Source organism: Endozoicomonas gorgoniicola, from assembly GCF_025562715.2.
GTDB lineage: Bacteria > Pseudomonadota > Gammaproteobacteria > Pseudomonadales > Endozoicomonadaceae > Endozoicomonas_A > Endozoicomonas_A gorgoniicola.
Map to the genome: position 1 here is coordinate 4,623,185 of NZ_JAPFCC010000001.1, position 230,686 is coordinate 4,853,870.

The window sequence follows — 230,686 nt, forward strand, 5'->3', positions numbered from 1 at the left end:
ATGCAGTAGCCAGATTATAACTAATGCAGGAATAATAGCTTTTAAACCAAAAGCCAGTGTCATGATAAGAATGATTGATGCTGATATATAGATACTTTTTCGTTGCATTAATTGTAACCAGTATCGTTTTTAGAATTAATGATATTTAATTATTTTTATCAAGCTATTGATGTCAGATAGCAATCCGCCACGAGCTAAGTACTTAAAGCTTTTACTCAATTTTGATTTGCTACCTTTGTTCCAACTTCCATCAAATAAATGTTTGGCGTAAACATTTTTTGGAAGTGAGTTTTTCTTTGCTGCGCCAAAGCTTCCAATAGGAAGCTTTTTTTGATTATTTATTGTTTCCTCATGGTTTTTTGAATCGAAACCATATTCCATAAGAATGTTACTAACTATATTGACATTAACCATTTTTTTTAAATTCTTATGGTCAAAGGATAAGCTGTGATATTTAGTTAACATCTGTTCAGGAAGCCAATGGCCTGCACTACAGCCAATGGTTGAAGTTCCAAAGCGACCTATATCTTCCAAACCAATAAAAAAATCATACTTTAACAGAGGTTCAAAGCTTCTAAATACTTCGACGTCAGTATCAAGGTAAATTCCTCCTTGATTATAGAGTGCAAACATACGCACATAATCTGAAACAAAAGCATATTTTTTATGTCTGTAAGCCGATTTTATAAATGAGTTTGATTCGACATCAAAATTAGACTCATTCCATAAGACTAATTCATAGTCGGGAAGGTGATATTTCCATGAGGCTATGCATCGCTTAATTGTTAAATTAAATTGTGATTCACCAAACCAGCAAAAATGTATTTTTTTTGGTACTTTATTCAATGTTTATACTCTAAAAATAATAAAATCAGCCCTCAATAGAGGGCTGTGAAGAATTAGCTATCTTGAGTTACATTTGGTTTGCTTGTTTTTTCTTCATAAGAGTATTCAAGCTCAGTAGTGACTTTTCTTGATAAATCTTGATCCTTATTCTGCAATGTTTCACGTTTAGCAGCCAGTACTAAACCAACAGGTAGCCAGAGAAAAACCCAGTACTCATGAGGACGAGTAACAACTTTATGTACATCAGTCAACATTGCTATAAAAGAGAAAGCTAGTAACCCAAATGCTATTTTTGTATGCTGTACATTCAATAATTTAAAGCTTGCAACAATTACTGAACTCATTGAAAGAACATAAAGAAACAATCCAACTAAGCCTGTTTCATAAGTAATAAGAACAAAGCCACTATGAGGATGATAGTAAGTGAAATTAATAAGGGGATTATAGAATGCCATATTAGCATCAGCTCCAAAACCAATAACTGGTTGCTCTGCCAGGACTTTAGCTATTGCTTTTTCCCAAACAAACCAGCGATTACTGGTCACTGACGCCATAACACTATCAAAATTTTCAGAATTCAGGTTTAGAGAAGATACATCGGTCGTAAGAACAATAAGCGCTATTATACTTGTAACTGAAATAAGACATGCAGGTAAAATTAGTTTGGGGCGAAGAGTCAGCAGGCAAGCAATAATAGCAAAAACAACACCGACAAGTGGACCTCTTGATCCAGTTAAAAATACATAGGAGAAAAAAATTAATGTAAATAAAGAGAGAATAGTTACTTTTGCTTTATTATTTTCATTCAGCAATCTACCAAATGCCAGAATGGTAAATGCTCCAAAATAGTTAGCTGATTGGATAGGAGTGCTGAACTTACCAAACTCGCCAATCCCCATTTCATGTATCCTTGTCTCTCTGTATGAGAAGCTTGCATCAACACCAAAGAGTTGAATATAAAAAGTGATAATTGCTCCTACTGCAACGACCAGCATAGCAATATCAATAGCGTGCAATAGATACTTAGGTCTTTTAAGATAAAGCAAGGTAATTCCAGCGAGATAAACCATAACATATGCTCCATTTCGAACATACTTATTGAAGACACCGGATTTGTCAGAGGTTGTCCATAACGCACTAATAACAAAGTAGAGTATGAACAAGACGATAAATAATTCTTCTTTTGTTTTGATCACCTCTGTGCACCTATTTGCATATGTAGCAAGTAGCAAAAGGCAGGGGAGCATAAACCACAGGTTAATTTGTGCTGCATGACTGCTTCCTGAGGGGAGCCACATGTTGCCTGATAGTTGTACAAAAAGACCTATGGATAACCAGACAAGTAAAATTGCTCTAAAGCGCTGTAAGATCGGAAGCTGATCAGCTTGAGGATATGACATAAAAAAAGACTACAACTTACTATTAAGGGGGGAGGAATTAATCGAGGATTGGTCGCTGATGATATTATGTATCAGTTTGGTTGATATATTTAAGCCATTGCATCCATGTTTTAAGTGGAAGTTAGAAAAAGTATCAGCTTTTTCTATGTACTGAATATAGCTGTTTGAATATTCATTGATTTTTTTGGTTAATGAGGCTTTATTATTTACTCGTTTCCCAAAAAATGATTCTAATGAAAAAATATCTTCAGAATCTAATGCATTCAGGAATATAATTGGACGTTTTGCCAAGGATGCCTCCAATACTGCATTAGACTCAATAGATATGACAATTCCCGATGTTTCAAGTGCTTGTGCAAGAGAGCTTTTCTTGGATACTAGTTCAATATTAATATGCTTTTTAACAGCATCATCCCAAAATGTAGATTTACTTCTCGGGTGTTGTTTAATAAATAATTTATGTTCTTTGTTTTGAATTGCCCAGTCCAGTAGTATCTGGTAATTCAACTGAGCCAACTTGGTTTTTTCTCTGTCTGGTCCCATTCCGAGTAGCAAAAGCTTATTATTATATGCCTTCAGAGGATTTAAATTATAACTGTCATCAATCATATGGGAACCAGCTAAAACAACCTTGGAGTCTCCGAAAATAAGATTTCTTTGCTTTAATTTTTCATAAGAACTCTGCCCAAACAAAAAATAATAATCATAATCATTCATAGAAAACTGCCAGTCATCTTCTACTGTTGTCGCGTGGGCCAGTTGTATCAATTTTGCATTTCTGCGATTTAAAGAGTCTCTTAAAAATGGGCTTAGCAGCATGCCATTTCGATCATTAAGAATGATTTTTGGATGGTATGTTGAAACAATATATTCAGCATAAGCTGCCAGGTAAAGATATTTGAAACTGACAGGGTAAGACGGTTTTTTTACAAACCCGTTTTTTAGTACTTTTTTACCCTTGTAAAAAGGTATTTCAGCCAAGGTATAATTGATTTTCTGTAGTTCGGTTTTTAGTGCTTTTTTTCGGTTTAGCCTTATAACTTTTTCTGAGTGTTGAAACAGTAGTATATCAACGTTTTCAGTTCTAATAGAACTAGACTGAAAATGAATTTTTAACCAGGTAAGAAGACTTAGGAAGTACAAATCTAGTGTCTCAAACCAGTATCTAGTTGTTTTTTTTATTCCTTTTTTTCGCTCAGCTGCAAGTGCCTTCCTATAACGGTCTAGTGCTTTAAGTTTTGTTATTTGCATTTTTGCTGTTGACTCAAAGATACTGTTTTTAGAATTGACTCAAACTGCTGAATAACAGCTTCATCAGTGAAATATTGTTGAATTCTCTTTTGCATTTCTTGAGCTTTTGAAATTGTTTGTAAGCTGCTCAATGCCTGAAGTTTAAGCATTAATTCTGATAGTTCCAAATCGCTTCCAAACTGAAATTTAAAAGCTGTATTGCCTGTTACTTCTGGTGCTCCACCACAGTCAGCAATGGCAATTGGCACACCCGCAACCATTGCTTCCAGCAAAACCATCCCAAATGGCTCTCGATCGGAAGTCAGAATAAAACTATCAAAAGCTTTGAAGTACTGACTGGCTTTTGGAACCATTCCAAGAAAGAGAACCTTACTCTCAACTGATAATGTTTTGCTCAGCTCTTGAAGCTCTTCCTGAAGTTCACCTTTTCCGAGAATAACCAACAGCGAATTTGGTACTTGATGACAAATCTTTGCAAATGCTTTTATCAAAGTTTTTTGATCTTTGTCTTTATGAAGGCGGCCTACATTGCCAAATATATAAGCATTCTCTGGCAGCTTAAGATAACTTCTTGCTTGACTTTTAGATTTTTGGTTTGCTGAGAGTGATTGATAATCCACTCTATTATAGAGTGTGTGTATCTTACCTTCATCTAGTTTTCTCAGTGATTTACGCATATCATCTCTAATGGCATTAGAAACACCTAGCAGCGTAATGTTTTTCTTGTTTTTATAGATATGCCAGCGCCGGGAAAAACGCTTATAATCACCAAAGCAATGATGAACTCCAATAACGTGAAGTTCTTTAATATGAGTGGCAATGTAGATAGATTTGAAGCGGTGAGCTACTGCAAAGCTAAACGAATCTTTCTTACAAATTTCTCTAAGCTGGGCAATTTGTTTAAGTTTTAGTCCTCTTATGTCTTTTGCGCTGTTGTTCAGAAAAATGACTCTGTCAGAAGCTGAACCTCTAATAACTTCTTCTGATTCAGCGCCTTTTACGTATACGGTAGTTACTGAAAATCCCAACGAACTTAGCGTTGTTGCATATTGTCTTGCAACATCCAGAAAAGGTGCTCCATAGCTATGACAAATTTGTAAAACTTTTTTCATAGACACTTGTCTTTCATAGTTACTTGTCTAAAAATGATTCTCTCAATATTTTCGTTTTGCTCAACACTGTCTCTTTATAAGGGTGACTTTCCCAATCCCTTTCAAATCGTTCTATGTCTTTTCGTATGTACTTTTTTAATTTTTTTGAAGACTTATGGATATGAACGACATCTAAATCGATAATGCAAACATCTTGATCTTTTATCATAAAATTTGGAACTTTGGTGTCTCCATGAGTAATACTATTTTTAAATAAAGTGGCAAGTATATTTATTACCTTATCTGTAAAGTCTTCAATTTTTTCTTTTGAAAAGTATTCAGGATGCTCTATGAGAATTTTAGCATTTTGACCCGTGTAAAACTCTGTGATGACATAGCTTTCAGTAGAAAGAATTCCAATTCTTTTTTCGTTTGCTGCAATGACCTTTGGTGTAATTATGCCTAATTTAGAAATTAATTTAGAACTCTTGGAGTAATTTGCAGCTCTCGAAATGCTTATGCTTCGTAAAAAGCAATGGAACCAGCCTTTGAACTTGAATTGTTTGACAATAACGGGTTGATTGAAACTTGGTTTGTGTACATAGGTTATTCTTGTTGATTTGTCATCTTTTATTAAAGTTCCTGATCTTAGGATGTCTATTAGATTTTCTACTTCGATAAGATTGCATGAAGTCTTTTTTGAGAATACATTTCTGGACATCTAGTACAAGTTACCCATACAGTCTTCGTTAAAAAAAATTGTTATCAGAAATTATATTGTTAACTTCTGAATTATACGGGTCGCAGAAAATTAAATCACATGCGTTTAAATGCTGTTTAATGATGTTAGCTTCGTTGCAAGCCTTTGTGTCGAAGTCTTTGAGAACCTCTCCTAGTTCAGAAATACTGTTGCTAAATAGAGTTGTTTCGAAATCATAATTAGCTAAGCACTGAGCTAATATTGTCAAAATTAGACCGTCACCTAGTGTAGATATAGGGAATATAGCTGCTTTCATTTCTTTGTCTTATCAAAGAAGTTTGTAATCGAGTTGATTAGTTTTTTATTTTTTTTGCTCAGTGATTTAGAATTAGAGTAGCGGAGAAAAAATCTTAAGCGATCTGTTGAACTAAGACTAATTTCTCCGACTTTGTCTAGACATGCGAGATCTTTTATACGACCTCTTTTAAAGATGAATGATTTTGCAATAGCACCAGACGGACAATCAATTAAAAAAACTTTCGGCTGCTCTGTTTGTGTTACCAGAATATTACGCCATTTGAAATCAGTATGAATAAATTTCTTGTCGTGTAGTGTTCTTGTAATAGTTGCCACCTGGTTTATGACTTGTCTCATCCATACCCTGTCTGAAAGCTTTGAAGAACCTTCATCAACCATTGTTTTGAGGTCTTTTGAGTTTTTTACTTCTTCTGTAATTAACACACCTCTAGTCATCACCCCAAACTTTTTTTCTTCTCCATAAGCTACAACCTTTGCAGCAGGTATTCCCAGTTCATGAAAAAATAGCATATTTTCCCATTCGGCTCTAATGCGACTTCTTCCTAAGTAGCGCCTTACTCCTTTACCAGCTTTAATGTATTTCTTAACGTAGTACCCAACGCCATCTATTTCTACGCGGTGAACACTGCTAAGTTTGTCATCATTTATTTGTTTTCCACGCAAATTAAATACATGGTCAATGGATGAAAATGCTTTGAGTGTATTGCCAGTCTGGTATTCTGGGGTAATGGTCCATGTGGACGAATTAAACATGAATATCCTGTTTATCAATAATTTGGATGCCCAGCTTTACGCTTCATACGATCATTCAGTTTGATAGCTTTTTCTTCTATTTTTTTCCACATCCAATCATGTTGCTTTAAGGCTTCTCTGAGTGGCAAGCCAGTATAAGTCTTAATGAAACGATAAATATCTCGCTGTGTTAGGTTGTAGCCCATAGCTGAATAATACAGACCTGAGATATCTTTAAGTCGCCATCGCTCAGGAACTTTTTTCCTTACCTGGGCTCGGTGAAGGTCGATTAAATAGAAGCGGAGATTATCGGGTTCAGGTTTTTTTTCTTTAGATAGCATGAAGTGACAAAGATAGTAATCTCTATGATTAATTCCGATGTCATGAAGTTGCCGACTTATTTCCGCAAGCTTTTTGATGATGGCCGCTTTTAAAACATATGAAGGAGGCTTTTCTTTCCATGTGTCACAGAAGTCTTCAAGAGTATACATATCCTTCAGTTCTTCTGTTACCAAAAACGACTCCTGTCTGGCTGGATTGCACCCTTTTTTTCCGTAAGCGACCATTGTCATGGTGTCAATGCCAGCGGACTTGAGGGAGCTTAAGGCTGTCCATTCATTTTGAGCTCCTAGCACAGGCTTTCTAAGCCGAATGATGTTTTCTGCAATTTCTAACCAGCCAATGCCTTTGTGTATTTTGGCGAAGTAGCCTTTGCCATTATGCTCGAATCGAAAAGTGCGTCTGGCTTCCAGTTCACGAAATATTTCTCCATTCATACTCATAAGGAGTTGAAATGGGTCTTTTCCCTGCCAGGCTTCTTTGAAGTCATCTCTTAAATAAAGCATTTCGCTATGCCTTCCTTAGTGCTTGCTGCATGATTATTTCAGCTGCTTTTTGCGGCATGCTATAAAGGTCTTTTGAGCGACTGTATCTAATAGCATTTTCCTGCCATGTTGCCTTTTTGTTTGACGACAACATCTGGGAAGTCAGGTCGTTAAGTCGCTCCTGCGAAAATGGTGAGTGTACGACATAGCCAGAATCTGCATCTTTAATATAGTGGGCATATCCACACACATCGGTCGTTAGTACAGGTAATCCAGACACTAAAGCTTCGAGTAACACTGTGCCTGTGTTTTCATTGTATGCTGGGTGAATCAGCAAATCAGCACCTAATAAGAAACGCGGTATATCATCACGACCAGATAAAAATTTTATCTGCTGTTCACTGTTTAATTGCTTCGCCAGGCTTATAAAAGGTTTTTGCTTATCCTGCCCAACAACAAAAAACTGTGTTTGAGATTTTAATGGCTCCGGTAAAGAAGCCAAAGCTTTTATAGCTCGATCCAGCCCTTTAGTTTTGAAACCTGAACCAACCATCAGAATAAGCTTTTCATCATGTTTTAATCCGAACTCCTGACGGAATGCACGACGAATCTCACCATGATTTTCAGGGCGACATCGGTCTTTCGATATACCTGGTGGAAGCAGTATGATTCGCTCATCTGGTGTTTGGTAATATTTTTGAAATACAGGTTTTTGCAATGGTGAAATCAGCAGTGACAATGTCTTGCTGTCTGAAGAAAAAACATCATTCTCAAAATCTGAATACTGTTTGAAGCGGGATGTTAACTGATACCACCAACCACGACTATTCAGAGCTTTTTCTTTAAAGCAGGTATCTGCTGCATAATAAATATCCAGACCTGCCATCTTGTTAAAGCCTGTTAGCAAATCTGCGGGATCGTCTGCTAAGTCTTTCTGTATTTGTTCCTGGAAATCCAGCATCCTTTTATGGTTGCTGCTGCCTCGCACAGGTAAGATCTTTACCTTAAAGCATGCTGGACAATCACCTTGCCAGCTGGTCGTATAAACCCGAACTTCACACCCACGCTTCTGACATTCAAGCGCAATCCGCAGGAAGTCCCTTTGCAGGCCACCAAACGGAAAATATTTAAACAGCGCAAATGCCAGAATCATTGGTTCTCCCGGTTCGGTGTTTCATTAATCAATGGTTGTAAAGATGACCAGACAAAATCCGGTGTCATTGGGATGAACATCTCTGGCTCAATATTCTGGTTAGCGACTGACGTTTTATCCATTTCTGGACAATCGTTCAGGGTTAGGTGGACTTGAGACTTTCCGTAAGCACCAACCTCTTCAGGGCTGGTTGGACCATAAAGCGACACTGCTGGCACCTCTAAAGCGGCGGTTAAATGCCCCAACCCGGTATCTACCGCTGCTACGGCTGCCGCTCTGGCAATAACGCCAGCCACGCCACAAATATTCATTCCGGGCAAAACAATTGCTGATTTTGAACTGTTGGCAATAATGTCTGCGCGCTCTTTTTCTTTTTCGTTACCCCATGGCAGTACCACACCATAGCCAGCACCATTAACCCGATGAGCCAGTTCGCACCAGTATTTTTCCGGCCAGTGCTTGGTGGGCCAGGTGGTTCCATGAATAAATACAACGTAAGGCTTTTTGGTCACCGCTTCACAAGTAAAGTGGCTTTTGTCCAGATGAAAGTGTCCGGTTGTGTCTGGCAATGGGTAACCAAGAGACTGGGCAAACAGCTGCCTTACCCGCTCAACGGCATGCTGGTTCCATGCAACAGCCTGGGGATGTTTATAAAATGCAGATGCCAGCGGCTCCCGGGCTGAATGTTTATCCAGGCCAAATGCCGGACCTTTGGCAATACGTGTGAGAAAGGCACTTTTTATCAGCCCCTGAGCATCAATAACCGCATCATAATGGCGGGACTTAAGCAAAGCCTTGAAACGTTTCCATTCTCCGGACTGCAGCGTTTCCAGTAGTGACTTTCGCCAGCGCCTGATAGCTACTGGAATCACTTTATCCACGGCAGGGTGCCAGCTGGGAATTTCTGCAAAGCCTTCTTCTACCACCCAGTCAAACCGGATGCCCGGAATCGCATTGGCTGCATCCGTCAGGGCTGGCAGGGTGTGGATGACATCTCCCATTGAGGAGGTTTTAATAATAAGAACCTTCACTCACGAATCTCCAGCAGCTCTTCGCCCGTCAGGTCGTTCAGGGCTTTAAGAACCATTTCGGGACCAAGCTTTCTCATACAGTCCATGTGGCCCAGCGGGCATTCGCGCTTGAAACAGGGGCTGCATTCCAGTCCCAGCCAGAGGGTTTTGCTGTTTTGATTCATGGGGGGAGTGTGGGCTGCAGTGGTTGAGCCATAAACGGCAACCAGTGGGCGCGACAGCGCAGCTGCAATGTGCATCAGCCCGGAATCATTGCTGACAACCGCATCAGCCTGTGACAACAGGTCAACCGCATCGGCCAGAGTCGTTTCTCCTGCCAGATTGCAGCAATGATCCTGTAATGTTTTGGGGAGATAGCTGACGATTTCAGACGTCACCTGACGGTCTTTGGCGGAACCAAACAGCCACACCTGCCAGCCACGCCGAGCCATAATCAGTGCAACTTCACCATAATACCCGGCGGGCCACTGTTTGGAGGGACCAAACTCAGCGCCCGGGCAAAGTGCCAGAACCGGGGCTCCGCTGTTCAGACGGTAGCGTCCCAGCGCACTGTCCAGATTGGCTTTATTCACCTCAAGCGCGGGAATAGGCAGAGAGGCTGGAAGTACCTGATTAGCAGGGTAGGCCAGTGCCACAAAGCGCTCAATCATCAGCGGGTACTGCTTCTTGTCCAGTGTTCTCAGGTCATTCAGAAGTCCATAGCGCATCTCGCCACGCCAGCCCGTTCGAACAGGAATGCCTGCCAGAAAGGGGATAAGGGCTGATTTCAGAGAATTTGGCAGCAGTATTGCATGATCGTAACTTTCTGCTTTCAGTGAACGGGCAATCTTTCTACGCAGGTTCAGGCTCAGGCTGCCATGCCCAACAGGCATATCAATCGCTTGCCTGACCTCAGGCATGCGTTCCAGTATAGGGCTGCTCCAGCCAGGTGCCAGCACATCGATGATGGCATTTGGGTACTGTCGTTTCAGGGCGATAAACAGCGTTTGTGCCATCACCATGTCCCCTACCCATGAGGGGCCAACAATCAGGTACTTCACGGCTTGGACGGTTCCTTGATTCATTGTATTCGTTATTCACAGCTTTCAGGCACGCTACCGCCAGACAAAGCAGTCGTAACCAGTTCGTCAGGGATCGTTCAGCTTGTCTGTTTATGTGCAAATACTGTTTTTTCCAGCAGGCTCTCAAACGGCTCAGAAACGGCTCAGTAACAGCTCAGAAACAGCTCAGAAACAGATCGTATCGAAAGGACTCTGCTAAAGAGCCAGAATAAATGCAGCATAAAAAAAGTGGTGTAGCATTGTACTACACCACTTTTATAGTTAAAAACTCAGTAATCGTCGCAAGAGTTTAACAGCGGGCGGGTCAACAGAGCCTGGCCGTGTAGTCAAGCCATTCAGGGAATAACTCGCTTTTGCCTGTCACCTGGTCAAAATACATTGTTTGCAGTTTTTCGGTGACCGGGCCGCGCCTGCCACTGCCGATTACCCGGCCATCATGCTCTCGAATCGGCAGAACTTCTGCAGCAGTACCGGTAAAAAAGGCTTCTTCGGCCACATAAACTTCATCGCGGGTAATGCGCTTTTCACGAACTTCCAGACCCAGATGTTGAGCAAACCGGATGATCGTATCCCGAGTAATGCCTTCCAGGCAAGACGTTAGTTCAGGTGTGTACAAAATGCCATCGTTTTTAACAATGAAGATATTTTCTCCACTGCCTTCTGCAACATAGCCTTCATTATCCAGCAGCAATGCCTCTTCACAACCGCTGTCCAAGGCTTCGCGCAGTGCCAGCATGGAGTTCATATAGTTACCGTTAGCCTTGGCTTTGCACATAGTAATGTTGACATGATGACGGGTGTACGATGAAGTACGAATCCGGATGCCCCGTTCCAGTGCATCCGGTGACATGTAGGAAGGCCAGTCCCAGGCGGCAACAATCGTATGCACTTTCAGCCCTTCAGCCCTCAAGCCCATGCCCTCTGAACCGAGAAAACTCATGGGCCGCAGGTAAGCGGAATCAAGACCGTTATCACGCACCACCTGCTTCTGGGCTTCGAGTAGCTCTTCCTTGCTGTACTGAATGTTCATGCCCAGAATATGAGCGCTGCGGAACAGACGGTCGGTGTGTTCTTTCAGGCGAAAAATAGCCGGACCCCTGTCGGTACTATAAGCGCGCACGCCTTCAAAAACGCCCATGCCATAGTGCAAAGTGTGTGTAAGAACGTGGGTTTTAGCTTCGCGCCAGGGAACCAGTTCTCCGTCAAACCAGATAACGCCATCTTTGTCGGCGAAGGACATACTTAAACTCCCGCCTGTTATTCATTTTGATTGGTTCTGTTAATCCGGCAGTATGCCGGCATCCGTATTGTTCTAACTTGTTTTTGCCAGACGGCTGTGGATTAACCGCACTTGTTGTCTGACCATCTGTGTCATGGGTAGTGTGTGATGGTCTTGACCACGGGTATTGCTGTGGTCGGGTATGTTGCTGCAAGCGTTTCGGTTTGTCGCGGGCAGATAAGGTATTTGAGCATAAAATCGCTGCGATTTCCAAGCTGCCCGGATGAAAGAAGGCTTATGTCATCGTTTGTTGAAAACTTTTCTTTCCAGCCGTTCACTTGCCAGTTAATAGAGTAGCTATTCCATCAAATGTTGCCAGAGACAACAGACCTGTGACCGGAAAGGTTCAACAAGGGCAGGGCTAACAAACGAACGTTCGTTCAAAAAAGCTCTTGAATGGCTGGCTTTTCGCAGAAATTTGTAAGCCTCCCGAAGCTGTTTGCCCTGCTCGTGGCTGAGGATATTGCTATGTTCCAGTGATTCTGAAATACGAATGTTATCGGTATAGCGGGTAATGTCCGGATGGTGACTGGCATACGCCAGCACGGCGTATTGCATCAGGAACTCAATATCAACAATACCTCCTTTGTCGTGTTTCAGATGGAAAAGGGGGTTACCGTCGTCATCCTTCTTTTTAGAGCTCAGGTGGTCACGCATCTTGATGCGCATATCCACTACATCTTTTTGCAGCGTTGTTTTGTCCCTGGTCTGGCAGAGAATCTGTTTGCGTAACGTTTCAAAACGGGCAGTCAGCTGTTTATCACCTGCCACTGCCCGGGCCCTGACCAGTGCCTGATGTTCCCAGGTCCAGGCATCATTCATCTGGTATTTTTCAAAGGCAGCTATGGAGCTGACAAGAAGGCCTGAAGATCCAGACGGGCGCAGTCGCATATCAGCCTCATACAGCGAGCCGGAAGCGGTATGGGTCGTTAGTATATGAATAATACGTTGTCCCAGGCGGGTAAAGAATGTGCCGCTGTCCAGAGGGCGGTCGCCGTCTGTTTCCCGGTTAGCGGCACCATCATGAACAAATACAAGATCCAGGTCAGAGCCAGGACCCAGTTCAATACCACCCAGCTTGCCATAGCCAATGACGATGAAGCCGGGATTACAGGGGTTGCCTTCCTGGTCGACCGGGCGACCATGGCGTTCTATCAGGTTGCGCCAGGCAATGTCGACTACTTGCTCCAACACAACCTCGGCAATCCAGGTGAGATAATCGCTCTCTTTCATCAGTGGAAGAGTGCCAGCATTCTGCGCGGCTGCGACCCTGAGTACATGTGCCATTTTGAAATGGCGCAACACTTCCATCTGAGATTCAAGATCGTCTTCCGGAATGTGTGCCAGTTGCTGTCGCAGATCGTCTGCAAGCTCTGCCCGTTTGGGTGGGTTGTAGAGGGTGCCAACATTAAGAAACTCGTCCAGCAGTGCCGGGTGACGGTTAATCTGTTCGGCAATCCACGGGCTGGCGGTACACAGTCGGCAAAGATGGTCCAGAGCGCCCGGGTTTTCCATCAGCAACACCAGATAGGCGGTTCGACGCAATACACTCTCTACCAGCGGGATCAGCCGGATCAGGCAGACGTCAGGCGCTTCCGTGGTGATGACCTGTTCCATAAGAACCGGAATAAAGGCATCAAGACGTTCACGGCTCTGCCTTCTGACCCGGGTGATGGCTTTACCGTCACGCAGGGCGCGCAGACGGTTGTGCGATGTGTTGACATCGGTAAAGCCTTTTTCTGTCAGCAGTTTAATTTCATCGTCTTCTGACAGCTCCCTGTCCCAGAGCATTTTCCAGCTTTCGGAAGGCGTCGGCTGATCATCATCCTGTTCATCAGGGTCGGCAACAACATGGTCAAAGTGATGTACAACACGGTCTTTATGCCTATCCAGGGTTGTCGTCAGAGTCTGCCAGTCCGGGTGACCCATGCTGTAGGCGACACGGTTCCGGGGTTCGTCAAAGTCGGGCAGGTTCTGGGTCTGCTGATCCTTGAGTGCCTGAATGGCATGCTCAAGGTTGCGCAAATAAATGTAAGCCTCGCGAAGCTCCTCTGTAGCCTGCTCTGGCATGTAGCCGGACTCTTTCAGCACGTCCAGAACATCCAGCAGGGCTTTGCGCTGCAGGCTGCGATCCCGGCCACCATGAATCAGCTGAAACGACTGGGCAATAAACTCAATCTCCCGAATGCCGCCATGCCCCAACTTGATATTGGTTTCCATGCCCTTACGCTTCACTTCTCTCTGGATTAGTTTTTTCATGTCCCGCAGGGCGGTGATGGCACCAAAGTCGATGTAACGCCTGAAGGTGAAGGGCTTCAGGGTTTGCAATAACTGTTCCCCTGCTGACACATCACCAGCCACCGGGCGAGCCTTGATCATGGCGTAACGCTCCCAGTCCCGTCCCTGATCCTGATAGTACTGTTCCATCGCAGAGAAACTCATTGCCAGCGCACCACTGGAACCATAAGGCCGCAGTCGCATATCGACCCGGAACACAAAACCATCAGCGGTTTTGCTGTCGATCACTTTAATCAGTCGCTGTCCCAGACGGGTAAAAAATTCCTGATTATCAAACGACCTGCGCCCGCCCACCGTTTCGCCTTTGTGCGGGTAAGTGAAAATCAGGTCGATATCAGACGAGAGGTTTAGCTCATGGGCGCCATGCTTGCCCATTCCCAGAATCACCATATGCTGTGGTTCTGGCTCCTGACCGGGGTCGCAGCCCATTGGTGTACCAAACCCTTTGCAGCAATCCTGGTAAAGCCAGTGCAGGGCCTGATCCACACAAGCGTCAGCCATGGCAGACAGGTCAGCTGTTGTTTGTTGCAGAGTGGCAATTCGATTCAGGTCCCGCCAGATGATGCGTACCATTTCCCGGTTACGATACACACGCAGAACGTTCATCAGTTCGGTTTCAGAGTGGATGGCCTGAACCCGCTCCGACAGCTGGACATGATGCAACTCCGGATCAAAATGCAGCAGCAGTTCGGGATTGTCCAGCCATTGAAGCACCAGCTCCGGGTGACGAATGCACTGCTCTGCCGCAAAGTCACTGCCTGCCCAGGTGTTTGCCAGTTGTTGCAGGAAGGAATGGTTCAATGGGGCGCTCAGAGTGGCAGAAGAAAATTGAGGTGCGAGTTGTTCACAGTTTGTACAAAATGCCTGCCAGTACCTGTTAACCACTGGGGCAACGGCTGGTGAAATCTCAATCGGGAAGGGCATGGAACCAATACTCTGCTGCTGAACTGGTACTGTGATTCTAACGAAAACAGAGCGTAGCGAGAATATTAATTCTTCAGGGTGCATTAGCGTGAAATTTTTTATCGTGATTACCGCTCTACTCGTATAAGAAGCACATAACAGCAGAGATTTGTATGAAAATGAAGTTATCTCTAATTCTCCCAATAGTTGCCACATTACTGGTGGGGACATCATTCCCTGGTCGAGTCGACAGTAAAGCAAATACTTCTGCTTACGGTGACAAAACAGAAGTCGCTACTCTCGCTGGTGGCTGTTTTTGGTGTACGGAGTCAGATTTGGAAAAACTACCTGGTGTGATTGATGTCGTATCAGGCTACTCGGGGGGCGTTCTTGAAAACCCTACTTATGAACAAGTCTCTTCCGGCAAAACTCAATATCTCGAGGCTATTCAAGTGACCTTTGCCCCTGAGCAAGTGACTTACGAACAGGTGCTTGATCAGTTCTTTCGCCATATCGACCCTACCGATGACAAAGGCTCATTTGTAGATAGAGGACCGCAATATCGCTCTGCTGTTTTCTATCATAATCAGATGCAGCAGCAAGTCGCGAGTAAGTTTATGATGGAAATCGAAGATCTCGGTGTGTTTAAGAAGCCGCTAAAAACCGAACTGCGACCATTTAAGACTTTTTGGAAAGCGGAAGATTACCATCAAGATTACTACAAGCGTAATCCCATTCGTTATAACTACTATCGGTATGCCTCTGGACGAGACGGTTACTTAGATAAAATATTCGGTGACGACAGGAAAGAAAACCCGGTAACACTTCGTCAAATGATTGATGCAAAAAAGGTACTGACTCAAGGTAAAACTTACACCAAACCAAGTGATGAAGAACTCAAAAGCAAACTAACTGAACTTCAGTACTATGTTACTCAGGAAGATGGAACAGAGCCTGCATTTAATAACGCGTACTGGGATAACAAAGCTGAAGGCATCTACGTTGATATTGTCTCTGGTGAGCCATTGTTTTCATCAACGGACAAGTATCGGTCCGGAACAGGTTGGCCTAGCTTTGGTAAGCCTATCAATAATGCATTTGTCGTGACAGAAACAGACTACAGGTTAATATACCCTCGAACCGAGGTTAGAAGCCGCTTTGCTGACTCGCATCTGGGACATGTTTTTAAAGATGGTCCTGCTCCCACAGGCTTACGTTACTGCATGAACTCGGCAGCCATGAAATTCATTGCTAAAAAAGACCTCAAAGCTGAAGGATATGAGGAGTATCTCTACTTATTTGAAGATTAACTTCAAATCTCAGGAAAAGCCCAATATTGGGCTTTCGGGCTGCTCTCAGCCTGTTTCGTCGTCCTTTGCGCCTTTTTTTACCTCTTCCGGACAAACTTTGTGACCTTCACTTCCCAGTATGATTGAGTCGTCGTGCCGCTTTATATTGCATTTGATCGATATCATCGTTTTTGAAGTTTACCGCTACAGATTCTCATCGAGCCCATAATCCCTCAAGAGTTGATCATTTTTGAGATAAATTCGATGCAAAGCACATTGCTGACAATAAGCGGCTGACAGCAGAGCGCTTTACCAACGAGAATTGAACCATCTTGCCACAATTTCTCCTGCTCTCAGTCCACTCCTTAAGGGCGTATGTATTTGATCTCTTGTCTCATAGAAAGGATTTACCGCCAACCAGAGTCGTTCTGGCCGATGAACCCAAAAGCCTGTGCACTGCCTCAGCCCATCCTCTCTCCCTCCCAGTGGCCAGACAATGCCAACAACTTTATCTCTGGGAATGTTGCACACAAAATTGACCTCGTAAATTTCCTTTAAAAAGGGATTGTGCATCGCTATCTCCGTATCCGGTCTGGGGGACGGTATAGCAAAGCCTCTGTATTCTCTGGCATCAATGAGATAGACGAACCCCGCGTTTGTAGCTCTGGATGCACTGTTCCCGGAAAACGGATTTCTCCTTGTATACAGAAAACTGTACCTGGCACAGGCGGGGGCACAAATACTGGTTGAGATACCTGTACTTCTTGTGATTCCTCCAGCAGCCCCTATTGCCTCCCTCTCTAGCGTTGGTGAGGTAGACGGGTCATATTGCAATGCAAAACCCCGCTCAAAAATTTCCACCGGAGATCTCCGGTCACCACGAAAAACCAAGCCTGAAAAATAGGATGGCTTAACTTCCACGAGAACTGTATCTCGCTCTCCGGGAACATCAGTACACCAGCTGCTGGGAACGTAGCGTGATCTGCGCATAGTCGCTGTATTCAAAAAAGCCGCAGGATTTGTTAGCTCAAGCAGATTCGAAGGGTGAGTCAGGGCTTCAAGGGGGTACATTTTGATACTGCTTCAATAATCAGAAGTTCTGTAAATTTACACATTCTCTACATGTTAATACTGGTACTGGTGGTGGAAATTGCTTATCTTGCGATTATATTACATTTGATCGATATCATTGTTTTAGAAGTTTGCCGCTACAGATTCTCATCGAGCCCCATAATTCCTCAAGAGTTGATCATTTTTGAGATAAATTCGATGGAAGGCATTTTGCTCACAGCAAATGCTTTTTGGAAGGATTCTGCGGCATGGATGTTAACAACGGCGATGAAGGTTAACCACAGTGAACAGCTGTGGCATGAATGACCGGGGAAAATCTGAACTATTCTGCTTACTCAAAACAGTTGCTGGTTGGGTGGGCAGGTTCCTGAAACCTCAGGGTCAACAGTAGCTAAGGATAAACAGTAGCTCAGAATAAACAGTTCAGACAGAATCAGGAATGATCACTAGTCATAACCCTTTTTCGCCAAACGCTCTTTATTTTCGGAGCCGACATTTTCGGAATTTAGTATGCACGACATCGATCCTATCGAGACCCGGGAGTGGCTGGACTCTCTGGATTCCGTTCTGGAGAAAGAGGGGGAGGACAGGGCGCATTACCTGATGACCCGCCTGTCCCAACATGCAAGAGCCAAGGGTACGCAGTTGCCCTATGCAATAACAACACCTTATCGCAACACCATTCCACCGGAAAAAGAAGCCCGGATGCCTGGCGACCTGTTTATGGAGCGCCGGATCCGCTCTCTGGTGCGCTGGAACGCGCTGGCAATGGTCATGCGTGCCAACCAGAAAGACAGTTCTCTGGGGGGACACATTTCGTCGTTTGCGTCCAGTGCGACGCTGTACGACATTGGTTACAACTATTTCTTTCATGGTCATGAAAACGACCGTGAGGGCGATCTGGTTTATTACCAGGGACACACAGCTCCCGGTATTTATTCCCGTGCTTTTCTGGAAGGGCGGCTATCAGAAGAGCAGCTCAACAGTTTCCGTCAGGAGGTCGATGGCAAAGGTCTGTCGTCTTATCCGCACCCCTGGCTGATGCCTGACTTCTGGCAGTTTCCGACTGTATCCATGGGGCTTGGGCCGTTGCAGGCAATCTATCAGGCACATTTTATGAAGTACCTGATTAACCGGGGCCTGGCGCCGGATCAGGACCGCAAGGTCTGGGCATTTCTGGGTGACGGTGAGATGGACGAGCCGGAATCCCTGGGTGCTATCTCACTGGCAGGGCGTGAAAACCTCGACAACCTTATCTTCGTTGTAAACTGCAACCTGCAACGTCTGGATGGGCCAGTCAGGGGCAATGGCAAGATTATTCAGGAGCTGGAGGGGGTATTCCGTGGTGCTGGCTGGAATGTCCTGAAAGTCACCTGGGGTCGTCACTGGGATCAACTCTTTGCCAAAGACAAAGACGGCATGCTGCAACAGTTGATGGATGAAGCCGTTGACGGTGATTACCAGAACTGCAAGGCAAAAGGTGGTGCCTGGACCCGTGAAAACTTCTTTGGTCGCTATCCGGAAACCCTGAAGCTGGTTGAGCATCTGTCTGATGACGACATCTGGCGACTGAACCGTGGTGGTCACGATCCTTACAAAGTTTACGCGGCTTACCACGCCGCTGTGAACCATACCGGACAGCCAACCGTGATTCTGGCGAAGACCGTTAAGGGTTATGGTACGGGTACCACAGGCGAAGCTTCCAACATCAGTCACAATGTTAAGAAACTGCCGATTGATGACCTGAAACAGTTCCGTGATCGCTTTGATCTGCCCATCAGGGATGAAGACCTGCCCGGGCTGCCTTACTTCAAACCGGCGGAAGACAGTCCGGAAATGATCTACATGCGCAAGCATCGTGAGAAACTGGGTGGCTTTATTCCTTCCCGCCGGGTTCAGTCAGATGTGCAGCTGACCGTTCCCGAACTGTCGTCGCTGGATGCGGTACTCAAAGGCAGTGGTGAACGTGAAATTTCCACGACCATGGCGTATGTCAGGGTTCTGGGCGCTTTGGCAAAAGACAAGAACATTGGCAAGCATATCGTTCCCATTATTCCGGACGAAGCCCGAACCTTTGGTATGGAAGGCATGTTCCGCCAGCTGGGTATCTACTCTGCGAAAGGCCAGAAGTACGATCCGGTGGATTCTGACCAGGTTATGTTTTACAAGGAATCCAAAACCGGACAGATTCTTGAGGAAGGCATTAACGAAGCCGGTGCGCATGCGGCGTGGATCGCGGCTGCCACTTCCTACAGCAGCAACAATGTCCCCATGATTCCGTTCTATGCATTCTACTCCATGTTCGGATTCCAGCGTACAGGCGACCTGGCATGGGCAGCGGGGGATATTCAGGCCAGAGGTTTCCTGATCGGTGCGACTTCCGGTCGAACCTCCCTGAATGGTGAAGGGCTGCAGCATCAGGACGGCCATAGCCATGTACTGGCTTCCACTGTGCCGAATTGCATCAGCTACGATCCGACTTACGGCTACGAGCTGGCTGTGATCATCCAGGACGGCTTGCGTCGTATGTATGGTGAAAATGAGAGTGTCTGGTACTACATCACCACGATGAACGACAGCTACAAGATGCCTGCCCTGCCTGAAGGCGACGATGTGCTGGAAGGTATTGTTAAAGGTCTCTACTGCTTTGAAGAAGGCAAAAATACCGAAGGTCTGCGTGTTCAGCTGATCGGTTGCGGCACAATTCTGGAAGAAGTGCGTGCGGCAGCGCAGTTGCTGCGTGATGACTTTGACATTGAATCCGATATCTGGAGCGCAACCAGCTTCAACGAACTGCGTCGTGATGGCCTGAACGCTGCCCGTCATAACATGCTGAACCCGGAAGCAGAACTGCAGGTGAGCTGGGTTGAGAAACAACTGGCGAACAGAAAAGGACCTGTCATTGCCGCCAGTGATTACATGAAGGTGTACTCTGACCAGATTCGCGATTTTGTTCCGGGTACTTACATCACTCTGGGGACCGATGGCTTTGGTCGTTCAGATACGCGCGCAAAACTGCGCGAGTTCTTCGAGGTTGACCGCTATTTCGTTGTGGTGGCCGCGTTGACCGGGCTGGTAAAAGAGGGTGAAATTGAACCTTCAGTAGTGACCAGCGCCCTGAAGAAATATAACATCGACGGCGAAAAAGCTAACCCTGTGTACTGCTGATAAAGTGATGCCCTGTCTCTCGTCGAAGAGCCGGGGCTTCATGCTGGAAGGTATAACAAATGAGTGATGAAATTATCAAGGTTCCTGACATCGGCAGTGGCAGCGCAGAAGTCATTGAAGTCTGCGTTGCAACGGGTGATTCAGTAGCCGCAGAGGACTCTCTGATTGTTCTGGAGTCCGATAAAGCCACCATGGAAGTACCCGCCCCGAAAGATGGCCAGGTGGTTGAATTATTACTGAAAGTGGGGGATACGGTTTCAGAAGGGGATGACCTGCTGAAACTGGCGACGTCAGGAGCAGAGCCTGAAACTGACAATGCTCCGGTTCCGGAAGCAGTGCCTGAGAAGGCATCTCCTGAACCTGAAAAGATTAAACCGGCTCCTGATGTAGAGAGTGTTGTAGCGAGTGTTGCAGCCAGTTCTGTTGAAGCCAGCTCTGTTGAAGATGTGCTGGTGCCAGATCTGGGGACAGAAAATGTACCGGTCATCGAGATCTGCGTTGCCGTTGGTGACAGCATTGCAGAAGATGATTCACTGGTTGTTCTCGAATCCGATAAAGCCACCATGGAAGTCCCTTCGCCCGTCAGCGGTGTGGTAAAAGATATTCTGATCAAAGAAGGCGACGTGATGAATCAGGGCGACCTGATTCTGAAGGTTGAGGTGGCTGGTGGCGGTTCTGCTGAAACGCCTGTAACCGGGTCTGCTGAAACTGACAAGCCTGCTGAACCAGCTCCTGAAGCTCCCCGGTCTGCTCCTGTCGCTACAGCTCCGGCAGAGGCTCCGACACAGGATCTGGCAGAGTTGAAACAAGGCAAAGAGTTGGAACAAGGCAACAAGCATTTCCATGCGGGACCGGCTGTGCGCAAGCTGGCCCGGGAGTTTGGTGTTGATCTTGAGTTTGTAAAAGGCACAGGCCCACGCACACGGATTCTGAAAGAAGATGTACAGGCTTACGTTAAAACCAAACTAAAAGAAGCCCGCCAGCCTCAGGGTGTTTCCGGTGGCATGGGCATTCCGCCGGTACCTGCCCAGGATTATGCGAAGTGGGGTGACATTGAAGAAGTCGCCCTGAACCGTCTGCGTAAAGTAGCGGCGCAAAACTTCCAGCGTTCCTGGCTGAATGTGCCTCATGTTACCCAGTTCGATAAAGCGGATATCACCGACCTCGAAGCTTTTCGCAAAGATCAAAAAGCGATGGCAGAAGCCCGTGGCACCAAGCTGACACCGCTGCCATTCTTCCTGAAAGCCTGTGCCTACGTGCTGAAGGAAATGCCACAGTTTTGCTCTTCCCTGAGCGCTGATAGCGAATCAGTGATTTACAAGAAATACATCAATATCGGTGTGGCTGTGGATACGCCGGACGGTTTGCTGGTACCAGTTATTAAGGATGTGGATAAGAAGAGCATCTGGGAGCTGTCAGCAGAATGCATTGAACTGGCTGGAAAAGCTCGTGACAAGAAGCTCAAGCCTGATGAAATGCAGGGTGGCTGCTTTACCATTTCCAGCCTGGGCTCCATTGGCGGTACAGCTTTTACGCCCATTGTGAATGCGCCGGAAGTCGCTATTCTGGGCATTTCCAAAGCGGCTATGAAGCCGGTATGGAATGGCAGTGACTTTGAGCCGAAACTGATGTGCCCTCTGTCACTGTCTTATGATCACCGTGTCGTTAACGGGGCAGACGCTGCCCGGTTTACGACAATGTTAGGGCAGCTGCTGGCGGATATTCGTATGCTGCTTTTGTAACTCCCAACACGGTGACTATTCTGAAGCAGGCTCGGGGGTAGATAGCTCCCGAACCAGCCTCATAATACTTTTGCGCATCAGTATTAACTGCTGTGCTGACAGACTTTCCTGAGCCTTTTTCCATTCATCGGGTATGGCATTACGCAGTTTCTCAACAAGCTCCCTGGCGTCGATGTTGCTTTCTGCCTGAGCGTCCAGCCACTGAAGCCAGCGCAAGTCGATCGTAGCTTCATGCAGATCCAGCAGGCGCTTGTGGATATCCATGGTGCCCGGACAGTTTCCCTGCCACGGATACAGGTAAATGACATCCCCTTCGCGGCCATCGGTCGGGTCAAAAGGGTCTGCGGTTGGCATTCGGCCATGCCATTGCAGATAACCATCCGGATTGCTTTTCCACAGGTAAAATCCGGCAGCCAGCCTGGGTACGGGCATATTGTAGAGCCAGACCGTACTGCTTTTTTTCAGGTTCTCTATCACGGCCTTACTGACACCGAAACCATGATTAATAATTGCCAGATCGGTAACACTCAGCAGCTCATCCTGCCTGGGGTTGTTAAGGTGTCCGGCGGTTTTCATGTCCACGGACTGGTTGTGCAGCTTAATGGCTGTATCTTTGATGGCAGAGAACTTTTCCGGATGAGGTTCGTCGTAAATCGACCAGAACGGTGTTTCCACCCGGGCAACAGTCGCATCGTCCCGAACTCTGGAAAGAGACTGCAGAGCCTCATCCTGAGGCTGAACAGACAATAGATATTTGAGTGGAACATAAGCCAGGGTGGGACCCTTAAAACCGAACAACCGTAACTGTTTCAGCTGGTTAATCAGCTTTTTTCTGTGATTCTGGTCAATCGGTGCTTCCAGTGAGGGGGCAACATTGGTGAAGCCCATTGATCTGAGTAGAGAGAGATCGCAGGCGGCGGCAATGGATTTTAGCTTGCGTTTTTCGGGGAACCATTCATAAAACGGTGCATGTTCCAGATAAAGCCCGACAGAGTGCTTCATATCGGGCAGATCGACAGGCATCACATCGACGGCAAACTCGACCACTTTCAGTGCCCCTTTGCTCAACAGTTGCAGGCTGCCTGTGTAGATACCCGGCTCCGTGTCAGCGGGGATTTCCACTTGCAGGTAAAGGTGACGTGGTAATTCCGGATTGAGGGTCATGCGGGTGAGGTCAGCACGAAGGTAACTGTCTGCGGCCACCAGCCTGTTGGCATTCGGATGAGGGCGCTCAAAGCGCCAGTGACCATAGCGGGATTTAAGTGCCAGCTTTTGTCCCTTACTGTTGCGAGGGTTGGCAATGGCAATAACCGGGTTGTTGTCAGGCTCCGGGCTGTTGATCCTGAAGTTAAGGTTTAGTAATGAGTTTCTGGCCGTTGGGTAGACTTTATAGGTTTCCAAATTGGTTGATGGTTGTTCTGACTTATCGCTGATGCTGAGTTTCTGTGGACGCGGGAACTCGGGGAGGGTAGCAGGCCAGCTTTCCATAAAACGCGCTTGTCGCTGTTTGTCTGCATCCGCAGCAAACTGACCATCCAGAGGTTCAAGCACCAGCCCGGCCGCATAGCGGGCAGCGCGGTCGCCAATCCACTCAACCGTGAACTGGTTGTCGGTAATAGTGACTGTCGATGTTACCGGTCTGGTTCTGCGTTCTCCGATCAGTTGCCACTGGTCTCCATCAATCACGGCTTCTTTTTTAGCACCGGCAAAATAAACGTCCGATAGCCACTGGCTGGTGTTATAGCTTTCGTCGACAATGGTTTGTCCCTGAACCCGTACTTTTCTTTGCATAAAGTGTGGCAGATACTCCCATTCTCCCTGCTCCTGCAACCAGATTGTCAGTTTCCATTGTCCGTTTTCCCAGGGCGCTGAGAAGGAATCAATACCTTCCAGTCCATCCTGCATCAATGCGTCGCCGGAAGGACGAAAGCGCTGTAACAGTGTTCCGCTGAGTCGTTTGTCTTTGGCAGTCACCGGTTCAAATCCGGGAAACACCGGACTGTCCTCTCTACCAAAATCCAGGGCCATAACCCTTTTCGGGCGAGGTGGCGGAGGCGTTATCCGGGCGTGTGTCAGAATCATATCGTCACTGCTTCCGGCGGTGAAGATGATCATCTTGGTGTAAGGGAGAGTCAGTGGCTGCTTGCCAGAGGTTTTCAGACCCGTCATGGGAACGGTCAGGGAGAATGGCCCTGGTTGTATACTGAATTGCCGGTTATAGCGGGTGTAATAATTTTTTGAGCGGTTATTGTCGATACGGACAATCAGAATCAAAACCGAGTCACTGTTGTTCTGACCTTTAATTTGTAGCTCGTAACCGGGTTTGATCCTTAGTCCCTTGAGATAATGGGTGTAAGGCATGTCAGTTTCTGAATTGACCAGCACTTCACCACTGTTTTTTGTCGTGTCTGCGGTGGCAAAAAAACAGGCAGTCAGCAATAAAACTGCGACACTCTGAAACACAGGTAGAGAGGAGCGGCGGAAAAGCGTATCCGATGCCATGAGTTATCCACAAGTTGATCAACTACTAATAGCATCGGAACAGCAGGGCAAGATTAAAGAGCGGCGATAAAGTTTTTCAGGGTAATAATGATCAGAACCAGCACCATCAAGGAAAAGTCCAGACCACCCAAAGGTGGAATCACCTTGCGAATACGGCTGGACAGGGGCTCGGTAATCTGGTGCAGCAACATCAGTCCGGGGTTATAGCTGCCAGGGGCTACCCAGCTGGCAATGGCAATAACAATCAGGCTGAACATGTAGATGTTCAGAACTTCAACAGCCAGTTCTTTCAGACTCAACAGCAGAACGGCGGGGAGCGGAATGCCAGCCAGGACAAAACCTTTCAGCATGAACAGCACATAGAACAGACCAATTTGCAGCGCCAGTGCCAGAACCAGCGACGCAATGTCCATACCACCAACACCGGGGATGATTTTGCGCAATGGGTTCAGTAGCGGTGCGGTGATTTTAACAATGGCCTGAGAAATCGGGTTGTAAAAATCGGCACGAACCAGCTGCAGAATAAACCGCAGCAACACCGCCATGATGTACAGGCCACCCAGTGCCTGAATCAGGAATACCAGGCTGGAAGAGAGTGCTGACATAGATATCCTTCAAATAAATAGCAAATCACAAGTAATAGTTATGTTGTTACGGGCTGTTATTCAACCCCGACAGGCATTAGTCAGCCAGTTGTCTGGTCATTTCAGCCGCCCGCTCAACGGCAGCCTGCATGGCCTGTTCAACCAGTTGCTCCAGGCCACCTGTCTGAAGCGCTCTGATGGCCTGCTCTGTCGTGCCGCCGGGTGAGGTGACCCGTCTGCGCAGTTCTCTGACATCAACATCACTACAAACTGCCATCTTCGCAGCCCCGAGCGCTGTCTGCAAGGTAAGCTGTTCAGCGGTTTGTTGATCAAGCCCCAGCTTGACGCCCATTTCGGTCATGGCTTCCATAAACAGGAAGTAGTAAGCAGGGCCGCTGCCAGAAACGGCAATGACAGAATCAATCAGGGCTTCATTATCTACCCACAGCGTCACCCCAACGGCTTTGAAAATAGAGTCGGTAATGGCTTTCTGCTCCGCACTAACCTGTGCGCTGGCAAAGAGTCCGCTGACGCCGCAGCGCAACAGGGAAGGCGTGTTGGGCATACTGCGGACAATCGGCAGGCTGGAGCCGCACCATGTCTGAAGACTGTCGAGACTGACGCCTGCGGCGACCGAAATCAGCAGCGGCTTTGTCTCTTTCAGAGTAGGGGCAAGCTCCTGCAGCACGGCTTTCATCATTTGTGGCTTTACACAGAGTACAACCATCTCTGATTGGCGAACCGCCTGATGATTGTCCCGGGTCACCTGAACGCCAAACTGGTTTTTAACGTTTTCCAGTGTCGCTTCACTCCGGGCGGTTGCCCATATTTTGTCCTTTGGCCAGCCATCTTCAATCAGGCCTCCGAAAATACTGCTGGCCATATTGCCCGCACCGATAAAGGCAATGCTCTGGTCTGTCTTTCTGGATTGGCTCATTGTTCTTGTCACCCATTAGCTTATTAACGATTGGAATATTCTCTTGCACCAAACAGGGCTGTGCCGATTCGAACCATGGTCGATCCTTCTTCAATGGCCGCTTCCAGATCATCAGTCATGCCCATGGAGAGAGTGTCCATGGTCAGCCCGAGGTTCTTATTCAGGTTATCCAGCGCCTGCTTCAGGGCTCGCAGTGGAATACGTTGCTGTTCCTTGTTTTCAGCCCTTGCCGGAATAGCCATCAGACCCCGCAGAGATAGATTGGGCAATTCAGAAACCGCTTTTACCAGCTCTTCCAGTTCGTCCACTGAGACTCCGGACTTGGAGGTTTCGCCACTGATATTCACCTGCAGGCAAATGTTCAGTGGTGGCAGGTCGGCTGGTCGCTGATCATTCAGCCTTTTGGCAATTTTCAGACGGTCAACACTGTGAACCCAGTGGAAATGGCTGGCGATATCCCGGGTTTTATTGGACTGGATCGGCCCTATAAAGTGCCAGACAATGTCTTCAATGTCTGACAGCGCCTGCACCTTTATCAGGGCTTCCTGCAGATAGCTTTCTCCAAACTCACGCTGTCCCAGCGCGCAGGCTTCCCGCACCTTGTCGGCAGGTTTGGTTTTACTGACGGCCAGTAATCTGACCTCGCCTTCACGCTGGCAGGCTTTTTCTGCTTTATGAATCTGGTCAAAAACCTGTTCAAAGCGGCTTTTTAATAATGTCATCTGGCTGTACAGTATTGAGTATCAGGAAAAAATAAAAACAGGTAGTTTACTGTTTCCGGGGTTCAGGGGGAACTTCATGGATATCACCGAGCTGCTGGCATTCAGCTTCAAGCAGGGGGCGTCAGATTTGCATCTCTCTGCGGGTCTGCCGCCCATGATTCGTATGGATGGCGATGTGCGACGTATCAACCTGCCTCCCATGGACCATAAACAGGTACACGGCCTGATTTATGACATTATGAACGATAAACAGCGACGTGATTTCGAAGAGTGCATGCAAACGGACTTTTCTTTTGAGGTGCCGGGTGTTGCGCGTTTTCGGGTCAATGCGTTTAACCAGTCCCGTGGTGCGGGTGCGGTGTTTCGTACCATTCCCAGCAAGGTTCTGTCCATGGATGACCTGGGTATGGGGCAGGTGTTTAAGGATATCTCCATGATGCCGAGAGGGCTGGTGCTGGTCACAGGACCTACTGGTTCTGGTAAGTCAACGACTCTGGCAGCCATGCTCGACTACATAAACGACTCACGCTATGACCATATCCTGACCATTGAAGACCCCATTGAATTTGTACACGAATCAAAAAAGTGTCTGGTCAACCAGAGGGAAGTCCACCGTGATACCCGCAGTTTCAGCGATGCCCTGCGGGCTGCCCTGCGTGAAGATCCGGATATTATTCTGGTGGGCGAGATGCGGGACCTTGAAACCATTCGCCTTGCCCTGACAGCAGCTGAAACAGGTCACATGGTGTTTGGAACCCTGCATACGACGTCTGCCGCCAAAACCGTTGACCGGATTATTGATGTATTTCCCGCTGAAGAAAAGTCGATGGTGCGCTCAATGCTGTCCGAGTCTCTGCAGGCTGTGGTTTCCCAGACCTTGCTCAAGAAAAACGGCGGTGGACGTGTGGCTGCCCATGAAATCATGATAGGCACTTCTGCCATCCGCAACCTGATTCGTGAAGACAAAGTGGCGCAGATGTATTCTGCGATACAGACAGGCAGTTCCATTGGCATGCAGACACTTGACCAGTGTCTGAAAAAGCTGGTCAATAAAGGTTTGATTTCTCACGATACCGCCCGGGAAAAAGCCAAGGACCCGGATAGTTTTTAAAAACAGCTGGTGATATAGGACATCTGCATTTCTTCCAGCTGTTTGCGATTCAGTATCAGGTTTTTATTTCCTGCACCAATTAAACCGGCCAGGCAGGCCTGTTGCTCTGACCGGTCTTTGCCCTGCTCCAGACGAGCGCCTGTCAGGCGCACTTCCAGAAGCTCAGATTCGCCTTTTAGATCAATGATTTCTGTAAATTCTCCGATGCAGCACCGGGCGCAGTCAGGCAGGTCACCATAGCTTTTAGTCCGTTCCTTTTCCGGAATGCCCAGGGTCACCAGTTCATAGGGCGTCATATTGCGTGTCACGCTGACTTTGTCCGGAGCCTCTATACGCATATCGGTGATGCCGCCAAAGCACCTGTCACCGCCGCTGAAGCTTTTAATCAGCTCCAGATTGGCAGAGCGCTTTTTTCCGGCAAGGGCATCATCCAGCTCCGGAAACGTGTCGAGGCTTAACCCTTTTAACAGGAAGCCAAAGGAAAAAGTGCCTGAACCGCCATAATTTACGGCGTAGTTGACCAGAACCTGTTCATCTTCCATTTGCCCGATGATGTTGTAAGCAGCAAAGACGGGGAGTGTTTCGCCTTCTTCCTGACTGGTTTCGGTGTTGGTACTGGTTGCATTAAACGAAGCCAGCCATGGACTCTTCTGGTCAAAATTCAGGTGAGCGTATTTTTTCTGACAGGCGCGCAAATCCAGAGAGGTCATGGTGTTTGTACTGGTGCCTTCTTCAGACTCAGTAAAACGATCAAGACACAGTGGATGCAGCGCACCGGCAGCAACCGTATTTGAAAATAGAAATAACAGGTTAAAGAACCGGGTTATTCTCATCATTCATCCAGCCTTCCAGAATAATCTGGGCTGCCATTCCGTCGACAGGATTTGAACCATAATGTTTGCTGTGTCCCAGCTTGTCAGCCCAGTCTTTGGCTTCAAATGACGACAGGCGTTCGTCAGCCTCAAAAAAGGGCAGGTTAAAACGACCATGCAGGCGTTTGCCGAATTTGCGGGCTCGAAGTGACATTTGTGACTCAGAGCCGTCCATGTTCAGGGGAATGCCTACCACGACAGCATCTGGCTGCCATTCGTTGATTAGTGTTTCGACCTGGTTCCAGTCAGGAATGCCGTCACGGGCTTTCAGCTGTGGCAGGGCAGAGGCTGTTCGGGTAATGGCCTGACCAACAGCGACACCAATGTTTTTGGTGCCAAAATCGAAGCCAAGAATGGTTTTTACGGAAGAAGGTGTCATAGATCTCAATGGTGTTTTCAGGCGTGCCCAACCTGACCAGACAGCAAATGCAAATCAACCCCCAGAGATGAGGCAGCAGCGGACAGACGTTGTTCGCAGGGGGTTGTGAAGATAATGGCAGGGTTGGCTGCACAGGTCAGCCAGGTATTCTCAGCCATTTCCTTTTCCAGCTGACCCGCTCCCCAGCCTGCGTATCCCAGGGCGATAAGAACATGAGAAGGTCCTTTATTATTCGCCATGGCGACCAGAATGTCTTTGGAGGTGGTAAGGTTAATATCTTCTCCCACACTGAGGCTGGACTCCCAGAGCTGGTCATTGGAATGAAGCACAAAGCCTCTCTCTGATGAAACCGGACCTCCGGCGTAAACAGCACTCTGGCTTGGCGCCCAGGTGTCGGGATACTCAATGCCGACCTGTCGGAGAATCTGTCCCAGCGTCAGCTCGGTCGGTCGGTTGATGACTACTCCGAGGGCTCCATCCTTACTGTGTTCACAAATAAGTGTCAGCGTTTCAGCAAAGGACGGGTCTGCCATCTGGGGTGTGGCAATCAGAAAGTGGTTTTTGAAACTTTGGAAGAATGGCGTTCTCATGTGCGCAGTATCGGGCGAAAATTGTCAGTTAGCAACTTTTACGTAGTAATTCGGTTTTCAGTTGCTAAATAACCGATCGCCCCGTTCGAAGCGCCAGGTTCGTATAATCTCTACCCGGTCATAGTCTCTCAGGTCATTGCCAAAAGGGGCGTAGGGGGCTGCCAGTTTGACAATACGAATGGCGGCATCGTCGAGAATGGTTGAACCGGACGACTCCATCAGTTTAACGTCGTGTAATGTACCGTCCCGGTTAATGGCGACCATCAGGCGCAGCTCGCCATAGAGTTTTTCTTTTCGAGCCTGTGGCGGGTAATTCATATTACCAATCCGCTCAACCTTTCGACGCCAGGTTTCTTTGTAGTAAGCGCCGGGCTCCTGCATGGTAGAGGCGGCAGTCAGGCGCTTGATCCTTGGACGTTTGGCGTATTCCTGACGCAGCTGGCTGAACTGGGCTTCGAGGCTGGAAATTTCCTGCCTGAGATCAATGCGTTTGCGGGGCTTCACCTGTTCAGGTGTATCCGGTGTTGGCTTTTTGTTTTCCGCCTTGTCGGGCGTTTTGCGTTCGACCTCTGCCCGGGTGGAAATCTGGGCGGTCTGGGGCTGTTCCTGTTTGGGGGAGGCTTCTTCCTGGGTTTCCAGTACAACTTCATTAATCTGGTTGGACTGAAACTCCGCTTCCTGATCGGTTTGCGGTCTGGTCTTGTCTTCCAGAGTTCCACTACCCTGCTGGTGGAACTGGGCAAGGTAATCCGCTTCTTCAGGCTTTTCCTGACTTTTGTAGGTTGCCAGAGTCACTTCAAGGGTTTTGGGAGGCGCGGGCATGTCCTGCAGACCAAAGGAAACTCCCAGCAGAATGACAGCATGAATGGCTGCTGCCATGAAAATGGTGAAGCTGAAGCGGTCGGTTGAAGAAACACTGGTCATTGTGGACATTGACAGGGGCTGGCCTCGTAAGTCATTCCTGAGGATGAACATTTTTGACATTGTCATGAATGTTACAGGGGCTGACAAGAGGTTGACAGGATTATCTTTTTAGCGGTTTCGCTGAAAGCCATCTGTCTCTCTTAACAGCCCAGGTTTGGTGATGATTGACTTTCATAAAACGAAGCTGCTGGATGCCATCAAGAGCTGACAGTTTTTTAAGATTTTCACGTCCATGGAGTATCGTTTTTAAAAAAGTAAAAAAAGCATCTTTTGTATCTTTCTCAGACATTATTTTTCTTACATTCTCTTCTGATAATAAGTCCGTTCTTGAAGAGCAATAATTGACGTCAGAACTCCAACATTCTTTAAATTCAGTTATACCTTTTAGATTTTTGTATTCTTTCATCCCTTGTCCACTGACAAGGTATCTGTACAGATTTTCTGATTTGTTTTTTAAATTTTCTATGTCTGCAGGCTGGTCATTTTGCAAATATTCAAAATGAGCATTGTGACGAGTTGCACGTTCTTTTTCAGCTGCTGCTAATTTATTGTGCTTTGGGTTTTTTATAAGGTAAAGCTTGGTGTGCAGATGTGATGTTTTGCAGAATCCATTTTCTGCGATTTTGAAAGTTGATGGTCTTATAAGGATATTATCAATATCGATATAGGTTAAAGATTTATCTTCCCATAGAGACAGATTTTCATAAAAAAGATCTTTACCTTCTTGCTTGGATTTCTGCTTTGCGACAGATAAAACATACTTTGCATCAACAAGAGTACAGAATCTAATAAGATCCATTAACTCAACGTTTTTTGTTTCCTGTTTGCTGAATTTGTCTACCATAGCTGATTCTGATAAATCTTCTTCAATTGAAATAACTAGAATGTTGCTATGGTCTGCAAATAAACCATTCATTGTTTCTATTTGATCTTTTGACATTGAGTTGTTTGTGTAGATTAGTATTACAGGGATATTATCTTTTGATAGCCTTGATGCTTCTTCAGCTATCAGGTTAACATAATCAAACCCTTTTTCATTATTTTTACCATCAAATAATGTTGTACTGTGGAAGGCGTACCATGTGTGAAATATTGGGCCTGGGGGGATTATTTTTAAATTTAGACTCTGTGCTTCATCAAAAGAATTGATGCCTGAGTAAAATAATGCTGCAGCCATGTTTTCCAGAGAAAAAGAATCGATTTTTGCATCCGGAATTTGTAATCGTACTAACTTCTGAACTATCTCTTTTTGTTGTGAAATATCCGGTAGCGGATAGCTTTGTTCTATTGATGTTAACGTTGCTTGTGCTTCTTTTTTATCTTCTTCTCTGTTTTTTGTAATTCTGATAAGTTGGTCTGTTTTGGAAATTTCACTTGGTATAAGTTGTACTTTAGCGACTTTTTTTTCGTCTTTTTTTTGTAACTGATTAGGCAGCTTAATTTGAAGATCCTGCCCTGTCAGGGCTGAATGGAGCCGTTGCAGGTAGTGATGCAGATATGGAGTTGTAAATGCTACCAGCCTGCCTAAATACAGCCCTGCGGTTTCAGAGTAATCTGACCTCTTGTCAATATAATCCAGGCTTTTTTGAGGAGCAGTATTCGATATTTGATGCATGTTTTCTGTCCTTGATAAATATTTAATACATGGCTAGTGCTCTTAAGAAATAATTGAGTCGAAGATTTTTACTAAGATTAAATACTCTCTGTTTATCGCTAAACTGTGATATTGAATTTTGTATACCAAACAGTTTTAGCGACTCATAAGTTGTGTAGAAACCTTCAGTAATTAGTCCGTTGTAATTATTTTTTTGTTCAAAAATAATGCTGACATATGTGTAAGGATGCCTAACAAAAATTCTAATGTCGGCTTTCCAGAGGCTGCCTTAGTTCACCAGGTAGATAATCTCATGAAAAGCCTGAAGTGGCAGATTGCAACTTCAGGCAATATTTTTCTTTCTAAATCATTTCAGACAGGCTCATTCCAGCTTTTCTTCAATCTTATCCATCAGCCTATCGCCAATGCTGATACCAAACTGGTCATCCAGCTGGCGGATACAGGTCGGGGACGTGACGTTAATCTCGGTCAGGTAATCACCGATAATGTCCAGTCCGACAAACAGCAGACCTTTTTCTTTCAGCACCGGCGCCACCTGTTCGGCGATCCAGCGATCACGGTCGCTTAACTCCTGTCCTACACCGCTACCACCTGCTGCCAGGTTGCCACGAAGTTCGCCTTCGGCCGGGATGCGTGCCAGTGAATAGGGGACAGGCTCACCGTCAATCAGCAGGACTCGTTTGTCGCCCTTTACTATCTCGGGAATATATTTCTGGATCATGGCCTGGGTGGTGCCGTGCTGTGTCAGTGTTTCCAGAATTACGCTGAAGTTTGGGTCTTTCGAATGGGTACGGAAGATAGAAGAACCACCCATTCCGTCCAGGGGCTTTAGCACCACATCGCCATGTTCTTCAGCAAACTCCCTCAACAGGCGTGCGCTGCGTGCCACCATGACCGGAGGCGTACATTGTGGAAACAGGGTGGCAAACATCTTTTCGTTGCAGTCACGAATGCTCTGGGGTTTGTTGACGATCAGGGTACCAGCGGCTTCAGCCTGTTCCAGCAGATAGGTGCTGTAGATAAACTCCATATCAAACGGCGGGTCCTTGCGCATCAGGATCACATTCAGTGACTCCAGCGGCAGCTCCTGACGCTCACCAAGGGTAAACCAGTCATTGGCATCGTATCGTACCTGCAGTGAACGCATACTGCCTTTGGCTATGCCTTCTTTCTGATAGAGGTCATGCTGCTCCATGTAAAACAGTTGCCAGCCCCGCTTCTGCGCAGCCAGCAGCATTGCCAGGGAACTGTCTTTTTTGAATTCGATGGACTCAATCGGGTCCATGACTATGCCGAGCTTAATGGTCATGTTTTTACCGGGGTTAACGCACAGAAACGGTGTTGGCTTCAGGAGCCTGCAAGACTATATGGGGGAACCGGGCTGGATTTCAAGAAAGCCCTCCGGATTATTCTAATTCAGATTTTTGTCGACCCAGTACTTAGTACCCTGTAACGTTGCCTGGGCAACCAGTCCGTTCTCGGTGAACTGGTAAACGGTAATACCCAGGTCCGTGTTAACGGTACCACTCAGGAGTTGTCCCCCCTTGTCGCCGGATTTAGCGGCAGCGTCAGCCTGACCGGTGAAATCCCAACCATTTTGTATAAAGCTATCCAGTGCTTTCCGGTTATCGAAAACAATGATGCCCCGGAAGTCCTTGATGCCTAATCCAATACCGATACCGGCACTGGCCATGCGCATGTAGGTGTCTTCACCAGACTCATTGTCGTGGACAACCCCATAACCGGAACCGGTACTGAGCAGGAGCAGGTTGCTGTTGATGTTGCTGAAAACCGCATAGCCAACGGCTTCACTCAGTTGAGCTGAGGCACTGGGTTTATAGTCATACAGCATTTTCAGGGTTTCTGAACGCATGTGGTTTACATAACCCTGTCGTTCCGCTTTGCTTTTCCCCTGAATGCCGGAGCAGCCTGAAAACAGGCTAAAGAGAACAAGAAGAGTAAGCTGGCTCAGGACAGAACGGGCTGAAAGGTGTGGACGCTCAGTGAAAGGCTCAGTGAAAGATAGCTTCATGAGGGAACTCCGATAGAAAACATGCAGACCCGGTGCCTGCATGTTTTGTCTATAGAGCGCAAGCGCTATTCTGCAGGGGTGGCCAGAGCCTGACCCATCTTGATTGTAGACTCGGCCTGCCATTGCTCAAGCCAGTTCACTTTGTCTTCACCAAACAGGACAATAGCCGTTGAGCCCAGTTTGAAACGACCCATCTCTTCACCACGTTCCAACTTTATACTGGCAGTTGTCGACTCTTCGTATTCGGTGGTTCTTACCTGTTTACGGTGAGGTGTTACCAGACCAGACCAGACGGTCTCGATACTGGCAACATTTATGGCACCCACCATGATCACCGCCATCGGGCCATGTTCAGTATCAAAGATACTGACAACCCGCTCGTTACGGGCAAACAGCCCCGGCACGTTTTCTACAGTGCCTTTGTTGACGGAGAATAAACGACCAGGGACGTGAATCATCTTGCGCAGGGTGCCTGCCGCAGGTGTGTGAATACGGTGATAATCCCTTGGAGAAAGATAAATAGTGGCAAACTTGCCGCCCATAAATTCAGTGGCCAGGTCGGTATCACCCCCCAGCAGTTCTATCAGGCTGTAGTCATGGCCCTTGGCCTGAAAGATACGACCATATTCAATGTCGCCAATCTGGCTGATAGCACCGTCGGCAGGGCTGACGATGGTATCTTCCTGCTCAGGCAGAGGCCGGGCTCCCTCTTTCAAAGGACGAGTGAAGAAATCGTTGAAGTGTTTATAAGACTCCGCATGCTCAGCCTGAGCTTCGCTCATATCTACATCGTAATGCTTGATGATCCAGTTAATCAGGGCATTTTTGAAAGCTGGGATTTCACACTCAACAAAATAATGCACCGCTCTGGAAATCAGGTGGTGAGGCAGAATGTACTGGGTCAACGCGAACAGTTTTTCTTTCACTAAGGCTGTCCTGTTATTGGGGAAAAGATTTTGAATGACGATTGTAAAGGAAGCGTTTTGTTAAAGACAGGCTGGTTTGTACCAGCCTATTGGGAGATCGGTGTATCGGTCAGATTACCCCATTCTGACCATGAACCATCGTAGGCTTTTACCGAATTGAAGCCAAGCGCTCTGGCTACCAGATAAGTAAAGCCGGAGCGATGGTGAGTCTGACAATAGGTGATAATGTCTTTTTCCCGCTGCATGCCCAGCTGAGCAAGGACTTCAGGCAGGTCTTTGCGGATGCGAAAATTTCTGTCCGGGTCCATGGCTGATGTCCATTCAAAGTTAATGGCACCGGGAATATGGCCGCCACGCTTGGCCAGCACTTTTACACCTGCAAATTCTGCAGGGGAGCGAGCATCCCAGATAGCCGTACTGGCATTTTCCAGATGCGTCAGGATGTAATCTTTGGAAGCGATAACAGATGGGTCGATTGACAGGGAGACACGGGTTGGCTTTACCTTTCTGAGTTCGCTTTCCGCTGTATGCTCTTCTTTCAGCCAGGCATGAATGCCGCCGTTCAGGTAGGAGTAGTTTTTATGCCCGATAACATCCAGGGTCCAGATAAAGCGGCCCGCCCAGCCACCACCTTCGTCGTCATAGACCACGATATGCTCATTACCGGTGTAACCAAGCAGTGAAAACAGGTTTTCCAGCTGCTGCAACGGTGGCAGCTTGCCAGTCGCCGGTGGTGTGCCTGCCACAAGGTGTTGGGGAGCGATGTTAACGGCACCGGGAACATGCACCTGGGCGTATAGCTGAGGATTGCACAGGTCGACGATCAACAGGTTGCTGTCATGAAGATGATGTTCAAGCTCAGCAGGTTCGAGAACCAGTGGAAGCGATGTTTGACTCATTGGACTTCTGTTAGTTTGTCGTGGATGAACGCATTATAGGTATCTGTCGCAGCGGTTGAAAGTATACCTCATCTATACTGGTCGCTTTAGTTTTGTAGCTGGGCGGAAACCACTGAATATGCAATATTTAACTTACATTTTAAAAAGGATAACTGTTCTGTTGTTTATGCTTGTCGCTGAAAATCAGGCTTACGCGATTAATGATGGCAATGAGTTACAGGGCAAAGACCAGACAGAAGGCGCGACAGCAATGAGTCCGAAGTTAAGCTTCTACGACCGGTCAAAAATAGAAAAAAATCCTGGCGTCTCTTTGCTGAAGTATGATCACAATGAAATAAAGGTCGAGGGCGTTCCTTTGCCGCCAAATTTAGCGACTTTTGAATACTCTTTACCTTCGGAGTCAGTTATCAGTATCCATGTTGTGTCCTTAAATGATGATGAGGTTTTTAATCAAAACGATAATACAAATGATGACGAAGATTCTGATGGAGTGAGCGACAGTGAGTTTTGCGAACTTTTTGTCGTTATCACCACGAATGAGGGGCCAGCCGATTCACCTCAAAGCCCTGCCTCGTCCGGTAGGCAGGCAGTGGTCGGATTCATGCAGACTGCACCTGTTGACGACAGTATTGATCCTGACGGGAAAGAAGGAGATCTTTTGGTGGCACCGGACTGGGAGTCTCTGATTGCCCACCTGAAGGAGTGGATGGTTGGTTCCTTAATTGAGCATTTGAACGTTGGTACAGACACCAGAGCATATCTCAGCAGTATGCTCTACAGCGAAGACGAAAGCGACAAGGAGGAATGCAGGAAAGAGTTGATAACACTATTAAACAGGCTCATGGAAGATCTGCCTGATTCCGTGCGCGATACTGAGGAAGCAGCCCCAACCTCTGAAGCTGTCCCTGAATCATCTCCGGAACCACAGTCCGGTTGTTTATGCCCTGATGGCGTGGCTGAAAACCGAGCCACATCAATGGACAGGTGAAACTCTATGGTCTTCTTTCAGCCAGGCATGAATGCCGCCGTTAAGGTAGGAGTAGTTTTTATGTCCGATAACATCCAGTGTCCAGATAAATCGCCCGGCCCCGCCCCCGCCTTCATCGTCATAGACCACGATATGTTCATTGCCGGTGTAGCCCAGCCGTGAAAACAGGTCTTCCAGAGGCCAGCGATCAACAGGTTGCCGTCATGAAGATGATGTTCAAGCTCAGCAGGTTCAAGAATCAGCGGCAGTGATGTTTGACTCATTGGATTTCTATCAGGCTGTTGCGGATGAATGTGTTGTAGGTATTTGTCGCAATGGTTGAAAGTGGGCCTTTTCTATAATGGTCGTTCACAAGTCGTTTTTAGTTTTGCAGCAGGCGGAAACCACTGAACATGCAGTATTTAACTTGCGTTTTAAAAAGGGTAGTTGTTCTGATTTTTATGTTTGTCGCTGAAAATCAGGTTTATGCAATCAATGACGGCGATAAGGCGGAGAGTAAAGATCAGCCAGAGGGAGCGACTGCCCTGAGTCGGAATTTAAGGTTCTACGACCGGTCAGAAGTAGAAATTAATTATGGTGCTTATTTGCTGGAGTATGCTCACGAAGAAATAAATGTCAGGGGCGTTCCTTTGCCGCCAGATTTAGAGGCTTTTAAATACTCCTTACCTTCGGATTCATATATCAGCATCCATGCTGTGTCCTTAAATAATGATGAGGCCAGTTTGGACGAATATTCTGAAGGGTGGACCGAAGCTGAGTTTTCCGAAGCGTTTGTCGTTATCACCACAAGAGGAAATCCTGCAGGTTTGCTTCAAAGCTCTGTTTCGTCCGATAGACAGGCAGTCGTCGGATTTATGCAGACTGCAACTGTTCACCGCAGTACTGATCCTGACGGGAAAGAAGGACACCTTTTGGTGGCCCCGGACTGGGAGTCTCTGATTGCCCACCTGGAGGAGCGGATCGTCGGTTCTTTAATTGAGCACTTGAACGTTCATGAAGGCACCAGAATATATCTCAGCAGTTTGCTCAATAGCGAAGACGAAAGGGACAAGGAGAAATGCAGGAAAGAGTTGATAACGCTGTTAAACAGATTCATGGAAATATTGCCTGAGGCCGTGCGCAATGCATATCTTACCCTTCCGTCAAGGGTAAGATATGACCCGCCCGTGCGCAATGCCGGGGAAACGGCCTCAACCTCTGAAGCTGTTCCTGAATCATCCCCGGAGCCGCAGCCCGGTTGTTTATGCCCTGATGAAGTGGCTGAAAACCGAACCACATCAATGGACAGGTGAAACTCTATGGACTCATCTGCTGCGAGGCAAGAATCTGTCGATAGCTGAACAACCGTTCTTCGGTGATCTCACCGTCTTCCAGGGCTTTGTGAATGGCGCAGCCGGGTTCCTGTTCGTGTTTGCAGTCCCTGAATTTACAGTAACCGAGAAACGGCCGGAACTCTCGAAACCCCTGGATGACTTCTTCCGGAGTGATATGCCACAAACCGAACTCACGAATACCAGGGGAGTCGATCAGCGTTCCTCCTGCCGGAAAATGGAACAGCTTGGCAGCGGTGGTGGTGTGCATGCCTTTGCCGGTGGCTTCTGACAGCTCTCCAACCAGAGTGTCAATGCCGGGCAGCAGGGCATTGACCAGCGAGGACTTGCCCACACCGCTTTGCCCCACGAATACGCTGGTATGCTCATCCAGCATATCCTTCAGTTCATCCAGACCATGATCGGAGCGGGTGGAAGCCGTAAGGATGCGATAGCCGATCTGCTGGTAGACCGATAACATATCGATCATCATTTCCATCCCTTCATCATCCAGCAGATCAATCTTGTTCAGGAGGATAACGGGCTCGATCCCAACGGTTTCTGCTGCGATCAGGTAGCGATCAATCAGGTTCAGGTGAGGAATTGGCACAGGCGCAATAACCAGCACAATGTAATCAATATTGGCTGCAACCGGCTTGATACGACCGTGGTTATCCGGACGGGTCAGCAGGCTGGAGCGTTCGTCCAGAGCGACAACCACCCCGGTTTCGTCTTTGGTTGAAGGTCGCCAGATGACCTTGTCGCCCGTGACAAGAGAGGGAAGGTTGCGGCGAAGGTGACAGCGGCGGGGCTTTCCGGGATTGCCAGGAGACTCGATATCCAGTGTGGCACCGTAATGAGCTGTCACCAGCCCTTCCTGCTCCGGTCCCAGATCTTCGCTCTGCAGCTCTTCTTCAATCTGACTTTCCCGCTTGCGAGCCCGGGCTATGCGCTCTTCCTGAATTTTCTGAATGCGCCAGCTCTGTCTGCGCGTTAGTTTGCGCTTACTCATGTTATCTCTTAAAGTTCATAATGAAAGGATGGTCTGGTCAAGTCTCAGTCGAGTAGAGAAAAATAGATTCATTTAACTCGCGAATTTTACCGACATGTTCGATTCAAGGACGCAGTTTGTTTCAAGGGTACTTGTTTAAAGAACACTTGCTCAAGGAACACTTGCTTAAAGAACACTTGTTTAAAGAACATAGTATGAAGGTGTAGACTTAATATGCCAGCCGAAGTACACAATTGCTGTACTTTTTTTAGCGTAGAAGCCTTATCATACAGGCATTTGTAACTCTACTTAACTACCGGGTGTTTGATGGCAAAAGCGGATAATCTGATCTGGATTGATCTGGAAATGACAGGTCTGGAGCCTGATACCGATCGAATCCTTGAGATCGCCACCATTGTAACCGACGGGCAGCTCAATCAGATTGCTGAAGGCCCTGTTATTGCAATTCATGAGAGTGACGATGTACTCAACAACATGAACGAGTGGTGCATCAAAACCCATGCCCAGACGGGGCTCACTGAACGTGTGCGGCAGAGTACCATTTCTCTGGCTGAAGCTGAACGAATGACCCTGGATTTTCTGAAAGATCATATTGAGCCGGGTATCTCTCCAATGTGCGGCAACAGTATTGGTCAGGACCGTCGCTTCCTGCACCGTTATATGCCCGAGTTACATGATTTTTTCCATTACCGTAATATCGATGTCAGCACCCTGAAAGAGCTGGCGCGTCGCTGGAAGCCTGGCATTATGGATGGTTTCAGCAAGAAGGGAACACATCTTGCGTTGGAAGATATACGAGAGTCTATCGAAGAGCTGCGTTACTACCGGCAGTTTTTTATTGGCAGTTAACTGTTTTTTTGATTTTTGAAACAGATGGTTATGGGGTGCAACCGCTTGTGTTGCACCCCATTTTTTTTGGTATCTGTGTTGGATCGAATCCGCTGATTCAGACAGCCAGCACCTTGTAGTGTTCCTGAAGAATATTAATATGCGACATCTCTTCATTGATAATGTCGTCTATTTTCTCCTTGCCCAGTCGTTCCGGAATGTAAGCCTTCATACCCAGATAGAAGAGGATCGCCTCTTTTTCATGTTCGATTGCACCACGGATAATGGAGCCGATATCGGTGAAATCCACCGGCTGCTCATTCAGTTTCTGCATGTCGGCATGGTTCTGACAGTACTGGATGTAGTGGTTTTCAGGGTCGAATGCCGTGCTTTCCTTTTCCTGTTGGGTCAGCTGGTTGCGCATGTGGGCAAAATCGCTTTCATGCTGAGACTCAATCTGCACCATTCTGTTCAGGAACGCTTTTTGTTCCGGGGCTTCGACCGCCGCCGCTGCGTTCTGGTAATAGTTGACCGTATTCCTCTCAATACGCTCAGCCATGATCAACACTTGCTCAATGTTAAACTGAATGTTCATTAGTGAATTCCATGCTTGTCAGGGTCTTTAACGTGCATATTCGCCACGTACTCATTTTCCAGCCAGTACATGCGGTCGGCTACTTTGGCTTCCGGATTCAGTTCAACGTCTTTCAGCACCCACTCCTTGAATTTATGGTAGCCAGCGACGTCAATCAGGTGTCCCATGTGCAGGTACTTGGGAGAGCCGTCGAGCATGTGAGCGGAGAACTTCCAGATGTTTTCAATGACCTGGGCGATCACGTCTTCCGTTACCCAGTTCAGGAACATCTTGCCAATTCGTGGGGTCACTTTTGAAGTGCGGCCACCGAGCTTGACCATATACAGTTTTTTCGGGTTGCGGTGCCAGGCCAGGGTTGGGCAGACCAGGGCGCACTCGCCACAACCTATGCACTTGGTCTCTTCTTTAAGGATTTTGCCCTGGCTCGGATGCAGGCACTGAGCCGCGTGCTGGTCGCACAGCTCTGCACACTTATTGCAGCCAATGCAGCGATCACGGTCATACTCCATCTGCGCAATACCAAAGATGCCAATATCACCCAGGTTGGCTTTGGCGCAGTCCTGGGGACAACCGGCGATAACGACTTTCAGATGGTATTTGGACGGGTAGATCAGTTTTTCCAGACGTCTGGCGATACCCGTAGTGTCGCAGTTGGCTTTTACGCAGATACGGTTACCCTGACAGGTAACGATATTGCGGCCACCAATGCTTTTATAACCTTCTTCAGGGTCCTGCTCGACACCACAGGTATCGATGGTCATTTCCTGAATGAACGGGGCGATCATTTTATTGACTGCCGGAATATCTTCATAACGGATACCCGGCATCGCCAGCTTCTGGCGAGTGGTCAGACGAACGGTGCCGTTGCCATACTTCTGCGCCACATCCCTGGCTACATCCAGCAAGTGAGCCGGTATGGTGCCACCCACAGTCCTGAGGCTCAGCATACACTCTCCGCGTACCTTGGAGAGCCTGTAGTCCATGTTTGCACGGGTTTTAATGATATCTATATCTAAAGGCATGCTCTAAAACCTCAGTCCACCAGATGCTTGGAGTGGTCGTAACGGAAAACAGGACCGTCAAGACAGATGTACGTATTACCTACACGGCAGTGACCGCATTTACCGACAGCACAGGCCATTCTGCGTTCGTGGGATACCCAGATACGATCTTCCCTTGCGCCGTTTTCCAGCAAGCCTTTCACTGTAAACTTGATCATCATGGGCGGCCCCACCACCACATAGTGGTGTTGTTCAGGGTTTTCGTAATTCAATCCGTCCAGGTATTGAGTCACCAGACCGATGTTCTCGCCCTTTTCAGGGTCGCCTTCGTCCAGGGTGACAATGGTGTTGAAGCGCTCTTTCCACACCTCAATATCGTCCGCAAACAGAACATGCTCCCGGCTTCTGAAGCCGACAATCACATCCATGTCCTGAACCTGATCACGATTTCTCATGAAATAGTTGATCACGGAGCGAGCCGGAGCGACACCCGTACCACCGGCGATCACGGTGAGGTTGTTGCCGACAAACTCTTCATGAACCGGATAACCATTGCCCATCGGGCCACGCAGGTAGATCGTATCGCCTGCCTTCAGTTCGAACAGTTTGCTGGTGACTTTGCCCACACGACGAATGACCAGCTCAATCCAGCCTTCACCAAAATCTGAAATCGAAATAGGGCATTCACCGGCCAGAGGCAGTGATACTTCAACAAATTTGTCGAACCCACCTTCGAAATCAACCGGCACCATGAAAGCCCACTCGTCTTTGGTGTGCTTGATGATGCGTTCAATACGGTAAGGCCTGGGCAGATAGTGGTTAGCGTACTCTTCCTGCTCCGTTGCGTTTGGCGTATACAGCCCGGCGTTATTCTGCATGTTGAGTCTCCTCAAGCGCGGTGGTGACCTTGCTGACCATGTTGGAAAAAGAGATGTATTGCGGGCAACGGTCGTCGCAGCGGCCACAACCCACGCACATGTGATCGCCAAACCGTTCTTTGTGGTCAACCATTTTATGCAGGAGTCGGTATCTCAGTCGTTCACCGCTGCGCTGGCGGTAGGAGTGGCCGCCGGCCATATCAGAAAAACCGGGGATAATGCAGGATGACCAGATTCTCTGGCGCTCACCAAAATGAGCGTTTTCGGTGTAATGTACGTCATTGACGCTGTAGCAGGAGCAGGTGCCACAGGAAGTGGTGCAGCGGCCGCACTCAACACAACGGCGGTCGTATTCATCAAACAACGGGTGTCCGATGGTTCGATCCCTGATTTCCTGAGCCGACAGTCCGGTGCTCTCGGGTAACTTCAGGGTAAACTGATTTTCCTTGATGAACTCCGGTTTAAAATCGCTGTCAATGCCATGCTCTGCAAAGGCTTCGCGCAATTCATTACACTGGAAATGAATGTCTGCCCCGGACTCACTGAAGCGGCAAGCGATGTCGTAGTCGCTGGTTTCGTGAGTGTTCATGGACACGCAAAAGCAGCTGTCCCAGCCGGTTTTGCACTCGAACATGGCGACTTTGACTTTTTCCCGCAGGCGTTTGTAGTAAAAGTCTTCATTGTCGCCATTTTTCAGAAACATATTGTCGAGCTGACGGAGACCGTGGATATCGCATGGGCGCATAAACAGCAGAATCTTACGGCGGTCAACAGAAGACGTAATCAGCTGGCCTTCGTGGAACTGAAACAGCGTCTGGGTGATCGGGGCAATCACCTCTTTGGGAGAAAAATGGGATTTCTCCTCCCAGACTATTTCTTCGGCAGTGGACACTTCACCATATTGGATGTTGTCGGTATCGGAAAACCGCCCACCACCCACAATACGAACCGGCGCCATGATTCGATAGTGCCTGGACAATGTCTCAAACACTTCATTCAGGGCGCTATTGGTCAATGATAAACTCATAAGCAACTCCTTTGACTCTGAAATGCAAAAGCACTCCAGACTACTTAAGGCATGAATACCCGAATTTATTTTTCGGGTACTTGAATAAAAAACGGTTAATTTTTATCCAGATGCGCGCAGAAATAGTTAACCTCTGGAATCATTACTGGCTACCGGAACCTGTCAACTGAGATAAATGGTTTAAAAATAACCAATACAAAACAGCAATGTATTATTTAGAAATGTAGACAGTAGATAATAATCAATTAAAAGGTATTTTATATGCTTATTCAGCAGTGCATCTGGTTTTTGAATTCACAAAAAATATCAGGCAAACGATCATAAAATTAACAAGGCAGTTAGCCAAAATTAAATATCTTCTGGTTTTTTTATACCTTCTTTATTCATTCAGCCTGACTTCTGAAAAAATACTGAGTTAATAAGACAGCCTTGTCGAATAACCGTTCCAGCTTCGCTGCTGAGCATCATAGATAGGAATATACTGGTAAATCCATAAGTACTTTTGCGGATGCTTGTTGAGTTTTTTGAGGTATAGATAATGTAAAAAACAATGATTATCAATAACTACCTTTATTTGAATAAAAAACAATCGATAAACAGCGTTTTAATTAAATTGATAACAGTGAATACTGAATTCTAATGTTTCGGTATTCACTGTTTCTATTTAATGATTCAATTAAATGGTGTTAGATTTCACTGGAGCTATTGGTGAATTTCTTCCAATTCAAAGATGCCTGCAGTTTAACTACCCCACCAATAATAATGAGTGCAGGTGATCGAATCTCTTTTTCTTTCACCAGAGAGGGAAGTGTTGACAGATCAGCCGTGATGACCCGCTGCTGACTGGTTGTCCCTTTTTCTATCAAGGCGGCAGGTGTCCTGGCAGAACACCCATGGGTTATCAATTTATCGCAGATGTGCCCCAGCTTTAATAAACCCATATAAAAGACCAGGGTCTGGTTTGGTTTGCTCAAACTCTGCCAGTCAAGGGAGCAGCCGTTATTTTGCTCATGGCCGGTGACAAAGCGAACGGACTGGGCGTGATCCCTGTGGGTAAGGGGAATTCCGGCGTAAGAGGCACAGCCTGATGCTGCTGTGATGCCCGGCACTACCTGAAAAGGGATATTTTCCCGGGCTAAAGATTCCAGCTCTTCTCCGCCCCGGCCAAAGATAAACGGATCACCGCCTTTGAGCCGAAGCACCCGCTTGCCCATTTTGGCCTGTTCAACCAGTAAGTCATTGATTTCAGGCTGGGGCTTAATGTGCTTAGCGCACTTTTTGCCCACGTAGATGTACTCGGCATCCCGGCGGCACAGTGCCCGGATGGGTTCGGAAACAAGACGATCATAAAGCACTACGTCTGCCTGCTGCATCAGGCGCAAAGCCCTGAATGTCAGCAGGTCAGGATCGCCAGGTCCTGCGCCTACCAGGTAGACTTCACCCGTCTTTTGTTTTTTCTGGTTTGCTAACTGAGTCTCAATCTCTCTTTCAGCACCTTCCTCGTCGCCGTTAAGAGCAGCTTCTGCTGCCGGGCCGGAAAAAATCGTTTCCCAGAAACGACGTCTATCGTTTATTGAGTCAAAACGCCCAATTACACGGCTTCGATAGCGTCCGGCCAGTGCTGCCAGTGATCCATAACGCGAGGGTAACAGGCTCTCAAGTTTTTCACGCAACATTCTCGCCAGCACTGGAGCCTTCCCGCCGGTGGAAAAAGCGGCTATCACTGGGGAGCGATCCACAATAGCGGGCATAATGGCGTTACTTTCTGCCGGAGAGTCCACCACATTGACGATAAGGTTTTTCTGCTTTGCCGATTCGGCGACTAGTTGATTGGTGGCCTGTTGATCGGTTGCCGCAATAACCACAAACGCATCGTCCAGGTCATTTTGACAAAAGCCACGTTCATAAATCTGGTGTTCCGGGCTATTCAGCAGTTCCTTTAACTCGTCGCTCACCTGGTGGGCGACGATGCGAATAAATGCTCCGGCTTCTTTGAGAATCCTGGCTTTTCGCAAGGCAACATCGCCACCACCAACGATCAGGCAAGGGCGCTGCCTGATATCCATAAAAAGAGGAAAGTAATCCATTATCGTTTATATTGGTCAAACAAATTGAACGACAACGGTATATGAAGTTATCTGAAAATTAAACTGTAGGGGCTGCGTTAATGTTCAGCATGTAGCTCCAAAGCCCAAAGCCCAAAGCCCAAAGCCCAAAGCCCAAAGCCCAAAGCACATACTCCCGCACCAGTAATACTTACAGTTCTTTATTCATAGGCTTACTTTTTCAGGGAATGACCGGAGCAGAGTGCTTTTTGATTACCCCTGCCAGGCTCTGAGCCTTTGTCTTCCGGCCTTTCGTGCTTAAGTCAGTGCCATTACCTTAAACCACTGTACGATTGTACGGTTGAAATTGCCAAATTTCCTGTAAACCAGTGGTTCACTCCATTAAAGAACAGAAAAAGACTGTCACTCAATGACTCTTGCCACAGTGAATCCTGATCGTTAATGGTTGTGCCGTTAGGAAAAGTGATTCCTGCTTCAAGGTTCGCCCCGTGGTTATGCACCATCAATACTGGAACCGAAAATATAACGGCCAGAAAGGGGGTCGTCTGCTGTGAGCCCCAGATATCGGTATTCATTGCATCGTTCAACACCTCATCCATAACTCCCCGACCGTATATTTCGACAATACGGCTTATCCTCTCTATCTTAGGTAAGACTTCATTCTCAATCGGTATATGATCATTTTGACCATTTACCCAATTAGCAAAAGTACTAAGATATCCGGCAATGATTTGACGTACCCAGTCAGGACCGTCAGCACCTACAGTACAATCTAAAAAATCCCGTTCTTGCAATCCAGTTAAGATTGAGTGGTATAAGCATTGACCATCCCCGTCTACATCCAATGCCATAATATCATTGCGGTCAAAAAAGTTATTAAGTGCTTCCCAATAATGGCGCTGACTCCTCGACTGAAACTTTCGAGTGGCCTTTTGTTTATACCGCTTCGTTAAACCCATTTGTTCTTCAGGTGTGCCCTGATCTGAAGAGCTGGGAGTGGAATCAAAACAAAAACTCGTCAAGAATACCTCTGGTTTTTTTTTCTTCGAGTCAGGGTAAAAAGCATTAAACGTCCTGATAAAAAATGATTCCTTATTTTTTACCTTAACAAGACTGCACTCTGAAAAAGTATCAGCAGAACCTATATTATTGCATTGACCAAAGGTTGTCTGCTCGTTGTAATGAGTGTTAATGAAGTGACAATCACTGAAAGAGCATTGTTTAAAAAGTGCACTAGGTATTTTCAGGTCTACCATTTTACAATTCTCAAAAGTATTTTTTTCAATACGTGTCGCGCAAAATGAGAAGTTAATAAGGCATAAACCACTCCAGGTTATTTCTTCAGGTAATTGCAGGTAATCAAATATTCGTAATTTTCCAAGAAAGGCTGAGTCAGAAATTGGAATGCCCAATTCTTCAAGCCTGCTTCTTATTTCCGGGTATATAAGCCAGATAACAGGGATTTCTTGTGGTTCCGGTTTTATCGTTTTCCAAAAGGGTATCATGATTGCCAGAGTTGACCTGATTCTCCCTAACAGGTTCCTGCTCCCGGAGGGTTGTTTATCTGCTGTGTCTGATGTTTCCTGATTCCGGGCTGGCTGATGTGTACAGAGTGTGTCTGATAACTCGTCATTAACAGAACTACAGTCTTCCTTAACTGCAGCTATTATCTTATTTAGTAAACGGTTTATCTCTCTTTCACTCATTGAATTTGGTTTGTAATAGTCCTTCATTAGCTTATTTAATCCCAGTTTTATCCATAAATCCTCATTTATATATGCGAGTGTGTAGCTATTAAAAAAGTAGCGATCCTTACCGGCAAAGCAGATTCCGGACATTATGGAAAGAGTCAAACTCACGATTAATAATTTAAATAGAGACATGCATACATCCTCCTTCAAAAGGGCTCTTCAGGCATAATTGGCGGAAGAAATGTAAAAACTTTGAGGTATGAGGCAGATGTACCGAATTAAAAAAGCCTTGCCCATGGCTGTAGTCCTTGAATAGCAATGAGCCTGGCTTGATGTTGGGTTTTGGGTTGAGCTTTTTAAGGCGGATGATTTCGGCCTCCGGAACTTCTATCCGAGCCTGCAACTGAACGTTTTGCTCCATGAGCAGAGCAATTTGCCTTTGCTGTCGGGTAATCAGCTCCTGTTGCTTGACTATGTATTCAAGCAGGCTGGGGGAAAGGTCTTCAGGAGGCAAAGTAATCATGGGTTTGAAGGTTAGACAACAAGCTCAGGTTTTGCCTCTTCATATACCGGCTTTTTAGTACTTACCCTTGAAAGGAACCATATAATTTTTCCCTAATTGGTTTTAGAAGTGTCTAATTAGTCACTTATTTTCAGGAAAAGTTTCGCCACTGTTCAGCATGTTGCTCCAAAGCCCAAAGTACATGCTCCCGCACCAGTTCCGATGGATAGTCTTTTCGGGCCAGTAATGCCTGAACGACTTTGTCGCTGCCGGGCGCATTGCCCAGCCCAACCGCAATATTACGCAACCAGCACTCAAAACCTGCCCGCCGGATGGCTGAACCTGCGGTACGTTCCAGAAACTCTTCTTCTGTCCACAGAAACAGATCAGCAAGCTCCACAGAATCTAATGAGTGCCTGGGCCGAAAATCACTTTCCTGAGTCGGTTTGGCAAAGCGGTTCCAGGGGCAGGCAAGCTGGCAGTCATCACAGCCAAAGATACGGTTGCCTATTTTGCTGCGCAGCTCTATGGGAATTGGGCCACTGTTTTCAATGGTGAGATAGGAAATGCATTTGCGGGCGTCAATGCGATAGGGTTCAACAATGGCACCGGTTGGGCATTTATCCATACAGGATGAACAGCGTCCGCAATGGTTTTTATCGTAAGGCTCATCTACCGGCAACGGAAGATTGGTAAACAGTTCGCCCAGAAAAAAGAACGATCCGGCTTGCCGGTTGATAATCAATGAATGCTTCCCCATCCAGCCGAGTCCCGCCTGCTGCGCCAGTGGGCGCTCCATCACCGGGGCGCTATCGACAAAAGCCCGGTAGCCGTGTTCGCCAACGGCAGCTTCAATCCTTTTTCCCAGCTGGGTCAGGCGTTTGCGGATCAGCTTATGGTAATCACGTCCAAGGGCATAGCGGGACACATAGGCTTTTTCCGGTTCGCCAAGGATTTTTACGGTCTCAGTGTCCGCAGGCAGATAGTCCATCCGGACCGAAATGATGCGAATCATACCCGGATGCAACAATCCGGGATTGAAACGAAGGTCCTGATTCCGCTCCATATAATCCAGGTCACCATTGAACCCCATGGCCAGCCACTCTTTGAAGTGTTGCTGGTCCTGTTCGGGTACTTTACCTTCAGATATGCCCACTGCCTGAAAACCCAGCTCCCGCCCCCACTGACGAATCTGGTCGGCCAGCCGGGCAAAGTCAATCTCTGCAGAAACCGGTTCAAGGTCTTGCTGGTCAGGTCGCTGCATGGATCGCTGGGTAAATTCTGGGTTAGCTGGGTTCTTTGACACGGATTCTTGGGGATATAATCAATTGAATATTATTTAGTGAATCGGAGTTAGCCGGTTCAGATCAAGTGCGGGGATATCCGTATGTGCCGTTTACCACAACAACTTTACACCGCTGAGCAGGTTCGTCAACTGGACAGGCTGGCGATTGGTGGTGTTGCCGATCATCCGGGCATTAATGGTTTTGAACTGATGGGGCGAGCGGCTGATGCGGCATTCAGCCGTCTTTTACAGAGTTATCCACAGCTTGATCAGGGTGCCGGAATGCAGGTGTTCTGTGGCGCAGGAAACAATGGCGGGGATGGTTATCTTATCGCGGCACTGGCTTCTGAGCGGAAAATTCCTGTTTCTGTCACAGCGTTGAAGCATCCGGATGAGCTGACAGGCGATGCCCGCAAGGCATTTGAGCATTGCAGCAGCAAGGGTGTCCGTATCGTTCTGTGGCGTGATGAGTCAGCGGTTACAGGTGAGATTCTGGTGGATGCCATGCTTGGTACTGGCTTGAGTGGCGAGGTTCGCGGGGATTACTGGCAGGCCATTGAAGCTTTAAACCACTCCGGCAAACCCGTTGTTGCCGTCGATATTCCGTCCGGGCTGTGTGCCGACACGGGTGCGGTGCTGGGAACCGCTGTGCAGGCTGAACTGACGGTGACGTTTATTGGCACGAAACAGGGGCTGTTAACAGGTGATGGTCCTCAGCTATGCGGCACGTTGCACTTTACTGACCTGGACGTTCCTGCTGTCGTTTATAACCGGTTAAAACCGTCTTCTATACGGCTGGATGAGTCTGCTCTTAAAGGACTGCTGGCTCCAAGAAAACGAACAGCCCATAAAGGTGATTATGGTCATGTCCTTATCATTGGCGGTAATCATGGTATGCCGGGTGCGGTGATCATGGCGGCAGAGGCCGCCATAAGCTGCGGGGCAGGTAAGGTGACAGTGGCGACTCGGCCTGAACACTTGCCTGCTCTTGCCATTCGCCGGCCAGAGGTAATGGCTGTGGGAGTTGGCAGCAGGGCAGATTTACAATCCTTACTACACGACAAAACAGTCATTGTTGCAGGACCTGGTATAGGTACTGACTCATGGGCGTATGACCTTGTGGATGAGACCCTGAATACAGATGTGTCCGTCGTACTGGATGCCGATGCACTGAACCTGTTATCGGAGCATTCCCAATTGCGTCGGGCGCGAAAGTTTCCGATGATGCTTACTCCCCATCCGGGTGAGGCGGCCCGGTTGCTGAAAACGGATACCGGGTCTGTGCAGAAAGATCGTTTTGCCGCTGTCGCCGGTTTGTCTGAAACATACAATGCGTGTGTCGTTTTGAAAGGCGCTGGTAGCCTGATTCAGTATGAACAGCAAACCAGCCTGTGTTCTGCCGGAAATCCCGGTATGGCTGTAGCAGGTATGGGGGATGTGCTCAGTGGTGTTATCGGGGCACTACTGGCGCAGAATTTACCAGTTTATGATGCAGCCAGACTGGGTGTCTGGCTGCATGCCAGTGGTGCAGATACGCTGGCATGGCAACAGGGTGAAACCGGTTTGCTGGCAACGGATACGATTCCTTTTATCCGGCAGCAGCTCAATGAGTTAACCGGTCATGCAGTAAAAAATTGAGGAAGTATTGTCGCGGACGATGCGCACATCTATGCAAAATACAGCTATGCAAGAAAAAGCGATGCAAAAAAATGTACACAAGGAGCAGGTAGACCTGCTGATCGACGATGAGGATGCCATGGTTCAGCTGGGGACTTCCCTGGCACTGGCTACTGAGGGTGAGGCAGTTATTTATCTGCACGGTGACCTTGGGGCAGGAAAAACAACACTCTGTCGCGGGATTCTGAGGCATTTTGGGCATCAGGGAGCGGTTAAGAGCCCAACTTACACACTGGTTGAGCCCTATCGCATTAATGGTCAGCTTATTTATCATTTTGACCTGTACCGTCTGGCAGACCCTGAAGAACTGGAGTTTATTGGCGGGCGGGATTATTTTTCCGAAGCGGGCATCTGCCTGATTGAATGGCCAGGCCGGGGGGCGGGCGCTCTGCCTGACGCCGATCTGGAAGTAAAGCTTGATTATAATTTACCAGGAAGAAAGGCGACCATCGTCGCAGGCACGACCAGAGGGGCATTGATGCTGGCAAGGATGCAGGAGGGTAAATGTCAATAAAGCCAGGGATCCTTGGGCTATTACTCAACCGTTTCCGTCAATCAGGCTCTGAACCGAAGGCATTAAAAAACAGCCGTCGTCAGTTTGTTGCCACAGGTGCAAAGCTGGCACTGGGTCTGTCGTTACTGAAAGCAGAAATTGTTCTGGCGGCCAGCAAGGTGATCAGAGACATACGACTCTGGCGATCCCCTGATAAAACACGGCTGGTGTTTGACGTTTCGGGAGAAGTTTCCCATAAAAGTTTTACCCTGAGTAATCCGAACCGGTTGGTGATTGATATCAAGGGAGCCTCCCGGGGCTCCTCCCTCTCTAAGCCCAACCTGAAGAATACGCCGGTAAAAAACATACGGTATGGTGTTCAGAACAAAAACGATCTGCGGGTGGTTCTGGATCTGAATACCAGAGTAAAGCCGGAAAGCTTTCTGCTGAAGCCTTACGCCACATACGGCCATCGTCTGGTGATTGACCTGTTTGATACCGGCAAGGCGGCCCCGAAACCTGTTGTTCCACCGGCCATTGCCAAAGACCGGGATATCATTATCGCCATTGACCCCGGCCATGGTGGTGAAGACCCGGGAGCCATTGCCCATGGTGGTGGCTATGAAAAGGATATTGTTCTGCAGATTTCCCGTGAGCTGGCAAAACTCATTAATCGTGAACAGGGCTTTAAGGCGGTTCTGGTTCGAACCGGTGACTATTACATCCCCTTACGTCGGCGAACCGTTATTGCCCGCAATGCCGGAGCAGACCTGTTTGTGTCTGTCCATGCGGATGGCTTTACGGATCGCCGGGCTCATGGTGCTTCGGTATTTGCCCTGTCCCGCACGGGTGCTACCTCTGAAACGGCACGCTGGCTGGCAAAGAAAGAGAACTCTTCTGACCAGATAGGCGGCGAGGGCGGCATATCCCTGAATGATAAAGATGAGGTGTTGGCCAGCGTGCTGCTGGATTTGTCGATGACTTCAACATTGTCTGCCAGCCTTGAGGTGGGCGATAAAGTGTTGAAAAACATAGGTGGTATTAACCGCCTGCATAAGAAGCAGGTGGAACAGGCCGGTTTTGCGGTACTGAAGTCCCCGGATATTCCATCCATTCTTGTGGAAACCGGGTTTATCACCAATCCGCAAGAGAGCCGCAAGCTGAAAACCCGAAGCCATCAGCGGGCTATGGCTCTGAAGATTCATAAGGGGCTAACCCATTACTTCTACAAAAAACCGCCAGTTGATACATTAGTGGCCCGACTGAAGCGCGAAGGGCGCATTAACATCCGGCCCGATCAGTATGTCATCCAGGCCGGTGATACGTTGTCAGAAATTGCCCAGCGTTTTGATGTCAGCCTGAACTCTCTCAAACGCGCTAACCAGATCAGCAGTGCCAGCCGTATCCGAACCGGCCAGGTGCTGGTGATTCCCAATTAATAGTTGCCGGTAATAGTTGCCGATAGTAGTTGCCGGTTATACCGGTAACTGCTGTTTGGGCTTTATAGAGGTACAGTATTTTCTAATCCCAAATTAAGTCTGAAAAATTAACAGAACAGACTATATTCAGTTGATTCTTGAATGGCTTAGCAGGCTAAGGTTTTTGCCTATGCGCGAGTGTGAGTCGTCAAACCTGTTTTTCTGGTGCATTTTTTTTGGTTTTATTATTCTCGGCCTTTGCTCGCCCATACTGCTGGCAGATTACTATCTTATTTCTGCTCCGGACCTTCAACCAGGTCAGGTTGTCGATGTTTTTATCAGAACTGATGGATGCCTTGATGTTGACTGGTTCAGACAAAGTGCAGGTTACAATGTTCAGCAGGTTTCGTTTAATGACATACAGTCTGGAGATGCACCCTATTTTATTTTTTCCGAAGGTATAAGCCGCAGAAATCTGTCTTCTATTGAATACAGCCGTTATCAGGCTTCAGCAATTCAAGCCCTTCTGCTTGTTATGGCTAACAGGCGGTTTTATCCACCGGACAGGTCTGACTTAAATGAGACACTCACGGAGAATCAGCAGGACCTGTTTTTTTCAGTTGATTTGAGTGATTTAGCGGAACTCACTGATGAAGTCGGTATGCTGGCGGATAGATTTCAGAGCGAAGGAACAATAACAGGCTGGCATTTCAGGAGACTAATTGTTCGTGATGAAAGTAGAGTTTCCATTCGAGTGAGGATTACTGCGCAGGATCATGACCTGGTTCTTCAGGAGTTCAGGGAATACTTTCCCACTCTGGCTGTTCAATACCTCCGTAGTGACTCGGATTCGACCCAAAGCTGTCCTCCGGTAAGCGGGAGGCCAGAGATGATTCGTTATTACGTCTCACAGGTTGATGATGGAGAGGCGCGGTTCATTACTAATACTTTGTCCAGAAATCGTCTGCATTTTTTTCAAACGACTCATTACACACCAGACAGCCCAAACTGTCAGTCTTTTACTGTTCGCTTTAGTGTCAGGATTGATGAGTTACAAATGATTGCCCAGCCTTCATGGCTTAAAAACATTAGACGTTTTGTGAGGGGCGTTCAAAATTCAGGTGGTGCCGCAGCAGAAAGTACTCGACATTTTCGCTGGTACCTTGAGCGAATGGATGATGCCAGACATTTGAGAAATGGTGTGGCACTGATACTGTCATTCCGGTTGATCATTAATACCGGTAACAACAGTCAGGACATTATCGTTTTGCCTGCTCAATCGGCGCAGAATGATGTTTTAGCGGTCATTCCCAGGGCTCCATTGCAGATTCGCTGGTATTTCCCCGCCAGGCAAGAATTACGTCCCATGCTGTTGAGGGGGGGGCTGCCTTTTGTCTTGTTAAGGGAAGAGCTGCTCTATCGTTTTTGATGGCTGAAAAAAACAAAAAAACAGTCTATATTTTGATGATTGTCAGAATGGCTCACCCATCACAGGTTGTTGTTTATGCAAAGGTGCCGGTTATCAGTTCTGTTTTCTCTGGGCGTCTTGCTTTTTTTCTTTATCTACTCTGACACATTGTTCGCAAATTACTACAGAGTTTCCTCTGAAGACAGTCAATCTGATAACGCCGGCGTTGCTTTTATCCAGACAGCTAAAAAACTCGATGAAGAATGGCTGCTGGAAAATGCACATCTTAATGTGCAAGAAGTGTCGTTTCATACCATAGAAGCCAGCAATGCACCCTATTTCACTTTTAATGGTGGTATCAGGCATAGGGGGTTAAATTTCGCTGAATACAGCAGTCATCTTGTTTCGGCCATTCGAGCAGTTCTTCTGATAATGACTGACAGACGCTTTCATCCACCGGCAAGAACTGTCGCCAGTGAGCCCCTGAGAGAGGATCAACAGGATCTTTTTATTTCGGTTAATCAGCTGGACCAACTGCCGAGGCTATTAAATTCTATAGGGGGGCTGGCAGACAGGTTGCAGGGCAGGGGTATAATAACTGTTTGGCACTTCATGAAGCTTATTTTCCATGATGAAGGCAGGGTTGCTGTCAGGATCAGGGTTTCAGCACGGGATCATGAAGCGGTTCTTCAGGAGTTCAGAGAGCATTTTTCTTCTATAGCAATCCGATACCTGAGAGCTGGCTCAGCTTCTAGCATTCAGCATTCCCCCCCAATAAGCACCATCCAGAGACGTAATCGCTTTGATATTTCACAGGTTGATGATGAAAGTGTTGGTCTTATTCGTGGTCTTCTGGCGGCAAATAATCTGCTCTCATTTGAAACGCAGGGTATAACTGACAGGTCAACGCATCAGTCTTTTATTGTTCGTTTTAATGTTGAAGAAGATGACTTACGAAGGATTGCAAATCCTGTTTGGCTTGAACATGTCAGAAGCTTTGTAAACCATCTTCATAGCAACCCCTGTACAGAAAACAGACATTATTTTTCCGCATATCTTGCTCGGGTTGCCAGGAGTAATCGCTCAGGAGATGGTATTTTTACAGAATTATCCTTCCGAATCATCGTTTATGGCGAATACGGCGACCAGAATCCTATCGATTTGTCAGCTTTTTTAGACGGGTATGGTATTTCAGCCATACGCTCCTGGAACATCCTGGAAATTAGCGGGCTCAACCCGGCCCGCCAAACGGTAACCTTTGTGAACTTTTTTACTGGAATTGCACAGAGAGTCTTGCGATTATTTAGCAGACGAAACCATGCAGAAAATGGTAATCCTGCTGAAGCAACCCGACTGTTGACCAATCCGAACAGGGATGTCTCCCATGCGCATATCATTCAATTGCCGGGAAGCAGTCAAGCGAATTAACATCTTTTGCCGTGTTCGTCGGTCATTTTCTGAAGACTTTGAATTCACCCGGAATAACACTGCAATATGAAGCCAATCCGCCTGCTGGACAACCGCCTTGCCAACCAGATCGCTGCTGGTGAAGTGGTTGAACGCCCTGCCTCCGTTGTTAAAGAGTTGCTGGAAAACAGTCTGGATGCGGGCGCAAGGCGGGTAACGGTAGAGGTGGAAAGTGGTGGTGTGAAACTGATCCGCATTCGTGATGATGGTCACGGGATTGGTAAAAATGACCTCGCGCTGGCGTTGTCCCGCCATGCCACCAGTAAAATCTCTGAGCTTGAAGACCTTGAGGGCGTGGCAACGCTGGGTTTTCGTGGAGAAGCCCTGGCCTCCATCAGCTCTGTGTCACGACTGACACTGACATCAAACTCCGGGGGACAGGAATCCGGCTGGCAGGTTCGTACCGAAGGGCGGGATATGGATGCGGTTGTGAATCCAGCTCCGCATCCAATTGGTACCACGCTGGAAGTCAAAGACCTGTTTTTCAATACACCGGCAAGACGTAAATTTTTGCGCACGGAAAAAACCGAATTCTCTCATCTGGAAGAAGTGGTAAAACGGCTGGCTCTCTCCCGCTTTGATGTGGGTTTTACCCTGAGACATAACCAGCGCAGCGTTCATCAGTTGCGTCCGGCAAACACTCAGGCAGAGAAAGACCGGCGGGTAGCTTCGTTGTGCAGCCCTAAATTCATTGAAAATGCAGTCATTATCGATGTTGAAGCCTCTGGTTTGAAACTGTGGGGCTGGGTTGGGCTGCCAACATTTTCCCGCTCCAGTGCTGATCTTCAGTACTTCTTCGTTAATGGTCGTGTGATTCGGGATAAACTGGTTGCTCATGCTGTGCGGCAGGCCTACCGCGATGTACTTTACAACGGACGTCATCCGACATTTGTTCTGTACCTTGAGCTGGACCCGTCCATGGTCGATGTCAATGTGCATCCGACCAAACATGAAGTTCGTTTTCGTGACGGGCGAACGGTGCATAACTTTTTGTTCAGTACACTGCACCGGGCTCTGGGAGAAGTGACGCCTGATGCGCAATTGCCTCCTTCCTCTCTGACCGAGGCTCAGCCACAGGCTACTGGCGTGGAAGCAGGAGAGTTTCAGGGACAGGAAAATATTTCGCTGACAACGGCCTCCAAGCCTGCCGGGCAGACTGCCTTTGCTTCACCTGGCTCACCGGCGGGGGCTGGAAGCTTTAGCCGGAGTGTTGAGCGTGCGCCGGAACCGGCTCAAATCCAGAAGCACCTGCAGGCTTACAGCGAATTGTATTCAGCTGCTGCAAGTCCTGCGCAAGTGAGTACATCATCCCGGCCTGCTTCGGCAGTAGGGGAGTCAGCGGTGCCGGATTATGTGTCTACAGCAGCAACTCCTTCCGCAGCAACTCCTTCCGCAGCAACTCCAGCCATTACCAGTGTGAATGATCCATTGCCTGCGTCTGATACCTCTGGTATGCCGCCACTCGGTTTTGCTGTGGCGCAGCTGAAAGGCATTTATATCCTGTCTGAAAATGAACAGGGCATGGTGCTGGTGGATATGCATGCCGCCCACGAACGCATCACTTATGAACGCATGAAAGTCGCCTGGCACGCAGATGGCATAAAGGCTCAACCTCTGCTTGTGCCAAAATCCATTGCTGTCAGCGACCGGGAAGCAAATACTGCTGAAGAGTTTTCTGGTTACTTTGAAAAACTGGGGTTAGCGCTTGAGCGCATGGGGCCGGAAACCCTGCTGGTGCGTCAGGTTCCGGTGATGCTGCAGACTGCCGACGTTGAAAAGCTGGTGCGTGATGTGCTGGCTGACCTGTCACAGCATGGCGACAGTGACCGGGTTGAATCCCAGATCAATGAAATTCTTGCCACCATGGCCTGCCATGGTTCGGTAAGGGCGAATCGTCGTTTATCTATCGAAGAAATGAACGCTCTGCTGCGAGACATGGAACAGACGGAACGCAGTGGCCAGTGTAATCATGGACGCCCAACCTGGACTATGCTGACAATGGATCAGCTGGATAAGCTGTTTTTACGGGGACGATAACATTTAGCAGCCAGAGGGACTTAAGGGATGAAAAAGGCTTGTGCGTTTTTTTTACTCATTGTGATGTTGTTATTAATGGAAGTCCCGCAGAACAATCCCCGTATCCGGCTACAGTCCCAGTCGCTGATTCGTGAGCCAGTCTCTGAAGTGTGGCAACAGCTGTCTGACTTGCCGCAGGTACAACATTACGTTCCGTTTGTTAACGGCAGTGACATCACGACGGATCAGAAAACGGGCGAAGGTGCTCAACGTATTGTCTGGCTGGAAAACCAGCGGACAGTACAGGAAGAAGTGATTGAGTGGGATGATGGACAGGGCTATGTACTTCGGCTTAACGACGTTTCATTTTTTCTCCCGTTTCACGACATGGAAACACGCTATCGTATTGAACCGGACGATGAGCAGGGGCTTCAAACAGATCTGGCGATCACTCTCACCGTTCGCCCCCGCTTCGGGTTGCTGGGACAGTGGCTTCTGACGCCTGTGATCACTCCCCGTCTCCAGCAGCAGCTGGATGAGCTGGCTGATGGCGTGAGATACTATTTTGAAACAGGGTTGTCAGTGTCTAAGTGAACCTGTCAAGACTATCTGGATCGAAGTTTCGGTTGTGGGCTATAGAGATTGCATTGACATCCCTCCACTCCTGATTGGGGGGCAGCTACTGCTGCGTTTTATAGGGTTTGCCAGCATTTTTCGTGTATTTTCTTTGATCAACAGACTGAAAGTGGTATCAGTACCAGATCATGGCTCTGGCTATGATTCTGGGGTAGTGGGGCAAACCTGTTATATTTCATGGATGTCAATGCCAAATTCGATTTTGTTGATCAACAGGCCAATAACAATATCGTGCATTTGTTCTAACTTTGAAAAGCATATTGTCTTTCTGGCCAGACGCTTAATCCAAGTTCTAAAATTCAGGTTTTTACGTTCAATTTTCTGAGTATTTTCTTTTCCAATGATGTGTCTGCTTTCGTCGAGATTACGTTCATAGGCTCCCCAATCATCAGTATAAAATTTCTTGATACCAAATGGTTCAAGAAGCTCTTTTAGTTTTTTGAAAACCTCATCCTTTCGTTTCCCAAAAACGTAAGCCAAAACAGTATTGGTCGCATGATCAACTGCATGCCAAAGCCAACGCTGGTTACTTTTTTCAAACACATACGACCACTGTTCATCTATCTCAGCCTCTTGGCAGGCACGGCCTACGTGAATCACAGCACCCGTTCCAAGATCCATTTTCTGAATATTTGGATTAACTTGAACTAACCCGAATATTTCATAAATGAGCAACAAGTTCCGGAAAAAACATCCCATTCTGATTTTTTCGGAGGTCTGTTGCTCTACTGTCCATGAAAAAGGTATTACAACCCGAACTCACCATTAATTCGGATGTTTTTTGATCAGCACCTGCTTTTTCAGGACAACAGAATTCCCCAACACTCTTTCTGTTGGTCGCTATTTTATTCTGATTGAGTTTATGAAGCTGACTATCCCGGTCGAGGCAGCGGCATTGAATAAAAGACTTCGGTTATATGCTGCAAAAGCCCTTTTATTGGACAGCTGCGGGGCAAGTGAAGTTTGATTCGGTCTTTATACTCAACCACTTTAACCGCGACCTTACAAAGTTTTGTGATCACGGTTGATGGCTGTGCCTTTTCCAGCTCCGTACCTTTCAGTGCCTTGGTTCTCAGCTCATAGTGAAGAACATAAGCAGCGCAGGCGTAAAACATTCTCAGGTGATTTGCCAGAAAGCCTTGATCTGACAAGCGATCACCGGACAAATCACTTTTCAGATGCTTAATGAAGTTCTCATCCTGCCCTCTGGGACAATAAAGGTCTTCATATATTTCCTCGGGGGAAGCCTCCATCATCGAAGTCACAATAAAGCGGGGATTGTCGCCTTTCTGGTTGACCTCTGCCTTATAGATTATCCGGGTGTCCAGCCCTTTCCAGCTTTTTGCCTGATAGTCCGTTTCTCCGTAGAGCCTGAGTCGCTCAGGCTCTGGCATGTTGTTCAGTTTTGCCAGCCCGGTTTTAACGTCGAGAGCTTTCCGCGCTTCATCCAGCAACTCTTTGGCTTTAGGTCGCAAGGCCGTCTTGTGTCCTGCGCCTTTTCCCAGCACGTAGTCGGAGTGAGGGTCATCCTGAACAACCTGCATTAACTCTGGTTGGGCAAAGTGGCTATCCCCACGAACCAGTAAATGGGTTTTCGGCCATCTTGTACGGATCAGCTTAATGAGGCGCTGGAGAATAGCTGCATTCTCTCGGCCTGTGGGTGTTTTTCCAGGACGCAGGATCGAAGTGATCAGCTTGCCGCTGAGCCCCTCAAAGATCATTAAGGGCAAGTAACAGTAGTCTTGATATTTGGCGTTGAACAGGTTCATCTGCTGGCCGCCATGGGTGATAGCAGGCGTATGATCCAGGTCGATAATGATGGCTAATGGCGGGTATTCATAACTGCTGATGAAGTGATCAGCCAGTGCTTTGGTCATATTATAAATATCCCGTTTGGTCATGGACTGACCAAGCCTTGTATACGTTGGAGCGGAAGCCAGATGGTTATCATCGTCCAGTGGGTTTCTTCCATTGGCAAGCTTAAAGATTGGGTCTTTACGCAGATGGTTGCTGTCGTTTGCATCTTCATAACCACAGGCCATTTGCAAAACTCTTTGGGCAATGAGTTCTTGCAGGGTGTGGTCGATGTAGGATTGATGACGTTTATCGTCAATGCCGTCAGTCAGCCTGGATATGATACCGCTGTGAAGCATTGTTTCACGTAGCATCAGGGCGCCAAAATCAGAGGATAATTCTCCGCCATTGAAGTCTGCCCGGATAGTTTTTCCGTTGGAGGGGTGAAAACGAAGCTGTTCTTGTGTAAATTTGTTCATGGCAAGTTCCGGTTTGCTTCTTCCGAAGCATTTTTTTGGTCGACCCAATTATATCAAGTGATTGGGCGGAACTTGCCTCTTTTTATGAAATATCCGGGCTAAGGCAATTTTTAATATTTTTGAAACCTCTTCTTCAATCTGAAAAAGAGTTGCTGAGTTATTTTGTGATAGCAAAACTTGTTTAAAAGCTTTCAAAAACTCTACCAAGTATTTTCTTTCAGTGCTTATAATGAAGTTACCCCGGTACATCCAAACAAGATTCGTAACTGCTCATATTCCATTGGCAAGAACCGTTTCCTGATAGCCTGATGCCTTCAGGATGAGATGCCCCAGCTGCGGAATCAGATTGGTTCCAGTCAGCCTGTCCCTGAGATAGTTGGCAAAGGACACCCCGTGTTGTTTACAGGTCTTTTTCAAACTGGCAAAGGTGTCGCGGCATTTCCTCCCAAGTTTACTCCGGGTACCACCGCTAACCTTTCGCCGTTTCACATACTCTCTGATCTGCCTCTCGCTCAGGTTGTTGTGCAGTGGCAGCCACGGATACTCAAGAACCAATAACAGCTCTTCCCTGACAACCATCAGTTTGCCCAACTCAGCCTGCAAGGCAGGGTAGTCAACCCGCTGTGTTACCCAACGATCAAACTCCTGGTAGAGCTTCTGTTTCTCCTTGTCCGTTGGTTTTTTCTGGTAGGCCTCAATGTCGTCGTAGAGGCACCAGTACTGATCCTGCACGGTGTCACGGGCGGCTCGTTCCAGGTCATTGGCCGGTATCAGCTTGTCCATGTTTCTTCCCGCATGGTACCAACACAGCGAATGCTGAAAGGCTGTATCAAACTGCCGGGCTCCATCGCTATGGATAATCAGGTTCTCAAGGCGATGATTGAGCATCAATGCGGCCTTTAAAACACCCTCTGTCGCCCAGCGCCTTTGTTGCGGGGCAGCACAACCAATGCTGTTAAGGAAGCTCTCCCACTCTTCTTCTGTTGAGAAACGCTTCTCGCCGCATTCGGATAGCGCAGTGATCCACTTCTTCGACACATCAACCTGATTCTCCATGTAGTCAATGGCAACGTCGTTGAGAAGATAAAGCCGCTGCTGCCCTTGCAGACAGCCCAGGAAATTAATCCTGCTCTTACTGTCGCTGCTATGGAAGTAGGAAAAATAAGGGTTGCCGATAAACAGGCAGTAGCCGTTTTTTCCTTGGTGGCGAGCACCTGTGTCGTCGGCCTGGAGATAATCAGAGCAAGTCAGCCCTGCTTCCAGCAATTCTTCTTTTTCCTGGTGGAAAATATCATGGCCTTTCGTCAGGATGTTGCTCAGGGAACCTTCTGATATTGAGCATCCATGGTCGTGCAGCCAAGATAGCAGTAGTGGCTGTGTCGTACTGCATGAATGATAAAAATCCAGCAGATGGGCTTTCAGGTTGTCGCCAAAACGGTCTTTCACATGATCAGGTAGCGGGGCTGACACCCCGCCTTCCGGAGTTGTGTAATACTCACGCCTGTAGCGAGTAGTGACAAAACGCAAGTCCAGCTCAGTATGGAAAAAGTCGATATAGCACTTGAAGCGCCAGTTCTCACCGGGAGCAGCGATTGAACAGATTTCCTCTCGGTCAACAGTCATTGGTGGTGCAGCGGTTTCACCGGCTTCTTGTGATCGTGGTCGTTTACTTTTCGGCGGACGATCAGTGTCACTTTTCCCGGCAGCCTGATCAGTGTCTTCCGCAGAAGAGCTGTCTTCCTGATCATCGCCCTTGTCCGAGACATTAGGCCTGATTTTAGGCTTGCCCTTGTGCTTCTTCAGGTGGCGAATTTCTGCTCGAAGCTGTTCGTTCTCTTCGACCAGCTGTTCGATCTGAACGCGCTGCCTTTCAATTTGCACAGATTGCTTCTCGACCGTGTCGAGAAGGTTTTTGACGAATGAACGCAACTGTTCATTGTCTGTACTGGAGAATAGTGAGTCAGGCAGGTGCATACGGTGAAATATACGAAAGATCAGGATAACTTTCTTTGACCTGTAGAGGTTGATTTGCCAGTCAATTTTGAGCAGTTACCCTTCCAGTATATTGAGAGGTGAAATCCTTGAGCAACTGAAACAACAGAGGAAGCTGGCACTGAGACTGGGTAGTACAAAACATGACAAATCCAATGGATGGCGATTAACTTCCTTTGCAACGAAAGCCCTTATTAAAGGGGAGAAGCATTTTTCTGAGATGACCAACAAAGATTTCAACTTTGAAGTTCGCCAAAAAGGAGTTGATATCAAGCTTGGGATTGATATTGCCTCACTCTCTTATGAAAAGCTGGTCGATAAAATCATTTTGATCGCAGGTGACAGTGACTTTGTTCCGGCTGCAAAAATGGCAAGAAAGCACGGGATTGATTTTATTCTTGACCCTCTCCGAAATAATATTGACACGAGTTTGAACGAGCATATTGATGGTTTAGTATCTCATGATCTGGTCTCAATCATTAGAGATGTGACAAACTTACAACCTGATGAAAAACCCAAGTGGTGGAGTTCAGAAAACTCAAAGGAAACTGGTGACAAAAGCCTTAAATCTAGAAAAACAGACCGAGCATAGCCCTCTTCTTTTTTTACTCTGCTACCAGAGCAAAGCCCTGCCTTGAATGGCAGGGCATATTAAGCGACATTAGCCGTTAAGAAGTAGCCTGCTCATCAGCCAGACGCTTGAACAGCGGCTTGATCACATCAAAGAAGTATGTGTGAATCAACGCCTGTCCTGTGTGCCTACGGTAATCACCGAAGATAGCGATAACGTTGCCGGTTTTATGATCCCAGGCAGATACCTGCCCGTTTGTGCCAAGCATCATAGAGAAATCAACGCCGGTTTCCGGATCAGTCAGTGTACGGAACTGGTTTTTGTACCAGGCACCTGTAGGAACCGCCAGACCTTCATAGGAAATCTGAGCCCAGGCCTTTTTAACCACCGGATCGCCTTTTTCGACTTCTTTTACAAAAGATTCAGGAACAACCTGCTCACCTTTCCAGTTCTTGCCACCATTAGCCATGATAAAAGAACCGATAGCAAAGTCACGGGTCGTCGTATTGAAAGAGCCGGAACCGATGGAATCCTTATCCTGGTTAACGTACAAGGCACCGTAGTTGTTGAAGCCACCTTTAGACCACAGGTACTCGTCGTATACTTCAGCCAGCGGCTTGCCGGTTGTACGAACCAGTGCCATAGCCACCATTTCTGTGTTCAGGCAGCGGTACTGGTACTTCTCTCCAGCTTCCCACTCAGGGTCATGGTTTTTGGCGTAGAGTTCCAGATATTCACTCAGGCGGGTAATGCCTTTGGCATTCTCTGCCTGCACAGGTGGAACCAGCTTGCCATCTTTTTCTACCAGGCCAGCATAACCAGCCACTGTCGACATGGAGCTGTCGGTTACGTTGCCATCTGGCATTTCCCAGTTATGCCAGCCTTCGCGGGACATATCCATAGTGTTGGAGCCGGAGGTCATGTCCAGATAGTGGCGCATTTTGATCTTGCCCCACGGCGTGCCTTTCAGCTCTTTGATGTAGGTTTCAGCAATCTCGTCCGCACTCACCAGGCCAGTCGCCTCTACCGCCGCCCAGGCCATGGAGGTAAAGGATTTATTAGCGGAGTGCAGCTGGTGCTTGGTGTCTACTTTGGAGTTGTTCCAGTAGTCCTCAGCAATAATCTCGCCTTTTTTGTTCATGATCACGTAGGAGCTGATTTCAGCACGGTCACGCATCAGGTTATACATACTGATGGTGTTACCAGGTACGACATCAGGTACGGTGATTTTGCTGACATCCAACTGTTTGGCTGCCTTTTTCATGGGCATTTTTTCAGCAGGGGCAGGAATCTCAGCCCAGTAATGAATCTTGTGGCTGTCGATCATGGCGTAACGGGCAAACTTTGAATACTCCCAGTCAACGATGCCAGTTCCGTATACGTTAAGGTTCTTTTCCATCTGCTGATCGGGTTCATGGTAGGTCACATGAGCCTGAGTACCTGTGGCGAACAAAGCGGCTGCCGTAGCAATTGCCAGGATCGATTTTTTCATTTCACTCGCACCGATTGACTGAAGAGGGATTGAGCATTGACAAACTGACTGTCCCTGCTGCTTGTTGATCACTCTATCAAAAGCAGAATCAGCAAGCTTTTTGTCCCTGTTTAGTGAAGCTTTAATAATGCCTAGTAATAACATCATTAAGCATCACTACGCCTCTTCACCGTAGACTTCCAGCCACTGGGGAATCTGCCCAGGATCACCAATGGTTTTAAAAAACTTGATGCACGATTGTGGCGCCCGGCAGCCCAGATTCTCCTGGCACCAGTTATCCAGTTTGTAATGGCTGCGATAACCCTGCTCCCAGGCGATAAAGGCTTTATCCGCATTAGACCAGAACGCCGGGTCCCAGCGGCCTTTTTCTGCCAGCCAGGGGTAAGACGGACGTTCTTCGGTCTGGGAGTAAACCGCTGAACAGATCATTGTTAGATACCTGACCACCAAATCCGGCCCGAACTCCTTCAGGCTTAATGTGTGCAGCTTGCTGATATCGTCGCCTACTAAAAACGCCGCCCGCTCAACCAGAAAGTCCAGTTTTTCATCAAGCATCATCTCATAAATCATCCAGCCCAAACGCTCATCCAGAGCGTCATAAAACTCTTTCTTCTTCTCTTTGGAAAGCTTCTGGTAAGCCTGAAGGTTAGGATGCTTCTTGCTGACATGAGCCTGAAGGCTGGGATAGTCACTCAAGCTGTCAACATTATTTGCCAGAACATTCATTAGCTTTTCTTTGGAAACAATCAGCTCACCCAGCTCAGACAATGCATTTTTGTTCACGGTTCCTGTTACCCCTGTCATTCACAGCACAATATGTTTCGTTGCAACGGTTGCCGGGACAATTGTGCCAAGGTTTATTCTGATTTCAGAAGAGCAGGATAAACTGAGCTTTTACCGCTGTGAATCGACAAAAATCGCAATAGCATGCTTTTAGAGCCGTTCCCGAGCTTATTCTGTTTAATAATTAACATGTATTTATATAGTGATAAATTTTATAATGACCTGACCCTCTGTTTAACGACAAAAATTGTATATATCCAAATCTAACCGAACAGAAGGAACTAATAACGACATAGTCGTCTATAGACACACCTCAGGCAGCTGTATGACCATCGATATACACAACAAGAGTGAAAGGATGTTCTTCATTCTGACTCTTGGTGCTCTCACCATGCTTGGCCCCATGGCCATTGATCTCTATCTTCCGGCTCTGCCCGCTATTGCCGACGATATGGGAGAACCTCTCAGTAAAATCCAGTTTACCCTCAGTGCTTACACCATGGGCTTTGCTTTGGGCCAGTTAATCTACGGACCTTTATCAGACCGTTTTGGCCGTCAGAAAGTGATGCTGCCGGGACTGGTTGGCTACCTCGTTACTAACATACTGGCCGCCCTGTGTACCGATGCCAACCAGTTGATTATCGTACGGGTATTGCAAGCCATGGCAGGGGCGGCGGTCATGGTGACCATTCCGGCCATGGTTCGGGATCTGTTTCCCCGGCAGGAAAGTGCAAAAGCATTGTCGTCTATCTTGATGGTAATGACAGTTGCTCCACTTCTGGCTCCACTGCTGGGCGGACAAATTTTAAGATTTTTCGGCTGGGAAAGCCTGTTCATCTTCCTGGCTGCGCTGGCTTTTCTGGCCATGGGGCTGGCAATTTGGCGAGTGCCTGAAACATTACCAGAAGATCGTCGTTTAAATGTTCCGGCAAAAGAACTGGCTGCCACCTATATCAGTGTCCTCAAAAACCGTAATGCCATGGGCTGCATTCTGTGCCATGGCTTTTTCTTTGGAGGCATGTTTGCCTTTATTACCGGATCGCCTTTTGTCTATATCGAACTGTATGGTATTGATCCGGAAAGCTATGGGTTGCTGTTTGGCCTGAACATCTTTGCCATGGGCATTATGAATATGGTTAATATTCGCCTGATTGGCCGTATGCCGCTATTTAACATTCTCCGAACCGGCAGCATGAGTGCTGCTGTGGCTGCCTTTGCCCTGCTTCTGAATGCTAAAACAGGAAACGCCGGGCTGGCGGGAATTGTCTTACCGATTATGGTTTATGTCGCCTGCTTAGGTTTAACAGGACCAAATTCCAATGCCCTGGCACTGGCTCATTTCCCTCGTTCAGCAGGTACTGCCAATGCCATGGCAGGCGCACTGCGTTTTAGTATTGGCGCTGCAACAGCGGCTTTTGTCGGCCTGCTACATGACGGTACGACCATGCCAATGGCTATGGTTATGGCGGGCTGCGGTATTTTATCGGTGGCGAGCCTGTTGCTCATATCGAACGGTGGTATTCCCGCAACAGAACAGGGATCACGGAAAGAGTCGGCGGCCAGTGAAGAAAAAGTATCTGCCTGACCATTTCAGGTAGGTGCGCCCCGCACCCTATAACGGTTTCCGACTATATTTGACCCTCAACTACCGGCTATATAATCTTGTTTACTTTCTAACTCCACAATCAGTCTGAACATGCTGTTATATAGCCTGGATTTATTTGGTACCGCTGTTTTTGCTATCAGTGGAGCCTGGGTCGCCTGTCGCAAAGACATGGATATTTTTGGAGCCATGGTATTGGCTTTCGTGACCGCCGTGGGCGGCGGCACTATTCGTGACGTCCTGTTGGGTGCGACACCCGTCTTCTGGTTTCAGGACACTCTCTATTTAACCGTTATTTTGGCTTCTACCCTGCTCGCCATTGCACTGCGTAACTGGCATGAAAAGGCTAAGTGGCCACTTCAGGTGGCCGACGCCCTGGGGCTCGCGGTCTTCGTTGTGATTGGTGCGGATAAAGCCCTGACTTATGGTGCAGAGCCTGTTGTTGCAGTGATGATGGGGGTTCTGACCGGCTGTGGCGGTGGCGCTATCCGGGATGTACTGGCGGATGAAATACCGAATGTGCTGCGCAACGAGGTCTATGCCTCTGCCGCTATTGCTGGCGGCGCTCTCTTTGTTTTTCTGGACTCGGTTCTGGGTTTCACACTGGCTGCTGTTATTTCTTCGACTTTAGTCCTGCTTATGCGACTGCTTGCCCTGTATAACAATATTTCCCTGCCACGTTTTCAGTTGCCCAAGATCAACAACTGAACACTTGTAAGACGGCTTTGCAGACGCTCAAGGCCGTCTTTCCAATCACCTTTCAAACTATTTTCTTCTGCGTTTCCTGCCAGACAAACTATAAATCTTTGATGCTTATTCTGTTTCGACCATCGCTTCCCTATGTCAGCATCGTTGTCGAGGTTTACCATGCATCATCTCTGCACCGGCTTATACCGGGCTGCCTCCCTTTTCTGCGTTATGGCTTACTCTGCCCACTCTCTGGCAGCAGGTTACAGCCTCAATGAAAACTCTGCCAGCTACATGGGGACAGGCTTTGCCGGTCGTGCCTCAAACCCCGTCGACGCTTCCATAGCAGCCAATAACCCGGCAGGGATCAGCTTTGTGAAACACAATACCCTCTCTGTGGGTTCTGCGCTGATCTTCAAAGGAGGTGAGTTTGAGGGACAATATAAAAGACCGCCTCTACCCCCCTATGACAATGGGCAAACTCTTCGTGGCAAAAGCACTGACTTTCAAAAAACGACACCGGTTCCTTTTGGACATTTATCAATTCCTTTCAACGATCAAATAACGGCTGGCCTGAGTGCTTACGGCCCCTTTGGTATTGAACTGGACTACAAAGATGGCTGGCCCGGCAAGTACTTCGGTGATGAAACCAGCGTTAAAGTCATCAATTTACAAGGTACGTTGTCGTTTAAGGCAGGGGAAGACTTTGCCATCGGTATCGGACTGATTGGTGCTTATGTCAAAGGCAGGCTGACGCAAACTGCCGGTGTTCCGGATGTTCTGCCCATCGATGCGACGATAGAGGGCGACGATAATACCTTGGGCTGGAACATAGGGGTTATATGGCAGATTAATAAACAAACGAAAATTGGCGCTGTGTATCATTCTCAGCTGGAGTTTACGCTGGATGGTGACATCAAGGTACAGGGCAGGCTGATGGTTCCCGAAAATCCACTGATTGATGCGTCGGTCAATGATAAGGTCGATGCCAAACTCGATATTACTATGCCAGAACGGGCAGCTTTGAGTATTACCCACCAGATTGATTCTCGCTGGACGCTGATGGCAGACGCCACCTGGACCCGCTGGAGTCGTTTTAAACAGTTTTACATCAAAGCCAAAAGTAATGTGAAGATCAGCCAGTCCGGTATTCCCAATCTGCCTCCTGAAATCGCCACTGATCCGTCTTCCTATATTCCCATGAACTGGAAAGACGTATGGGCGTTTTCTGTGGGAACTTCTTACCGGATAGCGCCACAATGGCTGCTGCGTTTGGGTTACATGCGGGATCTGTCACCAGTAGACGACAAAAATCGTACTGTTCGCTCTCCGGATGCCGACCGGAACTGGTTTACCTGTGGAGCCAGCTGGCAGCCGACTGAACAGTTGAGCATTGATGTGGCTTACGCTTATGTAGTGATGGACAAAGGTAGCATTTCAGAAGCAAAATATAACGGCACCCCGCCCCATAACGTGAATGCTGAATACGGCAAAATCACCGGGGAATATAATAACAGTTCGCACATTGTGGCAGCACAGTTGAACTATCGCTTTTAATATCTCAGGCATGAAGCCTGGAGGAGTGATAAATGTCTGGTCGATTTCTCCCTGAACCCGCCGCACGGATGGCCATTCTGACTGTGCTTCTGCTGACAGGTTGCGCTTCTCAACTTGAAAAAGAAAAACAACAGCTTGCACAACAACCTGATCAGCAGGATGTCTGTGAGCAGATTAATTATGTATTCGACAACAGTAGCAATGGCTTCCGGGCCATTCGTTCACAGCCAAACTTCCAGAACAAAATCACCCTGTGGAAATCCACCTATCAGCCACTGGAAACCAACTGTGAAATCTGGCAATGGTCAAATCGCTACAGCTTTGTCTGCAGTAAAGTCCTGCCCAACGCTCAGTCTGCACAGGCCATTTACGATGAAACCAACAGCACCATCCAGCAATGCATCAAGGCTGCCAGTGTTGAGACACGGCATGAACAGCTGCCAGACAACAAAGGTGAAAAAACAGAATACCTGCTGAACGGACAGGTTCGTGGCTCAACTCAACTGGTTAACACCAAAGGTCTGTTTTCGGATGACTGGACCGTGTATGTATTGATTTCATCACCCGACTCAGATTCCGGACGGCAGGCAACCGATAGCACCGAAAAGCAGCCATAATTTTATTACACCTTTCCATTACGTCTGACTACAGGCTAAGAACTGTCCCATTAGTGTCTCAATGCTGTGTCACAATACCATTTAACAGACAGTTGTAGTACATCATTGAACACTGATCTGGGTCATATTAACAATTACGATCAAATATTTTCTCTCCGGAAACACGCTATTTTTCTGGCGCTTTACATAAAGACGACAATGTTTTTTTAGTTCTGGCATGCAGTTTGCGCCCCATAGTCATAAACCGTTTTTCTGAACAACTGCACAAGCAATAGTTTTAACGCAGTTTTCACCAATAAAAATGCAAGTCGAGCTATGGGAGTCAAGCATGACTGAGAATAGAGTGGTTTATCCTTATATTCCGAATACGGCACCGGAGACCAAGGCTGCATTGATGAAGAAAGTCAATGTGACCGACGAAATGGAGTTGTTTAATTCCATTCCGGAGCACCTGCTGCAAAAGGAGATGAATCTCCCTGAGGCGATGCTGGATGAATACACCGTACGCAGGCACACGGAAGAGTTGCTGGCCGGTAACGCCAACCTGTCAACCCATAAGTACTTCCTGGGAGCAGGCTGTGCACCCCATTATGTCCCCGCTGTTGTTGATGAGATCATTGGCCGTGGTGAACTGAGTACGGCCTATGCCGGTTTGATGGCGGACCAGGGTAAGTCCCAGATTCAGTTTGAATACCAGAGCATGATGGCCGAGCTGCTGGATATGGACTGTATTGCGATGCCTCAGTACGACGGCGGCACCTCCGCAGGCCACTCCATCCGTATTGCCTGCCGTATTACCGGTCGTCGCAAGGTTCTGATGCCAAAGAGCATGAACCCCCAGAACAAGGAGATTGTTCACAACTATCTGGGGGGCATTGATCAGCAGTATGCCCAGATTGAATACATCGGTTACGACAGCGAAACCGGCCTGCTGGATCTGGAGGAGCTGAAGCAGAAGCTGGACGACCAGACCGCTGCCGTCTTTATTGAGAATCCTACCTTCCTCGGCATTGTCGAAACTCAGGCTGAAGAAATCGGCCAGCTGGCGAAAACCGCTGGCGCTGAGTTTATTGTTTATGCCGATCCTATCTCTCTGGGTGTTGTAGAAGCACCGGGATCTTACGGCGCTACCATTGCCTGTGGTGACATTCACTCCCTGGGGCTGCATATGCTGGCCGGTTGCGGCGTGGCAGGCTATGTGATGGTCAAGGACAAAAAAGAGTATCTGTACGAACTGAAAGACCAGATGGTAGCGGCTTCCCCGACTTCTGCTGAAGGAGAGATCGGTTTTTCATGGGTGGCTGCGTTTGAGCGGACTTCCTACGCAGTGCGTGAAGAAGCTTCCGAATTTACCGGAACCAACGCTGCACTCTGGACCATGGCTGCAGGCGTCTATCTGGCGCTGATGGGGCCGCAGGGTATGGAAGATGTGGGCGAGAGCATCATGCAAAAGTCCCAGTATGCGGCCCGCAAACTGGCAGAGCTGCCTGGCGTAGAAATCAAACTGTCTGGTCCTTTCTTTAAAGAGTTTGTGGTTGATTTCAGTGGCACTGGCCGCTCTGTGTCTGAGATCAACAAGAGCCTGATGAATCAGAAGATCTTTGGTGGTTACGATCTTTCATCCACCTTCCCTGAGTTGGGGCAGAGCGCCCTGTACTGTGTGACTGAAATTCACACTCAGAAGGATATTGATGAGCTGGTAGAAACAATCAAGGCCGCTATTTAAGATTTTTAAGATTTGGGGAAAGAAGTCATGGAAAAAGTACAATTACGAGAGTTTCATCAGGCTCGCTGGAATGAGCCGGTTATCATGGAAATGGGAACGCCCGGAGAGCGGGGCATTCTGGTTCCACAGGCTGAGGCTGCGGTCAAGTCTGAAGTAGGCGACGGCGTATCAGTACTGGGCAAGGTCAGAAGAAAGAGCAGGCCCGCTCTGCCAGAAGTCAACCAGGCACTGGTGAACCGCCATTACATCCGCCTGTCCCAGGAAAACATGGGCGCTGATAACACGCTGGGTATTTCCCAGGGCACCTGCACCCTGAAGTACAGCCCGAAGGTTCAGGAACACGTGGTCAGCCGTCACCCGGGTCTGGCGGGTGTGCATCCGCTTCAGTCTGAAGAGTCCATGCAGGGCATTCTAAAGATCTACTACGAAACCGAGCAGATTATGAAGGAAATTGGTGGTATGGACCGCATCTCCTTCCTGCCAGCTTCCGGTGGTCATGCGATTTACTCCAATGCGCAGATCATCAGCGCCTACCACAAGGCCAATGGCAACAGCCATAAAAATGAGATCATCACCACCCTGCACTCCCACCCTGTTGATGCCGCAGCCACATCCATCCTGGGTTACCGGGTTATCACCCTGATGCCGGATGAAAAGACCGGCCTGCCCAGCCTGGAAGAGTTCAAGGCGGCCCTGAGTGATAAGACAGCGGGTATCTTTATCACCAACCCGGAAGATACCGGTATCTACAACGACCAGATCGACGAGTTCACTAAGGCTGCCCATGATGTGGGTGCCCTGTGTGCTTATGACCAGGCCAATGCCAACGCCCTGCTGGGTATTGCACGGGCCCGGGAAGCCGGGTTTGACCTGATGCACTTCAACCTGCACAAGACCTTCTCCTCACCTCATGGTGGCGGCGGCCCTGGCTGTGGCGCACTGGGTTGCATTGAGGAACTGGCACCTTACCTGCCCAAGCCTACGGTTGAATTTGATGGCAGCAAGTATCGCGTGGACTACGACCGTGAACAGAGCATCGGTCACATCAAGGCGTTTCTGGGCAACTTCCCTGTTGTGGTCAGGGCGTATATGTGGTGTCGCACCCTGGGTGCGGAAGGTCTGAAACAGGCGGCGGTGATCTCCGTGCTGAACAACCAGTACATGACCGATGAGATTCTGGAAAAAGTGCCGGGCGTTTCTCTGCATTATTCACCAGAAGTGCGTCGTATGGAGCAGACCCGCCTGTCATTCGACAAGCTGTTTGAGAAAACCGGTGGCCTGGGTATCGATGCGGTTAATGCCCGGTTGGTGGACTATGGTCTCTCTGAGCTGTGGCAGTCCCACCACCCTTACACCGTTCCTGAGCCCTTCACACCTGAGCCTTGTGATTCCTACAACAAGGAAGACATTGACTACTACGTGGAAGTGCTGAAAACCGTAGCGAACGAGTGTCTTGAAAATCCGGAAATGGTCGCGCAGGCACCTTATAAAGCCAGCCGTCATGTGCCGAACCATGTGATGGGTGAGTCATTTGAAGTAGTGGCCAGCACCTGGCGTCAGTACGTACGTCGCTTTAAAAAGTAATTATTGTCGTACGACAGTCGACCATAATGGTTTTTAACCATTCTGGTCGGCTTTTCTCAAAATCCTGATCATGCGTAATCGTAGTCCATGAAAAAAGTCGGTGTGATTATAAATCCCGTAGCGGGACTGGGGGGGAGAGTTGGCCTGAAGGGCAGTGACGGAGCAGAGATTCAGCATCAGGCTCTTGAACTGGGGGGGCGCTCAGAGTCTTTTGAGCGGACTTTGCAGGCACTCAGGAAACTCTCGCAGATCAGTGACTCACTGGAACTTTTTACTTATCCCGGAGAGATGGGAGAGGCCGCTGTTCGGGAGGCAGGGCTGAACCCCATAGTGCTGGGGGCTATCCAGACGGGTTATACGACACCGGAAGATACGGTTCACGCCGCGAAAGATATGGCTGTACTTCAGGTAGACCTGATTCTGTTTGCCGGAGGTGATGGTACTGCCCGGAATATTTACAGCGCCATTGGGCAGAGTATTCCGGTGCTGGGAATACCGGCCGGGGTCAAGATGCATTCGGGGGTTTATGCTGTAAACCCGGAAGCGGCAGGTCAGGCCATTGTTCAGTTCCTCACTAACACTTTGCCAGAAACCCGTGAGACCGAAGTCATGGATCTTGATGAGGAGGCTTACCGGCAGGGGCGTGTCAGCGCCAGGTTATACGGCTATATGCAGGTACCTGCCAATCGTAAGTGCATCCAGAATGTCAAAGTCAGAAGTCAGTCAGAATCCGCCACATTAATGGGCATCAGTCAGGATGTAGTGAATAACATGGAGCCGGACCGGATTTATATTATCGGGCCCGGCACCACCACCCGCAGCGTTATGGAACGACTGGGACTCGATAATACGCTAATCGGTGTCGATGTGGTTCGCAATGGTGAGCTGGTGGCCAGCGATGTCAGCGAACGTCGCTTATGGGAGCTGATTAAAGATCAACCAGCGACCGTTATTGTGACAGCAATAGGAGGACAGGGGCATATTTTTGGCCGGGGCAATCAACAACTCAGCCCCCGGATTTTGAAACAGTTAGGACGAGAGAATATTCAGATTGTTGCCACCAAGGACAAACTACTGGCGATTCCCGGGAAAACACTGCTGGTGGATACCGGCGACAGCCAGCTGAATCAGTCCCTGAGTGGTTTTACCAAAGTAGTGACCGGGTTTATGGAATCTACAATGTGCCGGGTCGGTGCTTAAAACAATTTTAAAAAATATAAGGCAGGGTGAAAGTAATGTTTTCGTTAAAAGACAAAGTGGCTGTGATTACCGGTGGCGGCTCTGGCGTTGGCCTGGCGACAGTGAAGCGGTTTTGTAAGGCCGGAGCAAAAGTTATCATCGCCGACATCACTGACCAGCAGGCGCTGGCTGACGAACTGGGTTGCCGTTATGTTCATGTGGATGTTTCCAGTGAGGAGAGCGTCAGGCATCTGTTTGAGGCAACCGAAGAGATTTATGGCAAGGTTGATACCCTGATCAATAACGCTGGCATTATTGTCCCCGGTGAAATGCTGGAAGATGCTCAGATGGATGAGTACCTGAAAGTATTTAACGTGAATTTTGGTGGTGTTCTGTATGGACTGAAGTATGGCCCTGCCCATATGAACGACGGTGGTTCTATTATCAATACAGCTTCCCTGGCCGGTAAAATTGGTTTCCCCGGATACGGTGCCTACTGCTCAGTAAAAGGCAGTGTTATTCAGGTAACCCGTGTTGCTGCCCTGGAACTGGCGGAACGAAACATCCGGGTGAACTGTGTCTGCCCGTCCACCATTGATACGCCGATGGCTCATGCGGAAGGCAACGAGCTTGAACTAATGCTCAAGGATTATGTCTGGCCACTGGGCAGAATGTGCGAGCCTGAAGAGATAGCAGCCATGTATCACTTTATGGCGGCAGACGACTGCACCTATCTTACCGGCACAGCCATTGACATGGATGGCGGCTATAAAGCCGGTACGGGTATGAAGGCTATTGGTAAATTGACGGAGGGGGTGGAGCTTTAAGTTTCAATGTTTTTGGGGGGAATGCTTTGTCCGCTTGCCGCTTGCCGCTGTCCGTAGCCCGTAACCCGTAACCCGTTGATGGTTGAGGGCAGCTAATAGCTCGGTGTGTTTCTGATTGCTCCCCCCTTATGAATGCATAAAAAAATAAATAAAGTGGCTTAAAAAATGAACTCCAGAATAAAAACAAACTTAACGGGCGTTCCGTTAATACTGCTTTCATCAGCTATGGCTGCACCTTCTGTCCATGGGGAAGAGTCCATTGACCCTTCCGATATTACTAACACCTACACCTACCTGTGGAGTGAGGTGGGTAACAGAGACTACAAGTTCAGCGTTGGGCTGGCTTCTGACATCGCCTCCAAATACAACATTCTGGGGCTGGTAGAGCATACCCGGACCTGGGATCAGGGGTCTGAGGTTAACAATACGTCACGGGTACGTTTTTATGGTGTCCGTAATCTGGAAGGTGACCTGTTGCGGGGTATTGGGACCTCGGTGGATTACATCAAGGGCCATGACAGCAAGATGGACATTACCGCGCTAGGCGTGATTGGCAAGCTTAACTCATTCTCCGAGAACTTGTCCTTTGCACCTAATGTTGGCTATGTCAGCGTTGAGCACAAAATGGGGGGTGTTAAAAAAGAGAAAAGCGAAGGCTACCAGGCTTATGTTCTGGCGTCAGTTGTGCTGGGTGAAGATGGCCGGTATCTCAGTTTTCAACCTGAGTATATTGACACCAAAAATATTGATGCCGACAAGCTTGAGGTGATCTACAACCAGCCTGTCAGTTCAGACCAGAAGTGGTGGATAAACGTCACTGGTTTTTATCAGAAGACAAAGATTGATTATGCCGGGTTTAAAAAATCTGATACCGAAGAGCATATCAAGCTAGGGGTGACTTACTACTTATAGATTGTGGTCATTGTACCGTGTGATTCTATTGAATACTTGTATTCCTTAGCCATTCGAAAGGCAGGGGATCATCTAAGCCCCTGCTTCGAGAGAGGTCAGGAAAGTAGATTGTAGGCTTTCATTTTCCGGTAAAGCGTGCTTCTCGACACTTCCATCGCTTTAGCGGTTCGGCTGACATTACCATTGTGCTTACTTAATACGGTTTGTATGACCACTTTTTCAGTGTTGCAAGTGTTTGCCAGACGAGTTTTCCTGATATCGTTGAGTGTTGATTTTGTGGATTTAGCCTGTGGGGCGTTGTTATATGGGGTGTTATCGAGATGGTTATTCAGGTGGCTATCCAGGTAGCTATCCAGGTAGCTATCCGGGCTGTGCAGGTTAAAGTGCTTCCTGATATTGTCTGGTAAATGGTTCACCGTGATGCTTTCATCGCTGGCGATATAATAAAGTCGTTCAACGGTGTTTTGCAGTTCCCGGACGTTGCCGGGCCAGGGGTAGTCGCACAGGCAGCCGATAACCTCCGGGGAGCAGGGTTTGACCGGCAGGCCGACAGTGCTGGTGATTTTCTCCATAAAGTGATCAAAGAGCAGTGTGACATCGCTACCTCTTTCCCTTAGAGGGGGAATATCAATGGACATAACATTCAGCCGGTAATACAGATCCTGCCTGAAGTTTTTATTTGGCTCTTTTACAGGTTGGCTGATCATTTTACAGCCTCCTGCCTGATTTTAAGATAGAGGTAATCAAGATCATTGTAGCCACAAGCTTTGTAGATAATCCGTTTGATGACTCCATTGAAAGCTTCAATCTTCGCGCTGGTTATACGATGATGGCAGTACGACAGCAAGCCCTCTCTTGCCCTGTCCAAGCCCTTAGCAAACCTCTTAAGTTCTGCAATTCCGGTTTCTTTTGCTAACTCTATCCATCTATCCAGAAACTTGCCGGCACACGCTTTGTACGTGTACGTCCATAGCTGTTTGAGCATGTCTTTCAGGATGTAAGCCTGATTGAGATCCTCGTTCATGCTCAAGAGCTCTTTCAGACTGCTTTCTCGCTTTGGAGTCAGGTTCTCAGGGTTCATGAACAGGTTGAACCGCTGACCCTTGATAAAGGGCTTGTTCTCTTCTTCAGCCTGACGCCACTCCCTGCGCCTTATCTGATCTATCACATCATTATAATTGGCAATAATGTGAAACTTGTCGTATACAATATCCGCATTGGGCAAGTGCTCTTTCACCGAAGCCTGATAGCTGCCACCACGGTCTATGCCAACACACTCGATGCTCGCTTTTTGCTCTTCAGTCAGGCTGCTCAAGAACTCATCCAGAGTCTCTTTTCGCTTGCCTTCACCAAGGAAGAGGGTTTCTCCTGAGTCGGCGTTAAGAACAACGGTAAGATACTGATGGCCTTTGCCAATGGATTTTTCGTCAATGAGCAGAGCGCGAATACCGTCACGCTTTGGAGCTGAAAGCATTCTCAGCAGCATCTCTTTATCCCAACGACGGGCAGTACCACCGGATATAGCAATGAATTCAGGCACCTTGTCGCAGGGCATATAGCGACATAAATGGCTGACGTGTCGTTTAAGGCGATCGGTTGCCTGAGCCTTGGGAGTTAAACCAGGAATAGTAACGGTTTCAATATTGTTGCAGTGTGAGCAGCGGCCCTGAAAAGCTGTGAAGAGAAGATTTACCTGTAGAACTCCCAGTGGTAAATCCTGGACACACCGATCTTTTGTCTTCATTTGTCCCATAGGGGTTTCACATTGACTGCATTTCTCGTGCTGAATTCGGCCATCCCTGCGGAGATAGACAAAAGCTTGTTTGACTTCCCAATCAATATCAATCTGCTCGATTACCCAGCCGGGAAATGCGAACATAGGACGTAGTGAGGGTGTTGTACACATGTCTGATCCTTCAGAAATTTTGATCTGTTCAAATCAATCTTTCCTGAAAGGCTATTTCTGTTGCAACCCCTCATTTTCCATCAGCCAACCTGTAAAAGCCCCTTTTATTTTGGATTTCGGTGAGCAGGTCTTTATGGGTAGCGCATATTACCCTGACATCCACCGGGATCAATTTGTTATCACCAACGCGCATGATCTGGCTTTCCTGAATAACCCGCAGTAAGGCAACCTGCTGCTCTAACGGCATGTCGCCTATTTCATCCAGAAACAGCGTGCCTCCCGAAGCCTGTTCAAACTTACCGGTCTGTCCGCCTTTTCTGGCACCGGTGAATGCCCCTTCGACATAGCCAAACAATTCACTACCGATCAGGTCTTTGGGAATGGCGCCGCAATTAATCGCAACAAATGGCCCATTTTTCCGGTTGCTAACGTTATGGATGGATTGCGCAAACAGTTCTTTACCCGTGCCGCTTTCACCGGTAATTAGAATATTGCTGTTATTGTTTGCAAATAATCTGGCGTATTTAATCGCCTGCTGCATTTTTTTATTCTTGGTAATGATGGTGTCGAAGGTGTATTGGGTTGTAGCCTCTGTTGAGTGGTTGGCAACAGAGTTTATGGTTACCAGTGGTTGCAGGATGATGAGGGCTTTTTTTGGGGCATCAGAAGTCTGTTCCAGCAGCGTGCCACCCAGTAAATATCGGACATTTGACTTCTTTCGGGGCAGCGTAATCTCAATATTTTTACACTCAATACCGGTCTGAAGCAGTTGTTGCACTGGTCCAGAGCTGGAAAACAAAGTGTTGTTCAGTACTTTTTTCAACTGTTGCACTGACAGGCTTAACTGTTTTTCCAGCATGCTGCTCAGGGCTTCGATATTACCTGACTCATCGATGGTAAAAACGGTCTCATTAATACGAGTCAGAATATTCTCGATGCTGGATTTTTCCCGGGTGATGTCCCGGCCAACAGCCTGAAATTCTGAAGGGTTTCCGTATTTATCCACTATCAGGTGGCCTGTCCACTCAATCCATGCAGTCTTTCCCAGACTGTTGATAAACCTCAGAGTTATACTTTTTTTGCTGTGGCTGTCCGGGCTGTTTAAAACATGGCTATGAATGTAATGAATGAGTTTGTCCCGGTCCTCCGGGTGAACAAACGCCATCTCATTTTTGCCCAGAAGTTCACTGGCCGTTTTTCCTGTAAATTCGCAGTAAGCTTTGTTGACGTACAGCAACTTCATATCAAGGGATTGTCGTGTGACCAGCTCCGACATGTCGTCTAAAGCGATAGGTGAGAGCTGTTTTTTTGAAGCATTCTGGCACTTTTTATGACTGTCCAGTGAGTTCATCTGGATGATCACCCCCCTTAATATTCTATGTCGTTATAACCTGCGATTATACATGAGCTGCTGTTCAATAATTTGATCTGAGCTAATGAGCCTGCATCATCCATCTTAGGGAAGCAGCACTGTAGAATATACCAGTGCTCCGTCATTCCCTCGAAACGCGAAAGAGGCTGTCGCAAAAGGTGAAAAAATGCGAAATAAACTCTGAACCGTCATCCCCGCCTTCGATGGGGTGTTTTTCTCTGCTACTTCCCTAATAAACGGCTTCTTCACTTTGAGTAGATTTTCAATAGCTGACTGGGTCTTTATGAGCTTTGTGTTAATGATGACTTTCATCCCGTAATAATGAACGAAAGCCCCAATAGCAGCAGGCTCATTTCATATTGGAAGAGACTCAATATTGCTATAAGTCGTTAGCTTGACTAGTATTACAGCAGAAATTAAAGAACATACAGCCCTTGGCGACTCCTCCCACGATACGGGAAGCGACGACCCAAGGGCTTTTTTTTGAGGCTGGAAAATGTCACGCCGAACGGTTGCTATTTTTGTTGACGCTGGATTCTTTAACAGGTTATTCACCAAGCTGGTTGATCCAGAAATGACGATGGATCCTGCCGAGTTGGCTAAAAAGATGTGGCACTACTGGATACAGCATGTAGACCGAAGAAATGAAGACCTATACCGCATCTACTATTATGACTGCCCACCCCTGACACATAAAGTACATCACCCCATAACCAACAAACAGATTGACTTTTCAAAAAGCGACATCACCAAATACAAGAACAAGCTTCACGATGCCCTCATGCATCAACCTTATGTTGCCTGTCGAATGGGGCATTTGAGTACTGTCAATAATGAGTGGGGATTTATTCGTACAGACAACAAAATTCATAGCTTTAAAAAACTGGTTCGGGGCGATGTCGATACAAAAGAGATAGACCCAGATAACGTATCACTGAGACCGAGACAAAAGGGTGTTGATATGAAGCTGGGGATAGACATTACAAGCGTTGTGCTAAAGAAGCTGGCAAATAAGATCATACTGATTTCAGGAGACAGTGACTTTGTACCCGCCGCAAAACTTGCTCGCGTTGAAGGTGCTCATTTTATCCTGGATGCTATGGGCAGGACTGTGAAAGGGGATTTAGCGGAACATATCGACGGTCTTAAATCCCATGTGAGCTGGTACAAAAAAGAAGATCCTACGGGTCTGAAAGAGAAGAAAGTTACTCGCTGTGAGCAAGATAATAACCTTTCCTGAATGCAAGCGTGTCACTTCTTCATGACCAGACCTGTGCAGACAGCCCCAGCCAACCCCGCTTATAATTGCCCCATTTCAGGGAAAAGGGGTGAAGTGCCATGGCTTACAAAGTGGCTATCAATGGTTATGGTCGTATCGGTCAGTGTGTTCTCAGGGCACTCTATGAAAACGGTTACCGGCATAAAATGCAGGTGGTGGCTGTTAACGAACTGTCTGATATTGAAACCCTGGCGTACCTCACCCGCTATGACACAACACATGGTCGTTTTCCGGCAAGGGTGGAACATTCCGGCAGTGATCTGTTTGTTGACGGAGACCGGATCAACATTATTAATGCTCCCAATCCACAGGACATCAACTGGAAAGCACATGATATAGACCTGTTGCTGGAATGTTCCGGCTCCTTCAAAGACCGGCTTACTGCTGACCGGCATCTGGAAAGCGGCTCGCCCAAACTGCTGTTTTCCCAGCCAGCCCGAACCGATGTCGACGCCACCATTGTTTATGGCATCAACGAAGAATCCATCAGCCCCTCCGACCGGGTGGTCTCAAACGCATCGTGTACCACCAACTGTATTGTTCCGGTGCTGAAAACCCTGCACGACGCCCTGGGTATTGATTACGGATCAATCACCACCATTCATTCCGCCATGAATGACCAGCCTGTCATTGACGCCTATCACAAGAGCGACCTGCGCCTGACCCGCAGCGCCCTGCATTCCATTATTCCGGTTGATACCGGGCTGGCAAAAGGCATTGATCGTTTATTGCCGGAGCTGAAAGGTCGTTTCAAGGCAAACTCTTTGCGGGTTCCCACTATCAACGTTTCCTGCATGGATTTATCCGTTCACGTCCAGCGTGAAACCACGGAAGAAGAAGTAAACCTTATTCTTGAACGAGCCACCTGGGGGCGGCTGGAAGGCATAATGGGCATTTCCCATGAGCCGCACGCTTCTGTGGATTTCAATCACGATGCCCGCTCCTGTGTGATTGACGGCACCCAGACCAAAGTGACCTCCGGGAAACTGCTGAAACTGCTATGCTGGTTCGACAATGAGTGGGGGTTTTCAAACCGTATGCTGGACGTTGCCTGTCATTGGCTGGATCACTCAAAACTCTGATTTTATCAGGACTTTGGGTGGATCAAAGGTGTTATCCGGGGATGCCCTGCGAGCAACTTCGTTGTCTGTCGTTAACCCTTGATAATCACTATGATCCATATCAATTTTCTAACCGTATTGGCAGCCCCCTACGTACCTACCCTCAACAGATTGTGGTATCGTCCCCACATTTTTAAGGGTTGTGGTGATTGTGCGGGAGTTATCCTGTTAAACCACAAACCTGCCACTTTGTCTGACTCGTCATTGAGAGAGAGACCCCATGAACGTATTGAAAATGACTGACCTGGATCTGGCCGGCAAACGCGTCCTGATCCGTGAAGACCTGAACGTTCCAGTAAAAGACGGCAAGGTCACCAGCGATGCCCGCATCCTGGCCTCCCTGCCAACGATCAAACTGGCTTTGGAATCTGGCGCTAAAGTGATGGCGACTTCCCACCTGGGTCGTCCAACGGAAGGCGAATACGATGAGCAATTCTCTCTGAAGCCAGTAGCTGACTACATCGCCAACCTGCTGGGTAAAGAAGTCCGTCTGATCAAAGACTGGGTAGAAGGCGGCTTTGAAGTGGCTGAGGGCGAGCTGGTTATTCTGGAAAACGTTCGCTTCAACAAGGGCGAAAAGAAAGACGACGAAGCACTGTCCAAAAAAATGGCAGCTCTGTGCGACGTATACGTAATGGATGCCTTCGGTACTGCACACCGCGCCCAGGCTTCCACTCACGGTGTTGGCAAGTTCGCTGACGTTGCCTGTGCGGGTCCTCTGCTGGCGGGTGAACTGGATGCGCTGGGCAAGGCTCTGGGTAACCCTGAGCGTCCAATGTGCGCCATCGTAGGTGGTTCCAAGGTGTCTACCAAGTTGACCGTTCTGGAGTCCCTGTCTGACATCTGCGACCAGCTGATCGTTGGCGGCGGTATCGCCAACACCTTCCTGGCCGCTGCTGGCCACAACGTTGGTAAGTCCCTGTACGAAGAAGACCTGATCCCTAACGCCAAGGCGCTGATGGAAAAGGTTGACGTGCCAATGCCAGTTGACGTGATCTGCGGTAAGAAGTTCGACGAGAACGAGCCTGCGGTGGTTAAGCTGGTTTCCGAAGTAGAAGACGACGACATGATCTTCGACGTTGGTCCGGAAACCCAGAAGCTGTTCAACGAAGTGCTGAAGTCTTCCAAAACTATCCTGTGGAACGGCCCGGTAGGCGTATTCGAATTCGATCAGTTCGGCGAAGGCACACGCTCCATGTCTCTGGCTATCGCTGAATCTGACGCGTTCTCCATCGCTGGCGGTGGTGACACTCTGGCGGCTATCGACAAGTACGGCATCAAGGACAAGGTATCCTACATCTCTACCGGTGGCGGTGCGTTCCTGGAGTTTGTAGAAGGCAAGAAACTGCCTGCTGTGGCTATGCTGGAAGAAGCTTCCAAATAAGGGAAATAGCTAAAGCTTACCGTTATTCCCACTCAGGTGGGAATCCGCTGTTCGTGGTGGATTCCCATCTTATTTCCCCCCCCATCCCTTATGAATGACTCGATAGCACTGACAAAAGATTACCAAGAGTGGTATTCTTTCATCGTCACTTAAAAATGTAATTACTAACTCACTTTTCAATCTGCCCTATCTCAATCCGGACATAAAATTGTCCACATTTCTCCAAGGATCTTTATAATGACCTTCAGTTCTGCCCTGTGGCTGGACATGCAACCTTATGAAAACCTAAAGCATTCAGGGAACTTCAATGTCTATTAGAGAGTGCTTGTTAGAAGAAGGCTGGTACCTGCTCAAGACCAAGGTCCGTCAGGAACTGAGAGCCATGGAACACCTTGAAAACCTGGGCTTTGACACCTATTGCCCGGTGTTCAGGCAGAAATGCAAGGGAGCGCTTAAGGAAGAAATCCTGTTTCCCGGCTACCTGTTTCTGTTGCTGGATCTGGAAAAAGATCTGAAAAAATTTCACACCATTCGCTCCTGTCGTGGCGTTCAGGAAATGGTGCATTTCAACCGGATTACCCGCCAGCTGGTGAACTCTGGACGAATGTCCAAAAAAGAAGAAGAAAAAGCAAAGTCCGATGTATTGCCCAAACCCATACCCAATGGGGACGATATTATTGATGAGATTCGAAATATCGTCAAAATCCTGAACAACAAGGCAGATGGTATAAAACCTGATGCTCTGGAACCGGGTGACAAGGTCGTCATGAACAACCCGCTGTTCAAGCACCTGGAAATGACCTTTGAAAAAAGTCTGGGGTCTTATCGTGGGCAGATTCTGATCAGCCATATTCAGGAACAACGCCTGAGCGATGGTTCAACCCAGAAAACCGTTGTTAAAAAACAGCGCATGAAAGTAAATCTGGATGATTTGGAAAAGGCCTGATGGACTTCGACACATTGAAACGCTCCTTACAACAGGAGCCGAAGCCTCTTTTCAGTAAAGAGCAGGTCAAAGAGGTGCCGGAGTGTACCTCTATTGAGCAAGAGTATTTCGCTTACTACGGCATTGATCTTGAGAATCATCTGACAGGCATACAACACCGGTTTGGTGTTATTGATAGCTGTAATTATCAGATAGCCAGCCATCTCTACGAGCAAGACGGTGCCAAAGGAACGTTTTTTGTTCTGCATGGTTACTACGATCATGTGGGGCTGTTTGGTCATATCCTGAGGTTTTTTCTGCAGCAGGGTTACAATGTACTGGCTTTTGACCTGCCCGGTCATGGACTGTCAAGCGGTGAGCCTGCCACCATTGCAGACTTTTCTGTTTATACGCAGATACTGGCTGATATTCTGAAAACCTGCACAGACAAATTAGCCAGACCCTGGCATGGTTTTGGTCAAAGTACAGGCTGCGCTATCCTGACAGACTTCCTGCTCTTTTCTCATGAGCCCGGAGAACAGCCCGAACTGGATAAAGTGATTTTTTCGGCCCCTTTGGTGCAACCGTGGCTGTGGCCTGTCAGCCGTATTCAGCTCTACCTTGCCAGACCGTTTATCAAGCAGTTGCCACGTCGGTTTACGGATAATTCCTGCGACCCGGAGTTTCTGAAAAAGGCACACAACGACCCTCTTGCCCCGAAAGTGTTACCCACACAGTGGGTATCAGCCATGGATCGCTGGATTCGGAAGATTGAACGGCATCGTCAGAAAAGCCCATACAAACCTTTGATCATACAGGGTACCCGTGACCGAACCGTTGATGCGAAATACAATATCGCAAAACTGAGACAGCTGTTTACAGACCCGGAAGTTCTGATGCTGAAAGATGCACGACACCATCTTCCTAATGAGCTGGAAGAGACCCGGGAAAAATATACAGAATGGCTATCGTCGTATATTTAGTACTTTTTGCCTGAAAAAGCTTCCTTGCCTGAAAAAGCTTCCTTGCCTGAAAAAGCTTCCTCGCCTGATTCAGTGTCCTCCTGATCCTGATGGCTGAAAGGCGTGCTCAAAGCCTCCTCTTGCAAAAGGGGCAGGAAGTTCTCCAGCCTGCAGATCCTGATCAGAAGTATAGGGTCTATTTGTCTGTGAGTAAGCCGGGGGAGCTTCATTTGGAGGCGCATAATCTGGGAGAGCCGACTCAGGATTATAAACTGATACCCTCAATTCTGCCTCTCCAATATAAATAAATAAGGCAGAAATAGAATGATGAATATCCGAAACAGGTACGACATTCATTCGAATACGCTGAAATGCCGGATTCTCCGGACTCCAGAGGTTTACAGTATAAAATACATCCCCACGAGCAGTATCAGGCGGAATAACCTCTACCCTGACACGGGTCGGTTCATGAATGAAACCGGGAATAATGATAACGTCTTCCCGGGAAGACGTATTTCTTACTGTACGACGCAACCACTGTAATGTGGTCTCATCTCTGGAAGACAAGTGAATTACCGAGGTATTGACAGGTATGGGAATTCCCGGTTCATTCAGTAAGTCGCCACCACCTGCTGCCAGAGACTGGTGATATATTTCGACACCCGGATGCAGGTTACCCAGATAAGACAACCTTAACCTATCCTGCCTTTCTTCTACTCCCTCACATAATGAATAACCAGACATGCCTATCAGCCAAGCCGTGCAGGGGCAGCAAAAAACGGCAGCAAGCAACCAGAACCTGTATTGACGATCTGTTATTCTTGGCCCTCTCAGAAGGCTTGTCGTTCTTATATTAAAACGGAACACACTTTCAGGTGGCTGACCGACCCCCTGAGAAAATAGCCATAGTGAATTTGAAATGTCAGGGTTCAAAGCTGCTCCCGGATTTACAGTGACCGTTAAACCGGAGTTGCGATGAAGGGCTCTGTAATCATGCCGAAAGTATAATCCCGTTCCAATACCAAGCCCTGAGAGTTCTGAACTCTGGCTATTTAAAATATCGGAACCATACATGGAAAAGGTCTCTGACAAGTAGCCGCCAGCCTGATAGTCCCCTTGATGAAGAAGGCTCCAGGAAAAATTTTCCACATCATTTGCGTAAACGTTAAATGCACTAAACAATCCCCAGATTATTACAATCAGGGCAGTACTTTTTATAAACACAGCAAACCCTGCTCATTTTATTGGTTAGGATTTTATTCAATCGATGGGAAGTGTAGTAGAAAAAACTGAAGACAACAGATTAACCGCAACAGACCCCATAAGCTGTAACTGAAGTCTGTTCGGTTGTTGAAAAATTACTTATCCGTCAGTTTACCAGCAACAAAACTGAGTACGCAGACCGCAAATGCCAGAATATAGATACCGAAAATAATAGTCATCCAGTTCGCCATATTCAGGCTCAGGAAAGTCCAGCTATCTTCACCACAGATGCCTGTCGGGAAGAACATCCCGGGCCACCACTCATGCAGGGGTAGCCCAAAAGGAAAGACCGGGAAGGCGTTGCATGAACTGAAAAACGGATTAAAGTCCGCATAATTTTTGATCTGCTCAAGTGCGTACTGCAACCCATAAACTGCTCCACTGATCCAGAGGGCGTAACCCGTCCCCCTGACAAACCTGTTTCGTGGAGCAACCAGCATAACCATGGCAGCAAGCCCGAGAATCAGCACAGCAAGCCGCTGATAGACACACATTTCACAGGGGTGCATGTCCATTCCGTACTGGAAATACAGAGCGCAGATTTCCAGAAAAACTGCCGTACCCAGCATAATGCTCCAGGTTAGCCGGTTGTTCTGCCACGCCCTGACAGTCGTCAGCGGCTGAGTCCGGAACTCATGCCATACCTTTCTCAAGGAGCCTTTCCGGGCGCTATCCGGCACGTCTGCATTCGCCATGGTTATAACCTTTCGTCACTTTTCCAACCGCTCACTTTTCCAACAAGTAGTCAATCAGATCGTAAAACTCATCAAACGATTTGATGCTGCTGAGATTGATAATGTACTTATTATTAACGATAAAACTTGGCACACTGCGCACACTGTTTTCCAGATGCGACCAGCGATTCATTCGTTCACGAACCACCGGATCGTTCACACCAAAAGTCCATTCGCGCTTGCTCAGACCAGCCTCACCCAGAACCTTGAAAAAGTCATCGTCATTTTTCCAGTCACCAATACGCTCTTCCTGCAGCGCTTTAAAAATCGCTTTCTTCACAGGGGTGTATTTCTCAGTACCTTTGGTAATCGCCAGTGCCTGACTGATTTTGTCGGCGTAGTTACCCATAAAAGCAACATGAGACTGGTTAAAAGCGATTTCCCTGGATTCAAGCCGCTTTTCCAGATCACCCACAACGCTCTGGTCCCACTGGTAGCAGGCTGGACAATAAACAGAAAAGGTTTCACGAACCTCAGGCTTTTCTGACTTCTGGAAACCGGATAGTACGTTGTAATGTGTACCTTCTGAGAAAGTGGCCGCCATCACCGACAGAGGCATAGCTAACATCAAGCAAAATGCAGATAATATTTTTTTCACTAATATCGCCTTATTATCATGAGCTGAAAATTGATCGTATTTACGATTTTCTTATGATTACCTCTGTACGTTTTTTGACCCAGATCAACTTATAAAGGATTGTTTATGAAGTATATCGGCGCCCATGTCAGCGCTTCAGGCGGGGTCGAAAATGCCCCGGTCAACGCCCACAAGCTCGGGGCAACTGCATTTGCTCTCTTCACAAAAAATCAGCGTCAGTGGAAAGCTAAACCACTGACTGACAAAAACATTGAACTGTTCAAAGAACGGTGCGAGGAATATGGTTACAAGCCTGAGCAGATCCTTCCACACGATAGTTATCTTATAAACCTTGGTCATCCTGAACAAGAAGGTTTGCAAAAATCCAGAGAAGCGTTCGTTGATGAAATGCAGCGATGTATGCAGCTGGGGCTGGATAGACTGAATTTTCACCCGGGCAGCCATTTACGAAAAATTGAGATTCCAGCCTGTCTGAGCCGTATCGCTGAGTCCATTAACCTGGCACTGGATCAGACAGAAGGTGTCATAGCTGTTATCGAAAATACCGCAGGACAGGGCAGCAACCTTGGCTGGCGTTTTGAAGAGCTGGCAGAGATTATTGACCAGGTGGAAGACAAAAGCCGTATAGGGGTTTGCCTCGATACCTGTCACACTTTTTCCGCAGGTTATGACCTGAGAACACCTGACGCCTGTGAAGCCACTTTTGCTGAATTTGAGAAAACAGTGGGCTTCCAGTATCTGAAAGGGATGCACCTGAACGATTCTAAAACCGAACTGAACTCCCGCAAAGACCGTCACCACAGCCTGGGGCAGGGTGAAATCGGCTGGGATGTGTTCCGGTATATTATGCAGGATGCTCGCTTTGACCGTGTCCCCATGGTTCTGGAAACCATTGATGACACCATCTGGGCAGATGAGATTGAAACATTGAAGATGATGGCTGTGTAACCGGCTGTTGGCTGTTCATGAGCCAACAGCCAACAGCTAAAAGCGAAAAGCGAAAAGCGAAAAGCTTTATAACTCAGACAACGCCCTGAATCAGGCTGGAAATACCTTGTTCAGCAAATACCTGATTCTGAGCCATTTCAGTGATCTGTTCCTGAGAATATTGTTCACCGTCGTATACCACCACAATGCTGGTGTCGCCCGATTGCAGGAAGTTGGTTTCGCCGTATTCGGTGTAACGGGTCGCACCAATACTGATCAGCGCCTGATGTGGATAACCCGCATCAGCCAGGTAACCAGAAATATCTTCTGCCGGACCGACATCTTTCTGGTTATTCATGCGATCAATAATCCAGTTAAGCAGCTTTTCATGAAAGTAGCTGTAACCGACCACCGGGCTGTCTTCACCATAACGGGCAACGCGGTTACCACGCTTATGAAAACTGGCAATACGGAAACGATCCAGAACGCCACCCTGCGCCAGATGATCCAGCTCAATCATGGTGCCGGAAACCCCTTTGGTCTGCTGTCCCCAGTTTTTCTTTTCACTGATTTTTTTAGCATTGGGTTTGCGAATAGAACAGTCGTTATAGGCTGCAAACTTAACTGGTGTCAGTGCTGTTACTTTGCCTTTGTCGTAGTGGATATCGCACAGCAGGGCTACTTCAGGCTCAATCTGCAGGTTGTCTGCGTCATTAGGCGGAACAATTGTACTATTACACAGAGGGTAAGTGGCCAGGAAGCCAGCTTCTTCAGACGGTACATAAAACGGGAAAATGGCTTTAGGGGCAATCGCTTCGTCTGTTTTTACAGCCACAAAATCTGCTGCTTCACCTGCCTGCTCCAGATGTCCGGCAAAGTTACCGGCAACGCCCAGTCCGATTACATGTTTGAACGGCATAATCAATCACTTTTGATCTTAAATAGTTGGAAACGAAAGTTTACAGATACAGTGAGAACAGTTCGAGTATTGGGAATGGTGAATGAGGCTGGCACTGGGATTCCCCTGGTGTTCGATATCATTGGCGCTTACGGGTTTCAGCGAATACCAATGCCAAGGTCTCGTCAGCTTCCATGGTCGGTCTACCGGTTGAACGTTGGTGATATTGGCCGCAAGGTGGCTTCAACAGGCTGCTTATGGCTAGGCAACAGTGAAGTCGTTGCCAAGAGATCTGGCAAAGTATCTTCTTGGCAATCAACACTGGGAGTTTCTGGGGTTGTGCGAAAAAAAATAGAACGCTCTCAGAACTGCTTCAAAATACCCTGTACCGTGTCGTTGGCATCACCAAACAACATACTGGAGTTTTCCCTGAAGAACAGCGGGTTCTGCACGCCGGCATAGCCCGTCGCCATAGAGCGTTTGAAGACAACAACCTGACCCGCTTCCCACACGCGCAAGACTGGCATTCCGGCAATAGGGCTGCCCGGATCTTCCTCGGCAGCCGGGTTAACGGTGTCGTTTGCACCTATTACCAGTACCACATCGGTATCGGCGAAATCGTCGTTGAGTTCATCCATCTCTTCCACGATGTCATACGGTACTTTCGCTTCAGCCAGCAGCACATTCATGTGGCCTGGCAGACGTCCCGCCACCGGGTGAATACCAAAACGAACCTTAACGTTCTGTCCGCGCAATTTAGTGACCAGCTCACGCAAAGGGTGTTGCGCCTGAGCCACCGCCATGCCGTAGCCGGGCGTGATGATGACGCTGGATGCGTTTTTCAGCATTTCAGCTACGTCTTCCACATTCACTTCAGTATGCTCTCCCTGCTCACCGCCTTCCGCAATAGCACCCTCTTCAGCGCCGAAACCACCCAGAATCACAGAGACAAATGAGCGGTTCATGGCAGCACACATCAGGTAAGACAGAATCGCACCGGAAGAACCGACCATGGCACCGGTAATAATCAGCAGGTTATTACCCAGCATGAAACCGGTGGCTGCAGCAGCAATACCAGAATAAGCATTCAGCATGGATACCACCACAGGCATGTCGGCACCACCAATACCCATCACCAGCGTGATACCAAAGGCAAAGGCAAAGCCGGTCATCAGCAACAGCGCCAGCAGACTGTTCTGTTGCACATACACCACTGCCATCAGTACCGCAAAGCCAATAATGGCAAGATTGCTCCAGTGACCGCCGGGCAAAGAGGCAGGACGGCTGGAAATTCGGCCATGCAGCTTCAGACAGGCCACCACGGAACCACTGAAGGTAATAGCACCGATAATGACACCGAATGCAACCTGAATGTCGTGTATCAGCGCTTCAGAAGAAGACAGAAGACTTTCAACCACAGGAACATTCATTCCTTCGATGGCACTGGAAAAACCAATCAGTACCGCAGCCAGACCACCAAACCCGTTCAGAATGGCAACCAGCTGAGGCATCTCGGTCATTTCCACTTTTTTCGCCAGGTACAAACCAACACCTGCGCCAGCAATCATCAGCACAGTCACCAGGGTGATACCCGTGACATGAGCATGAGCCAGGGTAGCCAGAACGGCTACGGCCATCCCCACCATGCCATAGAGACTGCCACTTCTTGCGCTTTCCTGACGGCTGAGACCCGCAAGACTCATAACGAACAGCAGGGCCGCTACCAGATAAGCGGATACAAGTAATCCTTCGGACATTTCCACTAACTCCTTACTAGTCCCTGATGAACATTTTCAGCATACGCTGGGTAACGGCAAAACCGCCGACGATATTGATCATAGCGACCACCAGCGCAATACCCGACAGTGCCAGTACAACCGGACTGTCACTACCCATCTGCACCAATGCTCCTACAACAACGATGCCACTGATGGCATTAGTCACACTCATCAATGGTGTGTGCAGTGCTGCAGTCACATTCCAGATTACGTAATAGCCGACAATCGACGACAACACAAAGACCGTAACATTCTCAAGGAAATGGTGTGGAGCCGAATTCGCAACCCACGCAAACAAAGCGACACCAATCGCCAGTAACGCAGGTTTGAGCCATGGACGGGAGGCTTTTTCTTCTTTGGCTTCCGGTGTTTTAGCCGGTTCTGGTTTAACAGCGGGTGCAGCACTGACTTTCACTGGCGGAGGTGGCCAGGTGATGTTGCCTTCCTTGATGACCGTCAGACCACGAATCACCTCATCATCGAAATCAATCACAAGGTTGCCGTCTTTTTCCGGAGTCATCAGCTTCAGCATGTTGACGAGGTTGGTGCCATACAGCTGAGAAGACTGTGTTGGCAAACGGCTTGGCATGTCGGTAAAGCCGATCACCGTCACACCGTGTTTTACCACTGCCTGGTCTTTTTCTGTGCATTCGCAGTTGCCGCCGGTTTGCGCTGCCAGATCGACAACCACACTGCCGGGCTTCATGGCTTTAACCATGTCTTCAGTGATCAGCTTTGGTGCCGGGCGACCGGGAATCAGGGCAGTGGTGATGATGATATCGACGTCTTTGGCCTGCTCCATAAACAGTGCCATTTCTGCATCAATAAATGCCTGGCTCATTTCCTTTGCATAACCGTCGGAGGAATCCTGCTCCTCTTCATAGTCAAGCTCAAGGAATTCCGCCCCCATGCTTTCCACCTGCTCCTTCACTTCAGGACGGGTATCAAACGCACGAACAATAGCGCCCATACTGCCAGCAGCCCCAAGAGCCGCAAGGCCAGCAACACCGGCACCAATGACCAGAACTTTCGCCGGTGGAATTTTACCAGCCGCCGTAATCTGGCCATTAAAGAAGCGGCCAAAATGATGAGAAGCTTCCACCACAGCGCGATAGCCACCAATGTTAGCCATGGAGCTGAGCGCATCAAGAGACTGGGAACGTGACAGGCGGGGTACGCTGTCCAGAGCCAGCACATTGATGTTGCGCTGGCTGAGCTGTTTCATCAGCTCTTCGTTCTGGCCGGGCCAGATAAAGCTGGCGAGGGTAGCACCCTCTTTCAGCAGGGCCATTTCATCGCTCGTTGGTGCATTCACCTTCATAACGATATCGGAAGCCCAGACCGAGCTGCGCTCTGCGATTTCAGCGCCGGCTTCTGTATAAGCCGTATCGTCAAAACTGGCTTTACTGCCAGCTCCGCTTTCAATAACGATGTCGTAACCGAGCTTGATTAACTTCTTGACGGTGTCGGGAGTCGCCGCCACCCGGTTTTCATTATCCTGAATCTCTTCAGGGATCCCTATTCGCATATCGTTCACCTGGTTATTATCAAAGACATGATCAGGGAGTGTGATCGAATGACTAATGTCGTTTATACCGCAACTGAAAAGCAGTCGTCAGCCAGCATGGCAGCTCAACCAACATAACAGCTTTTAGTATGCACCTGCCGTAACAACCATGGCTTTTTTTATTAGTCGTATTCACTCCATGAATCACGGCCAGACAACTTAGACAAACGTCTAAGATCTCTACTAGATCGCACATACTATGTGATTTTTGGGGAAAGTGGTAATTAACTATGACAGAGAGGGTAAGCACTTAAAGAAATGATCATTTTCGGGGCTTTTACAGGTTGGCTGATGGAAAATGAGGGGTTGCAACAGAAATAGCCTTTCAGGAAAGATTGATTTGAACGGATCAAAATTTCTGAAGGATCAGACATGTGTACAACACCCTCACTACGTCCTATGTTCGCATTTCCCGGCTGGGTAATCGAGCAGATTGATATTGATTGGGAAGTCAAACAAGCTTTTGTCTATCTCCGCAGGGATGGCCGAATTCAGCACGAGAAATGCAGTCAATGTGAAACCCCTATGGGACAAATGAAGACAAAAGATCGGTGTGTCCAGGATTTACCACTGGGAGTTCTACAGGTAAATCTTCTCTTCACAGCTTTTCAGGGCCGCTGCTCACACTGCAACAATATTGAAACCGTTACTATTCCTGGTTTAACTCCCAAGGCTCAGGCAACCGATCGCCTTAAACGACACGTCAGCCATTTATGTCGCTATATGCCCTGCGACAAGGTGCCTGAATTCATTACTATATCCGGTGGTACTGCCCGTCGTTGGGATAAAGAGATGCTGCTGAGAATGCTTCCAGCTCCAAAGCGTGACGGTATTCGCGCTCTGCTCATTGACGAAAAATCCATTGGCAAAGGCCATCAGTATCTTACCGTTGTTCTTAACGCCGACTCAGGAGAAACCCTCTTCCTTGGTGAGAACCTGACTCCAAAGCAAGAAAGCAGTCTGAAAGAGCTCTTGAGCATGAACGAGGATCTCAATCAGGCTTACATCCTGAAAGACATGCTCAAACAGCTATGGACGTACACGTACAAAGCGTGTGCCAGCAAGTTTCTGGATAGATGGATAGAGTTAGCAAAAGAAACCGGAATTGCAGAACTTAAGAGGTTTGCTAAGGGCTTGGACAGGGCAAGAGAGGGCTTGCTGTCGTACTGCCATCATCGTATAACAGCGCGAAGATTGAAGCTTTCAATGGAGTCATCAAACGCATTATCTACAAAGCTTGTGGCTACAATGATCTTGATTACCTCTATCTTAAAATCAGGCACGAGGCTGTAAAATGATCAGCCAACCTGTAAAAGAGCCACAAAACATTGTCAAACTGGAGCTTCACTCAGGCAATGAAGACGGTTTTTTATTTAAGCAGTCGTTCGCTAGGGGAGAGCTTTTGTGAAAACAGATCATCATGGTAAACAGCAGGAGTACTTTGTTGAGCGAACTCTATAACGTCTATTGCGACGAATCTTGTCACCTCGAAAACGACAGGCAGCCTTTTATGGTGCTGGGTGCTATCTGGTGCCCAGTCAGCAAGCGCAGGGAAGTAGCTCGCAGACTGAGGGAAATTCGACAGAAACATGGTCTCTCGCCTCAGATGGAAATTAAATGGACCAGTGTTTCACCAGCAAAACTACCTTTTTATCTCGATATTCTGGACTATTTCTTTGATGACGATGACTTGCACTTTCGAGGAGTTATTGCTGATAAAAGCGCATTAAATCATGCCCGGTTCGGGCAGGATCACGATACATGGTATTACAAAATGTATTTCACCATGCTCAAGGCTATCTTTGATCCTCAGGCTCATTACCGTATTTACCTGGATATCAAGGATACCCAGGGTGGCAATAAGGTTCGTAAATTGCATGATGCTCTTTGCAATAACCTCTATGACTTCTCCCAGCATGTAGTCCAGAGAGTTCAGCTGGTTGAGTCAAAGCACGTTGATCATATGCAACTGGCAGATTTATTGATTGGAGCTGTGATGTATGCAAACAGGGGAGAGTTCAATAGCACAGCCAAAAGGCAGATGGTCGAGCGAATGCGGCAACGCTCCAGATACAGCCTGACCCGGTCAACACTGCTGAAAGAGAATAAATGCAATTTGCTGAAGTGGACACCTGTGGGGGGAGCTAATGCCTGACAATTCAGAACCAGACTGGTTGCCTCCTCTTATTAGACTCGAAGACTATAGCGGTTCATGGGATGACTTTTTCAGTGCTGTTTATCAGATATTTATGGAAGATTTTGTCCAGCGGAAACCCATTTTTGAAGGTCGTACGCTTGGGTTAAAACGGCATCCTGAAGTCCATGGCAAGGAAGCCACTTTTTGGCACATGATCTCTGAAGGCAGCGTGGAGGAAGAGCGAACTCCAGATCTTCGCCGGATGGAAAGGATTCGCTGGCCAGCGCCTGTCATTGAGCATTCTGATGATGGTGTCATTAAGGTTTGGCGAAATCAGCGCAGAAGGAATGAAACAAGAGTTTTGCTTTGGCTGGAAGAGCTTGACTATCTGGTCGTCCTGGCAGATCGGGGCAGTTACATCTTGCCTTGGACAGCATATTGCATCGATAGAGAGCACAAAAGGAGAAAACTCCAAAAAGAGTACCAGAAATACTGGCAGGATCAGGGAATTCAGAAGGTCTAAAAAGACTAAAGGCGCCGCAATTGATTATTGTGACGCCTTCTTTACTCCTTCCACAGCATGGTGGATGAGCTAACTGAACAATAGTAATTCATATCGGGTTAGTCAAGCAAAGCTTGAGGTTTGTCAGGCTGGATAACCGAACTGACAGTAGGTCTTACTACTCACCTCCCGAAGTTTATCGGTTGATGGCAGGGCAGTTAACGAGGGTGCATATTCCAGTCAAAATGAATACCTAATCCGGAAAGCGTGAACACCTCTGCTTCCCTAAGCACTGCCTCTCTTCATTTTTAGCTTGGGTGTTCACGAGAGGCCGGAATATGCACATGTGATTTGTACCTTTAACGACACTGTTCGTGAAGTCAATTTCAGCAATAGATATACACTTAGCAAACCGCTTCCATGTCATTCCCGACAGCTCCGTAAAATGTCTCACAAACCCAAAGAGCGGAATGGGGTGATCATCATGATCCGGCTCCAGCCTCCAGAACACATATGGCACATCCATGTGAACGGGGGTAGAGCGAAGCATGGAAACAGATACAGGCTGCAATGCCTTATAATCAATTTCATCCCATGCTAAACGGACAGAATCGGTCAGAGTGATACCCTCAACCAGGCTGAACATCACTGCTAATTTCTCCATACCTGCAAGCTGATTAAGGCTTTTAATGGCGGCAGCTATATCCGACGCTCGAATTGGCAGTTGGTACATAAGTAGTGACTCGTTATCAATTCGACCCGACAAATAGTCATACAGAGCATGCTCTACAAGTGAATTCATACATGCGTCTGCTACAGTATGGCCGTGATGCTCCTCAAGTTCTGCCTGCAATACCTGCAACATATGACTGGAAATCAGCCCTACGTTAGTTCGCCAGAATCTGGTTTCTTTCAGAGGCCTGCACTCCGGTACCGATGCAACGTTTGTTATTTGAGACAGTGAAATATTTGTTTTCATGCTTTTGTATTCCTGCACCAGTCCCAACTGGTCGCTGAGACTGGTAATAACACCAAGTTACGCAGCAAGATTTACAACTTTCTTGAGCAGCCGTTCTTTCGCATCTAACAAGACCTGCGGGTTGGTCTTGGCTGATGCTGCTTCAGGGGCTTTTCTGCCGAGAAAAATGCTGATGCGCTCTGCATTTGCTCCAGACGGATGAGGAAGTCCGGTCAAAATCTGATCCGGGCTTATGACTCCTTGCTTTGAAATATATTCCAGAGCTTCGGCAACCTTAGGACCTAAAGGAATCCAAAGAGCTTTCGAGAGAGCCTGACATTCTTCTGTCAAAAAATGATCCAGCTGGTAGCGCAGAGCAGGGGTTCTCACCATAGACGGAGCACCGCTATAGTTCTTTCCCCTGTAGAAAACGGGGTAACGCAGTGCAGATGTATAATGAACATCCCCAGCTGCATCACCGAACAGGCCAGAGCAGCTTCTTAATGAAAGCAACTCATTTACACCAATGTCATCCAACATGGCGACAAGGTTGCTTCTCATTACACCGGCAAAACTGGCCGTATTTTTTGCCAGTTTCGATGCTTCTTCTGGCGTGGCACCATTCTTCAGTGCATCTCTGGCAGTAGCGAGAGCGAGGTCTGCTTGCTGAAAGCCGGGCGTGATTCCACAAATCACAACGCGAGCCTTGGTGTTTATGTATTCAAACGGCGCATAGAAAGTTGCTATTTGTCCGTCGTTGTACAATTCCAGAGATTCTGGAAGGTTTGAGCCAGCAGGTTCGTAGTTCTTTACAGCATTAACGAAATTGTTGAGTGTCGGAGCAATCGTTTTGTTGTTTTGCATGTCTACTCTCTTATTGGTATTGGTGTGCAACAGTTATGACGAGATCGTCCTCGGTTTTGATACAGTAGCTGTCATCCAGCCGGTCAATGAATTGGTACGCCTTGCGGAGCTTCTTCTTGATTGCAGAGACTTCCCTTCTGGGCAGGCGCTGTTTAACGATCCCGTTTCTCTGGATGCTTTCAAAGCCGAAGGCATCGAGAATATCCAGTACTTCTGCCGGGATTCCTCTCTGCTGGAGTCTCTCAGAGGCGTGTTTTGTGGTTTTCATATTTGAGCCTTCTTTTATTGTTATTGTTGCCAGATAGAGCCTATTTCAACTGCTCAAGAACCATACGAAGATCACCACAGCTTTCAATTTGGATCCGGTATAAATCAGCATATGCAAGCGTGTCGAACTTCTTTATCCCGCTGTTTCTTCCATAGCGCCCGTCAACTCCAACGTCAGAACTAGGGTAAAACCTTTTGGAAAGAGGTAGGTGTTCTCCGTCGTTTTTTGGAACCCAGACATACTGTTTTCGGAGGTTGAATTCATGAAGCAGGGTGGTGCCTGATTCCGACAGGTATCCTGAAATTTTTGCAGTCGCTTTTCTTTGTAGCGGGTGTAGCTGCAACCATTGGCAAGCATCCAGCAGGCACTCAATATTTTCGTGAGTAGCCGGGACCTCATCGGCTATGTCACCGGCCTTCTGCTTTTCAAGACGGGCTTTGAAAGACTCATTAGACGGCAAGCTTTCGATTTGCTGCTTTCTGGAATGTGAGTCAAACAGCCGGAATACATTTTCTGCAAGCCAGCGAGGGCTGACCTGTAAGCATTCAGCCATTGCTTCTGCTGCTTCCAAGTCGAACCAGGAAGTCGCTTCATCAGAGCAATTCATAAACTCTTCGAAGCCTGCCTGGGCAGAACCAGGTAATATTCTTTTGACTTCATGAATCTTTACTGTTTTGCCTGTTTGTTGTTCTTCTCCATAACTCCTTAACCAGCCCCGTAAACTGTCGAAGGAAGTAAGGCTGAACTCTGGCTCAAGCTCTACCTCTCGGAGGTATAAGCTGGGTTGAAAAGAGCCGGTAGCAATTTGCCAGCGTTTAATATCTACAGGGCTGTACAAGTCTCTCCTGACAGGCTTTAGCCTCAGGTCTCCATCTTTGTACATTGCGGCACGAATGGTTTCTTCTGTTTTGCCCTCCAGTAGCGCCAGACTTTTTCGGGATATCAGGAGATATTCATTTTCGGGGTCGTAGAAATCTGTAGTTTGGAAGTCTTCGAGGTCGTAACCCCAGAGGCTAATACCTTCAAAAGGATCGATATAGAAACGAGTTGTCATCATATCGATGAGAGGTGCCAGCTCTTCTCTTCTGTCATGATTTCCATAACCTAGATAATCAGGCATCTGCATCTCAAATAAATCAAGAAATATAGGGAACGCTTCGTCAGGACTTGATCCATTCCAAATGCCTGTTTCTGCATAAGTGAAGACGGAATCCAGTAATGAGCCATCTCTATGTCCCAGGAGTAACTCTTTGGTTCTCTTGAGGTGGTCATAATTGGTAACACACCAAATAATATCCATGGTATAGAGGAGATAGTCCTCAACAATTTCGAATGCAAAGTCTTTGGTGAAAGGAAGCTTGGCCATCTTTTTAGTCTTGTTGCTATGTGTCTGGAATTATTATGTCTGGACGAATAACAAAAACCAACAGGTTTGTTCATTTTTTCTGTATATTCTCTGCAAGGCCTGATTATTGGGGGGGGAATTGGTACTCAGGTTTAGAGTTCTTAAAACATGAACGTTCGGTAAAATATTTAGTGTCGGCACAGCCAACCCCGTCAGGCGCACAATTTAAACCTGCCTGAACCGTTTAAATCATTGGTTCTGAGTTCATTTATGCCGCTTTTTCCAAAAAACTATCCGGACGTTCGTTTTTATCCGGCAATTTCAGCTCTAATTTTTGCTCATATCGGTTCCAGCAGCCACGAATTCGAAACTGCGGAATAATCCAAAACAGCGCGCGCCTAAGCATTCCGGCCGTGACAGTATCGGGATGCCTCCAGGCAGTTTTGGCCAGGGCAATAGCCGCTGGATTTTGACAAATGGTCAGCAATTGCAACAGCGCATACCCTGCCATTTTAATGTGCATCCATCGTAACAGCGTTCTGAGTTTCTGCTGCCATAAATGCTTGCATCCAAACTCGTGTTTCAGTTGCTGGAACATAGGCTCTATAGGCCACCTGAGCGAGTAGGCTAATAGCACTTCATCGGCTTTCAGGTCAGGATTGGTGGACAGAAATAGTTTGGTTTCTGTTTCTCCCTTGTCGTTTTCAAAACGACTCCAGACGATTCGGACAATACGGCCTTTCAAAAAACGAGCCCGGCAAATACAGGAACGAAAAGAGACAGTCCGGTTCTTTCTGTAAAGCCAGAGAGTCATCTTGGTCTCTGGTAATTTCTCTACTTCCTCAGGTGTCATTTTGACACCATACTTACGCTTGCGGCCTTTCCTTTTGAAAGGAGAGGGAGGAAGCGCATCGACTGGAAGCGCATAAAGTGCCCGGTTTTTGGGTATATGGCCAATGACCTCATACCCAAGCTCAAGCGCGGGCTGCATCATGGTGTGATTCATAAACCAGCAGTCAGTGAGTAGCCGCAAAGCTCGCCCCTGAAGAGTCTGCCGTACAGATTTCAGCATGGCCTTTGCAATTTTAAGTTTACTGATATTGCCTGATTTAGGTGATGGAAATGCCATCACTGGAACCGCAGTATGCACCTTGTCTGATGGTCTCTGGAAAGGAATAGCCAGAAAGACCCAGCATTGACCAAGAAGATAAGTACACCGGTTCTTTTTCTTGCTGTGTTGGTGATGTATTCGGCATGCCGGTGCTTTGTCAGAGCAACGTTCGAGTGTCAGGTCGTCAAGAATCAGGGGAATGGTCTGACCGTCAGGCACTTTAGAACTGACCAGCAATATCAGACGATGCGCCAGGTTTCGCCAACGCCACTTACCTTGGGAGACCCAATGATGGTAGCTGTTCCAGAAATTTTCGTAGTGGATCGTCAGAAGGGCTTGTGTAACAAAGCCTTCGCCAGAAAGCATGCCACCCAGAAGTAACTCACAGAACGTCGGTGCCGCAAGTGGTGATAGCGCTTTTGCAAGAAATGTCGTATATAAAGAAAGCTCTCGAAGGATTACTTTCTGATCTGAAGTGAGCATGGCAACCGCTTTTTCCTGGTAGATGAAGCGGTTGCTTAACCTATTTCGGCATCAAAAAATACAAAACGTTAGTACTTATAATTCTCTAAACTCGAGGAATTGGTAAATATGGCAGGTGTTGTTTATTTGTGCGAAAAGCAATAGAGCAGTGCCCAGATTTTTAACTGGGCTTGTTGTAATCTGTGGAGGGCTCTGGGGTTATGACGTCAACGCATGCATAACCGCTTCTAATGTGTTCAGGCTATCACCAGAAGGGATACGCCAGGCACAACCTCTATGCTCCCCCGTTGGAAGTTTATTTTTGAAACCGCTGTATTGGCTACTTGTGTGAATCTCAGGCTCAGCAGGCCTTCGCCGGTTTAGCCAACGCTCAACATTAGGAATTGCCTTCAGCTTTGCTTCTAATGCCTGACTCAGTTCAGGATGTAAAACCAGCTGTAACATTTCTTTATCAATTGCAGTGTGTCGGTCGATATACAGGTGCTCCCTAGGCTCCATATAGCCAAACTTTATTTCGATCTGGTGGGTTCCGTCATTCTCTGCCACAGGAAGAGCTTCCATCCCCATTCGGGTAGCTAATGCTGTTATTTGTAGGCTCTTCCTCAATTTGAGTGGGTGATTTATTATATTCTGAAGCACTCAATGCAAGGATGCACCGATGCGTGATAAGCAACTCTATTCTCAAATACTGGGTATTGAGTCTCCTTGGTTCGTTTCTGAAGTTGAATTGTCATTACAGGATCAACAGGTTCGGGTATTCATTGAACACAATGGTAAAAAGGCCTGCAAATGCAGTGTTTGCGATAAGCCCTGCTCTGGCTACGACCACATCACTCAGAAGTGGCGTCATCTGGATACCTGTCAGTTTCAGACTATTCTAGTTGCCAGGGTTCCACGGACCCAGTGCCCTGAGCATAAGGTGTTAGCCATCAATGTGCCCTGGGCTGAATCTGACTCTCGATATACAGCTCTGTTTGAAGCCCTTGTTATTGACTGGCTAAAGGAGGCAACTACGAAGGCAGTTGCACGACAAATGAAGCTTGGTTGGAATGCCATAGACGGTATTCAGCAGCGTGCAGTGAAGAGAGGACTGGCTCGTCGTGATGCTAAGCCACCAAAACGAATCGCTGTTGATGAAACCTCATTTCAAAAGCATCATGAATACGTCACAGTGGTCACTGACCACGACCAAGGCGTTGTTATTCACGTTTCTGATGACCGTAAAAGTGACAGTCTCAACGAGTACTTTGACACACTGCCCTATGACCATAAAGAGGGGATCGAATGCGTGACGATGGACATGTCCAAGGCTTACATCAAGTCAGTCAGTGAGAATGTTCCAGACGCAGATCAGAAGATTGCATTTGATAAGTTTCACGTTGCTCAGTCTCTGGGTAAAGCTGTCAACAAGGTTCGGATAGAAGAGAACAAAGCCCTTGTAAACCAAGGTGTAGAGCTGCTTAAGGGGACTCGCTACGACTGGCTGACTAACCCTGAAAACATGTCTGAAGAGCAGTGGGATAACTTCGAACCACTGAGAAACTCGACACTTAAAACAGCTCGCGCCTGGGCCATCCGGCAAATGGCAATGAGCTTATGGAATTACAAGTCCAGAGCTTGGGCAATCAAGGCCTGGAAGAGGTGGCTATGCTGGGCGCAGAGATGTCGGCTTGAGCCCATAAAAGAAGTTGCCAGAACGGTCAAAGAGCACTTGTGGGGTATCATCAACGCTATTGTCCTTGAGGCTAATAACGGTCGAGCAGAGGGAGTGAACAGCAAGATTCAGAGTTTGAAGAATCGGGCTTGTGGCTTTCGAAACCGTGAAAGATATAAGACAGCGATCTACTTTCATCTTGGAGGCTTGGACTTGTACCCCACTGGCGTACATCGTTGAAAACTACCCACTTAAAACAGGGAAGAACCTATTTGTAGCTCCAGAGAACGATTAATCACGGCTTTTACTTTGGTCATATTTTTCTCCTTTGTTTTTAAACCAGATTCAAGGCTGCGACAGCAAAAGCGGCGTTTATACTTTTTTTAGAAAAAAATATTGTCCGTAGCAATAGTGTCACGGACATTAACGCTGGATAATCAACTAGCGTTGCAAAGCACCTCAACCATCATCTCTTCATGCTCTTCAATCATGCTCTGAGATTTACTCCCCCAATCCTCATAGCTCATCATAAACACCTGCTTCAAGCTCTCCACCGCCGTAGCCTTTTCATAGTGTTCCTTCTTGGCTGTAGGAAGATAATTACTCAGCTTGGAATTGTTACTACGACTAATCAGGCACAAGTTGCCAAAGCGATCCACATTACCCATTGGCTCAGCCCCCAAAGGATGCTGTGGGAAATAATGCTCAACAGAAGTACGGAAGGTGAAACTGAAGCCATTGAGTCGTTTGTTCACGTAGTCCATGTTCACGTTTTTAAAGGTTTCTCCAGCCTTCAAACGCTTCCAGAGCAGATAATCCAGACGATTAAAGATGAAGTTCTGAACATTGGTCGCCTGATCCAGATGGGACACATCAAACTCTTCAGGTACCTTGTGATCATTATAAGTCAGATCATAATAATCAATGGGTTCGCCACCGCTAAAGACACCATAACGACCATAGAAAAAGGTATCGTTCAGCCCTTCAAGAAACTCTAAATAGCCTTTGCCATCAATCGTCCAACATTCGCTATTTTCACAAGTTATGTATAGATAGTTCAGTGCAGCATTGAACCAGTGTTTATAGACCTGGGCAGGAAAGGAAACATGAAACATCGAAAGCAGCATGGTCAGTTGCTGATTCAGTTTTTCATCGTTATCGCTATTCACATAGCCAAAGCTTTTTTGCCTTCGGGTGTAAAGCTTTAAACTCTTAAGGCTCCAGTCCTCTTCGTTTTCTCTTTTGATGATATAGCAATCGAAGAGCAAACGAGCTTTAAGCAGGCCGATAATAAACCACTGTGGGTCATCCTCTTCCCCTGGCATAAACTGGTCGAAGGTATCCAGTAGGCGCTTGTCGTCTAAAGGCACATCGTTTTTGGTCAGAACCCTCAACACATGCAGCAGGAAGTTGGGAAAAGTAACCACTGAGCTGAAAGTACCAGACTCTTCAGTTTTGGATTCACTGCGATAGCTCTTAAAAACAGGCGTGGCAATAATGTCAGCCAGCGTCTGCGTTTCTGTGTTTTCATCTGGATTTGCAAAGACCTCAGTAAGATCGGAAAATTCCTCAGGCATAACATTCCAGTTTTTCCCGAAAACCGCTTCCCGAACACCGGCATCAATGCCCAGCTGCACATACCGGTTCATATCCGCACAGGCATCCCAGATTTTCGCGAAAGCGGTGCGTTCATCATTCGAACCCAACTTTTCCATCATCCGGGCTTTAAGTACTTCATGCTTTTCAAGCTGCTCGCCCTGGTTGTTCATGATTTCGAAGTAATGGTTTAGATCAGTATCAGCAGGGACAACAACCCGCAGAATTTTCACACGATTAAGCAGGTAACGGGTGAATGCTTTAACACTGCTCTTTTCTCTGGAAAGAAATCGATAAGCCACTTCATAGGCTGAGCGAATAGTGCGTTCTTCCGGTTCATCTCCACGACGCTTCGGATTTGAAAACAACTTTCTAAGGGTCTGGTCAGACTTGGGACGACTATCAAAACCAAGGTTGATATGATCAATATCACCCAAATCCTGCTTGAACTCGTTTTTGAGTACAGACAGCAAAATACTCAAAGTCGTATGGCGCTGCTGGCCATCAATGGTTTCAAATAAACCGTTGTCACGACGATAAGTGACCAGACTGCCAAGATAATAATCGGATTCGCTGTTTTGCAGAGCAACATCCATCACATCCTGAATCAGCTGCTCAACTTCCGGTTCACTCCAGGCATAGTTGCGCTGGTAGATGGGAATCACATACTTGTGACTGCAGAACAATTTGGCTACGGACAACTCCTCAATATCTTCATACTGGTTTCTGCTCATTGGATATATCCCATCTCTTCAAACTGTTCAACGAGGCCATTCACTTCAGGGTTTTTATTATCAAGGTTGGTCCCTTTAATATTTTTATTCAGGACGGGAGCCACCGGAAATGCCAGCACCTCCTGTGGGTGTAAGGCATGCCGGATAACATACAGCAGCTCACCCAGGGTTCTGGCATGATTATCAATAGACTCAATAACCATGCGATTCTGTTCCAGCCGGATTCGATAACTCCAGACAAAACATAGCAGCGCAGCCTTCTCCAATTCTTCATCACCAAAACGGTCGTAATACTGCATAACCGCACAAAAGAATAAATTACGAACATAATGGTCGCCTTTACGGCTGCGCCCTTTGTAGTTATTGATGATTTTCATCAGTTTCTGAAGTTCGGGCTTGTCATCAATAAACAACGTTTTGTAGGTCTTGATGTAGTATTGGATATACTCGAAGAAGCGTTTACCGTTGAGCATGGTTTGATCCACCTGAAACGGATAACTCATAACCTGTTGATCCCAGCGTCTTACCGGATCGAGATTGTACTGATCAACCTGATAATCCAGTGTCCGCATCACCGCTGCAAACGGGTAGTTTTTTTGATCGAGGTTTACGCCCTTGAACACATCGACATTATGGCGGCTGAACCACTGGCCAGGCTTCCCGGCAGACCAGCACCGCAGACGAAATAGATAGTCGCTCATAATGGTGTGCAGGCTCGGGGGCATGTTTTTCTGGGTGTGGTCAGGACTGACACTGTTCTCCCACTGCTCCACACAGAGGGTGCGCTCCTCCTCAGTGTTGTTCGCCATTTCCCGCAGATGAAATGCCTTGAGCAGGTCATAAGGTTCAAGGACTTTACCACGGGCATTTTGGGAATCGAAAAACTGGAAAGCTTCACTCAGGCTATCCAGTGTAACAGTGATCAGCTCACAGTCATGAAGAACAAAATGGATAAGTTCTTCCCGATCCGCTTCACTGAGTTGCCGAACCCGACTTTCAATCACCGCCGCATTATGCTGAAGGTTCTCCCGTGTCACCCGTCAGCTGAAAGTCTGTTCCAGCAGCACGGGGCGAAAGTTCTTGCCTTTATCCAGCAACGTACACAGCAGTGTCAGGGTTAATAGACGTTGCTGCCCGTCAACAATATTCAGCTGCTTATTGTCATCGTCCTGATGCAACACCACCGTACCCAGCCGGTAGCTGCTCTTGTTGCGGTGAAGAATGACATCATCCAACAGTTGGTTAACGTGCTTTGGTTGCCATTTATAGGGGCGTTGGTAATCAGGAACAGATAGTTGTTTTTCCAGTAAAGCCTTCACTGAAAATACATGAGTATTAATTATTGTCATTTACTTTGAAACTTCTGAAAAAGAAATGACCGAAACAGTTACAAGGAGTATTTCGGTCAAAAATATCAGGCTGCCTGCTGAATTTCACCAATTAGCCCACTGATATCACGATCAAGCTGATGAAGCTGCTCAAGCTGACTATTTTTCTGAATAGCTCCAGCTGTCATTTCATCTAGTACTGACTGCGTCTGAGAAAGTGTATCGCTGTGAATATCTTCACAGACCTGCAGAATTTGCTGTTGGAAGTCCTGATCCAGGTCGCGAGAAATCTTGAGAAAATCCCGACGTACGTCCGCTCGTGCTTTATGTAAACTCTGGCGGCACTCTTCCTGTTTGATATCGTCGTATATCTGAAAGCCAATACCAATCAGAGATAGGACAGGGCCGGCATATCGGGCAAAGTTTCCAATATTTTTGGCAATGTTAACTGCTTGCCATGGCTTGAACTTGTAGCCAATCATCTTGCCGACAAACTTAACCCCCTGGTGAATTTGGCTCCCGGACGCAGCTGTTGCCGAACCAATATTGCCAGCTGTTGCTTTCGCTCCCTGAGCACTCTTGAATGTAAAATTCAAACCTTTGTGAGCCCAGCCTGCCAGTTTGCCATAACGCTCCTTGCTTCCTGTGTCGTATGAATTAATCGTTACATCACTTCCGAGTTGATCAATATCTGCCGCAGACAGGCTGGCAATACGCTCAATGGCACTATTAAGAGATTGTGCTAACTGGCTTTCTTCAAGCTGTTTAAGTTCAAACTCAAGCTGCTCGACGTGTTGCTTAACCGCATCGGCATAATTCTCATTTAATTTGGCAAGAGCGGATTCGCAGTTCTTTTTTGCAGTCTCTATGTTTTCTTTCACTTTCTCTTCAGAACTGGTTTCACTCAGTGATTCAGCGACACGGTCACCTTCACCAGCTACTTCATAGGTTGTACGCCTCAGCATTTCCTGCATGGTTCGTTTTAGGCGTAGACCAGCCTCGCGAAGAATGGCCTGTTTCCTATGTAACAGCTCCACTAGTATCTGTTCATTTGGATCAGATACGGATTTTTCAGTCTGCAGTTTGCGTACAACAGTTTGCATGGTCGAAAGGGGCGTTGTTAACTTCCCCATAATGCCTTTACTGGTAACAAATCGGTTGATGGCGGTGACCAGCTCATCAAAATGACTTTCTTCCAGCAACTCAGCGCGATCTTCAGGGTCATCCTCTTCCTGAGCTTCCAGATAGCACTCAGCGTCAATAAAAGTAGTCTGAAAATCTTCAGGCAAAGATGGTTCAAGTACAGGTAATAAAGAAGGAATTTTGATGTCCGGTGTACCACTGTCTCGGGCCATCTTGTTGACAACCAGTAACATCTCTTTGGCTTTCTGATGCTCAAAGGCTAACTGTCGAAAGTGTTTGCCAATCACATCATCAAATAACTCATTGGTGATAGCGAAAATCAACAGATCAGCTTTATCAATAGCGCTGTAGGTTGTTTTGTCATGATCTTCCCGACCGGCGTGGATTCCCGGAGTATCCAGAATACGAATATTGTTCCAGTCATAGGCGGTCACATCATCGGTACAGACATTAGAGTCTATTTTGATGTCCTGATTATCAGTGAGAGCCTTAATTATGGTGGACTTACCGGCGTTATACTGTCCGATCAGAGCCAGTTGCAGTTTTGGCTCATCACTGTCGTAGGCATCCTTCACTGCAAAGTAAGCGGACGAGTCGATTGGTTCAAGAACCTCCAGTACTCGCTGATGTAGCTGTCGGGTCTTTCTCTGATATAAGGATAAATTAATCATCTGTTGCAACTTCTCAATACTAAGCTGATTCGGTTACTTGAATGCGCAGGTTCAGCAGGGCAGTAACCAGCTTGATGCGCCAGCCATTGCGACCAATGACTTTGCCCATCAGTTTTTTAGGTACACAGATTTTGGCCTGTGTGCCACTGATCTCAATTCGGGCTTCCGGATTACGGTTAATACCAAGGGCGTGGGCCAGCATATTTTCCGGTGAACCCTCATAAACAACGGTTACGAATTCATTCAATGCCAATCCAACTGTTTTTAACAGTTGTGAATTACGGAAATAACCGTCCACTGTAAAGAAACAGCCTTCGCCAGGAAGGCGTACAATACGTTTTATTGGAGGAGCCTGCTCTTTGGTTAAAGCTATTGCTGATTGTTGAATCAAGCGGCTATTAACAGCATTCAGCAAAGTGTCGCACTCACTGGAAGCGTTGCTGAGTTTGGCGCAAAAGCCATTAACACCGGCCAGCAAGTTATCAGTATCACTGATGATTGTTTTGACGACCTTGTTTTCAACATTCTTACTGAACCAGCTCTCAATCTCTTTCTTGGCCTTGCCCTTCTGTTCATCAATGTTTTTGCGGATATCTGCTGCTGCTTTGCTTTTCTGCTTGCTCAGTTTCTTCTCTTTGCTGTCGGTAAAGAAATTGAAGAGACCAAAAATAAAGCCGGCCGCCATCAGCCCCCAACCAACTGGATTCCAGGACATAGTCAAAGCCAGTGTACCCAGACCACCGGCAAGAGCTGCCCCCCAACCAGTTATACGTTTATAGTCAGTGGTGTCGAAAGAGGATGACTCACCCTGATTGATGGTTTGGGCGAATCTCAAATCGTGCTGAACTTCCTTGTTGAATTTTTCTACCTGCTTGTGGATATCTTCCTGAAGCTCTGCCATTAACTGTTTCAGTTGCTGCTGCAAACCAAAATGGCTGATATGATCTGACCAGCTCTGGTTAAAGTCATCTCTTTCAATATGTTCATCAACAAACTGACTGACTGTTTGTTTCAGCTTATCGAAGATATCATCCACCCGGAGATCAATCAGTTCTGGCAAAACATTCTGATTATATCTTTTGAACCACTCGTCAAAGTGATTGCGCTTCTCGGCAATGGTTTTGCTGTATTTTTCGAGGTTTTCAACATTCTTCAGCAGGTGTGAATCTAGAAAGGCCAGCTGATTATGAGCACCGTCGACAATAGACTGAATACGACGTACAGCACCATTGCGCGCAATTTCGGTACTAAGCAGATCAAACAGGACGGGTAAGCGGCTGGCTTCCAATAACTGACGGGCTTCTTCTGGGTTTTCGGATTGTTTCGCCATAAAAGCCGCTAGAGCATGCAATGGCACAACCTTGATGCTGGATTGGCGCATATCCAGCTCCGTTCTGGCCATATCACGGAGCCGCTGGATATGTCCATCAACCTTATCACCTGTCAGATACTTTCCCGGGTCTTTCAGAAATCGCTTACGATTAAAATTTTTAGTCAGATCAAATTTCACATTCAGGACAAAAATAGCGGGCTTGTTCTTTGCCCTTAACAGCTTCATCTCTTTAATGGTGGATTCCTGGATACTGTCATCACTAAGCAGAAACAGAATCAGGTCACTTTCGTCCACAACACCATGGGCTATACGAGTGTCTTCTTCTCCGGCCCAGGCACCAAACCCTGGCGTATCAACCATTCGCAGGTTATTCCACTGGTATTCCCGAACATCCCGTGTGGTACGTTGGGCGCCTTTGCCAATGGTGTCACCGTTACCGCCGGTAATGGCTTCCCGGATAGTGCTTTTGCCAACCATGGTTTGACCAAATAACATGACCGTAAAGTTTTCCAGCTGTTGGGCTTTTGTTTTCAGGGATGCTTCATACCGCTCAAGAGCTGTATTCAATTCATGGTCAAGACTGTTGGCAATTTTACCCAGTTGGATATTGGATGGGTCACTGGCAGCAAACAGGCCATAGCTCTCTGACACAAGCAACCCTATATCACGGCGCAGACTCGAAACCAGTTTGTGTGTTGTATGCAGGTTGTTACGGGCGAATTTATATTCAGTTCTGGCAACGGCTTTACTGCGTTCCAGTGCATTCAGATACTGCTGATTCATATCACTTACTCCAGCGCCTCCTCAACCATAGCATCGGCCAGATGCAGACGGGTTTGTTAGGCTTTTTGGTGGCGGGCATAATCGAGCCCCTGCTGCATACCCTTGCCAATCTCATGTTTGTTCGCTTTGGCTTCAATGACTGCCAACGGCATGCTGGGCTTGTGGTACAGCACAATATCCGCTGACTTTACCTTCTTACGGGCAGCCACACGACCACGAACCACTACCTTGCCATCACGCAGTTTTACTTCCTGACGGATTTGCGTCATGTCGTCCCAGCCGGAGTCTTTTATGGCCGGGAGGATGAACTTGGTGATAATGTCGGTTTCAGTGAGTTTTGAATTGTCGATGCCTCGGCTCATGGGGGCGAGTCCGTGTGCTCTGAGAGAATGGTGGGAATTTTCTCATAAATGACCGGAGAGGGCATCGACATTGGTCAACTAAACCAGATCAAAGCATTACATGAAGGTCAAACTTTATTCCGGAAGTAGAGCCTCAAGGTCTGACATTTCTTTTTCTGTATCAAGTTCAGAAAGGCTTTCTTTTATGTCAGGAGCTTTCGAAAACGGTGGTTCAGAGTCCACTTTTTCAGCCTGCTGAGGTGAGGAGCCTTCGTCATCATCAAACTTATCAATCAACAGTTTTGAAATCGGATAAAGATCGTCATAGGTTCTGGTGTCTCCAACCGCTAATGCTGCAACGGCTTCATGAAGGGGAACGAGCTGGGTTTTATATATATCTTTGATGAATGCAGAGTCTATGGTTTCGAGTCCATGATCAGCAATGAAAGTGTTCATCCGTGTCATTAAATATTCCAGAATTGCCGGAACACCTTGAGTTTTTTGATAAATCAAATCAAAAATTTCTTCACTGGGGTCACTCTCATTCACACATAACAGGTTTTGCCAGTAAATTATCACCATTTCCCTCCAGAATGTATCATTTTGATTGTACCGATCTGCTTCGCTGTAAAAACCAGTAGCAATTCGTCGAACAGTTCTGAAACTTATAACTTTATCTGGGCAGAATAGTTTGTAAACTTTTGATGTCCCAATATATAGAATCGGTACGCCTACAACATTAACTAAAGTATCCAAAAATCTCATTACTCTTGAAGATGTGGAGCATTCAAGAAGGTTTTGTAGTTCATCAATGACAATCAGACCAATATTATGAGTAGCGACTGCAATAGCCATGTCAAGCTGGAGAGTATCAAGGCTCTTTCTAAAGCTAGAATTATTGTAATATCTATCATTACCCTGATTGTTGAGCAAGTAATCCAGCATAGCAAAGAAATACAAACACAGACCTTTTTCGGAGCCACCTGCAGGGCAGTCAATCTTTACCCATGTTAGTTGTGTAAAGCGAACATTTTTACCTTTGTATTTTTTATGCCGTATGATATTTGGTATGAGTGAAAGAATTTGTTCAGCTCTGAAGGTTTTTCCAGTACCTGATGGACCTGAAAGCAAAGATGTTTTTGAGGTTGTATTGCAGGTTCTTATTTCTTTAAGAATCTCTATTACTTGATCATACTTGAATCCCTTCTTTTTATTTATAGCAATAGTATTCTTGGTTATTTCTCCTTGTACAGAAAATGGACTCCTTGATTTATAACCATCAATAATTATTCGGTATAAATCCATATAGAAAGTAAACCATTTTTTTGTTTCTGGAAGGCTAAAGTCAGATATCAGGATAGAAAGCTGCGCTTTATCATCAAATTCTAAATCTTCTATAGAAAGCTCTCCATTTTCATCTCTTTCTTCATGGTACGGCAGTTTGAATAATACACTTTCAAAAACATCTTGTGACCGTATTCTCTTTGGGATAGCTTCTGTCAGAGGATTGTTTTTAAAACTCTTTAACTTAGACTCATCATACTCTGGACCATCTATTATGAAACGTTTAATTCTGGCTCTTTTACAGGTTGGCTGATCATTTTACAGCCTCCTGCCTGATTTTAAGATAGAGGTAATCAAGATCATTGTAGCCACAAGCTTTGTAGATAATCCGTTTGATGACTCCATTGAAAGCTTCAATCTTCGCGCTGGTTATACGATGATGGCAGTACGACAGCAAGCCCTCTCTTGCCCTGTCCAAGCCCTTAGCAAACCTCTTAAGTTCTGCAATTCCGGTTTCTTTTGCTAACTCTATCCATCTATCCAGAAACTTGCCGGCACACGCTTTGTACGTGTACGTCCATAGCTGTTTGAGCATGTCTTTCAGGATGTAAGCCTGATTGAGATCCTCGTTCATGCTCAAGAGCTCTTTCAGACTGCTTTCTCGCTTTGGAGTCAGGTTCTCAGGGTTCATGAACAGGTTGAACCGCTGACCCTTGATAAAGGGCTTGTTCTCTTCTTCAGCCTGACGCCACTCCCTGCGCCTTATCTGATCTATCACATCATTATAATTGGCAATAATGTGAAACTTGTCGTATACAATATCCGCATTGGGCAAGTGCTCTTTCACCGAAGCCTGATAGCTGCCACCACGGTCTATGCCAACACACTCGATGCTCGCTTTTTGCTCTTCAGTCAGGCTGCTCAAGAACTCATCCAGAGTCTCTTTTCGCTTGCCTTCACCAAGGAAGAGGGTTTCTCCTGAGTCGGCGTTAAGAACAACGGTAAGATACTGATGGCCTTTGCCAATGGATTTTTCGTCAATGAGCAGAGCGCGAATACCGTCACGCTTTGGAGCTGAAAGCATTCTCAGCAGCATCTCTTTATCCCAACGACGGGCAGTACCACCGGATATAGCAATGAATTCAGGCACCTTGTCGCAGGGCATATAGCGACATAAATGGCTGACGTGTCGTTTAAGGCGATCGGTTGCCTGAGCCTTGGGAGTTAAACCAGGAATAGTAACGGTTTCAATATTGTTGCAGTGTGAGCAGCGGCCCTGAAAAGCTGTGAAGAGAAGATTTACCTGTAGAACTCCCAGTGGTAAATCCTGGACACACCGATCTTTTGTCTTCATTTGTCCCATAGGGGTTTCACATTGACTGCATTTCTCGTGCTGAATTCGGCCATCCCTGCGGAGATAGACAAAAGCTTGTTTGACTTCCCAATCAATATCAATCTGCTCGATTACCCAGCCGGGAAATGCGAACATAGGACGTAGTGAGGGTGTTGTACACATGTCTGATCCTTCAGAAATTTTGATCTGTTCAAATCAATCTTTCCTGAAAGGCTATTTCTGTTGCAACCCCTCATTTTCCATCAGCCAACCTGTAAAAGCCCCTTAATTCTGTAGTTTAGGTTGATTTCAATCCTACTCATTTTTTAATACCTTTAATCAGATGACGACGGACGTTTGTTTTGCTGGTTGCACTTTCTTCAGATTGTAGTGTGCTTTCTTGTTCTATCTCAGTGTTAGTATCCTCATTAAGTACCTTTTGAGCCTGTCTGGCTTTCTTTCTAGCTATTAAAGCATCTTCAATTTCCTGATGCTGCGCTTATCTTTTTTACGATTTTTTGCGGCTTCTTTCCCTGTTGCACGAGTTTCGAGAGCGGCTTTTACGGTATTCCTTTTCTGGGGCTTTTACAGGTTGGCTGATGGAAAATGAGGGGTTGCAACAGAAATAGCCTTTCAGGAAAGATTGATTTGAACAGATCAAAATTTCTGAAGGATCAGACATGTGTACAACACCCTCACTACGTCCTATGTTCGCATTTCCCGGCTGGGTAATCGAGCAGATTGATATTGATTGGGAAGTCAAACAAGCTTTTGTCTATCTCCGCAGGGATGGCCGAATTCAGCACGAGAAATGCAGTCAATGTGAAACCCCTATGGGACAAATGAAGACAAAAGATCGGTGTGTCCAGGATTTACCACTGGGAGTTCTACAGGTAAATCTTCTCTTCACAGCTTTTCAGGGCCGCTGCTCACACTGCAACAATATTGAAACCGTTACTATTCCTGGTTTAACTCCCAAGGCTCAGGCAACCGATCGCCTTAAACGACACGTCAGCCATTTATGTCGCTATATGCCCTGCGACAAGGTGCCTGAATTCATTGCTATATCCGGTGGTACTGCCCGTCGTTGGGATAAAGAGATGCTGCTGAGAATGCTTTCAGCTCCAAAGCGTGACGGTATTCGCGCTCTGCTCATTGACGAAAAATCCATTGGCAAAGGCCATCAGTATCTTACCGTTGTTCTTAACGCCGACTCAGGAGAAACCCTCTTCCTTGGTGAAGGCAAGCGAAAAGAGACTCTGGATGAGTTCTTGAGCAGCCTGACTGAAGAGCAAAAAGCGAGCATCGAGTGTGTTGGCATAGACCGTGGTGGCAGCTATCAGGCTTCGGTGAAAGAGCACTTGCCCAATGCGGATATTGTATACGACAAGTTTCACATTATTGCCAATTATAATGATGTGATAGATCAGATAAGGCGCAGGGAGTGGCGTCAGGCTGAAGAAGAGAACAAGCCCTTTATCAAGGGTCAGCGGTTCAACCTGTTCATGAACCCTGAGAACCTGACTCCAAAGCGAGAAAGCAGTCTGAAAGAGCTCTTGAGCATGAACGAGGATCTCAATCAGGCTTACATCCTGAAAGACATGCTCAAACAGCTATGGACGTACACGTACAAAGCGTGTGCCGGCAAGTTTCTGGATAGATGGATAGAGTTAGCAAAAGAAACCGGAATTGCAGAACTTAAGAGGTTTGCTAAGGGCTTGGACAGGGCAAGAGAGGGCTTGCTGTCGTACTGCCATCATCGTATAACCAGCGCGAAGATTGAAGCTTTCAATGGAGTCATCAAACGGATTATCTACAAAGCTTGTGGCTACAATGATCTTGATTACCTCTATCTTAAAATCAGGCAGGAGGCTGTAAAATGATCAGCCAACCTGTAAAAGAGCCCCTTTTCTTTTCGATCAAACTTGCTCTTAGATTGTGATGTTTTTCTTTAATATCATCATCTTGATCTTTCTCCTTCTCAATAAGCAGCAACGCCTCATCAATTGTTAAATTATGAAACCGTTCGCTGCGAGTTGATAACTTGCATTGAATGATTTCGCTCCCATCTGTTGGATCAATATTTTTTGGTATTAGATAAAGAAAGTCAGTAACACCTAAGATTCTATGAGCAGAGTACTGTTTTGACAGGTTAGTTCCTCGAGCAGACTTTTTATAAATTCTTGCCAGTTTCTGTAAGTCATCATGATCAGGTAGATAACAAAGTCGATTATCTGTTCCAAGAACGTGAATACCTTCATCGTGTAACTGCTCAAAATTGACTGGCAAATCAACCTCTACAGGTCAAAGAAAGTTATCCTGATCTTTCGTATATTTCACCGTATGCACCTGCCTGACTCACTATTCTCCAGTACAGACAATGAACAGTTGCGTTCATTCGTCAAAAACCTTCTCGACACGGTCGAGAAGCAATCTGTGCAAATTGAAAGGCAGCGCGTTCAGATCGAACAGCTGGTCGAAGAGAACGAACAGCTTCGAGCAGAAATTCGCCACCTGAAGAAGCACAAGGGCAAGCCTAAAATCAGGCCTAATGTCTCGGACAAGGGCGATGATCAGGAAGACAGCTCTTCTGCGGAAGACACTGATCAGGCTGCCGGGAAAAGTGACACTGATCGTCCGCCGAAAAGTAAACGACCACGATCACAAGAAGCCGGTGAAACCGCTGCACCACCAATGACTGTTGACCGAGAGGAAATCTGTTCAATCGCTGCTCCCGGTGAGAACTGGCGCTTCAAGTGCTATATCGACTTTTTCCATACTGAGCTGGACTTGCGTTTTGTCACTACTCGCTACAGGCGTGAGTATTACACAACTCCGGAAGGCGGGGTGTCAGCCCCGCTACCTGATCATGTGAAAGACCGTTTTGGCGACAACCTGAAAGCCCATCTGCTGGATTTTTATCATTCATGCAGTACGACACAGCCACTACTGCTATCTTGGCTGCACGACCATGGATGCTCAATATCAGAAGGTTCCCTGAGCAACATCCTGACGAAAGGCCATGATATTTTCCACCAGGAAAAAGAAGAATTGCTGGAAGCAGGGCTGACTTGCTCTGATTATCTCCAGGCCGACGACACAGGTGCTCGCCACCAAGGAAAAAACGGCTACTGCCTGTTTATCGGCAACCCTTATTTTTCCTACTTCCATAGCAGCGACAGTAAGAGCAGGATTAATTTCCTGGGCTGTCTGCAAGGGCAGCAGCGGCTTTATCTTCTCAACGACGTTGCCATTGACTACATGGAGAATCAGGTTGATGTGTCGAAGAAGTGGATCACTGCGCTATCCGAATGCGGCGAGAAGCGTTTCTCAACAGAAGAAGAGTGGGAGAGCTTCCTTAACAGCATTGGTTGTGCTGCCCCGCAACAAAGGCGCTGGGCGACAGAGGGTGTTTTAAAGGCCGCATTGATGCTCAATCATCGCCTTGAGAACCTGATTATCCATAGCGATGGAGCCCGGCAGTTTGATACAGCCTTTCAGCATTCGCTGTGTTGGTACCATGCGGGAAGAAACATGGACAAGCTGATACCGGCCAATGACCTGGAACGAGCCGCCCGTGACACCGTGCAGGATCAGTACTGGTGCCTCTACGACGACATTGAGGCCTACCAGAAAAAACCAACGGACAAGGAGAAACAGAAGCTCTACCAGGAGTTTGATCGTTGGGTAACACAGCGGGTTGACTACCCTGCCTTGCAGGCTGAGTTGGGCAAACTGATGGTTGTCAGGGAAGAGCTGTTATTGGTTCTTGAGTATCCGTGGCTGCCACTGCACAACAACCTGAGCGAGAGGCAGATCAGAGAGTATGTGAAACGGCGAAAGGTTAGCGGTGGTACCCGGAGTAAACTTGGGAGGAAATGCCGCGACACCTTTGCCAGTTTGAAAAAGACCTGTAAACAACACGGGGTGTCCTTTGCCAACTATCTCAGGGACAGGCTGACTGGAACCAATCTGATTCCGCAGCTGGGGCATCTCATCCTGAAGGCATCAGGCTATCAGGAAACGGTTCTTGCCAATGGAATATGAGCAGTTACTTCATCGTTAAGGCTTGCTTCGACACGCTCAGACAGTGATGTGTAAAGCAGCCTTTGATCGTATTCAGCAGAATCTATTGCAAAACCATGGCAGTTTTCCAAGCCCCACTTCCATAGGGCTATTGGTGTCGGTTCTACTCCAGCCTTGCTCATTGCTTGTGTAAAATATTGTCTGTCAATAAGTCGATTATTGAGGAAAATGATTAAATCGATGACCAATCTATGAGCATCGGTATAAGTAATAGTTGCCTCTTCAGATGGTTCTTTGTCTCCACGATCTATAACTCTCTTGGTAACAGCGCCTGGCAGTCTTTGGAAAAGCTCATGATTAAATAGTTTCAGAATACTTTCTACAAGCCCTTTGCTATCCCCTCTGTATGGAGGGCATGAATCAGCAGAGGCAATGTTAAAAATGAAGTTAATATCATCTTTTTTTGCTGAAATTAACTCAGCCTTATCAGCACAAGTACATGAACAAACATGGTGAGATGACCACTCTTCGTCATTGATATCAATACCTATGAGGCTTCCTAAAAAAGATTTTCTAATGAACGAACAGAACTGTGTTTCTTGAGCCTTTGCATAACATGGAGCACCATAAGAAATATGGTATCCAACAATCATTCCAGAGAATACATCGACTTCAATATATAAGGTAAGCTTGCCAGGTGATACATTTTTAATAAGCTCAAATTCGCTAGCTAAGTAAACATCTGTAGGCGTTGCATCAATGAAATATATCTGTCCTGGTGCAATCACCAGATCAGTTGACTTTCCATATAATGGATTAAAATCTTTTCCAAATGCCCATTTCCCTACATCTCTTTTAATAATTTCAAGGTCTGGTATAAGTATATGTATCCAGCGATAAAAGTTTGCTTCAGAAATTCTGTTGTGCTGATATCGCCTTTCATCAGTTTTAGCATCTGGATCAAGAAGATAGTGATCCTGCCATAATGCATGACAAACTTGTTTCAAAGTGTTGCACTTTTCTCCATTAGCACTTTGTTTTTTGTAATATTTATTATAACTATCTACTATCCATTTTTTTCTCTGTCACCTACATTAACAGTTCCGTGTCTTTTTTTTCTTTCCTTTGGTCTTCCTCTTATCTTTGTTTCAGGACTTGTTTTTTTAAACTCACCTACGCCTCCCTTTAAAAAGTGGCTGGGTAGAAATGCATTTCCATGTTTGCTGTACATTAAGAATTTATAAATTTTGCTATATAATGTTGCTTTGTTAAGGCTGCTATTTTCTAGCACCTCTTGAAAAGCAACTAGTCCTGCACTATTGCCCTCAATAAAATCACTAAGATTTTTTAAAATTGGAAAAAGTATCTTCTTGTACTTGTCTCTTTCCTCAATCCAGCTTGCTTTCAGGTCTTCATCTAATAAGTACAACTGTTTTGGGAGGCTACTTTTAATTGAATAAATTGCTTTGTTTTCAAGATCCTTTCTTAGTTCTTCATTACTTGCTTTGTAAAGCTTTCTTGGTCTGTTGCTAATTTCAACAAAATAGGTCTCAATAATAGTAGTATGTACAACCCTGTATTGAGAATCAGGTAAACAAAGAGACCCACATGCTTTTATGGCAGTGTCTACAGGAATCATGATGGAACTTCCTCATTGATCGTGAAGTAATTTAAATCAACAATACTTTGTAAAGTAAGCCTTTTATAGAGGTCAAACGATATCTGCTTTTTCCAGCAAAAATAAGCAAATATTCTTTTTACCTTATCTAACCCGAATATTTCATAAATGAGCAACAAGTTCCGGAAAAAACATCCCATTCTGATTTTTTCGGAGGTCTGTTGCTCTACTGTCCATGAAAAAGGTATTACAACCCGAACTCACCATTAATTCGGATGTTTTTTGATCAGCACCTGCTTTTTCAGGACAACAGAATTCCCCAACACTCTTTCTGTTGGTCGCTATTTTATTCTGATTGAGTTTATGAAGCTGACTATCCCGGTCGAGGCAGCGGCATTGAATAAAAGACTTCGGTTATATGCTGCAAAAGCCCTTTTATTGGACAGCTGCGGGGCAAGTGAAGTTTGATTCGGTCTTTATACTCAACCACTTTAACCGCGACCTTACAAAGTTTTGTGATCACGGTTGATGGCTGTGCCTTTTCCAGCTCCGTACCTTTCAGTGCCTTGGTTCTCAGCTCATAGTGAAGAACATAAGCAGCGCAGGCGTAAAACATTCTCAGGTGATTTGCCAGAAAGCCTTGATCTGACAAGCGATCACCGGACAAATCACTTTTCAGATGCTTAATGAAGTTCTCATCCTGCCCTCTGGGACAATAAAGGTCTTCATATATTTCCTCGGGGGAAGCCTCCATCATCGAAGTCACAATAAAGCGGGGATTGTCGCCTTTCTGGTTGACCTCTGCCTTATAGATTATCCGGGTGTCCAGCCCTTTCCAGCTTTTTGCCTGATAGTCCGTTTCTCCGTAGAGCCTGAGTCGCTCAGGCTCTGGCATGTTGTTCAGTTTTGCCAGCCCGGTTTTAACGTCGAGAGCTTTCCGCGCTTCATCCAGCAACTCTTTGGCTTTAGGTCGCAAGGCCGTCTTGTGTCCTGCGCCTTTTCCCAGCACGTAGTCGGAGTGAGGGTCATCCTGAACAACCTGCATTAACTCTGGTTGGGCAAAGTGGCTATCCCCACGAACCAGTAAATGGGTTTTCGGCCATCTTGTACGGATCAGCTTAATGAGGCGCTGGAGAATAGCTGCATTCTCTCGGCCTGTGGGTGTTTTTCCAGGACGCAGGATCGAAGTGATCAGCTTGCCGCTGAGCCCCTCAAAGATCATTAAGGGCAAGTAACAGTAGTCTTGATATTTGGCGTTGAACAGGTTCATCTGCTGGCCGCCATGGGTGATAGCAGGCGTATGATCCAGGTCGATAATGATGGCTAATGGCGGGTATTCATAACTGCTGATGAAGTGATCAGCCAGTGCTTTGGTCATATTATAAATATCCCGTTTGGTCATGGACTGACCAAGCCTTGTATACGTTGGAGCGGAAGCCAGATGGTTATCATCGTCCAGTGGGTTTCTTCCATTGGCAAGCTTAAAGATTGGGTCTTTACGCAGATGGTTGCTGTCGTTTGCATCTTCATAACCACAGGCCATTTGCAGAACTCTTTGGGCAATGAGTTCTTGCAGGGTATGGTCGATGTAGGATTGATGACGTTTATCGTCAATGCCGTCAGTCAGCCTGGATATGATACCGCTGTGAAGCATTGTTTCACGTAGCATCAGGGCGCCAAAATCAGAGGATAATTCTCCGCCATTGAAGTCTGCCCGGATAGTTTTTCCGTTGGAGGGGTGAAAACGAAGCTGTTCTTGTGTAAATTTGTTCATGGCAAGTTCCGGTTTGCTTCTTCCGAAGCATTTTTTTGGTCGACCCAATTATATCAAGTGATTGGGCGGAACTTGCCTCTTTTTATGAAATATCCGGGCTAAGCCTTTCTCTTTTTTTTAATGTGTTTATTACTGTTTTTTTATTGATTCCCAAAACCCTGCTTGTATCCCTGATGCCGCCACCATTAATTGCCATATCGACGACTTTTTCTTTAACGCCTGGCTCATAAGCTTTATACCGGTACTCAAGCATAAAGGACTTGGTTTCACATTCAGCATTACAGCAAAAGTAGCGAGGAACATTATGAACACTGTAACCAAAGCTTTTAACATCATTACCGCCACATTTCGGGCAGTGAACTGGTGTGGAGCACATTTTCATATCGCACCATGACAAATACGGCATACGCCGTATTTTAGCAAACAACTACAAAATATCAGGTTTACCCCACTACCCATTTTTTCTCCCGTTTCACGACATGGAAACACGCTATCGTATTGAACCGGACGATGAGCAGGGGCTTCAAACAGATCTGGCGATCACTCTCACCGTTCGCCCCCGCTTCGGGTTGCTGGGACAGTGGCTTCTGACGCCTGTGATCACTCCCCGTCTCCAGCAGCAGCTGGATGAGCTGGCTGATGGCGTGAGATACTATTTTGAAACAGGGTTGTCAGTGTCTAAGTGAACCTGTCAAGACTATCTGGATCGAAGTTTCGGTTGTGGGCTATAGAGATTGCATTGACATCCCTCCACTCCTGATTGGGGGGCAGCTACTGCTGCGTTTTATAGGGTTTGCCAGCATTTTTCGTGTATTTTCTTTAATCAACAGACTGAAAGTGGTATCAGTACCAGATCATGGCTCTGGCTATGATTCTGGATCAGGATCAGAATCTGAGTCTTGATCAGGGTCAGCATCAGGATCATAATCAGGATCATAATCAGGGTCAGAATCTGAGTCTTGATCAGCATCAGCATCAGCATCAGAATCAGGGTTTGAGTCTGAACTTGAATCTAACTCTTCATCACTGTAAGCATAGGGAGACATAGGTTCGGCTTCTACGAAGAAACTACGCCATGGGTTAGTCTTGCAAGCATTAAAAATTATTCTTTCCATGAGATTATTCAAAGCAGGGAGTAGCAGTTTTCTGCCCGCCTCTTGATCTTTATTGTACAGATGGAAAAGATAGTTTCTCTTCTTCCGGGTAGTATTGAGGTTAGTTATCAGTGTTTTTATCTGATCATCAGTGAGGTTGTTGATAAGTGAATCCCAGTTCGGAGCCAGTATCAAGTGAGTTGCCTTTGGACGATCGGCATACTGATCATTTGGGAGTGGAGTGCTCAGGAATCCGAAGCCTACGGCAGTAATGCTATTCCATGTGCAGTCTTCATCGGTAATAGCCAGTAAAAAGCAAAATCTGTCCGCTGGAGTATAAACATTATTTTCTGATATGCGTTTGTAGGCATTTGCGTTACAGGGAAGATGAAATTCACTTAAACCTTTCCAGTGAATAGTTGTTTGAGAGCGCTTTACAGTGAGAGCACTATATTGATAGCTGCCTTTCCAGAGATCAGAATACTGAAGATTTAACTCCTCTCTATAGTGGCTGGGGCTCTTCTGCTTTTGTAATGACTCATTCGTGATATGAATCAAAATCTTGGTTAGCAAATTCAGGCCAGCTGTTTTATCTTCATGAATATAGTCCATCAAACTTTTCGATTTTGATTTTTTGACATTTAAGTGAGTAACCAGATTTTTCATTGTTTGCTCATCCAGGCTTGTTATTAATGAATTCCAGTTGTTGGCCAGAAGCAAATCGGCATCTTTGAGATGACGGGTCAGATGCGATATTTCATGACCATGATGGTTCTGTAAAGAATGCAGATACCCGACTGCCCGCACAGTGGGTGTACCGTTTGATATACTGGATGTTGCTGCATAATCACTGTTTTCGGTAATAACGAAAAAAATATGATAATCCTCATGAACGTAATAGGGCTCAGCACTTTCGTATCTCTGATTATTCCCTCTATTGAAGGAGATAATATGGTAGGTTTGTTCACTGGTAAGGGGGTATCTGAACTCTCCAGTACCCCCTTCCTCAGGCACGCCATGACTGGCTATTTCGTCCGGCGCATAATACAAAAGGTCAAGGCCGGTATGTCCCTTAATCTTTGATGTGTCGTACTCTGTTGCGGGAAACAACAATTTCTCCAGATGGTGAAAGTGTTTATATAGATATTTATTTCTACGTATAACGGTTAAAAATGACCGCTGAGAAGAAAAGTCATCAATATGCCTGAAGATGTTTTCAGGTACCTGGTCTATGGCTATGGTATAAAAATCAGGATGGTTTCTGGGTACAACGACCGCACCGGCACCACTCGCCTCGAGTGGATCAAACTCCACTGCTTCAGGGGAGGTTGTTTGTGATTTCTTGTACCTACAGGGTTCATTGTTGCAAAGTGGGCAGAGTTTCCCATGAGTATGTGCATGTTTTCTTTTTTCAGGAGGTTCGTCCTCACCCTTATCCTCGCTATTTATTTTATTAGAACTCCCTGGTTGCTGCTGGTCTGATCCGGAAATGACTGAACGGCTTAGCCGAACCTCCCGGGTTGTGGAGGGGGAACCTTCATATTGTCTTTTTGGGTTATTATTTGGTATCTGCCTGCCGTCGTATTGATTTGAAAGGAAAGCCCGAAAGGTTTCCTGAAGTATCGAAAGACCGGTCAGGTAAGCAGGTAATACACCCATGTTAGATTGACAAAGTCTTTTACTGGCACCAGCGCAGGATAGTGGGCTGGCGAACACCAATTCATGGGAAAAGCAGGCACCGTTCAGAAAAATGGAAATAACCAGAAGCGCATTAAGTGTGAACATGTTTTTTTAACCACTACAGCTGGATGGTTCTTTACTATAAGAACAGAATCCACAGTTAAGATGATCAGGCCTTGTTTGCCAAGCCTGCGCATTGCATGACAAACCAAAAATGCGGGGCACGAATCAGATGCTTTGAAGCAGACTGAACGCAGTGGTCAGTGTAACCATCGACGCCCAGCCAGAACTATGCTGACGATGGATCAGCTGGCTGATGGCGTGAAGTATTGTCTTGAGACAGGATTGTCAGTGTCTGAATGAACCTGTTAATACCTGTCGGCCTGATAGTTTTAGTATATTCGGGCTCATTGGCGTCCATTTCGTTGAGGTCAAATAAGAGCTTTCCATAGGCATTACGTTCATCATCAGTCAGCTCTTCCTGAAACTGATTGTCATCAAGAATATGTTGAGCAAAGCCTTTCAAATTCTGCAGAGTTACTTTCAGTGCCGCTGTTTTATAGGGATTGCCGCTGTTTTCTGCTGATTTTCTTTTTTCTATTTCATTGTTGAACCAGTGAATGCTCTCTTTTTCACTTTGGTAAGTACCGTTTATATTCGTGTCACGAATGATTTTATATTCAACAGGTGGCTTTAAAAGCTCCTGATTTTGAGCTTTGGCCAGTGGTATGAAAAACGCTGCTAAAATGACTGCAGTTTTTATAAATTTTTCCATGTTGATATCCTTTTTAGGTTGGGGATTTAGAAAAGAAAAAAGTGGAATAGTTCCTTTTTTCTTCAGCTGTCATGGGAACCTCCGAGCTGTCTATTGGTCAAAGCCACAACTGCCGCTGAGGTTTGCTTTCAGGTAGACTCAGGCCCTTTTTTCATGATTGACCCCAGGCTTCCAGAGATTTATGGCGATTGATATCAATAATCCAGCTGAACTGCCCCCGGCTATTTGCCTGATGGGACCAACAGCGTCTGGCAAAACGGATCTGGCGATTCGTTTATCTGAGGTTCTGCCCTGTGAACTGATCAGCGTGGATTCCGCGCTGGTCTACAAAGGTATGGATATTGGAACCGCTAAACCGACGGCGGAAGAACAGGCCCGCGCGCCCCACCGCCTGATTGATATCAAAGACCCGTCTGAACCCTACTCGGCTGCCATGTTTCGTGAAGATGCTTTGCGTGAAATGGCTGAGATTACCGCCCGTGGCAAAATCCCGTTACTGGTTGGTGGCACCATGCTGTATTTCAAAATACTGCGGGATGGCATTGCTGAGCTGCCTTCAGCAGACCCGGAAGTGCGGAAACGCATTCTTCTGGAAGCCACCGAGAAAGGCTGGCCAGAACTGCACAGACGTTTGCAGGACGTTGATCCTGTAACGGCAGCGCGCTTAAAGCCCCGTGATGCCCAGCGTATTCAGCGGGCGCTGGAAGTGTACGACACAACCGGCAAACCGCTTTCAGTCTGGCACCAGGAGCAGGAAGATCAGCGTTTACCTTATCGACTGGTTAATCTCGCTATTGCTCCACAGGAACGTTCTGTTCTGCATGAACGGATTAAAATTCGTTTTGAACAGATGATTCAGAACGAATTTGAGGAAGAGGTTCGTGGATTATACGCACGGGGTGACCTTGACCCGTCACTGCCAGCGATTCGAGCCGTGGGGTATCGTCAGATGTGGAGTTACCTTGAAGGTGAAATGGACTTCGATGAAATGATTGAGCGGGGCATTATTGCGACCCGTCAGTTAGCCAAAAGACAGCTGACATGGCTGCGTGGCTGGTCAGATGTTGAGTGGCTGGACAGTTTATCGCCAGAGTTGCTCAATGATGCCTTGAAAGTGCTGAAAAGTGTTCGCATATATTAGATACTGATACGATTCCTTGTTCGCACTGATGCTGCAAATGGTTACAGAATGAACTGTTCCCTGGCGGATTGGCACGTAAGAACCTGCAATACTTTCTGCAGGTCCGGTTTGAGTAGCTAGTATTACCTATTGAAGGCAGTGCGGGGCATCGCTTACTGTTGCTCAGCATTTTTCTGGGCTGTACACAGATTGAACAATCAGGTACTGGCACTGCCGGTCGAGCGAATGGCTCACCTAAAAGTGAAACAAGGCTATTCAAAATCCGAGAATTAATAAGGAGTACAGAAATGTCAAAAGGGCATTCTCTACAAGACCCTTACCTTAATGTGCTGCGTAAAGAGCGCGTGCCGGTCTCCATTTACCTGGTAAATGGTATCAAGCTCCAGGGGCAGATCGAATCTTTCGATCAGTTCGTGATCCTTCTGAAGAACACTGTAAGCCAGATGGTTTACAAGCACGCTGTATCTACAGTAGTGCCGAGCCGTCCGGTTCGCCTGCCGATGCAAGGTTCTGATATGCCAGAGCACGAGCAGGAATAACTGACCTCAGCGAGCTGCTTTTTTTATCCCCTGGTTAACTTAAGGGGTGATGAATAAGCTTGAGGTACAAGCTGTTTCCTACACCAAAAGGCGCCTAGTGCGCCTTTTGGTGTTTCTGTATCTGACAAATAACGATCGCCGGGCTTCTGGTGGAGCATCTCAGGTGGTTGAAAACAGTAATTGATATTACTATGCACATCGGATTAAACCGATTTCAGGAGATAATCATTGTTTTTTGAACGCCATGAAGGTGGTGAAAATGCGATTCTTGTCCATCTGGATATGAGTGATGACAAGGAGCGTGAGGATCCTCACGAATTCAGGGAACTTGCCCGCTCTGCAGCCATTTCTGAAATTGATTTTGTGACGGTCAGCAGCAACAAGCCTTCGCCACGCTATTTTATCGGGCAGGGAAAAGTAGAAGAAATTAAGCAGCTGGTTACACTGCACAAAGCCGACGTGGTGCTTTTCAACCACGCACTCTCCCCCAGTCAGGAACGTAACCTTGAAAAAGAATTTGAGTGCAAGGTCGTTGACCGCACCGGCCTGATTCTGGATATCTTTGCCCAGCGGGCAAGAACCTTTGAAGGTAAACTGCAGGTCGAGCTGGCTCAGCTGCAGCACCTCAGTACGCGACTCGTAAGGGGCTGGACTCACCTTGAACGACAGAAAGGTGGTATTGGTCTCAGAGGGCCGGGTGAAACCCAGCTGGAAACCGACCGCCGGCTGCTGCGGGTTCGTATCAAAAGCATCACCAAACGACTGGATAAAGTTCGCAAACAGCGTGACCAGGGCAGGCGTTACCGCAAGCGTGCGGAGGTGCCGCTGGTCTCTCTGGTAGGCTATACCAACGCCGGTAAATCGACGCTGTTTAATGCCCTGACTGAATCTGATGTGTATGCGCAGGACCAGCTGTTTGCAACGCTGGACCCGACTCTGCGCCGCCTGGATTTGCCGGACGTTGGAGAATCTGTACTCGCCGATACCGTTGGTTTTATCCGTCATTTGCCGCATAAACTGGTGGAAGCGTTCAGGGCAACGCTGGAAGAAACGGCTCAGGCCGACCTGCTTTTACACGTTATTGACGCACATGACCCTGAAAGGCTTGATAATATCAAGCAGGTGCATGACGTGCTGGAAGAGATCAACGCAGACGAAGTGCCAAGACTTCAGGTTTACAACAAGATCGATCTGCTGGAAAACGTAGAACCGAAAATTCAGCGTGATGATCAGGGAAAGCCCGTCAGAGTCTGGGTGTCTGCGATGCAGGGTGAAGGTCTGGAGCTGGTTCTTCAGGCAGTGGCGGAGTTGCTGGGTGAAGACCTGGTGCAGGGTACATTGCGGCTGGAACCACACCAGGGCAAAGTCAGGTCTCGACTTTATCAGCTAGGTGCGATTCAATCAGAAGAGTATGCTGATACAGGGGAGTTGTTGTTGAACATTCGTTTACCACGACATGATTTCGACAGAATTTCCAAACAGGAAGGATTGCAAAAGGGCTGTCTGGTTGAGCGTTAAGTGCTCAGATTGCGTAAATTGAGACCAATATGTTGATCTGTGTAGTGGACAATACCGATTCGGCTTGCGCTTTTTGCTACACAAACTCTACAATCTGGCTCAGAACGATAAACAGCCTTGAGCAAAAGAGCATGAGTAAAGAAAAGCTGCTTTTATCACCTGTGATGAAAATAGCCTGTTCTCAGGTAGGTAGCTCCGACCTAATAACTTATTGCACGCTGAATGACCGTTCTTTTTTGTGAGAAAACTGATACTGATCGCTTGCTCAATGGATCGGTAAACTGGTTTTCCCGCGTAATGACGTGGTTTCAACAGACGTTGCAGCCGAATAGATACTGACTCTACGGAGACATATATGGCCTGGAACGAGCCGGGTGGAAATAACCAGGATCCTTGGGGTGGTGGTAATAAAGGGAAGAATCAGGGTCCTCCTGATTTGGACGACGCTTTACGTAAGCTTCAGGATAAACTGAACTCACTCTTTGGTGGTGGCAAAAGTGGAGGAAACTCCGGAGGAGGTAGTTCGGCTTCTTCGGGCTCTTCATCAGGGATGTTTATCGGTGTTCTGATACTGGCCGCTGTGGCTTATATCTGGAATGCCGTTTATACCGTTGACGAAAAAGAGCGCGCTGTTATTTTGCGCTTTGGTCAATATCATCAGACCGTTGAGCCGGGCCTGCATATCTATTTCCCGCCTTTCGAAACAAAGTATCAGGAAAAAGTTACAGAACTTCGTACCTACAACCTGCGGCAGCAAATGCTGACGGAAGACGAAAACATTGTTGAAGTGTCGATGTCCGTTCAGTACAACATTGGCGATGTTAAGTCCTATGTTCTTAACGTAGCCAAACCCCTGGTCAGTCTGGAAGAAGCGTCTCAGAGTGCTTTGCGTCACGTTGTCGGCAGCTCCGAGATGTACCAGGTGTTGACTGAAGGTCGTGAAACCATGGGCGTAGAGGTGCGCAAGCGCCTGCAGGACTATCAGGATGCTTATGGTACTGGCCTGAAGATCAACAAGGTGAACATCGAGAGCGCCCAGCCTCCGAAAGAGGTGCAGGCTGCATTTGACGATGTAATCCGTGCCCGTGAAGATGAACAGCGTGCGAAAAACCGTGCCGACGCTTATGCCAATAAAGTAGTTCCGGAAGCTCGTGGTCAGGCTCAGCGTGAGCTGGAAGAGGCCAACGCTTATCGTGATGAACTGGTAGCCCGGGCAGAAGGTGAAGCGGATCGTTTTGTTAAACTGCTGAACGAATATCATCGTGAACCGAATGTGACCCGTGAACGTCTGTATCTGGAAACCATGGAAAGCGTTCTGGGCACAACCAGCAAGGTTCTGGTGGATGTTGAAGGCGGTAATAACATGATGTATCTGCCACTGGATCGTCTGAATCAGCCCCGATCTGCCAATCAGAGTACTGATGGTTCATCTGCCCTGACACAGCAGGATTTGAACAACATCGCTAATCAGGTAACAGAGGAGCTGAACCGGCGAGTGAGTAGTGCGCGTAGCAGCAGCGGGAGGACTGTACGATGAGTCAGAAAGGTTTCAGCGCCCTTGTCGTTGGTCTGGTTGCCCTGATCGTTGCATGGGGCAGCCTGTATGTAATCAATGAGCGTGAGCGGGCAGTGCAGTTACGTTTTGGTCAGCTGGTTAAAGATGATATCCAGCCCGGCCTGCATATCAAGATTCCGTTTGTGGATAATGTGCGGGTATTTGATGCCCGTCTGCAGAATCTGGAAGTGCCTTCCGAGCGTTTCCTGACTCTGGAACAGAAAGCGGTTATCGTAGACTCCTACATCAAGTGGCGTATTGACGACGTTAGTCGTTTCTACCGTGCCACTGCCGGTGACCTGTTCCGAGCCAACACTCTGTTGTCTCAGCGTGCGGAATCCCGTATGCGGAACAAGTTTGGTGCCCTGACCCTGAATGAAGTGGTATCCGGTCAGCGTGACCAGCTGATGAGCGAAATCACTAATGAGCTGAACTCTGTTGCCCGTGATGAGCTGGGTGTGACCGTGGTGGATGTCCGGGTTAAGAAAATTGATCTGCCTCCCCAGGTAAGTGACTCGGTTTATGAGCGTATGTCTTCTGAGCGGGATAAAGAAGCTCAGGAATATCGCTCTAAAGGTCTGGAGATGGCGGAAGGTATTCGTGCGAACGCTGACCGTGAACAGCGGGTCATTATGGCGAATGCTTACCGGGATGCGGAAATGATCCGGGGTGACGGCGATGCGAAAGCCGCAGAGATTTATGCCAAGGCATTCCGTCAGGACCCTGAGTTCTACGCCTTTACCCGTAGCCTGGAAGCCTATCGTAAGTCCTTTAACAGCTCTGGTGACATGATGCTGCTGGAGCCTGACAGTGACTTCTTTAACTATCTGAACAATAAGTCAGGTAAGTAAGATCGAGGTTGGGGGGAGTGCCATTCTTGCCATACAGGGTTATGCCCTGATGCTGAAAGTGGTGCTTTACTGGTAATAAATCAATCACTGGCAGTGAAACCTTGCGCTGCCGGTGGTAATATACCAAAAACCGGGTTTCGCCCGGTTTTTTCGTGTATGAGGTTTACACGTGGAATTTGGTAAGCAATTGCTCGTTGCCGTCAGCCTGATGCTGGTGCTGGAAGGTATTCTTCCTTTCCTTTATCCACAGCGCTGGCGCAATCTGGTCGCAAAACTCTCAGACATTGATGACCGGCAGCTGCGCATGGCGGGTTTTATCAGCATGTTGGCTGGCGTGGTTTTGCTGACACTCGTTAGCTAGTTTCAGACATTGTCCGTAAATAATCTGTACCTGCAGACAGATTATTTACAAACACTGCCTGAAATAAGCTAACAAGAGAGGCTGTTATGACCGTCGCCGATCGCTGGCTGTTGCCAGACGGGATTGAAGAAATTTTGCCGCCCCGGGCTCGCAGAGCAGAAGCTTTGCGCCGGGAAATGCTGGATTTATTTGATTGCTGGGGTTATGACCTGGTTATCCCTCCACATCTGGAGTTTCTTGAATCACTAACGGCTGGCGTTGATCACGACCTCGAGCTGCAAACTTTCAAGGTGACGGACCTGATGACTGGTCGCACCATGGGATTGCGGGCAGATACCACGCCTGCGGTAGCCCGCATTGATGCGCACAGCCTGACGGATGATGGTCCGGTAAGACTTTGCTACGCAGGCAGCGTCTTTCATGCCCGGCCTGCGTCGCTGGGTGCATCCCGTGCACCCATTCAGCTGGGTGCTGAGTTGTACGGTCATACGGGGCAGGAAAGCGATATTGAAGTGATTTCCCTGATGCTGGAAACACTTGGTGTCGTGGGCATGGACTCCCCCAATCTGGATCTTGGGCATGTGCAGATTTACCGTGTGCTGGTAGCCAGTGCCGGACTGGACAAGGATCAGGAACAGCTGTTGTTTGATGCTTTGCAGCGCAAGGCGACCTGTGAAGTCGAAGAACTGCTGGCACGCTGGTGTGTAGATGCTGATGTGGTGCCTCTGTTCATGGCTTTAACCGGGCTTTCAGGTAAGGTGGATGTCATCGCAAAAGCCAGAAGTGTTCTGGCTAATGCACCTGTGGAAGTGTTCGAAGCGCTGGATGCGCTGGAAAATATTGCGCAAACCATTACCCGGCAGTACCCGAAAGTGAACCTTTATCTGGATTTGGGAGAGCTGCGTGGTTACCACTACCATACGGGCGTTGTGTTTGCTGCTTATGTTCCCGAACATGGACAGGCGATTGCTAAAGGCGGTCGTTATGATGGCGTGGGCAGGATGTTTGGTCGAGCTCGTCCAGCGACAGGTTTCAGTACTGATCTGAAAGCCCTGCTGGATTTTAAACCGTGTGTCGTTGAATCACGGGCAATCATTTTTGCACCGGCTGATGCGGATTCCGCCGTTGTTCGGAAGCTGCGTCAGCAGGGCCTGCGGGTAATCATTGAGTTACCGGGGCAAAAGACAGACGCGGTAAGCTCTGGCTGTAATCAGCAGCTGGTTTGCCGTGACGGAGACTGGCAGGTTGAATCTATATAGGTCACCACAGTCACTATTTGCTGTATGCAGTCAACACTTGTCGTACGACAGTATGGCTGTTTTGTTATGAATTAAAGAGACCGTATCATGGGTAAGACTGTTGTCGTACTGGGCACCCAGTGGGGTGATGAAGGCAAAGGTAAAATCGTTGATCTGCTCACCGAGCAGGCTGAAGCGGTAGTACGCTTTCAGGGTGGACATAATGCTGGCCACACCCTGGTGATTGATGGCGAAAAAACCGTTCTGCACCTGATTCCATCCGGAATCCTGCGTGAGGGCGTTGTGTGCTACATCGGTAACGGTGTTGTACTGTCCCCTGAAGCTCTGCTGAAAGAAATCCACATGCTGGAAGAAGGCGGTGTACCTGTGCGTGAGCGCATGAAGATCAGCCCTTCCTGCCCTCTGATCCTGCCTTATCACGTTGCACTGGATCAGGCTCGTGAAGCTGCGCGTGGTAAAGCCAAAATCGGTACTACAGGTCGTGGTATCGGTCCGGCTTACGAAGACAAAGTCGCTCGTCGTTGCCTGCGTGTCGCTGACCTGCTGCACCCTGAGCGTTTCGCCCAGAAACTGAAAGAAGTGATGGAATACCACAACTTCGCACTGCAGCACTACTACAAGGCTGAGCCGGTCGACTACCAGAAAGTACTGGACGAAGCTCTGGCTATGGGCAAGGACATTGCGCCAATGGTTGATCGTGTGGTTGACCGTATCCACGAACACCACGGCAAAGGCGATAACATCCTGTTCGAAGGTGCGCAGGGTTCCCTGCTGGACATCGACCACGGCACCTATCCGTTCGTAACGTCTTCTAACACCACTGCGGGTGGCGTTTCTACCGGTAGCGGCTTTGGCCCTCTGTATCTGGACTATGTGCTGGGTATCACCAAGGCATACACCACTCGTGTAGGTTCCGGTCCATTCCCGACTGAACTGTTCGATGAAGTGGGTGCGCACCTGGCCAAACAGGGTAACGAGTTTGGTGCAACCACCGGTCGTCCACGTCGTTGTGGCTGGTTTGATGCGGTAGCACTGCGTCAGTCTGTACAGATCAACTCTGTATCCGGTCTCTGCCTGACCAAGCTGGACGTACTGGATGGTCTGGAAACCATCAAGATCTGTACCGGCTACAAAAACGCTGAAGGTGAGTCTATCACGACTCCGGTTGATGCCGATGAGTACGAAGCGCTGGAACCAGTGTACGAAGAAGTACCGGGCTGGTCTGAGTCTACCTTTGGTGCGAAGAACCTGGATGACCTGCCAGAAAACGCCCGTGCTTATATCCGTCGTCTGGAAGAAGTGGTTGGCACGCCAATCGATATCGTTTCTACCGGCCCTGATCGTGTAGAGACCATCATCCTGAACCAGCCATTTGGCTAAGTTTTGCGATAACTTCGCATTGTTTGCCGGGTTGATCTGGCAAGCAATGCGAGATTGCAGACAGCTTTTCTTCTTTTTTTCGTCTTTCTTTCTGTGTTGTTCTACTTCGACACAATTTTCGTAATACGGTTACAGCTGTGCCCGGTCGCTTATAGCCTCTGATAGTAGCTTGTCGTGTTAACAAAGTATTTATTCAAATTCTGCTCCGCACGAACGATCCTGAAGGCATCGGCAACGTATTCGGGCATTTGCAGTGAAAGTGCCAGATAAAGTCCGCGTATTGCATATTTTAAACCGTGGTTGATCAGGAATTTATAACCTGCATGTTGAGTTTTTTTGTTGAGCTTAAACAAGAGCTTTTGCAATTGGACTGTGTCTTTGATGCTTAGTTTGTTCAAGATCGTTTTAAGCAAACGGCTGAGGCTGGGTCGATGGCTTGCCAGTGTGAGAAAACTGTTAAAAGCCTCTTTAAACTTTGGTTGGAATGCTTTGCCCTGTGTCTTTGGACTGACAAGGAATGGCTTTGGTGTTTTTATTCTACCAGGCTGACTACGAACCTGAGGAACTGCCTGTCGATGGTATATCGAAGTTTCCACGGATAACTGGGCGTCATCATCGAGACTGTGCTCTTCCGCCTCCACGTTATCATCCGCTTTATCACCTGTGTTAGCCAGATTGCCGTTAGCTGCCAGCAATAAACTCATCACTTCAAAATTTATCATGATGCTTTCCCTTTTGTTGATTTTTAGAGCAGCATGCCGTTGACACTCATAAAAAGCAGTAACAAAAGCGTTAGTTCTTCTGACTATCTTTGAATATAAGCCATTTGGCTGAGTATTTAGCGTTGTAATTTATATCGCGCAAGGGCGGCTTCAGGTTACACTAAAACTATGCTTAAACATCAATTCCGTATACAACACCCAGCCGTTATGTTTCACACTACGTTCTGTTCCCAATGCCAAGAGGTTAAATAACCGCATGTCCAAAGGGTGGAAAGATACCGACCCACAGGCGGCTCAAGAGGCATCCCGCTATGCCACGCCGATTCCCAGCAGACTTTTTATCATGGAACTCCTTGATCAGCGGGGGGCTCCTGCCAGTCATAAGGCATTGTGTGCAGAGCTGAAAATCACCGAGCCAGAACAGCGTGAGGCCCTGCTGTTTCGTCTCAAGGCTATGATTCGTGACGGACAGTTGCACGAAACCCGCAAAGGCACCTTTGGCCTGCTCAGTAAAATGGACCTGATTAAAGGTCGGGTTCAGGGCAATAAAGACGGCTTTGGCTTCCTGATTCCTGATGACGGATCTGAAGACCTGTACCTTTCCTGGCGGGAAATGCGGCAGTTGTTTGATGGTGATCGCGCTGTTGTACGGGAAACGGGCGTTGACCGCCGTGGTCGTCGGGAAGGGCAGGTCATAGAGGTTCTGGAGCGTAACACCACCCAGCTGGTGGGAAGGTATTACGAAGAATCCGGTTCCAGTATTGTTGTGCCTGAAAATTCCCGTATTGGTCGTGAAATTCTGGTTAAGCCCGGTTCCATTATGCCTTCTCAGGGGCAGTATGTTCTGCTGGAAATCATTGAGCAACCGGGTCGACGCACGCAGCCGATGGGTTTGGTCAAGCAGATTCTCGGAGAGCGTCAGGACGCAGGCATGGAAGTCGATGTGGCGGTTCACACCCACGGCATTCCCCGGGAATGGCCACCGGAAGTGGAAGAACAAATCGCTGGCTTTAAGTCAGAAGTAGCAGAAAAGGATAAACGACACCGGGTTGACTTACGGGAAGTGCCGTTTGTTACCATTGATGGCGAAGATGCCCGCGATTTTGACGATGCGGTGTTCTGTGAAACCAAAAAAAGTGGTGGCTGGCGTCTTTATGTGGCCATTGCAGATGTGTCCCATTACGTAAGACCCGGTTCGGCGCTTGATAAAGAAGCTCATAACCGGGGGACATCGGTATACTTTCCCGGTACGGTTATTCCGATGTTGCCGGAAATTCTATCCAACGGTTTATGCTCTCTGAACCCTGAGGTGGATCGACTGGCCATGGTCTGTGAAATGACCATCAGCGGCAGAGGCAAGATTTCAGGCTATAAATTTTATGAAGGTCTGATCCGTTCCCATGCCCGACTGACTTACAACCAGGTCTGGTCAATGCTCGACAGCCCACTGTCTGATGAAGGAAAGGCGAATCGACAGCAACGCAAGGCTCTGGTTCGCCATATTGAAGAGCTGTACAACCTGTTCAAAGTGTTTAAACAGGTGCGGGCGACTCGTGGAACCATTGATTTTGAAACCGTTGAAACCCAGATTGTTTTTGGTCGCAACCGTAAGATCGATAAAATTGTGCCTGCGGTTCGCAATGATGCCCATAAGGTTATCGAAGAATGCATGCTGGCTGCTAATGTGTGCGCAGCTCGTTTTCTTGAGAAACACGGTGTTCCGGGTTTGTACCGTGTTCACGAAGGGCCAACACTGGAAAAACGACTGAACCTGAATATGTTTCTGGGTAGTCTGGGGCTGTCGGTTCCACAGGGCAAAATTAAACCGGCTGATTTACAGGCTCTGCTGGAAGACGTCAGAGACCGGCCTGATTTTCAGGTGATTCAGACCATGGTGTTGCGCTCAATGAGCCAGGCGGTTTACACGTCGGATAACAAAGGGCATTTTGGTCTGGCGTTTAATGCCTATGCACACTTTACTTCACCGATTCGTCGTTATCCGGATTTGCTGGTGCATCGTGCGATTCGTCATATTGTCCGTTCGCCGGTTTCCAGTCGTCATGTGACCCGTGTCGGTGCCAGGGATATGAATCGCAAGACGATTTACCCTTACGACGATGCCCGGGTTGAAGCCATGGGTGAACACTGCTCAACAACCGAGCGCCGGGCGGATGAGGCGACCCGGGATGCCATGGACTGGCTGAAGTGTGAGTACATGCAGCAGCACATTGGTCAGACTTATACGGGCGTGGTATCAGCCGTTACCGGCTTTGGCCTGTTTGTGGCACTGGAAGATATTTTTGTGGAGGGTCTGGTACACGTCACCAGTCTTCCGGGTGACTATTACCACTACGACAATGTTCACCAGTGTCTGCGTGGTGAGCGTACCGGCCGACGCTTTGGTCTTGGGGATGAGCTGGAAATCATCGTCAGCAATGTCAACATGGAAGATAAAAAGGTGGACTTTGGACTGGCAGACGGCGCACCACTAAAGCCTCGGAAGCCTCGCAACAGCCGTAAAACCGGATCAAGAAAAGCAGGTGGTAAACAGTTAGCCAGTGTCGCCAAAAGCCGTGCTGCCAAAAAAGCACTGATGGAAGCGGCCAAAGATGATGAAAAGGGAAAAAAGGGTGGCAAGAGACGTAAGCCACCCAAAGGGCAGAAAAAGGGCAGAAATGCAGCCAAATCCAAATCGGCCAGAAATAAATCAAAAGGTGATACCAGTCCGTCACAGGCTAAGCCAAAGGGGCGTCAGCCAAGGAAACGTAAGGCCTCCTCATAATGTCAGAGCCACGCCTTGTTTGTGAAAAAAAGTAACGAGCCGGATGCGGTCATTCCGCACGGCCCCGCTTTGAGAAGGGGCTAGCCCGGGTGACTGGGCAGGTCTACTCACAGACCCCTATCACTTGGCAGCTCCCAATTCAATCAGGTTGTCCATTACTGCTTCTGGTGCATGTGATCTGCTTTTGTGCTTAATGACGACCCCAATAATGACAAGTGCCGAAATTGCAACGCCCGTTATGACAGAAACCGCAACCCCCCAGCCTGGAATTACATCAGACGATGACGAAGCGGCAGGGGATTTTTTATGGTGCATGTAGTTTTGAAGGCCTAGAGAGATTTCCAGCATTCGGATATGCCGACTACCCTCTTCAAGATCAGCGTGACCAACTGCCAGATAGGCTTTATCACCCTTAAAAAACGGACGAATAAACTGTGTTGCCGAGGTCTTGAATGTGGTGTTGAAATGATTGATGTTGACCTGGTTTTCATAAGTGACAATAGACACTTGTCCATTACTGTTGTAAATCAGGGCGTGCAAATAATGTTCCGTAGTCATCAGCCTGACGGTTGAAAACGAACCAGGAGTGCTTAAAGGGTAATCCATTATATCATCAATAATAAAAGTACCATCCATCTGACCATTGTCAGTTGCGAACCGGCGAATGGAGAGCTTCTTACTCTCGGGGCTGACCACGGCAACATAGACCCAGTCTTTTTCCATCAGGATGTCCTGCTGACTGTTGTCAGTGTCGGTGGTGATCATTATCTCTTCACCATTGTCTCCAAAAGCGGCAGTGGGGGTTAGTAGTTTACTGTCGTACTGTCTGATAAATACAGGATAGGGTGCATCTCCATTGTTCCTGATGCCGGTTACATAAAGGTATTCACTATCTGGTGAGACCCTTAGACGAAGTGCTTCCTCCTCATCCTTAAGTTCGTCGCTGCTTTTAAAAAATGTGAGTCGTTGTTGGTGGTAACGGCCAACAAATACGGCGTTGTCCATTTTTCCTGTTAAATACATGACACCCTGATGGTGAGCGGTGTCATTAATTTGAACATTTTCAGGGAATACGTTGCTAGGTACGTTGAATTGTGCCTGGCTCTTCCGGGCAGTACTTAGCGGGAACTCGAGCAGAACTGTTTTTCCTGACTGTGGCGTTACAACGAGGTAGAGGTGAGAGCCTGTCGTTTCGTGAATGACCTGCCCTGCCAGAGAGAGGTAGGACTCCATTATTCCGGAGTGGCTGGCAGAGGTTGTGTAAGTCACAATGCCGCACAGACCAAATTGTTCATCCAGTTCAGAGCCCTTATAGCGTGCCAGAACAACCTCTTCGGAAGACGACTCAGGCTGAATGATGACGTATATCTGCTGGTTTGTCGGGTCATACGTTTGAAAGAGTGGTGTGCCTTCTGGTGGTGGGCAGTTATCCGATGGGCTGGGTGGATGGGTTGTGGGGGATATACTGTGGGGCAATTCTGTATACGATGATGAAGGTTTAGCCTGTAGTCTGGCCGTAGAGGTAGAGGGTGATATTTCAAAAGCTGTTAAAGTGGCTGATGGTGACTCTGAACCGGAAAAAGTGCTGGTTTCAGAAGCAGTGACCAATTCGCTGGTTGACGCAGGCTGAACCAGCAGCGCTCCCGTGGTTGCAGTGGGCTGAGCCAGCAGCGCTCCCGTGGTTGAAGTAGGCTGAGCCAGCAGCGCTCCCGTGGTTGAAGTAGGCTGAACCTGCAGAGCCCCCGTGGTTGCAGTAGGCTGAACCTGCAGAGCTCCCGTGGTTGAAGTGGGCTGAACCAGCAGAGCTCCCGTGGTTGAAGTAGGCTGAACCTTCAGAGCTCCCGTGGTTGAAGTAGGCTGAACCAGCAGCGCTCCCGTGGTTGAAGTGGGCTGAGCCAGCAGAGCTTCCGTGGTTGAAGTAGGCTGAACCTTCAGAGCTCCCGTGGTTGACGGTCGTGCAGATGACGATGGTATAGCTGACGGAGTTGGTGTGATGTCCTTTTCATCGCTGCAGGCAAATCCCCCCGGTGTGCAATCAATTCCGGCAAGTAATGTTTGCGGTTTGGAGAAACCTTTTAGAAAAGGTAAATATCCATCCGGGCTATTCCAGATAGTACGATTGAAAGAGGTGGCAGTTGAAGCACCACCGGGGTCTGCAAACTCATTCAGGGCTGCCGGAAACTGGTTGTTTCTCTGCTTGCTACCATTTATTCGGGAAAGTTCACGGTAGGGGGTATTAATGCCTTTGGGTATCGGCAGCTGCGACGCTTCACCTGCATTCCAGACAGTGCCGCTCAAACCGTTTAAGCCTGATTTGAGAGTACTTTTCGATAGTGTTCTGACACCCATATTTTGTCCATTAGCAGGATCAGAATCATCCTTATACTCTGTGAAAGTATTCAGGTTATTCACAATACGACCTGCTTCGTAAACTCTTGCAACGACCGGGCTTTCAGAGCTGCTTGGGCCTTGCGCCTCAACCGAGCCCGTATTGACATTGTTGTAAACCGAAGCCCCACGGGTGGCAAATCCGGAAATACCACCGACGTGACCGTTAGTTCCTTTCGTTATGATTACTCCGGTATTAAGGTTGTCATGAATGCTTCCACCTTTAGCTTCTCCGTTAATACCTCCACTATATGCCTGCCAGCCTTCAGTAGTGACAGTTCCGGCATTTACATTTTCACTAACAGAAGCGTTGTTTACTTGCCCTGTTATTCCACCCGTGTGCCCCCTCCAATCCTTTGTAGAAATGCTACCTGTATTGAGGTTTTTGCTGACCAGAGTTCGTTTTTGGGTCAACCCCACTATTCCGCCACTTTCTCCACCTTCTTTACCGTAGTCACCGTGATAAGGTATCAAATGGTCTGAGGAAATTTTTCCGGTGTTCAGGTTGTATAATATTCTGGCCGTTTCTGCTTCTCCCACAATCCCTCCGGAATGTTCGGTAAAGCCAACGTTAACCTCACCTGTATTCATATTATTGTTAGCAACGCTATTACTTTTCAGTGCTCCGACAATGCCTCCGGCAGGCGAGGAATGTAAGTTTCTGGAAACTATTCTGCCGGTATTCAGGTCATTTGAAATCGAAGATTTCTGATCTGCCGACCCTGCAATGCCCCCAGCGCTGGCACCTCCAGTTGTGGTAACAGTTCCGGTGTTCAAACTATCGCGTATGATGCTGTTATCAGAAACTTTGCCTGCGATACCACCGGCATGACTGAGAAAGCCGGTCGTTTTGATGGTTCCGGCAGAACTGACAATCGCTTCAATCCTGCTGCGTTTCATCTCTCCGGCAAGAGCACCTGCCGGGCTTGATTTTCCAGAACTGGTGACTTCTGGCTGGTTTAGCAGAATCTGCCTGATAGTGCTGTCCTGCAGTGATCCGAACAACCCCGAGGCAGTGTTATCTGCCGACGTTGACACGCTGAGGCCTGAAATAACGTGGTAGTTGCCATCCAGATTTACAGAAAACGGAATGGAGCCATTACCAACAGGTTTCCAGGGAGTAAGCCGGGTCAGGTCAATATCACTGACTAATTGATAGCTGCCTTCGACAGGATGATCGGCATTCAGATATTGATTGAAATTATTACTGTCTAGCTGAATAACACTGGCCCAACCGCTCCAGTTTGGAATGCCAACGATAAGTAAGAATGCAATGGCCTTTTTGTTGATAATCAGGCTTTGCCAGTTCTGATGTTTTATCAGCTTTTTACTCATTGAAGTCTCACCTGCAAAAAATAATAACAACAATTCGCATTACAATTTATAGCTGATTTTTACTGAGAGTCTATTTGAACAGTTGATACAGCAGCTACAGCAATACAGAACCAATGTATTTACTGCTAACAGACCTGAGGCAACTTACCGTGTTAGTATCCCTGCTTTTCTTTTTATCGCCGTTAAATGGCTGCATGATGTTTCCTTCCTGGTTCAGGTTTTTCAAATCGCATTGGCTGAATGTCTAAGCCATCTGAGCAGTAAGGTTTTTCACAGGATTGAACGATTCCCATGAATGATGATGTTGTTTTTGGCCTGCACGCAGTGCAGAGCCTGTTTGAGCACTCGCCGGAAAAAGTGCTGGAACTGATGATTCAGAAAGGCCGGACAGACAAGCGGATCAATCAGCTGGTTGAAGACGCTCGTCGTCAGGGCGTGACCGTACGTTTTGTAGAACGTAACCGACTGGATGGCAGAGTGGATGGCGGTGTGCATCAGGGAATTGTTGCCCGTGTTGCACAGGCAAAAGTCTATCGTGAAGGTGACCTTGAAGACCTGCTGGACAATCTGGAGGAGCCGCCTTTTCTGTTGATTCTGGATGGCGTCACTGATCCTCATAATCTGGGTGCCTGTCTGCGTACGGCTGACGCTGCCGGTGTGCATGCCATGATTACCCCCAGAGACAAATCAGCCAGTCTGAACGCCACCGCCAGAAAAGTGGCCTGTGGCGCTGCGGACAATGTGCCACTGGTTCAGGTGACCAACCTGGCTCGTACCATGGAGTGGCTGAAAGAGCGCGGTGTCTGGATGATTGGCACTGCTGGCGAAAGTGCTGGCAATGTCTATGAAGCAGACCTTAAAGGCCCTATGGCCCTGGTGATGGGGGCGGAAGGCAAGGGGATGCGCCGCCTGACCAGAGATAAATGCGACTCTCTGGTGTTTATTCCCATGGCGGGCACTGTCAGCAGCCTGAACGTATCGGTGGCTACCGGTGTTTGTCTGTTTGAAGCCGTGCGACAGAGGTCTTAAGTAGCAAGAGCGCAGTCATCGAGCTGCGCTCTTTCTGTTTTTTTCTTGCATTCACATAAGTTACTGCTAAATAACAGGAGCGGTTTTCGCATCACATAAATTATTAAATTAAGACCTGAATAAGGAGCTGTTGTGAAATATTGTCACATTTCTTTTGCTGCCTGTTTTATGTCCTTATCGTCTTTGGCTTTCAGTGGTATTTATCCAGCCCTGCCTGATGTTGGTGTGAGTGCTCAAGTCAGGGAATGTAGTGATTTCTTTTCAGGTGCCTGTCTTTCCATAAAAAAGCAAATTAGTTTAAGAGTTGTTTACCCTCAATTATTTAACGAGGCTGAGAGCAACCGGTTTTTAGTCAGTGCGCCTGATAATAATCTCCACCTTATTGTCCAAGAGGACAATACTGACCAGTACTCACTTCATTTTATTGACAGACCCAAAAGCCAATCAGTGTTTCAGGAGAAACTCAGCCCCTATTTTCGAAACCTGAAACGTATTGCCAGATCAAATGTCAGGATAAAATACACCCCCGTGAATAACGCCCTGACTTTTATCCACCCGGAAGGTTCTGTCGCTATTACTGTTGATGGCTTTTACTCCGATTTAAACAAGAAAGCCGTTATTGCCACTATGCTTTCCGAGAAGGCAATTGCTGTAATGAACATTGTTGCTGAAGCGATCAGCTCTGATGCAGCGGTTAATCCGGATACAGTGCTCAGTACGAATAAAAATAGCGACAGAGTCCCGGAAAGTGACAAGGGTGATTTTCTGGAAGCTTACGAGGGGCATTATGTCTTTCATCCATATTCTGAACTTTTTTATTCATCGCCTGATCACGGGCTCTCCCTTGAAAGGGTAACTATCGAGAACGCAAAGTTTGAAAATAAGGCGTATGAGTACTCTCTGGGCGATGCATACAAGCTCAGCTTTTTAGATTTCGGTCAAGCTGTGATCAAACCCATTGGCGATGTTCATAATGAAGGAGAGCCGACGGATGGGAAAGACTATCAATATAGAAACAAGGAAACACTGAAAAAAACCAAAAAAAGGGGTGCGTCAGGAGACTCCACTTCAAAACAACAGAGGGAGAAAGGGTCGGGAGCCAGAGGGGCATCTTCCGGTGGCGATGGCGACGGTCCTCCCAGAAAGAACAAGCCAAAAAAGCATATCCCTGATGACTACAATGCACCTGAGAAAACACTTGAAGAAATTGATAGTGATATCGAGTCTTTGATTAAGGAGATTAAGGAAACCAATCAAAGGCTGGCACTCCTCAGTTCCCGGAAAGGGGTAGCTACGGGTAGTTCAGCGAGTGCTATGGATAATCCTGCAAGCCTGAAAGCCCAAATTAAGGATCTGAATCAGCAACTACAGCTTGCACGTACACACAAGAGAGAGCTTGAAAGCAAAGCTATGGCAACCTCTCGTGCTCCTAAAGGCAATGAGTCGAAGGCATCGACCTCGCGTAATGAAAGGCGCCCGGCACTTGGGAGGAGAAAGTCTCTGGACGATGATTACGACAACCCCTACGACGATTAGGCCTGTCTTGCATTTTAAAAGAGCTGCTGTCAGGGCAATGTAGCGTATGCACTTACCTCCCGGTGACCGATCCTGCTTGCAACCATGGTCACAGTTCTCTAAAATTCCGGCTCTTTGTATGCTGGGCTAAGTGTGCAGAGTTCTGGTGGCTTTCGGGTTGTCAGAACTTAGTACATTCGTCCAACTCCTTGCCTTACCGCACTTTTTGCTGGCTACTGGCTATCTGAAAAGTGAACGGGAGGCTGTTTAACCCGTAAGGAGCAAATAATGCGTCATTACGAAATTGTTTTCCTGGTTCACCCAGACCAGAGCGAGCAAGTACCAGCGATGGTAGAGCGTTACACCCGCGCTATCTCCGAAAATGGCGGTCAGGTACACCGTCTGGAAGATTGGGGCCGTCGTCAGCTGGCTTACCCAATCAACAAAATCCACAAAGCTCATTATGTTCTGATGAACATTGAGTGTGGCAACGAAATCCTGAGCGAGCTGACTGATAACTTCCGTTACAACGATGCCGTTATCCGTAACATGGTTATCCGTCGTGACGAAGCGATCACTGAAGCTTCCATCATGATGCAGGCTGAAGAGAAGCGTGACCGTCGTGACGACCGTCGCGAAGATCGCCGCGACGATCGTCGTGAAGAGCGTCGTGAAGAGCGTCGTGAAGAGCGTCGTGAAGAAGCTCCAGCTGCTGAAGAAGCGCCAGCTGCAGAAGCTGCTGAATAATCATTACTCGCTTAATTTAAGGAGACGTTGTCATGGCACGTTTTTTCCGTCGCAGGAAGTTTTGCCGTTTCACCGCTGAAGGCGTGAAAGAGATCGATTACAAAGATCTGAACACCCTGAAAGCCTACATTTCTGAAACTGGTAAGATCGTACCTAGCCGTATTACCGGTACTAAGGCTCGTTACCAGCGTCAGCTGGCTACTGCTATCAAACGCGCTCGTTACGTGGCACTGCTGCCATTCACTGATCGTCACTGATATCCGGTAATTGGAACTAAGGTATAGCTAATGCGTGGACTGGCAAATTATGCAATGCGTGGCCCCGGACAGGCACTGTTTTTGGCCGTGTTGTTTGCCAGCATCCCAATGTTGTTCTGGCTCAGTTCAGCCGTTATTGCCCTGGTGATACTGCGACGCGGTATTAACCATGGTCTGAAACTGCTGATGTGGGCTCTGCTTCCGGCAATAGGCTGGGCAGCGGCTGGTCAGTTCAACGTGATAACAGGTCTGCTGGCGACTACGCTACTGGCCTGTACATTACGCCAGACGGTTTCCTGGCCGAAGACTCTCCTGGCGCTGGTTCCGATTGGGGGAGCAATGGCTCTTTCACTGTTCCAGCTGGCACCGCAGCAAATCGCTCTGCTCACCGAGGCAGTGATGGGTCTTCTTATGAAGATTCTGCCGGGGCAGGGTGCAGAGAGCACGGTCGACATAGGAACTCAGCTGAAACCGTTAGTTGAGTACGGCGTGGTAGGTATGCTTGCCTGGTTTACCCTGGCCAGCAGTGTGTTGTCGCTGGTTCTGGCGCGAGCCTGGCAGTCGACGTTATACAACCCGGGCGGATTCGGTGAAGAATTCCGCCGGGTGATACTACCACCTGTTGCCAGCATTGCATTGCTGGCCCTGACTCTGGGTGGATCAGCCCTGTCACCTGTGCTGACAGCGTTGATTCCAATAGCTTCGCTGCCACTGTTTATTGCAGGTATTGCCCTCGTACACGGGCTGGTAAACCTGAAACAGCTGGGAAGCTTCTGGCTGGTAGGCATGTATGTGTTGCTGATTTTAGTCACGCAACTGGCATACCCGGTTATTGTTTTGACCGCTTGTTTTGATAGCGTGTTTGATTTCCGTCGAAGGGCGGCAAACCGAAGCGCACAGAACGGGCCAAAATAAAGGTAAGAGGTTAGCGATGGACGTTATCCTGCTTGAGAAAATCGCCAATCTGGGCGACCTGGGCGACAAGGTAACCGTTAAGTCTGGTTACGGTCGTAACTTCCTGATTCCATTCAGCAAGGCTGTTCCAGCAACTAAAGACAACGTAGCTGCTTTCAAAGCTCGTCGTACTGAACTGGAAAAAGCAGCTTCCGAGAAGCTGGCTGGTGCTGAGAAGCGCGCTGCTGAAATGGCAGAAATCGAACTGACCCTGACTGCTAAAGCAGGCGACGAAGGTAAACTGTTCGGTTCTATCGGTCCTCGCGACCTGGCTGAAGCCATCACCTCTGCTGGTGTTGCTGTTGCCAAGAGCGAAATCCGTATGCCAGAAGGTCCTATTCGCGCAACTGGCGAATACGACGTGGCTATCCAGCTGCACACTGACGTTGCTGCTGCTATCAAGGTATTCATTGAGGCTGAGTAATTTCAGAGTCAATAATACTTGATGAAAAATGCCCGCAGGTTTCTGCGGGCATTTTTTTTGCTTGTAGAGAAAAAGATGCACATGAAATATTTCTTTCATGTGTTAGTCACCCATCTGACACATAGCTGTCGTTTAATAATTCCCGTCACGATAACTCTGAAGCAGACAATAACAACGTAGATTTCTCTACTTATAGAAATAACAAAGGTGGGAAACCATGAGCAAAGAGATTTCTGATCCAACGATTTATAACACCAGCCAAAATAAACCAATGTCGTCTGTATTGGATGCCGAGCTGAGCCGGCGTGGTATTTTACAGGGCGGATTCGGCCTTGCGGCGATGGGTTTTTTATCAGGTATGGGACTCGCTGGCTGTAAACTGAATTCTTCTGATGACGATGATGTGACACCCCCGGCTGAATTAAAGCTGGGCTTTGATTCTATCCCCGGTGCCAAACTGGACGCAGTGGCTGTAGCTGCCGGATACAGCGCACAGGTTCTGGCTCCCTGGGGAACACCACTAAACAGTCAGGCTAACCCGTGGAAAAACGACGGAAGCAATACGTCACAGGATCAGCTGAATGCGGTGGGAATGCATCACGATGGCATGCACTTTTTTCCTCTGAACGGCAGCGATACGGAAGGTCTGTTGTGTATTAACCATGAGTACATTGACCAGAGTGCGTTGCATCCGAATGGTGCTACCGAGGTCGCTGGTAAGCGTTCGACAGAAGAAGTTCGTAAGGAAATCAATGCCCATGGTATTTCTGTGGTGCATATCAGGCTGGTCGATGGGGTCTGGGATGTAGTGACCGACAGCTCTTATAATCGTCGTATCACTTCTGCGACCGAAATGGATGTGACAGGCCCTATTGCAGGCAGTGGTTTGCTGGTTACTAAATACACGACAGGTCGCGGCGTTGAAAATATTGCCAGGGGTACCAACAACAACTGCGGTAATGGTTATACGCCCTGGGGCACCTACCTGACCTGTGAAGAGAACTGGCCTTATGTTTTTGTGAATAAAGGCACACAGGACACCGGTCAGGCAAGAATGGGTATTCCGACATCCGCTACCCGTTATGGCTGGGAAACCGCAGATAATGGTTTATACGACGAGTTTGCCCGGTTTGATGTCACGCCTTCAGGAGCCAATGCCACGGAAGACTTCCGCAACGAAGCCAATGGGCATGGTTATATTGTCGAAATCGATCCTTATAACCCTGCCTCCCGCCCGGTTAAACGCACAGCCCTGGGGCGCTTCCGTCATGAGGATGTCACTTTTGGCAAGCTGGAAAAAGGCAAACCTGTGGTTTTTTACACAGGGCATGATGGGCGCTTTGAGTATATCTACAAATATGTGTCGACTAAGTTGTGGGATCCTGCGGATGCCAGCCGGACTGACCGACTTCGTGTTGGGTCAGAATATATGGATGATGGCATTCTGTTCGTTGCCCGGTTTAATGAAGAGGGTAAAGGTTCCTGGATTCCTTTGCTGGAGAGTACGGTAACGACATCGGGGCAGACCCTGAAAGAAGTGGTAGGTTCGCAGGCGGAGATTATTCTGAATTGTCCATGGGCAGGTGATGCAGTTGGAGCAACGCCAATGGATCGCCCGGAGTGGACTGCGGTAGACCCCGCTACCGGCCTGGTTTATGTGACACTGACCAATAACACCAATCGCACAGACGCTAATACCCCTAACCCAAGAACAAACAATAAATTTGGTCATATCATTCGCTGGCAGGAAGGTGCTGTGGCGACGGAGTTTACCTGGGATTTCTTTGTCTTTGGCTCGCCAGCCAGTGGTGACAGTGTCACCAATCGGTCTGGTTTGACGGCTCGTAATGAATTTGCCAGCCCGGATGGTCTGGCCTTCGATAGTCGCGGCATTCTCTGGGTTCAGACCGATAATGGTGCTGAAGAGGTGGCGGAAAACACCAACGACCAGATGTTGGCGGTTATTCCCTCCAGACTGAATAAGGCTGACTCGGGTGAGCCTGTGATTGATGGCAGCAATCAGGATCAGCTGCGGCGGTTTTTTGTTGGCCCCAATGGCTGCGAAGTAACAGGGCTTGCCTTTACCGGAGATAACAAAAACTTCTTTGTGAATATTCAGCATCCATCAAACTGGCCTTACAGCATCAATGCGGCTGAAGAGACACCTGCCGGAGTATCGGTAAGGCCAAGGGCGTCAACCGTGGTTATTATGAAGAACGATGGTGGGGAAATCGGTGTTTGAACACTACCTGCAAATGGTTAAATCAATAAAGCCCGGATGCATGAATGCAGGCCTTGTTTTACCGAAAGACTTGCGGATTAAATTTTATCATCCCCGGTAAACTTTATCGAAACTAGCGGAAAACCCCGTACTTTTAGTGCGGGGATGGATAGCGAGCAGTCTGGAAGACTGCTTATAGAAGATACTTGAAGATTTTACATTTTTTGATATAAACTTGTAAGCATGAATAAACGAGCTTTCAAATACAGATTTTACCCAACGCCTGAGCAGGAAACCTTGCTTGCTCAGACGTTTGGCTGTATTCGGTTCGTTTACAACCATATCCTTCGCTGGCGTACTGATGAGTACTACAACAATGGTTGTAGTATTAATTACAATGCTGCCTCGAAGCAGCTTACAGAGCTGAAAAAGAACCCTGAGTACCAGTGGTTGAAAGATGTTTCTTCTGTACCTGTTCAGCAAGCACTACGACACCAGCAAACCGCCTTCAAAAACTTCTGGGAAGGTCGGGCGAAATACCCCACTTTCAAAAAGAGACACGCAAAGCAGAGTGCTACTTTTGCCGCTTCTGCTTTCAAGTACAAAGAAGGTCAGCTATTCATAGCTAAAAGCAAAGAGCCTTTGAATATCCGCTGGAGCAGAGAGCTATCGTCAGAGCCTTCCAGCATAACCATCAGCAAAGACAGAGCTGGACGCTACTTTGTATCCATGCTGTGCGAGTTTGAAGCTAAACCAATGCCTATTTCTAACAAGACAGTGGGCATTGATTTAGGCTTAAATGATCTGTTCGTCACTTCAGACGGCCAAAAATCCGGTAATCCAAGACACACCAAGCGCTACGAGCAAAAGCTCGCCTACCTTCAGCGTAAGCTGGTGAAAAAGCAGAAAAGCAGTAACAACCGAGCTAAAGCAAAGCTCAAGGTTGCCCGCCTTCATGCGAAAATAGCTGATTGCCGGATGGATGCTACTCATAAAGCATCCCGCAAACTAATTAACGAGAACCAAGTTGTTTGTGTAGAGTCCCTGAATGTGAAAGGCATGATCAAAAATCCAAAACTGGCAAAGCATATAGCTGATGCAAACTGGGGTGAATTTGTACGGCAGTTGCAGTACAAAGCCGAGTGGGCAGAAAGGATTGTTGTTCAGATAGACCGATTCTTTCCCAGCTCCAGGCGTTGCTCCAGTTGCGGATTCATCCATGAAAGTTTGCCGTTGTCTATCCGTGAATGGAAATGCCCGAAGTGCAATACCCTTCACGACAGGGATATTAATGCGGCAATCAATATCAAAACCGCCGGGCTGGCGGGGTTGGCCTGTGGAGCGACTGGAACGGGGGTTGCAGCCTAGCTGCAATCTAGAGAAGGCGTGTCGAAGCAGGAAGCCTGTTTGGTGACGAACAGGAATCCCCGTCCTTCAGGGCGGGGAGGATGTCAAATTCGCTGGTGTGGAAGAGCTGGAAAGAAAACCAGCTCTTACCTGATTTATGTGTAATGTTAATTGGTTCAAAATGGCATAGCTTTCATGTCTGCGAGACGATTTCTTAAATTTATGGTGTAGTTATGCGAGACAAAACAATTATTTGGATTGCTCAACATAATCGCGTGCTTATAATGATATATATATTGATCTACAGGGTTGTTTTCATCAGATGTATATTGAGGGTGTATAAACAAGCATGTGCCATCAGACTCTAATTCATTTTCGTTCATGTATTTAGGATAAGTCTCAGCAGCATAATTAATAAATTTTCTCATTAAATCAGATGAGCCAATCATAATTTCCATAACACTGGTTCTTTCAATTGGCGGGTACTGAACTGGACTTTGATTTGAATCCTCACGCATTGTAACATTTAAGTTATGCGCTTTTGCATATTGTTCTAAGTCATTAAAAAAAACTAAAAATTCACCACTATTGTCATGCCTGTGATCAAGGTGTAGATGAATTGCATCGGGCTCTTTCGAAGTAGCACCTGATAATAGTTCACTAATTTGGGTTCTTCCCTGTTTTAAGTGGGTAGTTTTCAACGACGTACGCCAGTGGGGTACAAGTCCAAGCCTCCAAGATGAAAGTAGATCGCTGTCTTATATCTTTCACGGTTTCGAAAGCCACAAGCCCGATTCTTCAAACTCTGAATCTTGCTGTTCACTCCCTCTGCTCGACCGTTATTAGCCTCAAGGACAATAGCGTTGATGATACCCCACAAGTGCTCTTTGACCGTTCTGGCAACTTCTTTTATGGGCTCAAGCCGACATCTCTGCGCCCAGCATAGCCACCTCTTCCAGGCCTTGATTGCCCAAGCTCTGGACTTGTAATTCCATAAGCTCATTGCCATTTGCCGGATGGCCCAGGCGCGAGCTGTTTTAAGTGTCGAGTTTCTCAGTGGTTCGAAGTTATCCCACTGCTCTTCAGACATGTTTTCAGGGTTAGTCAGCCAGTCGTAGCGAGTCCCCTTAAGCAGCTCTACACCTTGGTTTACAAGGGCTTTGTTCTCTTCTATCCGAACCTTGTTGACAGCTTTACCCAGAGACTGAGCAACGTGAAACTTATCAAATGCAATCTTCTGATCTGCGTCTGGAACATTCTCACTGACTGACTTGATGTAAGCCTTGGACATGTCCATCGTCACGCATTCGATCCCCTCTTTATGGTCATAGGGCAGTGTGTCAAAGTACTCGTTGAGACTGTCACTTTTACGGTCATCAGAAACGTGAATAACAACGCCTTGGTCGTGGTCAGTGACCACTGTGACGTATTCATGATGCTTTTGAAATGAGGTTTCATCAACAGCGATTCGTTTTGGTGGCTTAGCATCACGACGAGCCAGTCCTCTCTTCACTGCACGCTGCTGAATACCGTCTATGGCATTCCAACCAAGCTTCATTTGTCGTGCAACTGCCTTCGTAGTTGCCTCCTTTAGCCAGTCAATAACAAGGGCTTCAAACAGAGCTGTATATCGAGAGTCAGATTCAGCCCAGGGCACATTGATGGCTAACACCTTATGCTCAGGGCACTGGGTCCGTGGAACCCTGGCAACTAGAATAGTCTGAAACTGACAGGTATCCAGATGACGCCACTTCTGAGTGATGTGGTCGTAGCCAGAGCAGGGCTTATCGCAAACACTGCATTTGCAGGCCTTTTTACCATTGTGTTCAATGAATACCCGAACCTGTTGATCCTGTAATGACAATTCAACTTCAGAAACGAACCAAGGAGACTCAATACCCAGTATTTGAGAATAGAGTTGCTTATCACGCATCGGTGCATCCTTGCATTGAGTGCTTCAGAATATAATAAATCACCCACTCAAATTGAGGAAGAGCCCTAATTTGCTTGTGCAGACTTTTAGCTTCTTCCATTTTAACAATAGTTACAGATTCTGCTTTAACTGAAGATCGGTATATTAATGGATTTTTTTCTGAAGAGTAAAAAACTTGTTTTTCTATACCCAACTTTTCAGCAAACGGCTCTGCCTCTAAGCTTTGTCCATATAAAATATTATCGGATCCAAAGCAGTATCCAAATACGAAACCAGCCGTTAGTATTGCAGCTTTAGCACATTTAATACTTTTTTTATACATAATCAAATCTCCTTATAAATATTAGATTTATAAAAAATAAGACAAGAACAATATATGTAAGTTCAATTGTTTTTTATCAATCTTTTAATAGGCCGTTTTTAATTAATGTCAGGCCATGAATCGTCGCTTTCCCTGTTTTCCGTATCGTCATTGTCATTATCACCGTCACCTTCAGGCTCGGGGTGGTAAAAGAAAGCACGGGATTTATATGCTTCGGCCTGCGGTGGTTGATAGTTGCCCAGAGTTGTCGACTTTAGCCAAAAGCCGAGTACGTTAATACCGGCTGCGCTTAACGTGTTGACAACATTCTGGACATTACCCGGTAAGTCATCAATGAATAAAACGGTATCGTACCTATTACTGAGGTTGTAAAACTCTAACAGATAATTTCCTTTAGGGTTATGGTTGGTATATATGACGTTTTTTCTATACCCTGAATCTTGTGAGTTTATAAAATGCGTTTGAGTGGTTAATGTATTAATGACATTGCCTTGTCCCGTAAGATTAATGCCTAATTGCCCCAGACGGGCTTGAGACCCACTACTTCTCATTGTTAACCCAATAACATCCGTTATTTTCGTTAAATGATTGACCCATCCTGCCAGTATTCTTGGAATATAATTCTGCCGACTTGTTGTTGGTTTTTGATGAGTCAGGCCGCAGGCCTGAGCATTATAAGAACCCGTCATGCTGAATGCGCAAGAAGCTCTTACATTTTTCATTTCTCTCCACATTTCCGGTCCGAGCTGCAAAAATTCAGGTTCATACTGTTCTTGCGAAAGGGGCTTGTTTTTTTGTTCTCTTATCAGCACATTGTCGAGATCAAATACGACAAGCACCCTTCCGGTATGACTCAATTCGACTGCTTTAGAGATAAACTCCGCAATGGACTCTATTGCCCTTATCTCGTTGCAGGACTGTGCGTCTGGCTTTGGTTTTGTCGGGGGGGGATCCATCCCGTGGGAAGCAATGCCAAAAAATAAGAGTAAGCACAAGTAATAGTTGCGCACTGAATTGTCCATTGAAATACACTAAGGAAGGCGTAGTGTAGCTCGTGATTTAATTATCATGCTCAAAAATTCACTCTGTTTACCGCTGTTGAGTTGCGGTATTCTGTAGTGCTAACTGACAACCTGTTTATTATGGCCATGCAAAGTACCCTGCAAGAAGCTGAATTACCCATTGATCAAGCAACCGTAAACCTGAAAACTCCGCCTCATTCTATTGAGGCGGAACAGTCTGTACTGGGTGGCCTGCTGCTGGATAACGAAGCATGGGACAAGGTTGGAGATAAAGTCACAAGCGATGATTTTTATCATCCCCGACACCGCATTATCTATTCGGCCATGGCAAAGTCTGCCAATGAAAGCCTGCCTTTTGACCCGCTGACACTGGCGGATACGCTGGATCGTCAGGGTGATCTGGACGACGCTGGTGGTATGTTGTACATCACTGAACTGGTGTCCAGTGTAGCGGGTATTGCCAACATTGAAGCGTATGCCACGATCATTCAGGAACGCTCTGTACTTCGTAAGCTGATTCAAACCAGCCAGAAAATCACTGAACGTGCCTACAACCCTGAAGGCCTGAATAGTCAGGATGTGTTGGACGAGGCCGAGCGTCTGGTTTTCAACATTGCTGAAGAGCGTCCGAAAACCGGTGGCCCCCGGGGGGTTCGTGAAATTCTTGATAATACCGTCAAGAAGATTGATGAACTGTTTAATGCCGGTGATGCCATTACAGGTATCACCACCGGTTTTACCGATCTGGATAATATGACGTCGGGTATGCAGCCATCGGATATGGTCATAGTTGCTGCACGTCCGTCCATGGGTAAGTGCATCGTTTCGGGTAGTCGTGTACTTGATCCTGAATCCGGTGAGCTGGTAAAGATTGATGATATTGTTGCCCGGCAGTCCGGTGCGCTGCTTTCTCTGGGTGATGATTTTCGTCTAAGTCCTGCAACGCCATCGGCTTTTGTGGATGATGGCTTAAAACCTGTCTTTAAAGTTAAGACCGCTTTAGGGCGAACCATAGAAACTACATTGACCCACCCTTTTCTGTCTGGTGCTGGCTGGCAGCCACTGGGCAATCTCAAAGTGGGTGATGCCGTTGCTGTGCCAAGAGTTTTACCCGTGTTTGGTCATAAGCGTCTACCTGACCATAAAATCAGGTTAATGGCTTATTTTATTGGTGATGGCGGAACAACACAGGCGTCTCTGCGCTTTACCAATAGCAATGAAAGAGTGCTGGAGGATTTTATTGCAGCGGTTAACGATTTCGGTGGGGTTAAAGGCGTTCGCATTGAAGGCAGTAAAGGTACTCCGTCTGTAAGGGTTAGCAGTGATCTGGAACAGGTTTCTGAAGCTCGTCGGCGGGTTTGCGCAGAAGAACTATTTCCCGGCGGTTATGAGCAGGCGGTCTGGAATGATCAAAACCCATTAACAAAATGGCTGGATGCACTCGGCCTGAACAACAGGCTGGCACATGAAAAAACAATACCAGATGTTGTTTATCAGTTGGAAAAAGACAATCTGGCCAGGTTTCTGAGTCATCTCTTTACCTGTGATGGCAGTGCTTTTGTCCAGGCAAACAACCAGTGCCGTATATCCTACTCATCCTCAAGCTATGAACTGATCAAAGGGCTGCAACATCTTCTGCTGCGCTTTGGTGTTAATGCCAAAGTAAGAGATAAGGTAACCAGCTATGAGGGGGCGCAGGTTCCTTATGAGCTGGAAGTGCTGAGCCAGTCTTCAATTCAGGCATTTATTGACAATATTGATATTTTTGCCAAAGAGGATCGTATTGAAGCGGTTCGAAAGGCGCTGGCAGGAAAAAAACCTCATGACAATAGTGACACCCTGCCAGAGTCAGTTTGTGAGTATATTTTAAAACTGAAAAGTGACCGGAGCTGGAGAGAGATTTACACCAGTGCCGGGAAGGCTTATCCGGAAAATTATAACCCTCACCTGACAGGAAAAAGCCGACGTGGAATCAGCAGAAGGCGGGCTTCCTTATTTGCTGAACTTTTTGCTGATGACTATTTACGTCGTCTTGCCAACTCGGATGTCTATTGGGACAAAATTGTTGCTATAGAACCTCAGGGCGACAAGCAGGTATACGACCTGACAGTGCCGGACACCCATAACTTCGTTGCAGAAGACTTCTGTGTTCATAACACGACCTTCGCCATGAACCTGGTAGAAAACGCATTGCTGAATACCGACAAGGGCATTATGGTCTTTAGTCTGGAAATGCCCAGTGAACAGTTGATGATGCGTATGCTGTCGTCTCTGGGGCGGATCAATCAGTCTAAGGTGCGTTCCGGTAATCTGGAAGAGGAGGACTGGCCCAAGCTGGTGTCGGCGGTTGAGCGTATCAAGGACAAGAAACTGTTTATTGATGATACGGCTGGCATAAGTCCTTCGGAAATGCGTTCCCGCGCCCGCCGGATTGTAAGGGAGCATGGTGAACTGGGTATGATCATGATCGACTATCTGCAACTGATGCAGATACCGGGTTACGATCAGGGACGAACCAACGAAATTTCTGAAATTTCCCGTTCTCTGAAAGCCATTGCCAAAGAGTTTAATGTGCCGGTGATTGCGTTGTCGCAGTTGAACCGATCCCTTGAGCAGCGCCCTAACAAACGTCCGGTTAACTCAGACCTGCGTGAATCCGGAGCGATTGAGCAGGATGCCGATGTCATTATGTTTATTTATCGTGATGAAGTGTACAACCCGGATACCGAGTACAAAGGGGTGGGCGAGATTATCATTGGTAAACAGCGTAATGGCCCTATCGGTTCTGTAAGGCTGGCATTTATTGGTCAGTACACCCGGTTTGAAAATCTGGCTCCAGATGCCTACAACTTTGATGACGATGAATAATCGTCATCAATCCTTTCAGCGCACTGGTCTTTTGTGAATCATGAACAGGGTTCGGCTGAGGTTATCCAGTACTTCATCGGTGGGGATCTGTGTGGATGCTCCGAATGCAGTAATATCAACCTTTATTCTGGTTGAATGGAGGTTAAGTAAATTTTCTTCGATGCTCTGCATTACCGCCACTTGTTGATAGCGGGCATTGGGTTGATTGCTGACGGTTAAAATGTTGCATTTTCTCACCCCCTTACAGGGAGAGATTGCTTTGACCCATTCCCGTACAGTCTGTTTGGTGGTAGGACGAATTTTCTCGGAAACACCAGAGGCTTGTTTAGGGGTCATATAGGTGAACAGGTGGCCCGAATATTCTTCAAGGAATTGGCATGAAGCCCTGTAGAAGTCGTCAGTTAACTCGTAATCGTACTCGTTCTTTCTATACAGGTAGTTGGCTAACCCATGTTCAGGGAAATGTCCCTGAGGGTGAAAGCCGAGCTTTGATCGTCTGTGGTTGTTAAAAAAATTATAATCCTGGCACATAAGGTTTACAGCGTATACGATCGCTTTATAAGCTGTATCTTCGGTCAAATCAGAAACGTGGGATTTCTCATTCTCTGAAATGTAGACCATGCCTTCTTTATCAATTTCGAACCAGATTGTGCTGTGCCTTTTATCCACTTCAAGTTCGTAACCCTTCTGATAGCCCGTGTTAACAACCCTGTTGCAGGTGAGCGCTGTGATATCACCCATTTTTCTTGAGAATTGATGATTTGGCTTTTCTACAGCCTGCTCTTCGGACATTGAGTAGTTATCGTAGAAAGCAACCATCCCTAAAAAACGCATTTGCATTTGTTGAATGCTGCCCCCAAGCAAAAGGGTGTGGTCGAAAGGGTCTTTATCAGATCTGGAAGGTACAAGAGTCTGATACATACTCGAGCTGCGCAGTATTTCAACAACCTTATGCTTCATGTCTCTGTCATTGTCATGGGTTTCCTCGACGACCTGCCCTTCAGGTACTAGCCAGTTCTGAGCTTCCTGTTGCTGAGCCAGGGTTAATCGGTTATGGCCTTTTTTCTGGGTAAGGAGGACAATGGTGAATAAATCGAAGTTATGACTGGTTATTCCCAGTAACTGCAGCAGCTCAATAATACTGTCGTGCTGTGGGGCAGAAAATACGCTGTGGTCAAGGCCTCTGATTAATGCAGCAGGGCAGGTTGGGCAGAGTTTTTCCAGATTTATGTCGTTATATTGAGCAAACAGAAATTTTTCATACGTCGTATACCAGCCTTCGTTTGATTTTATAATTTGCAGGTATGGGTGGCTGGTGACGGAGCGGGAAATTTGATTATAATCGTCGCTATAGGGATAAATGGCGGGTTCCGCCGACATCGCAAAGCTAGAGTGGTACTTTAGCACTAGAAAAGTAAAAAATATTCCAAAGCTCTTGTACCTGTAAGATAAAAAATATCTGATATAGAAAACACCTGCTACAGAAGCGCAATAAATAAGTGCCGGGAATAACTTCATCTGTTCGGTGATACCTGTGTATGTCTAGTACCTGATGCTCTAGTGGTATTTGCCTGCAGTTTTAATCCAGTGTCGGAAGGCATTCAAGCTATCTGCTATGGCATCCATAGTGTAATACCTGGCAGAAGTATTTTCGTACAAATCAAGGCATGAATGGTTGAAAATATGTTTGTGAGTCAGTTTGCTACGAATAATGACTTGTGCTTCTTCGCAATAAGGTTGCAGGGTGGCAAGAAAAATAACGGAGTAGCCTTCAAAGTTTCGAGACTCGTTTAAAACATCTTCGAGCTGTTGGCTGAAGTGAAGTGTAGCGTCAACTGGAATGGACGTAACATAAGGTTGGTGATCAAAGAAGTACCTGAGCATTTCTTTAGCCAGGTCAGCCTGTGTAATTTGGTGTTGTTTGGGTAATAAATTATCAGGATGGAAAAAAACATTATCGTTCAAGTTTAGTTGCAATAACTCTTCATGGGTGTAATGAGTGGATGTTGAGGTGACCAGTAAAACATGAGAAGGAAAATTACTGAGATGAGCTATTCCCTTCGTTAATTTTTTGAGTTTTTTCAGGTTTTTATACATGGACTCCGCATGAGATGAAAAGAAAATTAGCAGAGACGAGGAACTTTCTTCGTACGGAGATGAGCCAACCTTATTGTGATAGCTACCTGTCAATGGTGTTTTGCCCAGTGCATTAACAATTTTTATTTTCTGCTCGCTTGTTATTTCGCTGGAAAGAACAGTCCCTTTGTCCAGGCTGGAATCCAGTATAGATGTCATATTATCGTAGCTGCCATAGTTCAGAGGGAGCTGAGTGGCTGAAAACAGCTCATATAGCTGTTTACTGTATTTCATGATTGTTTTGCTGGCACCGTTAGAAAGCAGATTATCACGGAAGTTGATGTATTGTTGTGAATTAAATTCATCAATATTAGGCGTTGCAAGAGCAACCCTGTGAACCGTCGATAATAGAATCAGCATTCCAAAAAGATACCTCAACCACATCGTTCGTAGCATCAGCAAACTCATCTGTTTTGTATTATGAAGCGTAGTTAGACAAGATAGACCAAATTCAAGCTGTTCAAGCAATCAATTAGTAGAAAATAATCATTTGATTATTCCTGAAAGGGTCTAAAGAAGGGGCTGTAGAAAAAATAGATGTTTTCTAAGCACAAAATGAACGAAGTATGAACATAAATATTAATTGTATAGAGATTGATATAACAGGGCTTTCAGTTAAACCTGTTTAAGCGAGAGCTGGAAACCAATGTTCAGTGTGGTGGAACGACACTTATCTGGTCGAACCTCATTACACTCTGGGTGTTGGATAGCCGCTATGGCGTGGCTACCCAGCAGTCTTTCACTTTTTAAGGCATGATGGACAGTGGCGGTTCATCTAAAATCGCCATCTGTTCCCTTAATTCGAGAATATGTTCAGACCAGTAGCGCTCCGTGTTAAACCATGGAAAGGCCATGGGAAACGCCGGGTCATTCCACCGCTTTGCCAGCCAGCCGCTGTAGTTGATCAGACGCAGGGTTCGGAAATACTCTACCAGGTTCAGCTCGATTGGGCTGAAGTCGTAGAACTCATTGTATCCTTCCAGCAGTTCAGACAACTGCGCTGTCTGGTTGGCGCGATCACCCGAGAGGAACATCCATAAATCCTGAATAGCGGGTGCCATACAGGTGTCGTCAAAATCGACAAAATGAGCGTTGTCGTCACGCCAGAGGATATTGCCGCAGTGGGCATCGCCGTGAACCCGGATGGCTTTGGGTTGATAATGCTTTTCGATGCTGTCCAGTTTTTCCAGAATATCTCTGCTCAGGGTTTCATAAGCAGGCAGAAGCGCCACAGGAATAAAATCGTTTTCCAGCAGCCATTGGACGCTGTCTTTGCCATAACGCTGCAAGTTGATACCAGGACGATGCCCGAAGGGTTTAGCGGCTCCAAGCTGGTGTAGCCTGCCCATACAACGCCCCAGGGTGAGCAGGTGGTCGAAGTTATCCAGTTCAGGAGGGTAGCCGCCTTTGCGCTCAAAGAGAGCAAACTGAAACCCTTCAAATTCATGCAGGGTTTCACCCTGTTCGTTCTTTAATGGAGGAACAATGGGAAATTCCATGTCATGGAGTTCAAGGCTGAATTCGTGTTCTTCCAGAATTTGTGCTTTGGTCCAGCGCTGAGGGCGGTAAAACTTGGCAATGATGGGTAAGCTTTCTTCAATGCCCACCTGGTACACGCGGTTCTCATAACTGTTTAGTGCCATAATGCGGGCATCGGAAAGATAACCCTGACTTTCAATGGCGTCCAGCACCCGATCCGGAGTGAGTTGATCGTAAGGGTGAGAGCTTGGGGTCATACTGATGTCCGCGTGCAAGTTAAGTAAAGCGGTATTCTATGGAGCGGAGTCATGGTTGTCGAATGAAAGGAACAGCTTTTCCCAAAGGGATAAAAAGTGAACTTTCTAAAAAAGCAAAGTCTGAGCGTTGAAGAGAAGCTATAGAAAAGCTTGTTTTTACTGGTTCAGGAAAAATTTACAGATGATAAAAAAAGAAGTAAAACTCGTATTATTCATATTGTTCAATACACTTTTGCCGGCAGTCCATGCAGATGAGCTTTCCCATGAAGTTTTATACAGCAGAAATCAACGCCCATACTACCGTGTAGATTATATCGAGAAACGGCTGGCTGCTATTTGCACTACTTATAATCTCTTGGGCAGACGCTGTAAATCCGGGGTTGTTGAGAAGCGTTCTGTCTTATTTTCGTGGATATCAGTTTTGCCTCAAAGCCAGACTCCGGAATTGCGAAAATGGGTTTCTCTGTATGCGCTGCAAAAACTCGATAACCATGCCGGAGGGAAGCCTCAGGCGGTACAGCTTGAAGAAATTTTCTATGCAAAAACTAAGGGCCCTCAAAAAGGCTGGGCGCCTGTATTACCTTATTCTTCGCTCTGGAAAGATTGGACCAGACAGCAGGAACGCTTTTATAACAAATCTTGCGAAGAGCCAGAGCCGGGCTGGGAGCAGAAGGAAAGAAACAGGATTAAAGCTGCCAATAAGTCACGGGCAGAAGAAAACCGTCTTCAGCTTCACTATGCGCTTCACGGGCTTGATCCTGAAACCACCGAACGGATACAGCGTCAGTTGAAGCAGATATTTCCTGAAAACGCAGTACATGATCTTGAGCCATCAAAATCCTATACGTTGTTGCTTACTATTCCCGGGACTTTGAGTGACAGGTTACTTCTGCCTGTAAATGAAAGTTTTTTTGCTTTGGATTCGAACGGGCATTTAGCTTCTAGGAGCCTGTCGGACTTGTAACAAGTCCAGAAAAGAAGGCGGCATCATAACCCTGCTGCCTGTTTAAGCTACTGTGCAAGCTGTTCTCACAACCGCCACTCTTACCCGTAAATAGTAAAACATCGCCCAAAAAGCTCTGTATGCAGCCAGAAGTTGAATCATAAATAACCAATTTTCAGGTTCTTCCCTGTTTTAAGTGGGTAGTTTTCAACGATGTACGCCAGTGGGGTACAAGTCCAAGCCTCCAAGATGAAAGTAGATCGCTGTCTTATATCTTTCACGGTTTCGAAAGCCACAAGCCCGATTCTTCAAACTCTGAATCTTGCTGTTCACTCCCTCTGCTCGACCGTTATTAGCCTCAAGGACAATAGCGTTGATGATACCCCACAAGTGCTCTTTGACCGTTCTGGCAACTTCTTTTATGGGCTCAAGCCGACATCTCTGCGCCCAGCATAGCCACCTCTTCCAGGCCTTGATTGCCCAAGCTCTGGACTTGTAATTCCATAAGCTCATTGCCATTTGCCGGATGGCCCAGGCGCGAGCTGTTTTAAGTGTCGAGTTTCTCAGTGGTTCGAAGTTATCCCACTGCTCTTCAGACATGTTTTCAGGGTTAGTCAGCCAGTCGTAGCGAGTCCCCTTAAGCAGCTCTACACCTTGGTTTACAAGGGCTTTGTTCTCTTCTATCCGAACCTTGTTGACAGCTTTACCCAGAGACTGAGCAACGTGAAACTTATCAAATGCAATCTTCTGATCTGCGTCTGGAACATTCTCACTGACTGACTTGATGTAAGCCTTGGACATGTCCATCGTCACGCATTCGATCCCCTCTTTATGGTCATAGGGCAGTGTGTCAAAGTACTCGTTGAGACTGTCACTTTTACGGTCATCAGAAACGTGAATAACAACGCCTTGGTCGTGGTCAGTGACCACTGTGACGTATTCATGATGCTTTTGAAATGAGGTTTCATCAACAGCGATTCGTTTTGGTGGCTTAGCATCACGACGAGCCAGTCCTCTCTTCACTGCACGCTGCTGAATACCGTCTATGGCATTCCAACCAAGCTTCATTTGTCGTGCAACTGCCTTCGTAGTTGCCTCCTTTAGCCAGTCAATAACAAGGGCTTCAAACAGAGCTGTATATCGAGAGTCAGATTCAGCCCAGGGCACATTGATGGCTAACACCTTATGCTCAGGGCACTGGGTCCGTGGAACCCTGGCAACTAGAATAGTCTGAAACTGACAGGTATCCAGATGACGCCACTTCTGAGTGATGTGGTCGTAGCCAGAGCAGGGCTTATCGCAAACACTGCATTTGCAGGCCTTTTTACCATTGTGTTCAATGAATACCCGAACCTGTTGATCCTGTAATGACAATTCAACTTCAGAAACGAACCAAGGAGACTCAATACCCAGTATTTGAGAATAGAGTTGCTTATCACGCATCGGTGCATCCTTGCATTGAGTGCTTCAGAATATAATAAATCACCCACTCAAATTGAGGAAGAGCCAATTTTCAATGTCCGCCATCGCCATGGCAAACATTTTCTTCAGATTGAAGCCTGTGCAGAGCAGATCCCATTCAGCAGACACCTCTGCAAAGCCTCGAACCAGAAATTGGCGATACCCCATCACTTCTTTCTGTATTCCAAAGGTTGGTTCAATCGTACTTTTCCGCAAGGCATAAACAGCCCGACCTTCTTTTGTCTGCAGCCGCCAACGCATCAGGTCTAATGCTGTTACATCGTCGCCTTCCGGCATAGGATCATCAGGTTTAAAGCGCTCCATCAAAGGTTTATTGTGGGCATCACGCTTCTCTGCGATATACGCAGTTGCGCCATAGTTATCCACAGCTGACACATTACTCTCACTGAAGTAGCCTGTGTCTGCCAGGATCGCTTCGGGCTTGCCAAGTTCGTCTTCACGAGTTGCCAGTTCTTCAAGGGCTGGCTCTACCTGCTGTTTGTCGTTTGTTGCCTGAGTAATGTGTTTTTCTACGATCAGTCCGCTTTCAACATCAACTGCAGCCTGCGCATTATAAGCTTGTTCATAACTGCCGCCTGATGTTGGCATGATGCGGGAATCACGATCTGTCAGATTGACCTGGTCTTTGTCTCTTGGGTCTGCCTCTGGGGCTTTGGGTTCTCTACCCCTCGGCTTTTTTCCAGACTCCCTGATCGCTTCCCTGCGAGCCACTTTTTCCTCATATTCTTCCAGCTCGTATTGGTATCGCTCCTCAGCGCGACGCTCTATTTCTGCTTTTGCTTCGGCAATAACAGCAAGGCGATCTTCCCTACGCTTGAGCTCCTCTGGAATAGAAAGCTCTTCAGGCTGCTCTTCTGCATCGGCTTTCTCTGCCATTTTCAGGAGCTCATCCACCTCAGACTTGAGCTGTTTTTCCAGCTTGCAGGCATACTCGTAGCTGAGGGCTTTGTGTTTGCTGGCATTCGCTTTCATTTTGGTGCCATCCAGACTGATGGTTCCCATTTTTAACCACTGGGCTTCTTTAGCGATCATTAGAATCTGGGTAAACAGGTTGCTGATTTCCTTGCGAAACCGCTTCCGGAAAGCATTAATACTGTCATGATCTGGGTGTTCATTGGCACAGATATAGCGGAAAGCAATAGAGTCGTGAGTAGCCTTCTCCAGCTTTCGGCTGGAAAAGACACCTGTCGCATAGCCATAAAATAACAGCGAGAGCATGAGCGATGGATGCCAGGCTTTGGAACCTCTACCGCTGTAGGACTTGATGAACGGATCAAGATCGAGCTGCTCGACGACCTCTACAACAAAACGGGCGAGATGACGTTCCGGCAAATAATCATCGACACTGGCGGGAAACATGTCTGGAATACTGCGGTCAACGGGTCTGAAAGTCCATCTCTTCATTTGTCAGAGGTTGCTTGCTTGAAAAGTGATTATTGGCAATTATGCCAGATTTTTGCTCTAAGTCCGACAGGCTCCTAGCGTACAAAAGAGTGAGAACAGCATTTACAAGGAAGAAAAGTTGTCACTGTTTCAAACTTTTCTAATAATTATCACTCCTATAGAAATTTCTGCTATCGTGATTTGTTATAATTTATGGCCTTTTACTCCGGTGAATGATTTTCTGTAGCTGTAGTCCTGTCAGCAAACTAGGCTGACTGTAATGTATTCAAGAGATGAATGAATAACGTTACAGTCAGGCAGGCAGCTCCAGGGAGCTTGTTATCAGCGGCTTTTCAATTCCCTTAAATGGCGATAAACCGTGTGATGGCTGATACAGAGGTGATCCGCGACAAACTGTATCGCTTCTTTAAGTTCAAATATACCCTGGCGAAACAGTCGCTCAATGATCGCTTTATTTTTCAACGAGGGCAGAACCTGATCGTCGGACTCTACCGAGCGGATTGCCTTGGTGACAGAGCTGTTCAGGAGCTCATCAAGGTTTTTGGCAAAATTTTCCGGACTGTTGTCATGACCTTGTTCTGCTGGAGCAGTGGGTATCATTGAGCTGACTACTTCCCGAAACGGTGCATCCAGGTTGACATTGATGCACAGCAGGGCAATGGCTTGCCCCTTCGGGTTTCTGATCACAGTGGTTACCGAACGCATCATTTTGCCATCGGCAGTTTGTGTAAAGTAGCTGGGGGTGACATCCTGCCCCTCAACCAGTTTGCTCATGGCGAGATCAGTGACTGGTGCTCCTTCAGTACGGCCGGTTATATGGCCGTTGGCAATTTTTATCACAGAAGGATTATTTTTATCCAGGCTATGAAGCAGAACTTCCGTGTGGTTGCCAGAGATTGCCGCTATACCATCCACAACCGGCTTTATTGATTCAAGCATTGCTTTATCTGCCGGAGTTAACGTTATTAAACCCATGAATTACCAGTTTCTGAAACGTTCACGTACTGTTTACTACAGTATGGAAAGCTTCAGAACTTACCTCCATCACATCAAGAAAACGATTGACTGCACAGATTTCGTATCTGTCATGATAAAAAAGCCTGCTCACAAAGCGGTGTGAGCAGGCCCTTAATCAAAGCTGATCGATGAAAAACGTATCAGGCAGTCATAATGCGAATAATGGCATGATCTGTATTTGGCATTCCAGTACTCACCATATTGCCCACATTCCTGATGGTCTCTTCAACCGTCTCTGCAATAATGCCCTGCTCATTGGCTACGGAGCCACTCAGAGCCATCAGGCAAGATCGAACCGCTGCACCAGAAGAAGTGGCGACTTTCATGGCGCAGCTGGACTTGGCACCGTCACACACCATTCCGGAGCAGTCACTCATAACATTCTGCATCGCATGGCTGCACTGCTCAAAAGAACCGCCACTCAGGTAAGTCATGGCAAACGCTGAAGCTGAGCTGGTGACAGAGTTGCCACAGAACGCAGACAGCGGTGGGTAGTGGGACTTGATGTAGATAGCCATCAGGTGGCTCATGGCCAGTGCCCGGGCCTGCATTTCTTCACCGACGTTTCTGAAACGAGCCATCTCTACAACGGGTACGGTGGCAGCAATGCCCTGGTTACCACTGCCGTAGTTACTCATCGCTGGCAGTACAGCACCGCCCATGCGTGCGTCAGAGGCTGCGGATGTCCGCATAACGGTACGGTTGATAAGGTCTTCACCCAGAACGCCCTGGTCGATCTGGTCCATCATGGTGCGGCCTACTTTCAGACCGTAATCATAGGACATACCTTCCTGAGACAGTGCGCAGTTAAGCTCTGCGGCTTCGTTCATAAACAGAATCGATTCAGGCTCGATTTCTGTGGCAAATTCGTAAATGCCCCGGACGCTGATATCAACACCCTCACAAACGGATTCTGTGGTACCGCTGTCGGCGTTGCTGGTGTCCAGTTTAAAGAGGCTTTCGCCATTCAGTGTTTTTTCAGTGATGCGGGTATGTCCACCACTGATTTCAACGGTGGCCCTGTCCGTTCCTGCTTCAGCCATCACTTCACAGTAAATGAAAACGTCAGACGCAATCGCTTCAACTTCAATCTGACCCTTGTCAATCATCTGTTTGGCGGCAGCTACATCATCAGCAGAAATATCTTTAAGAACTTCCAGACCCATATCCGGAGCGCCAGCGACTGCGCCAGCCGCTGCGGCAATATGAAGCCCTTTATAACCTGTGCCGGGAACAAAAACGCCTACCGCATTTTTATACAGGTTTTCAGAAACCTTTACTTTTACTGTTTCTGGTTGGGTGCCGAGGATGCTGGTGGCTACTGCAGCGGCGTAAGCGGCAGATATAGGCTCAGTGCAACCCAGTGCAGGTTTAACAACGGACTTAATGATATTGATGTACTGAGACCACTGAGGCTTCACAGCAAAACTCCTGAGATGATTAAAACAGTTTGGCAGGTCGATTTGTGTTGGTGGAGGTGCTGTCAGCAACCGCTTCCACTTCAACCAGAACACCCAGAGGCAGGTCTTTAACGGCGAAGCAGCTGCGAGCCGGGCAGTCCTGACCGAAGTACTCAGCGTACACTGCGTTGAAGGCACCGAAGTCTTCGATGTCAGACAGGTAGCAAGTGGTTTTCAGAACGCCTTCCAGGGAAGAACCGCCAGCTTCCAGAACCGCTTGCAGGTTTTTCAGGCACTGGTGGGACTGAGCGGAGATACCGCCTTCAACTACACCACCCAGCTCACGGCAAACAGGCAGCTGGCCGGAAGTGAATACCAGGTTGCCGTGTTTGGTGCCGTGGGAGTATGGGCCGATAGCTTCTGGTGCTTTTGGAGAAGAAATACATTCTTTCATGGGGTAACCTCAAAAAGTGTTCGCATTACACAGTAATGCGTCGTTTGAAAAATCGCTCAAAAAAAATTGATCCAATCTTGGCAAATTCACGTGGTTCTTTCAATAGAAAAGCTCGCAGTCGAGCTGTTGCGTTGATTGAAATCATTGTTTTGGTCTGGAAGGTTTGGATTTTAGACGCTGGTCATTCTGGCGTTCGACAATGGCGCAAATTTATTTATTTTTGCCGGTGCTATGTGTGTACCGGGATGCGACCGTTTGCATGACCCACAAAGCACAAAGCCGGCAATAAAGCCGGCTTGGTTGTAAAGGATGTACTCAGCAATAATGCCCAGCAGTGGCGCGAAAATTGGCTTGATGGCGTAGCTACGCATAAACGACAGAATTATTACCATTCCGCCCAGGGCTGTGATCAGATAACTGAACACCAGAACTTTTCTGGAAGAGAATTTGTCGGCAACGATGCCGCCAAAGAAATAAAAGGCAATGGACGTCAGACCGTAGAGGCCGATCTTGTTACCAAATTCTGTATTGGTAATACCCATGCCATCGATCATCTGGTCATAGAACATGGCCCGCATGTAGACAAGCACGTAAAATACTTATGCAGGCTACCTATCGATGTCAGGCTGATGATAAAATGAACACTTTCATACGACAGTGTATTAGCCTTTATCGTGGAGATAATAGTTTGATAAAAATAGTAAAAATTGCCGTCCTTTCCATAAGCAGCCTGGCTCTTGTAGCTTGTTCTTCAGCCCAGAAACTGGGTATTCAGAAATTCCCGCAATTAGACAGTGAAACGGTTTACGTAGGTCAGTTTGAGCCAGAACCATCCCACCATTGTCAACTGATCAAATCTGAGCAGGTGGACTATGGTGTAAAAGGAAAGCTATCGACCGGGTTGCTGGGTAGTGGCAGTTTTTACGATAAAATGGCAGAAACGCTTTCAGCAGAGGCTGTCAAGTCAGGAGCAAACTACGTTCATGTAGACGTACCACATAGCCTTATGCTATTTGGCTTAGACGTCAATGCGCTGGCAGATGCAAAGGCGAATTATTACCGTTGTTCAAACCCGCCGGGCAGAAAATAAAGCAGAGTCAAAAGGCTCCTTTCAGACAAAGGAGCCTTTTCAACTTATTTTGATCGTACGAAAGGAATGTCATCCTAAGTCTGTTAGGGCAAGCAGGAGTTCTCAGCAAATTTATGCGACGCTGGCTGCCAGTTTATTATCGATCCGGAGTCGTTAATCTGGAAAAGCTCTTCTCCAGCCATGTCATTAAGAATTCGTGCAGAACGCCATGCTGCCAGGCTCAGTTGAGGTTCAGCAATGCCGTGGCTATGCAGACCGGCATTCACTGCGTAGATTTTTCGGTCTTCAGGTCCCTGCCACTGAATTTTGAAATTAGACGTCAATTGATAACGGTTACTTTCGTCTAATAGCAGAGCAGGCAACAATGGCTCCATACACTGCGGCAGTTTGTTCTCAAACCCTGTGCAGAGAATGACAATATCCGCCTGAATCCGTTCCTGCTGATCATGCAACGTATTATTTAGTATCAGTTCATAGCAGCCATTCACGGATTGATTTAATCCTTCAAGAGTGCGGTCCGGTAACAGCCCCCAGACCGGTTGACGGGAATCAGACAGGTAAGTCCGGTCATAGAGTTCTCGATAGAGCTCAATCAGATAGGCGGGTGTGATTCCGTCACTGGCCAGTTTTTGTCGATTGACGATAGCCGGCTTTTTTGATGCAGATATCGAGTAGAAACTGTCAACATATCCGGGCGTAAAAAACTGGTTGGTAAACGGTGTTTCATCCAGAGGCTCGAAATTTGGACGCCGGGAGATCCATTGGACGTCTGACAACTCTCCCCAGTGTCCCTGCAATGCATTTAGAAACACTTCAGCGCCTGTCTGGCCACCGCCCACCACTGCTAATTTTTTGCCAGTCAGGTCGGGTGAGCGGGCACTCAGCTTGCTGGCATGAAAGCAGTTTTTTCCCAGATGCTTTCTGGTGCATTCAGGCACATGAGGTACTTTCCCGGTACCCAGGCAAAGGTTACGTGCCCTGATGGTTTTATGATCTGAATGAAGGATAAAACAGTCGTCTGCAAAGCTGACTTCACGAATCTCTGAATTGAATTGCAGGGATGGAAGATGATGGGCCGTCCAGTCCATATAGTCGACAAATTCCTTACGACTGATGGCGTTTTTTTCCGTCGCCAGAAACTGATAGAAGCGGCCATGCTGAACCAGATAGGAAAGAAAGGACCAGGGGCTGGTGGGGTTGACTGGTGTCACCAAATCTTTGAGATAAGAGGTTTGCATATGGGCTCCGGGCAGCATGAGTCCCGGATGCCAGCTGAAAGAGGGCTTGCGATCAAAAAACTGAACGGTGTGGTCGGGCAGACCGTCAGCCAGAGCGGCGAGGCTCAGGTTAAAAGGGCCTATTCCAAGTCCGGCAAGGTCAAGCACATTTTCCTGACTATTTTTTTGTATCAAATTCATTTGTCATCCCTGAAGTGTTAAAGCCAATGGGTTAGCCAGGTTTGAACCCAGTTCCGGTAATGGTCGTTCAGTACTGTCACCGTACCCCAGACGAAACCGGACCCAGTTCAGGCAGATGCGAGCCATTTTCGTTTCAAACAGATCAAACAGTTTAAAACGGTCAGCCAGGCTGGGGTGGTCACTCATATAACTTTGTAGCTGTTGTCCGAGCAGCTGGTAGAACCGGTGCTCAGAAAATCCGGTTTCAGCCAGTACGTTTGATATGAAGCGCAGGACTGAGACAAAGTGCCCGGTCTGCAGGTCATGGATCAGGTGTTCAGGAGGCAGCCGGGTTGTCACGGTGCGAACCTCCTCTGGCAGTGAATCCAGCTCGGGGAAGTTCTGATTGATCAGGCGAAGATCACCCTGAAAATCTTTCAGTGCGACTTTTGCCGGCTGGTTATCTGCCAGTACAAGCGTTACATTCTGCCCATGGGCAACCAGCCCAACGCCGTATTGACACATGAGGTGATAAAGAGGGATCACCACAACATTGAACAGTTTGTTCAGCCACGCTTCTGTAGTGAGTCCTGAGCGATGGATGTACGCTTCAACTAATGATTGTCCGTCGCCGTCTTTCTGGAAAAGGGTCGATATCAACACCGGCTGTTCTTCCGGCGCTGTTTTACTGTGTACGCTCTGACGCCAGATACACCCCAGCATCTCATGATACCGGTATGGGCCATCAGCGACCTGATCATAGAGTGGATGTGGATAGAATGCACCAGCCGGTTCTTCAAGGATAATTGTGCCCCGGGAGGCCAGCACTTCATCCTGAGCGGCTATCTCTGCCAGCCATTTTGAAAGCGCCGGACCTGCGGTGATATAACGCCCCGGAATGCCCCGATAGCAAGATGTATTCAAGATAGAAAGTGGCAGCTTGATATTCAGCTGCTGCGGCCTGACCCGGTTAGAGAGCGTTCTCAAAGACTGCTGGGGAAGCATCGGGTCACCAAAACGTCCAAGATGGATAATATGCCCGGCAGCGATTTCACCAGCAAACAGGTTCACGATTTTGTTTAGCCATTGCCAGGGGTGAACAGGCATCAAGAGGTAGTGGCTGCGGTCAATGTCTCTATCCTGACAAAGCTTCTGTAATCGCTCCTGTTCTGACTGACTCAAAGTGGCATCCAGCAAGTGCTGCTCATCAAGATCACCGGCAACCCTCAGGTGACATTTTTTTCGACTGAGCGCCAGCCACTCCAGCTGGATATCAGGCAGAAACTCCGTTGCAAAAGCTTCGAAATCGTTAAGACCCCACCCCATGCGCCCTTTGCTGACGGTGACTTTGGGATGACCGTCAAGTTGGGATTGCAGTTCATCGGCTGGCAGCTGAATCATGTCACAGGCAGTCATTGTACGATGGTTGTCTTGTAACCGGGATTCCGCCATCAGCGTGTTGCCCAGCTCTTCCAGAAAGTTACAGAGTGTGGCTGAGTCGAATCCCAGTTCCGTTCTGGCGTCGATAAAAAACTGGCTGACATCTGCCGTTTTTGCCGGTAATGGCGGGGTGCGGCTGACGGTTTTCGAGTCAATGAGCAATTGCCCCCAGATACTGCGGAAGGCTGAAAATTGGTAAGAAACACCACTGTCCAGATCCAGTCGGAATTGGCCTGATACGATTTCAGTGGGTTTAATGGCTTCTTCCCAGCTTAATTCGCTGAGTGTTTTAACCAGCAATTTCAGGTTTGCTTTCTGCCAGAGGTTGTCAGTTACCTGTTCCCGGCTAACTGGTTCATCAACAGGTGCCGGTTGATTCATAACTGAATGTCCTGAAAAAAGGTTTTCCTGTGGCAATGCACCAGGGCAGCCCGTTTATGGGGAAAATCAAACTCTTTGACAAACTCCCAGCCAGCGGGTTCCAGCAATTTCATTAACCGTTTATTGTCTGCCCTGGGTTCACCAACCAGTCTCATGGTGCGCGGATCGTCAAGGAACAAAAAGTGGCTTATGGACCGGGTCCAGCTCAGGGAGAAACGCGGGCCGAGGAACTTTTTGTTACCGACCAGTAAGTGGAATCCGCGATCCCAGGGCTGGCAGTCGTAATAGGGAGCTAGACGATCTTCCATTGCCCAATAAAGCTCCATATACCCGAATGGCTCGCCATTAAAACAACCTATAAGCGGCCATGTTCGTGTATCAGCCAGTAGTGTCCTGATGTACTCCTGAAGTTCGTCCCTGCTTTTTGCCATTTCCCAGAACTTGTTTACCCGTGGCTGATTCATCCAGTTGTGGAACAGAGAGAGATCCTGCTCCGGATCAATACTCCTGAATGAAACGGTCACGTCGTTTTGATAATCGTAGCGTTCATAGACTGTGCCAGCGGGCTGCTTTTGCCTGACCGGATGCTCGGTTCCACTGTCGTTCCGGGTCCAGATTTCCGGTGCTGGCTGACTGTTTCCTTGCCAGTGCCAGAGGGTGCGATCCTGATAAAAACCCTGCCTGATACAGATTGGTGTATCTGGTTCTGACCCTTTTGAATGAACCAGTCCTTTGTTTTCTAATCGTTGGGTGAGTTCATCGTCGATAGTAATGCTGAGTACTGCAGGGTTTTTGGCAAACAGGTAATCAAGTGCCGCAGCCAACAGGTGATTCGGCAGCTGGGCTGGAAGGTCAGAACGGTTTGCTGCCGACAGGCGTGGCATGTCATTACCACGGATCCTCAGCAGCAGTGAATGTTTATTGTCGTTTATAATCAGGGCATTAGAATCATACTGCCGTAGGGTAATCGGTGTTGAAAGTGTCCCTGGCAGTTTGATGACTGAGGCTTCTTGCATAGCTATTCCTTAACGGCTTCTTGTTATATTTCTATTCAGACTGTTGAAGTAACCCGAAGATTGGGTTTTCCATGGCGTGATAAATGTCCAGTGGATTGTCCAGAGTATTTTCATTCAGGTTATGAAACGAACAGAAGAAATTTCCTTTTGACCAGAGCTCCCTGCTATCGAGCATGTAATCAAGACAGCTTGAATCTCGTCGGCCTTCTGCACGAAGCTGCTCAAGAAATGTTCTCAGTGTTTGTAAGAGGTGTTGTTCGCTAATGCTTCTGTCAGCCCCGAGGGCACTGATAAGCCCAAACGTTGAATTAATCAGCAGATAATAGGTGAAAAGTCGGTTGCCAGGCTCCTGTTCAACATGATGTTCAGCGCCATCGGCTGTGGCTGGAATGTCACTGGCAAGCAGTTGTCTCGCCAGATCACTGTAACCTGTACCCTGGCAATCCCTGAAAAAGGCTTTTTCAGGGTAGCCGGCAGGCATATGTATCAAAAGATTTTGCTGATGGGCACCAAACAGCAGACCAAAGTCAGACTGTGCAATGACCAGAGGCTTTATGACAATGTTCAGGTATTTCTCAAACCAGCGCTGGGCGATAGTTTCCACTGGGCAGTGACTGTCTTCAGCCAGCTTATGGATCAGCTGGATTATTCTGGAGGACTCTACAGGATGATCCTGTGTGAGGCTTGCCAGTAACTCCGTGCCTTTGTTGAGGCTTTGGCGAATGAAAGGGTTTTCTCGCAGTACTATCATGGTTTCAGCCAGTGGCTGGCCGTCAGGGCCTTTAATCGCTGCATGGGCTGGCTCAGTGAGTATCTCAAAATCGGGAAATTGCTCCTGCAGTTGTCGGCCCACAGACGTGTGATACTTCACTTGATGGATTTCCTTGCCGCGAATCACTTCCTTTGGCAAAAGATGACGCAGAGAATTGGTTAAGCGCACGCTCAGGGAGTACTTCAGCATAAACCCGGCATGGGGAGCATAGAGTGAGCGTACCGATGATGTGGCATGCCAGCCTGTACCCAGCTCACCGTAGCTGACCATTCTGCCTGTCTGTATCAGTTGACGAATGTAGTCATTATTCAGCCATTGTCTTGCTTGCCATGGGTGTGCGGGTAACAGGGTGTGGTGAGCCGGAAGATCCTGAGGCAGCCAGCTTTCCAGTCGACGATCTTCATTGGCCAGCTGCAGAGTGAGTTCCCGGAAGGAGCACTCATGGACACTGTCGTCTTCCAGCAAGTCAGAGTCGATGGCAAACCAGCTGAGTTGAAAGTCTGATCCAAATTCAGGGATATAGTGCTGAGTTTTTTCTGTTGAAAACTGGTCTCGACTCTTGGGCGTTGGGTGAAAAGAATGGCCTGCAAATAGTGCCTGCTCTGATGTGCGGAAATTCATTGTTCCAGCAAAGAGGTCAGGCAGCTCACTGGCTCTTGCTGATAATGCCCGGGCTGTATTATCGAGGCTGCGACTGACGCGCTGGAGAAATATCTGCTTTGTGTTGTCATGAGCCGACTTAAAAATACGTTCTTCACCGGACAACAATTCCACCATGTCAATAAATCCGATGGTTTTGGTATGACCCGATTTGTCCTCCTGCAACCAATAAGGGGACATAAACTGATGCCTTCCTGCCAGTGAGTAGTGTTGAAGATTAATCAGAATTTTTTTGTTTTTGCTGCTAAGGGGGATGACAACCGTTGCAATCGCTTCACCTTCCTGTACGAACTCACTGTCAGGCGTTGTCAGCTCCCAGCCAGACCACTCCCTCAGCATGGCATTCAGGAAGCAGCCGACTGCGAGCTTCTCAGCCCATAAGCCTGCATCAAAGTTCATATCCGTTGAGTCTTGTCTGGCACTTTTTTCTTCCACTTCTATTCGTACCTTGTCGTATTGTTTGAGTTTTGTACTGAAAGGCCGCATAATAAATGCGAATCATTGCTATTTGCAAGAATAAAGTTACCTACGAATAAAGTGCTAAAAAACAAAAATGACTTTAATGGTTGCGACTCTGAAAGAAGGTTTTTTGGTACAGATCACTTCTTGCTTCGCTGACGAGTCTGTCTCTGATTTACGGGAGTCGAATGTTTCGCTATAGCTGTCTTTTTGGTGCTTGCCTGATGGGGATGGGGCAGGTAAGCCTGCTGATCTGTCTGCCAGTCTTTGTGAATGAAACCGGAATTGATTACGGTGTTTTTGCCGGGCTTGTCGCTCTGGGGACTGGCCTGTTTATTGTTGCTGCACCGGTCTGGGGAAAAATCAGTGATTATTCCGGACGCAAAGTCGTTATTACTGCGGGGCTGACTGGTTTTATTGTTAGTAACGGTCTGCTCGCACTCATGCTGATATCCGGCAGTTCTGCACAGGTGGCCATGTTGCTGCTGGTGTTATCAAGAGTTATTTATGGGCTGACCGTAGCGGGCTTCTACCCGGCGGTTCAGGCATGGATGGTTGATCAGTCGACGGCATTAAACACTGTCAAAGACTTAAGCCGTGTCTCAGCAGCGATCAGCCTGGGAAGGCTGCTTGGCCCACTATTACCTCTTGCGCTTTTACCTCTGGGGGCCGTGGTTCCGGTTATAGCGCTGTTTTTATTGGCGGTACTGGCACTGCTCATTACCTCGTTCTCTGGAAAGCCTGAGACAGATGGCGTAAGACAGTTGTCTTATGCATCCGAAGGCATGACCACCACTTTACTATTAAAACGAACCTGGCCGGTGTTGCTTATTGCTGGTTCGGTAACGACTGTCTTTGGTCTGTTGCAGTATTTAATAGCACCTGTGCTGCAACAGAAATTCCACTATTCGGCAGAAACGGCCTCAGAGACTTTGTCATTTTTAATGTTGACAGCCGCCTTTTCAATGCTGATTGCTCATATTACTCTCCCGCGCCTTATTCAGCACCGCTTACCTTTGGCTCTGGTGGCCGGTGGCTTGTTGTTGCTGGCAGGTACTCTGTGCCTGCTATCGGCTACAGACCTTATTGCCATGACTTCAGGTATTGCAATTTGTGCTGCCTCTGTCGCCTTGCTGACACCGGTTTACACAACGCTCGGCTGCCAGCTGGTGCCTGCTGACCAGCAGGGAGGACTGACTGGAATCCTGAGCATGATCCATACCGTGGGATATACCCTCGGAGCCCTGCTGGCCGGTGTTTCTGGGCTATTGGGTGGTCTGAACGTTATTTATCTATGCGGTGCCCTGATTGTCGTTCTGCTTTCGGGCATTGTGTATTTCATCAGAAACCGGCCTGCTGAAAACAGTCGGGAATTCACAATCGGAGTTGAGAGGTAGTTTGTATGTCATCCATTCAAATGACTGGCTGGCCGATGGTCAGCGTCCGTTTCAAACGCCATGCCAGTGATCAGGATGTTCAACAATGGCTTAATGAGCTCAGTGCTTATCTGGATAAACGACAACCTTTCAGTATGGTGATCGAAGCAAATCCTGAGAGCCGTTTTTCTCCGGAGGCTCGCAGAGATTTTGGCTTATGGTTCAAGGAAAACCGAGTGTTACTGGGCAGTTATTGCTGTGGGGTTGCCCGCGTTGTCAGCTCTGCCAGAGAGGGAGACCGGGTAGTGAGTGAGAACATGAAAAAAGCCATGCCGTTTCCCATGGTCGCCATGACGAGCAGTGATGAGGCCAGAAAGTGGGCGGAGAGCGTTCGTGATGAAAAGATGAGTATTATTTGACCGGCCAGATAGTAATCAATATCATTCGCAAAAAATAATTATCAGAGTCAGTGTAATGGAAGCGTCTTCATTCAGTTTGCAACAAGTGTCTTTTAATGTGGCTAAGCGCACCATACTGGCACCTGTTTCTCTGGAAATTCCATCAGGAAAAATCACTGCCATTCTTGGCCCCAATGGTTCAGGAAAGAGTACCCTGCTCAAGTTGTTATCCGGCTTAAGCCCTGTTTCGTCCGGAGACATTGAGCTACTTGGCAAGCCAATGGCGGAGTACAGCCGTAAAGGGCTGGCTAAGCTGCTGACCATGCTCCCCCAGCACTCTCCGGTTCCTCTGGGCATGAAAGTAGCTGATCTGGTGGCCTGTGGTCGTCATCCTTATGCAGGTCCTTTTGGGCGATTGCAAACGACAGACCGGCAGGCCATTCATGAAGCCCTGGTTCGTGTTGGCATGAGTGACGTTGCCGGTCATGTGGTGGACCACCTGTCCGGAGGTGAGATGCAGCGGGTATGGCTTGCGATGGTTCTGGCACAGCAGACTGGCATCCTGTTGCTGGACGAACCGACTTCCTGGCTGGATATTTCACATCAGCAAAAACTGCTCGATACCATTCGTACCCTGAACCAGGAACAGAAGGTGACCGTTGTCTGGGTTCTGCATGACCTGAATCAAGCTCTGCAATACAGTGACCACCTGGTATTGATGAAAGCGGGCAAACTGGTTCAGGATGGCCCTGCGCACACGGTATTAAACGAACAGACCATTTACGAAGTGTTTGACATTAAAACCCGCAAAGTCACTCTGGAGCCGGAAGGTCAGACGCTATTTATTCCTGGTGTTGCCAGCCTCGATGGTTCCAGTGGTGAGCAGTTTAAGAGTCCGGCCAATAAATCTCTGACAATGGAAGTCGCCTGAATGTTAGCTGTCGTACAAAAATACAGTGCTGCCATGGTCGTATTTCTAACGCTGAATGCCGGTGCTGTTACCGTTGAACACAAAGCCGGAACGACTGTTCTTTCTGAAATTCCCCAACGCGTTGCAGCACTCAACTGGACGCAGGCAGAAATCCTTCTCACCCTTGGCATTACACCCGCAGGTGTAACCACCATAAAGGGTTACCGACAGTGGCAGTCTGATACGCCGCCCATGCCGGAAGGCGTGACCGAGCTAGGCCATCGTTCTGAACCATCGTTAGAGGCCATCGCTGCCCTTAAACCGGATCTGATTCTGGGTTACGACTGGCGGCACAATCGTATTTATCCCGAACTCAATGCCATAGCCCCTACGGTGCTTTACGGGCAGTATCCTTCTGAAGAAGACCAGAGAGATTATCTGGTCAGAATGCAGGATATTTTTCTGTCAGTTGCCGCTATTTTTCAGCATCAGAAACAGGCAGCGATGAAGCTTAGTGAAATGCAGCAGGCGCTGAGCCACGGCAGAATGCTAATTCGCAAGGCTGAACTGACGGGGCACCCGGTGGTCGTCGGTAAATTTGTTGGCATGGGGCTGGGTCTGAGGGTTTATGGCAAATCGTCTTTAGCCGGTGCAGTTGTTGAAGGGATCGGACTGGAAAATGGCTGGTCAGCCACTCTGCCCGGGCGTGACTTTACCCATGTGGACTTGCTGAAGCTCACCACGATTGGTGATGCCAGCCTGATTATTATTGGACAGTTGCCGGATAATGGTCAGGGCATGACGGTTTCTCCGGTTTGGCAGGCTTTGCCAGCGGTCAGGGAAGGCCGGGTTTATCATGTTCCCGCGCTCTGGTCATTTGGTGGCCCGGAGTCGGTTATGCGAATGACCCGGGCGTTTGTTGGTCAGCTGGTTCCGGGGGCATGAGCATGTATTCGGAATCGATGAAACTGACCTTTGCGCTACTGCTGCTGTTCATGAGCTGTTTAATTTCTCTGGCCTCAGGGCCGGCGGGGATTGATGTCAGTTTGCCCGGCGAGTTATTGGCTGGAAAATCATGGTTTAATCACGGCGATGTTCCGTCACTGCATAATGTCATTGTGACTTACCTGCTGTTGCCTCGCACCCTTATGGCTCTGTTGTGTGGTGCTGCACTGGGTGCAGCCGGAGTGCTGATCCAAAGCGCGACAAGAAATTCCTTTGCCAGCCCGGCGACACTGGGTATTAATGCCGGTGCCCTGCTGGCGATCATTACAGGCACGATTGCCCTGCCTGAGTTCACTGACCATTTTCCCGTTGTCGTCGCTTTCACTGGCGCAGTTATAACGTCACTTGTCGTTTTCAAACTGGCCAGTGCCATCAGTCATTCGCCGGTTAACCTGGTGCTGGTGGGGATGGCCGTGACATTGTCGGTGGGAGCTGTCAGCGCTGGCTTATTGATGTTCTGGGAAAATCGGCTGGATGGCCTGTACATCTGGGGAGCAGGCAATCTGGCTCAGTTTGATTTTCAGGCCGTGAACAGCAGCTGGTGGCTGGTGGCTGCCCTTATTGCTGCATCGTTGCCGCTGGCAAGGCGGTTGGATCTGATTGAACTGGGGAATGGTCAGGCTGGCAGTCTCGGTGTTAATGTCAGGCAGACGGTTATGCTGTCACTGCTGCTGGCCTTGTTGCTGTCTGCCACGGTGGTCAGTCAGGTTGGCATGATCAGCTTTATTGGTCTGGTTGCGCCACATATTGCAAGGGGGCTGGGTTATAAAGCCACGTGGAGTCGGCTTCTGGCTGCCAGCCTTATTGGCGCACTGTTGTTGCTCAGTGCCGATATCCTTGCTCGCTGGATGCCTCTTATGTTGTCAGAGGGGCATTACAGTATTCCTGCCGGTGCCATGACCACAGCGATTGGTGCGCCTTTTATGATTTTTTTACTGACCCGGCGTCATACGGTCAATCACCTGACCCAGCTGCCAAAAGAAACCGGTATTCGGGCTCTGTTCAGAATATCGCCGCTAAAACTCCTGTTCATCATGCTGGCTCTGTTGCTCTGTTCAGTCTGGCTCAGCCTGGGTGGTGGACTGAATGCCGACGACTTTGACCTTCGCTGGCCGAGAGTGGCAGCGGCAGCTTTTGCTGGTTGTGCCCTGGGGGTCTCCGGGCTGGTGTTGCAGAGCTTGATGAGAAACCCACTTGCCAGTCCCGACGTTTCAGGTCTTACGACGACGGGAGTTTTATTTGTGGTGGTGGCGGCTGTGCTGTTTCCCGGTCTTGACCGTGTGGAGATGGTGCTGGTTTCCATGGCTGGCAGCGGGTTTGCGTTGTTGTTGCTGTTAAGTCTGAGTCGTATGACCGGTTTTCAGCCACAGATGTTTGCGCTGGCAGGTTTGTGTTTGTCTGCCCTGGCCTCGACCCTGGTGAATATCGCTCTGGTGCTTGGCAGTAATCAGTCCAGTGAGGTGCTGCTCTGGTTGTCGGGCAGTACTTATGCCATCAGTAAGGGGCTGGTGTTTTTTCTTGCAGCGGTTGTGTTGATGGTGGCTCCTCTGCTGCTGTTACTCTGGCGGAAACTGGATATTTTACAGCTTGGTACCCAATGGCCCACGATTCTGGGGATCAGGATTAATCCGGTATTGATTGCCCTGCTGTTGCTGGTGGCACTGCTGAGTTCTGTCAGTGTGGCGACCGTTGGCGGTATTTCTTTTGTCGGCCTGATGGCTCCTCATATCTGTCGTGTATTGGGTTTGTCCAGTCATCGTCACCTTATTGCGGCGACGGCAATGGTCGGTGCTATCCTCCTTGTACTCGGGGACGCTCTGTCCAGACATCTTATGGCACCTTTTGAGTTACCCGCAGGGCTGGTGGTGTCCAGCGTGGGCGGTGTCTATTTCATTCTTCTGCTGCTGACCGGTAAATACGTCCAGCGACGTTAAATTTTCCCGAAGAAACATTTTCCGAAAAAACAATCAGCCCACAGGAAGTGGGCACGAATAACAACAGGGATCAAATGAGAATAGAAATCAATACAACAAGGAATGCATCAATAAAATGAATAATAAAACCCCTCTGGCACTCGCTATTGCCCTGTGCGGCTCTACAGCTATTGCCGAAGAAAGCAATGTAACCCGGCTGGACGATGTTGTTGTCACAGCCAGCCGGGTTGAAGAGAATATTTCTTCTATTGCCGGTACGGTTCAGGTCATAGATAAAACAGCGATTGAGCAGCAGAGCGTGGCCGGTCAGAAACTGGCTGACGTCCTGGCCGTGTTGGTTCCGGGTTTTGGCCCAAGTACCCGGGCTGCGACAGATCGCTCACAAACTATACGAGGCCGTAAGGTTCTGTTGCTGATAGACGGTGTTGCCCAGACAGAGAGTCGTCAGGCCAGCCGTCAGATGAATACCGTCAGACCGGAGAATATTGAACGAATTGAAGTGGTTTCCGGTGCCAGTGCCATTTATGGCTCGGGTGCAGCGGGTGGCATCATTAATATCATTACCAAAAAGCCGGATACGGACGATGCCAGATTTAGCACCACCGTTGGCATCACCATGCCAGCCAATAAGCTGGACAGTGATGGTTTAACCTGGCGTATTAATCAGGGGGTAAGTGGCCGCAAAGGCAACTTTGATTATCTTGCCAGTGCCACCTTTGAACAGAGAGCCGGATTTTTTGATTCTGATGGTGATCGCATTTCACCTGGGGGCGCACAGCTTGGTCGCGGCGACACTGAAACCCGGGACCTGCTGCTGAAGCTTGGGTACGACCTGAACGAGACTCAGCGACTTGAAGCCGACCTGCAGGTATTCAGGGATGATATGGACTCAGATTATGGCCTTTATTACGGCGAAAACCTGTCTTATGCGGCACCTTTTGGCGCTCCTGTTATTACTGAAGGTGTGAATAAAGCAGTAAAAGGATTGACGCTGGACGACCAGCCATACAGTCATCGTAATAGTTATTCCCTGTCTTTTATTGATGAAGATTTTTTGGGGCACAGGGCAACTGTTCAGGGCTACTACCGGGACAGAGAGTACCGTTTTTTCCCTTTTGCGTATGACTTGAAACTATATAAAAGTTTCCTGAAATTACCAGATTCTACGATGGTCGTTAACCAGTCTACCTCAGAGGCTCGTGTTCATGGGCTCAAACTGACCATGGATAAAAACCTGAATAAACGCTTCCGGCTGGTGTATGGCCTTGACTATAAGAAAGATAAAGGCAAGCAAACCGGAACCGGCTATGATGCAAATGCTTTTACTGGCAGTAATGGTTTGAATTATCAACCCACTGGCACCGACTATGAGTATGGTCCTGATGTGGAGACCACAACCCTGGGCGGTTTTGTTCAGGCCCGGTTTAATATTACCGACCGGCTGACCATGAACACCGGCTATCGCCATGAACGGGTGGACGTGGACATTGCTGATTACCGTCCGGTTCTGGAAAGCTGGATACTGCCTTTAAAGGGAAGCTCAAACTACACCACATTCAAGGGAGGCAAAAAGGATTATACGGCAGACCTTTTCAACCTTGGACTTGTTTTCCAGCTTTCTGATAAACAGGAAACTTTTATCAACTACTCGGAAGGTTTTGAGGTACCTGACCCTGCCAGGCTGTTGAGGAATGTGCTACCGGCTGGCAGTGCTTTGAGCAAGGCTTTTGGTGCAACCAGCCTTGATAAAGTCAATCTGGACGCTACCAAAATTAAAAACTACGAACTGGGCTGGCGTGGTCGCTTTGATGCGCTCACTGCTTCGGTGACTGCTTTTTATAATGAGTCGGATCAAATCATTAAGTTCACCAAAGGTTATGGTGTCCAGATTCTTGATCAGGATAAAAAGATTTACGGCATAGAATCTGCGCTCAGCTATTACATAAATGACGATTGGCAGGTCGGTGGTAGTTATACCTTTACCGAGGGGCGAACGTACAACGAGGATCTGAAAAAGTGGCTTGACCTCAGTGCTGTGGATGTTTCTCCACAAAAACTGACCGCTTTTGTCAGTTATGAGCAAGAGGACTATATGGTTCGGCTACAGGCCCTTAACTTTGCCGATTACGACAAGGGCTACGATAGCGAAGATAATCCTGGCAAAGAGACGTTTGACGGCTATACCGTCTTTGACCTCACCGCATCGTTCTGGTTGCCTGTAGGCCGTCTGGATGCCTCGGTCAATAACCTGCTGAATGAAGACTATCAAACCGTTTACAGCCAGTGGGCTCGTAAAACCTATGGTGTTATCTCTGCTATGCCGGCCCAGGGGCGAACCGTTAGCTTGTCATACAGTATCGAGTATTAAGGGAATTGAGGCTGAGGAGGCGCTTGATGGATTCCGGGGAGTTACCTGAACGTGACAGTCCCCGAATCTATCAAGAGCCAACATAGCCAGATATGGCACCATAGTTAGTGCTGCCCCCTTCCCCTTCAGCGAGTAGTCGAGTACTTTCGGTTAGTTCAATCCGTCATTCAGCACTTAATCTGAGAATTTCCTAAAACCATCTAAAATGTAAAAAATTTTCAGACTGAGCATATGCCATGCAACCTCATCAATTTCACATTCAACGCATCGACCATACGGGGTTGGTGGCCGGTATGTGCAAAGAGCTCGGGATCGCTAACCTCTTGGATTCTCTGGTTCCCAACCAATCTGAAACCAGAAAGATTTCCTTCGGAGAAACCGTTGTCTCAATGCTGCTTAACGGACTGGGCTTCACTGCTCGCACACTCCACATGTTCCCTGAGTTTCACGCCGACAAACCACTGGATAAACTTATTCGGCCGGGTATAGAGCCGGAACATATCAACGAAAGTGTACTCGGCAGAGCCTTGGATCAAATTTTTGAACTGGGTGTAAGTGAGGTCTATTTATCACTGGCTGTCAAGGCCGTTAATGTCTTGAAACTGCCGTGTAATGCTCTGAATCTTGATTCAACCAGCTTTCATGTGGACGGTCGTTATAACAGTGAGTCTGAAGTCGATGAAGAAGATCTGAACTGCATTAAAATCTGTCGTGGATACAGCAGAGATCACCGACCTGAATTAAATCAGGCGATACTGCTCCTAATGACTGAAAATCAGGCGGGTATTCCCGTATTCATGGCCGCATCCAGTGGCAATATAAACGACAACACTAATTTTAAAAAAGTCATCAGCAAGCATTTGAAATGCTACAAAGAGGCGCTGAATAATCGTTACCTGATCGGCGATGCTGCACTTTATACAACAGACAATGTACAGATATTGCATCAGCAAAAGCAACAGTTCATCACCCGGGTTCCGGCTAAAATAAAATCCGCAAGAGAGCTTGTGGACAGTGTCGCTTCTTGTGCGATGACACCGGTTGAAGATGCCGAAGGTTATGAGAGCTGCGAAGTACTGTCCGACTATGCGGATGTATCTCAACGGTGGGTTCTGATTCGCAGTGAACAGGCTCGGAAAAGCGAACAGAAAACACTGCTCAAAAAACTGTTGAAAAAGTCAGAAAAAGAAGCGGAAGCACTGACCAGCAAGCTGGCGAAGAAACCGTTCAAGTGTGAAACGGACGCATTGCGTGCGTTCAATGAGTGGCAATCAAAAAGCAATTATTGTCAGGCAGAACCTGTAATTACGACAAAACCATGCTATACCAAAGTGGGACGTCCGGAGAAAGACAGCAAACCAGATAGCGTGGAGTATTATGTCAGCGGTCATCCTTGGGTATCCGTTGACTGTCGTAAAGTAGCAGAGGCTTCCCTGGGGTGCTTTGTGTTGGCAACAAATGATCTGGACAGGAGCCGGCTAAGTTCAGCAGAAGTGTTGAGCACTTATAAATCACAGCAGTCGGTGGAGCGTGGATTTCGGTTTCTTAAAAGCCCTGAATTTCTGGTCTCCTCGCTGTTTTTAAAGAAGCCGGAACGTATAGAAGCGTTGCTTATGGTGATGACGCTTTGCCTGTTAGTCTACGCAGCGATACAGCATCGAATCAGGCATGAATTAAAGCGTCAGAGTAGGTTCTTTCCGGATATGAAGCGAAAGCCCTATCAGAATCCGACTGCACGCTGGGTATTTTTTTGCTTTCAGGGAATTAATGTTTTATTGGTCGATGGTCATGAAAAACATGTCGTTGGCTTGCAGGAGAGGCAATTAACCATCATTTCAATTCTTGGTCGACCGTACCAAGAGATTTATTCCTGATATAGGTGCTGAATGACGGTTCAATAAATATCCATGGGTTTTCATCACGGGAGACCAACTCCCAATAACCCAATCGTCCTCTGAAAGAGGGGTTGGAAGATGGAAGGTAAGGATCATGGAATTTGAAATCTGGATGGGATCGTGTCCCGGTATTCCACACTGAACCTGCAGGCATTCCTGGCTGATACGTTGTCCCTGCAAGCCATATCGCTCGTTCAAACATACAGTGGATGTTTTGGTAGTGGGGAAATCTGAGTTTTATCTCATCCAGTAATCGATGCAATGGCACTCTACAGGTAGGCAAAATAATATCGTAAATTTTTTCAGATTCCTTCTCTCCGGTTTTGATCCTCAGGGCTCTGTCATTCTTTATAATAGATTTGTATAGCTGGCGAAGATCGGCAGTATTGTTATTTATGAAGCCATGGTTGGTGTTATCTAATTTGGGGATTAGCCAGTAATCAAAACATACTTGAGATTCATCTAAAACCTCATGAATTTTCAACTGTCCTAGCATTAAAGGGCTGGGAAACCCTATAGAAGGTGAAAATGTACTTCCGTGGGGACAATAAAAAAACACTCTGTAACCTGAATGCACAGAAAACGATCTGGCGCAGTCGCTGCTAACCATCCCGGCATCACAATCAATAATCAGATTTTGAACCTTATTTTTTGCGAATGATCGACCTGTAAACAAAAAGAATTTATTTTCCTGACAGGAATATTGCGCTTTCGAACCGGTATAAGGCAAAACAAACCCTCCCTTAAGGGTGTCTACGTCAGGAGCAGCCTTCAATCTAAACTGGTAACTTTTGCCCATCAGCCCGCAGGTGTTCTTGCCAGACACCACACATCAACGGTTTTGACACCCTGTTTTAGCAGTACCCTGGACAGTTCCGAAACGGTCTCCCCCGTCGTGACAACATCATCAACAATAGCCACATGCTGATAGGCAGTGGTTTTATTGCAGGCGAAGGCTCCCCGAATATTTCTTCGGCGCTCACTGGCTTTAAGCTGTTGCTGGGCTTGTGTTGCACGAATCCGTTTTACCAGCCCCCTGTCCAATACCATGCTTTTATCTTTGAGTAGTCGGTTCAGTGCTTTTGCCAGCAGGAGTGCCTGATTATAACCCCGTTGTCGTAATCGTTTTTTATGAAGCGGCACCGGAATAATGGCTTCTGGCCAGGTTTGCTGGTGATAACGTTCCCGCAGAACCTCTGCCAGCGAGGCCGACAGTGGTTTAATCAGGGCTATCTGACGACTGTATTTTATTCGGTGGATGATGTGGTTCACTGGAAAACGGTACTGAAAAGCCGAGTAGCAGTGTTGATAAACAGGTGGCTGGTTCAGACACTGACCACATAGTAACCGGGTTGAAACCATCATGGGTGAACTGCAGCACTGGCAGGCTTGCTGATTATCAGGGCAGGCGGCCAGGCAGAGCTGGCAAAGTGGCTGCCTGAAAGGGGTAGCCCCACGACATAGCAGGCAACTGATCTGAAATAAATTGTTTAATATTTGCTCAATTGTAAACATTCTTGCGCATTAACGATTGACGTTAAGTTTTAATTGATTATTATCAGCCATGTTTTAATTTCAATAACCAATATTGAAGGTTGTGCTCAGCATTACTGCCACGGGCGCTCCGGGGAAATTTTGAACAACATGACTGCAACTGTAAGCTCATCTCACCCTGACGCGACTTATTCTGACGCAACTCACCCTGATGCAACTCACCCTGATGCAACTCACCCTAGAACAGGGCTTCGTCATGACTGGACGGTAGAAGAAGTTGAGGCATTGTTTCAGCTGCCTTTCAATGACCTGATCTTTCAGGCTCAGCTGGCTCACCGCGAACACTTCAACCCAAACCAGGTGCAGGTTAGTACACTGTTGTCGATCAAAACCGGTGCCTGCCCGGAAGACTGCAAATACTGCCCTCAGAGTGGTCACTACAACACAGGGCTCAGTAAAGAAAAATTAATGGAAGTGCGCAAGGTGCTGGAAGAAGCCCGTGCCGCAAAAGCATCTGGCGCGACCCGTTTCTGCATGGGCGCAGCGTGGAAAAACCCACCGGAAAAAGACCTGCCTTACATTATGGAGATGGTAAAGGGGGTTAAAGAAATGGGGCTGGAAACCTGCATGACGCTGGGTATGCTGAATGCTGACCAGGCGAGCCGACTGGCGGACGCTGGTCTGGATTATTACAACCACAACCTGGACACCTCTCCGGAGTTTTACGGCAACATTATTACCACTCGTACCTTCTCTGATCGTCTGGATACTTTGCAGCACGTTCGTGATGCCGGTATGAATATTTGCAGTGGCGGCATTGTCGGTCTGGGTGAAACCGAGCGTGACCGTGCAGGTATGCTGGTGGCGCTGGCTAATCTGCCTAAGCATCCGGAAAGTGTGCCTGTGAATATGCTGGTGCGGGTAGCAGGTACGCCGCTGGAAGATGTTGATGCTGTGGATGGTATCGAGTTTGTTCGCACCATTGCCGTTGCCAAGATTATGATGCCTGCCTCCTGTGTGCGTCTTTCTGCCGGTCGTGAGAATATGAGCGACGAATTACAGGCGCTGGCATTTCTGGCAGGTGCCAACTCCATTTTCCTGGGGGATAAACTGTTGACCACTCCGAACCCTAAAGAAAGCAGAGACCGACAGTTGTTCGATAAACTGGGCATTAATATGGACGACAGCTCAGCGCTTTCTTCGGAAGAAGCCGCTGAAGAGTTTGCCCGAACCTGCCCTCTGCGTGAACAGGAAAATGATCATTATTACGATGCCATGAAAGTCTCCTGAGGTAATGGTTATGGATGGGGCGCGCATAAAAAGTTCGGACATGGATAAAGAGCTGCAGCAGGATTTGCAGTCACGTCGGGAAGCCAACCTCTATCGGTCACGCAAAACCCTCGATACCGCCCAGGGGCCTGAAGTGGTCATTGATGGTAAGAAGTATCTGGCTTTCTGTAATAACGATTATCTGGGATTAGCCAGCCACCCTGAAGTGATTGCCAGTATGAAAAAGGCGACAACTGACTATGGTGTGGGCGGTGGCGCTTCTCATCTGGTTATTGGTCACAGCAGGGCGCACCATCAACTGGAAGAAGAGTTGGCTGAGTTTACCGGCCGTGACCGGGTGCTGCTGTTTTCCAATGGTTATATGGCGAACCTTGGCGTGATTACGGCTTTGCTCAATAAGCACGACGCTGTGTTTCAGGATCGTCTGAATCATGCCTCTCTGCTGGATGCTGGTCAGCTGTCCGGGGCTCGTTTTCAGCGTTATCTGCATAATGGTGTGGATAATCTGACCACCCGTTTAGAGCGTACCGAAGCCCGTCGCCGGTTGATTGTCACCGATGGGGTCTTCAGCATGGATGGTGATATGGCACCATTGCCTGAGCTGGTACAACTGGCAAAACAGAAAAACGCCTGGCTGATGGTCGATGACGCCCATGGTTTTGGCAGTCTGGGTAAGATGGGGGGTGGAGTTGCAGAATTCTTTGATCTGTCTCAGGATGATTTGCCGGTTCTGATTGGTACACTGGGCAAAGCCTTTGGCACAGCCGGTGCGTTTGTGGCAGGTAGCGAAGCATTAATTGAGACACTTATCCAGTTTGCCCGCACCTATATTTACACCACCTCCATGCCTCCGGCTGTAGCAGCTGCCACCCGAACCAGCCTGAAACTATTGCGGGAAGAAAGTTGGCGACGCGACCACTTGCAGGAACTGGTTCAGTATTTTCGCAAAGGTTGTGAACAACTGGGGTTGCAGCTGATGGATTCGGCTTCGCCGATTCAGCCGATTAGGGTCGGCAGTGCCAGCAATGCCATGGCTCTGAGTGATTCACTGGCTCAGCAGGGTATTCTGGTCACAGCCATTCGACCGCCTACCGTTCCAAGAGGAACGTCGAGGCTACGTATTACTTTCAGCGCTGCCCACAGCAAAGAGCATGTAGAGCAGTTGCTGACCGCACTTGAGCGCACGGTAAGCCCGTTGCAGGAGGATGTTGCATGAGTCTGCCCATCGTATTAATCAGTGGTTGGGGCATGCCGGCAACCGTGCTGGAGCCACTGGCACGGGAGTTGGATGGGGATGGTCGGGCCTGTGTGGTACAGCTGCCGGGGCTGGTATCGGAGCCCGGTAGCCGCTATGACTGGCAGGAGCTGCTGAATTATCTTGACCTGCATCTGCTGGAAACGCCAGTGGTGCTGGTTGGCTGGTCTTTGGGTGGCACACTGGCTGCGCTTTATGCGAGCCAGAACCCGGACAAAGTGGCAGGCCTGGTGACTCTGGGGACTAACCCGTGTTTTGTTCGCAATGATGACTGGCAACAGGCTATGTTGCCCGCCACCTTTGCAAGCTTTTATGCTGGGATGGAAGAAGATCCCCAGGCCACTATCCAACAGTTTTCCATGCTTTGCTCAATGGGCAACAGCAACCAGAAAACCCTGATGCGTGAACTGGGTGCATTGACCGGAGATGTTGATCTGGAACCTGCTATTTTGTCAGGTATGTTGAAACTGCTTGGCGAAAGCAATGTGCGCTCCCAGTTTGCCGATCTGCGTTGTCCGGTGATTCACTGCTTTGGTCGACAGGATGCCCTGGTTCCCGCCGATGTTGCCGAACGCATTGAACAGGATTTCCCTGCCCATGCGGTTAATGTGTTTAATGGTGGGCATACTTTCTTTCTTGATAACGAAACCGGCATTACCCGCCAGGTGGCAGAACTGGTAGCCTGTTTATGCTCGAGAGGGTAACTTCATCGGTGACTGAAGCCTGCCGACCGGAGCGAGCTGATAAACGACGAATTGCCGTCAACTTCAGCCGCGCCGCCAGCACATACGATGACGCTGCTGCGCTTCAGGACCGGGTTGCTGCCCGGGCGATGCTGGGATTACCTTCAAACCACAAGCCTGAGTTTGTCCTGGACCTGGGTTCTGGAACAGGTCGTCAGACGATTCAGGTGGCCGGTCATTATCCACAGGCCTCTGTAGTAGGGTTGGATCTGGCAATGGGAATGGCTGCCCATGCCCGATCCTGTTTTCCGAATTTGGACTGGTGTTCCGGAGATATTGAACACCTGCCGTTCAAAGACAACCGTTTTGATGTGGTCTTTTCCAGCCTCGCCATTCAGTGGTGTAGCCTGAACAGGGTTCTTAAAGAGGTACACCGGGTTTTAAAACCCGGTGGCCTGTTTGTCTTTTCAACTCTGGCAGCTGGCACTATGCATGAGCTGCGGCGGGCGTGGAGTCAGGTTGACCCGCATGTTCATGTTAATAGCTTTGATACTTACAGTGCTCAAAAACACTGCGTGCAGCAGTCTGACTGCCAGCTACATTCTTTCAGGCTGCAAACCGAAACTATCTACTATCCTTCCGTCATGCAGTTACTCCGGGATATGAAAGCCCTTGGGGTGAACACGGTTCCAGCGCGGCAGAATGGGCTGATGTCCCGTCATCGTATCCTGAAGCTTCAGGAGGCTTATGAAATATTTCGAACAGAAAAAGGACTGCCTCTTTCTTATGAGGTTATTTACGGAATAGTGCACAGGCCGCTTATCACTTAAAAAAATCTGTCAGACTCATTTCTAAGCCCGTCTGTTAAAAAAGACCGGAGCAATAAACTCAAATGGCTAAAACGTATTTTGTTACTGGCACCGATACGGATGCCGGTAAAACAGTGGTGTCCTGTGGTCTGCTTGAAGCGGCCCGTCAGAAACAACTGCAAACCATTGCCCTTAAACCCGTATCGGCGGGTTGTTATTCTACCCCTGAAGGTTTGCGCAATGGTGACGCCATGAACCTGATGGAGGCCATGACGCTGGAGCTTCCTTATGCACAGGTCAACCCTGTTGCGTTTAAGCCGCCTATTGCACCGCACATTGCCGCAAAAGAAGAGGGGCGTCGTACAACACTGGATCGGCTGGCAGGGATTTGCCGTGGCGCCCTGATGCGTAAACATGACCTGTCGTTGATTGAAGGGGCTGGTGGCTGGCGGGTTCCTCTTAATAATCGGGAAATGCTGTCAGGTCTGGCGCTTGAAATGAATACGCCGGTTATTCTGGTGGTCGGCATGAAGCTGGGGTGTCTGAATCATGCATTGCTCAGTGCTGAAGCGATTGTTCGTGATGGTGCCAGGCTGGCTGGCTGGGTGGCGAATCAGGTTGCCCCGGACATGAACCACTATAAAGAAAATGTTCAGACCCTGAAAGACAGTCTGCCTGCGCCCTGTCTTGGTGTAGTTCCCTGGCTGGAAACACTCGATAACAGGGCTGTTGCGGAGTATTTGGATATCCAGCCTTTGGTAAAAGAGCCGTAAATTTTCAGCCTGCCTTCAGAGACAAGGTTGGGAATGGCTTTGTTCGTCCCAACCTGCATGCTTTCCTCTCTCCATATCAGTTTCCAGCGAATTGCCTTTTTGGGCGATAAAGCTCTGTAGCGGTGTCTTTTCAAAGCAGGTTTGGAGCAGTTGACATTAATTTTATTCATACGTAAGTTTAAAACAACTGTTTGAATTGCTGCTAGACTGTATTTATAAAAAGAAAAGAACCAGTGAGGTCGTTGTAATGCCAGAATATAAGGCACCCCTGAGAGATATCCGTTTCGTCCGGGACGAGTTACTGTCTTACCCTGAACACTATGCCAGCCTGCCAGGCGCAGAAGACGCTACTCCTGATATGGTGGATGCCATTTTGCAGGAAGGGGCAAAATTCTGTGAACAGGTTCTGTCACCTCTGAATCAGTCGGGTGATCAGGAAGGTTGCACCTGGAGTGAAGAGGGCGTTAAAACCCCGTCAGGCTTCAGGGAAGCTTATCAACAATATGTTGAAGGTGGCTGGCCTTCTCTTGCCAGTGATGAAACCTATGGCGGGCAGGGACTGCCTCATTCCCTTGGGCTGTCCATCAGTGAAATGGTTGGGCAGGCAAACTGGTCCTGGGGAATGTATCCGGGGCTGAGCCATGGGGCTATGAATACTTTGGAAGCTCATGGCACCGAAGAGCAGAAGCAAGCCTATCTTACCAAACTGGTTTCCGGGGAATGGACCGGAACCATGTGCCTCACAGAGCCCCACTGTGGTACGGACCTGGGTATGCTGCGCACCAAAGCTGAACCCAATGGCAATGGCTCTTATCGAATTTCCGGTACCAAGATATTCATTTCTGCCGGAGATCACGATATGGCGGAAAATATCGTTCATATTGTTCTGGCTCGTCTGCCGGGCGCTCCGGAAGGCACGAAAGGTATCTCGCTGTTCATTGTTCCCAAATATCTGCCCCAGAGCATTGGTGAAAGCAACGGTGTCAGCTGTGGTTCTATCGAGCACAAAATGGGCATTCATGCCAATGCGACCTGTGTCATGAACTTCGATGAAGCTACCGGTTTTCTGATTGGGCCTGAGAACAAAGGTCTCAACTGCATGTTCACGTTTATGAACTTTGCACGCCTTGGAACGGGTTTACAGGGGCTGGCTCATTCGGAAGTGGCTATGCAGGGTGCCTTACGTTATGCCCGTGAGCGTTTGCAAAGCCGTTCTCTCAGTGGGGCAAAAAATCCTGATGGTCCGGCTGACCCGATTATTGTCCATCCTGATGTACGACGAATGTTGTTGACCATCAAGGCTTTCACCGAAGGTAACCGGGCTCTGGCTTACTACATTGCTAAGCTGGCTGACCTGATGCATCACCCAGATGCAGAGGTTCGCAGTCAGGCTGACCTGACCATGGGTTTCCTGACACCGATCCTTAAAGCTTTTGTGACCGAAACCGGTTTTGAAGCAGCTAATCTTGGACTTCAGTGTTATGGCGGACATGGCTACATTGCGGAATGGGGTATGGAACAGAATGTCCGGGATGCCCGCATTGCCATGCTTTATGAAGGCACAACCGGTATTCAGGCTCTGGATTTGCTGGGTCGTAAAATCCTGCTGACCCAGGGCGAATCAATGAAGACCTTTACCAAAGTGGTTCATCGTTTCTGCAAGGAGCATGAGGGAAACAGCCAACTCAAAGAGTTTATTGAACCACTGGCTGCCCTGAATAAAGAGTGGGGCGAAATGACCATGCAGATTGGCATGAAAGCCATGCAGAACAAGGATGAAGTGGGGGCAGCGTCGGTCGATTTTCTGATGTATTCAGGCTATGTCTGCCTGGCTTACTTCTGGGCTGATATGGTCAATACAGCTCAGCAGGCACTGGCAGCGGGTACTACCGAAGAGGGTTTCTATAACGCCAAGATTCAAACAGCCCGGTTCTACTTCCAGCGGCTTTTGCCCAGAACGCGAATGCACAAAGCGGCTATTGAGTCAGGTGTTGAAAATCTGCTGGGTATTGCTGAAGAGGACTTTGGCGAAATCTGAGGTTTATTTTTATTCTGCTGGAAGGTCGCCTGAGGGCGGCCTTTTTTTTCGGCGTTTGATCAATAAAACATTGTGAACTTAGCCTATGCTTACAGGCCATAAATTTTACTGGAAACGGTTCATCGTAAATCGCTGGAAAAATCAACCTCAGTGTGGAGTAAGCAGAGTTGAATTATTTAATAATAAAGTGCGTAAAAGCCATTACTTTTTTTCTATTGTTACTTTTGTTTCAAAATGCTCTGGCAGTCCATGTGGAGAAAAAAGAAGCGTTATGCCCCCCGGTGAATCAGGGTGAAGAATTAAAGCGTTATCATGCGCTCTTTGAAGACATCGATAAGGGTAATATACCGGATATTGGTGATCTTGATGTTAATGTGATTATCGAGAAAGATTATTCTGAGTATTTTTCCCTGTTAGATTATGCTGCCTTTGAGAATAAAACCAACGTTGTTCTATGGCTTCTTGATAAAGGAGCATTCCCTGATGGATGTAACACTTCCTACGAAAAGTACGACAAGAATAAGGGACTGCTATTTGAAAGATCACCTATATATTATTCTGTTGAAAATAATAATAAGCTGGTCTTTCAATCCTTGATAGAAAAAGGAGCCGATGTAAATATTAGAGACAATAAGTAGTTATAAATTAGCTATCGAATATTTTTGACCGTCCGGTTACTAAAAATAGTTATTCCAATTCTACCGGCAGCGCTCAGTGTAGTGATTATACTCCAGCTATCACCAACAACACCTGCGTTACTGCTTCAACGAAAATGAAAACCGTTTTACCTATCACAGATGGAGCCATTAGAGAAACCCTGCAGATCGCCAGGAGTCATGGCCCAACACCCTATGTCAGAGAAAGAGCACACGCTGTACTGCTCAGCTCTCGTGGCTTTCCTATGGCTCAAATTGCCGATATCTTTGAGGTTCAGTACCAGACGGTATCACGCTGGCTTGATGACTGGGAGGATTATGGTATTCGAGGGCTATACAAAACACACGACGGAGGGAAGAAACCTATTTACAATTCTGAAGAAGAACTGCGCATTAAAGAACTGGTGGCTAAGGAACCCCGCCGTATATCATATGTCCAATCCAAAATCGAAGAGGAAACAGGCAAATCCGCATCAAAGACGACAATAGGTAGAATAATAAAAAAGCTGGGGATGGTTTACAAAAGACTCCGTAAATCATGCAAGCATAAAAGAGATGAGGAGCAGTTTCAGCGTAGTAAGGCAGCATTGAAAGATGCTCAAGAAGCTGAAGATAAAGGTTTAATTAGTGCCTGTCCGAAAACCCTCAAGCCCTTGAAAAACACAGCCTGAGGCCAAATATAATACTCGAAGATTTTCCCAGACAGGCTGTTTTCGAGTTTATGCGTCAAACCATTAATCCACAAATGCAGTTGGGCGAGGTTGATATCTCCGCCATCACATTCAACCCCAAGTCCAGAGATGATATTCCCCGGCTTTTGCGGGGCTTGCAGCACATATGGGTTACACCTGATCTGAGAGAGCAGGTCTTTCAAGTTCTTGAAAGTATGATTCCTGCCAGCAGTAATAATGGTCGTCCCGGTATGGATCTCTGGAACATACTGGTGTTTGGCACCCTGCGGCTGGTCACTAACTGTGATTATGACCGTCTTCAGGAGCTGGCCAATGAACACGGCACGCTACGGAAAATGCTTGGGCACGGTCCTTACTGCACGCACTCTTATCATATCCAGACATTGCAGGATAATATCAGCCTGTTCACGCCCGAAATACTGGACCAGGTAAACCAGATTGTCGTGGCAGCAGGCCATCAACTGGTTAAAAAAAAGATGAGCCGCTATATGGCCGTGCCGATTCGTTTGTAGTCAAGACCGATGTTCATTTTCCCACAGACATCAGCCTGTTAAACGATGCCTGTCGTAAGGCTATTGAGTTTGCGTCCACCCTGGCTGGCCAGTACCAGTTACCAGCGTGGCGTCAGCGGGAATACCTGAAAAAACAGCATCGAAAGCGCTATCACAAGGTGCGGAATCTGAAACATTCCGTTGCTGCCTGCGAGTTTAAACAGCGGTCACGTCAGCACGATATTGAAACGGCACACCTTGAATACATTAAGTACAGTCTCGACATTATCCGCAAGGCAGAAAGCACAGCTGCCCTGGTAGAAAAAAGCGCCCCCGATGAGTCTGCGCTGGAGAATCTCAAATACTACATTGCCCACAGTCGTCACCAGATTAATCTGATTTATCGTCGGGTGATCGAGCATCAGCAGATTCCTCACAGCGACAAGGTGTTCTCGATTTTTGAACCCCACACAGAATGGATCAGCAAGGGTAAAGCCGGAGTTCCTGTAGAGTTGGGGTTGCGGGTATGCGTACTGCAAGACCAGTTTGGCTTCACGCTGAATCACCATGTGATGCAAAAGCAGACAGACGATCAGGTTGCAGTGCCTATCGCAAAAGGAGCAAAACAACGCTTTCCCATGCTGAGCCAGGTCAGTTATGACAAAGGGTTCTGGAGCCCCGCCAACCTTGAGGAACTTGATGGCTTTCTGGAACGAACCATTCTGCCGAAGAAAGGCAGGCTTTCCGCAGAAGACAAAAAACGAGAGCACCACCTTGAGTTTACCCGGGCAAAAAGAAAGCATTCCGCCGTAGAGTCTGACATTAATGCTCTGGAAGCCAATGGCCTCGATAAATGTCCGGACAAGGGCATTGATGCCTTCAAGCGCTATGTTGCCCTTGCGGTTGTGGGTGGCAACCTGAAGCGCTTGGGCAGGATTTTACAAGAACGGGATTTTTAGCCCTACTGACAGCAGTCTTTTGCCGTCCGAAATTTGATCATGGGTGCATGAGGGTTCTGCACGTTCGTAAAATGGCAGTTTTGGCTATTTTGCAAGCACTTTGATCAAGAAGTGCCCTATAAGCGAGACTCTGATAATGCTTGCGGAGCAGTTCTACTGTTTGATGAATGTCAGTGACTCAATTTTCATAGGTTTTCTGACAGGCACTAATTAATTTGTTCTATTTTGACGAGTCAGGGTTTAGTCAGGAGCCTTGCGTACCTTATGGCTGGCAGGAGAAAGGCAAACAGCTCCGTATACCTTCAGTAAAAAGTAAAAGAATCAATGTTCTGGGGTTTATGAACCGTTCCTGTGAACTGTTTTATTACCCTGTAATTGGATCAGTTGATAGCAAGACAGTCATTGATATTTTCGACTATTTTGCCTATCAGATGACAGCTCCAGAGTACGGAGGAGATGATCGTTACACTGTGGTCATTATTGATAATGCCAGCATTCACACCAGTAAAGCGTTCCGAGCAAGAATTGATGACTGGATTCTTGAGAAAAAAATGATTGTTTTATTTCTCCCCACATACTCTCCCGAGCTCAACCTGATTGAGATTCTATGGGATAAGGCTAAATATGAATGGATCGATATATTATCAATTGTGAATTTCAGAGGCTTTGAGAAAGAGGTAAAGCGAGTTTTTGATGGGGTCGGTCAGGAATATATGATTTCGTATGCATGACTACTTATTGGTGATACTCTGCTACATGCAATGATTAAAGATGGTGGGAAAAAAGTTGAATTTATGGATTCTTTGATTAAAGCTGGAGCCGATCCATTAGCCAAAAATAAATACGGTATCGAAGCAATAAATCTAAAAAAAAGACCCTCATATTTTGAACGTATTTTCAAGGCCATATCATTTTTTTGTGAAAATAAAGCTTATGAGCATATTGCGGAAGACAATGTTGGCTATAGCTGTTCTGAATTTATTCAAAAGAGAAATGATCTGGAAGAAACCTTAAAGTCATGTAAACAAGGAGAACCCTATTTTAAGGAACCTGTATCCATGAAGATGCAAATAGCTTGTATTGGCGTGCTTCCCAGTGAAAAGTTTTTATCTATGCTGGATCATTAGGTAAGGCGGGGCTATTGCCCCGTCCTTCCCACAGAACCGTGCGTACGGACCTCGTACACGGCTCCTGCACTCTCTATCCCTTAACAATAAGGGGCAAGAACGCCCGTTTTAACGCCTTCCAAATTGAACAACTTTATCTCATTGAACCAGTTGTTCGGCATGGCTAAATGCGACAGGGGACTGCACGCATTTCTCCATGAACGCATTTTGATGTACTTAAATGGTGGCTTGTAACCCAGTTGCTTCAGCCGACGATGCAGCTTCGCTGGTTTCTTCCACTGTTTCAGTTGTAAACATCTCAGCCTGCGCCTCATCCATCCTGTCAGCCGTTTTAATTCACGACTACAGTTCGCTATCCTGAAGTAATTAGCAAATCCTCGTATCACAGGGTTCAGTTCTCGGATTACTCCTTCAAGGTTCGTTCCCCGATTCCTTTTCGTGATTCGCTTTACCTTTGCTTTCAGTGCGTTGAGCTTCTTTTCCTGTATGCGCGTATAGCTGCTCAGGATTTCAACTCCCAGAAATTTCACACCCTCGCCGCTATGGGCTATGTGTGTTTTATTCTGGTTGACCGTCAGTTTCAGGTCTTGCTCCAGTACTTTGGTCGCCACTTTCAGAGCGTTTTCTGCCGCTGCTTTGGAGCCACACAGAATCAGGATATCGTCCGCATAGCGGACAATCCTGTGCTTGCGTCGCATCATTTCCTGATCAAACGCATCAAGATAGACGTTTGAGATTAAGGGACTGATCACTCCGCCCTGTGGACTGCCTGTTTCCGTGGCTTCCAGTTGATAGCCAACCATCACCCCGCTTTTCAGGAACATTCTGATCAGGTTCAGGATGCTTCCATCTGCCACTTTGTGCCTGAACGCCTTGAGAGTTAACTGACCTCCGGCATAGCCGGAGGCTTATCAGATTACGCCCTCTAAGGGCTTTTATTGCGCCCAAGGGCGCTTACCAGTCAAGATCATACTGATCTCTATTTCCATCATTCTTTTCTTGATCTCGGATATATGCCCGAACCACTTCTTCATCAAGTCCTACTGTTGAGACAAAGTAACCTCTTGCCCAAAAATGCTCTCCGTTAAAGTTACGCTGCTTGCCTTTGAAATTTTTCGCAATCTCTATTGCACACTTTCCTTTCAGATATCCAACGACATGAGATACCGGATATTTGGGTGGAATACTGATGCACATGTGAACATGATCAGACATCAAATGCCCTTCGAGAATTTTGCAGCCTTTCCTTCTGGCAAGCTCATGAAATATTTCTCCGAGAAACTTTCTCAAATTCCCATAGATTACCTTTCGTCTTCTCTTTGGGATAAAGACAATATGGTACTTACAATCCCAACGCGTATGAGCCAAACTCTTGTAGTCTCTCATTGGTTTTACCTTCAATTTTCTTGGTCGGAAACTGAAGGTTAGCTACTGTCGCTACGGTTAAACCTATGAGAGTCTCCCCGGCATAGCCGGGGGTTTATCAGTGTTAATTAACTCGTGGTCGAGTCGGTCAAAGCATTTGGACAAGTCCATGTCCACCACCCAGCGTCTGTCGTACTTCCGTATGAACAGGGTCGCCTTGGTAATGGCTTGATGGCAGCTTCGATTCGGTCTGTACCCATAGCTGGACGGGTGGAAGTCCGGATCAAAGATCGGGGTCAGGATATTTAGAAGTGCTTGTTGGACGATTCGGTCTTTTACTGCGGGGATTCCCAGCAGACGCTTTCCACCGTCTTCTTTGTCGATTTCTACACGCTTTACCGGTAGCGGTTTGTAGCGCTTTTCCCGCAATTCAAGCAGTAACTGTTCAAGATTACCACGCAGATTCGAGGCGTAGTCGCTCAGGCTCTGCCCATCTATTCCGGCCGCACCTTTCGCTTTCCATACCTTTTTGAATCCGTTGTAAAGCGCTTCCATCGTCAGCAAGCGCCCATACAGGCTATAATATACTCTCATCAGTTACTGTCTCACGACAGACAGATTGCGCCATCCTTCTACTGTGGCCGGATTCTTCATGGACATTCACAGGCGTTCTGGCTCAAGGCAATCTACCTGCTACCTGTCCTTTACTCCCGAGCGCGGCTCTTTCTTTTAGCAGGATTGTTCCCAACCTCACCAGCCGAAGATGTCCTGCCTCGTCAGGCAGCTTGTGCGCTCACAGTGTCATTCCTGCGGTCTGACTGTTCTTTAAGAATGCTTCACCCCTTCGCAACATCTGCCGCTTTTGACGACACATGCCCTACAGTCACTCTGGCTGTAGTCATTCCGGTTTTGCCCTCCGAACGGTTACCCGCCTTCACAGGCCGGAATTTCATCACTACTACAGGATCATCTGCCACCTCACACCACTGTTACCCTTGAGTTTCCTCTTGCGATAACAGCCCCTGAGATTCAGAGATTGATGCCAGGCTTCCCCAGTTACTAAACGGTTCCCTGTCAGAAATGCCACCCTCAAGCACAGAGTTGGGACTGACTGAGTATCGGGCTTTGCGCTATTTCGCACGCTTGCCGCTCCCAACCTGCCGAATCAGGTTCGCTTGCGCTGTGTACCTCTGACTTCCTATGGCTTCCTTCAGACCCAACCGTTGGCCAGTTACGCCCTTGCCATTCAGATTGCCTTCCCCTCAGTCGGGGCGGCTCAGGCTTCTTTCAGCCTGACGGGTTTGCCCGCTTCGCTGGGCAAACAAAAAAACACTTTATGGAATAAAGTGTTTGGAACTGATGATTGGTTTTGGGAAACGTTACCTTCAGCGACGGAGGTGATTAAATCAAGATCCAGTCTGCTTGTCGAAGATATAAGAGGTGCTGTAGATGAAAGTAATGTTGAACTGGTTAAATTGATTTTGGATACTATCAACGTAAAACCTAATGATGACATGTTTCCTCCTGTCTTATTGGCGAGCAAAAATCCGGTGATAACCAGAATGTTGCTAAAGTGGGGCATTAGAACTAATTTAGGTGACAGGTTGAATACTGATTATTCTCCTTTTACTGACTATAACTTTCCAAATCCTCTGGTTGATGCGGTAAAAAAAGGTCATTTGGAAAATGCAAAAGTACTGATCGAATTTGGTGCCAACCCTGATCATGAACTTATTCAGCAGATGGGAAGGCATAAAATGACCCGTGATATGGCACTTCTTCTCCAGTTTTATAAAAGGTCAGAGTTATCTTCTTATATTGATGATGAAACTTCGTCTCAGCACCAGAAGAATATCCGGTTAAAAAAAGCCGTTATGGCGCAGGATATATTTGAAACAGCAGCCAGTCTGGCTAACGGTGCCAACCCCAATACCCGGCTTCCGGACGGTCATGGTAATAGTAATGGAGATTTGTTAGCTGAAGCTCTTGTTCTTGAACAATACCAGACTGAAGCCAGTATCTCCCGCCTTTTGCTTTTATACGGTGCCGCCACAGGTTACATTTCGAGAAACGATGAAGATAAGAAACTGAATATCCGAGAATACGAGAGAATTGATGCGCTCTTGTGGATAATTCATGGAGATGGCACCGCCAAAAAACCAGCTTTCTCCTGGAGCCAATATATTCAGGATCATGAACTGGCAGTGGCTCTTGATTATTTTAATCCATTCACCAGGGAAAAAAATGAAACAGCAGCTGAAAGAGTGTTTAATATGTTTCAGCGTACTGCGGCTTATGCCGGTGTACGCATGGACAAGCATCCGGATGAGTTAAGCGGACTTACGGCCTGCTTGAATCTGAAGCCTGCGGTTAGTGGATTGAATCAGGTCTGGGCAGATGGTAACTCTACCCCACCTTTCACAACGCCCCGGCTGAACGGCACAGTCTGCTTTGAAGATGACTGTGAGGCAGTTGAATCTCACCCCGAGAGCCATTATGACTATTATGAAACACTGCAACTGCCATATTATGGGGTTGAAACCTTTCAACCCTACTGTCAGATGATTGATTCCCTGATGAGCCCTGCTGGAAAAGAAGTACTAAGGCGTTAACAAACAACACCTGCCGTTTCTGCATACCCACACAATGCAGCTTAAGTTTTTTCTTATTGGAGAAGACTAAATCTTAAAACATTGTGAACTTAGCTTATGCTTACAGGCCATAAATTCTACTGGCAACGGTTCATCGTAAATTGCTGGAAAAATCAACCTCAGTGTGGAGTAAGCAGAGTTGAATTATTTAATAATAAAGCGCGTAAAAGCCATTACTTTTTTTCTATTGTTACTTTTGTTTCAAAATGCTCTGGCAGTCCATGAGAAGACAAAAGAAGCGTTATGCCCCCCGGTGAATCAGGGTGAAGAATTAAAGCGTTATCATGCGGCCTTTGAAGATATCGATAAGGGTAATATACCGAATATTGGTAATCTTGGTGTTAATGTGATTATCGAGAAAGATTATTCTGAGTATTTTTCCCTGTTAGATTATGCTGCCTTTGAGAATAAAACCAACGTTGTTCTATGGCTTCTTGATAAAGGAGCATTCCCTGATGGATGTAACACTTCCTACGAAAAGTACGACAAGAATAAGGGACTGCCATTTGAAAGATCACCTATATATTATTCTGTTGAAAATAATAATAAGCTGGTCTTTCAATCCTTGATAGAAAAAGGAGCCGATGTAAATATTAGAGACAATATTGGTGATACTCTGCTACATGCAATGATTAAAGATGGTGGGAAAAAAGTTGAATTTATGGATTCTTTGATTAAAGCTGGAGCCGATCCATTAGCCAAAAATAAATACGGTATCGAAGCAATAAATCTAAAAAAAAGACCCTCATATTTTGAACGTATTTTCAAGGCCATATCATTTTTTTGTGAAAATAAAGCTTATGAGCATATTGCGGAAGACAATGCTGGCTATAGCTGTTCTGAATTTATTCAAAAGAGAAATGATCTGGAAGAAACCTTAAAGTCATGTAAACAAGGAGAACCCTATTTTAAGGAACCTGTATCCATGAAGATGCAAATAGCTTGTATTGGCGTGCTTCCCAGTGAAAAGTTTTTATCTATGCTGGATCAAAAAAACACTTTATGGAATAAAGTGTTTGGAACTGATGATTGGTTTTGGGAAACGTTACCTTCAGCGACGGAGGTGATTAAATCAAGACCCAGTCTGCTTGTCGAAGATATAAGAGGTGCTGTAGATGAAAGTAATGTTGAACTGGTTAAATTGATTTTGGATACTATCAACGTAAAACCTAATGATGACGTGTTTCCTCCTGTCTTATTGGCGAGCAAAAATCCGGTGATAACCAGAATGTTGCTAAAGTGCGGCATTAGAACTCATGTAGGTGACCTGCGGAACGATCATTATTATTTTGGCGATAACTTTGCAAATCCTCTGGTTGAGGCGGTTAAAAAAGGTCATTTGGAAAATGCTAAAGTATTGATTGAGTTCGGTGCCAACCCTGATCATGAAATTATTCAGCGGATGGGAAGGCATAAAATGACCCGTGATATGGCACTTCTTCTCCAGTTTTATAAAAGGTCAGAGTTATCTTCTTATATTGATGATGAAACTTCGTCTCAGCACCAGAAGAATATCCGGTTAAAAAAAGCCGTTATGGCGCAGGATATATTTGAAACAGCAGCCAGTCTGGCTAACGGTGCCAACCCCAATACCCGGCTTCCGGACGGTCATGGTAATAGTAATGGAGATTTGTTAGCTGAAGCTCTTATTCTTGAAAAATACCAGACTGAAGCCAGTATCTCCCGCCTTTTGCTTTTATACGGTGCCGCCACAGGTTACATTGCGAGAAACGATGAAGATAAGAAACTGAATATCCGAGAATACGAGAGAATTGATGCGCTCTTGTTGATAATTCATGGAGATGGCACCGCCAAAAAACCAGCTTTCTCCTGGAGCCAATATATTCAGGATCATGAACTGGCAGAGGCTCTTGATTATTTTAATCCATTCACCAGGGAAAAAAATGAAACAGCAGCCGAAGGAGTGTTTAATATGTTTCAGCGTACTGCGGCTTATGCCGGTGTACGCATGGACGAGCATCCGGATGAGTTAAGCGGACTTACGGCCTGCTTGAATCTGAAGCCTGCGGTTAGTGGATTGAATCAGGTCTGGGCAGATGGTAACTCTACCCCACCTTTCACAACGCCCCGGCTGAACGGCACAGTTTGTTTTGAAGATAACTGTGAGGCAGTTGAATCACACCCCGAGAGCCATGATGGCTATTATGAAACACTGCAACTGCCATATTATGGGGTTGAAACCTTTCAACCCTACTGTCAGATGATTGATTCCCTGATGAGCCCTGCTGGAAAAGAAGTACTAAGGCGTTAACAAATAACATCTGCCGTTTCTGCATACTCACACAATGCAGCTTAAGTTTTTTCTTATCTGCATTGTTGGTTTTTTGCACAACCCTAAACGTTGATCTATACAATATGATTCCAAAAAAAATTTTCTAAATTTCCCGGAGTCATATCAGCTGCTTTGGCTGTATCAGGCAGACTATGAGCTATCTAACCCGATTGAGAAAAACAATAGTGGTTGCCGTTTTGGCTGCTCTTTTGTTTGCGTCAAATTTTGCTGTGTCAGAAAGTGTTTTATCGGAGGAAACGCAGGAGACTGAAAGTGTTGTCTCTGAGTTTCCCGACCTGTCAGAAAAGCCAGCGGACTCACAAACTTCTCTGGACTTGTCATTGCCTTACAGCAGTTTTGATGAAGAAAAAGGCTGGCTAAAGCAGCTCTGGGGGCGCCCATTCAGAGATCAGCTTCTTCTTGGTATGTGGACACTGCATTTGGAATCCGGGGACGATCAGGAAAGCAATAACAGGTTGATTGGTGCAGTCTACAAAGGGTATTACGGTGGAACCTTTATCAATACCCACGGTGATCGCGTCTGGTCGGGTGGCTGGCAGCGTACCCTGTATCAACAAAAATACGGCGAAGTCGAAGTTGAGGCTGGGTATCGCGCTGGCATCATGTATGGCTACAAGCGTTACCTGAAACTGGGTAACACCCGGTTGTTTCCTCTCTTTCAGGCATTACTGGATGTTGAATACAAAAACGTCGGCGTGCAGTTTTCCTGGGCGGGAGTGGTTCTCACGGCAGGGTTTTACTATCGTTTCTGACCGTTATAGCGGGCTGTTTTGGGCTGCCTTGGATAGAGGGATACTTTTGATCAGGCAGGAAATATAACCACTGAAACTTAGGTGGCCTTGTGTCTGTGAATTCAAATACACAGAGTTTTAGAAGAAAAATTATCGTCCTCCTCCTTCTGATTATCTCAACCTGCAGCTTTGCCAGGTTGCCGTCTCCTTTTGGAGTAGAGAGTGAGGACTGGAACAATATTCTTGAAGAGCTGACGACTCAGATTGCTGATCTACATGGTGCCATGGCAAGCGAGCAAAACATCCCCCGGAATGCGGCGGTTACTATCCACACGTTGGATATACCAGACACTGTACAGCTTCTGCATCCAGTCTATAACAACGTTACCCGCATTCAGGTAATTGAGCATTCTGCTGATTTTTTTCAGGTTACAGATGCAGATAGACGTTCGGAGTCGTTAAAAACTCATATTCTACTTACGTTTTCCAGCGGAAAAGAAAAGTTGTTTTATTTCTCTGAAGAAAACCGCTACTGGTGGAAAAGTATGAGTCACAAGTTTCAACTCTATGGTGGAAGCCTTAATAATGTTCATAATTATGAGCAAATACACAAAACGCTATTAAAATCAGACGATCTGCTAAAAAAGCTCGCTGAAAGCCTGAAAATTACCCCTGATTCAGCCTCGAAAAGTAAAGATGAAATACGCCAGGCATTGAGGGAATTGTCAGAGTCTTATGAAATTGCCAGAGATGAATCAAATTACCTTGATATTGGGAAACAGTTTTATCCCAGGCTCAGAGAGCTTGTTCCTAAACTGTTGTTTTCTGCCCTGAAGCATCACTTTGAAGAGTCCCGCTTAACGCCTGATAAACCTCCTTTGCTGGTGAGTCTCGGGTGTGGTTCTGGAGAAGATATAACGGCAGCCAGTCGCTATCTGAAGACACTGGGTATAGATCCACAGACTTTGGGAATTGAAATCTCCTCTGAACTTGTTAAAGCTGGTTATAAAAAATTTCGTAACTGCTCAAAATTGACTGGCAAATCAACCTCTACAGGTCAAAGAAAGTTATCCTGATCTTTCGTATATTTCACCGTATGCACCTGCCTGACTCACTATTCTCCAGTACAGACAATGAACAGTTGCGTTCATTCGTCAAAAACCTTCTCGACACGGTCGAGAAGCAATCTGTGCAAATTGAAAGGCAGCGCGTTCAGATCGAACAGCTGGTCGAAGAGAACGAACAGCTTCGAGCAGAAATTCGCCACCTGAAGAAGCACAAGGGCAAGCCTAAAATCAGGCCTAATGTCTCGGACAAGGGCGATGATCAGGAAGACAGCTCTTCTGCGGAAGACACTGATCAGGCTGCCGGGAAAAGTGACACTGATCGTCCGCCGAAAAGTAAACGACCACGATCACAAGAAGCCGGTGAAACCGCTGCACCACCAATGACTGTTGACCGAGAGGAAATCTGTTCAATCGCTGCTCCCGGTGAGAACTGGCGCTTCAAGTGCTATATCGACTTTTTCCATACTGAGCTGGACTTGCGTTTTGTCACTACTCGCTACAGGCGTGAGTATTACACAACTCCGGAAGGCGGGGTGTCAGCCCCGCTACCTGATCATGTGAAAGACCGTTTTGGCGACAACCTGAAAGCCCATCTGCTGGATTTTTATCATTCATGCAGTACGACACAGCCACTACTGCTATCTTGGCTGCACGACCATGGATGCTCAATATCAGAAGGTTCCCTGAGCAACATCCTGACGAAAGGCCATGATATTTTCCACCAGGAAAAAGAAGAATTGCTGGAAGCAGGGCTGACTTGCTCTGATTATCTCCAGGCCGACGACACAGGTGCTCGCCACCAAGGAAAAAACGGCTACTGCCTGTTTATCGGCAACCCTTATTTTTCCTACTTCCATAGCAGCGACAGTAAGAGCAGGATTAATTTCCTGGGCTGTCTGCAAGGGCAGCAGCGGCTTTATCTTCTCAACGACGTTGCCATTGACTACATGGAGAATCAGGTTGATGTGTCGAAGAAGTGGATCACTGCGCTATCCGAATGCGGCGAGAAGCGTTTCTCAACAGAAGAAGAGTGGGAGAGCTTCCTTAACAGCATTGGTTGTGCTGCCCCGCAACAAAGGCGCTGGGCGACAGAGGGTGTTTTAAAGGCCGCATTGATGCTCAATCATCGCCTTGAGAACCTGATTATCCATAGCGATGGAGCCCGGCAGTTTGATACAGCCTTTCAGCATTCGCTGTGTTGGTACCATGCGGGAAGAAACATGGACAAGCTGATACCGGCCAATGACCTGGAACGAGCCGCCCGTGACACCGTGCAGGATCAGTACTGGTGCCTCTACGACGACATTGAGGCCTACCAGAAAAAACCAACGGACAAGGAGAAACAGAAGCTCTACCAGGAGTTTGATCGTTGGGTAACACAGCGGGTTGACTACCCTGCCTTGCAGGCTGAGTTGGGCAAACTGATGGTTGTCAGGGAAGAGCTGTTATTGGTTCTTGAGTATCCGTGGCTGCCACTGCACAACAACCTGAGCGAGAGGCAGATCAGAGAGTATGTGAAACGGCGAAAGGTTAGCGGTGGTACCCGGAGTAAACTTGGGAGGAAATGCCGCGACACCTTTGCCAGTTTGAAAAAGACCTGTAAACAACACGGGGTGTCCTTTGCCAACTATCTCAGGGACAGGCTGACTGGAACCAATCTGATTCCGCAGCTGGGGCATCTCATCCTGAAGGCATCAGGCTATCAGGAAACGGTTCTTGCCAATGGAATATGAGCAGTTACGAATATAGAGCATTAATTCCGGCATCATCTAGCTCATCTATTAGTTCTGGATAAAGTGTTTTCGCATCAATTCTGGAATAACTAGCAGCATTGATTACAGTATTGTCTGCGTCAGGCATCAGCATGATGACATCTACACCAATAGCTAAACTTACAATCATTGCCAGAGGGCTCCATCCATAATGAGGAATGTCACCAAAGTTTTCCGCTTCGTCAACGATTAGCCTGTATTCCAATACCTCTCTTGCACTCATACCTTCGGGAGCACTGACAAGCCCTTCAATGCCAGGATCATAAGAGTGTGGAGCTTTTGGATCATTATTCATTGACTTTACAATCCACTGATGGATTAACTCTCTTACCATTTTTCCAGTAACTTTTTCATCTTGAGCATAATCACTTTTAACCAGCTTTTTGTAAGCAGATAAAAATTTTCCTTTATAAGGCCTTACATTAAAAAGATAAGCCAGAGACTCATAAAAGCAGTTACCATCAGCAGGGATTTGATGCATATGGAATAAGTTAGTTAACTTCAGAAGGGCGCAGTTATTACTTTTTTCATTCAGCATCTCGCTATAAAGTGATTTTTTCTGCACGGTTTTTTTATTGAGATAAGAGGGCTCTATACCTGTTTTGACATAATGATCATTTAATAACTTTTCTTTGTACTTTTTTAACTGAACAATTACAAGTAATCTAAGTTGCTGCATGTGATTGATAAGCTGCTGCGAATAACTGTCATTACTGTCAAAACAGTTAAGGCTTTCTATTAAAGAAATATGTTTGGTTATAGCGCAAAGCGTATTGCATGTATATATTATCCCCTTTATATTATATTCTTTCTTTAACTCGCATAGTTCCATTTTCAGGCATTCAATATCTAATAATATATGTCCGTTGGGAGATAAAGTTTGTAATGAGTACGGCAGTGTTGTCCCATGTTTGGTCATTGGTATTGATTTGATATTTGTAAGACCCGTGAAGTCAAGTTTATTCCATTCCGGCACAACAGAAATGTCTATCGTCAAAAATGGATTATCATCAAAAAAAATGCCTGTATGTCCTATTTTTGGTGTTTTATCAAATTCATTACTTTTTTTCCCGATTGGAGAATATGATGACGTAATCAAAGTGTCGGTTACACTTTGCTTGTAAATAATGTGCTGGATAATCTGAGATATTTTTAATAGGAACTCTTCGGCACTCTTCGAGTCTTTAAACATAAAATCCAGGTCTTTACTATTTCCCAGGCTTTCAGGGCTAAATAGCACTGAAAACGCTGATGACCCTATCAGTGCTGACTGTATGGCACTGCTTTGAAATGTTTCTTCACTGGCATGCCTAGCGTATTCGTCTAGTACAGCATTGATAACATGCAGTTTAAAAACGCTCTTAAAACATTGTGTGCAAAGCTTTTCAACAGATTCTGTTCTGAATAAGCATGTATTTTTAACTGTTAGTTCCTTATTGCATTTTGAGCATACAGGTTGAGTTGTTACAGCATTAGCTTGATTTTTTTTATCTCCGTCTTCATCTCTGTCTTCATTTTCGTCTTCGTCCCCTCTTTTTTTTATGTGCTTTTTTACCATGCCCTTATTTTCTTGCCTTTGGAGCTGACAGGCTGTGTTTTGGGAGACAGGCTTTCGGGTCTGAGTGCCGGATTTATTTTTTTTGTTTGTTGGGTGTTCTCTTGCAGGGTATTTTTTAATGTTGTGACTGTAATAAGATAACAATGCAGTTTCTAAATTTGAGACTAGTATATCATGACGATTCAACAGCACATGTCTTAAGTCATTTTTAGCTATCTTTAATGACGTCTGAACTTCTGTAATAGCTGTAATCAGGTTCCTTAAATAATCGGCAGTAACAACTTCGCCCCCGTTCACTTCTCTCACATTTAGATGCTGGCTTTCTGATAACCGACTGAAAGATTCGTAAGCACTATAATCATGAATTATGTCAAGCAGCCTGCTGATAACCTCAGGAGGGATCGGGCTTTTTTTAGATTTTGGGATGTATTGGAATATATCTTCCAGATTTGCTTCAAATATTGTGACCCTGTCATTACGGATGCGCCTCAAATTGTTTTCCGTTACTGACTCAGCATTACCCGTTAACATCGAAGCTATCGCGGATAGTTCGTAGAGCACTCTGTCTAGTATATTCTCTTCCGGAGTATTTGCAGGCAGCAGATGCAAGTGATTTTTATGATTATCAGGTTGTTCTGGCTCATCGTTTTCATAAGCCACCTGTGGAGTAGGGAGGACGGGGTATGTCTTTTCAAAATTAGTATACTTTTTGTCATTCCGCTGATACGGGACTGTGTTCAGAAGTACTCCAATCAATAACCACCCTATATTAGTCCATTGTCTTGTAATACTCTTCTCTCTGAGGTTAACTTTACTTTCTTCCCAAATCATTTTGTTATTTTTTTGAGCCGTAAAGAATAAGTGGCTTTGTAGTCCAGTTACTCCAGTTGCCTTCGGGTACTCTGCATTAACATGCTGTACAAAGTTGCCGTAAAATAATACAAAGTAAAGTAGACACGACAAAGAAAAGAGCTTCTTCAAGATGGTTCCCGAACATTAAATAACCTGAGTACCAGGTAAAATTCTGATGCATTGTCATTCAGGTTTTTGACAGCCTGTTTAAAAATGCACCTACCTTGTTACATTGTCATACAATCACTGCGGCTAAAACGTTCAAGTAACCGGAGCAGCGAAAATGAGCCAGAGACAAAAGGGTAGTTAATATTTTTGAAATGACATCATTTAGTCACTTCCAAAAAGAGGCATCCCCATGAAATCAGGTCGCTGGATACTGACCCTTTTACTATGTGCTTTGCTGATCGGTAGTCTTGCCGGGTACAAAATACTTGAGATCCGCTCAGCCATTGCCTTTGCCGAAAGCCTTCCTGAATACTCTGAAACGGTAAAAACAGGCAGAGCAAAAGCGGTTGTCTTTCAACCCACGGTTCAGGTAATGGGTGCAATCGTTCAACCCGGGCACGTCACCCTGCGCAATGAACTTCCGGGTCGCATTACGGACATTGGGGCAAAAAGCTTTTGCTGGTCTGTTGGATTGGCTTTTAATCGGATGCCCTGAAGCATTGCAGTGCCTGTTATGTTGAATGCCTTTTATGCTAGTGCTGACAAGCGTTTATATCCATACAACCGTCATTCCCGCGTAGGCGGCTCTTGTAAAGGAGAGAGTACCACGGTAGTGGATCCCCGCCTTCGCGGGGATGACGAGGGTTTTGCCTGCATGGTTTTCAGCAAAGTATCGCCGGAACGTATTCACGAGGGAAATGACCGATCAACTTCGTGAGATCTTTTCAGAAACCTGCCCGCAAATGGAGTGCCACTTTCAGAAAATTCGTTAAGACTTCTAAACGATCGTCACAGCAAGGCTAGCGCCTTGCGCTGGCTAGACCCGCCTCTAAAGAAGCGGGTTTGCGCCAGTGTTTCGATCAACGCTTTTCAGGTGGGAAATGCCCCGAACCTTTTATGGTTTTAATGAATATTTTGTCCCATATATTCACCTTGTTGTATCAAAGATTATGAGCTTAAATCATTGCCACTGTTTTCAAGTATTGTTCTGCTTGTGCTCTCTTGCATGCCTTGCATAGGGAAAAAGAAGAAGCCTTTTCAATACAACAAATAGTATTGAAGACCGAACTTCCCGGTCATAAAACAATGATACAAATCTAAGACCTGATTAGTTGAGCGTTGGAAAATGGCATGATGACGGATTGCGGTGTCTTGCTCTCTGCTGAAAATTGGAGAGCTGGTGGTTCATTTTATTCAAAACAGAGAAACAACATTACTACTCTGTGGAAATGGCTTATCTGGCTATCGCTCCTCTGTTTTATAAATTCAGCACAGGCTCAGGCTCAGAAACCAGCCGATCCTCATGTGCAATGTGGTAATTTTGCATCAACGGGTAATCAGCCCTTTATTATTGGCATGGATTCGGAACACAACATTACCCGTTGTTTATTATCAAAGGCATCCGGATTAAATCAGTCATTACCTTCATTTTTTTCACTGACAAACCTTGGCTCATACCTCTACACCCGACTGTCAATGGCAGGCTCTGATCACAATAACATTCCGTTCGTCGGTGTTTCTAAATTAAAACAACCGTCTCTGCCACTGCCAAAAATACCAGTTCCCGGTTTTACATCACCGGCTCTGTTTTCATCTGACAATTTCTCATCTGACAATTTCTCATCTGACAACTTCTCATCTGACAATACAGAGCCTTTAAATCAAAAAGAATGGGTCAGGTCTTATTTGATTCCTGATAACCACTCAATTGACCTCACAGACAAATTAAATAGTGCCTTTCATCATATTTACCAACATCAGGCATCCGGTGCTGAAAAGCCTGAGAAGGATACCTATCTCGATATATATGCTTCTCTAATTAATCATAAAGTCAGGCAGGTTATCGTTCTTCCAGAACATCTCTTAATGCAGGAACAAACCTTTGGTTTTCTCAATAACTTATTAGAGGCATCTCTTGATGCCTGGCTAACCCACTATCTATCCATTTCGGATACGTCATCACTAATCAGGCTTATCACGGTATTCATTGAAACAGCAAAGGCTGTTATGGTCTCAGGAGCCGGCGGCGGCGACTGGAACAAGGGGGGCTGGATAAATAACGAGTTCAGCGATGACGCACCGTTCTCTGTTCGCATATCCTTCTCTCCACAAACCCCCGCTCAGTGGATGCAAGCACTGATCACGCTGGAAATGGAACAGAAACACAGGCTAATAGCTCTTCTGTACAATCAGCTGCATGCATCGGTTCTGTCTGGCAACAGGAATCTGGCCAGAATTTTGCGTGACAGAATAATGCTAATAGAAGTTGAAGCCGGTGATAGGCTAGGGCGAATAAATGATTCAGGTCACTCCGCTGCCGAGCTTTCTATGCATGCGGAGCAGCTGATCAGAGTATTTCTTTCTCATGCGGAGGATGTACAACGTTACCAGACTCTCGCTACCCAAAACACCTCCCATACCTATTCAGGCAGACGCCATTCAGCCATAGAATTAATTTTTAATGAGATTGAAAGCCGGTTGGAGCAATTGACCGGCTCTGGTGCCAGCCAGAGAGAGATCAGCGAGCTGTACTCAGCACTGCAAAGCCTTGCATTATTGTCAGGGCATTTTATACACGACTATGACAGTGAAAATAGTCAGCTCGTTGATGGAGACCGGCAACCCACTGAAAACAGTGACAAGGGAACCCCATCAACCACCACGGGCAATGTTTTTTCGACGACCAGGACAGGCGGAGATTCTAACAGACGACCGACACGAAGCCTTCGTCAGTCAGGACGTGAAAACGGTGACGATGACGGTGATGGGAATCGCCCTCCTCATCCTGGTCCTGGCTCTCCACGTTATCTGTACAACAGCCCGGCCGATGTTGAAACTACCATGGTCACTGAACTGGAGAATAATCCGGTAGGTTTGACTTTGAATGCAGTGAAAACGCTTCTGGAGGCTTTTGGGAACCAGCTACTCGGGGTGCAAAGCTCAAATTACCCTAACAACACCCTGCTTCACATTATTTATTTAAACCAGAAAACAGACATTATCGAGTGGATAGATACACACATCCCCAGTCAAGACCTTAATCTTGTACTTAGTACAAGCAACCTCAAAAATGAAACGCCTGATACGCTGAAAACCAACCGAAAGCACTCTGCACGGGAAGGGCTTCCGCCTCCGCCGGAGCATTTGATACGCAACAGAGAGCGGGCAAATACTAACAATCAGCCTACAGGAAGACCACTTCGTAGCCCTGCCCGTTATCCATCCGGCAGCCTGACCAATAAGGCTACCTTCATCGTCACTGATCTGGACAATACTCCGAGAGTTCTGACGTTGGATATCGTGAAATCGCTTATAAATCATTTTGGGAACCAGGTACTCGGGGTGAAAAGCTCAAATTCCTCTAAAAACACCCTGCTTCACATTATTTATTTAAGCCAAAAAACAGACATTATTAATTGGATACATACAAACATACCCAGACAAAACCTTAATAGTATGCTTAGTGCAAGAAACAGCAAAAATGAAACGCCTGCTACACAGAAAATCAACCTAAGGCACTCAGTATGGGAAGGGCTTCCCCCCCCTGAAGCGGGAGCCTCATCAACGTCTGCGGGTAATGGTTTGACAACTCCCGGCACAAGCAGCGGAAGTTCTTACAGCCTTCAGACAAGACCGCATCATCATTCATACAACAATCTGCCCTATGTTGAAATGCAGGCTGTCACTGAACTGGAGAATAATCCGGCAGACCTGACTTTGAATGCTCTTAAATCACTTATAGAAGAGCATGGAGAAGAAGTGCTTGGGATGAGAAGCTCAAATGATGCCAGAAACACCTTGCTACACATTATTTATTTAAACAAAAAGATAAGCATCATCAACTGGATAAATACAAACGTCTCCAATGACTTACGTAAAGTTCTATTTCGTACAATGAACAATCAAAATATAGCCCCGGCGATGCTGGCAAACCGATTAAATAAAAATCGAAAAGCAGCAAAACTTGTGCATGAGAACATCAGCTCTGAGCAAATCAAAGCCTTGTCTGAGGCGTTGAAGAGGGTCGAAAGCCCTCTGCAAAAGGAACAGGAATTCAACAGGCGGCAAGACCTCAATCCCGGAAATGCGAGACATAAAAAAGCAGCGCACAAAAATAAAAGCGCTCCCTCTGACAGAGCCAAAGTTACGAACGTAAGGAGCTTATATGACCCCGACACAGGGAAAAGCCAGACAATGCCCTGTGCAGCTCATAAGGAAAGCGGCTGCCACAATGGCTTTGCTAAAGTTCCCTGCTGCTCAGGCTCTGTAGAACCTGCGCGAATTTGCCTGGAGTATCTTTACTTCGTCGTAGAAAACTACCTTAAATCACAGTCCACTCCATGTCCGAACTGCCAAACGCCATTGGATGTGCCTGCTCTGTTAGAGCTCACGCTGAAGGATATTTCAGATAAAAATGAAACTTACACTAAGTTATTGCTATCAAGATCAGACCGATCGAGCAAGGAAAAAAAGAAGTTCAAAAAGTCATTAGAGGACTGCCGTCAGTTGGACGAGATACTACTGGGTCTTATTCAAAACGTGCAGAATTACAACTCTATAGAACATGATTTTGAACCGTATATCGACAGGGAAAATCCGGATGAGTGTCTCATCTGTATGGGAGAGGACTCCTGTGTCACGATACCAGATTGTGGTCATAAGTTCTGCGAACCCTGCATGAAGGATTATCTGACAGAACTGAAGGGAGATTTAAGCCAGACTTCCAAGGGCATCGTTTGTCCGGGACACCCTTGTCAGGCTTCAATACCCAACCCGATTCTAGAGCACATCTGGGGAATCAGTACCTACCAGAAAATGCGTCATCATCAGTTAAAGCTGGCTTATCAGGGAAGCGAGCGAATATTGTATTGTCCGTTTGAATATTGTGAAACTTTTTTTGACCCGGAGGAGATAACCTCTTTCGAGGTAAAATGCCCCGATTGCCTCGGTCGCTTTTGCGTCAAATGCGGTGCCCGCCCTTATCACGACCATCTTACTTGTGAGCAGAATGAACAAGCCGAATCGACGCCACAAGGAGCCGATGCATCCATGCGGATATTCCTTGAGAAAAACAAAGGCGTTTATAAGCGTTGCCCGAACTGTAATCAGCCCATTGAAAAAAACCTGGGCTGTAAGGCAATGAAATGTAGATCTTGCCGTACTCAGTTTTGCTGGGACTGTCTGATGATCAGTCAAAATATTCATTCGCACATATGCTCCCCTTCCGATAACCAGGCAACAGGCAGTACCACAGGTGAAAATGACCCATCAAACGCAATCTGTGACTTCTGCAATGGCGCTCAACCATCAGAAATTGCTCCAATGCTCTGCGAACACAGAGCCTGTGAAAGGTGCTACGTACGGATGCTCTGGGATGGGGGAAACAATCAAAACGAGAGCATTTGCACAATATGCAACGCTGGTAACAATGAAGATGCCCTGCTCGGAGAGGCAACAGGAGTGACGAGGGTTCAGACAAGAGAGAGCACAGTCACCGATCGCAATGGAAAAATATGCGTGGTGTGTAATGCCAAAATTGAAAATACTGAATTTGATGTTTGCCTGAGTTGTTTATCTTCGTTCTCACTGGGGCCCTGAACGGATAGGCTCCAACCCTTTGAGTTACACTTGAGACTGCAAGTTCTTGCAAACCAATGCGTCTGGACTATATTTCCTCAATCTTCAGGACACCAGTTGATTGACTTTTTTTCTTTTACGAAAAAGTTAAGGATCATTTGATGGCTAACAAGACTTTTGCTCGCTTAGTTTTCGCCTGCTTTATTATTTCAGGTTCCGTCTTCTGCCAGCCGGCTATGTCATTTTTTAAAGACTCCCAACTTCGCTGCCCGGACATCGTCAATCCCGTAGACTTGAAATATAAAGGAGACAAAATAGAAGATTATGACACTTCCAATTCATTGCCAGAAATGATCAGGTTACTCTTTCAGCACAAAAAGATAACCATAGAAAATGATTTTGAAAAAAGTGATGGCTCTCTTACTTACAGTGTGTACTATCTGACAACGGATAATTTATTGAAAAATAACGGGATCATAAAAACGTTGGTTTGTCATTACAGCAGCGGTTGGCATAACGCTACTCTGAGATTCCGTTTTGCCGAGGGGTATCCGTTTTCAAGCACAAATTTGCAGAACGGAGGATATTTTGGTTACCCGAAATATGCTCTCTCCCCTGATTTTACCTATGTTACCAGCCTGATAAACAGCAAGGTTCCGATTGTGAGAACCGATTTGGTTTACCTTAAAAAAGAGTCCGGAGATATATTACCCATAGAAGTTAATGATAATGATGGCGTTGTCGTAACTGAAAGCACAACGATCAATCTTCTGCTCCCCAATAAACTGTTGTTGGAGCAATGGGTTTATGATTACATTATCAGCAGGCATAATCCCCCACTGTCCCGCACTCATTTTGATGACGATATCACGCATCTCTGTACAGGAAATAAATATGCTGGAGAAGGTATTCAAATAACGAATGAAAAGCCAAAACTAATAACAATCCACTTTGATGACAAACTTAAATTCAGTGAGTGCAATGTTATTCCTTACACCAATACAGAAACGGAAGAAGAAGCAGCGCCCTGAAAAAAGAAGGTGGAATACACTGGTCGTGCTGAAAGCATTCAACCCACCCAAGGCTCAGATACCGCCCAGCTTTACTCCTCATAATAAAGAGTAACTCTGGACGGTTTTAGTTTTCATCTCTATTACTCACCCACACAGCCGGAAGTTAACCAGTTGTTAACTATTCGACCGTGACACTCTTGGCTAAATTGCGAGGCTGATCAACATCCGTTCCTTTGATGATCGCGACGTAATACGACAACAGCTGTAAAGGAGTGGTGTACAGAATCGGAGCTACAATTTCCGGCACTTCATCCACAGGTACCACTTTAACGCCTTCGCCTTCAGTCAGCCTGGAATGCTTATCAGCAAACACATACAACTGACCACCACGGGCGCGAACTTCTTCCATGTTGGATTTCAGTTTTTCCAGCAGATCGTTGTTTGGCGCTACCACAATGACCGGCATATCGTCGTCAATCAATGCCAGTGGGCCATGCTTCAGTTCACCGGCAGCGTAAGCTTCGGCGTGAATGTAGGAGATTTCTTTCAGCTTCAGCGCACCTTCCATGGCGATCGGGTACTGGGTACCCCGACCAAGGAACAGGCTGTGATGCTTGTGGGCAAAATCTTCTGCCAGTGCTTCAATATCGTCGCTTAACTTCAGGGTGTCTTCGATATGGCGAGGCAATTCACGCAGAGCTTTAACAATGTCAGCTTCCTGCGCTTCGGTCATACCAGTGTGACGACCAATGGCAGTAACCAGCATCAGCAGGGCGGCTAACTGGGTTGTGAATGCCTTGGTAGATGCAACACCAATTTCAGCACCGGCACGGGTCATCAGAGCCATATCAGATTCACGCACCATGGAAGAACCCGGTACGTTACAAATGCTCAGGGACGCCATGTAACCCTGTTCTTTTGCCAGTTGCAGAGCGGCAAGGGTGTCAGCGGTTTCACCAGACTGAGAGATGGTTACGAACAGGCAGTTCTTTGGCACAAAGAATTTTCTGTAACGGAATTCAGAAGCGATTTCGACACGGCAGGGGATGCCTGCCAGTTCTTCAAACCAGTAACGAGCCACCATTGCACCATGATAACTGGTACCGCAGGCAACGATTTGAACGGCTTCAGTCTTGTTCAGAATTTCAATGCCGTCTTTGCCCAGAATATCCAGATTCAGTTTGTTCTCACCCAGACGGCCTTCCAGAGTATTGGCAATCGCATCGGGCTGCTCGTGGATTTCCTTCAGCATGTAGTGACGATACTGACCTTTATCACCGGCATCGTGTTCTATGGCACTTTCTTTGGCAGCACGTTGAACCGCGTTGCCCTTGTCATCAAAAACAGAAACACTGGTGCGCGTGACCTCGGCCACATCACCTTCTTCCAGGAACATAAAACGACGGGTGACCGGGAACAGTGCCAGCTGGTCAGAAGCAATAAAGTTTTCACCCAGACCCAGTCCGATAACCAGCGGGCTGCCGGAACGGGCAACAATCAGGCGTTCAGTATCGGTACGATCCATCACTACCATGCCGTAAGCACCTTCCAGCTTATCTACCGCTTTCTGAACAGCTTCCAGCAAGCTGTCTGAAGATTTCTGCTCAAGGCTGACCAGGTGGGCAATAACTTCTGTATCTGTGTCCGAAGTGAAGACATAACCTTCACCCTTCAGGAATTCGCGCAGCGCTTCATGGTTTTCAATGATACCGTTATGAACCACAGCAATGTTTTCACCGGAAACATGGGGGTGAGCATTGCGCTCATTAGGTTCACCATGGGTTGCCCAGCGGGTGTGCGCAATACCTGAGCCACCCGGAGCCGGTGTTTCAGCAATAGCGTCCGCCAGTTCCGCCACCTTTCCGGTACGACGCACGCGTTGCAGTTCGCCCTGATTATCAACAATAGCAACACCGGCGGAGTCATAGCCCCGGTACTCCAGACGACGAAGTCCTTCTAAAAGGATAGGGGCCACATCCCTTTGCGCTACCGCACCAACAATCCCACACATAGCTCTTTACCCTGAATTCGATTTAAAAAAGAAGGGCAGATGGTCTGCCCACTTTTTACAGCTTCTGTTTACGTCTTTTTAACCGGACGTTCCCAGCCATCAATATTACGCTGTCTGGCTCGTCCAACAGCCAGCTGGTTATCTTCAACCGTTTTTGTGATCACGGACCCGGCTCCGGTGGTTGCACCACTGCCGACAGCCACCGGAGCGACCAGAGAGCTGTTAGTACCGATAAAGGCATCGTCACCGATAACCGTCTGATGTTTGTTTACACCATCGTAATTGCAGGTCACGACACCTGCACCGACGTTTACACCGGAACCAATTTCAGCATCGCCCACATAGCTTAGATGGTTCACTTTACTGCCTGCGCCAACATTAGTTTTTTTAATTTCTACAAAATTACCCACTCTGGCTTTTTCCGCCAGATTGGCACCCGGTCGCAGTCGTGCAAAAGGGCCTACTTCACAGCCCGCAGCCACCACTGCATTTTCCAGAATAGAGTGAGCCTTGATAACAGCACCTTCACCCACTCTGGAGTTACGAATAATACAGCCAGGCTCGATAATGACGTTGTCTGCCAGCTCTACATCGCCTTCCAGCACTACGTTAATATCCAGGAAAATGTCATGGCCGGTTTTGATGTTGCCACGAATATCAAGGCGGGCAGGGTCTACAATGGTGACACCGGAAGTCATCAGATTGGTTGCCAGTTCTTTTTGCAGGGATCGTTCCAGCTCGGTCAGCTGAACGCGGCTGTTTACGCCTTCTACCTCAGTCGCTTTCTGGGGCTGAACATGGACGACCGGAGTATCTTCCTGCACCGCTTTAGCAACGACATCGGTCAGGTAATATTCCTGCTGGGCATTGTTGTTATCCAGCCCCATCACCCAGTCACCCAGCTTTTTGCCGGGAATAGCCATGATGCCTGTATTGACTTCGTTGATAGCCAGCTGTTCCGGAGTCGAATCCTTGTCTTCAACAATAGCCTGCACATTGCCAAAGCCGTCCCGAACAATACGACCGTAGCCTGACGGATTCGGAAGGTTGATGGTCAGCAGACCCAGTCGTTCACCATTGCTGGCAGCGAGCAGAGATTCAAGCGTGGAGGCACGGATCAGTGGGACGTCACCATAAAGTACCAGAACCACATCAGCGCCTTTGCATCCCGGAACGGTCTGTTGCACCGCATGACCCGTACCCAGCTGTTCGGTCTGCTCGACCCAGTTCAGGTCATAATGCCCAAGAGCCTCTTTAACCTTTTCTGCCCCATGACCAATAACCACATGTATCTCACCTTTGCCAATCCGCTTCTGGGTTTGCTGTGCGCTCAGAATAACGTGTTCAAGCATTGGCTTGCCTGCTATCGGGTGCAGCACCTTTGGCAGGCTGGATTTCATGCGGCTGCCCTGTCCGGCAGCAAGAATGACAATGTCGGCTCTCATGGTGGTACCTTGCAATGCATTTTTTAAAAATGCAGCGTTCCTGTTTACAGGGCATCGCTACACTTTTGCACTCCGCTGCTTCTATATGTCGCCAGTATCACTGAAAACAGTAGCCTGACGAAGCCATCAGGCTTCATCATAACTATTAACCCGGCACTATTTACCTGGCACTCTTTACCTGGCACTCTTTACCCGGCACTCTTTACCCGGCACTCTTTACCCGGCACTCTTTACCCGGTAATAAGAAAGGAAAACAAATGATCTGTTAAAAGCCATCTGTTAAAAGTTATCTATTAAAAGCAGCGTGAGCAGTAGTTCAGTATCGTCAGTAAAATTTGTCATTTTGTTTTGTGACACTTCCTGACTGTAACTTTCTTAGCTTATCGTATAGCATCTTAAATACAACCGTCTTTGTCATTAAATAATTGACAATATATGAAACTTGAAATACTTGAACAGCTGGGGCTGAGCGGCCGTGAAGTCAGCATCTACCTTGCCCTGTTAAAAATGGGTACAGCCTCTATTCGGGATATTGCTGCCGAAGCCGGTATCAACCGTGGCACCACCTATGAAACTCTGAAGGATCTGGCAGGCAAGGGCATTGTCAGTTATTTCCCCAAAGGAAAGCGACGGGTTTTCTGTGCTGAGCCGCCGGAAAGGTTGCTGGAACTGGCAGAGGAAAAGCGGCAATCCCTTGAACAGGGCATTGAAGAGATGAAGCACACCCTGATTCCACAGTTGAACCATCTCAAACCCGATTTTAATACGGGAAATGTTCGTTTTTATGAAGGCGACGCCGGTATTGAATTTGTGCTGAAGGACATTCTTAATACCGTCGAACAGCAGGACAGCAAACGGTATTCCGTATTTTCATCCAAGCCCATTCGTCAGCATCTGTACCGGCCATTTCCAAACTACACCCAGCAGCGCATTCGCAAAAAGATAAACGTAAGAGTTATTGCAATAGGTGAAGGCGGGGAAGATGCAGAGTTATCTGAACGGAAGTGGATTGATGCGAAGGGCAAGATAGATGCCAGCTATATTGCCATCTACCCGCCGAAAGTCGCGATGATTTCACTGGCATCCAGGGACTACCCGGTTGCAGTGGTGATTGACTCCTGCGAAATCGCCAGCACCCAGCAAATTATCTTTGATACGCTGTGGAGTACTTTGTAAGCTTATCGTCCACCCGGCTCTGATAAATTTACCACTGTCTGGTCTCTATTATCTTGGAAAATGGCTTGAAATTGCAGTAATCTGCGGATTTTATCCGCCTGATGCTGCCTTTAGAAAACATCCTTTCAATCAATTTGATTGTCTCACGGCTAAAGCGCTTTTTTCGCTCCCATTTTTTAACCAAACCTTTAGCCGACTCAACCTTGTTTCTGTGAATAAGGTGCCAGACAAGAGCGCCACCAAGGTCACTATTATCAGGCCAGAGAGCAAGCAATTTCCTCATATAGTCTTCAGCTGCCGAGTCTAAGCCTGATTGCTCGAAAATAGAAACAGCCCACCACCAGAAATGTTCAAGATGAGTGATGTACTGATGTCTTCTCTGGAGTTCCTTAAGCTCAATATCAAGCAACTGATTGATCTCTTCTTCAGAACCAGCATCAACAACGCTCTGTATGAAGTTTATATGTCGTTTAAATGTTAATTTTTGTCGTGCATCGCTTTCAGTGAAGTCAACCTCATCTTTCAAAAAAGTTAAAATTTCCGGAAGCATCACTTTGAGCGTTAAATGTCCCAGCATTTCATTGATGTAATCAATATACTCATCAATAGTGCTGAACGATTCGTTGACTGTTACTAAACCATTGGGCTGATTGAAATTCGAATATGCAGTGTTCCTTGCATGGTATTCTTCGTCATAACGGAACCCCAATGAATTACCGTTATTTGCCGGGCTTTGAATGACAGAACCTGCTCCTGACAGCAAACCGCTATCCTCCGTACTGAATAGCGGGCGAACAGGTTGAAGGCTGGGTAAAGTGTGTTTTATTTCCTCTGAGCCTGGTATGGGGTAATCACTGTCATTCTCTCCGGGGGATGTTGTATGCCACTTTTGCTTAAGCCTCATGGAAAGTTCTGGAGTGATCGCAACATTCTGGTACCCAACCAGCTGCTGTATGAAATCCTGAGCATGAGAGTCTGTCACTAGAACATTGGTTTTAAGCTGTTTAATATGACTTGTCCCACGTTCATCAATCTCTACAATAATGAACACAATGAAACCTTCTTCATTCACACCGACCAACAGCTCTGGTTTGTCAGGCAGATCCCCGATCTGCCTGTGACTCTTATCAGAGTGTTGCCGAGAGGATGAAGTAACTGCTTTTAAGTCCAGCCAGTTTTGCTGAAACGGAGTCAGGGCATCTTCCCTGGTACAAAAGGGCGACTGCCGATCTGCCAGCAGTAATAAGTCAGGCGTTGAATGTCTATTACTAACAAGAGTGGCATCTGGTAACCGAACCATCAGGTTCCGGCTTCCACTTTCAGGCTGAATGATAAGACTCATTACTTGAAAACGTTCAGAAAGACCTGTTACCTCTGCGTTTTTATTTAGCGTCATTGTTTTTGGCGCGCTATCGCAGTCAGGAAAAATAACCGGATATAGCCTTTTATTCTTGTTGCAGAGTTTATTTTCAACCGATAACCACGACAAACCAATGGCGAAAGGTATCAGAGCCAGATTGTGAATTGTTTGACTTCCCACTCCAGCGTCTCTTGCCGGAAGATTAAAACTAACCAGTGCCAAAACCGCAAGGCAGGCTGCTGAAATAGGGCAGGATAATCTTTTTTTGTTAAACATCGCATTTTTGCTGAAAGTTATAATCACAAGCGCAAAAGCATAGTCCAGTTATTTCATTTTGACCGACTGAAGCGTCAATGATGCAAAAAAACAGAATATAGATTCGACACACACGAAAATCATCAACCGTCTGGACTGGACCAACAAGACTGAAAAGAACACCGCTCACGACGACTTCACTTATCTGGACGGCATCATCTACAGCCTGAAATACAAATTTTGACCAAAATGTTCTGATTAAAGCATTCTGATCGAAGTGTACTGATTCAAAAAATGCTCTCGTTTCAGAAGCATTTTTTTGCCTGTCAAAAACAGGATGACAGTGAACAGAATGCTAATCCGTGATCAAAATATGCATTAAACTCCTGTTGATAGTTCATAAAACAGGACTGACCCGGCATGCAGTTGCAACAACCTAACAACCCCCTCCACGGAATTACCCTGGAAAAAATAGTCACAGACCTTCAGGCACATTTTGGCTGGAAAAACCTCGGACAAATGATCAACATCGGGTGCTTTACCCATGAACCTTCTGTGAAATCCAGCCTGAAGTTCCTTCGCCGCACCCCGTGGGCGCGGGAAAAGGTTGAGAAGCTTTATATAGAAACGTTTGCGGAAGATTAATCGCTCAATAGCTTTTCATTTCCTCAGGGAGGAGGACATATAACAACGAGCCACTATACTGAGTTGTCAACGTTTGCCATACAACAGGTAGCTCGCTATGCCTGCTCAAAAACCAGCCCTCATTCCCCTGTCCTCATGCCTGATATTGTCCACCAGCTGCCTTGCCAGCACTGGCACGCCGTTTATAGACGACGGATCAATAGACGGCAAAGTTCGTACGGTGTATTACAACGTAGAAAATACATACAACAAAGACCGGGGAGTCAAACCCTACCGGGCAGGAGCCTGGACCGGAGGTTTGCACCTGAATGTACGCTCAGGCTACCTGGGCGACCTCTTCGCTATTGGTGGTTCATTCTATGGCGCGATGAAGCTCCATTACGACAAAGACCGGTTCAAAAGTTCTTACCAACTGCTAAAGACCGGCAAAAATGGCAAGCAGGAAGGATTTTCCAAACTGGGTCAGGCATGGTTTGAACTGAAGTATGAGCAGGAAGGCTCCCCGTTCTCTGGCAGACTGAAAGTCGGTCGCCAGTTACTCTACACAGGGCTGATTTCCAGCTCCGGCTCACGTACTGTGCCCAGCACATGGGAAGGGGTTAACCTGAATACCCGACTGTACGAGACACAGCTCAAGCTTGCCTGGGTTAATAAAATGTCCCTGCGCAACGAGGATGAATTCAACAGGATCGAAAACTTCGACGGAAGAAAAATTGATTACATTCTGGGTGTCGAACTGGCCCATACCTTTAAAATACCCAACCAGCAGAGCCTGGAACTGAAATACCGCAATGCTTTTTCCAAAAGCTTTCTGCAGGCACATAATGCTGAAATCAACTGGACAACGCCTTTATCTGCAAGCATGAATCTCCGGCTAGGGGGAATAGTGTTCCATACCCGGAAAGACGGCAACCTGTGGACAGGCGAAGTGTGGGGCAAAAAGTCATTTGACGACAAGGCCACCGCAGGCAACCTGAATGCTACCCTGACCGTTGGCAGCTGGAGTTTTGATACCGCAGTCAGTACGTTTAAGGCTGAGTCCAAAACCTACAAGTTCCGGGATAGCAGAGGCACACTGTATGCTGCGCCAGCCGTGTATTATTACGACCTTGGCAAAAATACACACGGCATCTGGGGACTGCCTACCAGCCCTTTTGCTGAGGATATGCTGTACGATGGCGAGACCGTCTGGATGGCGGGCGTTAGCTATGACTTTTCCTCTCTTGGTGCCAGAGGCTTACGTTTGGGCTATGCCTATTACTATGGCTCAGGCATGGACGTGATTGTGTCTGACAAAAAAAACCGGAGAAAAGTTGGAGTCTCAGAAAACGAGCACGACATCTGGGTCAAATACAGCTTCCCGCAGCCCCTGCTGAAAGGTTTGGAGTTTAAGCTCCGCTACGGCATCTATCGAAACGACAAGGAATTGATGAAAGCGATCAGTAAGGAAGAAAATGACCTGCGGGTCTGGCTGGATTACAATTTTGTGATTTTTTAACTCATGTCTAAGTTACCCAGAAATCGCCACTCAGGATTTTTATTCAGGTACTTTGCCAAATCTCTCGGCAGGGATTTTCTTGGATCTAAAGCCATATATTTTACAGCTTCTGCTCCGGAAGCCGTCTGATAAAGGGCAATGGGAAGATAAGCACAAGTCTCGCCTGAAAATAAACCGGCATTATTCGGATGAATTTCACGAGGCAGTGTTGTCAAACACTGCGTACAGAGGTAATTAACATAGGCCACAGAACGACAACCAAAATAAGAGCGCCCCATAAATGCAGTCACCATTGATAAAACATTGAACGCTCCATGGCTGGTGAGCCGATTTTTTTCACTGGTGTAGACTACGGCGGGGCTGTTGCTAATCCAGCAGTTACCTATCAACGCAGCCTTTGCAGCCAGCAATATGTCGCTTACACGATAAGCAGACCCAAAAGGCGTCGGTGAAGAAGCAAGAGGTCTTTTGCAAAGCCCCACTGGATTCGCAATATCAAACATCAAGGGGTTGAGTCCCTCAACCTGCTGGGCAATAACGGCCACATGACATGCAAAAGCGCTTTCAAGATTGGCATTTGCTTCATGCTGGAAAATGATATCTCCTTTTTCCAGATCCGCCATATCGATATTCATAAGCTTTTCTTCATCCCGGTTATGGCTACAACCCCTCAATAGCAGCAATCTTCACCTTCTGAAGCCTTACTTCCTGACGATGTCCCCTGCCTTCGGCTCAAAATTCATCTGCTTCAACGGTGAATGTTTCTGAATGTATTCCTTCAGCACCAAGGCATCGGTATAGCCGGTATTGATAAACGTCGGATTGTTATCAATTTCAGGCCATTTATCACCACCACTGGCTGAGAATTCGTTGATCGACAGTCGATAGGTTTTGTCTTTCTGCACCGGCTTGCCATTGATTTCCAGACGGGTCAGTTTCTCGCCACCAGAGATGGTCAGACGAACATTGTCAGTGAAATGGGCGAAGCCACCATTGCCTGGCTCAATACTGGCAATAGCTTCTACAAAATTTCTCAGCTCTGAGCCGTTCATCTCCACAAAGCAGACCAAATTACCAAATGGCTGAACACTCAGAATATCCTTTTCAGTAATATTGCCCGCAGGCAGACCGGTCCGGATGCCTCCGCCGTTTATAACGCCCAGGTCTGCTTTTGTTTTCTCCATTTGCGCTCTGGCAATTAACACACCTATAGCGGCAGGGCGGCTACGAACAATTCCACGGGCTCCAGACATGGCTTTATCCAGTGAACCCACTTTTTTCAGCAACAATTTTGATGCTTTATCCTGATAAACCTGCAGAACTTTTAAGACATCTGGATCTTCCGGAATCTGCGGCTCAATGTTGACCCACTCACTTTTTCCATCCACCAGCACCTGCTTTTTCAGGTTCACAGGAATCAACCGGTAGTTGATCATTTTCAATACACCACCACGGTTGCCTTTACCATCAAAGTTATCAACGTAGTAGTACTCGAAATCAGCTCGCCCTACATACTTACCCCATTCCCATGCCTGAAGTATATACGTGCTGTTTTTGATATCGGGCTTTTCCATTTTGTTCTGGGAATGCCCACCTACAATAATATCGATACCATCGACGTCTTTTGCCAGAGTCACATCGCCGGGCGCATTGGAACCATATTGCGCATTGAGGTAATGACCAATATGCGTAAGGGCAATCACAACATCAGCCTTTTCTTCATGTTTTAACTTAGGTACCCAGCTTTTTGCCGTAGTCACTGCATCGGTGAAATAGATATCTTTCACGTTATCCGGCATAACCTGGGCTTCGGTATCTTCAGTGGTCAGCCCCAGAATAGCGACCCGAACCCCTTCCAGGTTTTTCATAATGTAGGGCTTGAACAAAAGCTTATCATCGTTTTTATAGAAAATATTGGCAGCCAGAAAAGGGAAGTCAGCCCAGCGTTCCTGTTCCAGAAGCACATCCAGGGGGTTATCAAACTCATGATTGCCCAACACCATGGCGTCGTAGCCGATCATATTCATGCCAATAAAATCGGGCTTTGCCTGTTGAAGATCAGACTCCGGCACACCGGTATTCACGTCACCCGCAGACAGAACCAGTACCTTTCCGCCTTCGTTTTCAACTTCACTACGAATACGGTCAATCAAGGTCTTGCGGGCTGCCATGCCCATTTCACCCCGACGGTTGCGCCAGAACTTTCCATGGTTATCGTTGGTATGGAGAACGGTAAACTGCATCGAATTCAGTTTTTCTGATGTCGGGGCAGATCGATCAAGCGCACAGCTGATAAGCAGTAATGCAATACCCGTCAAAAATAGAGGTATAAGGCGTTGCCTGAACATGGTTCTTACTCCTGTGTTGACGACCGGCGGATAATACCCCTTGATACCCTGATACTGAACGAGAAAACGACACTGATTTTATAAATCTTTGTTATTTATTAATTTATTTTCATGCTAAAAACTCTTTACACAGACTTTTCTCAGCACCTTCCTTACCCCGACACTCTCTTTGGAGCCGCAGTGATATATTCCACCCTGCACTAAAACTAAAGTGGTAAAGACAAACCATGCCCATTCTTCGTCGACTTTCACTGATCACAGCCCTGCTTTCCCTGTCAGCCCTGCTGTCTGGATGCTCTCCGGCTGAGGAAAGCAGTCGCTATGACGAAGGCAAAAACTATAAACTGACCGTACTGCATACAAACGACAACAGTGGTCAGTTCTGGCGTAATGACAAGGGTGAGTGGGGCATGGCTGCCCGTAAAACACTCATAGACTCCATTCGTGAAGAGGTCGAGAGTGAAGGCGGACATGTTCTTCTGCTGTCCGGTGGCAACATCAACAAAGGTGTGCCGGAACCTGACCTGCAAAGCGGCATTCCTGATATTCTGGGCATGAATTTGATAGATTACGATGCCATGGTCGTTGGCTGTCAGGAATTTGATATTCCGCCCAACGCTCTCAAAAAACAGCAGGAACTTGCCGACTTTCCCATGCTGGCTGCCAATGTCTTTGACTCAGAAACCGGGCAGCCTCAATTTGACTCGTTTAAAACATTTCATTTCGACGGGTTCACAGTCTCCGTCGTCGGCATAACAACGCCTGATACCCTGAGAAGCGGTCACCCGGAAAATACCATAGGCATTGATTTCAGAGACCCGGTGCGGACGGGCAGGTCTGTTGCCAGAATGCTACGTGATGACGCCGACGTGCTGATTGCCCTAACCCATCTTGGGCATTTTGAAACCAATAACGGAAGCCTCAGTTCACCGGGCGATATCACTCTCGCTGATAAAGTAAAAGATTATGACCTGATTGTTGGCGGACATTCACAAGACACACTTTTCCAGCCCATCCGGCAGAACGGCACCTGGATTGTTCAGGCTGGCAGCCGGGGGCAATATGTTGGCAGGGCTGATTTTGAACTGAACAATGGCCTGTTATCGATGACTGACTATCAGCTGATTCCAGTCAATCATGAAGGTGACGAGAAAGTTTTGCCCGAAGATCCGGAAATGCTGGAACTGCTAGCTCCCTACAAACCCGATGGTGAGCATCGCCTGCAAGGCGGAGCTGACTGACCATCCGGGTTTTATCAACCTGAAGCGAACCGGCGCTGATGCGTTACCATTCAGGCTGCCAGATAGGATATTAACCCGGTGGAATCAGTCAGATTACCCACTGAATCAGTGGCTGATTACAGCAGCACAGAGTCCAGTGCAATTTCAATCATTTCATTGAACGACAGCTGACGGTCTTCTGGAGACAGGGCTTCGCCACGGCGAATATGGTCACTGGTTGTGCAGATTGCCAGACCTTTGGCACCGTATTCAGCACATACACCATAAAGACCTGCCGCTTCCATCTCCACCCCAAGAATGCCGTGTCGTTCCATCACATCGAACATATCTTTCTCGGGACTGTAGAACAGGTCGGCAGAGTACAGGTTACCCACCTTCACCGACAGGTTCTTGTCACGAGCGGTTTTGACGGCGTTTTCCAACAGACCGTAGTCGGCGATAGCCGCAAAGTCATGATCGTTGAAACGCATACGGTTAACTTTTGAATCGGTGCAGGCGCCCATGCCAATTACAATGTCACGCAGCCTGACATCCTGAGAAATCGCGCCACAGGAACCCACACGAATCAGCTTGTTCACACCGTACTCGGTAATCAGTTCCGTGTAATAGATGGATGCGGAAGGGATGCCCATACCGGAGCCCATCACAGACACCTTGCGACCTTTATATTCACCGGTGTAACCCAGCATGTTACGAACTTCGTTAACCAGCTCAGCGCCTTCGAGGAAGGTTTCAGCAATGTATTTTGCGCGCAGAGGATCACCAGGCATCAGACAAACGTCAGCAAAGGCACCTGGTTTAGCGTGAATATGGGGAGTCACTCTCTTTACCTCTTTAACTCATTTTAAAAAACTGGTGCCGTATTCCATCGGCTCCAGTTCAAAATAACGGGCAAGACTTTGCCCGATATCTGCAAAGGTGTCGCGGCGTCCCAGGGAGCCTGGTTTGATCTTACGGCCAAACACCAGCACAGGAATGTGTTCACGGGTATGGTCAGTGCCGACCCAGGTTGGGTCACAACCGTGGTCCGCTGTGATAATTAACAGGTCATCGCCTTCCATCTCTTTCAGCAGGCGGGGCAGCATGGCATCCAGTTGCTCCAGGGCTGCGGCATAACCGGCTACATCACGACGATGGCCAAACGACGAATCGAAATCAACAAAGTTAGTGAAAATCAGGGACTGGTCACCGGCCGATTCAAACGCCTGCATGGTGGTTTCAAACAGTCCGGCAATTCCGTTGGCTTTCAATTTTTTAGTGATGCCCTGATGGGCAAAAATATCGGCAATTTTGCCCACGCTGACCACTTCACCACCTTTTTCGGCCAGTTTATCAAGCAGGGTCGGTGAAGGTGGCGGTACGGAATAATCACGGCGATTGCCAGTGCGCTGGAAATCGCCGACATCATCACCGATAAAGGGGCGGGCAATAACCCGGCCGATATTGTAAGGCTCCAGTATCTCCCTGACCAGTTCACAGAGTTTATAGAGGCGCTCAAGCCCGAACGTTTCTTCATGGCAGGCAATCTGGAACACACTGTCAGCCGACGTGTAAAAAATCGGCTTGCCGGTTTGCATGTGTTCTTCACCCAGCTGCTCCAGAATCACGGTACCCGACGAGTGACAATTACCCAGATAACCGGGGATGTCTGCCTTTGCCATAATTTTCTTGAGCAGTTTCGCAGGAAAACTGTTTTCCAGATCCTTGAAGTATCCCCATTCATACAACACCGGAACCCCCATCATCTCCCAGTGACCACTGGGGGTGTCCTTGCCGCTGGACAGCTCTTTCGCATGCCCGTAAGCCCCGACAATGTCGACATCGGTGTTCATACCGGCAGGAAATTCACCTGCCGATTCCTGAGCTGCATGCACTAACCCCAGGCTGGACAGTACGGGTAGCTGTAAAGGCCCCTGACGGCCAGTGTCAGCCTTGCCTTCAGCGCAGGCTTTGGCGATATGTCCGATGGTGTTAGACCCCTTGTCTCCGAATTTGTCAGCATCCTCCGTGGCACCAACACCAAAAGAATCCATGACCAGAACAATAGCTCGTTTCATCTGCGACACCTGAAGCATCTCTGTTCATAATGGTTCATTATTACCCAGATTAGTGGTGTTCGTCGCAGTATTTTGATTGTACTGAGTACGTACGTTTTTTGATCAATCATCCGGGTTTGTTATGAACAATTCTGCTATTCAGGCGACTCGCCACCCTACAGAATCATCCTGCCCTCAGCACCGGATTCTCCGGACGAACAAAGACATTCCGCCCATCATCAACCAGACCCCGGGTGACATGAGTTTCACCCTGTTTTGAAATGACCACCGCCTCAATGCCCGCCTGTTGATTCAGACAGGCAACTGCATCACTGACAGAGGGTAAAAAGCCAGCGGTACTCCAGATATCACCCGCAACAGAATCTCTGGAAATAATGGTAACGCTGGCTATATCGGTGACAACCGGCATTCCCGTCCGGGTATTCAGCAGGTGATGATAACGTTGCCCGTTGGCATAAAAAAATCGTTCATTGATCCCGGAGGTGACCATCGAGGCATCATTCAGCGCGACAACACGAGAGATTGCGCCCCGGTCTGACAGCGGGTTTTGAATACCCACATTCCATGCCTGACTGGCATTATCCGGTGAATGGCCAATGGTCAGGACATTCCCCCCCAGGTTAATAAAACCGTGTTGAACACCCGCCCTTACCAGTTGCCTTTTTATCTGATCTGCAAAATAACCTTTTGCCACCGCCCCTAAATCGATCTCCATATCTGGCAGACTCAGGTAAACCGACTGCTTCTGTTCATTCAGGATAATATTTTGAGGATCAGCCAGGGGGAGTTTTGCTGATATTTCTTCACGCCCCGGTACTCTTGCTTCTTTAAAACCGATACGCCAGGTTTTGACCAGCGGCCCAATGGCAATGTTAAAGACATTGTTTGTGTCTACACTCATCGTCCGTGCTGTTTTTATCAGTTGAAACAAATCCGGCTGAACAACCACAGGCTTGATCCCTGCGTTTTTATTCACCCTCATCAGTTCAGAATCGGGCTGATTCACGGTAAATCGCTGTGCGTAGTGAGAGAGCCTGAGATAAGCCTCCTTAATTAACTGCTCGCCCTCTGGATGATAAAGCACCAGGTCAATGAATGTCCCCATCATCTGGAACCGGGTTTGATAGCGTTTCATTGTCGTTTGTATATCAGGGTAGGATTAAGCTGAAATCGTCGGTAGAGTTTGTCAGCTCCTCCCCTGCCAGGGGGGAGAAGCTGAGGAGGGTCACCACTCAATACAATTAAACAAGAGCGACGGCACTGTCACCGGCAATACGACCAAAAGTGAAGATATCAATCAACGCATTACCGCCCAGACGGTTACCACCGTGAATGCCACCCGTCACTTCACCGGCAGCGTACAAGCCCGGAATAACATCACCGTCTTTATTAATCACCCGCGCCTGAGTATCAATTCTCAACCCGCCCATGGTGTGGTGAACCGATGGTTGACGTGGGGTTGCGTAGAACGGAGCCTGTTCCACTTTCAAGCCAAAAGCGCTCTTGTTGAACTCAGGGTCATGACCCTGTTCAACACAGGCGTTGTACTGCCTGATGGTGCTGGTCAGTTCGTCAGCCGGAACGCCAATTTTCTCAGCCAGCTCTTCAAGCGTGTCGGCTTTAATAATGATGCCTTCTTCGATTTCCCGTTCGATAGTGTCATCGCAGGTATTCGCAGCCCTTTTACGAATTTCTTCGTCGGCAATCATGTAGATAAGACCACCGTTATCAAAGAATGCCTCAGACAGCACATCACGGCTTCCACACTCATCAATAAAGCGCTTGCCCTTCTGGTTCACAAAGACAAAGTTCTCAGGGGGTACAATCAGGCCGGTCAACAGCGCGCCGGATTTCGGATCACCCACCGGCATTAACTGAACAAACCCCATACCCACCAGGTCGGCACCGGCTTTTTCACCCATCTCAATGCCATCGCCCACCAGCGCAGGAGAGTTGGTGGTTTTGATGTCATCGGCAATATCCTGCCAGTAAGTGTTGTACTGTTTGATCATCCGGGTATTGGCACCAAAACCACCGGAAGCCAGCACAACACCGTGACTGACCTTCAATACCAGTTGGGTACCGTTGGCCTGTGTCGCTTTAACACCTACAACCTTACCGTCTTCAATCATCAAATCCGTTACCCGGGTATCGGTTATGATGCGACCTTCCTGCTCCAGAATGCGCTGTTGCAGTTTCTCCACAAACTCCACACCCTTGTGACGATTTGGCTTGTGGGCGCGACGCCACAGTGCGCCAACAGGAATTTCAACCACGCTACGGTCAAAATCAACGCCTTTCTCAGTCAGCCAGTCCACAGACTCCATGGCACGGCTGGTCAATGTTTCCACCAGGTCGTACTGACCATAGATGGCATCACCATTGCGGTCGGTTCGCTTACCGCCAAGATAGGTCTGAATGCGATGCAGCTCAACAGAGTCGAACAGGTAGTCTTTACCACTGTCCACATCAGCAAAATACTCACCCAGCTGCTCTTTAAGGACTTTGAAATCCGCCAGGTACTCTGCTGCAAATTCGGATTCCGGCGTTTCAACAATGCTTCTCAGGTGGTCGGCTTCCCCCGGCAGAGCAGGGAAGTCATTCTGCCATGCTGGCTCAGCCGCATTGATCCAGCCGCCGGTACGAACCGTGTTACCACCAATCGCAGGGAATTTTTCCAGCAGAATAACCGACTTGCCTTTATCAAGGGCCGTCAGGGTTGCGCTCAGGCCAGCACCACCGGAACCGACAACCACGATATCCACCGTCTCTTCAATAATTTCAGTTGACCACTTAACCGCTTCCCTGGCTTTACAGCGAAGTGCCTCCGAGTGACCGCCCGCCAGGTCAACCGCATTGGATACACCGTCAATAACCGCCTGACTACTCACCGTTGCCCCCGAAATCACGTCAATATTCAGGGTCTGACCATCGAGAATCTGTTGCGGAATACGCTCAAAGGCTGGGTTGGCAATGCCATCGGACTCTTTTGATGAGTCAACGACAATATCCAGAATCCTATCTTCTGAAAAAGTCACAGTGACCGGCAAGTCACCATTATGACCCTGACCACAAGCGGTATATTCACCTGGCTCGAAACGTATCTGAACATTTTGCAGCTCTTTAATGCGTTGATGTTTCAATGCCTCAGCCGCACTGTCCACAATCATATAGTCCATGATGCCCCAAAGAGGGGTTGGGATCTGCAACGCTTCCTGCTGGTTAATATCAGCAAACTCAGCACAGGGCTTATTGTTCAGCACTTTGGTCGC

General features: G+C 47.3%; 192 protein-coding genes and 2 pseudogenes (2 of these 194 cut by a window edge). 89 read left to right on the forward strand and 105 right to left on the reverse strand.

Annotated features, from left to right (window positions below; all coding sequences use genetic code 11):
• From NX722_RS20735 to glnE, 13 genes are all read right to left on the reverse strand, one after another.
• Positions 1 to 108 carry the start of a PIG-L deacetylase family protein gene (locus NX722_RS20735; RefSeq protein ID WP_262564766.1) on the reverse strand. Its footprint begins 1,260 nt before the window's first position, so the window shows 108 of its 1,368 coding nt (coding positions 1–108); the start codon lies at positions 106 to 108; its stop codon lies off the left edge, out of view.
• Between the two features lie 27 nt (positions 109 to 135).
• Positions 136 to 846, reverse strand: coding sequence for a glycosyltransferase family 32 protein (locus NX722_RS20740; RefSeq protein WP_262564767.1), 711 nt, complete (start codon positions 844 to 846; stop codon positions 136 to 138).
• Between the two features lie 53 nt (positions 847 to 899).
• A complete protein-coding gene (locus NX722_RS20745; RefSeq protein ID WP_262564768.1) occupies positions 900 to 2,246 on the reverse strand; it encodes an O-antigen ligase family protein in 1,347 nt (448 codons plus the stop codon).
• Positions 2,247 to 2,255: 9 nt separating this feature from the next.
• On the reverse strand, positions 2,256 to 3,497 hold the full coding sequence (locus NX722_RS20750) for a hypothetical protein (RefSeq protein WP_262564769.1): 1,242 nt from the start codon (positions 3,495 to 3,497) through the stop codon (positions 2,256 to 2,258).
• Positions 3,488 to 4,609 (reverse strand): glycosyltransferase, encoded by a 1,122-nt coding sequence (locus tag NX722_RS29110; RefSeq protein ID WP_262564770.1) that lies wholly within the window; start codon positions 4,607 to 4,609, stop codon positions 3,488 to 3,490. The genes NX722_RS20750 and NX722_RS29110 overlap by 10 nt, the downstream gene beginning before the upstream one ends.
• A gap of 19 nt (positions 4,610 to 4,628) precedes the next feature.
• Entirely contained in the window at positions 4,629 to 5,309 is a 681-nt protein-coding gene (locus tag NX722_RS20760; protein WP_262564771.1) for a protein kinase domain-containing protein, read from the reverse strand.
• Positions 5,310 to 5,600: 291 nt separating this feature from the next.
• Positions 5,601 to 6,359 (reverse strand): lipopolysaccharide kinase InaA family protein, encoded by a 759-nt coding sequence (locus NX722_RS20765; RefSeq protein WP_262564772.1) that lies wholly within the window; start codon positions 6,357 to 6,359, stop codon positions 5,601 to 5,603.
• 14 nt (positions 6,360 to 6,373) lie between these two features.
• Positions 6,374 to 7,183 carry a lipopolysaccharide core heptose(I) kinase RfaP gene (gene rfaP, locus NX722_RS20770; protein ID WP_262564773.1) on the reverse strand — a complete coding sequence of 270 codons (810 nt, stop codon included), beginning with the start codon at positions 7,181 to 7,183 and terminating at the stop codon, positions 6,374 to 6,376.
• A gap of 4 nt (positions 7,184 to 7,187) precedes the next feature.
• Positions 7,188 to 8,315, reverse strand: a complete 1,128-nt coding sequence (locus tag NX722_RS20775; RefSeq protein WP_262564774.1) for a glycosyltransferase family 4 protein — start codon at positions 8,313 to 8,315, stop codon at positions 7,188 to 7,190.
• Positions 8,312 to 9,346: a lipopolysaccharide heptosyltransferase I gene (gene waaC, locus NX722_RS20780; RefSeq protein ID WP_262564775.1), complete on the reverse strand. Its 1,035-nt coding sequence runs from the start codon at positions 9,344 to 9,346 to the stop codon at positions 8,312 to 8,314. The genes NX722_RS20775 and waaC overlap by 4 nt, the downstream gene beginning before the upstream one ends.
• Complete coding sequence (gene waaF / locus NX722_RS20785; protein WP_262564776.1) at positions 9,343 to 10,386, reverse strand: lipopolysaccharide heptosyltransferase II; 1,044 nt, start codon at positions 10,384 to 10,386, stop codon at positions 9,343 to 9,345. The genes waaC and waaF overlap by 4 nt, the downstream gene beginning before the upstream one ends.
• A gap of 325 nt (positions 10,387 to 10,711) precedes the next feature.
• Positions 10,712 to 11,647, reverse strand: coding sequence for a branched-chain amino acid transaminase (locus NX722_RS20790; protein ID WP_262564777.1), 936 nt, complete (start codon positions 11,645 to 11,647; stop codon positions 10,712 to 10,714).
• 336 nt (positions 11,648 to 11,983) lie between these two features.
• Positions 11,984 to 14,908, reverse strand: coding sequence for a bifunctional [glutamate--ammonia ligase]-adenylyl-L-tyrosine phosphorylase/[glutamate--ammonia-ligase] adenylyltransferase (glnE, locus tag NX722_RS20795; protein WP_262564778.1), 2,925 nt, complete (start codon positions 14,906 to 14,908; stop codon positions 11,984 to 11,986).
• A gap of 152 nt (positions 14,909 to 15,060) precedes the next feature.
• Between glnE and msrB the strand changes: the two genes are divergently transcribed.
• Entirely contained in the window at positions 15,061 to 16,197 is a 1,137-nt protein-coding gene (gene msrB / locus NX722_RS20800) for a peptide-methionine (R)-S-oxide reductase MsrB (protein WP_262564779.1), read from the forward strand.
• Positions 16,198 to 16,485: 288 nt separating this feature from the next.
• On the opposite strand, the gene NX722_RS20805 is transcribed toward msrB, so the two are convergent.
• Positions 16,486 to 17,247: a hypothetical protein gene (locus NX722_RS20805; RefSeq protein WP_262564780.1), complete on the reverse strand. Its 762-nt coding sequence runs from the start codon at positions 17,245 to 17,247 to the stop codon at positions 16,486 to 16,488.
• 72 nt (positions 17,248 to 17,319) lie between these two features.
• Between NX722_RS20805 and NX722_RS20810 the strand changes: the two genes are divergently transcribed.
• From NX722_RS20810 to aceF, 3 genes are all read left to right on the forward strand, one after another.
• Positions 17,320 to 17,553 carry a hypothetical protein gene (locus tag NX722_RS20810; RefSeq protein WP_262564782.1) on the forward strand — a complete coding sequence of 78 codons (234 nt, stop codon included), beginning with the start codon at positions 17,320 to 17,322 and terminating at the stop codon, positions 17,551 to 17,553.
• A gap of 204 nt (positions 17,554 to 17,757) precedes the next feature.
• Positions 17,758 to 20,415 (forward strand): pyruvate dehydrogenase (acetyl-transferring), homodimeric type, encoded by a 2,658-nt coding sequence (gene aceE, locus NX722_RS20815; protein ID WP_262564784.1) that lies wholly within the window; start codon positions 17,758 to 17,760, stop codon positions 20,413 to 20,415.
• Positions 20,416 to 20,474: 59 nt separating this feature from the next.
• Positions 20,475 to 22,157, forward strand: coding sequence for a dihydrolipoyllysine-residue acetyltransferase (gene aceF / locus NX722_RS20820; RefSeq protein ID WP_262564785.1), 1,683 nt, complete (start codon positions 20,475 to 20,477; stop codon positions 22,155 to 22,157).
• 15 nt (positions 22,158 to 22,172) lie between these two features.
• On the opposite strand, the gene NX722_RS20825 is transcribed toward aceF, so the two are convergent.
• From NX722_RS20825 to NX722_RS20840, 4 genes are all read right to left on the reverse strand, one after another.
• Positions 22,173 to 24,659, reverse strand: coding sequence for a hypothetical protein (locus tag NX722_RS20825; RefSeq protein ID WP_262564787.1), 2,487 nt, complete (start codon positions 24,657 to 24,659; stop codon positions 22,173 to 22,175).
• A gap of 53 nt (positions 24,660 to 24,712) precedes the next feature.
• On the reverse strand, positions 24,713 to 25,264 hold the full coding sequence (locus NX722_RS20830; protein WP_262564788.1) for a YggT family protein: 552 nt from the start codon (positions 25,262 to 25,264) through the stop codon (positions 24,713 to 24,715).
• Positions 25,265 to 25,340: 76 nt separating this feature from the next.
• Positions 25,341 to 26,180, reverse strand: a complete 840-nt coding sequence (proC, locus tag NX722_RS20835; protein ID WP_262564789.1) for a pyrroline-5-carboxylate reductase — start codon at positions 26,178 to 26,180, stop codon at positions 25,341 to 25,343.
• Positions 26,181 to 26,203: 23 nt separating this feature from the next.
• Positions 26,204 to 26,902, reverse strand: a complete 699-nt coding sequence (locus tag NX722_RS20840; RefSeq protein WP_262564790.1) for a YggS family pyridoxal phosphate-dependent enzyme — start codon at positions 26,900 to 26,902, stop codon at positions 26,204 to 26,206.
• Positions 26,903 to 26,978: 76 nt separating this feature from the next.
• Between NX722_RS20840 and NX722_RS20845 the strand changes: the two genes are divergently transcribed.
• Positions 26,979 to 28,013 (forward strand): type IV pilus twitching motility protein PilT, encoded by a 1,035-nt coding sequence (locus NX722_RS20845; protein ID WP_262564791.1) that lies wholly within the window; start codon positions 26,979 to 26,981, stop codon positions 28,011 to 28,013.
• On the opposite strand, the gene NX722_RS20850 is transcribed toward NX722_RS20845, so the two are convergent.
• The 9 genes from NX722_RS20850 to NX722_RS20890 form a co-directional block, all read right to left on the reverse strand.
• Positions 28,010 to 28,849 carry a hypothetical protein gene (locus tag NX722_RS20850; protein WP_262564792.1) on the reverse strand — a complete coding sequence of 280 codons (840 nt, stop codon included), beginning with the start codon at positions 28,847 to 28,849 and terminating at the stop codon, positions 28,010 to 28,012. The genes NX722_RS20845 and NX722_RS20850 overlap by 4 nt on opposite strands.
• Positions 28,824 to 29,264, reverse strand: coding sequence for a Holliday junction resolvase RuvX (gene ruvX, locus NX722_RS20855; RefSeq protein WP_262564793.1), 441 nt, complete (start codon positions 29,262 to 29,264; stop codon positions 28,824 to 28,826). Before ruvX ends, NX722_RS20850 begins: the two co-directional genes overlap by 26 nt.
• A 17-nt stretch (positions 29,265 to 29,281) precedes the next feature.
• Positions 29,282 to 29,854 carry a YqgE/AlgH family protein gene (locus NX722_RS20860; RefSeq protein WP_262564794.1) on the reverse strand — a complete coding sequence of 191 codons (573 nt, stop codon included), beginning with the start codon at positions 29,852 to 29,854 and terminating at the stop codon, positions 29,282 to 29,284.
• Between the two features lie 57 nt (positions 29,855 to 29,911).
• Positions 29,912 to 30,844: an energy transducer TonB gene (locus tag NX722_RS20865; RefSeq protein ID WP_262564795.1), complete on the reverse strand. Its 933-nt coding sequence runs from the start codon at positions 30,842 to 30,844 to the stop codon at positions 29,912 to 29,914.
• A 34-nt stretch (positions 30,845 to 30,878) separates the two neighbouring features.
• Positions 30,879 to 32,393 carry a hypothetical protein gene (locus NX722_RS20870; RefSeq protein WP_262564796.1) on the reverse strand — a complete coding sequence of 505 codons (1,515 nt, stop codon included), beginning with the start codon at positions 32,391 to 32,393 and terminating at the stop codon, positions 30,879 to 30,881.
• A 361-nt stretch (positions 32,394 to 32,754) separates the two neighbouring features.
• On the reverse strand, positions 32,755 to 33,702 hold the full coding sequence (gshB, locus tag NX722_RS20875) for a glutathione synthase (protein WP_262564797.1): 948 nt from the start codon (positions 33,700 to 33,702) through the stop codon (positions 32,755 to 32,757).
• A 102-nt stretch (positions 33,703 to 33,804) separates the two neighbouring features.
• Complete coding sequence (locus tag NX722_RS20880) at positions 33,805 to 34,425, reverse strand: lipid-binding SYLF domain-containing protein (protein ID WP_262564798.1); 621 nt, start codon at positions 34,423 to 34,425, stop codon at positions 33,805 to 33,807.
• Positions 34,426 to 34,490: 65 nt separating this feature from the next.
• Positions 34,491 to 35,351, reverse strand: coding sequence for an archaetidylserine decarboxylase (gene asd, locus NX722_RS20885; protein ID WP_262564799.1), 861 nt, complete (start codon positions 35,349 to 35,351; stop codon positions 34,491 to 34,493).
• An 86-nt stretch (positions 35,352 to 35,437) separates the two neighbouring features.
• Positions 35,438 to 36,250, reverse strand: a complete 813-nt coding sequence (locus tag NX722_RS20890; protein ID WP_262564800.1) for a sulfurtransferase — start codon at positions 36,248 to 36,250, stop codon at positions 35,438 to 35,440.
• Between the two features lie 55 nt (positions 36,251 to 36,305).
• Between NX722_RS20890 and NX722_RS20895 the strand changes: the two genes are divergently transcribed.
• Positions 36,306 to 37,238 (forward strand): hypothetical protein, encoded by a 933-nt coding sequence (locus tag NX722_RS20895; protein WP_262564801.1) that lies wholly within the window; start codon positions 36,306 to 36,308, stop codon positions 37,236 to 37,238.
• A gap of 9 nt (positions 37,239 to 37,247) precedes the next feature.
• On the opposite strand, the pseudogene NX722_RS28700 reads toward NX722_RS20895, so the two are convergent.
• Positions 37,248 to 37,501 (reverse strand): annotated as a pseudogene (locus NX722_RS28700) (rhodanese-like domain-containing protein); the annotation flags it as partial.
• A gap of 129 nt (positions 37,502 to 37,630) precedes the next feature.
• On the opposite strand from NX722_RS28700, the gene NX722_RS20905 reads away from it, so the two are divergent.
• The gene (locus NX722_RS20905) at positions 37,631 to 38,530 is read left to right on the forward strand and encodes a hypothetical protein (RefSeq protein WP_262564802.1); all 900 of its coding nucleotides are present in this window, start codon (positions 37,631 to 37,633) and stop codon (positions 38,528 to 38,530) included.
• Positions 38,531 to 38,534: 4 nt separating this feature from the next.
• On the opposite strand, the gene rsgA is transcribed toward NX722_RS20905, so the two are convergent.
• Positions 38,535 to 39,560, reverse strand: a complete 1,026-nt coding sequence (gene rsgA, locus NX722_RS20910) for a small ribosomal subunit biogenesis GTPase RsgA (protein WP_262564803.1) — start codon at positions 39,558 to 39,560, stop codon at positions 38,535 to 38,537.
• Between the two features lie 306 nt (positions 39,561 to 39,866).
• Here rsgA and orn point away from each other — a divergent pair, with 306 nt between their 5' ends.
• Positions 39,867 to 40,409 (forward strand): oligoribonuclease, encoded by a 543-nt coding sequence (gene orn, locus NX722_RS20915; RefSeq protein ID WP_262564804.1) that lies wholly within the window; start codon positions 39,867 to 39,869, stop codon positions 40,407 to 40,409.
• A 97-nt stretch (positions 40,410 to 40,506) separates the two neighbouring features.
• Here the strand turns inward: orn and NX722_RS20920 are convergent, their stop codons facing one another.
• The 7 genes from NX722_RS20920 to queG all read right to left on the reverse strand — a co-directional run bounded on the left by NX722_RS20920 (position 40,507) and on the right by queG (position 49,412).
• Positions 40,507 to 40,983: a ferritin-like domain-containing protein gene (locus NX722_RS20920; RefSeq protein ID WP_262564805.1), complete on the reverse strand. Its 477-nt coding sequence runs from the start codon at positions 40,981 to 40,983 to the stop codon at positions 40,507 to 40,509.
• The gene (asrC, locus tag NX722_RS20925; RefSeq protein WP_262564806.1) at positions 40,983 to 42,005 is read right to left on the reverse strand and encodes a sulfite reductase subunit C; all 1,023 of its coding nucleotides are present in this window, start codon (positions 42,003 to 42,005) and stop codon (positions 40,983 to 40,985) included. The genes NX722_RS20920 and asrC overlap by 1 nt, the downstream gene beginning before the upstream one ends.
• An 11-nt stretch (positions 42,006 to 42,016) precedes the next feature.
• On the reverse strand, positions 42,017 to 42,862 hold the full coding sequence (gene asrB / locus NX722_RS20930) for an anaerobic sulfite reductase subunit AsrB (protein WP_262564807.1): 846 nt from the start codon (positions 42,860 to 42,862) through the stop codon (positions 42,017 to 42,019).
• A complete protein-coding gene (gene asrA, locus NX722_RS20935; protein WP_262564808.1) occupies positions 42,852 to 43,889 on the reverse strand; it encodes an anaerobic sulfite reductase subunit AsrA in 1,038 nt (345 codons plus the stop codon). Before asrA ends, asrB begins: the two co-directional genes overlap by 11 nt.
• Positions 43,890 to 44,575: 686 nt before the next feature.
• Positions 44,576 to 45,976: a siroheme synthase CysG gene (gene cysG / locus NX722_RS20940; protein WP_262564809.1), complete on the reverse strand. Its 1,401-nt coding sequence runs from the start codon at positions 45,974 to 45,976 to the stop codon at positions 44,576 to 44,578.
• A gap of 290 nt (positions 45,977 to 46,266) precedes the next feature.
• Complete coding sequence (locus NX722_RS20945; protein WP_262564810.1) at positions 46,267 to 47,838, reverse strand: hypothetical protein; 1,572 nt, start codon at positions 47,836 to 47,838, stop codon at positions 46,267 to 46,269.
• Positions 47,839 to 48,299: 461 nt separating this feature from the next.
• Complete coding sequence (gene queG, locus NX722_RS20950; protein ID WP_262568703.1) at positions 48,300 to 49,412, reverse strand: tRNA epoxyqueuosine(34) reductase QueG; 1,113 nt, start codon at positions 49,410 to 49,412, stop codon at positions 48,300 to 48,302.
• A gap of 123 nt (positions 49,413 to 49,535) precedes the next feature.
• Between queG and NX722_RS20955 the strand changes: the two genes are divergently transcribed.
• From NX722_RS20955 to NX722_RS20985, 7 genes are all read left to right on the forward strand, one after another.
• Positions 49,536 to 51,071: an NAD(P)H-hydrate dehydratase gene (locus NX722_RS20955; protein ID WP_262564811.1), complete on the forward strand. Its 1,536-nt coding sequence runs from the start codon at positions 49,536 to 49,538 to the stop codon at positions 51,069 to 51,071.
• A 61-nt stretch (positions 51,072 to 51,132) separates the two neighbouring features.
• Positions 51,133 to 51,624 (forward strand): tRNA (adenosine(37)-N6)-threonylcarbamoyltransferase complex ATPase subunit type 1 TsaE, encoded by a 492-nt coding sequence (gene tsaE / locus NX722_RS20960; RefSeq protein WP_262564812.1) that lies wholly within the window; start codon positions 51,133 to 51,135, stop codon positions 51,622 to 51,624.
• Positions 51,615 to 53,042, forward strand: coding sequence for an N-acetylmuramoyl-L-alanine amidase (locus NX722_RS20965; RefSeq protein WP_262564813.1), 1,428 nt, complete (start codon positions 51,615 to 51,617; stop codon positions 53,040 to 53,042). The genes tsaE and NX722_RS20965 overlap by 10 nt, the downstream gene beginning before the upstream one ends.
• A 169-nt stretch (positions 53,043 to 53,211) precedes the next feature.
• Positions 53,212 to 54,450, forward strand: coding sequence for a hypothetical protein (locus NX722_RS20970; protein ID WP_262564814.1), 1,239 nt, complete (start codon positions 53,212 to 53,214; stop codon positions 54,448 to 54,450).
• A gap of 117 nt (positions 54,451 to 54,567) precedes the next feature.
• Positions 54,568 to 55,857: a hypothetical protein gene (locus tag NX722_RS20975; protein ID WP_262564815.1), complete on the forward strand. Its 1,290-nt coding sequence runs from the start codon at positions 54,568 to 54,570 to the stop codon at positions 55,855 to 55,857.
• A 66-nt stretch (positions 55,858 to 55,923) separates the two neighbouring features.
• On the forward strand, positions 55,924 to 57,933 hold the full coding sequence (mutL, locus tag NX722_RS20980; RefSeq protein WP_262564816.1) for a DNA mismatch repair endonuclease MutL: 2,010 nt from the start codon (positions 55,924 to 55,926) through the stop codon (positions 57,931 to 57,933).
• A gap of 27 nt (positions 57,934 to 57,960) precedes the next feature.
• A complete protein-coding gene (locus NX722_RS20985) occupies positions 57,961 to 58,506 on the forward strand; it encodes an SRPBCC family protein (protein ID WP_262564817.1) in 546 nt (181 codons plus the stop codon).
• A gap of 210 nt (positions 58,507 to 58,716) precedes the next feature.
• On the opposite strand, the gene NX722_RS20990 is transcribed toward NX722_RS20985, so the two are convergent.
• The 3 genes from NX722_RS20990 to NX722_RS21000 form a co-directional block, all read right to left on the reverse strand.
• Positions 58,717 to 59,223 carry an IS1 family transposase gene (locus NX722_RS20990; protein ID WP_262564818.1) on the reverse strand — a complete coding sequence of 169 codons (507 nt, stop codon included), beginning with the start codon at positions 59,221 to 59,223 and terminating at the stop codon, positions 58,717 to 58,719.
• A gap of 197 nt (positions 59,224 to 59,420) precedes the next feature.
• Positions 59,421 to 60,821, reverse strand: coding sequence for an IS1380 family transposase (locus NX722_RS20995; protein WP_262563762.1), 1,401 nt, complete (start codon positions 60,819 to 60,821; stop codon positions 59,421 to 59,423).
• A 270-nt stretch (positions 60,822 to 61,091) separates the two neighbouring features.
• The gene (locus NX722_RS21000; protein ID WP_262563696.1) at positions 61,092 to 62,795 is read right to left on the reverse strand and encodes an IS66 family transposase; all 1,704 of its coding nucleotides are present in this window, start codon (positions 62,793 to 62,795) and stop codon (positions 61,092 to 61,094) included.
• Positions 62,796 to 62,886: 91 nt separating this feature from the next.
• On the opposite strand from NX722_RS21000, the gene NX722_RS21005 reads away from it, so the two are divergent.
• The gene (locus tag NX722_RS21005; protein ID WP_262564819.1) at positions 62,887 to 63,405 is read left to right on the forward strand and encodes an NYN domain-containing protein; all 519 of its coding nucleotides are present in this window, start codon (positions 62,887 to 62,889) and stop codon (positions 63,403 to 63,405) included.
• Positions 63,406 to 63,481: 76 nt separating this feature from the next.
• On the opposite strand, the gene NX722_RS21010 is transcribed toward NX722_RS21005, so the two are convergent.
• Together NX722_RS21010 and NX722_RS21015 are read right to left on the reverse strand one after the other, a co-directional pair.
• Entirely contained in the window at positions 63,482 to 64,876 is a 1,395-nt protein-coding gene (locus tag NX722_RS21010) for a serine hydrolase (protein ID WP_262564820.1), read from the reverse strand.
• A 156-nt stretch (positions 64,877 to 65,032) separates the two neighbouring features.
• Positions 65,033 to 65,680, reverse strand: a complete 648-nt coding sequence (locus tag NX722_RS21015) for a hypothetical protein (RefSeq protein WP_262564821.1) — start codon at positions 65,678 to 65,680, stop codon at positions 65,033 to 65,035.
• Between the two features lie 304 nt (positions 65,681 to 65,984).
• On the opposite strand from NX722_RS21015, the gene NX722_RS21020 reads away from it, so the two are divergent.
• From NX722_RS21020 to NX722_RS21060, 9 genes are all read left to right on the forward strand, one after another.
• Entirely contained in the window at positions 65,985 to 67,244 is a 1,260-nt protein-coding gene (locus NX722_RS21020; RefSeq protein WP_262564822.1) for a Bcr/CflA family multidrug efflux MFS transporter, read from the forward strand.
• A 111-nt stretch (positions 67,245 to 67,355) separates the two neighbouring features.
• Complete coding sequence (locus NX722_RS21025; protein WP_262564824.1) at positions 67,356 to 67,970, forward strand: trimeric intracellular cation channel family protein; 615 nt, start codon at positions 67,356 to 67,358, stop codon at positions 67,968 to 67,970.
• A 159-nt stretch (positions 67,971 to 68,129) separates the two neighbouring features.
• Positions 68,130 to 69,506 carry an OmpP1/FadL family transporter gene (locus tag NX722_RS21030; RefSeq protein ID WP_262564826.1) on the forward strand — a complete coding sequence of 459 codons (1,377 nt, stop codon included), beginning with the start codon at positions 68,130 to 68,132 and terminating at the stop codon, positions 69,504 to 69,506.
• 32 nt (positions 69,507 to 69,538) lie between these two features.
• Positions 69,539 to 70,123 carry a hypothetical protein gene (locus NX722_RS21035; RefSeq protein ID WP_262564827.1) on the forward strand — a complete coding sequence of 195 codons (585 nt, stop codon included), beginning with the start codon at positions 69,539 to 69,541 and terminating at the stop codon, positions 70,121 to 70,123.
• Between the two features lie 328 nt (positions 70,124 to 70,451).
• Positions 70,452 to 71,849: an aminomethyl-transferring glycine dehydrogenase subunit GcvPA gene (gene gcvPA / locus NX722_RS21040; protein ID WP_262564829.1), complete on the forward strand. Its 1,398-nt coding sequence runs from the start codon at positions 70,452 to 70,454 to the stop codon at positions 71,847 to 71,849.
• A gap of 27 nt (positions 71,850 to 71,876) precedes the next feature.
• The gene (gene gcvPB / locus NX722_RS21045) at positions 71,877 to 73,433 is read left to right on the forward strand and encodes an aminomethyl-transferring glycine dehydrogenase subunit GcvPB (protein WP_262564830.1); all 1,557 of its coding nucleotides are present in this window, start codon (positions 71,877 to 71,879) and stop codon (positions 73,431 to 73,433) included.
• 87 nt (positions 73,434 to 73,520) lie between these two features.
• Positions 73,521 to 74,633: an ATP-NAD kinase family protein gene (locus NX722_RS21050; protein ID WP_262564831.1), complete on the forward strand. Its 1,113-nt coding sequence runs from the start codon at positions 73,521 to 73,523 to the stop codon at positions 74,631 to 74,633.
• A gap of 35 nt (positions 74,634 to 74,668) precedes the next feature.
• Positions 74,669 to 75,439: an SDR family NAD(P)-dependent oxidoreductase gene (locus NX722_RS21055; RefSeq protein WP_262564833.1), complete on the forward strand. Its 771-nt coding sequence runs from the start codon at positions 74,669 to 74,671 to the stop codon at positions 75,437 to 75,439.
• Between the two features lie 165 nt (positions 75,440 to 75,604).
• Positions 75,605 to 76,351: a hypothetical protein gene (locus NX722_RS21060; protein ID WP_262564835.1), complete on the forward strand. Its 747-nt coding sequence runs from the start codon at positions 75,605 to 75,607 to the stop codon at positions 76,349 to 76,351.
• Positions 76,352 to 76,446: 95 nt separating this feature from the next.
• Here NX722_RS21060 and NX722_RS21065 read toward each other — a convergent pair whose 3' ends face one another.
• The 3 genes from NX722_RS21065 to NX722_RS28705 form a co-directional block, all read right to left on the reverse strand.
• Positions 76,447 to 77,058: an AAA-type ATPase lid domain-containing protein gene (locus NX722_RS21065; protein ID WP_262564837.1), complete on the reverse strand. Its 612-nt coding sequence runs from the start codon at positions 77,056 to 77,058 to the stop codon at positions 76,447 to 76,449.
• Positions 77,055 to 78,257 (reverse strand): ISL3 family transposase, encoded by a 1,203-nt coding sequence (locus tag NX722_RS21070; RefSeq protein ID WP_262563783.1) that lies wholly within the window; start codon positions 78,255 to 78,257, stop codon positions 77,055 to 77,057. Before NX722_RS21070 ends, NX722_RS21065 begins: the two co-directional genes overlap by 4 nt.
• 70 nt (positions 78,258 to 78,327) lie before the next feature.
• The gene (locus NX722_RS28705) at positions 78,328 to 79,608 is read right to left on the reverse strand and encodes a sigma 54-interacting transcriptional regulator (protein ID WP_322740945.1); all 1,281 of its coding nucleotides are present in this window, start codon (positions 79,606 to 79,608) and stop codon (positions 78,328 to 78,330) included.
• A gap of 517 nt (positions 79,609 to 80,125) precedes the next feature.
• Between NX722_RS28705 and NX722_RS21085 the strand changes: the two genes are divergently transcribed.
• The 5 genes from NX722_RS21085 (at position 80,126) to NX722_RS21105 (ending at position 85,321) form a co-directional block, all read left to right on the forward strand.
• Positions 80,126 to 80,869: an NYN domain-containing protein gene (locus NX722_RS21085; RefSeq protein ID WP_262564838.1), complete on the forward strand. Its 744-nt coding sequence runs from the start codon at positions 80,126 to 80,128 to the stop codon at positions 80,867 to 80,869.
• 98 nt (positions 80,870 to 80,967) lie between these two features.
• Positions 80,968 to 81,990: a type I glyceraldehyde-3-phosphate dehydrogenase gene (locus NX722_RS21090; protein WP_262564839.1), complete on the forward strand. Its 1,023-nt coding sequence runs from the start codon at positions 80,968 to 80,970 to the stop codon at positions 81,988 to 81,990.
• A gap of 259 nt (positions 81,991 to 82,249) precedes the next feature.
• Positions 82,250 to 83,413 carry a phosphoglycerate kinase gene (locus NX722_RS21095; RefSeq protein WP_262564840.1) on the forward strand — a complete coding sequence of 388 codons (1,164 nt, stop codon included), beginning with the start codon at positions 82,250 to 82,252 and terminating at the stop codon, positions 83,411 to 83,413.
• Between the two features lie 307 nt (positions 83,414 to 83,720).
• Positions 83,721 to 84,359 carry a transcription termination/antitermination NusG family protein gene (locus NX722_RS21100; protein ID WP_262564841.1) on the forward strand — a complete coding sequence of 213 codons (639 nt, stop codon included), beginning with the start codon at positions 83,721 to 83,723 and terminating at the stop codon, positions 84,357 to 84,359.
• Positions 84,359 to 85,321, forward strand: coding sequence for an alpha/beta fold hydrolase (locus tag NX722_RS21105; RefSeq protein ID WP_262564842.1), 963 nt, complete (start codon positions 84,359 to 84,361; stop codon positions 85,319 to 85,321). Before NX722_RS21100 ends, NX722_RS21105 begins: the two co-directional genes overlap by 1 nt.
• Before the next feature lie 69 nt (positions 85,322 to 85,390).
• On the opposite strand, the gene NX722_RS21110 is transcribed toward NX722_RS21105, so the two are convergent.
• The 3 genes from NX722_RS21110 to NX722_RS21120 all read right to left on the reverse strand — a co-directional run bounded on the left by NX722_RS21110 (position 85,391) and on the right by NX722_RS21120 (position 87,865).
• Positions 85,391 to 85,990: a hypothetical protein gene (locus NX722_RS21110; protein ID WP_262564843.1), complete on the reverse strand. Its 600-nt coding sequence runs from the start codon at positions 85,988 to 85,990 to the stop codon at positions 85,391 to 85,393.
• 668 nt (positions 85,991 to 86,658) lie between these two features.
• Entirely contained in the window at positions 86,659 to 87,258 is a 600-nt protein-coding gene (dsbB, locus tag NX722_RS21115; RefSeq protein ID WP_262564844.1) for a disulfide bond formation protein DsbB, read from the reverse strand.
• 31 nt (positions 87,259 to 87,289) lie between these two features.
• Positions 87,290 to 87,865 carry a thiol:disulfide interchange protein DsbA/DsbL gene (locus NX722_RS21120; RefSeq protein WP_262564845.1) on the reverse strand — a complete coding sequence of 192 codons (576 nt, stop codon included), beginning with the start codon at positions 87,863 to 87,865 and terminating at the stop codon, positions 87,290 to 87,292.
• A gap of 135 nt (positions 87,866 to 88,000) precedes the next feature.
• Between NX722_RS21120 and nfo the strand changes: the two genes are divergently transcribed.
• On the forward strand, positions 88,001 to 88,843 hold the full coding sequence (nfo, locus tag NX722_RS21125) for a deoxyribonuclease IV (RefSeq protein WP_262564846.1): 843 nt from the start codon (positions 88,001 to 88,003) through the stop codon (positions 88,841 to 88,843).
• Positions 88,844 to 88,916: 73 nt separating this feature from the next.
• Here nfo and NX722_RS21130 read toward each other — a convergent pair whose 3' ends face one another.
• The 3 genes from NX722_RS21130 to NX722_RS21140 form a co-directional block, all read right to left on the reverse strand.
• A complete protein-coding gene (locus tag NX722_RS21130) occupies positions 88,917 to 89,741 on the reverse strand; it encodes a DUF5718 family protein (protein WP_262564847.1) in 825 nt (274 codons plus the stop codon).
• 341 nt (positions 89,742 to 90,082) lie between these two features.
• A complete protein-coding gene (gene pntB, locus NX722_RS21135; RefSeq protein WP_262564848.1) occupies positions 90,083 to 91,477 on the reverse strand; it encodes a Re/Si-specific NAD(P)(+) transhydrogenase subunit beta in 1,395 nt (464 codons plus the stop codon).
• Positions 91,478 to 91,493: 16 nt separating this feature from the next.
• Positions 91,494 to 93,026 (reverse strand): Re/Si-specific NAD(P)(+) transhydrogenase subunit alpha, encoded by a 1,533-nt coding sequence (locus NX722_RS21140; protein WP_262564849.1) that lies wholly within the window; start codon positions 93,024 to 93,026, stop codon positions 91,494 to 91,496.
• A gap of 411 nt (positions 93,027 to 93,437) precedes the next feature.
• On the opposite strand from NX722_RS21140, the gene NX722_RS21145 reads away from it, so the two are divergent.
• The 3 genes from NX722_RS21145 to NX722_RS21155 all read left to right on the forward strand — a co-directional run bounded on the left by NX722_RS21145 (position 93,438) and on the right by NX722_RS21155 (position 95,725).
• Positions 93,438 to 94,358 (forward strand): transposase, encoded by a 921-nt coding sequence (locus NX722_RS21145; protein WP_262564851.1) that lies wholly within the window; start codon positions 93,438 to 93,440, stop codon positions 94,356 to 94,358.
• Between the two features lie 151 nt (positions 94,359 to 94,509).
• Complete coding sequence (locus tag NX722_RS21150) at positions 94,510 to 95,220, forward strand: DUF3800 domain-containing protein (protein ID WP_262564852.1); 711 nt, start codon at positions 94,510 to 94,512, stop codon at positions 95,218 to 95,220.
• Positions 95,221 to 95,314: 94 nt separating this feature from the next.
• Complete coding sequence (locus NX722_RS21155; RefSeq protein WP_262564853.1) at positions 95,315 to 95,725, forward strand: hypothetical protein; 411 nt, start codon at positions 95,315 to 95,317, stop codon at positions 95,723 to 95,725.
• Positions 95,726 to 95,957: 232 nt separating this feature from the next.
• On the opposite strand, the gene NX722_RS21160 is transcribed toward NX722_RS21155, so the two are convergent.
• The 6 genes from NX722_RS21160 to NX722_RS21185 all read right to left on the reverse strand — a co-directional run bounded on the left by NX722_RS21160 (position 95,958) and on the right by NX722_RS21185 (position 101,294).
• Positions 95,958 to 96,683 (reverse strand): hypothetical protein, encoded by a 726-nt coding sequence (locus tag NX722_RS21160; protein ID WP_262564855.1) that lies wholly within the window; start codon positions 96,681 to 96,683, stop codon positions 95,958 to 95,960.
• A 57-nt stretch (positions 96,684 to 96,740) separates the two neighbouring features.
• Positions 96,741 to 97,526 (reverse strand): hypothetical protein, encoded by a 786-nt coding sequence (locus NX722_RS21165; protein ID WP_262564856.1) that lies wholly within the window; start codon positions 97,524 to 97,526, stop codon positions 96,741 to 96,743.
• 10 nt (positions 97,527 to 97,536) lie between these two features.
• A complete protein-coding gene (locus NX722_RS21170) occupies positions 97,537 to 97,794 on the reverse strand; it encodes a hypothetical protein (RefSeq protein ID WP_262564857.1) in 258 nt (85 codons plus the stop codon).
• Positions 97,795 to 97,834: 40 nt separating this feature from the next.
• Complete coding sequence (locus NX722_RS21175) at positions 97,835 to 99,160, reverse strand: hypothetical protein (protein WP_262564859.1); 1,326 nt, start codon at positions 99,158 to 99,160, stop codon at positions 97,835 to 97,837.
• Positions 99,161 to 99,407: 247 nt separating this feature from the next.
• On the reverse strand, positions 99,408 to 100,733 hold the full coding sequence (locus tag NX722_RS21180; protein WP_262564860.1) for an IS701 family transposase: 1,326 nt from the start codon (positions 100,731 to 100,733) through the stop codon (positions 99,408 to 99,410).
• A 198-nt stretch (positions 100,734 to 100,931) separates the two neighbouring features.
• Positions 100,932 to 101,294 carry a hypothetical protein gene (locus NX722_RS21185; RefSeq protein WP_262564861.1) on the reverse strand — a complete coding sequence of 121 codons (363 nt, stop codon included), beginning with the start codon at positions 101,292 to 101,294 and terminating at the stop codon, positions 100,932 to 100,934.
• Between the two features lie 97 nt (positions 101,295 to 101,391).
• Between NX722_RS21185 and NX722_RS21190 the strand changes: the two genes are divergently transcribed.
• Positions 101,392 to 102,627 (forward strand): ISL3 family transposase, encoded by a 1,236-nt coding sequence (locus NX722_RS21190; RefSeq protein WP_262563604.1) that lies wholly within the window; start codon positions 101,392 to 101,394, stop codon positions 102,625 to 102,627.
• A gap of 197 nt (positions 102,628 to 102,824) precedes the next feature.
• Here NX722_RS21190 and NX722_RS21195 read toward each other — a convergent pair whose 3' ends face one another.
• The 8 genes and pseudogenes from NX722_RS21195 to NX722_RS21230 all read right to left on the reverse strand — a co-directional run bounded on the left by NX722_RS21195 (position 102,825) and on the right by NX722_RS21230 (position 113,116).
• Positions 102,825 to 104,717 carry a DUF262 domain-containing protein gene (locus NX722_RS21195; RefSeq protein ID WP_262564862.1) on the reverse strand — a complete coding sequence of 631 codons (1,893 nt, stop codon included), beginning with the start codon at positions 104,715 to 104,717 and terminating at the stop codon, positions 102,825 to 102,827.
• Positions 104,714 to 105,754, reverse strand: coding sequence for a DUF7834 domain-containing protein (locus NX722_RS21200; RefSeq protein ID WP_262564863.1), 1,041 nt, complete (start codon positions 105,752 to 105,754; stop codon positions 104,714 to 104,716). The genes NX722_RS21195 and NX722_RS21200 overlap by 4 nt, the downstream gene beginning before the upstream one ends.
• A gap of 3 nt (positions 105,755 to 105,757) precedes the next feature.
• Positions 105,758 to 106,066: a DUF262 domain-containing protein gene (locus NX722_RS21205; RefSeq protein WP_262564864.1), complete on the reverse strand. Its 309-nt coding sequence runs from the start codon at positions 106,064 to 106,066 to the stop codon at positions 105,758 to 105,760.
• Positions 106,067 to 106,131: 65 nt separating this feature from the next.
• The gene (locus NX722_RS21210; protein ID WP_262564865.1) at positions 106,132 to 107,859 is read right to left on the reverse strand and encodes a GTPase; all 1,728 of its coding nucleotides are present in this window, start codon (positions 107,857 to 107,859) and stop codon (positions 106,132 to 106,134) included.
• Positions 107,860 to 107,878: 19 nt separating this feature from the next.
• A complete protein-coding gene (locus tag NX722_RS21215; RefSeq protein ID WP_262564867.1) occupies positions 107,879 to 109,975 on the reverse strand; it encodes a GTPase in 2,097 nt (698 codons plus the stop codon).
• 74 nt (positions 109,976 to 110,049) lie between these two features.
• A pseudogene (locus NX722_RS21220) lies at positions 110,050 to 110,337 on the reverse strand (type I restriction endonuclease subunit R); the annotation flags it as partial.
• Positions 110,338 to 110,451: 114 nt separating this feature from the next.
• The gene (locus NX722_RS21225; protein ID WP_262564870.1) at positions 110,452 to 111,621 is read right to left on the reverse strand and encodes an ATP-binding protein; all 1,170 of its coding nucleotides are present in this window, start codon (positions 111,619 to 111,621) and stop codon (positions 110,452 to 110,454) included.
• Positions 111,622 to 111,913: 292 nt separating this feature from the next.
• Complete coding sequence (locus NX722_RS21230) at positions 111,914 to 113,116, reverse strand: ISL3 family transposase (protein ID WP_262563783.1); 1,203 nt, start codon at positions 113,114 to 113,116, stop codon at positions 111,914 to 111,916.
• A 497-nt stretch (positions 113,117 to 113,613) separates the two neighbouring features.
• On the opposite strand from NX722_RS21230, the gene NX722_RS21235 reads away from it, so the two are divergent.
• The gene (locus tag NX722_RS21235) at positions 113,614 to 114,816 is read left to right on the forward strand and encodes an ISL3 family transposase (RefSeq protein ID WP_262563783.1); all 1,203 of its coding nucleotides are present in this window, start codon (positions 113,614 to 113,616) and stop codon (positions 114,814 to 114,816) included.
• On the opposite strand, the gene NX722_RS21240 is transcribed toward NX722_RS21235, so the two are convergent.
• Entirely contained in the window at positions 114,794 to 115,222 is a 429-nt protein-coding gene (locus NX722_RS21240; RefSeq protein ID WP_262564871.1) for a hypothetical protein, read from the reverse strand. The two genes, NX722_RS21235 and NX722_RS21240, sit on opposite strands and share 23 nt — an antisense overlap.
• A 54-nt stretch (positions 115,223 to 115,276) precedes the next feature.
• On the opposite strand from NX722_RS21240, the gene NX722_RS21245 reads away from it, so the two are divergent.
• Positions 115,277 to 116,980 carry an IS66 family transposase gene (locus NX722_RS21245; protein ID WP_262563696.1) on the forward strand — a complete coding sequence of 568 codons (1,704 nt, stop codon included), beginning with the start codon at positions 115,277 to 115,279 and terminating at the stop codon, positions 116,978 to 116,980.
• On the opposite strand, the gene NX722_RS21250 is transcribed toward NX722_RS21245, so the two are convergent.
• From NX722_RS21250 to NX722_RS21265, 4 genes are all read right to left on the reverse strand, one after another.
• Entirely contained in the window at positions 116,950 to 117,966 is a 1,017-nt protein-coding gene (locus NX722_RS21250; protein ID WP_262564872.1) for a hypothetical protein, read from the reverse strand. The genes NX722_RS21245 and NX722_RS21250 overlap by 31 nt on opposite strands.
• Before the next feature lie 59 nt (positions 117,967 to 118,025).
• Complete coding sequence (locus tag NX722_RS21255; protein WP_262564873.1) at positions 118,026 to 118,598, reverse strand: hypothetical protein; 573 nt, start codon at positions 118,596 to 118,598, stop codon at positions 118,026 to 118,028.
• Between the two features lie 352 nt (positions 118,599 to 118,950).
• On the reverse strand, positions 118,951 to 120,351 hold the full coding sequence (locus NX722_RS21260; RefSeq protein WP_262563762.1) for an IS1380 family transposase: 1,401 nt from the start codon (positions 120,349 to 120,351) through the stop codon (positions 118,951 to 118,953).
• Positions 120,352 to 120,433: 82 nt separating this feature from the next.
• Positions 120,434 to 120,733 (reverse strand): IS1-like element transposase, encoded by a 300-nt coding sequence (locus NX722_RS21265; protein WP_262564874.1) that lies wholly within the window; start codon positions 120,731 to 120,733, stop codon positions 120,434 to 120,436.
• Positions 120,734 to 120,830: 97 nt separating this feature from the next.
• Between NX722_RS21265 and NX722_RS21270 the strand changes: the two genes are divergently transcribed.
• The gene (locus NX722_RS21270; protein WP_262564875.1) at positions 120,831 to 121,037 is read left to right on the forward strand and encodes a hypothetical protein; all 207 of its coding nucleotides are present in this window, start codon (positions 120,831 to 120,833) and stop codon (positions 121,035 to 121,037) included.
• A 180-nt stretch (positions 121,038 to 121,217) separates the two neighbouring features.
• On the opposite strand, the gene NX722_RS21275 is transcribed toward NX722_RS21270, so the two are convergent.
• Both NX722_RS21275 and NX722_RS21280 read right to left on the reverse strand, forming a co-directional pair.
• Positions 121,218 to 123,230, reverse strand: coding sequence for a hypothetical protein (locus tag NX722_RS21275; protein WP_262564876.1), 2,013 nt, complete (start codon positions 123,228 to 123,230; stop codon positions 121,218 to 121,220).
• Between the two features lie 184 nt (positions 123,231 to 123,414).
• A complete protein-coding gene (locus tag NX722_RS21280; RefSeq protein WP_262564877.1) occupies positions 123,415 to 123,900 on the reverse strand; it encodes a hypothetical protein in 486 nt (161 codons plus the stop codon).
• Between the two features lie 181 nt (positions 123,901 to 124,081).
• On the opposite strand from NX722_RS21280, the gene miaA reads away from it, so the two are divergent.
• From miaA to NX722_RS21320, 8 genes are all read left to right on the forward strand, one after another.
• The gene (miaA, locus tag NX722_RS21285) at positions 124,082 to 125,041 is read left to right on the forward strand and encodes a tRNA (adenosine(37)-N6)-dimethylallyltransferase MiaA (protein WP_262564879.1); all 960 of its coding nucleotides are present in this window, start codon (positions 124,082 to 124,084) and stop codon (positions 125,039 to 125,041) included.
• A gap of 287 nt (positions 125,042 to 125,328) precedes the next feature.
• Positions 125,329 to 125,580, forward strand: coding sequence for an RNA chaperone Hfq (gene hfq, locus NX722_RS21290; protein WP_034879339.1), 252 nt, complete (start codon positions 125,329 to 125,331; stop codon positions 125,578 to 125,580).
• Positions 125,581 to 125,808: 228 nt separating this feature from the next.
• Positions 125,809 to 127,098: a ribosome rescue GTPase HflX gene (gene hflX / locus NX722_RS21295; protein WP_262564881.1), complete on the forward strand. Its 1,290-nt coding sequence runs from the start codon at positions 125,809 to 125,811 to the stop codon at positions 127,096 to 127,098.
• A gap of 355 nt (positions 127,099 to 127,453) precedes the next feature.
• Positions 127,454 to 128,635 carry an FtsH protease activity modulator HflK gene (gene hflK / locus NX722_RS21300; protein WP_262564882.1) on the forward strand — a complete coding sequence of 394 codons (1,182 nt, stop codon included), beginning with the start codon at positions 127,454 to 127,456 and terminating at the stop codon, positions 128,633 to 128,635.
• Complete coding sequence (gene hflC / locus NX722_RS21305; protein WP_262564884.1) at positions 128,632 to 129,504, forward strand: protease modulator HflC; 873 nt, start codon at positions 128,632 to 128,634, stop codon at positions 129,502 to 129,504. The genes hflK and hflC overlap by 4 nt, the downstream gene beginning before the upstream one ends.
• A gap of 169 nt (positions 129,505 to 129,673) precedes the next feature.
• On the forward strand, positions 129,674 to 129,865 hold the full coding sequence (locus NX722_RS21310) for a DUF2065 domain-containing protein (protein WP_262564885.1): 192 nt from the start codon (positions 129,674 to 129,676) through the stop codon (positions 129,863 to 129,865).
• A gap of 86 nt (positions 129,866 to 129,951) precedes the next feature.
• Positions 129,952 to 131,124, forward strand: a complete 1,173-nt coding sequence (locus tag NX722_RS21315) for an ATP phosphoribosyltransferase regulatory subunit (protein ID WP_262564886.1) — start codon at positions 129,952 to 129,954, stop codon at positions 131,122 to 131,124.
• 87 nt (positions 131,125 to 131,211) lie between these two features.
• A complete protein-coding gene (locus tag NX722_RS21320; RefSeq protein ID WP_262564888.1) occupies positions 131,212 to 132,504 on the forward strand; it encodes an adenylosuccinate synthase in 1,293 nt (430 codons plus the stop codon).
• A gap of 149 nt (positions 132,505 to 132,653) precedes the next feature.
• Here the strand turns inward: NX722_RS21320 and NX722_RS21325 are convergent, their stop codons facing one another.
• Positions 132,654 to 133,226: a hypothetical protein gene (locus NX722_RS21325; protein WP_262564890.1), complete on the reverse strand. Its 573-nt coding sequence runs from the start codon at positions 133,224 to 133,226 to the stop codon at positions 132,654 to 132,656.
• A 256-nt stretch (positions 133,227 to 133,482) separates the two neighbouring features.
• Between NX722_RS21325 and rnr the strand changes: the two genes are divergently transcribed.
• Positions 133,483 to 136,008 carry a ribonuclease R gene (rnr, locus tag NX722_RS21330; RefSeq protein ID WP_262564891.1) on the forward strand — a complete coding sequence of 842 codons (2,526 nt, stop codon included), beginning with the start codon at positions 133,483 to 133,485 and terminating at the stop codon, positions 136,006 to 136,008.
• 120 nt (positions 136,009 to 136,128) lie between these two features.
• Here rnr and NX722_RS21335 read toward each other — a convergent pair whose 3' ends face one another.
• Complete coding sequence (locus NX722_RS21335) at positions 136,129 to 139,731, reverse strand: hypothetical protein (RefSeq protein ID WP_262564892.1); 3,603 nt, start codon at positions 139,729 to 139,731, stop codon at positions 136,129 to 136,131.
• Between the two features lie 291 nt (positions 139,732 to 140,022).
• Between NX722_RS21335 and rlmB the strand changes: the two genes are divergently transcribed.
• The 8 genes from rlmB (at position 140,023) to NX722_RS21375 (ending at position 148,246) form a co-directional block, all read left to right on the forward strand.
• Entirely contained in the window at positions 140,023 to 140,760 is a 738-nt protein-coding gene (rlmB, locus tag NX722_RS21340; RefSeq protein WP_262564893.1) for a 23S rRNA (guanosine(2251)-2'-O)-methyltransferase RlmB, read from the forward strand.
• A gap of 132 nt (positions 140,761 to 140,892) precedes the next feature.
• Positions 140,893 to 142,296, forward strand: a complete 1,404-nt coding sequence (locus NX722_RS21345; protein ID WP_262564895.1) for a hypothetical protein — start codon at positions 140,893 to 140,895, stop codon at positions 142,294 to 142,296.
• A gap of 267 nt (positions 142,297 to 142,563) precedes the next feature.
• Positions 142,564 to 143,022, forward strand: coding sequence for a 30S ribosomal protein S6 (rpsF, locus tag NX722_RS21350; RefSeq protein ID WP_262564897.1), 459 nt, complete (start codon positions 142,564 to 142,566; stop codon positions 143,020 to 143,022).
• Positions 143,023 to 143,054: 32 nt separating this feature from the next.
• Positions 143,055 to 143,279: a 30S ribosomal protein S18 gene (rpsR, locus tag NX722_RS21355; protein ID WP_262564899.1), complete on the forward strand. Its 225-nt coding sequence runs from the start codon at positions 143,055 to 143,057 to the stop codon at positions 143,277 to 143,279.
• 30 nt (positions 143,280 to 143,309) lie between these two features.
• A complete protein-coding gene (locus NX722_RS21360; protein WP_262564901.1) occupies positions 143,310 to 144,194 on the forward strand; it encodes a YybS family protein in 885 nt (294 codons plus the stop codon).
• Positions 144,195 to 144,210: 16 nt separating this feature from the next.
• A complete protein-coding gene (gene rplI / locus NX722_RS21365) occupies positions 144,211 to 144,657 on the forward strand; it encodes a 50S ribosomal protein L9 (protein WP_262564903.1) in 447 nt (148 codons plus the stop codon).
• A 217-nt stretch (positions 144,658 to 144,874) separates the two neighbouring features.
• Positions 144,875 to 146,899 (forward strand): PhoX family protein, encoded by a 2,025-nt coding sequence (locus tag NX722_RS21370; protein ID WP_262564905.1) that lies wholly within the window; start codon positions 144,875 to 144,877, stop codon positions 146,897 to 146,899.
• 222 nt (positions 146,900 to 147,121) lie between these two features.
• A complete protein-coding gene (locus NX722_RS21375; RefSeq protein ID WP_262564319.1) occupies positions 147,122 to 148,246 on the forward strand; it encodes an RNA-guided endonuclease InsQ/TnpB family protein in 1,125 nt (374 codons plus the stop codon).
• 155 nt (positions 148,247 to 148,401) lie between these two features.
• Here the strand turns inward: NX722_RS21375 and NX722_RS21380 are convergent, their stop codons facing one another.
• The 4 genes from NX722_RS21380 to NX722_RS21395 form a co-directional block, all read right to left on the reverse strand.
• Positions 148,402 to 148,926, reverse strand: a complete 525-nt coding sequence (locus NX722_RS21380; RefSeq protein ID WP_262564906.1) for a hypothetical protein — start codon at positions 148,924 to 148,926, stop codon at positions 148,402 to 148,404.
• On the reverse strand, positions 148,923 to 150,158 hold the full coding sequence (locus NX722_RS21385; RefSeq protein ID WP_262564907.1) for an ISL3 family transposase: 1,236 nt from the start codon (positions 150,156 to 150,158) through the stop codon (positions 148,923 to 148,925). The genes NX722_RS21380 and NX722_RS21385 overlap by 4 nt, the downstream gene beginning before the upstream one ends.
• The gene (locus NX722_RS21390) at positions 150,151 to 150,480 is read right to left on the reverse strand and encodes a hypothetical protein (RefSeq protein ID WP_262564909.1); all 330 of its coding nucleotides are present in this window, start codon (positions 150,478 to 150,480) and stop codon (positions 150,151 to 150,153) included. Before NX722_RS21390 ends, NX722_RS21385 begins: the two co-directional genes overlap by 8 nt.
• Positions 150,481 to 150,578: 98 nt before the next feature.
• Positions 150,579 to 151,490: a DUF2608 domain-containing protein gene (locus NX722_RS21395; protein ID WP_262564911.1), complete on the reverse strand. Its 912-nt coding sequence runs from the start codon at positions 151,488 to 151,490 to the stop codon at positions 150,579 to 150,581.
• Between the two features lie 138 nt (positions 151,491 to 151,628).
• Between NX722_RS21395 and dnaB the strand changes: the two genes are divergently transcribed.
• On the forward strand, positions 151,629 to 154,370 hold the full coding sequence (gene dnaB, locus NX722_RS21400) for a replicative DNA helicase (protein ID WP_262568704.1): 2,742 nt from the start codon (positions 151,629 to 151,631) through the stop codon (positions 154,368 to 154,370).
• A gap of 15 nt (positions 154,371 to 154,385) precedes the next feature.
• Here dnaB and NX722_RS21405 read toward each other — a convergent pair whose 3' ends face one another.
• From NX722_RS21405 to NX722_RS21415, 3 genes are all read right to left on the reverse strand, one after another.
• Positions 154,386 to 155,750 carry a hypothetical protein gene (locus NX722_RS21405; RefSeq protein WP_262564913.1) on the reverse strand — a complete coding sequence of 455 codons (1,365 nt, stop codon included), beginning with the start codon at positions 155,748 to 155,750 and terminating at the stop codon, positions 154,386 to 154,388.
• A gap of 177 nt (positions 155,751 to 155,927) precedes the next feature.
• Complete coding sequence (locus NX722_RS21410) at positions 155,928 to 156,914, reverse strand: hypothetical protein (RefSeq protein WP_265442375.1); 987 nt, start codon at positions 156,912 to 156,914, stop codon at positions 155,928 to 155,930.
• A gap of 338 nt (positions 156,915 to 157,252) precedes the next feature.
• A complete protein-coding gene (locus NX722_RS21415; protein ID WP_262564916.1) occupies positions 157,253 to 158,242 on the reverse strand; it encodes a serine/threonine protein kinase in 990 nt (329 codons plus the stop codon).
• Positions 158,243 to 158,423: 181 nt separating this feature from the next.
• On the opposite strand from NX722_RS21415, the gene NX722_RS21420 reads away from it, so the two are divergent.
• Positions 158,424 to 159,206, forward strand: a complete 783-nt coding sequence (locus NX722_RS21420) for a hypothetical protein (RefSeq protein WP_262564918.1) — start codon at positions 158,424 to 158,426, stop codon at positions 159,204 to 159,206.
• Positions 159,207 to 159,392: 186 nt separating this feature from the next.
• Here NX722_RS21420 and NX722_RS21425 read toward each other — a convergent pair whose 3' ends face one another.
• The 6 genes from NX722_RS21425 to NX722_RS21450 all read right to left on the reverse strand — a co-directional run bounded on the left by NX722_RS21425 (position 159,393) and on the right by NX722_RS21450 (position 165,532).
• Positions 159,393 to 160,628, reverse strand: a complete 1,236-nt coding sequence (locus NX722_RS21425; RefSeq protein ID WP_262563604.1) for an ISL3 family transposase — start codon at positions 160,626 to 160,628, stop codon at positions 159,393 to 159,395.
• 39 nt (positions 160,629 to 160,667) lie between these two features.
• Complete coding sequence (locus NX722_RS21430) at positions 160,668 to 162,071, reverse strand: IS1182 family transposase (protein ID WP_262564920.1); 1,404 nt, start codon at positions 162,069 to 162,071, stop codon at positions 160,668 to 160,670.
• A 321-nt stretch (positions 162,072 to 162,392) separates the two neighbouring features.
• On the reverse strand, positions 162,393 to 163,046 hold the full coding sequence (locus NX722_RS21435) for a helix-turn-helix transcriptional regulator (RefSeq protein ID WP_262564921.1): 654 nt from the start codon (positions 163,044 to 163,046) through the stop codon (positions 162,393 to 162,395).
• 182 nt (positions 163,047 to 163,228) lie between these two features.
• The gene (locus tag NX722_RS21440) at positions 163,229 to 164,509 is read right to left on the reverse strand and encodes an L-cysteine desulfidase family protein (protein WP_262564922.1); all 1,281 of its coding nucleotides are present in this window, start codon (positions 164,507 to 164,509) and stop codon (positions 163,229 to 163,231) included.
• Positions 164,510 to 164,528: 19 nt separating this feature from the next.
• Positions 164,529 to 164,942, reverse strand: coding sequence for a RidA family protein (locus NX722_RS21445; RefSeq protein ID WP_262564923.1), 414 nt, complete (start codon positions 164,940 to 164,942; stop codon positions 164,529 to 164,531).
• A 170-nt stretch (positions 164,943 to 165,112) separates the two neighbouring features.
• A complete protein-coding gene (locus tag NX722_RS21450; RefSeq protein ID WP_262564924.1) occupies positions 165,113 to 165,532 on the reverse strand; it encodes an MFS transporter in 420 nt (139 codons plus the stop codon).
• Positions 165,533 to 165,579: 47 nt separating this feature from the next.
• On the opposite strand from NX722_RS21450, the gene NX722_RS21455 reads away from it, so the two are divergent.
• Complete coding sequence (locus NX722_RS21455; RefSeq protein WP_262564925.1) at positions 165,580 to 166,032, forward strand: hypothetical protein; 453 nt, start codon at positions 165,580 to 165,582, stop codon at positions 166,030 to 166,032.
• 83 nt (positions 166,033 to 166,115) lie between these two features.
• On the opposite strand, the gene NX722_RS21460 is transcribed toward NX722_RS21455, so the two are convergent.
• From NX722_RS21460 to NX722_RS21475, 4 genes are read right to left on the reverse strand one after another with little or no spacing between them, the layout of a single operon-like run.
• Positions 166,116 to 167,450 carry a lysine N(6)-hydroxylase/L-ornithine N(5)-oxygenase family protein gene (locus NX722_RS21460; protein WP_262564926.1) on the reverse strand — a complete coding sequence of 445 codons (1,335 nt, stop codon included), beginning with the start codon at positions 167,448 to 167,450 and terminating at the stop codon, positions 166,116 to 166,118.
• A gap of 3 nt (positions 167,451 to 167,453) precedes the next feature.
• The gene (locus NX722_RS21465; RefSeq protein WP_262564927.1) at positions 167,454 to 169,250 is read right to left on the reverse strand and encodes an IucA/IucC family protein; all 1,797 of its coding nucleotides are present in this window, start codon (positions 169,248 to 169,250) and stop codon (positions 167,454 to 167,456) included.
• Complete coding sequence (locus NX722_RS21470) at positions 169,247 to 170,266, reverse strand: GNAT family N-acetyltransferase (RefSeq protein ID WP_262564928.1); 1,020 nt, start codon at positions 170,264 to 170,266, stop codon at positions 169,247 to 169,249. The genes NX722_RS21465 and NX722_RS21470 overlap by 4 nt, the downstream gene beginning before the upstream one ends.
• A gap of 31 nt (positions 170,267 to 170,297) precedes the next feature.
• A complete protein-coding gene (locus tag NX722_RS21475) occupies positions 170,298 to 172,184 on the reverse strand; it encodes an IucA/IucC family protein (protein ID WP_262564929.1) in 1,887 nt (628 codons plus the stop codon).
• A gap of 161 nt (positions 172,185 to 172,345) precedes the next feature.
• Between NX722_RS21475 and NX722_RS21480 the strand changes: the two genes are divergently transcribed.
• The 7 genes from NX722_RS21480 to NX722_RS21510 all read left to right on the forward strand — a co-directional run bounded on the left by NX722_RS21480 (position 172,346) and on the right by NX722_RS21510 (position 182,022).
• Positions 172,346 to 173,554, forward strand: coding sequence for an MFS transporter (locus NX722_RS21480; protein WP_262564930.1), 1,209 nt, complete (start codon positions 172,346 to 172,348; stop codon positions 173,552 to 173,554).
• 5 nt (positions 173,555 to 173,559) lie between these two features.
• Entirely contained in the window at positions 173,560 to 173,952 is a 393-nt protein-coding gene (locus NX722_RS21485) for a hypothetical protein (RefSeq protein WP_262564931.1), read from the forward strand.
• Positions 173,953 to 174,007: 55 nt separating this feature from the next.
• A complete protein-coding gene (locus tag NX722_RS21490; RefSeq protein ID WP_262564932.1) occupies positions 174,008 to 174,862 on the forward strand; it encodes an ABC transporter ATP-binding protein in 855 nt (284 codons plus the stop codon).
• Positions 174,863 to 175,786: an iron-siderophore ABC transporter substrate-binding protein gene (locus tag NX722_RS21495; protein ID WP_262564933.1), complete on the forward strand. Its 924-nt coding sequence runs from the start codon at positions 174,863 to 174,865 to the stop codon at positions 175,784 to 175,786.
• Entirely contained in the window at positions 175,783 to 177,780 is a 1,998-nt protein-coding gene (locus NX722_RS21500) for an iron ABC transporter permease (protein WP_262564934.1), read from the forward strand. Before NX722_RS21495 ends, NX722_RS21500 begins: the two co-directional genes overlap by 4 nt.
• A gap of 115 nt (positions 177,781 to 177,895) precedes the next feature.
• Positions 177,896 to 180,148 carry a TonB-dependent receptor gene (locus NX722_RS21505; RefSeq protein ID WP_262564935.1) on the forward strand — a complete coding sequence of 751 codons (2,253 nt, stop codon included), beginning with the start codon at positions 177,896 to 177,898 and terminating at the stop codon, positions 180,146 to 180,148.
• A gap of 236 nt (positions 180,149 to 180,384) precedes the next feature.
• On the forward strand, positions 180,385 to 182,022 hold the full coding sequence (locus tag NX722_RS21510; protein ID WP_262564376.1) for an IS1634 family transposase: 1,638 nt from the start codon (positions 180,385 to 180,387) through the stop codon (positions 182,020 to 182,022).
• On the opposite strand, the gene NX722_RS21515 is transcribed toward NX722_RS21510, so the two are convergent.
• Positions 181,979 to 182,842, reverse strand: coding sequence for a putative adhesin (locus NX722_RS21515; protein WP_262564936.1), 864 nt, complete (start codon positions 182,840 to 182,842; stop codon positions 181,979 to 181,981). The two genes, NX722_RS21510 and NX722_RS21515, sit on opposite strands and share 44 nt — an antisense overlap.
• Positions 182,842 to 183,408: a ComF family protein gene (locus NX722_RS21520; protein ID WP_262564937.1), complete on the reverse strand. Its 567-nt coding sequence runs from the start codon at positions 183,406 to 183,408 to the stop codon at positions 182,842 to 182,844. The genes NX722_RS21515 and NX722_RS21520 overlap by 1 nt, the downstream gene beginning before the upstream one ends.
• A gap of 279 nt (positions 183,409 to 183,687) precedes the next feature.
• On the opposite strand from NX722_RS21520, the gene bioB reads away from it, so the two are divergent.
• The 11 genes from bioB (at position 183,688) to NX722_RS21575 (ending at position 194,310) form a co-directional block, all read left to right on the forward strand.
• Complete coding sequence (gene bioB / locus NX722_RS21525) at positions 183,688 to 184,827, forward strand: biotin synthase BioB (RefSeq protein ID WP_262564938.1); 1,140 nt, start codon at positions 183,688 to 183,690, stop codon at positions 184,825 to 184,827.
• 10 nt (positions 184,828 to 184,837) lie between these two features.
• A complete protein-coding gene (bioF, locus tag NX722_RS21530; protein WP_407648024.1) occupies positions 184,838 to 186,043 on the forward strand; it encodes an 8-amino-7-oxononanoate synthase in 1,206 nt (401 codons plus the stop codon).
• Positions 186,040 to 186,786: an alpha/beta fold hydrolase gene (locus NX722_RS21535; RefSeq protein ID WP_262564939.1), complete on the forward strand. Its 747-nt coding sequence runs from the start codon at positions 186,040 to 186,042 to the stop codon at positions 186,784 to 186,786. Before bioF ends, NX722_RS21535 begins: the two co-directional genes overlap by 4 nt.
• Positions 186,771 to 187,595 (forward strand): malonyl-ACP O-methyltransferase BioC, encoded by an 825-nt coding sequence (gene bioC / locus NX722_RS21540; protein WP_262564940.1) that lies wholly within the window; start codon positions 186,771 to 186,773, stop codon positions 187,593 to 187,595. Before NX722_RS21535 ends, bioC begins: the two co-directional genes overlap by 16 nt.
• Before the next feature lie 62 nt (positions 187,596 to 187,657).
• Complete coding sequence (gene bioD, locus NX722_RS21545) at positions 187,658 to 188,347, forward strand: dethiobiotin synthase (protein ID WP_262564941.1); 690 nt, start codon at positions 187,658 to 187,660, stop codon at positions 188,345 to 188,347.
• A gap of 247 nt (positions 188,348 to 188,594) precedes the next feature.
• On the forward strand, positions 188,595 to 190,385 hold the full coding sequence (locus NX722_RS21550) for an acyl-CoA dehydrogenase C-terminal domain-containing protein (RefSeq protein WP_262564942.1): 1,791 nt from the start codon (positions 188,595 to 188,597) through the stop codon (positions 190,383 to 190,385).
• A 167-nt stretch (positions 190,386 to 190,552) separates the two neighbouring features.
• Positions 190,553 to 191,023: an ankyrin repeat domain-containing protein gene (locus NX722_RS21555; RefSeq protein WP_262564943.1), complete on the forward strand. Its 471-nt coding sequence runs from the start codon at positions 190,553 to 190,555 to the stop codon at positions 191,021 to 191,023.
• 134 nt (positions 191,024 to 191,157) lie between these two features.
• On the forward strand, positions 191,158 to 191,712 hold the full coding sequence (locus tag NX722_RS21560) for a helix-turn-helix domain-containing protein (RefSeq protein ID WP_262564944.1): 555 nt from the start codon (positions 191,158 to 191,160) through the stop codon (positions 191,710 to 191,712).
• Positions 191,713 to 191,762: 50 nt separating this feature from the next.
• A protein-coding gene (locus NX722_RS21565) for an ISNCY family transposase (RefSeq protein ID WP_262563791.1) occupies positions 191,763 to 193,183 on the forward strand; the annotation gives its coding sequence in 2 pieces (ribosomal slippage) (positions 191,763 to 192,207 and positions 192,207 to 193,183; 1,422 coding nt in all).
• Positions 193,184 to 193,398: 215 nt separating this feature from the next.
• Positions 193,399 to 193,914, forward strand: a complete 516-nt coding sequence (locus tag NX722_RS21570) for an IS630 family transposase (protein WP_262564945.1) — start codon at positions 193,399 to 193,401, stop codon at positions 193,912 to 193,914.
• Between the two features lie 30 nt (positions 193,915 to 193,944).
• Entirely contained in the window at positions 193,945 to 194,310 is a 366-nt protein-coding gene (locus NX722_RS21575) for a hypothetical protein (RefSeq protein ID WP_262564946.1), read from the forward strand.
• Between the two features lie 80 nt (positions 194,311 to 194,390).
• On the opposite strand, the gene NX722_RS21580 is transcribed toward NX722_RS21575, so the two are convergent.
• The 3 genes from NX722_RS21580 to NX722_RS21590 all read right to left on the reverse strand — a co-directional run bounded on the left by NX722_RS21580 (position 194,391) and on the right by NX722_RS21590 (position 196,269).
• A complete protein-coding gene (locus NX722_RS21580) occupies positions 194,391 to 195,167 on the reverse strand; it encodes a group II intron maturase-specific domain-containing protein (protein ID WP_262564947.1) in 777 nt (258 codons plus the stop codon).
• A gap of 97 nt (positions 195,168 to 195,264) precedes the next feature.
• Complete coding sequence (gene tnpA / locus NX722_RS21585; RefSeq protein WP_262563698.1) at positions 195,265 to 195,696, reverse strand: IS200/IS605 family transposase; 432 nt, start codon at positions 195,694 to 195,696, stop codon at positions 195,265 to 195,267.
• Between the two features lie 63 nt (positions 195,697 to 195,759).
• Positions 195,760 to 196,269 carry a reverse transcriptase domain-containing protein gene (locus NX722_RS21590; protein WP_262564948.1) on the reverse strand — a complete coding sequence of 170 codons (510 nt, stop codon included), beginning with the start codon at positions 196,267 to 196,269 and terminating at the stop codon, positions 195,760 to 195,762.
• Positions 196,270 to 196,850: 581 nt separating this feature from the next.
• On the opposite strand from NX722_RS21590, the gene NX722_RS21595 reads away from it, so the two are divergent.
• The 5 genes from NX722_RS21595 to NX722_RS21615 all read left to right on the forward strand — a co-directional run bounded on the left by NX722_RS21595 (position 196,851) and on the right by NX722_RS21615 (position 204,171).
• Positions 196,851 to 198,287, forward strand: coding sequence for a hypothetical protein (locus tag NX722_RS21595; protein WP_262564949.1), 1,437 nt, complete (start codon positions 196,851 to 196,853; stop codon positions 198,285 to 198,287).
• Between the two features lie 178 nt (positions 198,288 to 198,465).
• Positions 198,466 to 200,598, forward strand: coding sequence for an ankyrin repeat domain-containing protein (locus NX722_RS21600; protein WP_262564950.1), 2,133 nt, complete (start codon positions 198,466 to 198,468; stop codon positions 200,596 to 200,598).
• Between the two features lie 173 nt (positions 200,599 to 200,771).
• Positions 200,772 to 201,392, forward strand: coding sequence for a hypothetical protein (locus tag NX722_RS21605; RefSeq protein WP_262564951.1), 621 nt, complete (start codon positions 200,772 to 200,774; stop codon positions 201,390 to 201,392).
• Between the two features lie 176 nt (positions 201,393 to 201,568).
• Positions 201,569 to 202,447 carry a hypothetical protein gene (locus tag NX722_RS21610; protein WP_262564952.1) on the forward strand — a complete coding sequence of 293 codons (879 nt, stop codon included), beginning with the start codon at positions 201,569 to 201,571 and terminating at the stop codon, positions 202,445 to 202,447.
• 20 nt (positions 202,448 to 202,467) lie between these two features.
• Positions 202,468 to 204,171: an IS66 family transposase gene (locus tag NX722_RS21615; protein WP_262563696.1), complete on the forward strand. Its 1,704-nt coding sequence runs from the start codon at positions 202,468 to 202,470 to the stop codon at positions 204,169 to 204,171.
• 4 nt (positions 204,172 to 204,175) lie between these two features.
• On the opposite strand, the gene NX722_RS21620 is transcribed toward NX722_RS21615, so the two are convergent.
• Complete coding sequence (locus NX722_RS21620; protein WP_262564953.1) at positions 204,176 to 206,749, reverse strand: hypothetical protein; 2,574 nt, start codon at positions 206,747 to 206,749, stop codon at positions 204,176 to 204,178.
• Positions 206,750 to 206,978: 229 nt separating this feature from the next.
• Between NX722_RS21620 and NX722_RS21625 the strand changes: the two genes are divergently transcribed.
• From NX722_RS21625 to NX722_RS21635, 4 genes are all read left to right on the forward strand, one after another.
• The gene (locus tag NX722_RS21625; protein ID WP_262564954.1) at positions 206,979 to 207,284 is read left to right on the forward strand and encodes a hypothetical protein; all 306 of its coding nucleotides are present in this window, start codon (positions 206,979 to 206,981) and stop codon (positions 207,282 to 207,284) included.
• 139 nt (positions 207,285 to 207,423) lie between these two features.
• Positions 207,424 to 207,561 (forward strand): transposase, encoded by a 138-nt coding sequence (locus NX722_RS28990; protein WP_407648025.1) that lies wholly within the window; start codon positions 207,424 to 207,426, stop codon positions 207,559 to 207,561.
• 583 nt (positions 207,562 to 208,144) lie between these two features.
• Positions 208,145 to 212,386, forward strand: coding sequence for an E3 ubiquitin-protein ligase (locus tag NX722_RS21630; protein ID WP_262564955.1), 4,242 nt, complete (start codon positions 208,145 to 208,147; stop codon positions 212,384 to 212,386).
• 140 nt (positions 212,387 to 212,526) lie between these two features.
• A complete protein-coding gene (locus tag NX722_RS21635) occupies positions 212,527 to 213,396 on the forward strand; it encodes a hypothetical protein (RefSeq protein WP_262564956.1) in 870 nt (289 codons plus the stop codon).
• 160 nt (positions 213,397 to 213,556) lie between these two features.
• On the opposite strand, the gene glmS is transcribed toward NX722_RS21635, so the two are convergent.
• Both glmS and glmU read right to left on the reverse strand, forming a co-directional pair.
• Positions 213,557 to 215,389, reverse strand: a complete 1,833-nt coding sequence (gene glmS / locus NX722_RS21640) for a glutamine--fructose-6-phosphate transaminase (isomerizing) (RefSeq protein WP_262564957.1) — start codon at positions 215,387 to 215,389, stop codon at positions 213,557 to 213,559.
• 68 nt (positions 215,390 to 215,457) lie between these two features.
• On the reverse strand, positions 215,458 to 216,834 hold the full coding sequence (gene glmU, locus NX722_RS21645; RefSeq protein WP_262564958.1) for a bifunctional UDP-N-acetylglucosamine diphosphorylase/glucosamine-1-phosphate N-acetyltransferase GlmU: 1,377 nt from the start codon (positions 216,832 to 216,834) through the stop codon (positions 215,458 to 215,460).
• Positions 216,835 to 217,269: 435 nt separating this feature from the next.
• On the opposite strand from glmU, the gene NX722_RS21650 reads away from it, so the two are divergent.
• Entirely contained in the window at positions 217,270 to 218,010 is a 741-nt protein-coding gene (locus tag NX722_RS21650; protein WP_262564959.1) for a TrmB family transcriptional regulator, read from the forward strand.
• Positions 218,011 to 218,038: 28 nt separating this feature from the next.
• Here the strand turns inward: NX722_RS21650 and NX722_RS21655 are convergent, their stop codons facing one another.
• Positions 218,039 to 219,082: a tetratricopeptide repeat protein gene (locus NX722_RS21655; protein WP_262564960.1), complete on the reverse strand. Its 1,044-nt coding sequence runs from the start codon at positions 219,080 to 219,082 to the stop codon at positions 218,039 to 218,041.
• Positions 219,083 to 220,045: 963 nt separating this feature from the next.
• Between NX722_RS21655 and NX722_RS21660 the strand changes: the two genes are divergently transcribed.
• On the forward strand, positions 220,046 to 220,270 hold the full coding sequence (locus NX722_RS21660; protein ID WP_262564961.1) for a VF530 family protein: 225 nt from the start codon (positions 220,046 to 220,048) through the stop codon (positions 220,268 to 220,270).
• A gap of 97 nt (positions 220,271 to 220,367) precedes the next feature.
• Positions 220,368 to 221,768, forward strand: coding sequence for an OprD family porin (locus NX722_RS21665; protein ID WP_262564962.1), 1,401 nt, complete (start codon positions 220,368 to 220,370; stop codon positions 221,766 to 221,768).
• Here the strand turns inward: NX722_RS21665 and NX722_RS21670 are convergent.
• On the reverse strand, positions 221,765 to 222,403 hold the full coding sequence (locus NX722_RS21670) for a hypothetical protein (RefSeq protein WP_262564963.1): 639 nt from the start codon (positions 222,401 to 222,403) through the stop codon (positions 221,765 to 221,767). The two genes, NX722_RS21665 and NX722_RS21670, sit on opposite strands and share 4 nt — an antisense overlap.
• Positions 222,404 to 222,469: 66 nt before the next feature.
• Positions 222,470 to 224,116 carry a bifunctional UDP-sugar hydrolase/5'-nucleotidase UshA gene (ushA, locus tag NX722_RS21675; protein WP_262564964.1) on the reverse strand — a complete coding sequence of 549 codons (1,647 nt, stop codon included), beginning with the start codon at positions 224,114 to 224,116 and terminating at the stop codon, positions 222,470 to 222,472.
• A 227-nt stretch (positions 224,117 to 224,343) separates the two neighbouring features.
• Here ushA and NX722_RS21680 point away from each other — a divergent pair, with 227 nt between their 5' ends.
• On the forward strand, positions 224,344 to 225,357 hold the full coding sequence (locus NX722_RS21680; RefSeq protein WP_262564965.1) for a bifunctional UDP-sugar hydrolase/5'-nucleotidase: 1,014 nt from the start codon (positions 224,344 to 224,346) through the stop codon (positions 225,355 to 225,357).
• Between the two features lie 116 nt (positions 225,358 to 225,473).
• Here the strand turns inward: NX722_RS21680 and deoD are convergent, their stop codons facing one another.
• The 4 genes from deoD to NX722_RS21700 form a co-directional block, all read right to left on the reverse strand.
• The gene (gene deoD / locus NX722_RS21685; protein WP_262564966.1) at positions 225,474 to 226,178 is read right to left on the reverse strand and encodes a purine-nucleoside phosphorylase; all 705 of its coding nucleotides are present in this window, start codon (positions 226,176 to 226,178) and stop codon (positions 225,474 to 225,476) included.
• A gap of 18 nt (positions 226,179 to 226,196) precedes the next feature.
• Positions 226,197 to 227,414 carry a phosphopentomutase gene (locus tag NX722_RS21690; protein WP_262564967.1) on the reverse strand — a complete coding sequence of 406 codons (1,218 nt, stop codon included), beginning with the start codon at positions 227,412 to 227,414 and terminating at the stop codon, positions 226,197 to 226,199.
• 163 nt (positions 227,415 to 227,577) lie between these two features.
• Complete coding sequence (locus NX722_RS21695) at positions 227,578 to 228,549, reverse strand: FAD:protein FMN transferase (RefSeq protein ID WP_262564968.1); 972 nt, start codon at positions 228,547 to 228,549, stop codon at positions 227,578 to 227,580.
• Between the two features lie 106 nt (positions 228,550 to 228,655).
• Positions 228,656 to 230,686, reverse strand: partial view of an NADH-dependent flavin oxidoreductase gene (locus tag NX722_RS21700; protein ID WP_262564969.1) — the 3' portion only. The gene runs 984 nt beyond the window's last position; 2,031 of the gene's 3,015 nt are visible here — the last part of the coding sequence; the start codon falls outside the window, past its right edge; its stop codon occupies positions 228,656 to 228,658.

Excerpts from the sequence above, each read along its gene's own strand:
- NX722_RS20745 (WP_262564768.1), bottom strand. The coding sequence starts at position 2,246 with ATGTCATATCCTCAAGCTGATCAGCTTCCGATCTTACAGCGCTTTAGA.
- NX722_RS20750 (WP_262564769.1), bottom strand. The coding sequence starts at position 3,497 with ATGCAAATAACAAAACTTAAAGCACTAGACCGTTATAGGAAGGCACTT.
- NX722_RS29110 (WP_262564770.1), bottom strand. The coding sequence starts at position 4,609 with ATGAAAAAAGTTTTACAAATTTGTCATAGCTATGGAGCACCTTTTCTG.
- NX722_RS20760 (WP_262564771.1), bottom strand. The coding sequence starts at position 5,309 with ATGTCCAGAAATGTATTCTCAAAAAAGACTTCATGCAATCTTATCGAA.
- NX722_RS20765 (WP_262564772.1), bottom strand. The coding sequence starts at position 6,359 with ATGTTTAATTCGTCCACATGGACCATTACCCCAGAATACCAGACTGGC.
- rfaP (WP_262564773.1), bottom strand. The coding sequence starts at position 7,183 with ATGCTTTATTTAAGAGATGACTTCAAAGAAGCCTGGCAGGGAAAAGAC.
- NX722_RS20775 (WP_262564774.1), bottom strand. The coding sequence starts at position 8,315 with ATGATTCTGGCATTTGCGCTGTTTAAATATTTTCCGTTTGGTGGCCTG.
- NX722_RS20790 (WP_262564777.1), bottom strand. The coding sequence starts at position 11,647 with ATGTCCTTCGCCGACAAAGATGGCGTTATCTGGTTTGACGGAGAACTG.
- glnE (WP_262564778.1), bottom strand. The coding sequence starts at position 14,908 with ATGCCCTTCCCGATTGAGATTTCACCAGCCGTTGCCCCAGTGGTTAAC.
- msrB (WP_262564779.1), top strand. The coding sequence starts at position 15,061 with ATGAAAATGAAGTTATCTCTAATTCTCCCAATAGTTGCCACATTACTG.
- NX722_RS20805 (WP_262564780.1), bottom strand. The coding sequence starts at position 17,247 with ATGTACCCCCTTGAAGCCCTGACTCACCCTTCGAATCTGCTTGAGCTA.
- aceE (WP_262564784.1), top strand. The coding sequence starts at position 17,758 with ATGCACGACATCGATCCTATCGAGACCCGGGAGTGGCTGGACTCTCTG.
- aceF (WP_262564785.1), top strand. The coding sequence starts at position 20,475 with ATGAGTGATGAAATTATCAAGGTTCCTGACATCGGCAGTGGCAGCGCA.
- NX722_RS20825 (WP_262564787.1), bottom strand. The coding sequence starts at position 24,659 with ATGGCATCGGATACGCTTTTCCGCCGCTCCTCTCTACCTGTGTTTCAG.
- NX722_RS20830 (WP_262564788.1), bottom strand. The coding sequence starts at position 25,264 with ATGTCAGCACTCTCTTCCAGCCTGGTATTCCTGATTCAGGCACTGGGT.
- proC (WP_262564789.1), bottom strand. The coding sequence starts at position 26,180 with ATGAGCCAATCCAGAAAGACAGACCAGAGCATTGCCTTTATCGGTGCG.
- NX722_RS20840 (WP_262564790.1), bottom strand. The coding sequence starts at position 26,902 with ATGACATTATTAAAAAGCCGCTTTGAACAGGTTTTTGACCAGATTCAT.
- NX722_RS20845 (WP_262564791.1), top strand. The coding sequence starts at position 26,979 with ATGGATATCACCGAGCTGCTGGCATTCAGCTTCAAGCAGGGGGCGTCA.
- NX722_RS20850 (WP_262564792.1), bottom strand. The coding sequence starts at position 28,849 with ATGATGAGAATAACCCGGTTCTTTAACCTGTTATTTCTATTTTCAAAT.
- ruvX (WP_262564793.1), bottom strand. The coding sequence starts at position 29,264 with ATGACACCTTCTTCCGTAAAAACCATTCTTGGCTTCGATTTTGGCACC.
- NX722_RS20860 (WP_262564794.1), bottom strand. The coding sequence starts at position 29,854 with ATGAGAACGCCATTCTTCCAAAGTTTCAAAAACCACTTTCTGATTGCC.
- NX722_RS20865 (WP_262564795.1), bottom strand. The coding sequence starts at position 30,844 with ATGACAATGTCAAAAATGTTCATCCTCAGGAATGACTTACGAGGCCAG.
- NX722_RS20870 (WP_262564796.1), bottom strand. The coding sequence starts at position 32,393 with ATGCATCAAATATCGAATACTGCTCCTCAAAAAAGCCTGGATTATATT.
- gshB (WP_262564797.1), bottom strand. The coding sequence starts at position 33,702 with ATGACCATTAAGCTCGGCATAGTCATGGACCCGATTGAGTCCATCGAA.
- NX722_RS20880 (WP_262564798.1), bottom strand. The coding sequence starts at position 34,425 with ATGAAGCTATCTTTCACTGAGCCTTTCACTGAGCGTCCACACCTTTCA.
- NX722_RS20890 (WP_262564800.1), bottom strand. The coding sequence starts at position 36,250 with ATGAGTCAAACATCGCTTCCACTGGTTCTCGAACCTGCTGAGCTTGAA.
- NX722_RS20905 (WP_262564802.1), top strand. The coding sequence starts at position 37,631 with ATGCAGTATTTAACTTGCGTTTTAAAAAGGGTAGTTGTTCTGATTTTT.
- rsgA (WP_262564803.1), bottom strand. The coding sequence starts at position 39,560 with ATGAGTAAGCGCAAACTAACGCGCAGACAGAGCTGGCGCATTCAGAAA.
- orn (WP_262564804.1), top strand. The coding sequence starts at position 39,867 with ATGGCAAAAGCGGATAATCTGATCTGGATTGATCTGGAAATGACAGGT.
- NX722_RS20920 (WP_262564805.1), bottom strand. The coding sequence starts at position 40,983 with ATGAACATTCAGTTTAACATTGAGCAAGTGTTGATCATGGCTGAGCGT.
- asrC (WP_262564806.1), bottom strand. The coding sequence starts at position 42,005 with ATGCCTTTAGATATAGATATCATTAAAACCCGTGCAAACATGGACTAC.
- asrB (WP_262564807.1), bottom strand. The coding sequence starts at position 42,862 with ATGCAGAATAACGCCGGGCTGTATACGCCAAACGCAACGGAGCAGGAA.
- asrA (WP_262564808.1), bottom strand. The coding sequence starts at position 43,889 with ATGAGTTTATCATTGACCAATAGCGCCCTGAATGAAGTGTTTGAGACA.
- cysG (WP_262564809.1), bottom strand. The coding sequence starts at position 45,976 with ATGGATTACTTTCCTCTTTTTATGGATATCAGGCAGCGCCCTTGCCTG.
- NX722_RS20945 (WP_262564810.1), bottom strand. The coding sequence starts at position 47,838 with ATGTCTCTATTTAAATTATTAATCGTGAGTTTGACTCTTTCCATAATG.
- queG (WP_262568703.1), bottom strand. The coding sequence starts at position 49,412 with ATGCAGCGACCTGACCAGCAAGACCTTGAACCGGTTTCTGCAGAGATT.
- NX722_RS20955 (WP_262564811.1), top strand. The coding sequence starts at position 49,536 with ATGTGCCGTTTACCACAACAACTTTACACCGCTGAGCAGGTTCGTCAA.
- tsaE (WP_262564812.1), top strand. The coding sequence starts at position 51,133 with ATGCAAAAAAATGTACACAAGGAGCAGGTAGACCTGCTGATCGACGAT.
- NX722_RS20965 (WP_262564813.1), top strand. The coding sequence starts at position 51,615 with ATGTCAATAAAGCCAGGGATCCTTGGGCTATTACTCAACCGTTTCCGT.
- NX722_RS20970 (WP_262564814.1), top strand. The coding sequence starts at position 53,212 with ATGCGCGAGTGTGAGTCGTCAAACCTGTTTTTCTGGTGCATTTTTTTT.
- mutL (WP_262564816.1), top strand. The coding sequence starts at position 55,924 with ATGAAGCCAATCCGCCTGCTGGACAACCGCCTTGCCAACCAGATCGCT.
- NX722_RS20985 (WP_262564817.1), top strand. The coding sequence starts at position 57,961 with ATGAAAAAGGCTTGTGCGTTTTTTTTACTCATTGTGATGTTGTTATTA.
- NX722_RS20995 (WP_262563762.1), bottom strand. The coding sequence starts at position 60,821 with ATGAACAAATTTACACAAGAACAGCTTCGTTTTCACCCCTCCAACGGA.
- NX722_RS21000 (WP_262563696.1), bottom strand. The coding sequence starts at position 62,795 with ATGCACCTGCCTGACTCACTATTCTCCAGTACAGACAATGAACAGTTG.
- NX722_RS21010 (WP_262564820.1), bottom strand. The coding sequence starts at position 64,876 with ATGAAAAAATCGATCCTGGCAATTGCTACGGCAGCCGCTTTGTTCGCC.
- NX722_RS21015 (WP_262564821.1), bottom strand. The coding sequence starts at position 65,680 with ATGACAGGGGTAACAGGAACCGTGAACAAAAATGCATTGTCTGAGCTG.
- NX722_RS21020 (WP_262564822.1), top strand. The coding sequence starts at position 65,985 with ATGACCATCGATATACACAACAAGAGTGAAAGGATGTTCTTCATTCTG.
- NX722_RS21025 (WP_262564824.1), top strand. The coding sequence starts at position 67,356 with ATGCTGTTATATAGCCTGGATTTATTTGGTACCGCTGTTTTTGCTATC.
- NX722_RS21030 (WP_262564826.1), top strand. The coding sequence starts at position 68,130 with ATGCATCATCTCTGCACCGGCTTATACCGGGCTGCCTCCCTTTTCTGC.
- NX722_RS21035 (WP_262564827.1), top strand. The coding sequence starts at position 69,539 with ATGTCTGGTCGATTTCTCCCTGAACCCGCCGCACGGATGGCCATTCTG.
- gcvPA (WP_262564829.1), top strand. The coding sequence starts at position 70,452 with ATGACTGAGAATAGAGTGGTTTATCCTTATATTCCGAATACGGCACCG.
- gcvPB (WP_262564830.1), top strand. The coding sequence starts at position 71,877 with ATGGAAAAAGTACAATTACGAGAGTTTCATCAGGCTCGCTGGAATGAG.
- NX722_RS21050 (WP_262564831.1), top strand. The coding sequence starts at position 73,521 with ATGAAAAAAGTCGGTGTGATTATAAATCCCGTAGCGGGACTGGGGGGG.
- NX722_RS21055 (WP_262564833.1), top strand. The coding sequence starts at position 74,669 with ATGTTTTCGTTAAAAGACAAAGTGGCTGTGATTACCGGTGGCGGCTCT.
- NX722_RS21060 (WP_262564835.1), top strand. The coding sequence starts at position 75,605 with ATGAACTCCAGAATAAAAACAAACTTAACGGGCGTTCCGTTAATACTG.
- NX722_RS21065 (WP_262564837.1), bottom strand. The coding sequence starts at position 77,058 with ATGATCAGCCAACCTGTAAAAGAGCCAAATAAAAACTTCAGGCAGGAT.
- NX722_RS21070 (WP_262563783.1), bottom strand. The coding sequence starts at position 78,257 with ATGTGTACAACACCCTCACTACGTCCTATGTTCGCATTTCCCGGCTGG.
- NX722_RS28705 (WP_322740945.1), bottom strand. The coding sequence starts at position 79,608 with ATGAACTCACTGGACAGTCATAAAAAGTGCCAGAATGCTTCAAAAAAA.
- NX722_RS21085 (WP_262564838.1), top strand. The coding sequence starts at position 80,126 with ATGTCACGCCGAACGGTTGCTATTTTTGTTGACGCTGGATTCTTTAAC.
- NX722_RS21090 (WP_262564839.1), top strand. The coding sequence starts at position 80,968 with ATGGCTTACAAAGTGGCTATCAATGGTTATGGTCGTATCGGTCAGTGT.
- NX722_RS21095 (WP_262564840.1), top strand. The coding sequence starts at position 82,250 with ATGAACGTATTGAAAATGACTGACCTGGATCTGGCCGGCAAACGCGTC.
- NX722_RS21100 (WP_262564841.1), top strand. The coding sequence starts at position 83,721 with ATGTCTATTAGAGAGTGCTTGTTAGAAGAAGGCTGGTACCTGCTCAAG.
- NX722_RS21105 (WP_262564842.1), top strand. The coding sequence starts at position 84,359 with ATGGACTTCGACACATTGAAACGCTCCTTACAACAGGAGCCGAAGCCT.
- dsbB (WP_262564844.1), bottom strand. The coding sequence starts at position 87,258 with ATGGCGAATGCAGACGTGCCGGATAGCGCCCGGAAAGGCTCCTTGAGA.
- NX722_RS21120 (WP_262564845.1), bottom strand. The coding sequence starts at position 87,865 with ATGTTAGCTATGCCTCTGTCGGTGATGGCGGCCACTTTCTCAGAAGGT.
- nfo (WP_262564846.1), top strand. The coding sequence starts at position 88,001 with ATGAAGTATATCGGCGCCCATGTCAGCGCTTCAGGCGGGGTCGAAAAT.
- NX722_RS21130 (WP_262564847.1), bottom strand. The coding sequence starts at position 89,741 with ATGCCGTTCAAACATGTAATCGGACTGGGCGTTGCCGGTAACTTTGCC.
- pntB (WP_262564848.1), bottom strand. The coding sequence starts at position 91,477 with ATGTCCGAAGGATTACTTGTATCCGCTTATCTGGTAGCGGCCCTGCTG.
- NX722_RS21140 (WP_262564849.1), bottom strand. The coding sequence starts at position 93,026 with ATGCGAATAGGGATCCCTGAAGAGATTCAGGATAATGAAAACCGGGTG.
- NX722_RS21145 (WP_262564851.1), top strand. The coding sequence starts at position 93,438 with ATGTGTACAACACCCTCACTACGTCCTATGTTCGCATTTCCCGGCTGG.
- NX722_RS21155 (WP_262564853.1), top strand. The coding sequence starts at position 95,315 with ATGGAAGATTTTGTCCAGCGGAAACCCATTTTTGAAGGTCGTACGCTT.
- NX722_RS21160 (WP_262564855.1), bottom strand. The coding sequence starts at position 96,683 with ATGAAAACAAATATTTCACTGTCTCAAATAACAAACGTTGCATCGGTA.
- NX722_RS21165 (WP_262564856.1), bottom strand. The coding sequence starts at position 97,526 with ATGCAAAACAACAAAACGATTGCTCCGACACTCAACAATTTCGTTAAT.
- NX722_RS21170 (WP_262564857.1), bottom strand. The coding sequence starts at position 97,794 with ATGAAAACCACAAAACACGCCTCTGAGAGACTCCAGCAGAGAGGAATC.
- NX722_RS21175 (WP_262564859.1), bottom strand. The coding sequence starts at position 99,160 with ATGGCCAAGCTTCCTTTCACCAAAGACTTTGCATTCGAAATTGTTGAG.
- NX722_RS21180 (WP_262564860.1), bottom strand. The coding sequence starts at position 100,733 with ATGCTCACTTCAGATCAGAAAGTAATCCTTCGAGAGCTTTCTTTATAT.
- NX722_RS21185 (WP_262564861.1), bottom strand. The coding sequence starts at position 101,294 with ATGGAAGCTCTTCCTGTGGCAGAGAATGACGGAACCCACCAGATCGAA.
- NX722_RS21190 (WP_262563604.1), top strand. The coding sequence starts at position 101,392 with ATGCGTGATAAGCAACTCTATTCTCAAATACTGGGTATTGAGTCTCCT.
- NX722_RS21195 (WP_262564862.1), bottom strand. The coding sequence starts at position 104,717 with ATGAGCAGAAACCAGTATGAAGATATTGAGGAGTTGTCCGTAGCCAAA.
- NX722_RS21205 (WP_262564864.1), bottom strand. The coding sequence starts at position 106,066 with ATGACAATAATTAATACTCATGTATTTTCAGTGAAGGCTTTACTGGAA.
- NX722_RS21210 (WP_262564865.1), bottom strand. The coding sequence starts at position 107,859 with ATGATTAATTTATCCTTATATCAGAGAAAGACCCGACAGCTACATCAG.
- NX722_RS21215 (WP_262564867.1), bottom strand. The coding sequence starts at position 109,975 with ATGAATCAGCAGTATCTGAATGCACTGGAACGCAGTAAAGCCGTTGCC.
- NX722_RS21225 (WP_262564870.1), bottom strand. The coding sequence starts at position 111,621 with ATGGATTTATACCGAATAATTATTGATGGTTATAAATCAAGGAGTCCA.
- NX722_RS21230 (WP_262563783.1), bottom strand. The coding sequence starts at position 113,116 with ATGTGTACAACACCCTCACTACGTCCTATGTTCGCATTTCCCGGCTGG.
- NX722_RS21235 (WP_262563783.1), top strand. The coding sequence starts at position 113,614 with ATGTGTACAACACCCTCACTACGTCCTATGTTCGCATTTCCCGGCTGG.
- NX722_RS21245 (WP_262563696.1), top strand. The coding sequence starts at position 115,277 with ATGCACCTGCCTGACTCACTATTCTCCAGTACAGACAATGAACAGTTG.
- NX722_RS21255 (WP_262564873.1), bottom strand. The coding sequence starts at position 118,598 with ATGATTCCTGTAGACACTGCCATAAAAGCATGTGGGTCTCTTTGTTTA.
- NX722_RS21260 (WP_262563762.1), bottom strand. The coding sequence starts at position 120,351 with ATGAACAAATTTACACAAGAACAGCTTCGTTTTCACCCCTCCAACGGA.
- NX722_RS21265 (WP_262564874.1), bottom strand. The coding sequence starts at position 120,733 with ATGAAAATGTGCTCCACACCAGTTCACTGCCCGAAATGTGGCGGTAAT.
- NX722_RS21270 (WP_262564875.1), top strand. The coding sequence starts at position 120,831 with ATGGAAACACGCTATCGTATTGAACCGGACGATGAGCAGGGGCTTCAA.
- NX722_RS21275 (WP_262564876.1), bottom strand. The coding sequence starts at position 123,230 with ATGTTCACACTTAATGCGCTTCTGGTTATTTCCATTTTTCTGAACGGT.
- NX722_RS21280 (WP_262564877.1), bottom strand. The coding sequence starts at position 123,900 with ATGGAAAAATTTATAAAAACTGCAGTCATTTTAGCAGCGTTTTTCATA.
- miaA (WP_262564879.1), top strand. The coding sequence starts at position 124,082 with ATGGCGATTGATATCAATAATCCAGCTGAACTGCCCCCGGCTATTTGC.
- hfq (WP_034879339.1), top strand. The coding sequence starts at position 125,329 with ATGTCAAAAGGGCATTCTCTACAAGACCCTTACCTTAATGTGCTGCGT.
- hflK (WP_262564882.1), top strand. The coding sequence starts at position 127,454 with ATGGCCTGGAACGAGCCGGGTGGAAATAACCAGGATCCTTGGGGTGGT.
- hflC (WP_262564884.1), top strand. The coding sequence starts at position 128,632 with ATGAGTCAGAAAGGTTTCAGCGCCCTTGTCGTTGGTCTGGTTGCCCTG.
- NX722_RS21315 (WP_262564886.1), top strand. The coding sequence starts at position 129,952 with ATGACCGTCGCCGATCGCTGGCTGTTGCCAGACGGGATTGAAGAAATT.
- NX722_RS21320 (WP_262564888.1), top strand. The coding sequence starts at position 131,212 with ATGGGTAAGACTGTTGTCGTACTGGGCACCCAGTGGGGTGATGAAGGC.
- NX722_RS21325 (WP_262564890.1), bottom strand. The coding sequence starts at position 133,226 with ATGATAAATTTTGAAGTGATGAGTTTATTGCTGGCAGCTAACGGCAAT.
- rnr (WP_262564891.1), top strand. The coding sequence starts at position 133,483 with ATGTCCAAAGGGTGGAAAGATACCGACCCACAGGCGGCTCAAGAGGCA.
- NX722_RS21335 (WP_262564892.1), bottom strand. The coding sequence starts at position 139,731 with ATGAGTAAAAAGCTGATAAAACATCAGAACTGGCAAAGCCTGATTATC.
- rlmB (WP_262564893.1), top strand. The coding sequence starts at position 140,023 with ATGAATGATGATGTTGTTTTTGGCCTGCACGCAGTGCAGAGCCTGTTT.
- rpsF (WP_262564897.1), top strand. The coding sequence starts at position 142,564 with ATGCGTCATTACGAAATTGTTTTCCTGGTTCACCCAGACCAGAGCGAG.
- rpsR (WP_262564899.1), top strand. The coding sequence starts at position 143,055 with ATGGCACGTTTTTTCCGTCGCAGGAAGTTTTGCCGTTTCACCGCTGAA.
- NX722_RS21360 (WP_262564901.1), top strand. The coding sequence starts at position 143,310 with ATGCGTGGACTGGCAAATTATGCAATGCGTGGCCCCGGACAGGCACTG.
- rplI (WP_262564903.1), top strand. The coding sequence starts at position 144,211 with ATGGACGTTATCCTGCTTGAGAAAATCGCCAATCTGGGCGACCTGGGC.
- NX722_RS21370 (WP_262564905.1), top strand. The coding sequence starts at position 144,875 with ATGAGCAAAGAGATTTCTGATCCAACGATTTATAACACCAGCCAAAAT.
- NX722_RS21375 (WP_262564319.1), top strand. The coding sequence starts at position 147,122 with ATGAATAAACGAGCTTTCAAATACAGATTTTACCCAACGCCTGAGCAG.
- NX722_RS21385 (WP_262564907.1), bottom strand. The coding sequence starts at position 150,158 with ATGCGTGATAAGCAACTCTATTCTCAAATACTGGGTATTGAGTCTCCT.
- NX722_RS21390 (WP_262564909.1), bottom strand. The coding sequence starts at position 150,480 with ATGTATAAAAAAAGTATTAAATGTGCTAAAGCTGCAATACTAACGGCT.
- dnaB (WP_262568704.1), top strand. The coding sequence starts at position 151,629 with ATGCAAAGTACCCTGCAAGAAGCTGAATTACCCATTGATCAAGCAACC.
- NX722_RS21405 (WP_262564913.1), bottom strand. The coding sequence starts at position 155,750 with ATGTCGGCGGAACCCGCCATTTATCCCTATAGCGACGATTATAATCAA.
- NX722_RS21410 (WP_265442375.1), bottom strand. The coding sequence starts at position 156,914 with ATGAGTTTGCTGATGCTACGAACGATGTGGTTGAGGTATCTTTTTGGA.
- NX722_RS21415 (WP_262564916.1), bottom strand. The coding sequence starts at position 158,242 with ATGACCCCAAGCTCTCACCCTTACGATCAACTCACTCCGGATCGGGTG.
- NX722_RS21420 (WP_262564918.1), top strand. The coding sequence starts at position 158,424 with ATGATAAAAAAAGAAGTAAAACTCGTATTATTCATATTGTTCAATACA.
- NX722_RS21425 (WP_262563604.1), bottom strand. The coding sequence starts at position 160,628 with ATGCGTGATAAGCAACTCTATTCTCAAATACTGGGTATTGAGTCTCCT.
- NX722_RS21430 (WP_262564920.1), bottom strand. The coding sequence starts at position 162,071 with ATGAAGAGATGGACTTTCAGACCCGTTGACCGCAGTATTCCAGACATG.
- NX722_RS21435 (WP_262564921.1), bottom strand. The coding sequence starts at position 163,046 with ATGGGTTTAATAACGTTAACTCCGGCAGATAAAGCAATGCTTGAATCA.
- NX722_RS21445 (WP_262564923.1), bottom strand. The coding sequence starts at position 164,942 with ATGAAAGAATGTATTTCTTCTCCAAAAGCACCAGAAGCTATCGGCCCA.
- NX722_RS21455 (WP_262564925.1), top strand. The coding sequence starts at position 165,580 with ATGAACACTTTCATACGACAGTGTATTAGCCTTTATCGTGGAGATAAT.
- NX722_RS21460 (WP_262564926.1), bottom strand. The coding sequence starts at position 167,450 with ATGAATTTGATACAAAAAAATAGTCAGGAAAATGTGCTTGACCTTGCC.
- NX722_RS21465 (WP_262564927.1), bottom strand. The coding sequence starts at position 169,250 with ATGAATCAACCGGCACCTGTTGATGAACCAGTTAGCCGGGAACAGGTA.
- NX722_RS21470 (WP_262564928.1), bottom strand. The coding sequence starts at position 170,266 with ATGCAAGAAGCCTCAGTCATCAAACTGCCAGGGACACTTTCAACACCG.
- NX722_RS21475 (WP_262564929.1), bottom strand. The coding sequence starts at position 172,184 with ATGCGGCCTTTCAGTACAAAACTCAAACAATACGACAAGGTACGAATA.
- NX722_RS21480 (WP_262564930.1), top strand. The coding sequence starts at position 172,346 with ATGTTTCGCTATAGCTGTCTTTTTGGTGCTTGCCTGATGGGGATGGGG.
- NX722_RS21485 (WP_262564931.1), top strand. The coding sequence starts at position 173,560 with ATGTCATCCATTCAAATGACTGGCTGGCCGATGGTCAGCGTCCGTTTC.
- NX722_RS21490 (WP_262564932.1), top strand. The coding sequence starts at position 174,008 with ATGGAAGCGTCTTCATTCAGTTTGCAACAAGTGTCTTTTAATGTGGCT.
- NX722_RS21495 (WP_262564933.1), top strand. The coding sequence starts at position 174,863 with ATGTTAGCTGTCGTACAAAAATACAGTGCTGCCATGGTCGTATTTCTA.
- NX722_RS21500 (WP_262564934.1), top strand. The coding sequence starts at position 175,783 with ATGAGCATGTATTCGGAATCGATGAAACTGACCTTTGCGCTACTGCTG.
- NX722_RS21505 (WP_262564935.1), top strand. The coding sequence starts at position 177,896 with ATGAATAATAAAACCCCTCTGGCACTCGCTATTGCCCTGTGCGGCTCT.
- NX722_RS21510 (WP_262564376.1), top strand. The coding sequence starts at position 180,385 with ATGCAACCTCATCAATTTCACATTCAACGCATCGACCATACGGGGTTG.
- NX722_RS21515 (WP_262564936.1), bottom strand. The coding sequence starts at position 182,842 with ATGGGCAAAAGTTACCAGTTTAGATTGAAGGCTGCTCCTGACGTAGAC.
- NX722_RS21520 (WP_262564937.1), bottom strand. The coding sequence starts at position 183,408 with ATGATGGTTTCAACCCGGTTACTATGTGGTCAGTGTCTGAACCAGCCA.
- bioB (WP_262564938.1), top strand. The coding sequence starts at position 183,688 with ATGACTGCAACTGTAAGCTCATCTCACCCTGACGCGACTTATTCTGAC.
- bioF (WP_407648024.1), top strand. The coding sequence starts at position 184,838 with ATGGATGGGGCGCGCATAAAAAGTTCGGACATGGATAAAGAGCTGCAG.
- NX722_RS21535 (WP_262564939.1), top strand. The coding sequence starts at position 186,040 with ATGAGTCTGCCCATCGTATTAATCAGTGGTTGGGGCATGCCGGCAACC.
- bioC (WP_262564940.1), top strand. The coding sequence starts at position 186,771 with ATGCTCGAGAGGGTAACTTCATCGGTGACTGAAGCCTGCCGACCGGAG.
- bioD (WP_262564941.1), top strand. The coding sequence starts at position 187,658 with ATGGCTAAAACGTATTTTGTTACTGGCACCGATACGGATGCCGGTAAA.
- NX722_RS21550 (WP_262564942.1), top strand. The coding sequence starts at position 188,595 with ATGCCAGAATATAAGGCACCCCTGAGAGATATCCGTTTCGTCCGGGAC.
- NX722_RS21560 (WP_262564944.1), top strand. The coding sequence starts at position 191,158 with ATGAAAACCGTTTTACCTATCACAGATGGAGCCATTAGAGAAACCCTG.
- NX722_RS21575 (WP_262564946.1), top strand. The coding sequence starts at position 193,945 with ATGATTAAAGATGGTGGGAAAAAAGTTGAATTTATGGATTCTTTGATT.
- tnpA (WP_262563698.1), bottom strand. The coding sequence starts at position 195,696 with ATGAGAGACTACAAGAGTTTGGCTCATACGCGTTGGGATTGTAAGTAC.
- NX722_RS21590 (WP_262564948.1), bottom strand. The coding sequence starts at position 196,269 with ATGAGAGTATATTATAGCCTGTATGGGCGCTTGCTGACGATGGAAGCG.
- NX722_RS21605 (WP_262564951.1), top strand. The coding sequence starts at position 200,772 with ATGAGCTATCTAACCCGATTGAGAAAAACAATAGTGGTTGCCGTTTTG.
- NX722_RS21615 (WP_262563696.1), top strand. The coding sequence starts at position 202,468 with ATGCACCTGCCTGACTCACTATTCTCCAGTACAGACAATGAACAGTTG.
- NX722_RS21625 (WP_262564954.1), top strand. The coding sequence starts at position 206,979 with ATGAAATCAGGTCGCTGGATACTGACCCTTTTACTATGTGCTTTGCTG.
- NX722_RS28990 (WP_407648025.1), top strand. The coding sequence starts at position 207,424 with ATGACGAGGGTTTTGCCTGCATGGTTTTCAGCAAAGTATCGCCGGAAC.
- NX722_RS21630 (WP_262564955.1), top strand. The coding sequence starts at position 208,145 with ATGGATTCGGAACACAACATTACCCGTTGTTTATTATCAAAGGCATCC.
- NX722_RS21635 (WP_262564956.1), top strand. The coding sequence starts at position 212,527 with ATGGCTAACAAGACTTTTGCTCGCTTAGTTTTCGCCTGCTTTATTATT.
- glmS (WP_262564957.1), bottom strand. The coding sequence starts at position 215,389 with ATGTGTGGGATTGTTGGTGCGGTAGCGCAAAGGGATGTGGCCCCTATC.
- glmU (WP_262564958.1), bottom strand. The coding sequence starts at position 216,834 with ATGAGAGCCGACATTGTCATTCTTGCTGCCGGACAGGGCAGCCGCATG.
- NX722_RS21650 (WP_262564959.1), top strand. The coding sequence starts at position 217,270 with ATGAAACTTGAAATACTTGAACAGCTGGGGCTGAGCGGCCGTGAAGTC.
- NX722_RS21660 (WP_262564961.1), top strand. The coding sequence starts at position 220,046 with ATGCAGTTGCAACAACCTAACAACCCCCTCCACGGAATTACCCTGGAA.
- NX722_RS21665 (WP_262564962.1), top strand. The coding sequence starts at position 220,368 with ATGCCTGCTCAAAAACCAGCCCTCATTCCCCTGTCCTCATGCCTGATA.
- NX722_RS21670 (WP_262564963.1), bottom strand. The coding sequence starts at position 222,403 with ATGAATATCGATATGGCGGATCTGGAAAAAGGAGATATCATTTTCCAG.
- ushA (WP_262564964.1), bottom strand. The coding sequence starts at position 224,116 with ATGTTCAGGCAACGCCTTATACCTCTATTTTTGACGGGTATTGCATTA.
- NX722_RS21680 (WP_262564965.1), top strand. The coding sequence starts at position 224,344 with ATGCCCATTCTTCGTCGACTTTCACTGATCACAGCCCTGCTTTCCCTG.
- NX722_RS21690 (WP_262564967.1), bottom strand. The coding sequence starts at position 227,414 with ATGAAACGAGCTATTGTTCTGGTCATGGATTCTTTTGGTGTTGGTGCC.
- NX722_RS21695 (WP_262564968.1), bottom strand. The coding sequence starts at position 228,549 with ATGAAACGCTATCAAACCCGGTTCCAGATGATGGGGACATTCATTGAC.